The 223,766-nt window shown below is 70.6% G+C and carries 197 protein-coding genes, 1 tRNA gene and 7 pseudogenes; 96 read left to right on the forward strand and 109 right to left on the reverse strand.

The genetic code is table 11. The features are described 5' to 3' along the window. Positions 1 to 260: 260 nt before the first annotated feature. Positions 261 to 926, reverse strand: a pseudogene (locus AB0M82_RS10180) (DUF4389 domain-containing protein); the annotation flags it as partial. A gap of 119 nt (positions 927 to 1,045) precedes the next feature. On the opposite strand from AB0M82_RS10180, the gene AB0M82_RS10185 reads away from it, so the two are divergent. From AB0M82_RS10185 to AB0M82_RS10200, 4 genes are all read left to right on the forward strand, one after another. Then, positions 1,046 to 1,621 (forward strand): TetR/AcrR family transcriptional regulator, encoded by a 576-nt coding sequence (locus tag AB0M82_RS10185; protein WP_364719488.1) that lies wholly within the window; start codon positions 1,046 to 1,048, stop codon positions 1,619 to 1,621. A 327-nt stretch (positions 1,622 to 1,948) separates the two neighbouring features. Further along, on the forward strand, positions 1,949 to 2,695 hold the full coding sequence (locus AB0M82_RS10190) for a GAF domain-containing protein (RefSeq protein ID WP_364719490.1): 747 nt from the start codon (positions 1,949 to 1,951) through the stop codon (positions 2,693 to 2,695). Positions 2,696 to 2,715: 20 nt separating this feature from the next. Further along, the gene (locus AB0M82_RS10195; RefSeq protein WP_364719493.1) at positions 2,716 to 3,459 is read left to right on the forward strand and encodes a GAF and ANTAR domain-containing protein; all 744 of its coding nucleotides are present in this window, start codon (positions 2,716 to 2,718) and stop codon (positions 3,457 to 3,459) included. Between the two features lie 171 nt (positions 3,460 to 3,630). Then, positions 3,631 to 4,332, forward strand: coding sequence for a phosphoribosyltransferase family protein (locus AB0M82_RS10200; protein WP_364719495.1), 702 nt, complete (start codon positions 3,631 to 3,633; stop codon positions 4,330 to 4,332). Positions 4,333 to 4,378: 46 nt separating this feature from the next. On the opposite strand, the gene AB0M82_RS10205 is transcribed toward AB0M82_RS10200, so the two are convergent. Continuing rightward, on the reverse strand, positions 4,379 to 5,014 hold the full coding sequence (locus AB0M82_RS10205; RefSeq protein ID WP_364719497.1) for a hypothetical protein: 636 nt from the start codon (positions 5,012 to 5,014) through the stop codon (positions 4,379 to 4,381). A 17-nt stretch (positions 5,015 to 5,031) separates the two neighbouring features. On the opposite strand from AB0M82_RS10205, the gene AB0M82_RS10210 reads away from it, so the two are divergent. Further along, positions 5,032 to 5,208, forward strand: coding sequence for a hypothetical protein (locus AB0M82_RS10210; RefSeq protein WP_364719500.1), 177 nt, complete (start codon positions 5,032 to 5,034; stop codon positions 5,206 to 5,208). Between the two features lie 5 nt (positions 5,209 to 5,213). Here AB0M82_RS10210 and AB0M82_RS10215 read toward each other — a convergent pair whose 3' ends face one another. The 3 genes from AB0M82_RS10215 to AB0M82_RS10225 form a co-directional block, all read right to left on the reverse strand. Beyond that, positions 5,214 to 5,756, reverse strand: a complete 543-nt coding sequence (locus tag AB0M82_RS10215; protein WP_364719502.1) for a DUF5994 family protein — start codon at positions 5,754 to 5,756, stop codon at positions 5,214 to 5,216. Positions 5,757 to 5,970: 214 nt separating this feature from the next. Next, positions 5,971 to 6,819, reverse strand: coding sequence for a slipin family protein (locus AB0M82_RS10220; protein WP_364719504.1), 849 nt, complete (start codon positions 6,817 to 6,819; stop codon positions 5,971 to 5,973). A gap of 38 nt (positions 6,820 to 6,857) precedes the next feature. Then, complete coding sequence (locus AB0M82_RS10225; RefSeq protein WP_364719506.1) at positions 6,858 to 7,532, reverse strand: BON domain-containing protein; 675 nt, start codon at positions 7,530 to 7,532, stop codon at positions 6,858 to 6,860. A 92-nt stretch (positions 7,533 to 7,624) separates the two neighbouring features. Between AB0M82_RS10225 and AB0M82_RS10230 the strand changes: the two genes are divergently transcribed. Further along, on the forward strand, positions 7,625 to 8,305 hold the full coding sequence (locus tag AB0M82_RS10230) for a response regulator transcription factor (RefSeq protein WP_364719508.1): 681 nt from the start codon (positions 7,625 to 7,627) through the stop codon (positions 8,303 to 8,305). On the opposite strand, the gene AB0M82_RS10235 is transcribed toward AB0M82_RS10230, so the two are convergent. Beyond that, positions 8,265 to 9,167: a hypothetical protein gene (locus AB0M82_RS10235; protein ID WP_364719511.1), complete on the reverse strand. Its 903-nt coding sequence runs from the start codon at positions 9,165 to 9,167 to the stop codon at positions 8,265 to 8,267. The genes AB0M82_RS10230 and AB0M82_RS10235 overlap by 41 nt on opposite strands. Before the next feature lie 171 nt (positions 9,168 to 9,338). Here AB0M82_RS10235 and AB0M82_RS10240 point away from each other — a divergent pair, with 171 nt between their 5' ends. Beyond that, positions 9,339 to 10,928, forward strand: coding sequence for a GAF domain-containing sensor histidine kinase (locus AB0M82_RS10240; protein WP_364719513.1), 1,590 nt, complete (start codon positions 9,339 to 9,341; stop codon positions 10,926 to 10,928). 7 nt (positions 10,929 to 10,935) lie between these two features. On the opposite strand, the gene AB0M82_RS10245 is transcribed toward AB0M82_RS10240, so the two are convergent. From AB0M82_RS10245 to AB0M82_RS10265, 5 genes and pseudogenes are all read right to left on the reverse strand, one after another. Beyond that, positions 10,936 to 11,376, reverse strand: a complete 441-nt coding sequence (locus AB0M82_RS10245; RefSeq protein ID WP_364719515.1) for a DUF6292 family protein — start codon at positions 11,374 to 11,376, stop codon at positions 10,936 to 10,938. A 71-nt stretch (positions 11,377 to 11,447) separates the two neighbouring features. Then, positions 11,448 to 11,651, reverse strand: a complete 204-nt coding sequence (locus AB0M82_RS10250; RefSeq protein ID WP_364719517.1) for a hypothetical protein — start codon at positions 11,649 to 11,651, stop codon at positions 11,448 to 11,450. A 582-nt stretch (positions 11,652 to 12,233) separates the two neighbouring features. Further along, entirely contained in the window at positions 12,234 to 12,500 is a 267-nt protein-coding gene (locus tag AB0M82_RS10255) for a hypothetical protein (protein WP_364719970.1), read from the reverse strand. 164 nt (positions 12,501 to 12,664) lie between these two features. Continuing rightward, positions 12,665 to 12,730: pseudogene (locus AB0M82_RS10260) on the reverse strand (hypothetical protein); the annotation flags it as partial. A gap of 84 nt (positions 12,731 to 12,814) precedes the next feature. After that, entirely contained in the window at positions 12,815 to 13,228 is a 414-nt protein-coding gene (locus AB0M82_RS10265; protein ID WP_364719520.1) for an Lsr2 family protein, read from the reverse strand. A gap of 691 nt (positions 13,229 to 13,919) precedes the next feature. Between AB0M82_RS10265 and AB0M82_RS10270 the strand changes: the two genes are divergently transcribed. Further along, on the forward strand, positions 13,920 to 16,583 hold the full coding sequence (locus tag AB0M82_RS10270; RefSeq protein ID WP_364719523.1) for a glycoside hydrolase family 9 protein: 2,664 nt from the start codon (positions 13,920 to 13,922) through the stop codon (positions 16,581 to 16,583). 95 nt (positions 16,584 to 16,678) lie between these two features. Beyond that, complete coding sequence (locus tag AB0M82_RS10275) at positions 16,679 to 17,842, forward strand: ROK family transcriptional regulator (protein WP_364719525.1); 1,164 nt, start codon at positions 16,679 to 16,681, stop codon at positions 17,840 to 17,842. A 27-nt stretch (positions 17,843 to 17,869) separates the two neighbouring features. Here AB0M82_RS10275 and AB0M82_RS10280 read toward each other — a convergent pair whose 3' ends face one another. Then, complete coding sequence (locus AB0M82_RS10280) at positions 17,870 to 18,523, reverse strand: LysE family translocator (protein WP_364719527.1); 654 nt, start codon at positions 18,521 to 18,523, stop codon at positions 17,870 to 17,872. A gap of 132 nt (positions 18,524 to 18,655) precedes the next feature. Here AB0M82_RS10280 and AB0M82_RS10285 point away from each other — a divergent pair, with 132 nt between their 5' ends. After that, a complete protein-coding gene (locus tag AB0M82_RS10285; protein WP_364719529.1) occupies positions 18,656 to 22,267 on the forward strand; it encodes a hypothetical protein in 3,612 nt (1,203 codons plus the stop codon). A 10-nt stretch (positions 22,268 to 22,277) separates the two neighbouring features. Continuing rightward, positions 22,278 to 22,766, forward strand: coding sequence for a hypothetical protein (locus tag AB0M82_RS10290; protein ID WP_364719531.1), 489 nt, complete (start codon positions 22,278 to 22,280; stop codon positions 22,764 to 22,766). Between the two features lie 6 nt (positions 22,767 to 22,772). On the opposite strand, the gene AB0M82_RS10295 is transcribed toward AB0M82_RS10290, so the two are convergent. Next, a complete protein-coding gene (locus tag AB0M82_RS10295; RefSeq protein ID WP_364719533.1) occupies positions 22,773 to 23,426 on the reverse strand; it encodes a TetR family transcriptional regulator C-terminal domain-containing protein in 654 nt (217 codons plus the stop codon). Positions 23,427 to 23,512: 86 nt separating this feature from the next. Here AB0M82_RS10295 and AB0M82_RS10300 point away from each other — a divergent pair, with 86 nt between their 5' ends. Both AB0M82_RS10300 and AB0M82_RS10305 read left to right on the forward strand, forming a co-directional pair. Next, entirely contained in the window at positions 23,513 to 23,734 is a 222-nt protein-coding gene (locus AB0M82_RS10300; protein WP_364719536.1) for a hypothetical protein, read from the forward strand. A gap of 92 nt (positions 23,735 to 23,826) precedes the next feature. Then, positions 23,827 to 24,834, forward strand: a complete 1,008-nt coding sequence (locus AB0M82_RS10305; protein ID WP_364719538.1) for an RNA polymerase subunit sigma-70 — start codon at positions 23,827 to 23,829, stop codon at positions 24,832 to 24,834. Positions 24,835 to 24,924: 90 nt separating this feature from the next. Here the strand turns inward: AB0M82_RS10305 and AB0M82_RS10310 are convergent, their stop codons facing one another. Continuing rightward, positions 24,925 to 25,491 (reverse strand): dihydrofolate reductase family protein, encoded by a 567-nt coding sequence (locus AB0M82_RS10310; protein ID WP_364719540.1) that lies wholly within the window; start codon positions 25,489 to 25,491, stop codon positions 24,925 to 24,927. Further along, positions 25,491 to 25,664, reverse strand: coding sequence for a LacI family DNA-binding transcriptional regulator (locus tag AB0M82_RS10315; protein ID WP_364719542.1), 174 nt, complete (start codon positions 25,662 to 25,664; stop codon positions 25,491 to 25,493). The genes AB0M82_RS10310 and AB0M82_RS10315 overlap by 1 nt, the downstream gene beginning before the upstream one ends. Positions 25,665 to 26,133: 469 nt before the next feature. On the opposite strand from AB0M82_RS10315, the gene AB0M82_RS10320 reads away from it, so the two are divergent. The 4 genes from AB0M82_RS10320 (at position 26,134) to AB0M82_RS10335 (ending at position 29,206) form a co-directional block, all read left to right on the forward strand. Next, a complete protein-coding gene (locus AB0M82_RS10320; RefSeq protein WP_364719545.1) occupies positions 26,134 to 26,511 on the forward strand; it encodes a hypothetical protein in 378 nt (125 codons plus the stop codon). After that, positions 26,508 to 27,152, forward strand: a complete 645-nt coding sequence (locus AB0M82_RS10325) for a DUF3558 domain-containing protein (RefSeq protein ID WP_364719547.1) — start codon at positions 26,508 to 26,510, stop codon at positions 27,150 to 27,152. Before AB0M82_RS10320 ends, AB0M82_RS10325 begins: the two co-directional genes overlap by 4 nt. Then, complete coding sequence (locus AB0M82_RS10330; protein ID WP_364719549.1) at positions 27,152 to 28,444, forward strand: hypothetical protein; 1,293 nt, start codon at positions 27,152 to 27,154, stop codon at positions 28,442 to 28,444. The genes AB0M82_RS10325 and AB0M82_RS10330 overlap by 1 nt, the downstream gene beginning before the upstream one ends. Positions 28,445 to 28,507: 63 nt before the next feature. Further along, positions 28,508 to 29,206, forward strand: coding sequence for an ESX secretion-associated protein EspG (locus AB0M82_RS10335; RefSeq protein WP_364719551.1), 699 nt, complete (start codon positions 28,508 to 28,510; stop codon positions 29,204 to 29,206). Positions 29,207 to 29,215: 9 nt separating this feature from the next. On the opposite strand, the gene AB0M82_RS10340 is transcribed toward AB0M82_RS10335, so the two are convergent. From AB0M82_RS10340 to AB0M82_RS10355, 4 genes are all read right to left on the reverse strand, one after another. After that, positions 29,216 to 29,788 (reverse strand): DUF3558 family protein, encoded by a 573-nt coding sequence (locus AB0M82_RS10340; RefSeq protein ID WP_364719554.1) that lies wholly within the window; start codon positions 29,786 to 29,788, stop codon positions 29,216 to 29,218. Continuing rightward, positions 29,781 to 30,767: a hypothetical protein gene (locus tag AB0M82_RS10345; protein ID WP_364719556.1), complete on the reverse strand. Its 987-nt coding sequence runs from the start codon at positions 30,765 to 30,767 to the stop codon at positions 29,781 to 29,783. The genes AB0M82_RS10340 and AB0M82_RS10345 overlap by 8 nt, the downstream gene beginning before the upstream one ends. 2 nt (positions 30,768 to 30,769) lie before the next feature. Further along, the gene (locus AB0M82_RS10350; protein ID WP_364719559.1) at positions 30,770 to 31,057 is read right to left on the reverse strand and encodes a hypothetical protein; all 288 of its coding nucleotides are present in this window, start codon (positions 31,055 to 31,057) and stop codon (positions 30,770 to 30,772) included. Positions 31,058 to 31,226: 169 nt separating this feature from the next. Next, positions 31,227 to 31,355 carry a hypothetical protein gene (locus tag AB0M82_RS10355; RefSeq protein WP_364719562.1) on the reverse strand — a complete coding sequence of 43 codons (129 nt, stop codon included), beginning with the start codon at positions 31,353 to 31,355 and terminating at the stop codon, positions 31,227 to 31,229. Positions 31,356 to 31,479: 124 nt separating this feature from the next. On the opposite strand from AB0M82_RS10355, the gene AB0M82_RS10360 reads away from it, so the two are divergent. From AB0M82_RS10360 to AB0M82_RS10375, 4 genes are all read left to right on the forward strand, one after another. Beyond that, on the forward strand, positions 31,480 to 32,016 hold the full coding sequence (locus tag AB0M82_RS10360; protein ID WP_364719564.1) for a choice-of-anchor K domain-containing protein: 537 nt from the start codon (positions 31,480 to 31,482) through the stop codon (positions 32,014 to 32,016). 184 nt (positions 32,017 to 32,200) lie between these two features. After that, positions 32,201 to 34,012, forward strand: a complete 1,812-nt coding sequence (locus AB0M82_RS10365) for a serine/threonine-protein kinase (protein WP_364719567.1) — start codon at positions 32,201 to 32,203, stop codon at positions 34,010 to 34,012. Positions 34,013 to 34,094: 82 nt separating this feature from the next. Further along, on the forward strand, positions 34,095 to 35,288 hold the full coding sequence (locus tag AB0M82_RS10370; protein WP_364719570.1) for a right-handed parallel beta-helix repeat-containing protein: 1,194 nt from the start codon (positions 34,095 to 34,097) through the stop codon (positions 35,286 to 35,288). Next, positions 35,285 to 36,076 (forward strand): FHA domain-containing protein, encoded by a 792-nt coding sequence (locus AB0M82_RS10375; RefSeq protein WP_364719572.1) that lies wholly within the window; start codon positions 35,285 to 35,287, stop codon positions 36,074 to 36,076. The genes AB0M82_RS10370 and AB0M82_RS10375 overlap by 4 nt, the downstream gene beginning before the upstream one ends. 90 nt (positions 36,077 to 36,166) lie before the next feature. On the opposite strand, the gene AB0M82_RS10380 is transcribed toward AB0M82_RS10375, so the two are convergent. Together AB0M82_RS10380 and AB0M82_RS10385 are read right to left on the reverse strand one after the other, a co-directional pair. Then, positions 36,167 to 36,571, reverse strand: coding sequence for a hypothetical protein (locus AB0M82_RS10380; RefSeq protein WP_364719575.1), 405 nt, complete (start codon positions 36,569 to 36,571; stop codon positions 36,167 to 36,169). 251 nt (positions 36,572 to 36,822) lie between these two features. Then, a complete protein-coding gene (locus AB0M82_RS10385) occupies positions 36,823 to 38,346 on the reverse strand; it encodes a non-reducing end alpha-L-arabinofuranosidase family hydrolase (RefSeq protein ID WP_364719577.1) in 1,524 nt (507 codons plus the stop codon). Between the two features lie 655 nt (positions 38,347 to 39,001). On the opposite strand from AB0M82_RS10385, the gene AB0M82_RS10390 reads away from it, so the two are divergent. From AB0M82_RS10390 to AB0M82_RS10400, 3 genes are all read left to right on the forward strand, one after another. Then, on the forward strand, positions 39,002 to 39,325 hold the full coding sequence (locus AB0M82_RS10390; protein WP_364719579.1) for an aldehyde dehydrogenase family protein: 324 nt from the start codon (positions 39,002 to 39,004) through the stop codon (positions 39,323 to 39,325). A 66-nt stretch (positions 39,326 to 39,391) separates the two neighbouring features. Continuing rightward, positions 39,392 to 40,006 (forward strand): TetR family transcriptional regulator, encoded by a 615-nt coding sequence (locus tag AB0M82_RS10395; protein ID WP_364719582.1) that lies wholly within the window; start codon positions 39,392 to 39,394, stop codon positions 40,004 to 40,006. Between the two features lie 184 nt (positions 40,007 to 40,190). Further along, complete coding sequence (locus AB0M82_RS10400; protein WP_364719584.1) at positions 40,191 to 41,777, forward strand: MDR family MFS transporter; 1,587 nt, start codon at positions 40,191 to 40,193, stop codon at positions 41,775 to 41,777. A gap of 145 nt (positions 41,778 to 41,922) precedes the next feature. Here AB0M82_RS10400 and AB0M82_RS10405 read toward each other — a convergent pair whose 3' ends face one another. From AB0M82_RS10405 to AB0M82_RS10430, 6 genes are all read right to left on the reverse strand, one after another. After that, positions 41,923 to 42,732 carry an FAD-dependent monooxygenase gene (locus AB0M82_RS10405; RefSeq protein ID WP_364719586.1) on the reverse strand — a complete coding sequence of 270 codons (810 nt, stop codon included), beginning with the start codon at positions 42,730 to 42,732 and terminating at the stop codon, positions 41,923 to 41,925. Positions 42,733 to 43,273: 541 nt separating this feature from the next. Further along, entirely contained in the window at positions 43,274 to 44,542 is a 1,269-nt protein-coding gene (locus AB0M82_RS10410; protein WP_364719588.1) for a hypothetical protein, read from the reverse strand. 408 nt (positions 44,543 to 44,950) lie between these two features. Continuing rightward, positions 44,951 to 45,196, reverse strand: coding sequence for a hypothetical protein (locus AB0M82_RS10415; protein ID WP_364719591.1), 246 nt, complete (start codon positions 45,194 to 45,196; stop codon positions 44,951 to 44,953). Positions 45,197 to 45,377: 181 nt separating this feature from the next. After that, positions 45,378 to 46,514: a cytochrome P450 gene (locus tag AB0M82_RS10420; protein ID WP_364719942.1), complete on the reverse strand. Its 1,137-nt coding sequence runs from the start codon at positions 46,512 to 46,514 to the stop codon at positions 45,378 to 45,380. After that, complete coding sequence (locus AB0M82_RS10425) at positions 46,496 to 47,503, reverse strand: caspase family protein (protein WP_364719593.1); 1,008 nt, start codon at positions 47,501 to 47,503, stop codon at positions 46,496 to 46,498. Before AB0M82_RS10425 ends, AB0M82_RS10420 begins: the two co-directional genes overlap by 19 nt. Further along, positions 47,500 to 47,880, reverse strand: a complete 381-nt coding sequence (locus tag AB0M82_RS10430; protein WP_364719595.1) for a hypothetical protein — start codon at positions 47,878 to 47,880, stop codon at positions 47,500 to 47,502. The genes AB0M82_RS10425 and AB0M82_RS10430 overlap by 4 nt, the downstream gene beginning before the upstream one ends. A 64-nt stretch (positions 47,881 to 47,944) precedes the next feature. On the opposite strand from AB0M82_RS10430, the gene AB0M82_RS10435 reads away from it, so the two are divergent. Both AB0M82_RS10435 and AB0M82_RS10440 read left to right on the forward strand, forming a co-directional pair. After that, positions 47,945 to 48,379, forward strand: a complete 435-nt coding sequence (locus AB0M82_RS10435) for a hypothetical protein (protein WP_364719597.1) — start codon at positions 47,945 to 47,947, stop codon at positions 48,377 to 48,379. Positions 48,380 to 48,695: 316 nt separating this feature from the next. Next, entirely contained in the window at positions 48,696 to 50,855 is a 2,160-nt protein-coding gene (locus tag AB0M82_RS10440) for a DUF6351 family protein (protein WP_364719599.1), read from the forward strand. Between the two features lie 431 nt (positions 50,856 to 51,286). Here the strand turns inward: AB0M82_RS10440 and AB0M82_RS10445 are convergent, their stop codons facing one another. The 4 genes from AB0M82_RS10445 to AB0M82_RS10460 all read right to left on the reverse strand — a co-directional run bounded on the left by AB0M82_RS10445 (position 51,287) and on the right by AB0M82_RS10460 (position 63,694). Next, on the reverse strand, positions 51,287 to 52,180 hold the full coding sequence (locus AB0M82_RS10445; protein WP_364719601.1) for a hypothetical protein: 894 nt from the start codon (positions 52,178 to 52,180) through the stop codon (positions 51,287 to 51,289). A gap of 230 nt (positions 52,181 to 52,410) precedes the next feature. Continuing rightward, a complete protein-coding gene (locus tag AB0M82_RS10450; RefSeq protein ID WP_364719603.1) occupies positions 52,411 to 58,950 on the reverse strand; it encodes a LamG-like jellyroll fold domain-containing protein in 6,540 nt (2,179 codons plus the stop codon). An 81-nt stretch (positions 58,951 to 59,031) separates the two neighbouring features. Further along, on the reverse strand, positions 59,032 to 61,713 hold the full coding sequence (locus AB0M82_RS10455) for a LuxR C-terminal-related transcriptional regulator (protein WP_364719606.1): 2,682 nt from the start codon (positions 61,711 to 61,713) through the stop codon (positions 59,032 to 59,034). Between the two features lie 937 nt (positions 61,714 to 62,650). After that, positions 62,651 to 63,694: a hypothetical protein gene (locus AB0M82_RS10460; RefSeq protein WP_364719609.1), complete on the reverse strand. Its 1,044-nt coding sequence runs from the start codon at positions 63,692 to 63,694 to the stop codon at positions 62,651 to 62,653. 189 nt (positions 63,695 to 63,883) lie between these two features. Here AB0M82_RS10460 and AB0M82_RS10465 point away from each other — a divergent pair, with 189 nt between their 5' ends. Continuing rightward, positions 63,884 to 64,435: a hypothetical protein gene (locus AB0M82_RS10465; protein WP_364719611.1), complete on the forward strand. Its 552-nt coding sequence runs from the start codon at positions 63,884 to 63,886 to the stop codon at positions 64,433 to 64,435. A 91-nt stretch (positions 64,436 to 64,526) separates the two neighbouring features. Continuing rightward, positions 64,527 to 65,161: pseudogene (locus tag AB0M82_RS10470) on the forward strand (integrase); the annotation flags it as partial. A gap of 201 nt (positions 65,162 to 65,362) precedes the next feature. Here AB0M82_RS10470 and AB0M82_RS10475 read toward each other — a convergent pair. Then, positions 65,363 to 66,490 (reverse strand): hypothetical protein, encoded by a 1,128-nt coding sequence (locus tag AB0M82_RS10475; RefSeq protein ID WP_364719614.1) that lies wholly within the window; start codon positions 66,488 to 66,490, stop codon positions 65,363 to 65,365. A 1-nt stretch (position 66,491) separates the two neighbouring features. Next, entirely contained in the window at positions 66,492 to 66,983 is a 492-nt protein-coding gene (locus AB0M82_RS10480) for a hypothetical protein (RefSeq protein WP_364719616.1), read from the reverse strand. A gap of 398 nt (positions 66,984 to 67,381) precedes the next feature. Between AB0M82_RS10480 and AB0M82_RS10485 the strand changes: the two genes are divergently transcribed. The 5 genes from AB0M82_RS10485 to AB0M82_RS10505 all read left to right on the forward strand — a co-directional run bounded on the left by AB0M82_RS10485 (position 67,382) and on the right by AB0M82_RS10505 (position 74,127). Next, positions 67,382 to 67,765, forward strand: coding sequence for a hypothetical protein (locus AB0M82_RS10485; protein WP_364719618.1), 384 nt, complete (start codon positions 67,382 to 67,384; stop codon positions 67,763 to 67,765). Positions 67,766 to 67,872: 107 nt separating this feature from the next. Next, positions 67,873 to 71,586, forward strand: coding sequence for a caspase family protein (locus AB0M82_RS10490; protein WP_364719620.1), 3,714 nt, complete (start codon positions 67,873 to 67,875; stop codon positions 71,584 to 71,586). Then, the gene (locus tag AB0M82_RS10495) at positions 71,484 to 72,245 is read left to right on the forward strand and encodes a hypothetical protein (protein WP_364719622.1); all 762 of its coding nucleotides are present in this window, start codon (positions 71,484 to 71,486) and stop codon (positions 72,243 to 72,245) included. Before AB0M82_RS10490 ends, AB0M82_RS10495 begins: the two co-directional genes overlap by 103 nt. 209 nt (positions 72,246 to 72,454) lie before the next feature. Beyond that, positions 72,455 to 72,652, forward strand: a complete 198-nt coding sequence (locus AB0M82_RS10500; protein WP_364719624.1) for a hypothetical protein — start codon at positions 72,455 to 72,457, stop codon at positions 72,650 to 72,652. 368 nt (positions 72,653 to 73,020) lie between these two features. Next, complete coding sequence (locus AB0M82_RS10505; RefSeq protein WP_364719626.1) at positions 73,021 to 74,127, forward strand: RICIN domain-containing protein; 1,107 nt, start codon at positions 73,021 to 73,023, stop codon at positions 74,125 to 74,127. A 98-nt stretch (positions 74,128 to 74,225) separates the two neighbouring features. On the opposite strand, the gene AB0M82_RS10510 is transcribed toward AB0M82_RS10505, so the two are convergent. The 4 genes from AB0M82_RS10510 to AB0M82_RS10525 all read right to left on the reverse strand — a co-directional run bounded on the left by AB0M82_RS10510 (position 74,226) and on the right by AB0M82_RS10525 (position 79,779). After that, positions 74,226 to 74,687, reverse strand: a complete 462-nt coding sequence (locus tag AB0M82_RS10510) for an Rrf2 family transcriptional regulator (RefSeq protein ID WP_364719629.1) — start codon at positions 74,685 to 74,687, stop codon at positions 74,226 to 74,228. Positions 74,688 to 75,011: 324 nt separating this feature from the next. Continuing rightward, positions 75,012 to 75,632 (reverse strand): choice-of-anchor P family protein, encoded by a 621-nt coding sequence (locus tag AB0M82_RS10515; RefSeq protein ID WP_364719632.1) that lies wholly within the window; start codon positions 75,630 to 75,632, stop codon positions 75,012 to 75,014. After that, complete coding sequence (locus AB0M82_RS10520; RefSeq protein WP_364719635.1) at positions 75,584 to 79,273, reverse strand: hypothetical protein; 3,690 nt, start codon at positions 79,271 to 79,273, stop codon at positions 75,584 to 75,586. The genes AB0M82_RS10515 and AB0M82_RS10520 overlap by 49 nt, the downstream gene beginning before the upstream one ends. Positions 79,274 to 79,566: 293 nt before the next feature. Beyond that, positions 79,567 to 79,779, reverse strand: coding sequence for a hypothetical protein (locus AB0M82_RS10525; RefSeq protein ID WP_364719638.1), 213 nt, complete (start codon positions 79,777 to 79,779; stop codon positions 79,567 to 79,569). 203 nt (positions 79,780 to 79,982) lie between these two features. On the opposite strand from AB0M82_RS10525, the gene AB0M82_RS10530 reads away from it, so the two are divergent. Further along, entirely contained in the window at positions 79,983 to 82,097 is a 2,115-nt protein-coding gene (locus AB0M82_RS10530; RefSeq protein ID WP_364719641.1) for a sigma factor, read from the forward strand. A gap of 147 nt (positions 82,098 to 82,244) precedes the next feature. Here AB0M82_RS10530 and AB0M82_RS10535 read toward each other — a convergent pair whose 3' ends face one another. Further along, positions 82,245 to 83,192 carry a cold shock domain-containing protein gene (locus AB0M82_RS10535; RefSeq protein WP_364719644.1) on the reverse strand — a complete coding sequence of 316 codons (948 nt, stop codon included), beginning with the start codon at positions 83,190 to 83,192 and terminating at the stop codon, positions 82,245 to 82,247. A gap of 315 nt (positions 83,193 to 83,507) precedes the next feature. Between AB0M82_RS10535 and AB0M82_RS10540 the strand changes: the two genes are divergently transcribed. Continuing rightward, positions 83,508 to 85,220, forward strand: a complete 1,713-nt coding sequence (locus AB0M82_RS10540; protein ID WP_364719646.1) for a GNAT family N-acetyltransferase — start codon at positions 83,508 to 83,510, stop codon at positions 85,218 to 85,220. Here the strand turns inward: AB0M82_RS10540 and AB0M82_RS10545 are convergent. Then, complete coding sequence (locus tag AB0M82_RS10545; RefSeq protein WP_364719648.1) at positions 85,156 to 85,899, reverse strand: hypothetical protein; 744 nt, start codon at positions 85,897 to 85,899, stop codon at positions 85,156 to 85,158. The two genes, AB0M82_RS10540 and AB0M82_RS10545, sit on opposite strands and share 65 nt — an antisense overlap. A 1,249-nt stretch (positions 85,900 to 87,148) precedes the next feature. Then, positions 87,149 to 88,120 carry an NAD(P)-dependent alcohol dehydrogenase gene (locus AB0M82_RS10550; RefSeq protein WP_364719651.1) on the reverse strand — a complete coding sequence of 324 codons (972 nt, stop codon included), beginning with the start codon at positions 88,118 to 88,120 and terminating at the stop codon, positions 87,149 to 87,151. A gap of 90 nt (positions 88,121 to 88,210) precedes the next feature. Here AB0M82_RS10550 and AB0M82_RS10555 point away from each other — a divergent pair, with 90 nt between their 5' ends. From AB0M82_RS10555 to AB0M82_RS10570, 4 genes are all read left to right on the forward strand, one after another. After that, complete coding sequence (locus AB0M82_RS10555) at positions 88,211 to 89,008, forward strand: hypothetical protein (RefSeq protein ID WP_364719653.1); 798 nt, start codon at positions 88,211 to 88,213, stop codon at positions 89,006 to 89,008. A gap of 759 nt (positions 89,009 to 89,767) precedes the next feature. Beyond that, positions 89,768 to 90,337, forward strand: coding sequence for a hypothetical protein (locus AB0M82_RS10560; RefSeq protein WP_364719656.1), 570 nt, complete (start codon positions 89,768 to 89,770; stop codon positions 90,335 to 90,337). Positions 90,338 to 90,343: 6 nt separating this feature from the next. Next, positions 90,344 to 92,353, forward strand: a complete 2,010-nt coding sequence (locus AB0M82_RS10565) for a flotillin family protein (RefSeq protein ID WP_364719658.1) — start codon at positions 90,344 to 90,346, stop codon at positions 92,351 to 92,353. Then, positions 92,350 to 97,221, forward strand: a complete 4,872-nt coding sequence (locus AB0M82_RS10570; protein ID WP_364719661.1) for a DNA repair ATPase — start codon at positions 92,350 to 92,352, stop codon at positions 97,219 to 97,221. Before AB0M82_RS10565 ends, AB0M82_RS10570 begins: the two co-directional genes overlap by 4 nt. Before the next feature lie 91 nt (positions 97,222 to 97,312). On the opposite strand, the gene AB0M82_RS10575 is transcribed toward AB0M82_RS10570, so the two are convergent. From AB0M82_RS10575 to AB0M82_RS10585, 3 genes are all read right to left on the reverse strand, one after another. Beyond that, positions 97,313 to 98,296 carry a GNAT family N-acetyltransferase gene (locus AB0M82_RS10575; RefSeq protein WP_364719663.1) on the reverse strand — a complete coding sequence of 328 codons (984 nt, stop codon included), beginning with the start codon at positions 98,294 to 98,296 and terminating at the stop codon, positions 97,313 to 97,315. A 197-nt stretch (positions 98,297 to 98,493) separates the two neighbouring features. Beyond that, entirely contained in the window at positions 98,494 to 98,721 is a 228-nt protein-coding gene (locus AB0M82_RS10580) for a hypothetical protein (RefSeq protein ID WP_364719665.1), read from the reverse strand. A gap of 466 nt (positions 98,722 to 99,187) precedes the next feature. Then, positions 99,188 to 99,264: transfer RNA gene (locus tag AB0M82_RS10585), tRNA-Leu, on the reverse strand. Positions 99,265 to 99,449: 185 nt separating this feature from the next. Between AB0M82_RS10585 and AB0M82_RS10590 the strand changes: the two genes are divergently transcribed. Together AB0M82_RS10590 and AB0M82_RS10595 are read left to right on the forward strand one after the other, a co-directional pair. Continuing rightward, complete coding sequence (locus AB0M82_RS10590; protein WP_020646628.1) at positions 99,450 to 100,064, forward strand: response regulator; 615 nt, start codon at positions 99,450 to 99,452, stop codon at positions 100,062 to 100,064. Between the two features lie 38 nt (positions 100,065 to 100,102). Continuing rightward, a complete protein-coding gene (locus AB0M82_RS10595; protein WP_364719667.1) occupies positions 100,103 to 100,627 on the forward strand; it encodes a hypothetical protein in 525 nt (174 codons plus the stop codon). A gap of 39 nt (positions 100,628 to 100,666) precedes the next feature. Here AB0M82_RS10595 and AB0M82_RS10600 read toward each other — a convergent pair whose 3' ends face one another. From AB0M82_RS10600 to AB0M82_RS10620, 5 genes are all read right to left on the reverse strand, one after another. Next, complete coding sequence (locus AB0M82_RS10600) at positions 100,667 to 101,380, reverse strand: ABC transporter ATP-binding protein (protein ID WP_364719669.1); 714 nt, start codon at positions 101,378 to 101,380, stop codon at positions 100,667 to 100,669. Continuing rightward, positions 101,370 to 102,143, reverse strand: coding sequence for an ABC transporter ATP-binding protein (locus AB0M82_RS10605; RefSeq protein ID WP_364719672.1), 774 nt, complete (start codon positions 102,141 to 102,143; stop codon positions 101,370 to 101,372). Before AB0M82_RS10605 ends, AB0M82_RS10600 begins: the two co-directional genes overlap by 11 nt. Further along, a complete protein-coding gene (locus tag AB0M82_RS10610; RefSeq protein ID WP_364719673.1) occupies positions 102,140 to 103,297 on the reverse strand; it encodes a branched-chain amino acid ABC transporter permease in 1,158 nt (385 codons plus the stop codon). Before AB0M82_RS10610 ends, AB0M82_RS10605 begins: the two co-directional genes overlap by 4 nt. Then, positions 103,294 to 104,262 carry a branched-chain amino acid ABC transporter permease gene (locus tag AB0M82_RS10615; protein ID WP_364719676.1) on the reverse strand — a complete coding sequence of 323 codons (969 nt, stop codon included), beginning with the start codon at positions 104,260 to 104,262 and terminating at the stop codon, positions 103,294 to 103,296. Before AB0M82_RS10615 ends, AB0M82_RS10610 begins: the two co-directional genes overlap by 4 nt. A gap of 111 nt (positions 104,263 to 104,373) precedes the next feature. Beyond that, positions 104,374 to 105,528, reverse strand: coding sequence for a branched-chain amino acid ABC transporter substrate-binding protein (locus AB0M82_RS10620; RefSeq protein ID WP_364719679.1), 1,155 nt, complete (start codon positions 105,526 to 105,528; stop codon positions 104,374 to 104,376). Between the two features lie 588 nt (positions 105,529 to 106,116). Here AB0M82_RS10620 and AB0M82_RS10625 point away from each other — a divergent pair. Continuing rightward, entirely contained in the window at positions 106,117 to 106,929 is an 813-nt protein-coding gene (locus tag AB0M82_RS10625) for a prolyl oligopeptidase family serine peptidase (protein ID WP_364719682.1), read from the forward strand. Here the strand turns inward: AB0M82_RS10625 and AB0M82_RS10630 are convergent. Further along, positions 106,895 to 107,866 carry a LysR family transcriptional regulator gene (locus AB0M82_RS10630; RefSeq protein ID WP_364719685.1) on the reverse strand — a complete coding sequence of 324 codons (972 nt, stop codon included), beginning with the start codon at positions 107,864 to 107,866 and terminating at the stop codon, positions 106,895 to 106,897. The genes AB0M82_RS10625 and AB0M82_RS10630 overlap by 35 nt on opposite strands. Positions 107,867 to 107,870: 4 nt before the next feature. Then, positions 107,871 to 108,311 carry a hotdog fold thioesterase gene (locus AB0M82_RS10635; protein WP_364719688.1) on the reverse strand — a complete coding sequence of 147 codons (441 nt, stop codon included), beginning with the start codon at positions 108,309 to 108,311 and terminating at the stop codon, positions 107,871 to 107,873. A gap of 62 nt (positions 108,312 to 108,373) precedes the next feature. On the opposite strand from AB0M82_RS10635, the gene polA reads away from it, so the two are divergent. From polA to AB0M82_RS10650, 3 genes are all read left to right on the forward strand, one after another. After that, positions 108,374 to 111,115 carry a DNA polymerase I gene (gene polA, locus AB0M82_RS10640; protein ID WP_364719690.1) on the forward strand — a complete coding sequence of 914 codons (2,742 nt, stop codon included), beginning with the start codon at positions 108,374 to 108,376 and terminating at the stop codon, positions 111,113 to 111,115. 172 nt (positions 111,116 to 111,287) lie between these two features. Further along, positions 111,288 to 111,818 carry an EF-hand domain-containing protein gene (locus AB0M82_RS10645; RefSeq protein WP_364719692.1) on the forward strand — a complete coding sequence of 177 codons (531 nt, stop codon included), beginning with the start codon at positions 111,288 to 111,290 and terminating at the stop codon, positions 111,816 to 111,818. Positions 111,819 to 111,920: 102 nt separating this feature from the next. Continuing rightward, complete coding sequence (locus tag AB0M82_RS10650) at positions 111,921 to 113,531, forward strand: serine protease (protein ID WP_364719694.1); 1,611 nt, start codon at positions 111,921 to 111,923, stop codon at positions 113,529 to 113,531. A gap of 92 nt (positions 113,532 to 113,623) precedes the next feature. Here AB0M82_RS10650 and AB0M82_RS10655 read toward each other — a convergent pair whose 3' ends face one another. From AB0M82_RS10655 to AB0M82_RS10680, 6 genes are all read right to left on the reverse strand, one after another. Then, on the reverse strand, positions 113,624 to 114,196 hold the full coding sequence (locus AB0M82_RS10655) for a TetR/AcrR family transcriptional regulator (RefSeq protein WP_364719697.1): 573 nt from the start codon (positions 114,194 to 114,196) through the stop codon (positions 113,624 to 113,626). Beyond that, positions 114,193 to 116,088 (reverse strand): YhgE/Pip domain-containing protein, encoded by a 1,896-nt coding sequence (locus AB0M82_RS10660; protein WP_364719700.1) that lies wholly within the window; start codon positions 116,086 to 116,088, stop codon positions 114,193 to 114,195. Before AB0M82_RS10660 ends, AB0M82_RS10655 begins: the two co-directional genes overlap by 4 nt. After that, on the reverse strand, positions 116,085 to 116,804 hold the full coding sequence (locus tag AB0M82_RS10665) for an ABC transporter ATP-binding protein (protein ID WP_364719702.1): 720 nt from the start codon (positions 116,802 to 116,804) through the stop codon (positions 116,085 to 116,087). The genes AB0M82_RS10660 and AB0M82_RS10665 overlap by 4 nt, the downstream gene beginning before the upstream one ends. Positions 116,805 to 116,910: 106 nt before the next feature. Next, entirely contained in the window at positions 116,911 to 117,831 is a 921-nt protein-coding gene (locus tag AB0M82_RS10670) for a GNAT family N-acetyltransferase (RefSeq protein ID WP_364719704.1), read from the reverse strand. A 22-nt stretch (positions 117,832 to 117,853) separates the two neighbouring features. Further along, complete coding sequence (locus tag AB0M82_RS10675; RefSeq protein ID WP_364719707.1) at positions 117,854 to 118,768, reverse strand: GNAT family N-acetyltransferase; 915 nt, start codon at positions 118,766 to 118,768, stop codon at positions 117,854 to 117,856. Continuing rightward, positions 118,765 to 119,616, reverse strand: a complete 852-nt coding sequence (locus AB0M82_RS10680) for a class I SAM-dependent methyltransferase (protein ID WP_364719945.1) — start codon at positions 119,614 to 119,616, stop codon at positions 118,765 to 118,767. Before AB0M82_RS10680 ends, AB0M82_RS10675 begins: the two co-directional genes overlap by 4 nt. A gap of 323 nt (positions 119,617 to 119,939) precedes the next feature. Here AB0M82_RS10680 and rpsA point away from each other — a divergent pair, with 323 nt between their 5' ends. After that, the gene (gene rpsA / locus AB0M82_RS10685; RefSeq protein ID WP_364573725.1) at positions 119,940 to 121,439 is read left to right on the forward strand and encodes a 30S ribosomal protein S1; all 1,500 of its coding nucleotides are present in this window, start codon (positions 119,940 to 119,942) and stop codon (positions 121,437 to 121,439) included. Between the two features lie 110 nt (positions 121,440 to 121,549). On the opposite strand, the gene AB0M82_RS10690 is transcribed toward rpsA, so the two are convergent. Then, positions 121,550 to 122,164 carry a TetR/AcrR family transcriptional regulator gene (locus tag AB0M82_RS10690; protein ID WP_364719948.1) on the reverse strand — a complete coding sequence of 205 codons (615 nt, stop codon included), beginning with the start codon at positions 122,162 to 122,164 and terminating at the stop codon, positions 121,550 to 121,552. Between the two features lie 161 nt (positions 122,165 to 122,325). On the opposite strand from AB0M82_RS10690, the gene AB0M82_RS10695 reads away from it, so the two are divergent. Continuing rightward, on the forward strand, positions 122,326 to 122,772 hold the full coding sequence (locus AB0M82_RS10695) for an OsmC family protein (RefSeq protein ID WP_364719709.1): 447 nt from the start codon (positions 122,326 to 122,328) through the stop codon (positions 122,770 to 122,772). A gap of 10 nt (positions 122,773 to 122,782) precedes the next feature. Here the strand turns inward: AB0M82_RS10695 and AB0M82_RS10700 are convergent, their stop codons facing one another. Together AB0M82_RS10700 and AB0M82_RS10705 are read right to left on the reverse strand one after the other, a co-directional pair. Continuing rightward, positions 122,783 to 123,031 (reverse strand): hypothetical protein, encoded by a 249-nt coding sequence (locus AB0M82_RS10700; RefSeq protein WP_364719711.1) that lies wholly within the window; start codon positions 123,029 to 123,031, stop codon positions 122,783 to 122,785. A 150-nt stretch (positions 123,032 to 123,181) separates the two neighbouring features. Then, positions 123,182 to 123,457 (reverse strand): hypothetical protein, encoded by a 276-nt coding sequence (locus tag AB0M82_RS10705; protein WP_364719713.1) that lies wholly within the window; start codon positions 123,455 to 123,457, stop codon positions 123,182 to 123,184. 157 nt (positions 123,458 to 123,614) lie between these two features. Here AB0M82_RS10705 and coaE point away from each other — a divergent pair, with 157 nt between their 5' ends. Next, entirely contained in the window at positions 123,615 to 124,799 is a 1,185-nt protein-coding gene (gene coaE / locus AB0M82_RS10710) for a dephospho-CoA kinase (protein ID WP_364719716.1), read from the forward strand. Here the strand turns inward: coaE and AB0M82_RS10715 are convergent. From AB0M82_RS10715 to AB0M82_RS10740, 6 genes and pseudogenes are all read right to left on the reverse strand, one after another. Next, positions 124,796 to 125,419: a response regulator transcription factor gene (locus AB0M82_RS10715; RefSeq protein WP_364719718.1), complete on the reverse strand. Its 624-nt coding sequence runs from the start codon at positions 125,417 to 125,419 to the stop codon at positions 124,796 to 124,798. The two genes, coaE and AB0M82_RS10715, sit on opposite strands and share 4 nt — an antisense overlap. After that, the gene (locus AB0M82_RS10720) at positions 125,416 to 126,753 is read right to left on the reverse strand and encodes a sensor histidine kinase (RefSeq protein WP_364719721.1); all 1,338 of its coding nucleotides are present in this window, start codon (positions 126,751 to 126,753) and stop codon (positions 125,416 to 125,418) included. The genes AB0M82_RS10715 and AB0M82_RS10720 overlap by 4 nt, the downstream gene beginning before the upstream one ends. Beyond that, the gene (locus AB0M82_RS10725) at positions 126,750 to 128,258 is read right to left on the reverse strand and encodes a glycosyltransferase family 39 protein (RefSeq protein ID WP_364719950.1); all 1,509 of its coding nucleotides are present in this window, start codon (positions 128,256 to 128,258) and stop codon (positions 126,750 to 126,752) included. Before AB0M82_RS10725 ends, AB0M82_RS10720 begins: the two co-directional genes overlap by 4 nt. A 170-nt stretch (positions 128,259 to 128,428) precedes the next feature. Further along, on the reverse strand, positions 128,429 to 129,934 hold the full coding sequence (locus tag AB0M82_RS10730; protein ID WP_364719724.1) for a glycosyltransferase family 39 protein: 1,506 nt from the start codon (positions 129,932 to 129,934) through the stop codon (positions 128,429 to 128,431). Between the two features lie 5 nt (positions 129,935 to 129,939). Further along, positions 129,940 to 130,095: pseudogene (locus AB0M82_RS10735) on the reverse strand (ATP-binding cassette domain-containing protein); the annotation flags it as partial. Positions 130,096 to 130,220: 125 nt separating this feature from the next. Continuing rightward, positions 130,221 to 130,739 carry a DUF402 domain-containing protein gene (locus AB0M82_RS10740; RefSeq protein WP_364719726.1) on the reverse strand — a complete coding sequence of 173 codons (519 nt, stop codon included), beginning with the start codon at positions 130,737 to 130,739 and terminating at the stop codon, positions 130,221 to 130,223. Between the two features lie 120 nt (positions 130,740 to 130,859). Between AB0M82_RS10740 and AB0M82_RS10745 the strand changes: the two genes are divergently transcribed. From AB0M82_RS10745 to AB0M82_RS10760, 4 genes are all read left to right on the forward strand, one after another. Further along, on the forward strand, positions 130,860 to 132,272 hold the full coding sequence (locus AB0M82_RS10745) for a DUF5685 family protein (protein ID WP_364719728.1): 1,413 nt from the start codon (positions 130,860 to 130,862) through the stop codon (positions 132,270 to 132,272). Positions 132,273 to 132,482: 210 nt separating this feature from the next. Continuing rightward, positions 132,483 to 134,639: an excinuclease ABC subunit UvrB gene (gene uvrB, locus AB0M82_RS10750; RefSeq protein WP_364719730.1), complete on the forward strand. Its 2,157-nt coding sequence runs from the start codon at positions 132,483 to 132,485 to the stop codon at positions 134,637 to 134,639. 48 nt (positions 134,640 to 134,687) lie between these two features. Continuing rightward, complete coding sequence (locus AB0M82_RS10755; RefSeq protein WP_364719733.1) at positions 134,688 to 134,960, forward strand: type II toxin-antitoxin system VapB family antitoxin; 273 nt, start codon at positions 134,688 to 134,690, stop codon at positions 134,958 to 134,960. A 20-nt stretch (positions 134,961 to 134,980) separates the two neighbouring features. Then, positions 134,981 to 135,355, forward strand: coding sequence for a type II toxin-antitoxin system VapC family toxin (locus AB0M82_RS10760; RefSeq protein ID WP_364719735.1), 375 nt, complete (start codon positions 134,981 to 134,983; stop codon positions 135,353 to 135,355). Between the two features lie 16 nt (positions 135,356 to 135,371). Here AB0M82_RS10760 and AB0M82_RS10765 read toward each other — a convergent pair whose 3' ends face one another. Next, on the reverse strand, positions 135,372 to 135,761 hold the full coding sequence (locus AB0M82_RS10765) for a VOC family protein (RefSeq protein WP_364719738.1): 390 nt from the start codon (positions 135,759 to 135,761) through the stop codon (positions 135,372 to 135,374). A 66-nt stretch (positions 135,762 to 135,827) separates the two neighbouring features. Continuing rightward, positions 135,828 to 137,216 carry a S28 family serine protease gene (locus AB0M82_RS10770; protein ID WP_364719740.1) on the reverse strand — a complete coding sequence of 463 codons (1,389 nt, stop codon included), beginning with the start codon at positions 137,214 to 137,216 and terminating at the stop codon, positions 135,828 to 135,830. 237 nt (positions 137,217 to 137,453) lie between these two features. Here AB0M82_RS10770 and AB0M82_RS10775 point away from each other — a divergent pair, with 237 nt between their 5' ends. Continuing rightward, positions 137,454 to 137,957: an SRPBCC family protein gene (locus AB0M82_RS10775; protein ID WP_364719742.1), complete on the forward strand. Its 504-nt coding sequence runs from the start codon at positions 137,454 to 137,456 to the stop codon at positions 137,955 to 137,957. Here AB0M82_RS10775 and AB0M82_RS10780 read toward each other — a convergent pair. Genes AB0M82_RS10780 through AB0M82_RS10795 form a run of 4 tightly spaced genes read right to left on the reverse strand, consistent with a single transcriptional unit; the run spans position 137,954 to position 143,042 of the window. Further along, positions 137,954 to 138,709 carry an enoyl-CoA hydratase/isomerase family protein gene (locus AB0M82_RS10780; RefSeq protein WP_364719745.1) on the reverse strand — a complete coding sequence of 252 codons (756 nt, stop codon included), beginning with the start codon at positions 138,707 to 138,709 and terminating at the stop codon, positions 137,954 to 137,956. The genes AB0M82_RS10775 and AB0M82_RS10780 overlap by 4 nt on opposite strands. A gap of 32 nt (positions 138,710 to 138,741) precedes the next feature. After that, a complete protein-coding gene (locus AB0M82_RS10785; RefSeq protein ID WP_364719747.1) occupies positions 138,742 to 139,215 on the reverse strand; it encodes a hypothetical protein in 474 nt (157 codons plus the stop codon). 27 nt (positions 139,216 to 139,242) lie between these two features. After that, positions 139,243 to 140,178: an ABC transporter permease subunit gene (locus AB0M82_RS10790; RefSeq protein ID WP_364719750.1), complete on the reverse strand. Its 936-nt coding sequence runs from the start codon at positions 140,176 to 140,178 to the stop codon at positions 139,243 to 139,245. Further along, complete coding sequence (locus AB0M82_RS10795; RefSeq protein WP_364719752.1) at positions 140,175 to 143,042, reverse strand: alpha/beta fold hydrolase; 2,868 nt, start codon at positions 143,040 to 143,042, stop codon at positions 140,175 to 140,177. The genes AB0M82_RS10790 and AB0M82_RS10795 overlap by 4 nt, the downstream gene beginning before the upstream one ends. Before the next feature lie 306 nt (positions 143,043 to 143,348). On the opposite strand from AB0M82_RS10795, the gene AB0M82_RS10800 reads away from it, so the two are divergent. The 3 genes from AB0M82_RS10800 to AB0M82_RS10810 are packed head-to-tail and all read left to right on the forward strand — an operon-like array spanning position 143,349 to position 146,982. Then, entirely contained in the window at positions 143,349 to 144,311 is a 963-nt protein-coding gene (locus AB0M82_RS10800; protein ID WP_364719754.1) for a TerC family protein, read from the forward strand. A 40-nt stretch (positions 144,312 to 144,351) separates the two neighbouring features. Then, positions 144,352 to 146,310, forward strand: a complete 1,959-nt coding sequence (locus tag AB0M82_RS10805) for a S9 family peptidase (RefSeq protein WP_364719756.1) — start codon at positions 144,352 to 144,354, stop codon at positions 146,308 to 146,310. A gap of 18 nt (positions 146,311 to 146,328) precedes the next feature. After that, a complete protein-coding gene (locus AB0M82_RS10810) occupies positions 146,329 to 146,982 on the forward strand; it encodes an HAD family phosphatase (RefSeq protein WP_364719758.1) in 654 nt (217 codons plus the stop codon). Here AB0M82_RS10810 and AB0M82_RS10815 read toward each other — a convergent pair. The 4 genes from AB0M82_RS10815 to AB0M82_RS10830 all read right to left on the reverse strand — a co-directional run bounded on the left by AB0M82_RS10815 (position 146,964) and on the right by AB0M82_RS10830 (position 150,475). Beyond that, positions 146,964 to 147,620 (reverse strand): RES family NAD+ phosphorylase, encoded by a 657-nt coding sequence (locus AB0M82_RS10815; RefSeq protein WP_364719760.1) that lies wholly within the window; start codon positions 147,618 to 147,620, stop codon positions 146,964 to 146,966. The genes AB0M82_RS10810 and AB0M82_RS10815 overlap by 19 nt on opposite strands. A gap of 51 nt (positions 147,621 to 147,671) precedes the next feature. Beyond that, positions 147,672 to 148,253 carry a DNA-binding protein gene (locus AB0M82_RS10820; protein WP_364719762.1) on the reverse strand — a complete coding sequence of 194 codons (582 nt, stop codon included), beginning with the start codon at positions 148,251 to 148,253 and terminating at the stop codon, positions 147,672 to 147,674. 411 nt (positions 148,254 to 148,664) lie between these two features. After that, entirely contained in the window at positions 148,665 to 149,642 is a 978-nt protein-coding gene (locus AB0M82_RS10825) for a LacI family DNA-binding transcriptional regulator (protein ID WP_364719765.1), read from the reverse strand. A gap of 62 nt (positions 149,643 to 149,704) precedes the next feature. Beyond that, the gene (locus AB0M82_RS10830) at positions 149,705 to 150,475 is read right to left on the reverse strand and encodes a helix-turn-helix domain-containing protein (RefSeq protein WP_364719768.1); all 771 of its coding nucleotides are present in this window, start codon (positions 150,473 to 150,475) and stop codon (positions 149,705 to 149,707) included. A gap of 173 nt (positions 150,476 to 150,648) precedes the next feature. Here AB0M82_RS10830 and AB0M82_RS10835 point away from each other — a divergent pair, with 173 nt between their 5' ends. Continuing rightward, a complete protein-coding gene (locus AB0M82_RS10835; RefSeq protein ID WP_364719770.1) occupies positions 150,649 to 151,134 on the forward strand; it encodes an MmpS family transport accessory protein in 486 nt (161 codons plus the stop codon). A gap of 22 nt (positions 151,135 to 151,156) precedes the next feature. Continuing rightward, on the forward strand, positions 151,157 to 151,903 hold the full coding sequence (locus AB0M82_RS10840) for an ABC transporter permease (protein WP_364719773.1): 747 nt from the start codon (positions 151,157 to 151,159) through the stop codon (positions 151,901 to 151,903). Here the strand turns inward: AB0M82_RS10840 and AB0M82_RS10845 are convergent. The 3 genes from AB0M82_RS10845 to AB0M82_RS10855 are packed head-to-tail and all read right to left on the reverse strand — an operon-like array spanning position 151,887 to position 154,908. After that, the gene (locus tag AB0M82_RS10845) at positions 151,887 to 152,573 is read right to left on the reverse strand and encodes a histidine phosphatase family protein (RefSeq protein WP_364719776.1); all 687 of its coding nucleotides are present in this window, start codon (positions 152,571 to 152,573) and stop codon (positions 151,887 to 151,889) included. The two genes, AB0M82_RS10840 and AB0M82_RS10845, sit on opposite strands and share 17 nt — an antisense overlap. 9 nt (positions 152,574 to 152,582) lie before the next feature. Beyond that, entirely contained in the window at positions 152,583 to 154,478 is a 1,896-nt protein-coding gene (locus AB0M82_RS10850; protein WP_364719953.1) for a Na+/H+ antiporter, read from the reverse strand. A 22-nt stretch (positions 154,479 to 154,500) separates the two neighbouring features. Next, on the reverse strand, positions 154,501 to 154,908 hold the full coding sequence (locus AB0M82_RS10855) for a nuclear transport factor 2 family protein (RefSeq protein ID WP_364719778.1): 408 nt from the start codon (positions 154,906 to 154,908) through the stop codon (positions 154,501 to 154,503). Positions 154,909 to 154,986: 78 nt separating this feature from the next. Here AB0M82_RS10855 and AB0M82_RS10860 point away from each other — a divergent pair, with 78 nt between their 5' ends. Then, the gene (locus tag AB0M82_RS10860) at positions 154,987 to 156,375 is read left to right on the forward strand and encodes a carboxylesterase family protein (RefSeq protein WP_364719781.1); all 1,389 of its coding nucleotides are present in this window, start codon (positions 154,987 to 154,989) and stop codon (positions 156,373 to 156,375) included. Positions 156,376 to 156,576: 201 nt separating this feature from the next. On the opposite strand, the gene AB0M82_RS10865 is transcribed toward AB0M82_RS10860, so the two are convergent. From AB0M82_RS10865 to rnhA, 4 genes are all read right to left on the reverse strand, one after another. Next, complete coding sequence (locus tag AB0M82_RS10865) at positions 156,577 to 159,306, reverse strand: sugar-binding domain-containing protein (protein WP_364719784.1); 2,730 nt, start codon at positions 159,304 to 159,306, stop codon at positions 156,577 to 156,579. Positions 159,307 to 159,536: 230 nt separating this feature from the next. Next, the gene (locus AB0M82_RS10870; RefSeq protein WP_364719787.1) at positions 159,537 to 159,917 is read right to left on the reverse strand and encodes a YchJ family metal-binding protein; all 381 of its coding nucleotides are present in this window, start codon (positions 159,915 to 159,917) and stop codon (positions 159,537 to 159,539) included. Between the two features lie 92 nt (positions 159,918 to 160,009). Continuing rightward, positions 160,010 to 160,441 (reverse strand): hypothetical protein, encoded by a 432-nt coding sequence (locus tag AB0M82_RS10875; protein ID WP_364719790.1) that lies wholly within the window; start codon positions 160,439 to 160,441, stop codon positions 160,010 to 160,012. Positions 160,442 to 160,706: 265 nt separating this feature from the next. Next, the gene (gene rnhA, locus AB0M82_RS10880; RefSeq protein ID WP_364719793.1) at positions 160,707 to 161,168 is read right to left on the reverse strand and encodes a ribonuclease HI; all 462 of its coding nucleotides are present in this window, start codon (positions 161,166 to 161,168) and stop codon (positions 160,707 to 160,709) included. Positions 161,169 to 161,241: 73 nt separating this feature from the next. Between rnhA and AB0M82_RS10885 the strand changes: the two genes are divergently transcribed. Next, positions 161,242 to 161,952: a Crp/Fnr family transcriptional regulator gene (locus AB0M82_RS10885; protein ID WP_364719795.1), complete on the forward strand. Its 711-nt coding sequence runs from the start codon at positions 161,242 to 161,244 to the stop codon at positions 161,950 to 161,952. Between the two features lie 119 nt (positions 161,953 to 162,071). Here AB0M82_RS10885 and AB0M82_RS10890 read toward each other — a convergent pair whose 3' ends face one another. Beyond that, on the reverse strand, positions 162,072 to 163,121 hold the full coding sequence (locus tag AB0M82_RS10890; RefSeq protein WP_364719798.1) for a hypothetical protein: 1,050 nt from the start codon (positions 163,119 to 163,121) through the stop codon (positions 162,072 to 162,074). A gap of 157 nt (positions 163,122 to 163,278) precedes the next feature. Between AB0M82_RS10890 and AB0M82_RS10895 the strand changes: the two genes are divergently transcribed. The 3 genes from AB0M82_RS10895 to AB0M82_RS10905 are packed head-to-tail and all read left to right on the forward strand — an operon-like array spanning position 163,279 to position 164,832. Next, positions 163,279 to 163,413 (forward strand): hypothetical protein, encoded by a 135-nt coding sequence (locus tag AB0M82_RS10895; protein ID WP_364719800.1) that lies wholly within the window; start codon positions 163,279 to 163,281, stop codon positions 163,411 to 163,413. A 7-nt stretch (positions 163,414 to 163,420) separates the two neighbouring features. Beyond that, entirely contained in the window at positions 163,421 to 164,029 is a 609-nt protein-coding gene (locus AB0M82_RS10900) for a hypothetical protein (RefSeq protein WP_364719802.1), read from the forward strand. A 20-nt stretch (positions 164,030 to 164,049) separates the two neighbouring features. Next, positions 164,050 to 164,832, forward strand: coding sequence for a DUF1684 domain-containing protein (locus tag AB0M82_RS10905; RefSeq protein ID WP_364719804.1), 783 nt, complete (start codon positions 164,050 to 164,052; stop codon positions 164,830 to 164,832). Positions 164,833 to 164,865: 33 nt separating this feature from the next. Here the strand turns inward: AB0M82_RS10905 and AB0M82_RS10910 are convergent, their stop codons facing one another. The 5 genes from AB0M82_RS10910 to AB0M82_RS10930 all read right to left on the reverse strand — a co-directional run bounded on the left by AB0M82_RS10910 (position 164,866) and on the right by AB0M82_RS10930 (position 168,057). Further along, complete coding sequence (locus tag AB0M82_RS10910) at positions 164,866 to 165,348, reverse strand: hypothetical protein (RefSeq protein WP_364719806.1); 483 nt, start codon at positions 165,346 to 165,348, stop codon at positions 164,866 to 164,868. Between the two features lie 127 nt (positions 165,349 to 165,475). Continuing rightward, complete coding sequence (locus AB0M82_RS10915; protein ID WP_364719808.1) at positions 165,476 to 165,748, reverse strand: hypothetical protein; 273 nt, start codon at positions 165,746 to 165,748, stop codon at positions 165,476 to 165,478. After that, entirely contained in the window at positions 165,745 to 165,912 is a 168-nt protein-coding gene (locus tag AB0M82_RS10920; protein WP_364719810.1) for a hypothetical protein, read from the reverse strand. The genes AB0M82_RS10915 and AB0M82_RS10920 overlap by 4 nt, the downstream gene beginning before the upstream one ends. Positions 165,913 to 165,968: 56 nt before the next feature. Then, positions 165,969 to 167,222, reverse strand: a complete 1,254-nt coding sequence (locus AB0M82_RS10925) for an ATP-binding protein (protein ID WP_364719813.1) — start codon at positions 167,220 to 167,222, stop codon at positions 165,969 to 165,971. Positions 167,223 to 167,379: 157 nt separating this feature from the next. Continuing rightward, positions 167,380 to 168,057 (reverse strand): MBL fold metallo-hydrolase, encoded by a 678-nt coding sequence (locus AB0M82_RS10930; protein WP_364719815.1) that lies wholly within the window; start codon positions 168,055 to 168,057, stop codon positions 167,380 to 167,382. Positions 168,058 to 168,163: 106 nt separating this feature from the next. Here AB0M82_RS10930 and AB0M82_RS10935 point away from each other — a divergent pair, with 106 nt between their 5' ends. Both AB0M82_RS10935 and uvrA read left to right on the forward strand, forming a co-directional pair. After that, positions 168,164 to 169,396 (forward strand): acyltransferase, encoded by a 1,233-nt coding sequence (locus AB0M82_RS10935; RefSeq protein WP_364719817.1) that lies wholly within the window; start codon positions 168,164 to 168,166, stop codon positions 169,394 to 169,396. An 89-nt stretch (positions 169,397 to 169,485) separates the two neighbouring features. Beyond that, positions 169,486 to 172,347, forward strand: a complete 2,862-nt coding sequence (gene uvrA, locus AB0M82_RS10940) for an excinuclease ABC subunit UvrA (protein ID WP_364719820.1) — start codon at positions 169,486 to 169,488, stop codon at positions 172,345 to 172,347. 3 nt (positions 172,348 to 172,350) lie between these two features. Here uvrA and AB0M82_RS10945 read toward each other — a convergent pair whose 3' ends face one another. Beyond that, positions 172,351 to 172,692 carry a hypothetical protein gene (locus AB0M82_RS10945; RefSeq protein ID WP_364719822.1) on the reverse strand — a complete coding sequence of 114 codons (342 nt, stop codon included), beginning with the start codon at positions 172,690 to 172,692 and terminating at the stop codon, positions 172,351 to 172,353. Between the two features lie 350 nt (positions 172,693 to 173,042). Here AB0M82_RS10945 and AB0M82_RS10950 point away from each other — a divergent pair, with 350 nt between their 5' ends. The 4 genes from AB0M82_RS10950 to AB0M82_RS10965 all read left to right on the forward strand — a co-directional run bounded on the left by AB0M82_RS10950 (position 173,043) and on the right by AB0M82_RS10965 (position 175,405). After that, positions 173,043 to 173,546, forward strand: coding sequence for a hypothetical protein (locus AB0M82_RS10950; protein ID WP_364719825.1), 504 nt, complete (start codon positions 173,043 to 173,045; stop codon positions 173,544 to 173,546). 145 nt (positions 173,547 to 173,691) lie between these two features. Then, a complete protein-coding gene (locus AB0M82_RS10955) occupies positions 173,692 to 174,243 on the forward strand; it encodes a sigma-70 family RNA polymerase sigma factor (protein WP_364719956.1) in 552 nt (183 codons plus the stop codon). Then, positions 174,240 to 174,956, forward strand: coding sequence for a zf-HC2 domain-containing protein (locus AB0M82_RS10960; protein WP_364719827.1), 717 nt, complete (start codon positions 174,240 to 174,242; stop codon positions 174,954 to 174,956). The genes AB0M82_RS10955 and AB0M82_RS10960 overlap by 4 nt, the downstream gene beginning before the upstream one ends. A gap of 5 nt (positions 174,957 to 174,961) precedes the next feature. Then, the gene (locus AB0M82_RS10965) at positions 174,962 to 175,405 is read left to right on the forward strand and encodes an SRPBCC family protein (RefSeq protein WP_364719959.1); all 444 of its coding nucleotides are present in this window, start codon (positions 174,962 to 174,964) and stop codon (positions 175,403 to 175,405) included. A gap of 116 nt (positions 175,406 to 175,521) precedes the next feature. On the opposite strand, the gene AB0M82_RS10970 is transcribed toward AB0M82_RS10965, so the two are convergent. Further along, positions 175,522 to 176,958, reverse strand: coding sequence for an MFS transporter (locus AB0M82_RS10970; RefSeq protein WP_364719829.1), 1,437 nt, complete (start codon positions 176,956 to 176,958; stop codon positions 175,522 to 175,524). A 104-nt stretch (positions 176,959 to 177,062) separates the two neighbouring features. Here AB0M82_RS10970 and AB0M82_RS10975 point away from each other — a divergent pair, with 104 nt between their 5' ends. Next, positions 177,063 to 177,464 (forward strand): helix-turn-helix domain-containing protein, encoded by a 402-nt coding sequence (locus AB0M82_RS10975; RefSeq protein ID WP_364719832.1) that lies wholly within the window; start codon positions 177,063 to 177,065, stop codon positions 177,462 to 177,464. Between the two features lie 136 nt (positions 177,465 to 177,600). On the opposite strand, the gene AB0M82_RS10980 is transcribed toward AB0M82_RS10975, so the two are convergent. After that, entirely contained in the window at positions 177,601 to 178,959 is a 1,359-nt protein-coding gene (locus AB0M82_RS10980) for a cation:dicarboxylase symporter family transporter (protein ID WP_364719835.1), read from the reverse strand. A 159-nt stretch (positions 178,960 to 179,118) separates the two neighbouring features. On the opposite strand from AB0M82_RS10980, the gene AB0M82_RS10985 reads away from it, so the two are divergent. The 4 genes and pseudogenes from AB0M82_RS10985 to erm all read left to right on the forward strand — a co-directional run bounded on the left by AB0M82_RS10985 (position 179,119) and on the right by erm (position 184,290). Further along, positions 179,119 to 180,693 (forward strand): sensor histidine kinase, encoded by a 1,575-nt coding sequence (locus AB0M82_RS10985; protein ID WP_364719838.1) that lies wholly within the window; start codon positions 179,119 to 179,121, stop codon positions 180,691 to 180,693. Further along, positions 180,690 to 181,358 carry a response regulator gene (locus AB0M82_RS10990; RefSeq protein ID WP_364719840.1) on the forward strand — a complete coding sequence of 223 codons (669 nt, stop codon included), beginning with the start codon at positions 180,690 to 180,692 and terminating at the stop codon, positions 181,356 to 181,358. The genes AB0M82_RS10985 and AB0M82_RS10990 overlap by 4 nt, the downstream gene beginning before the upstream one ends. A 93-nt stretch (positions 181,359 to 181,451) precedes the next feature. After that, a complete protein-coding gene (locus tag AB0M82_RS10995) occupies positions 181,452 to 183,200 on the forward strand; it encodes a M64 family metallopeptidase (RefSeq protein WP_364719843.1) in 1,749 nt (582 codons plus the stop codon). 217 nt (positions 183,201 to 183,417) lie between these two features. Further along, positions 183,418 to 184,290: pseudogene (gene erm / locus AB0M82_RS11000) on the forward strand (23S ribosomal RNA methyltransferase Erm). A 23-nt stretch (positions 184,291 to 184,313) separates the two neighbouring features. On the opposite strand, the pseudogene AB0M82_RS11005 reads toward erm, so the two are convergent. The 8 genes and pseudogenes from AB0M82_RS11005 to AB0M82_RS11040 all read right to left on the reverse strand — a co-directional run. After that, positions 184,314 to 185,525 (reverse strand): annotated as a pseudogene (locus tag AB0M82_RS11005) (beta-N-acetylhexosaminidase); the annotation flags it as partial. Between the two features lies 1 nt (position 185,526). Further along, a complete protein-coding gene (locus tag AB0M82_RS11010; RefSeq protein ID WP_364719846.1) occupies positions 185,527 to 186,375 on the reverse strand; it encodes a carbohydrate ABC transporter permease in 849 nt (282 codons plus the stop codon). After that, positions 186,366 to 187,304 carry a sugar ABC transporter permease gene (locus AB0M82_RS11015; protein WP_364719849.1) on the reverse strand — a complete coding sequence of 313 codons (939 nt, stop codon included), beginning with the start codon at positions 187,302 to 187,304 and terminating at the stop codon, positions 186,366 to 186,368. Before AB0M82_RS11015 ends, AB0M82_RS11010 begins: the two co-directional genes overlap by 10 nt. A gap of 2 nt (positions 187,305 to 187,306) precedes the next feature. Beyond that, the gene (locus AB0M82_RS11020; RefSeq protein WP_364719852.1) at positions 187,307 to 188,581 is read right to left on the reverse strand and encodes an extracellular solute-binding protein; all 1,275 of its coding nucleotides are present in this window, start codon (positions 188,579 to 188,581) and stop codon (positions 187,307 to 187,309) included. Positions 188,582 to 188,606: 25 nt separating this feature from the next. Next, entirely contained in the window at positions 188,607 to 189,728 is a 1,122-nt protein-coding gene (locus tag AB0M82_RS11025; protein ID WP_364719856.1) for a lactonase family protein, read from the reverse strand. 48 nt (positions 189,729 to 189,776) lie between these two features. After that, positions 189,777 to 191,165: a gluconate:H+ symporter gene (locus tag AB0M82_RS11030; RefSeq protein WP_364719859.1), complete on the reverse strand. Its 1,389-nt coding sequence runs from the start codon at positions 191,163 to 191,165 to the stop codon at positions 189,777 to 189,779. Next, on the reverse strand, positions 191,162 to 192,757 hold the full coding sequence (locus AB0M82_RS11035; protein WP_364719862.1) for a D-aminoacylase: 1,596 nt from the start codon (positions 192,755 to 192,757) through the stop codon (positions 191,162 to 191,164). The genes AB0M82_RS11030 and AB0M82_RS11035 overlap by 4 nt, the downstream gene beginning before the upstream one ends. After that, positions 192,757 to 194,070, reverse strand: a complete 1,314-nt coding sequence (locus tag AB0M82_RS11040) for an amino acid deaminase (RefSeq protein ID WP_364719865.1) — start codon at positions 194,068 to 194,070, stop codon at positions 192,757 to 192,759. The genes AB0M82_RS11035 and AB0M82_RS11040 overlap by 1 nt, the downstream gene beginning before the upstream one ends. Before the next feature lie 151 nt (positions 194,071 to 194,221). Between AB0M82_RS11040 and AB0M82_RS11045 the strand changes: the two genes are divergently transcribed. Genes AB0M82_RS11045 through AB0M82_RS11055 form a run of 3 tightly spaced genes read left to right on the forward strand, consistent with a single transcriptional unit; the run spans position 194,222 to position 196,295 of the window. Continuing rightward, the gene (locus AB0M82_RS11045; protein ID WP_364719962.1) at positions 194,222 to 195,157 is read left to right on the forward strand and encodes a sugar kinase; all 936 of its coding nucleotides are present in this window, start codon (positions 194,222 to 194,224) and stop codon (positions 195,155 to 195,157) included. Continuing rightward, positions 195,154 to 195,912, forward strand: coding sequence for an IclR family transcriptional regulator (locus AB0M82_RS11050; RefSeq protein WP_364719868.1), 759 nt, complete (start codon positions 195,154 to 195,156; stop codon positions 195,910 to 195,912). Before AB0M82_RS11045 ends, AB0M82_RS11050 begins: the two co-directional genes overlap by 4 nt. Next, on the forward strand, positions 195,912 to 196,295 hold the full coding sequence (locus AB0M82_RS11055) for a RidA family protein (protein ID WP_364719871.1): 384 nt from the start codon (positions 195,912 to 195,914) through the stop codon (positions 196,293 to 196,295). The genes AB0M82_RS11050 and AB0M82_RS11055 overlap by 1 nt, the downstream gene beginning before the upstream one ends. A gap of 36 nt (positions 196,296 to 196,331) precedes the next feature. Here AB0M82_RS11055 and AB0M82_RS11060 read toward each other — a convergent pair whose 3' ends face one another. From AB0M82_RS11060 to AB0M82_RS11070, 3 genes are read right to left on the reverse strand one after another with little or no spacing between them, the layout of a single operon-like run. Beyond that, positions 196,332 to 197,327 (reverse strand): 1-aminocyclopropane-1-carboxylate deaminase, encoded by a 996-nt coding sequence (locus AB0M82_RS11060; RefSeq protein WP_364719874.1) that lies wholly within the window; start codon positions 197,325 to 197,327, stop codon positions 196,332 to 196,334. Further along, positions 197,324 to 197,959 (reverse strand): GntR family transcriptional regulator, encoded by a 636-nt coding sequence (locus AB0M82_RS11065; RefSeq protein ID WP_364719877.1) that lies wholly within the window; start codon positions 197,957 to 197,959, stop codon positions 197,324 to 197,326. Before AB0M82_RS11065 ends, AB0M82_RS11060 begins: the two co-directional genes overlap by 4 nt. Positions 197,960 to 198,018: 59 nt before the next feature. Then, positions 198,019 to 198,378, reverse strand: a complete 360-nt coding sequence (locus AB0M82_RS11070) for a DUF1844 domain-containing protein (RefSeq protein WP_364719880.1) — start codon at positions 198,376 to 198,378, stop codon at positions 198,019 to 198,021. A 261-nt stretch (positions 198,379 to 198,639) separates the two neighbouring features. Here AB0M82_RS11070 and infC point away from each other — a divergent pair, with 261 nt between their 5' ends. The 6 genes from infC to pheT all read left to right on the forward strand — a co-directional run bounded on the left by infC (position 198,640) and on the right by pheT (position 204,649). Continuing rightward, positions 198,640 to 199,203 (forward strand): translation initiation factor IF-3, encoded by a 564-nt coding sequence (gene infC / locus AB0M82_RS11075; RefSeq protein ID WP_364719965.1) that lies wholly within the window; start codon positions 198,640 to 198,642, stop codon positions 199,201 to 199,203. A gap of 68 nt (positions 199,204 to 199,271) precedes the next feature. Then, on the forward strand, positions 199,272 to 199,466 hold the full coding sequence (gene rpmI / locus AB0M82_RS11080) for a 50S ribosomal protein L35 (RefSeq protein WP_364719882.1): 195 nt from the start codon (positions 199,272 to 199,274) through the stop codon (positions 199,464 to 199,466). A 68-nt stretch (positions 199,467 to 199,534) separates the two neighbouring features. Then, positions 199,535 to 199,912 (forward strand): 50S ribosomal protein L20, encoded by a 378-nt coding sequence (rplT, locus tag AB0M82_RS11085; RefSeq protein ID WP_020645456.1) that lies wholly within the window; start codon positions 199,535 to 199,537, stop codon positions 199,910 to 199,912. A gap of 23 nt (positions 199,913 to 199,935) precedes the next feature. Continuing rightward, entirely contained in the window at positions 199,936 to 200,724 is a 789-nt protein-coding gene (locus tag AB0M82_RS11090; RefSeq protein ID WP_364719885.1) for an RNA methyltransferase, read from the forward strand. A 299-nt stretch (positions 200,725 to 201,023) separates the two neighbouring features. After that, entirely contained in the window at positions 201,024 to 202,085 is a 1,062-nt protein-coding gene (gene pheS, locus AB0M82_RS11095) for a phenylalanine--tRNA ligase subunit alpha (protein ID WP_364719888.1), read from the forward strand. Further along, a complete protein-coding gene (gene pheT / locus AB0M82_RS11100) occupies positions 202,085 to 204,649 on the forward strand; it encodes a phenylalanine--tRNA ligase subunit beta (RefSeq protein WP_364719891.1) in 2,565 nt (854 codons plus the stop codon). The genes pheS and pheT overlap by 1 nt, the downstream gene beginning before the upstream one ends. Before the next feature lie 227 nt (positions 204,650 to 204,876). Here the strand turns inward: pheT and AB0M82_RS11105 are convergent, their stop codons facing one another. After that, complete coding sequence (locus tag AB0M82_RS11105) at positions 204,877 to 205,566, reverse strand: DNA alkylation repair protein (RefSeq protein WP_364719893.1); 690 nt, start codon at positions 205,564 to 205,566, stop codon at positions 204,877 to 204,879. Positions 205,567 to 205,729: 163 nt separating this feature from the next. Between AB0M82_RS11105 and AB0M82_RS11110 the strand changes: the two are divergent. After that, a pseudogene (locus AB0M82_RS11110) lies at positions 205,730 to 206,089 on the forward strand (alpha/beta hydrolase); the annotation flags it as partial. Between the two features lie 200 nt (positions 206,090 to 206,289). After that, a complete protein-coding gene (locus AB0M82_RS11115) occupies positions 206,290 to 206,787 on the forward strand; it encodes a helix-turn-helix domain containing protein (protein ID WP_364719896.1) in 498 nt (165 codons plus the stop codon). A 290-nt stretch (positions 206,788 to 207,077) separates the two neighbouring features. Here the strand turns inward: AB0M82_RS11115 and AB0M82_RS11120 are convergent, their stop codons facing one another. Then, positions 207,078 to 208,046 carry a YafY family protein gene (locus AB0M82_RS11120; protein WP_364719899.1) on the reverse strand — a complete coding sequence of 323 codons (969 nt, stop codon included), beginning with the start codon at positions 208,044 to 208,046 and terminating at the stop codon, positions 207,078 to 207,080. Between the two features lie 83 nt (positions 208,047 to 208,129). Here AB0M82_RS11120 and argC point away from each other — a divergent pair, with 83 nt between their 5' ends. From argC to argH, 7 genes are all read left to right on the forward strand, one after another. After that, positions 208,130 to 209,158, forward strand: coding sequence for an N-acetyl-gamma-glutamyl-phosphate reductase (gene argC, locus AB0M82_RS11125; RefSeq protein WP_364719901.1), 1,029 nt, complete (start codon positions 208,130 to 208,132; stop codon positions 209,156 to 209,158). Next, entirely contained in the window at positions 209,155 to 210,315 is a 1,161-nt protein-coding gene (argJ, locus tag AB0M82_RS11130; RefSeq protein ID WP_364719904.1) for a bifunctional glutamate N-acetyltransferase/amino-acid acetyltransferase ArgJ, read from the forward strand. The genes argC and argJ overlap by 4 nt, the downstream gene beginning before the upstream one ends. Further along, positions 210,312 to 211,232, forward strand: coding sequence for an acetylglutamate kinase (gene argB / locus AB0M82_RS11135; RefSeq protein ID WP_364719907.1), 921 nt, complete (start codon positions 210,312 to 210,314; stop codon positions 211,230 to 211,232). Before argJ ends, argB begins: the two co-directional genes overlap by 4 nt. Further along, positions 211,229 to 212,440 (forward strand): acetylornithine transaminase, encoded by a 1,212-nt coding sequence (locus tag AB0M82_RS11140; protein ID WP_364719910.1) that lies wholly within the window; start codon positions 211,229 to 211,231, stop codon positions 212,438 to 212,440. The genes argB and AB0M82_RS11140 overlap by 4 nt, the downstream gene beginning before the upstream one ends. Continuing rightward, positions 212,440 to 213,366, forward strand: coding sequence for an ornithine carbamoyltransferase (gene argF, locus AB0M82_RS11145; protein ID WP_364719912.1), 927 nt, complete (start codon positions 212,440 to 212,442; stop codon positions 213,364 to 213,366). Before AB0M82_RS11140 ends, argF begins: the two co-directional genes overlap by 1 nt. Further along, positions 213,363 to 213,878, forward strand: a complete 516-nt coding sequence (locus AB0M82_RS11150) for an arginine repressor (RefSeq protein WP_364719915.1) — start codon at positions 213,363 to 213,365, stop codon at positions 213,876 to 213,878. The genes argF and AB0M82_RS11150 overlap by 4 nt, the downstream gene beginning before the upstream one ends. An 84-nt stretch (positions 213,879 to 213,962) precedes the next feature. Continuing rightward, a complete protein-coding gene (gene argH / locus AB0M82_RS11155; RefSeq protein WP_364719918.1) occupies positions 213,963 to 215,378 on the forward strand; it encodes an argininosuccinate lyase in 1,416 nt (471 codons plus the stop codon). Positions 215,379 to 215,409: 31 nt separating this feature from the next. Here argH and AB0M82_RS11160 read toward each other — a convergent pair whose 3' ends face one another. Together AB0M82_RS11160 and AB0M82_RS11165 are read right to left on the reverse strand one after the other, a co-directional pair. Beyond that, positions 215,410 to 216,078, reverse strand: coding sequence for a TIGR03943 family protein (locus AB0M82_RS11160; RefSeq protein WP_364719920.1), 669 nt, complete (start codon positions 216,076 to 216,078; stop codon positions 215,410 to 215,412). A gap of 23 nt (positions 216,079 to 216,101) precedes the next feature. Beyond that, positions 216,102 to 217,022 carry a permease gene (locus AB0M82_RS11165; RefSeq protein WP_364719922.1) on the reverse strand — a complete coding sequence of 307 codons (921 nt, stop codon included), beginning with the start codon at positions 217,020 to 217,022 and terminating at the stop codon, positions 216,102 to 216,104. Positions 217,023 to 217,713: 691 nt separating this feature from the next. Between AB0M82_RS11165 and AB0M82_RS11170 the strand changes: the two genes are divergently transcribed. Next, positions 217,714 to 218,397: an RNA polymerase sigma factor gene (locus AB0M82_RS11170; protein ID WP_364719968.1), complete on the forward strand. Its 684-nt coding sequence runs from the start codon at positions 217,714 to 217,716 to the stop codon at positions 218,395 to 218,397. After that, positions 218,394 to 219,146: a hypothetical protein gene (locus AB0M82_RS11175; RefSeq protein ID WP_364719925.1), complete on the forward strand. Its 753-nt coding sequence runs from the start codon at positions 218,394 to 218,396 to the stop codon at positions 219,144 to 219,146. Before AB0M82_RS11170 ends, AB0M82_RS11175 begins: the two co-directional genes overlap by 4 nt. Positions 219,147 to 219,414: 268 nt before the next feature. Here the strand turns inward: AB0M82_RS11175 and AB0M82_RS11180 are convergent, their stop codons facing one another. Genes AB0M82_RS11180 through AB0M82_RS11190 form a run of 3 tightly spaced genes read right to left on the reverse strand, consistent with a single transcriptional unit; the run spans position 219,415 to position 221,305 of the window. Continuing rightward, complete coding sequence (locus AB0M82_RS11180) at positions 219,415 to 220,077, reverse strand: TetR family transcriptional regulator (RefSeq protein WP_364719927.1); 663 nt, start codon at positions 220,075 to 220,077, stop codon at positions 219,415 to 219,417. Continuing rightward, the gene (locus AB0M82_RS11185; RefSeq protein ID WP_364719930.1) at positions 220,077 to 220,745 is read right to left on the reverse strand and encodes a DUF4166 domain-containing protein; all 669 of its coding nucleotides are present in this window, start codon (positions 220,743 to 220,745) and stop codon (positions 220,077 to 220,079) included. The genes AB0M82_RS11180 and AB0M82_RS11185 overlap by 1 nt, the downstream gene beginning before the upstream one ends. Continuing rightward, positions 220,742 to 221,305: a hypothetical protein gene (locus AB0M82_RS11190; RefSeq protein ID WP_364719933.1), complete on the reverse strand. Its 564-nt coding sequence runs from the start codon at positions 221,303 to 221,305 to the stop codon at positions 220,742 to 220,744. The genes AB0M82_RS11185 and AB0M82_RS11190 overlap by 4 nt, the downstream gene beginning before the upstream one ends. A 135-nt stretch (positions 221,306 to 221,440) precedes the next feature. Between AB0M82_RS11190 and AB0M82_RS11195 the strand changes: the two genes are divergently transcribed. Beyond that, entirely contained in the window at positions 221,441 to 222,079 is a 639-nt protein-coding gene (locus tag AB0M82_RS11195; RefSeq protein ID WP_364719936.1) for a DNA-3-methyladenine glycosylase, read from the forward strand. A 32-nt stretch (positions 222,080 to 222,111) separates the two neighbouring features. Next, positions 222,112 to 223,386 carry a tyrosine--tRNA ligase gene (gene tyrS, locus AB0M82_RS11200; protein ID WP_364719939.1) on the forward strand — a complete coding sequence of 425 codons (1,275 nt, stop codon included), beginning with the start codon at positions 222,112 to 222,114 and terminating at the stop codon, positions 223,384 to 223,386. Positions 223,387 to 223,766: the final 380 nt, after the last annotated feature.

Raw genomic sequence — 223,766 nt, forward strand, 5'->3', positions numbered from 1 at the left:
CGCTCGCTTCGGCTACGTCGAGTGTTTTCCCGTCACGCGCCCGGGCGAGCGCGCGGCGCATCGCGGAGGCAGTCGGGGTGGTGGCGTCCCCATTGAGGGACTCTATGTCCCTCAATGGGCCATTCACGGCCGTGGGCGAACACCTGAAACTTGAGCCGGGCCGTGACCGGCTTCGGAAGTCGCCTTCGGCGCACTGGACGCGGTTATGTGCCGACGGGGCTCGCGGGCAGCGGCGTCTCGGTGGGCTCCACGGGCGTGGGGCCGCCCGGCTCGTCGCCGCCCCCGTCGAGGCGGAACGGCGGGTACCGGTCGGTCATCAGCGCGGCGTAGACCGCGACCCGCAGGCCCCAGCGCTGGATGCCGACGATGAAGTCGAACAGCGGACGGGGGTAGCGGCCGGTGAACGTCAGGGCGATCGCCGCAATGAGGACGAGCAGGCCGACGAGGCTGCCGCCCCAGGCCCAGCCGCGGTTGTCGAGTCCCCACGCCGCCGCGCCGGATCCGCCGCCGATCAGGATCGCGAGGACGAGGTAGTGCGGGATGGCCAGCAGCCACCACTTGACCAGCACGAGCCCGCGTGACAGCCGCTCCGGGTATTCGACGCTCAGGGTGGCCGGGTAGTCGGGTTCTTCGCCGAGGCTGAACGGCGGGTAGCGATCGGTGCCGAGGACGCCGTAGCCGTAGTAGGTCACCCGCCAGCTCCACCGCAGGACCCCGACGTTGAAGTCGAAGATCTTCCGCGGGTACCGGGCGGTGATCAGGATCGCGAAGAACGCGACGACGCCGAGCACCCAGAACGCGGCCCACAGCACGATGAGCACCAGCAGGTGCGGGACGAGCAGGAGCCACTTCACCAGCCAAAGCCCGCGTGACAACGGAGTGTCCAGCACCGCCCGGACGCGCACCGGGTAGGGCCGGCCCGGCATGCCGGGATTCCGTGGTTCCGAGCGGGTCGTCTCGGTCATGTCCTCGCCTCAATTCTGTACGGCGTACAATAACTGTACGCTGTACAGGGCGATGCGGATACGCCCCCACCGGAGGAAAAGTGGACAAAAGGGGTCGACGGCGGACTCTGAGCGAGCACGTCATCCTCGACGCGGCACTCGCGCTGCTCGCCGAAGGCGGGGCGGACGCGGTCACAGTCCGGGGGATCGCGGCCCGGGTCGGTGTCGCGCCGAACGCGGTGTACACGTATTTCCCGGACAAGGCCGCGGTGGTGCGAGGTCTGGCGGAGCACCTGCTCGGCCGCGTCAACCACGACCGGTTCACCGATCCGTCGCAGCCGTGGCGGGACCGGGTCCGGGCCCTCGCCCTCGAACTGCGGGCGGAGTTACTGGCCCATCCCGGGTCGGTGCACCTCATGCTCGGCCATCCGCCCGACGGCCCGCACACGCGGGCCGTGCGCGAAACCCTGCTGGCCACCCTGGCCGACGCCGGGCTGGGCCCGGCGGATGCCGCCGACGCTTCCTACCTGGTCAACGTGCACATCCTGGGTTCGGTCGCCTTCGAGGTCGCCGCGCCGCCGGGTGGTCCCGACGTCGGGACCACCCGGTTTCGCTGGGGCCTCGACCGGCTGCTCGACGGACTCGCCGCGCACGTGGCCACCGGGCCCCCGCGGTGACCGACGGTCGCCGCCGCGGACCGGCCCCGCACCGCCCCTGCGGCAGCACCCGCGGATTCGCTCACCACGGCGAGCGCCGATCGGCGCACCAGGTCGTCGTCCGGCGACGGCAGGACTTCCTCGACTCTGACCTCCGGAAACTGACCGAACGGGGAGGCGAGTCATGACGAGTCCCGCCCCGGTGTGGGGGAGTACGCTTGGTGCCCGCAGCCGCGGCAGCGGTGCTGATGCGGGCCTGGTCATGTCCGAGTTGGTGTGGCGATCATGAACGCCAGCTCGGAAGGAACCGGATGATGGAACGGCTGACCCGCGGGTCGTGGGTGCGTGGTGGCTGAGGTCGAGGTCCTGCGCGCGAGCGTGCTGACCGCACTGGTCGAAGGTGGGGCCGGCAGCGGGGTTGATGTCGTCGGCCGGGTGTGCCGGGCGTGTGTGCGTCTGTTGCCGGTGGATGGTGCGGCGGTGTCGATGATGGTCGACGCCGGGCACCGTGAGGTTGTCTACGCGAGTGACGCGGTGAGCTCCGCGTTGGCGGAGTTGCAGGTTTCGCTGGGTGAGGGGCCGTGTTTCGAGGCTTATGTCGCGGGTGGGCCGGTGTTGGTGCCGGATCTGGTGGCTGGGCCGCCGGCGGGGTGGCCGGTGTTCGCGGCTGAGGCTGTGGTGCATCCGGTGGCGGCGTTGTTTACGTTTCCGGTGCAGATCGGGGCGGTGCGGGTGGCGACGTTGGATACCTATCGGGGGACGCCTGGTTCGTTGCGTCCTGGTGAGTTGTCGATGGCGTTGCAGGTGGCCGACGTCGCCGCGCTGGCGTTGTCGGGACTGCGGACCGGCGGTGACCACTGGCTGGATGGGGACGGGCGGTGGATGGAGGGTGCGGGGATGCGGTACCGGGAGGTGCATCAGGCCACCGGGATGTTGATCGCGTACCTGGATTTGCCTGCTTCGGCTGCGTTGGCGCGGTTGCGGGCGTATGCGTTCGGGCAGGGACGTCCGCTGCTCGAGGTCGCGGGCGATGTCGTGGCCGGGCGGCTGCGATTGGACGAGGAGTTCGGTGAGGGTCACGATGCAGGCAGCTGAGGTGCGAGGAGATGGTGGGCATGGCCGACCGTGAGCGACAGGTGACCCGGGCGTTCGTGGCGTTGGCGGACACGTTGGTCGATGACTATGACGTCGCTGATCTGCTGCACACGCTGGTGAAGCAGTGTGTGGAGTTGCTCGACATCGAGGCGGCCGGGTTGACCCTGGTCGATGAGCGGGGCGGGCTGCAGGTGCTGGCGTCTTCCACTGAGCAGGCGCGGCTGATCGAGCTGTTCCAGCTCGACACCGAGGAGGGCCCGTGCGTCGATTGTTTCACCTCCAGCACGCCGGTGCTGGTGGCTGATATCGCGGCGGAGGCGGGGCGGTGGCCGCGGTTCGCGGTGGAGGCGGCCAGTGATGGGTTCGCGTCGGTGCATGCGTTGCCGTTGCGGTTGCGGAGGCAGACGATCGGGGCGTTGAACCTGTTCGGGCATACGGCGGGTGAGTTGTCGGCTGATGATGTGGCGTTGGCGCAGGGGTTGGCGGATACCGCGACCATCGGGATCCTCCACGAGCGAGCCTTCCGCAAGGGGGAGATCCTGTCCGAGCAGTTGCAGACGGCGTTGAACAGCCGGGTGATCATCGAGCAGGCCAAGGGTGTGCTCGCTGTCAGCGGGCAGTTGAGCATGGACGCGGCGTTTACGGCGTTGCGTGGTTATGCCCGGCGGACCAACCGGCGTCTCAGTGACGTGGCTCGTGCTTTGGCTGATCGTGAACTCGTGCCCGCGGTCGTACTGGCCCCGGCGGCGAGCCGCCCGCGCTGAACCGGGACCGGCCGCCGCGGACCGGAACCGCGCCCTGGTCGGCGCACCGGCTGTCCGGCAGCAGAGCAGCGACGCCGGAGCAGACGCGGGGAAGCCGAACCACGCGGAGAGGTGCCGAACGGTCCGCCCCGCGGTGACCAACGGCCCTCGCGCCCCGGACGCGGTGCCGTGATGCTGGAGGCGGCCGACCTCGCCTTCGACTCCCCGGGAGTTCCCATGCGGTTCCGTGATCGCCGGGAAGCCGGCCAACGGCTGGCCCTCCGGTTGCGCGGGCTGCGCGGGGACCGGGCGGTGGTCCTCGGCCTGTCCGAGGGCGGGCTGGTGGTCGCCGGCGAGATCGCCGACGTCCTCGGCGCGCCGCTGGACATCCTGCTCAGCCGGCGGATCGAGGCCCCCGGACCGCCGCCGGCGATGCTCGGCGCCGTCGGCGAGGGCGGCCTGGTCGTCTGGGACCACGGTGCGATCCGCCGGTTCGACATCGAGGCGGAGCAGCTCACCCGGCTCGCCGACGGTGCGCGGGCCGCACTGGCCCGGCAGGTCGCCGTCTACCGGCGCACGGTGGCGCCGGTGCCGATCGCCGGCCGCACGGTCGTCCTCGCCGACGACGGTGCCGCCACCGGCACGACCGCGCACACGGCGATCGGTGTCCTGCGTGCCCGCCAGGTCGGCCGGATCGTGCTCGCGGTCCCGGTCGCCCAGGCCCGCGTCCTCGACCGGCTCGCCCGCGAGGTGGACCAGTTCGTCTGCCTGCGCCCGGTGCCCTTCATGCACGCGGTCCGCAACAGCTACCGGAAGTTCTCCGCGGTCGCCGACACCGAGGCGCTCGAACTGCTGCACCGCGAACCCCGCCTGCCGACCGAGGTGCGCCGCTGACGTGCCCAGCCGGCCTTCACGACCGGCCTTCACGACGGGCAACCGGTCAGCTCGGGAGACGCACGGCGATCTCGTCGCCCAGCGCGGCGCCCGCCGTCAGCTCGAGGTGGTCGCCGCTCCAGAACCGGCCCGCGTCGTACCAGCTCGACCGGCGGCCCGGGGGCAGCAGGCCCATGGCCTCGTAGGTCAGCGCGACGATCTCGGCGCAGTAGCCGGACTCGAGGTCGGCGTCCCGGGCTTCCCGCTTCCGGGACGGCAGCCGCCCGCCGAGCCAGCGGGACGCGAGGCGCGCGGTCGACGGGAACGGCGTGCCGTCGAGCCGGGCGATCGTGCGCAGGACGGCGTCTTCCATCTCCCCGGTGACCGGGTGGTCGAGCTGGCGCAGCCAGACCTGCTGGTGGTACTTCTCGGCCCAGACGAGCACGGCCCGGCGCAGGTCGTGCAGCTGGGCGCCCCGCTGGTGCGTGCCCGACCAGACGTCCGGCAGGGCCCGCCCCAGCTCCGCGTGCCACATCAGCGGTGGGAGGTCCTCGATCACCACCGCCATGCCGACGTGGTTGACCGGGCTGTTCGTGACGACGCGGATCGTGCGGTCGGCCGCGGACCGCCCCCGGAACAACCACAGGTCGCCGGTGCGCGTCACGGCCACCGCTTCGTCGAGATCGAGCTCGGTCCCCGGCACGGCAGTAGCCTAGGCCGATGCGCTGGTGGAAGACAGTAGGACTGGCCGGGCTCGTCGGAGTGGCCGCGACCGGGGTGGTGATCGCGCGCGAGGAACGCCGGCGGCGGGCCTACACCCCGGACGAGGTCCGGGAACGGCTGCACGCCCGCCTCGGCGCCACGCCACCGGCGCCGGGCGGCGAAGCGGACGGCTGAGGCGGCTACGCGTCGACCGGTTCCGCCTGGTCGGGGATCCGGCCGCCGTCGACTTCCCAGCGGAGGACGGCCGTGTCCTCCGCGAGGCCGGAGAGCAGCGCGTCGGCGGTGTCGTCGTTGCCGCGGTGCGCCGCGGTCAGCAACGCGCGCTGCGCGAGGCCGGGATCGGCGTCCGGGGGAATCACGAGCAGCGTCACCCGGCGCCGGGCGCCGCCGCCGATCACGGTCAGGGTGCCGGTGTGCTGCGACCGGAAGCCCTCGAGCCGGACATCGCCGTGCTCGTCCCCGGAGCGCAGACGGCGAGGGGTGGGCGGCCAGGCGTCGAGGTGGTAGGCGACCCGTTCGATCCGGCCCAGCCGGGCGGTCAGCGCCGCGAACAGCGACGGCAGTTCGGCGGTCAGGTCCAGGGAACGGGGCCACCACGCGCCGTCGACCCACCCCGTGGCGGGTGCTTCCGGCTTCAGCCGCAGCCGCGGCCCGTGCTGGAGGAGTTCGTCCGCCGCCTGCGCGAAGCGCGCGGCGTAGGTGGTGTGCGGGACCGACTTCATGCCGGCGCTCCCGTCCCCGGCCGCTGACACCGGCCGGACTGGGGCCCGAGAACGACGCGGGTTTGACCACCTGCGTGCGAAATACTCTCGGACACCCTTGATTCTACTCCGGACAACGCGGTTGTGCGGCCGAATTCCTGGCCCCGGGACGCCAGGTCCACAGTGCTCTGTCCTTTTCGTACAGAGCACTGTGGAGTCCGGGAGCAGGCCGCGGTCAGTGTTCTTCGGCCTTGGCGCCGTTCACGGCCACGGGCAGTGGCGCGATCGGGGCCGTGGCGGCCGGTTTCGGCGTGGTCGCGGCGGCGCTTTCGCGGGCCAGGAAGGCCCCGAGCTCGCCGATGGTGCTCATCAGCGGGGCCGGGAACACGACGGTCGTGTTCTTGTCAACGCCGATCTCCACCAGGCTCTGCAGGTTGCGCAGCTGCAGCGCGAGCGGGTGCGCCATCATCGTGTCCGACGCGTCGCCCAGCGCGGCGGCGGCGAGGGATTCACCTTCGGCGCTGATGATCTTGGCGCGCTTTTCGCGTTCCGCTTCGGCCTGCCGGGCCATCGCCCGCTTCATCGTGTCGGGCAGCTGGATGTCCTTCAGCTCCACCAAGGTCACTTCCACGCCCCAGTCGAGCGTGGTGACGTCCAGGATCCGGCGGATGTCGACGTTGATGCTGTCGGTCTCGGACAGCGTTTCGTCCAGCGTGTGCTGCCCGACGACCTTCCGCAGCGTGGTCTGGGCGATCTGGTCGATCGCGGCGTAGACGTTCTCGATCGCGACGACGGACTTCACCGCGTCCTGCACGCGGAAATAGGCGACCGCGGACACGTCGACGCTCACGTTGTCGCGGGTGATGATGCCCTGGGACTGGATCGGCATCGTGATGATCCGCAACGGCACCCGGCGCAGCACGTCCACGACGGGGATGATCAGCCGCAACCCCGGCTCGCGCACGCCCACCACCCGGCCGAGCCGGAACAGGACACCGCGTTCGTACTGCTTGACGATCTTCACCGCGGAGGCCGCCAGAAGCAGCACCGCGGCGGCGATGACGATGATCACGAGAACGTTCATGGTGCTCCAGAGTTCGCGACCGGACCGGCGGAGGAACCTCAGCCGGAGAGCTTCACCTGGTTGTCGACCGCCGTCACGCCGGGGCCGAACCAGGCGGTCTGCTCGGCGGACTGGCGTTCGGCCGGAGTGAGGACCTGGCCGGTCAGGGTGACCTGGCCGTCGTCGATGCCGACCTCGACGTGCTGCGCGAATCCCGGCGCGTGCCGGGCCAGCGCCGCGGTGATCTGGGCCTTGGTCTCGGCCGCCGTGACTCCCGGCGAAGGCCGCAGCGTGATCAGGTTCCGCACCCCGCTGACCCCGGGGAGCGCGGCCACCGCCCGGCGGGCGGCTTCGCGCTGGTGGTGCCAGTCGACCGAGCCGCGCAGGGTGACCATCTGGTCGCGCACGTCGACCTGCACCGAGTCCTTCGGCACGAGGACCGTGCGCCGGTCGAACACGATCATGGCTTCCCTGGCGAGATCCACGTCCGCCGGAACACCGGGGCCGTGCCGGACGAGGATCTTGTCCGCGGCCGTGGTCACGCCGTGGACCCGGGTCGCCGCGCGCAGGGCCTCTTCCTTCTCGGGGTAGGTGCCGACATGTCCGGACAGCGTCGCGACACCGCCTGAGACGGTCACGCCGATCCCTTCGGCGTTGACGCTGGGGGTCCAGGCGAGCTCATCGGTGACAGCGTTCTTGAGGTGATGATCAGGCCTGTGCTGGATCTGTGTCATCACTCCACAGTGGTCGCCGGGCACCGGAGGGCCTAGGGCCGCCGGACCTCTCTTCCGGGGTCGTTCGGCGCGCACGCGCGTAGCCTGGGGTGGTGGATGACAGTACGCAGCAGGACCTGCCCGTCATCACGGTCTTCCTGGTCGACGACCACGAACTCGTGCGGCGCGGGGTCGCCGAACTGATCGACGACGAAGCCGACCTGGCCGTCGTGGGGCAGGCTTCCTCGGTGGCCGAAGCCACGGCCAGGGTGCCCGCGCTGCGCCCGGACGTGGCGGTGCTGGACGTGCGGCTGCCCGACGGGAACGGGGTGGAGCTGTGCCGCGACCTGCGCTCGGCGCTGCCCGGTCTGCGGTGCCTGATGCTGACGTCCTTCACCGACGAGGATTCGATGGTCGAAGCGGTCCTGGCCGGCGCCGAGGGGTACGTCATCAAGGACGTGAAGGGGCTGCAGCTGGTCGACGCGATCCGCCGGGTGGGGTCGGGCGAGACCCTGCTGGACGCCCGTGCGGTGGCCGCGCTCGTGGCCGAGTTGCGGGCGAAGACCGGGAAACCGGGCCCGCTGGCGGGGCTGAGCGAGCAGGAGCTCGTCCTGCTGGACCTGCTGGGGGAGAGCCTGACGAACCGGCAGATCGCCGAGCGGATGTTCCTGGCGGAGAAGACCGTCAAGAACTACGTGTCCCGCCTGCTGGCGAAGCTCGGGCTGGAGCGGCGGTCCCAGGCGGCGGTGCTGGTCACCGGGATCCACGGCGCGCACCATCGTCCGGACGGCTGACGGCGAACGGGTGCTCGTCGCTGATCACGACGTCCTCGAGCCGCGGCTGCGTCACGGACGGCACCGCGGTGCCGTGGCCGAGGCGGAGCATGATCTGGGGCCATAGCCCGCCGCCGAGCAGCTGACGCAGCTCACGCCGGGTCGCCGGCACCGCCATCGCCTGTGAGGAGAGCGCCGCCGAGATCCCGGCGGCGGTGGCCGTCAGCAGCACCCGCTGCATGGCCTGACCGGCCTGGAGCCGGCCGAGGGGGGTGTCGTGCAGCGAGCCGATGACCACGACCAGCCGGTCGGGCTCGACGTCGAGGTCGTTCCCGCCGCCGGGCCCGGGCGTCGCCGGCGGGGTTTCCGTGTGGCGCATGATTTCCCGCAGCTGCGGCACCTGGTCGGCGGTGATCGTGGCCAGCCACGCGCGTTCCACTTCGGCCGCCCGCCGGAGCTGCCGCTGCACCGCGGAGGGGACGACGGCGGCGGTGAAGGGCCGCCGGTTGCTCTGCCGGCCGGCGATGGCCGCCACGAGTTCCTCGTCGTGCGGTGCGATCGTTTCGTACCCCTGTGGCCGCACGACGGCGAGCAGGTCGGGCCGGCCCGCCGAGGGGAACAGCCGGACGTCGGCGTGGCTGCCCTGCGCCTTGATCGCCAGCCGCAGGTTCAGCAGTGCCGCCCCGCAGTCCAGCAGCCGTTCCCGCTGCTCGCTGTCGGTGCCGGTGGTGAGCGGATCCGCGTACAGCTCGACGGAATCCGGCGTGCACTGGAACCGCCACGGCCGGGTGTTCCGCAGCGGCGGGGGAGCCGTGGCCGCGAGGAGGACGGATCGCACCTGGCTCGCGCTGAGGTGCCCGACGGGCATGACACCGGTCTTCATGGACTGCTCCGAACTGGGGGTTCGTGGATGCGCTTTCACCGTCCGCCCGGGCCGCGGCCTCCGCCAAGTGCCGAACGGCCTCCGGGGCCGGGCGAAGGTCGTCGGTTGCGAACCCGGTTCGGTTCGGCCGGAATCCCGGCGCGGGGCGGCCCGCTGTGCCACTGTGGTGACATGCCCGAGCACAGGATGCCGGGCCGGGACCGGATGGACGCGCTGCCGGCGGCCGTCCTCGCGTTTTCCGCCGGTTTGGGGCTCGAAACCACGCTGCACCGGATCGTGACCGCCGCCGCCGGCCTGGTCGGCGCCCCGTACGGCGCGCTGGCCCTGCTCGACGAGGACGGCGGCACCACCGGGTTCGCCGTCACCGGCGTCGACGACGCCACCCGGGACCGGATCGGCCCGCCACCGGACGGCCACGGGCTGCTCGGCGCGCTCGTGCGGGGCCAGGCGCCGGTGCGGCTGGCCGACCTGGGCACGCCCGCGCTTCCGCCGGGCCATCCGCCGATGCGGAGCTTCCTCGGGGTGCCCCTGCTCGTGCGCGGCGCGGTGCTCGGACGGCTGTACCTCAGCGGCGAGCAGCCGTTCACCGCCGACGACGAACGGGCGATCGTCGCGCTGGCGGCGGCGGCCGGCATCGCCGTCGACAACGCGCGGCTCTACGAGGAAAGCCGGAGCAGGCAGCGGTGGCTGGAGGCCACCGGGGAGATCTCCGCCGAGCTGCTCGGCGGCACCGACGTCCACGAGGTGCTGTGGCTGATCGCGAGCCGGGCCGCCGAGCTCACCGGCGCCGAAGACGCGCTCATCGCGCTGCCCGTGTCGCCTGGTGGGGCACTGGCCGTCACGGTGTGCGCCGGCCCCGATGCCGACGTGCTGACCGGTCGCCGGATCCCGCTCGCGGGGTCGACCTCGGGCGAGGTGCTGCGCGACCACGTGCCGCGCAGCGTGCCGAGCCTGGCGTACGACCTGGCCGACGGCCTCGGCGTGGGCCTCGGGCCGGCGCTGGTGGTGCGGTTGCGGTCCGGCGAGTCCACGGCCGGGGTGCTCCTGGCGATCCGCGTTCCCGGCGCGGCGCGGTTCGACGAGCACGAGCTCCAGCTCGTGTCCGCGTTCGCCGACCAGGCCGCGCTGGCGCTGCGGGACGCCGAAAGCCAGGCGGCCCGCCGGGAGCTGGACGTCGTGGTGGACCGCGACCGGATCGCCCGCGACCTGCACGACCAGGTCATCCAGCGGCTGTTCGCGGTCGGCCTCGGCATCGAGGGCACCCGCCGCCGGAGCGACTCGCCCGCGGTCACCGGCCGCCTCACCCAGCACATCGACCAGCTCCAGGACGTCATCGAGGAGATCCGGGGCGCGATCTTCGACCTGCACGCCCCACCGGGAGCCGGGCGGGGGCTGCGGGCGCGCCTGCAGAACGCGATCATCGACACGACGGCCGACTCCGCGATCCGCACGACGGTGCGGCTGTCGGGATCGTTCGACCGGGTGCCCACGGCCTTGGCCGAGCACGCCGAGGCGGTCGTCCGCGAAGCGGTCAGCAACGTCCTGCGGCACGCGCGAGCCGCCGAACTGGCGGTCACCGTGTCCCTGGACGGCGATCTGGTCGTCGAGGTCTCGGACACGGGGATCGGGATGCCGGAAGCCGTGGCGCGAAGCGGGCTCCGCAATCTCGAGCGGCGAGCCGCGGACGCGGGTGGGTCATTCCGGGTGGAGAGCCCGGCCGCCGGCGGCACTCGTCTGCTGTGGACGGTCCCGGTGCCCTGACGCGGGGTCAGCCCGTCGCGGAATCCGGTTCCGTCGCGGGGCGGAGGTAGGGACTCAGCCGCTCGGCCAGCGACGTGCGGCTGGCGGTCGTGGGGCCGGGCCGGTCCTGGCTCGCGTGGCGGCCGGCGGCGGCGTCGGCGACGAACCGCGCGACCACGCCCGGGGCGGGGACGAGGTCGTCGCCTCCCTGGTGGGCGATGACGACCGGGTCTTCGCCGGGATCGGTTTCCACCGCGAGCGACCACCCGCGCCGTTCGCTCCACACCAGCATGACGTCGTGGTCGGGCCGGTCGAGCCACCGCCGGGGCAGCCCGAGGTAGGCGGTGGCCGTGTCGCTGATCTCCAGCGTGGTGCTTTCGTCCGGGACGCCGACCGCGGCCGCTACCGCCCGCACGTACTCGCCCAGGCCGCGCTCGAGGGTTCGGGTGTCGGATTCGGGGTGCTCCATGCGTGCCACGCTAGAGATCTCGCCCAGGCGCGGGCGTGCGCGGGGCGTGGAGGACGGCTGCGGCACGGGGGTCACCGGCGGGTGCGGCGTCCGGACGGGTCGTGAGCCGCGCGGGACTGGCGTCGCGGGGCGGGTTCGTGCTCGCCGTCGGCCACCGGTGCCGGCGTGTAGAACGGCTGGAGGAACAGGCTTCCGTACCGGTCGTTCTGGGGCGTGGTGAGCGCTCCGGGGTGGGGTTGCTCGGCGATGGGGTGGCTGAAGAGCGAGTTGTCCAAAGTGGAGGTAGTGATCAGGTTTCCTTTCGGTGGATGCCACTGGTGGGCGGCGCCGTCCTGGGCCTGTCTGAGCTCAGTGGCGGCCGCCACACGCTGTCGACGTGTCCGGTGGCGGGCTCGGCCGGCATCAGCCGCAGCCGTGGTTCGATGGGCCCGAGGGCGGCGCAGGTTCGACCACTCGCGCTCGAAATGCTCCCGGACGCCACCCAGCGTACACGACGACTGCGGGCTGTGCCGATGGGTGAGCCGCCAGTGTCGATCGAGCGGCTGATCGCGCGAGGTTGCGCGACGGTTCGCGGCCCGCCACCCGGACGCCGAGGTGGCCCGGCACCGGTCGTGGGACCCGCCCGGTGTCCGAAGTGGACGCCGCACGGCACGTGGCCGGGCTGTCGGCCGGGCAGTGGACTCGGCGCCACAAGGCAGGCCGTGGCGGTCGGGGCGTGCCGCCCGCTTCGGTCGCCACCAGGATCCGGGTGATGGTGTCGGTGTTGTAACGGGTGCCGGTGTTCTTCTCGGCCTGGGCGTGGGCGACGGTGAGGTCGTACTGCCCGGGATCCCGGACCGCGTCGGCGCGCGGACGGGTCAGCGTGCCGCTGTTGCCCAGCCAGCCGACGGAGGAACCGCCGGACGCCCAGGTGCCGGGCGGCCAGACAGGGTGAGCCCCAGCGTGCTGCGGCCGAGGCCGGCCCAGGACGTGGACAGCCGGTAGTAGCCGTCCTCGGCGGCGGACAGGAACGTGGTGACCTTTTGCCCCGGCGCCAGGACGACCGCGCCCGGCGCGAGGACCTGGAGCGCGCCCGCGCCGTGGTCGACCGTGCCGCCGGAGCGGCGTGCGGGTCCTCCGCGCATAGCCGTAGAGCTTGGTATCGGCGATCACCGCGCTCGACCGCCCGACCCCAGTGCCCGGGCCGCCCGGTTGGGGCGGTAGCCCAGCCGTTCCATGACCTCCCGGACCTGGCGCCGGGTGCCGGGGTTGATGTTGGCGAGTCGTTCAGCACCCGTGACACGGTTTGGGAGGAGACGCCCGCGGCGGCCGCGACATCGCGGATGCTGGGCGAGGCGGAGGAACGTCGTGTCACCCTGACATCGTCATCGGCGCGGATCGCGGCGTCGAAGCCCCTCGTCCGGCCGGTGGTGCGGGGCCGCGTGGTTGACCAGCACTGTCACTTCGCGGCGGCGGCGAGCTTCTTGCGCGCCACTCGCTTGCGCGGCGCCTTCTCGGGGGCCGCGGCATGGGCGGCTTGGGCCTCGTCGTAGGCGGAGATCACCTCGGAGGACAGCCGTCCTCGTTCGGACACCACGTAGCCGTTCGAGTTGGCCCACGCCCGGATCTGCTGGTTGCGTTCCCGGTCGGCCGTCGTGACCGTGGTCGACTGGCCGGTCGCGACGCGGAGTTTCCGCCCGCCGACGCGGCGGCCGGCGGCGACGAACCGGGCGAACTCGACGCGCAAGGCGGCGGCATTGTCGTCGGAGAGGTCGATTTCGTAGCTGACGCCGTCCAGGGTGAAGGGGACGGTCTGGGTGGCGGTGCTGCCGTCGAGGTCGTCCAAGATCTCGACGCGAACTTTCTGTGCCACGTGAATACTCCTTGGTCCGAAGAGGTGGTGCGGGCTGAAGTGGTGGTGCACAATGCGCGAGGTCTGGACAGAGTGTATCTGTTCACGGCCAAGTGGGCAATTTCTCCCCGGCACACGATCGTATCAAGCTCGGGGCGGAGAACCGGCCGTGAATCGCGAACCAGGGGTGGCGCGGTCGGTCATCTTCCTTTGCGGACAATGCCGGTTCGGCCTGACGATCCACTTCAGACGATCGCTTACGCACGCCGTGCCGTCCATGACCGGCACACAGGAAATGAAGTAGGACCATTCGGAGCAGTCGCGGACTTCGCGACCGGTCCGGCCCGCGCTGACGGCCGGGGACGCCTCCGATTTCGTCGATGATCGGGGTGAAGAATTGACGGCCGTGGCCGGCATCGCTCGCCCCACCGCTTCGCCATTCGGCGAACCGTTCACCACAGGGATACCTGCCCGCGGTGAAAATGGGAACGCTCCCAGATTCGGCCGCCGAAACGCCGTGCGGACTGCGACCAGCGGGTGTTTCGCGGTCCGCCGCGCCGGGTGCCCGGCGCGCGGACTACGGCGGATGGCCGCGCACGGCGCCGCTGAACCGCCCATCGACGGCGCCGATGCTTTACACGGCGGACCTGGCTACCTACTTTCGATCCGGAAGCGCTCCCAGAATCGAGGAGGCGGAGTGCACGCTTCGACGATGAAGTCCGTGTCCCGAGTGCTCGTGGTGCTGCTCGTGCTCGGCCTGGCGGTGGTGGTCCCGGGGCTGGTCCCGGCCGCCCGCGCCGCCACCGGCAAGTTCGCCTACGGCGAGGCCCTCCAGAAGTCGATCTGGTTCTACGACGCGCAGCGGTCCGGCGTGCTGCCCGCCGGCAACCGGGTCTCCTGGCGCGGCCCGTCCGCCCTCGGCGACGGCAAGGACGCCGGCCTGGATCTCACCGGCGGCTTCTACGACGCCGGCGACCACGTCAAGTTCGGGCTGCCGTTCGAGTTCAGCATGACCATGCTGGCCTGGGGCGCGCTGGAAAACCGCGCCGCCTACCAGAATTCCGGCCAGTGGCAGTACCTGCTCTCGAACCTGCGCTGGGGCGACGACTGGCTGATCAAGGCGCACCCGCAGCCCAACGTGCTCTACGGCCAGGTCGGCAAGGGGGACGACGACCACAAGTGGTGGGGTCCCGCGGAGACCATGACCATGGCCCGGCCCGCCTACCGCGTCGACACCTCCTGCCCCGGTTCCGATCTCGCCGGCGAGGGCGCCGCGCAGATGGCCGCCGGCTCGCTGGTCTTCAAGGCCGACGACCCCGCCTACGCGGCCACCCTGCTCACCCACGCCAAGCAGCTCTACTCGTTCGCCGACAACTACCGAGGCGTCTACTCCGACTGCATCACCGACGCCCAGAGGTTCTACAAGTCCTGGAGTGGCTACCAGGACGAGCTGGTGTGGGGCGCGATCTGGCTCTACAAGGCCACTGGCGACGCCGGCTACCTGACCAAGGCGCGCGCCGAGTACGCGAAGCTGTCCACCGAGCCGCAGACCACCACGCGCTCCTACCGCTGGACGCTGGCCTGGGACGACAAGTCCTACGGCGCGTACGCCATGCTCGCTCAACTCACCGGCGACCCCGGGTACGTCGCCGACGCCAACCGCTGGCTGGACTGGTGGACCACCGGCGTCAACGGCCAGCACGTGCCCTACTCCCCGGGCGGTGAGGCCGTGCTCGACCAGTGGGGCTCGCTGAGGTACGCCGCCAACACCGCGTTCGTCGCCCTCGTCTACTCGGACTGGCTGCGGACCACCGACCCGGCCCGCGCCACCACCTACCACGACTTCGGCGTGCGGCAGATCAACTACGCGCTCGGCGACAACCCTCGCGGCGCGAGCTTCGTGGCCGGGTTCGGCGTCAACCCGCCCCGCAACCCGCATCATCGCACCGCGCACGGCTCCTGGGCCGACAGCATCCTCGAGCCCACGGCGAGCCGGCACATCCTGTACGGCGCGCTCGTCGGCGGCCCCAGTGCGGCCAACGACGCGTACACCGACGACCGCAGCAACTACACCATGAACGAGGTGGCGCTCGACTACAACGCCGGCTTCACCGGCGCGCTGGCCCGGCTGTACGGCGAGTACGGCGGCGCACCGCTGGCCGGCTTCCCGGCGAAGGAAACCCCGGACGGCCCGGAGATCCTGGCGCAGGGTGCGCTCAACCAGCCCGACGGCGCCACGTTCACCGAGGTCAAGGCCTACGTGATCAACAAGTCGGCGTGGCCGGCGCGCACGTTCACCGGCTCGCTGCGCTACTACTTCACGCTCGACGGCGCCACCACGCCCAGCCAGATCTCGGTGACCTCCGCGTACAACCAGTGCGACGCGCCCGCCGTGCGCCAGTTCTCCGGCCCGGTGTACTACGTCGACGTGACGTGCGCCGGCGGCGTCGCCCCCGGCGGCCAGTCCCGCTACCGCAAGGAGGTGCAGTTCCGGATCAGCAGCGCCGGAACCTGGGACCCCGGCAACGACTGGTCGCACACCGGCCTCGCCCCCAGCGGGACCGCGCCCGCGGAGAACCCGCGGCTCGTGCTCGCGCAGGGTTCCGCGGTGGTGTGGGGCAACCAGCCCGGACAGTCCACAGGGGACACGACCCCGCCGACCGCGCCCACCGGGATCACCGCCACCCCCGGCAGCACCAGCGTCGGTCTCGTGTGGACCGCCGCCACCGACGACGTCGGCGTCGCCGGGTACGACGTGCTGAACTCGGCCGGTGCGGTGGTGGGCAGCTCCACGAGCACCAGCTACCAGGTCACCGGCCTCACCCCCGCCACCGCGTACACGTTCTCGGTGCGCGCCCGGGACGCCGCCGGCAACCAGTCCCCGGCCGGCGGCCCGGTGGCGGTCACCACCACGACCGGCGGCGACCCGGGCTCCGGCTCGCTCGCCGTGCAGCAGCGCGGCGGCACCACCGACAACCAGATCCGCACCGGTCTCCAGATCGTCAACCGGGGCAGCACGGCCGTCGCCCTGAACAGCGTCACCGCGCGCTACTGGTTCACCGGCGACGCCACCAACCCCAGCTACCAGATCTGGTGCGACTACGCGGTTCCCGGCTGCGGGAACGTCACCCTGCGCGTCGTGAAGCTCAGTACGCCGCGCCCGGGGGCCGACGCCTACGTCGAGGTCGGCTTCAGCGGCGGCACCCTCGCCGCCGGCGCGAACACCGGCGAAATCCAGGTGCGGGTCGCCAAGGCCGACTGGTCCGCGTTCAACCAGGCCGACGACTACAGCTACCGCACGGCGTCGTCGTTCACCGACCTCGCCACCGCCACCGCCTACCGGTCCGGCGCCCTCGCCCGGGGCACCGAACCCTGATCCGCACTGTTCGTTCCAGTTTCAATCTGGAACTGTTATACGGAGTTTCGGCGTTGCTCCCCCCGCGGGGACGGCCCGGTCGCTATGGTCAAGGCGTGACCAGCAATCCCACGACGCGCGACCACAACAAGGTGGCGGTCCTCGAGGTAATCCTGGCCCGGGCGCCGTTGACGCGGAACGAGCTCATCGAGCTGACGGGCTTGAGCAAGGCCACGGTGTCGAGGGCGGTGGAAGAGCTCCGCGCCGACGGCTTCGTCGTCGACAGCGGGGTCGACGAGGTCACCGGCCGCGGCAGGCGGTCGACCTACCTGGACGTGCCCGTCACGAGCGGGCACGTCGCCGGGATCAGCTTCGGCATGCAGACCACCGGGGTCCTGGTGGCCGACCTCCGTGGACGCGAGGTCCACCACGTGGTCGTGCCGACCGGGAACCACGCGGACGCCGGCGCCGCCGCCGAATGGCTGGTCGGCTTGGTCAAGGAGACCAGCCAGGCCGCGCAGGGACCCCTGCGCCAGATCGTCGTCGCGGTGCCCGGCCGCGTCCGGAACGGCACGGAGATCTTCAGCCCGGCCAAGTCGATGAAGGTCTTCGCGGGCCCGGATCTCCAGCGGGCCGTGGAGGGCCTGGCCGGCGCTCCCGTGCTGTTCGACAGCGACGCCAACGCGTCCCTGCTCGGTATCCTGGCCGAGGACGCCGGCATCAGGAACGCCGCGCTCTTCACCGTGAGCAGCGTGCTGAACTTCGCGAGCTGTACCGAACACGAGATCGCCCGGGGCCGCACGCCCGCGTTCGGCGGCATCGGCGTCCTTTCCGCGGGAGCCGGCGACGAGACCCTCGACGCACTCCTGAGCACCCGCGGCCTGCTCCGGTTCGCCCGGGGGCGGGGACTTCGCCTGAAGCGCGTCGAAGAACTGTGGCAGGGGCGCCACGACGAGGCGCGCGCCGAAGTGCTGGAGGCGTTCACGACGGCGATCGTGACGGCCACCAGCGCCGTCGCGGTCACCTTGGACCCCGAGACGGTGTACTTCGCGGGCCGGTTGGGCCCCCTCGTCGAGGAAGTCCTGCCCGCCGTGCGCCGCCGGCTCGGCAAGCTCCTGCCGGCGGCGCCCGAAGTCAAGACGGTGACGCAGGTGTTCGGTCTGTCGACGGCGCGCGGAGCGGTGTTCGCCGGTCTGGCGGAGGCCCAGCGCAGGCTGCTGGACGCGGTGCTCGAGGCGCGCCGTCAGGGGCAGAATGTAGAGCAGGCGCCGGCCTTCTGAGCCGCCGAGGTCCGTTGCCCAGTGGCTTCAGCGGCTTTCCGCCGCCATTCGCACGCCGAGACCGATCAGGACGGCGCCGCTGATCGCGTCGAGACGGCGCCTCACCGTGGAGCGGCGGAACCACTCGCCGGCGCGGCCGACCAGTGCCGCCAGCGTCAGGTAGAGGCCGATCTCGATGGCCACCTGCAGCAGGGCGAGCAGCGCGGTGGTGGCGAACAGCGGCCGGTCGGCCGGCACGAACTGCGGGTAGAACGCGATCATGAAGGCGGCCGCTTTCGGGTTCGCCAGCATGACCACCATTCCCTCGCCGAACGCCTTCACCCAGCCCCTGGCCGAAGCGTCCGCCGTGGACTCGGCGCCGGGATCCGCCGCGGCCTCACTCCCGCGGCCGCGCCATGCCGAACGCCAGGCCTTGACGCCCAGGTACAAGAGGAATCCGGCGCCGGCGACGCGCAGGACGACCAGCGCGATCTGCGAGGTGGCGACCAGCGCCGCCAAACCGGCGGCGGCGAACAGCGCCCACAGGTACAGCCCCGCCTCGAGCCCGAGCACCGTCGGCACCGCACCGGCGAACCCTCGCAGGGCCGCACGACGCAGGATCAACGCCATCGCCGGCCCGGGAGAGGCCGAGATCAGCAGCACAGCGACGACGAAGGCGGGCAACGACCCCAGAAGATCCATAACGACATCATGGCGGGGGCAAACGCTCCGGATCAACCAAGGCACGTCCGTCGCGCGGAGGCGCCGCACTCTGCCCGTTCGGACTCCCGAATGGTCCTGGCCGAAGGAGGCTCGGCCGGTCAGCCTGAGCGGGTGGGCGGTGAAACGGATCGGACGCCGCCGGCGGGGGACGTTGATCGTGCGGCGTCCGCCCGCCGCGACTGCCTGCCGGAAAACACGACCCGGGACGGGACCGCCGATCCGGCCGTCTCCGGCCTCGTCGAGGGCCGGCACAAGATGAGAATCGCCCCCGACCCGCGCGCCATCCTCGCCCTTCAGCGCGCCGCCGGAACGCGTGCGGTGTCCCGGCTGCTGGCCGATCAGCGCCCCCGTCCGGTTGTGCAACGCCTGGAGTCGCCGCGCTCACCGGCGCCCGCTGCCCCGGCCGGCCCGATCGGCGACCGGAGCCCGGCGGGTCCCGCCCCCGCCGAAAGTGCCGCCGTCACGACCGGTCCGGGACCGGCCGGCGGCCCGGTGACGGCTGGAACCCCACCCGCCGCGCCGCCCTCCACCGGCCCTCCTGCTCCCTCGGTCGCTCCGGCCGAGTCCGTCGAATCCCCGCCCGCCGTCGCCCCGCAGGCTGCTCCTGTCCCGGCGTCGGCTGCGGACGCGCCGACGGGACCCGGCCCAGGAGGCGGTACCGGTCTTGCGGAGCTCGACGATCGGGCCGCCGCCCGCTCACAGGCCATCGTCGCGACCACCGCCGAGCGCAAGGGCCAGGTGCGGACAGCGGCGACCACCGCCGCGGCCGCCGTGGCCGCCGCCGCGACCGTTGAGCAGGACCGGACCACGCAGGCGCTGACCGCGGCGCTGGAACAGGTCCGGATCTCGTTCGGCAGCGCCCGTGACGGGATCCAGGGACAGCGCAGGACCAGCCTGGACAACGTGCGCGACGCCGCGCGGACCCGGCGCGAGGCGGTCGACGCGACCACCCGGGATCAGAAGAAGGCGCTGCTCGACCTGGGCGAGGACAAGGCCAAGGCCGCCTTGGCCGCCGGCGACACCGAAGCCGGCCGGATGACCAGGGAGAGCGCCGGCAAGGCCGCCCGTGCGCTCGCGATCGGCGAGGAGAAGGTCGGCCAGTACCGCGGCTACGACCGGGCGTCCCGGATCGCCGCCGCCGCCCGGGAGATGGCGGGCGCCGCGGCCGACCGGATGACCACGCAGGCCGGCGAGGTGGCCGCGGCCGTGCGCAAGGACGCCGGCGACCTGGCCGCGAAGATCCGCCGGGAGGCACAGGACGGGGCGGCCAAGTTCGACGAGGCCGGTGCCGCCGCCCGGCGCACGATCGACGATGCCGAGCGCAAGAGCGTCCAGGACGTCGACAAGGCCGCCGACGACGCGATCGCGGGACTGCGCGGTCAGGCCGACCAGCTCACCGGTCAACTGCGCCAGGCGCTGGACGCCGCGTCGGGCCAGCTCGCTCTGGCCGGTCCGGCGGCGACGGCGGGGATGAGCGGGCAGGCGGCGCAGGGCGAGGCCGCGCTCGACCGGCAAGCGACGCAGGCCGACGCCGCGATCACGGCGTTCACCGCAGACGTCGCGCAACGGCTGTCCGGAGTGTCGCCGGCCGCGGCGGCTCCCGTCGTCGCCGAGGCCGACGCGCACCTCGCGGCGTCGCTGGCCGAGTTCGACAGCGCGCAGGCCGGCCAGGTCGGCGACACGGTCGGCGCGTTCCAGGCCGGTGGCGCGGACGGGCAGGCCAGGCTGGCGGCCGGGACCGGACAGCTGGTCGGCCCGCTGCTGCAGGCCGCGGCCCGGTTCGAGACCACGGCCGCCGACACGGCGACCAAGACGACCGGCTCGATCAGCCAGGCCGAAACCACCGCGACCGGAGCGATGGAGAAGGCCGCCGGCGACCTGGACAAGAGCCTCAAGCAGCAGGTCACGGACAGCGGCACCCGCTGGGACGGCCAGATCGCCGAGGCCGGCCGGCAGATGCGCGGGAAGGTCGACGACGCGCTCGCCGCCCAGCAGCGGGAACTGGACGGCCTCGGCGGCAAGATCTCGGAGAAGGCCGAGGAGATCGAGCACGAGAGCTGGTGGGAGCGGGCCCTCGGCTTCGTCGGCGGGATCATCGTCGGCCTCTTCGAGGAGCTGTGGGACCTCGTCAAGGGCCTGCTCATCGTCCTGCTGGTGGTGCTGGCGCTCGCGGTGGTCGTGCTGCTGATCGCCGTGGCGATCGCGCTGATCGTCGGCGGCTTCGAAGGCATCCTGCTCGCCATCGCGTTCGTGCTGGCGGTGGTCGAGATCGCCGAAGCGATCCTGGCCGTCCTCGCCGTGGTCGGGCTGATCCTGCTCGTCGTGGTGGTCGCCTGGCGGGTCTACCAGGCCTGGGTGCGCGACGACCTGTCCGACTACGAACGCGGCAAGCTGATCGGCCGTTCGATCACCGACATTCTCTCGGTGTTCCTTCCCGGCCGGGTGCTGGCGCGGCTGCGCGGCTGGCTGCGGTTGCGGCAGCTGGCCCGGCTGGTCGGCGGGGAAGCCCGGCTGGCCGCGCTGATCACCTGGGCGGGCGGGGATCTGGCCGCCGTGGAGCGACTGGCTGCCGAACTGCGCAGTGTCGACGAGTTCGAGGTCCTGCTGACCCGCACGGCGAGCCTGGAGGAGTTCCTCCAGCTGCGCCGGCTCTGCAACAACGATCTCCCGCTGACGATCCGGATGCTGGGCCGGGCCCGGGCGGCCGAGCTGATCCCGGCGATCGCCGACTTCGGCGGCGACGTGGTGTTCCTCGACCGGCTGCTGGGCGAGCTGGGCACGATGGCCGAGGCGCGGCGGATGCTCGGACTGGCCGGCGGGGACGTGGCGCGACTGCGGCGCTGGGTCACTTTCTTCGAGGGTGCCCGCAATGCCGAGGCCGCCCTGGGGCAGGCCGGCCGGGACGCCGCGCTGCTGGACGAACTGGTCGCCCGCACCGCGAACCGGGCCGAGCTGGCCCGGCTGCTGCTGCGGTTGAACGGCAACGCGCCGCTGCTGCGGGACCTGCTGCTGCTCACCGATGACGTCCCGCAGCTGGACCGGATGCTCGGGATGCTGACGAACGACGGGGTGGAGCTGCGCCGGCTCCTGCAGCTGGCCGGCGGTCGTCCGGCGGCCGCCGCCGTCGAGCAGCTGATGCAGCTGGCCCGCGCCGAGGGCCGCGCCGCCTCGAACATCGAGGCCCTGCTGAACGAGGCCGGCGGCAACCCGGCCGAGGTCCTCCGGCTGCTGAACATCGCGCGCCGGTTCGCCGGCCGCCAGGTCGCACCGGCGAACATCGTGCCCGCACCGGGCTACGCCGGCGCCGACCTGCGGCACTTCCTGATCGGACACACGTACTCGTTCTTCGACTTCACCACCGCGGGCGCGCAGGGGAAGACCTTCTGGCCTCCCTCCGGCGCCGGCGGTGACCTGGCCAGGGTGCAGGCCGACCTGCAGGCGACCTGCGCGGCCCTGTCCACCCCGGGCAGCACGGCGCAGCGCATCGCGGGCGGCGTACCGACCGGGCCGGTCTTGCCGACCCCGGTCACGGTCGTGCCGCCCGCGGTCGCGCCCGGCGCCGGCCAGATTCGCGGACCGGTGGAGATCGGCGCGTTCCAGTTCGGTACCCGGGGCGCCGCGCCGCACACGGTCGGACAGTTCTTCCCCCGGCCCGCCCCCGGTTTCGAGCATCACACGCAGCGGTTGCTGCATGCCATCCGCGAGATCATGGCGATTCTGTAGGGTGACTGACGTGGCCATTGCCGTGCTGTTCTCGCTCCGGGTCGCCGTGGACGTCACGGTCGGCGAGGGAGACCTGCCCACCGTCCTGGACGCGGCGGCCGACAAGATCGGCCCGGACCGCCTGCCCGGCCGGCTGATTCTGATGGCGCCGGGCCAGCCCGTGGCCTACATCGAGGACGACGACCTCGAGTTCACCGTCCAGCAGGTGCTGGAGGCGGTGCCCGAACTGTCCGCGGGAAGGCCGTTCGGGATCGGCTTCAGCGAGGCCCCTGGCGGGGTGGAACTCACGCCTGCGGGCGGGGACGTCCGGGTCAGCGCCGAGTACTTCAAGCCGTTCGCGGCCCCGGCCGCCGAGCTGGTCCCCGCCCTGCTCGCCTGTTGCGAGCGGTTTGTGGCGTTCGTGCGCAAGGCCTACCCGGACCGGCCGGACGTCCTGGAGCGGATTGCCCAGCTGGATCCCTGGCTGGCCGGCGCCCGCGACGCAGTCGCCCGCGCATAAATCACCTCACGAGTCCCTCCCGGACGGCGGCGCGGCCTGAGGTGTCCTTTGTGGAGGATCCTCGTCGGTGAAGACGCGGTCGAGCTGGTGGTCGATCAGTGTCACCGCCCGCTCCGGGCTGATCTGGTTCAGCAAGACACCGCCTTGAAGGCCGGATGCGGCGGCTAGCAGGAGTTCGGCCTCGGCGCGGTTGTCGATGGCCGGGTCGACGTCTCCGCGGCGCTTTCCCTCGTCGATGAGCATGGCGGCCAGCTCTTCCAAAGCGGGGGGCGCGGCGGCGGCTACGCCTGTCAGGTCCGGGTCCGTCAGGAAGCGGACGAAATATGCCGCGTACACCACGTGCCGGAGCCGCCGCTGTTCGTCCAGTGGAAGCAGTTCCAGCAGCAGCCCCCGCAGCAGGGCGCGCGGTCCGGGATCGGTGCCGAGGGCGGCGATGCGTTCCTGGCCTGTCCGCTCGGCGTCCGCGTTGAGCAGTTCCAAGGCGGAGAGCAGCAGGCCACTGCGGGTCCCGAAGTAGTACTGCACCAGCCTCATCGAGACGCCGGCCTCGGTGGCGACCTGGCGCAGGGTGACGCTTTCCAAGCCGTGGCGCGCGGCCAGCCGCCACACCGCCTCGGCGATCTGGCGGCGGCGTTGCTCATGGTCTGCGGGACGCGCCATGCGTCATGTCTAGCACGGTGTGGTGCGGTCGCATCAAAACGGGTTATGATGCGATCGCACCAGAACTTGGGGGAAGGGAACCGACGATGAGCAAGTACGTGGCGTTGCAGATCCTGGGCATGGTGGTTCTGGCGCTGGGCGGTCAGGGAGTCGTCCGGCTGCTGATCGACCACGACCGGGCGGGACTGCTGAGCTGGCTGCCGGGTGGCTTCGCGGCCTGGTTGACCGGTCACTGCGTCATCGCGCTGGTCGGCGTCCTGCTGACGGGCTGGGCGGACACCCGACGCAAAAGGCGGGAAACGTCCTGATGGCACGGTGTCAGCGGCTTCACCGATCAGAAATCCTCCGCCACGTCGTCAGTTCTGGTAGCCCTCAAGCACCGGTGGAAGGATTGACGACCATGACCGACGCCAGACCGCTGGGCGCCGACGAGGCCACGTTCATCGCGGCGGCCCGCTCGGGCGATCCGGCGCGGTTCGCGCTCATCACGGAGCGTCACCGGCGTGAGCTGCAGGTGCACTGCTACCGGATGCTCGCGAACTACGAGGACGCCCAGGACATGACGCAGGAGACGTTCCTGCGAGCGTGGAACAAGCGGGAGACGTTCAAGGGCCACGCCGCGCTGCGGACCTGGCTGTACCGGATCGCGACGAACGTCTGCCTCGACTTCCTGGAGAAGCGCGACGACCGCACACCCGTGCCGTCCGGGCTGCCGGACGCCGGCTCCGAGGTGCTGTACCTGCAGCCGTACCCCGACCGGATGCTCCCCGAGGACCCGCAGGAATCGGTGGTGGCGCGGGAGACGATCGAGCTGGCGTTCATCGTCGCCGTCCAGCACCTGCCGCCGCGGCAACGGGCGGTGTTCGTCCTGCGCGACGTCCTCGGCTGGCCGGCGTCGAAGGTCGCCGAGGCCCTCGAGCTGACCGTCGCATCGGTGACCAGCGCACTGCAGCGGGCACGCGTGACGATGCGCGAGCAGCTGCCTGGCCGCCGCCTCGACTGGCGGAGTCCCGCCGCCCACGAGCTGTCGGATGACGAGCGCGGCGTGGTGAAGTCGTACATCGACGCTCATGAGCGCAACGACCTCGACGGGCTGATGTCCCTGCTGCGCGACGACCTGCGCTTCGTGATGCTGCCCGAGCGGGGCACCTTGGTCACGACGGCCAAGGACGCGGTGGACGGCTGGGTGTCCGGTGGGCTCTTCCAGCGCGGCTACGACGACTGGCGCGGTATCGCCACGATGGTCAACCGCACGCCGGCAGCCGTGCTGTACCTCCGCGCCCCCGGCGACCCGGAGTATCGGCTGTTCGCCGTCGCGGTCCTGCACATCGTCGACGGGAAGATCGCCGAGCTCACCGGATTCGACGCCACCGGCAAACCATGGCTGGGCCTGGCTACGACACTGTGATCACGTGTGTCCATCGTCGACGAGTCCAGCGCACGGGCCGCCGTCACCGCGGGCACCACCGCCCCGCCGGCGGGGCGGTAGTGCCCGTGTTCATCGCCTCGTCTCGTATCGGGTCAGTACCACGCCGTCGGGAAACGTCCGCGTCTCCACGAGGTTCAGGTTCACCCAGCTGTCCAGCGCCGTGAAGAACGGCGTGCCGCCGCCCACCAGGACCGGGTAGGTGGCCAGCTGGTACTCGTCGATCAGCCCGGCCCGCATGGCAGTCCCGGCGAGCGTCGCGCCGCCGATGCTCATCGGGCCGCCGTCCTCGGCCTTGAGCCGGGTGATCTCGGCGACCGCGTCGCCGGCGACCAGGCGGGTGTTCCAGTCGACCTTGTCGATCGTCGAGGAGAACACGACCTTCGGCGTGTCCCGCCAGTTCCGCGCGAACTCGATCTCCGCCGGGTTGGCGCCCGGCTGTTGGTCGCCGGTCGGCCAGTAGGAGCTCATCGTCTCCCACAGCTTGCGCCCGTACAGCGTCAGATCGCTCGCCCGCTCGTGGTCGAGCCACCACTGGAACAGCTCGTCGCTCGGCGGCCCGCCCCAGCTGATGTCGTCGCCGGTCGCGGCGACGTAGCCGTCCAGGGTCACGTTCATGCCGAAGATCAGTTTCCGCATCATGCCAGCCTCTCGTGAGTCGATCTCCCATGTACAGACGGGCGCGGCGCGGAAACCTCATCGGTGCGCGATCCGTCGCCGATGTCGGCGACTATCGCGAGCACCCGCTGCCTGGTCGCATCGGACAGCCGTCCGGTGCCGTTGAGCGCGTTCGACACCGTGACCGTGGACACCGATCGAGCGTAGGACGCGATGCCTGTCTCGACTGATAAATTCAAAACGTCGCAACATCCTCACATCCTTTTGTGCGATATGTTTAGCCCGTCTGGCCGACCTGCAAACGGGCCTTCAGTAGCTGTCATATATTTGTCCAGTGACGCTGGAACCTGACCCCGCTGGAGTCGCAAGCCGCATTGACCTGCGGAAATGCGACGCTGCGGTCTATTTCGAGTCCCGGTCGCGCCAATTGCGTCTGTAGAATCTGTCGAATGCCGTACTCGATCCGTAGTGCCTCGGCTACGGTGATTGTGCGGCTGTACGGTCCGGCTGATCGCTCCTTGATCGGTTCGACTGGTCGGCCGGGCCGATCTCCGGGCTTGTCGGGAGCTGGGGGTCGTGGGCACGCAGCGATGAGCGGGAGGGGTTCACGCGGCCGTGGCACAACCACACACTGGCGTCGATCCGTGGCTGGCGAGAGTCGACGTGGAGATCAGGAACAGCAGCAGCACTGAGTCGTCCGGCGCGTCCGGTGCGGGGTTCAGCCTCTCAGTAGCTGAAGCCGGCGCGGTGCTTTCTCAAGCGCAAAGCACGCGAAAAAAGCTCGAGAAACTGCAGCGGCAGACCGAGATCTTGAGGCAGGTGAGCCCCGCGGCGCACGATCCGGCGAGTGTCGAGTACAACGCGCGGTTGGCGAACGGCCGGGGGGTCTTCGATGTGGCCAAAGACCACGTCGACGCGGAAGTCGCATACCTGGACGAACTGATCGCAAAGGTCGAGCAAGCCTTTCGGGTGACGACAGGGTATGAATCCGAGGCAGCGCATGACCTCGCTGCCAGGTCCCATGGGGGTGTCGCGGGATGAACCGCTGGCATGTCCTCGCCGTCGTGCTTTCCGCTGTGGGGCTGGTGGCTGGGTGCTCCCCGCGCGACGGAGATGGTGCGGGCACGTCGGGAAGCGCGCTTCCCGCTTCTCCTGGTGAGAACGCATCTTCTGCCAGCTTGCCTTATGCGGGAGCCCCGAAGGTTGCCAACCCGATGCCGTCAACCGTTCTCTCCGGAGATCCCTGTATCGATGCCCTGACACCCGAGCAAGTTGTGGCTGCAGTGGGCGTTGAGGCGCCCGGCAAGCGTGAAGACTTACCACAGATCGGTCCGGCGTGCGCGTGGTCCAACACTGACACCGGAGGGGCGGTGGGAGTCTCGTACACGATCAACACCCACGTCGGACTGAGTGGCGTTTACGCCAACACACAGCCCAATTCCGCGGTGTGGAGGGAACTTCCACCAGTGCGGGGCTTTCCCGCGGTCGCACACGCCGGAAGCAAAGGTGGTGCGATCCCAGTCGGTTTCTGTCAGGCGAGCATCGGACTCGCGGACAGTTTCTCCATCGATGTCAGCCTCACGTTGGGATCAAGCAAGAAACACACCGAAGACGCGTGCATCCTGATCACTCAGATCGCTGACATGACGGTCGCGACTCTGAAGGCAAAGGTGGGTTCCTGATGTTCCCCTTCGACCAGCTGGGACATGCCGCGAACGCCTTGATCCGCGAAGCCGAGCAGGCGAGAACTGCGCTCGTGCAGTCGGTCGACGATGCGCTGGGATGGGCTGGCGATCTCTTCTCCGGTGATGTCGGTGTCCAGGCCATGCCGGTCGCGGACGTGGTCAACTACGTCATCGACGGTGACAGCACAAGCTGGGCCGACAGTGGCGCCAAGTCCGGCACGATCGGCGCCGATCACCACGAAATCGCCGGCGACTTGACGGCTGTGCTGAACAATCTCGAGCCGACGTGGACGGGCAAGGGGGCGGATCGTGCTCGTGAGCGGATCAAAGCCTTCAGCGACCTGATCAGCGCGGCAGCCACGACCTTGAGCTCCAACGGCGGCAACGTCACGGATGCCGCCTACGGATTCGAACTGGCCAGGCGCTCGATGGAGCCGATGGGTGCTCCGCCCGACAAGACCTTCTTCGACGTCGCGGCTCCCTGGGATACCGACACCGAAGAAGCCGTTGCGACCTACAATGCCAAGGCGGAGAAGAACCTCGCTATCTACAACGCCTACGCGAAGCACCTGAATAGTCAAGGTCAAGGACTCTCCGGTGACTACGGCCGGCTGGCGCCCGATCAGATGGCCGGTTCAGCTGACAGTTTCCGCGTGACAGGCGAACGCGACGTCGTCAAGCCGGACCGTCCGCAGGTGGATACGACTTCACCGGACATTCCGTCTGAGAAACGTATCCACGCGGCACCACAGGCCGACGAGGTGGAGCCAGGTGAGACCGCAAGCCGCGGCACCGCAGGCGACACGAGCGAGACTGACCCGAACAACAGTGTTACGCGACAGCACGATCAGACGACCGCTGCCGGACTCACACCCTCATGGCGTGAGCCGGGTTCTCCGGCCCTGAGTGAATCCAGTTCGACGCAACTCGGGCGCGGCGCTGGGGCGCAGGTTCGTGACCCGGCTGAGCCGCGGCTCCTGGCGATTCCGCCTGGGTCGACTCAGGGCTTGCGGGGCGGCGAGGTGGATGAACGCGGCAACAGGGCGCGTCGCGGAGCCGGAATGCCAGGCGCTGCCATCCGTGGCAGCGCAAGCAAGGAATTCGTCGGCAATCGGGGTGGGGCCGGAGCAACGGGCGCGGCAACCCCGAACGGACGTGTCGCCGCGGAGGACAGGGAGCACAAGCGCAAGTACATTCGCGACGACAGCAGCTTGTTCACCGACGATGTCGACGAACTGGTCGATCCTCGCACCGGCCTTCCCCCGACACCGCCGACCATCGGCACCTGACGCCCTCCGCGCACGCGCCATGGCCTTCCCCGCCCTGTCGTCCCGCATCACGGAGTGTGTTTCGTGGCTGTCATCGACAGACCCCTCATCCTCCCCAAACTCGCCTTCCTGACTGCCTGGAGCATGCTTGACATCGGGGAGATGCCGCCGGCGTTCGGCACCGGCCTGCAGCACTGGACCAGTGCGGACGGCCGTCGCGAGCTCGAGTCCAGGACCATGGTGGCGCTGAACGATCTCGGCTTGGCCCGCAACGACCGGCTGAACGAACTCTGGCGATCGACTGTCGCCGTTCTCGCCGGGGCCGGCCGCGAATACTACGCATTCAGTAACTTCGCGGGTGGACAAGCCTGCTCGGTCCTCATCGCGGCCGGGGATGGTGACGCGATCCGCGCCGTCATCGACGACAAGGTCGTCGCCCAGGAACCGATCGAGGACAGGTGGTTCGCGACTGCGCTTCTCGACACCCTCCCCGACGTTCCAGGCGCCGTCATACGACCGACCCGCGTCGCGCAGGACGATCTCGACTCGATCAACGAGGTGATGCGACGACCGCGCCGCGCCGTTCACCAGATCTACGTCGCGCGTCGCGACTCCGACGGCGAGCGCTGCCGGAGCATGCCGATCAGCGCGATCGATCTTGAAGAGTCCGGGCGCGTGCTCGTGTACACCGACGGTGACGACAACCTCGTCATGATTCCGGGAACCGCGCGGGAGTTCGTCCTGGCTTTGAACAATACGTACGCTGCCCTTGCCGAGCCTTGATGCTGTAACTCAGCGCTTGAGGGCGGCCAGGACTCCCTCGGTCAGCTGTCTTGCTTTGGCACAAGAGGTGGCAATCGGCTCACCTGCGGGACCGTTGAACAGCGTGCCCAGTCCTTGAGCCTGGGCGATGTCGACGATGACCTGGCACGAGGTGAAGCTGCCGTCGGTGCCGGTACTGAGCACCCATTCACCGGCTGGGTAACCGGTCACGACCGTCGACTTGACCTGACTGCCCGGGCCGGTGACGAGCGGAACAGGCCTGGCCTTGGGATAGAACCGAACCTCGGCCGCGGCGGACAGCGGTGGCCCGCTAGACAACCGGCATTGCGCCTGATCGCCGGCGCCGACCAGGACGGTCTCGTGGGCGTCTTCGCGTTCGGGGAGACCGAGCTGAGCTGTGACGTCGGTGGGAACTCCCGAGCAAGGGTTGGCGAGGTAGCTTGAAACGTCGATCGGGGGCGCGGTAATGGGCGCAGGGGTCGCCGAGCTGGGGGGAGGTGCCTTTTCGGGACCGGTGCAGCCGGCCCCGAAAAGGGCGATCGCGAGGCTTCCCAGCGCGGCGCGGCGCATCGTGTCAGCCATCGAGGCGCCTCTGGATCGGGGTGTCAGGGCCGACAACGCCGGTGGGAGCGTGCTGTTCGACCAGCTTCCGCTGTTCCTGCGCGACCTTGGCTTCGAAATCGGCGACCGGGCGGTTGACAGAAGAGAAGTCCTCGTAACGGAACGACGGGGAGTTCACCGTGACGCTCGGCGGCATCGGGGCGATCAGCTCGTTCTTCTCGCCCAGAAGCTCCCGCTCGGCACCCTGGACCCTGCCGAGCGCGTCGCGGATGGTGGCCTGGTAACTGGTCAGGACCTGGCTCTTGCCGGCGTTGTAGCCGGCGGCGGCCTCGGCGAACTTGTCACCATCGACCACGAGCTGCAAGCCGGCGGAGGAGGCACCGATGATGACGCCGGCCGTGGCCGTGAACCAGGCACCGCCGGTGGCGATGCCGAGCACTGCGGAGACGACGCTTGCACTGACCGAAATCACGATCTTCGTGTCGGCTTCGTCGTGCTGCTCGAGAGCTTTGGCAACGGCAGCGCTGGTGGCATCCGCGACCGCGACGTAGTCCCGTCGCGCCTGGACTGCGGCGGCAAGGAGGACCGCCAGCGACTCGACCGTTTTGACCAGGTAATAGGTCTGCTGGCCGAGGAACGCCTGAATCATCGAGATCTGGCGCCGGAACGCGTCGGCCCCGCCGCCTTCCCAGTCCTGCACCGAGTAGTCGATCTTCCGGAACGCGTCGATGATGTCGGACGAGGTCTCCCTGTTCAGGGCGCGGCCGACCTTCTTCATGCGTTCGAACTCGTCGATGATCTTCTGTGGATCGAGGCTGAGCACGTCGTCGGCATCGTCCAGCAGACCTTGCAGCAGCACAGCGCCACCACCGTCGGGGTAAGCCTCCGGAGAGCCGAGCCATTTGCCGTCCGGCTGCTCGTCGTCGAAGAGGTCGATGAGCCTGCGAGCGGCGCGGTCCGCCGCAGAGCGGACCTCGTCGTCGCTTTTCCAGTCACCCATCGCTAGGCCTGCCCGTCGGCGCGACGGTAGAGCGTGACGATCGCTTTGGCCGCCTCGGCAGTCGCATCGACGACTTCGGTTCCGTGCTTCTGGCGGGCTGCGATTTCGTCAGTGAAGCGGGCATAGGCCAACTGGAAATCGTTGACCGCGTCGAGTGTCCCAGAGCCCGCGAGACCCTCATGAGCGTTCAGCACCGAAAGTTGCGCGTTCATGATGTCGCGCAAGGTCGGAAGCGCGCTCTCGCCGACGCGTTGCAGCTCGTCCAGCGCCACCTTGAAGCCATTCCCCACGGGGCCCTCCCACCCTCGTACGGAGCATCTGCTACCAACGATAGTCGGCCAATTGCGGTTGGCAAGGGGCGACGAGCAGTACTCTCGACATCAGGACTGCAGGCCGTTTTCTGCAGTTGAGCATCAAATCTTGTCGTATTTCCCTGTCTCGAGTGCTTGCCCTCCACGGTTATCGCTCGAAAGTCTTGGCCACGACCTGGAGTCGTTCGGTGGCCGGCTTGACGTGGAGCGTGCGGGCGTCGACGACGAGCTGTTCGGCGATCTTGGCCAAGCTGCGCGACAAGTCATTAGGCGCCATCAATGGATCATCGGCCGATCACCCACTATCACCCGTTTGGTTGATGCGAATGCGCTCGTGGACGCACCATTGTTGGTGGCGTGCCTCGTTCGGCGAGAGTGTCAGAGACAAGGAGTGCTTTGCAGTGGGTCAAATTATCACCAAAGGCACGTGGACCAAAGTCACCGCGGGCGGGATCAACCTCAGCGAGCTGAACAAGCCCTTCATTAAATGGGGCGTCCCGGCTGACGACCCCAAGGGCGGGCAAAGCGGGTACGAATTCGTGCCGGTCAGCGCCCATGCGCAACTCGACGGTACCCCGTGCGTGCTGGGCACGTTCATACACCACAACTGGGCGGTGGTGATGGCGCAGACCTCGGAGTTCTCCGCTGTTCTCGACATCGAAGTGCACTTCGCGGACGACAACAAGACTCACCCCTTCAGTGTGACTTTCACCCATTTAGAGACCCCCAACACGCCTGGCTACCAGGACGATATTGTCAAGCTGCCGGTGATCGACCAGCCTGATTTCGTGCACGTCGACGGTGTCGAATACACAGTGGAAATCACCGGTTTCTCGCGGAACGGCATCCCGATCACCGAGTTCCGCAGTCCCGAGGGCGAAAGTAGCAGGGCCGATATCATCGCCACGTTCAAGCCGACGAATTCGCGGGGTAGCTGAACCGACTCTCCGGGACACATCGCCAGGCGACGTAGATCGGCGCGCCGTCCCGCCGGGCCGCACGGATGGACTTCGGGGTCCGTCGGCCGCACGAGCGGGCGGGCAAGCTGGGGGAGATCCGGTTCGGCCCCGCCGTGGTGACGCGGGGTCAGCGGACCGATACGCGATTTCGTAGACTTCTCACGTGGGCAAGGGGCGAGTGGTGGCCAACCGCTACCGGTTGGAGGAGGAGCTCGGCCGGGGTGGCATGGGCGTTGTGTGGCGGGCGGTGGATCTCGAGCTCGGCCGGCAGGTGACGCTCAAGCGAGCGCTCGGCGAGGACGCGGGGCAGATCCGGCGTGAGGCGCGGATCGGGGCCGGGTTGCTGCATTCGAACGTGGTCACCGTGTTCGACACGGTCGTTGACGGGGATGCCCAGTGGCTGGTCACGGAGTATCTGGCCGCCCGGAGCCTCGAAGAGCTCGTTGACGACGGGGGCCCGTTGTCTGAGGTCCGGGTCCGGCGGATCGGCGCGCAGCTCGCCGCGGCGCTTGCGGACATGCACTCGCGTGGCATCGTTCACCGCGACGTCAAGCCGGGCAATGTGCTGGTGACCGCGGATGACGTCGCCAAGCTGACCGACCTGGGTATCGCCCGTTGGACGGAGGTCACCCGCACCGGCGGTGCCCAGCTGACCGGCACGCTCGGGTATGTGGCGCCGGAGGTGGCCGACGGTGCCGAAGCGGGGCCCGCTTCGGACGTTTTCTCTCTGGGGGCGACCCTTTATGCCGCGATCGAGGGCCGGTCGCCGTGGGGGTCGGGTGAGGATGGCCCGTTTGCGCAGATGCGCCGCGCCGCCGCCGGACGGCCGGTGCCTGCTGAGCGCGCCGGGCGGTTCGCGCCGGTGCTTGCCGCGCTGATGGCCCGGCACCCCGCCGACCGGCCCGGCGCCGCCGAGGCGGTCACGCTGCTCACGGCGGACGCGCCCGTGCCGCTACGTCGACCCGGACGCCGTCTGCGCCGCCGGTTGCTCGCTGGGGCTGCGGTGGCGGCGGTGGCCGCGCTGGTGGCCGGGTTCGTCCTCGGCCGGCCGCTGTGGACGACCACCACAGGCGCGCCGGCCGGACCGACCACCCCGAGCACACCGGCCGGGGCGAACACCCTCGGCGCCGACCCGGCTGCGACGGACCCGTGCGCGGCGATCTCGCTCAACTCGCTCACCGCGTTCGGGGAGCCGTTCGTGGACCCCGAGGTGCTGAACTTCGGCGGCTGTGTGGTCACGACCACGCTGACCGGCAAGACCGGGCAGGTGCAGACGCGGCTCGACCTGACCGGCCCGTTGCGGTATCCGCCCCGGCCGCCGGTGCCCGGGAAGATGGGCGAGATCGAGTATCCCGAGGCCCATGACGGCCGCTGTGAGCGTGCCATTTCGCTGGCTGACGCCAACCGGGTCGTCGTCACCTCATATCCGCTGGACGACCGTGCGCGGGACGCGCCGGTGTGTTCCTTCTCGGAGTCGGTGCTGTCCGGTGTGCTGGCCACGCTCGCCAACGGGCCCTTGCCGCGGCGTGCCGGGTTTCCGGCGGGGTCACTGGCGCGCGTCGACGCCTGTGGCCTGCTCGACGAGGCGACGACAGCGGGTGTGCTGGGCCGGGCCAAGCCACCGGATCGCGGGTTCGGTGGCTGGGACTGTACCTGGGAGCACGATCCGCGCACGATCACTGTCGAGTACAGCCGGGAATGGCCGATCGAGAAGGACGCGGACGTGCCGGGCGACCGCATCCGCGTGGGGAACCGCGACGCCGTCGTCGCGCCGGTGCCGGGCGGGCACCCGGAGTGCGCCGTCATGGTCGTGCACCGCCCCTACACCCCGGCGCTGCCGGTGCTGAACGGCACTCCCTCGAAGCGGGAGGAGGTCGCCAAGGTCTCCGTCGAGGACACCGCGGCGGCTGGCGGGGACGGGCTGTGTGCGACCGCGCGGTCGCTGGCGGAGGTCCTGGTCCGGGGGCTGCCGTGAACCGGGGACCGGTCCCCGGCAGCCTCGGCTAGAAACGGAGGGCCGAGGCCGCGTCCGCGGGCCGGACGAGACGGGACGAGAAGTGGCGATACGGGTACTGGCCGGTGTGGCGCTCCTCGTGGTGGCCATGGCCGGTCCGGCAGCCGAGGGGGCTGCCGGACCGGTGCCGCGGACCTGGCACGTCGGGCCGCACGGGAAGTACGCCACGGTGCAGGCCGCGGCCGACCTGGCCCGTCCGGGTGACACGGTCGCGATCGAGGCCGGCACGTACCCGGGCGGGCTGACCGTTCGCCGCGACGGCGCCCCGGGGCGCCCGATCCGGTTCACCGGCGTCGGTGGTGCCGCGGTGCTGACCGGCGCCGGTGGCCTGGCGGTGGGCGGGCACGGCTGGCTCGAGTTCACCGATGTGACCGTTTCCGGCTCGGCCGGCTTCGGCGTGTACGCTGAGGGCGCGCACGACCTCGTGTTCGACCGGTTCGGCGTCGACGGCTCCCGCGACGGCGGGCTCGTCCTGGTCGGCACCCGGCGGGTGCGCGTCGCGCATTGCCACATCCGCGGCACCAACTCCCGCGGCACCTCGGCCGATCACGAAGCGCTGAGCATCGCCTCCGGCTCGTCGGACGTCGAGGTGACCGGCTGCCGCGTGCACGACAACGGCGAGGAAGGCATCGACGTCAAGTACGACGACGAGGCCCGCGTGAAGATCCACCACAACGTCGTCACCGGCAACCGCGGGCCGGACGTCTACGTCGACTCTTCGTCCACTGTGGACGTATACGCCAATGTCGTCGGCGGTACCCGCGAGGCCACCAAGGCCGGGATCGGGCTCGCCGTCGAGGACTACTCGGAAAGCCGGCTGCTGGCGAAGGTCCGGGTCTTCGACAACCTGTCCACCGGTAACGCACAGGCCGGGCTGAGCCTGTGGGTCGAGTCGACCGGGACCATGCGGGACCTGCAGATCGTCAACAACACCTTCGCCGGCAACGCCCGCGGCTCCCTGCTGATCGACGCCGACCGGTTCGCCGGGAAGAATTTCTTGCGCAACAACGTGTTCGGGGACGGGCCGGTCGAGGCCGGGCGGTTCGCCGCCGACCACAACTTCGCCGGAAATCCGGGATTCGCCGACCCGGCTCACGGCGACTACCACCTCGCCGCGCGCTCGGCCGCGGTCGACGCCGGCAGCCCCGAGCGCGCCCCCGGGTTCGATCTCGACGGCGTCGCCCGCCCCGCCGGCGCGGGCTTCGACATCGGCGCCTACGAACGGAGGTGGCCGTGACCACCGGACGTCTTGACCCGCACCGCCGGCGCAGCCTGCGCCACGGCGTCGCCGACACCGTGCCGGGCACGTTGAGCGCGCTCACCGTCACCGGCGGCGTCGCGGTACCGCCCTCGCCCGGGAACCGGGTGACCTTCGGGCGCAACCGGCTGGAGGTCGACGTCTGCGTCGGCGAGGAGGACGTGCGGATCAGCCGGGTCCACGGGCTGCTCGTGCGCGAGCGGGACCGCTGGTGGCTGACCAACACCGGCCGCTCGCCGATCCGGCTGTCCGACAGCGTCCTGCTGCACCGCGACAGCGAACCACTGCCACTGGCCGACGGCTACACCGCGCTGTTCCTGCGCGGCACCCGCGAGCACGTGCTGGAGCTGCTCGTCTCCGACGGCGAGGCCGGCGTCGCCACGCGCCGCCCCACGCACCCCACGGCACCGCCGAAACGCTGGCGGCTGTCCCCGGAAGAGCACCTCGTGCTGGCGGTGCTCGGGCAGCGTTACCTCGGCTACGACCCCCACCCGCTGCCGCTGTCCCGTCAGCAGGCGGCCGCCGAGCTCGCCGAACGACGGCCAGGTGAGAACTGGACGGTCAAGCGCGTCGAGCACCTCGTTTCCCGGGTCCGGCAACGACTGTCCGACGCCGGCGTGCACGGGCTGCGCCGGGAGGAAGTGGGGGAGCCGGTGGGACTGACCCTGACCGTCAACCTGCTCCGCGAACTGGTGCTTTCGACGACCCTGGTGCCGATGGACCTGGAATGGCTCGAACTCCCCGAGCCACCGCTGTTCCCGGAATGACGGCGGCCACGCTTCGCGATCCGCCTGGCGGTGTTGGGGACGGGGCGGCAAGCCCCATCCCCGACACCGAGCCCTCACCAGCGGTCGTTGTCACCACCAGTACGTGCACGCGACCTGGCCGGGGTAGCCGTTGGGGTGGCCGCACGCACGCATCTTCTTGTTGACGTCGTTGTAGGCAGGCGTGAAAACCGTGCTTCCAGCGCTGATCCGGGAGACACCCAGTTGCTCCCAAGGCGGCCCGCCGTTGTCGCTGCGGTCGACCCACACGGTGTCGCCGGGGACTCCGTTGATGATCCTGCCCCAAGCGCAGACGTCATCAGTTGTGGCGCGCAACTGCACTTCACTCGAGCCGCGTCCCAAGGCCACTCTGGTGACCAGCTTCGCGGGTGACTGGCTGCACCCATCGTCGGCATAGGCACTGGGAGCCAGCGCCACCAACGACGCGGCTGCCACAATTGCTGTGCCTGTGGCGCTCAAAGCTCGAAGTATCGACATGCGCAAGACCTTTCGATTCCAGCTGGAACGGGTCTCGAAAAGCTTGACACGGGTATCCGGGGACCGGTCCCCGGTTTCCCAGGCGAGCGAGTCGCAGCCGGGTGCGTGGGGTCAGGGTTGGGGCACGAAGGCCTCCGGAGGCGTGAAGCGGTTACTGGGCAGTTCCACTTCACGTCCGGAGGCCTTCACCTGTCAGAACGACAGGCCGCCACCGATCACCTCGACCGGGACGACGTTCCTGAACATCACAGCTAGCGCTGCAGTGTCAGCACGCCCGGCCGGTACGGCAGGAGGCCGTACTCCGTGCCCTCGGAGCCGGGGTCGCGCCCCTGGTAGAGGAACTGGAGGTTGCACGGGTCGATGGTCTTGGTCTGGTCGGGGTTGGTGCGAACCACATCGCCGTGGCTGATGTCGTTGGTCCAGGTCGCCCCGCTGTTGGCCTTGCCGGCGAAGGGGCTGGTCACGGTGTTGGCCTGCGGCTGCGGTGTCCACGTGCCGTCCAGGCTGGTGGCCGTGAACGAGCGGAAGTAGCGACCATACCCCGTGTAGTTCTGGGCCTCGACGATCATGACGTACTGGTTCTGACCCTGGACCTTGTAGACCTCCGGCGCCTCGAACAGGTTGAGCGCCGTGTCGCTCATGACCGTCGTGTACGACGAGCCGAAGCTGCCTGGGAAGTTCCCGATGGGGATGCTGGCGCGGTAGATGACGCCGTAGTCGTCGGGGAAGAACAGGTACATGTTCGTGTCGTCGCCGATGAGGGTCACGTCGAGGGGGCCCCGGGACTTCCCGTCGGCCGTGGGGGGAAGGGTTCCGGTGAACAGCTCCTGCTGCGCGGACCAGCCGTTGGGGTTGGTGGGGTCGCTCGAGGTGCGGTAGGAGAAGGCGTACGGCCAACCCCCGTTGTAGGCGAGCACCCAGATGTTCTTCGGGGCGAAGTAGAACAGCGTCGGCGCGATGCCATCGAAGGGGATCGTGTTCTGGGTGGCGGTGGCCATGTCGGACCAGTTCGTGAAGGGGCTGAAGCTCATCAATCCCCAGCGCCCGTCCTGTCCGGCGAGGTTGTTGTGCGACGTGGCATAGACGACGTGCTTGCCGTTGTAGACGACGTTGGTGAAGTCCTTGAGCGAGGACCACCCCGACTTCGGTGTTGCCAGCGGGCCGGTCGATGACCAGCGGTACGACGACGGCAGCGCGCATGCGCTGCTGCCCCCGGCGACGCGGACGAGTTGCCACTGCTGGTTGCTGCCGCCCCAGTCGCTGTACTGCACGACGCCGGCGCCGTCGTTGGTCGCCGCGTTCTGGACCTCGACCGCCTTGTTGCTGTTGCGGTTGATCAGCCGCACGTAGCCGCTGTCGGAGTCGGCCAGCCGGAACTGCTGGTTGGCAGCGTTGCCGTCGGTCCACTGATGGATGGCGGCACCGTCGGCGGTCGACCAGCTGGACACGTCGATCACCTTGCCGGAGTGCCGCGCCTTGACCCGGTAGTAGCCGTCGCCGGAGTCCACGAACTGGAACTGCTGGTTGTCGGCGTTGGTGCGGGTCCACTGGACGACGTTGGCGCCGTCGGCGGTGGAGAAGTTGTAGACGTCGAGAGCCTTGCCGCTGTTGCGGTTGACGAGGACGTACCAGGCGGCGGTGTCCACAGTGGCCGCCGACGCCGACGTGGGGACCCCCATGAGCAGCCCACCCGCGGTCACGACAGCTACCGCGGCAGCCAACCCCGACCGCCACCGGCGACGCCACCTCGCGGTCCGCGCTGACCCAACCGACATGAGCATCTGTCCTTTCAGGAGGGGTCCGCATCGGCGCGGAACCCGACGACACCCGGGCACGGAAAGTGCCGTGTTAGCGCTAACATTTTTGTGGGCGATCCGGTGCGGGAAGATGAGGGGGTATAGGTGTCAGGTAGTCAACGGCGGTGTGACCGAACGCACCATTGGACTCTGAACGATGAAATCGGCCGCGTCAAGATGTTACGGGAAGGTTTTCGTAGGAAGTCGCCTAGCTCGCCGAGGCGGCGGCCGTCAAGCCGGCCTCAGCCCTTCGCCGACCGTTGATCAAGGCCGCGACCCGGGTGGGCGAGCTCGGGGAGGTCCGCCGGAGTTCACGAGCCAGCCGGCTACTCGCCGGGACGTGGACCGTGGTCAGGTGATCGGTCGCGGGTAGCGCCGTCAGCCGAGTGAACGCGTCGACCAGGTACAGCCGGCACTGCCGCGGTCGGGCCACAGCCCGTCCTTGGCTCCAGGACTTCGCCTCGGTAAGGCCGATCGAGGTCCGGTACATAACCGGACAACCCGGACAGGATCGCCGCCTGCGCCGGGCCTGCGCAGAGACCTGTTTTCGCAGTTCAGAGGTGGTGCCCCCGGAGTATCGAAGTTGTCTCGAGCTGGGCGAGCTGGTGCTGGTCTTGCTGGGCGTGTGAGATGGGTGAGGTCTCCGGTAGTCGTCAACGAGGAGCAGTTCGGCCCGGTCCTGCCGGTCATCCGGTACAAGTCGCCCGACGAGGCGATTGACCGGGCCAACGACAGCCACTTCGGCTTGGACGGCTCGGTCTGGGGCGCCGACACCCACCGCGCGGCCGCGGTGGCCGCCGCGCTCGAGTGCGGCACGACCTGGGTCAACACGCACTTCTCGGTGCATCCGGGCCAGCCGTTCGGCGGGCACAAATCCAGTGGTGTGGGGGTCGAGAACGGGCGGTTGGGGCTCGAGGCTTTCACCGAGGTGCAGGTGCGCAGCCGTGCCAAGCGGTAGCCCCACGCGGACACTGCCCAGTGGGCAAATTTGCCCACTGGGCACGTTCGGGGTACGCTGGGGGCCATGCCCGATGAAGCAGCGCTCGGCTTGCGTCAACGGAAGAAGCTCGACACCCGCAAGGCGTTGAGCGACGCGGCTGTGGAGTTGATGTACGAGCGCGGGTTGGAGAACGTGGTGCGCGAGGACATCGCGGCCCGCGCCGGAGTGTCGGTGCGGACGTTCAGCAACTACTTCGCCACCAAATACGACGCCGTGGCCTATCGCAATGGCGACCGGATCCGCCGCAGTGCGGCGCTGCTGCGAACCCGTCCCGTCCAGGAGCCGCTCTGGACCGCGATCGCCGAGGCCCTGATCGAGCCGCTGCGGGCCGATGCCGCCCCGTTCGGCCCTCCGACGCGGGAGCAGCTCATCGCCTTGCGCAAGTCGAGCGCGACACCGGAAATGCAAGCCGCCGTCGCGCGAGCAACCAGTGACGACCTGGTCGACGCGATCGCCGAGCGCACCGGAACCGATCCGGACGACCTGTATCCGCGGCTCGTCGCCGGTGTCACCCTCAGTGCGGTGAACGCCGTCCTGACCCGTTATGTGCATTCCGACTCGCCGGTGATGGTGATCACCCAGCTCCGGGAGGCATTCGCCGGTATTTCCGAGGGTCTGCCACTGCCCAGCCCCGAGTGACCTCGACAACCGAAATACCGCAAGGTCGATAAGCCACATCTTCGATTTCTCGTGCCCCGGCTGGGCCGTATTCGGTCGCAGTCGTCACCTGCTGGTGCCCGCCGCCCACCGCGGTGAGCCAAATCGCGCAGCCATCAGGTTTTGCCGTTGAAAGCTCGACGGCAAAGGAAGGAACAAGGCAGCTATGTCAGAAACGACGACGGCGGTCGCGCCGCAGGACGCGGCGGGCGGCCATTCTCGCTATTTGAAGCTCGGGATCGCCGGCGCGTTGCTGGGCATGTTCCTCGGGATGATGGACAGCTACATCGTCGCCACCGCGTTGCCCAGCATAGTCGGCGACCTGGGTGGGTTCAAGTCGTTGACCTGGGTCATCACCGCCTACGCGCTGGCGATCGCGGCATCCACGCAGGTCTGGGGAAAGCTCAGCGACCTGTACAACCGGAAGTTCATGTTCCTGCTTTCCGTCGTGGTCTTCCTGGCCGGCTCGATGCTCTGCGGCCTCTCGCAGAACATGGGACAGCTGATCGGATTCCGTGTGCTGCAGGGCATCGGCGCCGGCGGGCTGCTCGTCGGCGCCCTGGCGATGGTCAATGTGCTGCTGCCGCCGAAGGAAGCCACCAAGGTGTCGAGCTGGAGCGGGGTGCTCATGGGCATCGCGCTCATCGGGGGCCCGTTGATCGGTGGTGTCATCACCGATTCGCTCAGCTGGCGCTGGATCTTCTACGTCAACGTGCCGTTCGGCGCGCTCTGCCTCGTCGGGACCGTCATCGGGGTCAATGTTCCCATGCCGCGCAGGCAAAAGGTGCGGATCGACTACCTCGGCACGCTGCTGCTGATCGCGGGAGTCGTCGGCGTCACCCTGGTGACGAGCTGGGCGGGCACCAAGTACTCGTGGGGCTCCGCGCAGATCATCGGGCTGTGCGTGGCGTCGGTCGTCGCGCTGACCGCGTTCGTGTTCGTCGAACGCCGGACGGCCGAACCGATCGTCCCGTTCCGGATGTTCACCACCAAGAACTTCAGCCTGGCCCAAGTTCTCGGTTTCGTGTTCAACATGACCATGGTCGCCACGGTCAACTTCCTGCCGCTGTACTACCAGAACGCCCGTGGTGTCCGCCCGGTCGTCAGTGGTCTGCTGCTGATCCCGTTGATGGTCGGGATGGTGCTGATGATGACCCATGGCGGGAAGTACATCCGCCGGACCGGCCACTACCGGATCCTCACGATCATCGGCGGCGCCTCCATCACGGTGGGCATGCTCCTGGTTCTCCTGCTCGGGCAGAACACGAACCCGCTGGTCGCTTCGCTGACCGCGATCCCGCTGGGCGTCGGCCTCGGCTGCCTCATCCAGAACACGATGTTGATCATCCGGACGAGCGTGGAGCCGCGCGACATCGGCGCCGCCATGGGAATGGGCTCGTTGACCCGGACGCTGGGCAGTGGCATCGGCGCGGCGCTCTACGGTGTGTTGTACGCCAGTGTGTTGAGCAGCACCTTGACCGACCGCCTCGGTCAGGGCGCGACCGCGTTGCTGTCGTCCGGCAGCAAGCTGAGCCAGGAGGAGCTCGGCACGATGGCGGGGCCGGTGCGCGACGCCTGGTCGGCCGCGGTGACTGATGGCCTGCACGTCGTGGCGATCACCGCGGCGATCGCCGGCGCGATCGCCCTGGTCGCCGCGTTGTTCGTCAAGGAGGTCCCGCTGACCGACCCGCGCAAGGCAGCACCGGCAGCACCGGCAGCACCGGCGGCACCGGCGGCACCCAAGAATTCCTGATGAATCGGCGTGCGCTTCTTCTGCGCGCGGAAGAAGGCCGCGTCGCGGGGACCGGGTGCCGATCCACTGAGGACGATGGGATCACCTGAGTGATATCGGCACCAACCGGGGGCGGGCCTGGTCACCCCCACCAGGCCCGCCCGCCTCATTTTTCGCCGCCGAGCCAGGTGCGGAGCGCGTTTTCCAGGCCGTCCGTTCCGTCGTCCTCGCGGGCCCAGGCGATGATGCCGTCGGGCCGGACGAGCACGCCGGTGACCGCGGAATGGCTGACGCATTTGACGGTCAGCGTCCGGACGCGGTCGGCGGCAAGGTCTCGTAACGCACCGGAGGCGGTGAAGTCGAGCAACAGTGCCTTGCCGTCTCGGAGGTGCTCGCCGAGGCGCGAACCGTCGGCGAATTCGAAGTCCGGTGAAGACGTGCCGATGAGTTCGTGGTCGCCGTCGAGCGGATAGCGGTGCAGCAGCCCGGAAAGCTTCTTCGCCAGGTACGTGGAGCCGTCCCGGGTGGACAGCAGATCGGTGACGACATCGCGCAACGCGTTCGTGCGAACGTCCGGGCGCATCAGCGCGACCTGCGCGCGAGACCAATCCAGCACCCAGGCGCCGATCGGGTGGCGCTCGGCGGTGTAGCTGTCGAGCAGGCCCTCGGGTGCACCGCCGCGGATCGTCGCGGCGAGCTTCCAGCCGAGGTTGACCGCGTCGCCGATGCCGAGGTTGAGGCCCTGGTCGCCGAACGGCGAATGCACGTGCGCGGCGTGCTGTTCGGCAAGGGCGGGCAACAGCCCCCGCCGGTACATCGACTCCGCGGTGGGCACGTTGATCCCCGCGGCTTTGATCGTCGCGTCGATCTCGGTGAGCCGTTCCACGACCAGCACATCCACCCCGGCGAGCCGGAGTTCGCAAGCCAGCATCAGGCCGACCGGTCCGCCCCCGGAGATCACCACATCCGTTTCCATGATCTCAATCGTGGCGCAAATCTTGTGCCGGTTCAATGGTTCGCACCGGTTCGAGTTTCTCGATGTGTCGCGGTCCCGGTCTCGACCTTCGCGGTTTCGCCGCCGACCCGCCGGCGCCGGAACTGAACATCGGCAATCCCGGTGAGCGGTTTCACCGCTACGCACACCGGATTTCCGAGAGTCCACGGCGTGTTTGTTTTCCCGCGAATCCGATGGAAACGGCTGACGCCGCCGATGTTTCGACTGAGCCGCAAGACTCTGATCATCGTCGCCGGATCTGCGGTTGCCGTTGGAGAAACCGCAGCCGGCCGGTGTGATCTCACCGCGGCGGGTCCGGCGTGATTTTTGGCGGGTTCGCGGGATGACCGGCACCCCGACCGGCCACCCCGCACCCGCTATCCGACCTATCGCAAGAACAGCCGGCGAGGCCAGAAACCCACCACACGTCAAAACCCAAGGGTCCTTTCCTTGCGAAATTTGCAAGGAAAGGACCCTGCCTTACACGTGACACCCGGCTACCGGAGTGCGGAGTGCGAGGCGGTCACTTGCCCGGCATCGCCGAGGCCGCGTCCCGTGCCGCGACGTCGTGGGCCCGGCGGTCCGTGCCTGCCGCCCACGCGGCCCGCACATCGTTGACACAGCCGGGAACGTCGGCGACGGAGTAGCAGTTGTTGGGCCGGTTGCCACTCACCACAGCCCCGTTGGCCAGCGTGACGTGCGCGCTCAGGGTGTCGATGCCACCGCCGGAGGCGGGGAGGGGAGAGTAACCCGCTCCCGGCTCTCCCGCGGCATTGTCGGTGACCGTTCCGCCGTCGAGGGTGAGGGTGTCGTAGAACACGGCGAGGCCGCCACCGCTGCCACCGAAGCCGGCCCAGCCGAGGTATCCGCCGGGCCCGGGGACGCCGGCGTCGCCCCCGCGACCCGCCTGGTTGCCGGCGATCTTGGTTGCGGTGACGCTCGGATTCAGCCGCTCGCTGGACACGAACAACCCGGCGCCGGTGCCGCCGCTACCGCCGGCTCCCGATCCGCCGCCGTCCACGCCACCGGAACCGCCCTGAGCGCCTTCCCCTGTGGTGTTACCGGTGAAACTGCTACCGGTGACCCGCAGGACGGTGCCGCTGGTGAGGTCGATGCCGCCACCGAAACCACCCGAGCCACCCTCGCCACCCGGCTTCGCACCCGTGCCGTTGCCGCCCCGGCCACCGCCGCCGGTGGCGTTCCCGGTGATCCAGCTGTTGGTGATCGTCAGCGTCACCGGGGTGAACCAGTACGAGGAGATACCCCCGCCGAAACCACCGGCCCCGCCGCGGCCGGCGCTGGTGGTGGCGGTGGCGTCGGCACCGGGAGCACCCGCCCCGGACGTGTTGCCTGTGATGATGCTGTCGGTGATGGTCAACGGGCCCCAGTTCCGGATACCACCACCAGTACCGCCCCCGGTCCCGTCGCCGTAGGAGTCGGTACCAGCGCCGTCGGGGGCGTGGCCGCCGGTGATCGTGACCTTGTCGAGGGTCAGCTCGCCCCAGTTGTCGATGATCCGGAACCGGGGTGCGTCCTGGGCCCGGCCGATGGTGGCGTGGTTGCCGTTGATGGTGAGCTTCCCTTTGATGGCAGGCAGCCCGGTGCTCGAAGGGACATCAGCCGGCGAGGTGAGCGTGTAAACGCAGTTCGGCGCCAGGGACAGGGTGTCCGCGGCGGTTGAGGCGCTGGCCGCGGCGACCGCCTGGACCAGTGCGGCCGGATCACAGGGCACGTCGATGTCGGCGGCTTGGGCCTGGGGCGCGGCCAAGGTGAGTGCCCCCAGTGCGATCACCGTCGCGGCGGTGGGGACAACGGATCTTCTTCGGGATCTTGCGCGCAGCGGCATCAAGAGACCTTCCAGGTCAGCGGAGCGGCATGGGTACTGATCCCAATAAGTATGATCCACATCGCAAGTCAATTCTTGTCAATCGGCCATTTATCGCAATCCGCTGCCACAATTTGCGAGATTCCCCGGTCGTGATATCCTGTTGCGCGGCAAATATGTTTCACGGCGTCGTGAAGCCGGACGGTCGACACGCCGACGGCGAACCACAATGGGCTCACACCAATCCGCGGTCGAGATCTCGCTCGGCGTGATCCACGCATCGCCGCACCGGAGCGATGCGACTCACTCTCGCCGCATACAGGAAACTCAAGGAGTCGGCTAACCAAGGAAATCAAGACCAGACCAGTCATCGATTCAGCTTCGATAAGCGAGACGTTGACGCGCTCCGGAGAGCGAGAAAGATTCGGGATGGCGTTGCAGTCGGTTCAGCCGCCGCGCGGCGCCGATCGCGCCGTCCCGCTTGGGCTGCGGCCGGGCGTCATCGGTGGCCAAGTAGTCGGAGTAGTTCGTGAAGGAGTCGCGGTCGCGGTCGAACCGCGTGGCGACTCGCGGTTCCTCGGGGACGGCGCGCATCGTCGATGTCCGGGCGGCATGGTCCACGACGATTCCTCAATGTGCGACGGGTTCTGTTGTGGACGTCGTCCGGCCGGAGCCGGGCGTGGATACCGGTGCGGCAGGCCCGGCGCGGGCAAGGCCGGCGACCAGCGCGAGCGCGACGAGGAACAGAGCCATGCGGACGAGGGCGGAAACAGAACAGACGACCATCGACGTACCCGCGCACTCACTCACGCTTCATTCGATTGGCCGGCTGCCGGCCGGAGAGGACGACCGGGAGCGTGCGGTGGCCGTTGGAGATGAACGACGCCACCGGCTGCAGGTCCTCGGGTTCGACCGCGAGCGCCAGCCCGGGGAACCGGGCGAACAGAGCGGGCAGGGCGACTTCGGCTTCCAGCCGCGCCAAGGGAGCGCCCAGGCAGTAGTGCACGCCGTGCCCGAAGGCCAGGTGGGTCTTGTCGGGCCGGGCGATGTCGAAGCGGTCAGCATCGTCGCCGTGGTAGCTGCGGTCGCGGCCGGCTGCTGCGTAGGAGGCCAGGATCGCCTCTCCCGCTCGGAAGGTGATGCCGTCGGTCTCGATGTCCTCGACTGCGTAGCGCAGCGGCAGGTGCGCGACGGGGGCTTGCCAGCGCAGGGTCTCGTCGATGACGTCGGTCCACGTGCGCCGGCCGTCGAGGACGTGCTGAAGCTGCTCGGGGTGGCTCAGCAGGGCCGTGATGGCGTGATCGAGCAGGTTCACGGTGGTCTCATGACCGGCGGAGATCACCAGGATCAAGGTGTCGACCAGTTCCGTCTCGTCCAGGCGGGTGCCGTCCTCGTCGCGGGCCGCGATCAGCCCGCTGGCCAGGTCGGCGGCCGGGGTTTCCCGCTTGGCGGCGACGAGGTCGCCGAGGATGCCGTAGAGCAGCTGGACGTTGGCCGCGGACTGCTCGGGTGTTGCGGTGGTGTTGAACACGCCGTCGACGGCGTGCCGCAGCCCCGGCCGGGCGGCGTCGGGCACGCCGAAGAGCTGGCAGATCACCTCGATCGGCAGTGGATAGGCCAGGCCTTCCCGCAGATCGGCCGTATCCGGTCCAGCGGCGAGCAGATCGAGCAGATCCGTGGTGATGTGCTCGATCTGGGGGCGCAGGTCGTGCACACGGCGCGGGGTGAAGGCTTTCGACACGAGGGAGCGCAGCCGCCGGTGGTCGGCGCCGTAGGCGGTGAACATGTTCTGCACCGACACCCAGATGTGCAGCGGCCAGTCGGCGGGGATCTGACCGCTCTGGTAGGCGGGCCAGTGCCGACGGGGATCCTTGGACACCCGGGGGTCGCCCAGCAGCTGTTTGAGCAGGGTGGGGCTGGTTACTGACCACGCCACCACGCCACCAGGGAGTTCCACCAGTGTCGCGGGCCCGCGGTCGCGGAGCCGGGCGTTTTCGCTGTGGATGTCGCGCCCGGTCGGGTCGAGGACGATCGGGTGGGTGTGGGCGTCCATGCGTGTTCTCCTGCCTGCTCAGCAACGGAAACAGGGCGGTCCGTGGTGAAGGTGGCGGGGATGAAGGTCACCGGGAGCGCGGCCAGGGCGCGGTGGAACGGGCCGGGCCGGCGCAGCAGGCGACGCACTATCTCGGCTGCCCGTTCCGGCGCAATATCAGCCAACGGTCTCAGCCCAGCCGCCGCACCAGGGCTCAGCTGCATGGCCGGTCTTCCGGCCAGCTTCCGGAAGACGGCGTCGTAGACGGCGTCCAGTGTCAGCGAGCCGGGACCGCGCCGGTCACCGTGCTCCAGCACGTCCAGGAAGGCTCCGGTGAACGCGGTGTGGGCGGCGTCCTGCGGCGCGAGCGCGAGCTGTTCCGCCGAGCCGATGAGATAGCGGCCGTGTGCCGCTTCGACGCCGGTGAAGGCGGGCACGGAGAGGCCGTCGCGCAGCCGGGGCTTGCCGGAGAAGCAGCAGTCGAGCACGACCATGACCGACGACGCGCGGCTGGCCACCAGTGCCTGCTGCAGCGCGGAGAACGACAGCGCCTGGTGCTCGGCCAAGCCGGGCACGAGCTCGTCCGTGCTCCGGGCGGCGAGGTAGAGCTCGTCGCCCGTGGGCAGCATCAGGCCGTGTCCGATGAAGTACACCAGGAGCACGGTTTCCGCTTGCCGGGCCGCTTCGGCGACGGCCTCCGCCATGGTCCTTGCGTCGGGCGGGTCGAGCACCACCCGGAGCCGGTCCGGGCGCACCCCGCACCGTTCGGCGAACGCCCGTCCGAGGTCCTCGAAGCTCCGCGTGACGGCGGGCACGGAGGGGAGCAGGTTAGGGCCCTCGTGAGTCGCGGTGGCGAGCAGCAGGACGCGGACCCCGTCGCCGGACAGGTCCGTCACGAGTGGCTTTCGCGGTCGGCTTCCAGCAGTGCGGTCACCTGCTCCACATGGCGTGCCAGCGCCTCGGCATCCAGGCCGGCGACGTGCTTGGCGGTCAGCTCCACCACGCGGCCGCCGTCGAGGGTTACCTTGATTCGCACGTCGCCCCGGCGGGTGCGCAGCCAGGCGATCAACGTGGTGGCGAAGGCGGTGACCGCTCCCGCGGGCCCGAGCGCCACGGCGAGCGCGTCCAGCACCGGCCCCAGTGTGTCCGGCCGAGGCTGCTGTTCACGGGGGCCGACGGCGCCCCGCAGTTCGTCGACGTCGGCGAGCCAGGAATTCAAGGAATGAAGCTCATCGGCGGATTCGGGCCCTTCGGCGCGCACGGCAGCGTCCACGAATTGACCCCTCCCCAAGTGAGTGCCCTGAGCACTCCTCGTGCCGCAGAATACCGCGAGACCTGTGACCTGGGGTACACCCGGCCATGGCGGGTCGCACGGCGATCTGCGCGAGCCGCGCGTATTGCGGATCGCTTCGGCGGCGGTCCCATTCGTGCAGGCCGATCGGCCCTTCGCGATCGAGCTACGAGGCGGCCTCGGTCCGGGCTGGCTTCATCGCTGCGGCTCCAAATTGGCCGGCTGCATCGGCCCGCGGCACCTCCGCGTCGTCGGGAAAGAACACCTTGGCGGTGCCGACTTTGGTAGCGCCCCTCTTCGTCGTCGGGCAGCGAGTTTGGATTCCTCTCGGGCGAACGGTGTCGCCGAGAAGTTTGTCCGCACCGTCAGGAGTGAAGTCACCGACCAGCTGCTGATCACAGGCGAGTGGCATCTGCGGATCGTGCTGGATCGGCATACCTCTGACTACAACGGCGATGTCCGCACCGAGGCCGTGATCTAACCAGCATCGGCACAGAAGGCCTGGTCAACGCCTGCGGCCGAGATTGGGAACCTCGCAGGCTGGATTCGCCTGAGAATACGACGTAGTACACGAAGGAACTGGTGGCGAGATTCGCGGAGATCTCCGTGGACTGGTCGTCGTTGGAGCCTCACCTCGGTTCGGAACCTTCCGCGAACAGCCCGTAGAAGCTCCAAGGCCTGTTTTCGGATAGTCGGGTGAGTGCATCCAAGACTGGTTGAAAGGCTGCGGTGGGGCTGCTATACCGGCAACTGCCCGGTGTCGCGAAGACGCGATGCACAAGCGAGCGGAGTGTCTGGTGGTCAACCGTGCCTTGCGCTCATCCGCCGTGGTGGCAGCGCTCACCGCGCCCGTCCTCCTGCTGGGGACCGCGACCGCGGTGGCCGCTCCCGGCACAACGCCCGGGCGGCAGCTGACGATCGAGACGGTGTCGAACCCGCGGCCCGCGCTCGTCAGCGGGGGCCAGGTCCTGGTCAAGGTGGTCCCGCCGCAGAGAGCTGGGCGGGTCGACGTCAGCGCCAACGGCCACGACATCACCTCAAGTTTCCGCGCCCAGCCGGACGGCAGCCTGCTCGGCCTGGTGACCGCTCTGCGCGAGGGTGCCAATGGCCTGAGCGCCCGGACGAACGGACCCGGCCCGGACCAGCGGGTGAACCTGCGCGTCACCAACCACCCGATCACCGGGCCTGTCTTCTCCGGCGCACAGCAGCTCCCGTTCTACTGCGAGACCCAGGCGTTCGGCCTGCCCACCGCGTCGCAGCCGTTCTGCAGCACTCCGACCCAGGTGAGCTACCAGTACAAGACCGCCGCCGGGACGTTCGCGCCGCTGGCTGACCCGGCGAGCCGGCCGGCGGACCTCGCGACGGCCACGGTCGACGGGCACGCGGTGCCGTACGTGGTCCGTGTCGAACGCGGCACGATCGATCGCGCCGTCTACGAGATGGCGGCCCTGTATGACGGCACGCCGTCGCCCGTCGCGCCGGACCGCGGCTGGAACGGCAAGCTGGTCTACACCTTCGGCGGCGGCTGCAACGCGGGCTACCACCAGGGCAGCTCGACCGGCGGGGTCGTCAACGACCTGTTCCTGGCCCGGGGCTACGCGGTCGCGTCGTCGACCCTGAACGTGCTTGACAACAACTGCAGCCCGATCATCTCGGCCGAAGCGGCGATGATGGTCAAAGAGCACTTCATCGAGACTTACGGCCCGGTCGCGCACACAATCGGCTGGGGTGGCTCGGGCGGGGCGATCCAGCAGTACGACATCGCGGAGAACTACCCCGGCATCGTCGATGGCATCATCCCCGGCGTCTCGTTCCCCGACCCGCTGAGCACGGGCGGCCCGGTGTCGGACTGCCGCTTGCTGGAGCGGTACTTCGCCGGGCCGGGCGCGTCGTTCACGGCGGCGCAGAAGCAGGCCGTTGCGGGCTTCGCCAGCTACGACACCTGCGTCTCCTGGGACAAGATCTTCGCCAACCGCGCAACCGCCACCGACAGCTGCGACGTGGCCATCCCGGTGCCGGCGCGGTGGGATCCGGTGACGAACCCGCGCGGGGTGAAGTGCAACCTGAACGAGCAGCTGGCCAACCAGCTCGGGCGGGATCCGAAGACCGGGTTCGTGCGCGGCCCCCTGGACACCACCGGCGTGCAGTACGGCCTGACCGCGCTGAAGGCCAGGACAATCACCGCGGCGCAGTTCGCCGACCTCAACGCCGGCATCGGCGGCCTCGATTACACCGGAACGCCCGTGCCGCAGCGGATCGCGGCCGACCCGAAGGCGCTCGACGCGGTGTATGCCGACGACATCCTCAACTCCGCGTCGCAGGCTTTGCGGGAAACGCCGATCATCGACCAGCGGACCGATCTCGACCTCGCCGGGTTCGGCAACGACGTCCACACCACCGAGTGGTCTTATGTGATGCGGCAACGGCTTCTGCGGGCCAACGGCACCGCGGGCAACCAGGTCATCATCGAAAACCACGCCACCGCCGCCGAAGCGGCGGCCGCCAGTGTCTACGAGCTCGACGCGATGGACCGCTGGCTGACCGCGATCGACGCGGACCGTTCGCACCGGAGTCACCGGCAGAAGGTGCTGGCGAACCGGCCGGCCGACCTCGGCGACGGGTGTTACCTCTCCGCCGCGTCGCGTGTCACCGAGAAGCTGACGTACCCGGCGAGCGGCCAGTGCGGCGCGCAGTACCCGGTGGCGGCCAACACCCGGATGATCGCGGGGGAGGGCCTGGCCCTCGACGTGCTGAAGTGCCGGCTGAAGCCGCTGGACTTCCGCGACTACCCGGTCACCTTCACCGCGGCGGACCGGAAGCGGCTGCGGGCGGCGTTCCCCGACGGGGTGTGCGACTACAGCCGTCCGGGTGTCGGGCAGCGGGCCCCGATCGGGACTTGGCTCAGTTACGGAGACGAACGGACCGGCACCACCCCGGCGACGAAGCCCCGCTGCTGACGGCGTTGTCCGCGCACCCTGCCGAGGCGGATGTTCGGCTACGGATGCAGGTAGCGCATCGTCAGCCGGTCGCCGGCAGGTCTCCGCGCCGGCACCTGGGAGACCGCGCGGGCCAGCCCTTTGAGCGTCGCACGGAACTAGCCGACCAACGTCGCGCTTATGTCGCACGGCGACGCCGCCGGGCTGGGTCAGCTGGCCAGACGTACACGAGTTGCGCTGCGAGCGACCCACATGTGGCCTTGCTGTTGCTGGGTCAGCTGGCGCGGGAGTCGGTCCGTGCTCAACAAGGCCTTGTCGAACTCATCCATCAGGGGACGGAAGAGTGACGAAGGCCGGCGGCGGATCCAGGGCCGGCCGGCTGATCTGGCTCGGGAACGTGGTGCAGGAGCCCCGGCGCCTCCCGGCCGAGCCCAGGGCAGCCCTCACCGCGGTCAGGTGTCGGCGCTCGGGTCCGGCCTCTCGGTGAGCTCCCACCGGTTGCCGTGACCCGTGGCGATCGCGACCGCCTCGATCACCCGCCGGGCCGCCGCCGGATCATCGACGAAGCTGACGGCGGCTTCGAGGTCGACCGGCGGCCCACCGGCGAGGCTCGCGGCCACGGCGATCAGCTGCCGGTCACGGTCCGGCACGTCGGCGGCCGCCGCGAAGCCGACCACGGCCGCCCAATCGGTGACCTGCCCCATCCGCACGGTGTCACCCATGTCCCACACCAGATCCAGGATCCTCACGAGGTCACCGAAGCCCGGCTGGTCCGGAACCGCGGTGAAGGTCAGCAGATGCACGGCGGCACGCAAGCCGAGCGAGGCGCCGGTGGCGATGTCGACGCGCAGGACGCCCCGAATGTGATCACCGGTGAACCCGGAGGCGAAGTCCGGCCGGGGAGTCCTCCGATGCAGCGGCGGCGCCGTATCGGGGTTGGCCAGCAACTCCGCCACCCGCAGGCACTCCACACACGGCGGCAACGCGGCGATGTCGACGCACGTGTCTTCGAGATACATTTCGTACGCAGCGTAGATCGCCCACTGATCCCTGCCCCAGACCGGACGCTCCGGAGCCGAACACAGCGTGAGGCCTGTCATCCCTCCGTCCCCGCCGGGCGCGTCGTCGAGATCCACGGACAGATGCCGCAACGTGCCGTCCGTACACGGTTGAGGTGTCATCGGGTCCTCCTCACCACCGGATGCTTCGCCGGTCGCCCGCGACAACGAGCCTATCCATGCCCGCAACGGGCCCCACGGCGTGGAGGAATGCGTCGGCTCCAGACAACGCAGGCTGGAACGCCTCCGCGTCATCGGCTCCCTCCTGCCGGTCGACGACAGCGCCACGATCCCCCGGACCGACGGCAGTCCGAAGCCTTGATCCGCCGAGGAACAGCGATCCGACCTGATTCACGCTCTGGCCACCTACGGTGGCAAGAGATGGCAGCCTGGGCTTCATCGCCTGTAACGAACGTGCCAACGCCCAACTCGAATACTGACGGATCCTGCACAATGTCAAGCCCCGGGTTTGGTGGCGACTGGATTAGCTGGTTTCCAGGGTCGCGTGACGGGGTGGGTCATCGTGTGTAGTGCTGAGTGGGCAGGGGAAGCACGCCGGTGGCGTAACCCGCCTGGAAGTACGTCATGGCGTCGTCGATGATGCGGGCCAGCAACTGCGCCTCCGGGGTGCCCGGCTGGGCTCGGCGGGCCTTCTCCACGAAGTCCTGCCACCACGGCACCCGCTTGCCCAGCGCGAACGGGTTCGTTGCCGTGGGTGGGGTCAGGACCGCCACGACCGCGTCGCCGATGGCGGCCGCGTCGTGCCTTCCCGGGGACATGGCCCGCTCGACCAGGTCGATCAGCAGGGGGTTGTCCGCCAGCATGATCGACTGCTGGGGCGCCGGGGCCGTGGTCTGGTTCGGGTTGGTGTCGAACCTCGGCGGGACCCGGCTGACGTAGGTGACCCGGTAGAGCACCCGCCAGGCGCCGGCCTCGGTGAACTTGAGGTTGCGCAACGCCACCGCGTCCGGATCGCTGCTCGCCCGCAGCCAGTCGCGGTCCACGACATCGCCGAACGCCGCGCCGTTCTCGGCCGAAGGCGGCAGGTAGAAAGCCATGAACCGGTACGCCTCGACTTTGCCCGGGCACGGGTCGGTCGTGTACGTCGCCGTGCGGTCGTCGTAGGCCTGCAGCATCGGGTCGCCCGGGCAGGTGATGTCCAGCGACATCCCGCGGGTCTCGGTGTCGTCCTTGCCGACCTGGATCTTCACGTGGCCGCCGAACAGCGCGTCGAGTGAGGCGAACACGCCCGCCCGCCAGCTGGGCCCGAACTGACCCTCGAAACTCGCCTCGAGCCCGGTGCCGTGGGTGTAGTCGTAGAAACCCGAGTAGGTCCGCTCGTGCCCGGCGGAGAACTGCTCGATCTCGGCGTGCAGGCCGCCGTTGGCCGTCCACACGTACCGGTTCACGATCCCCCTGGCCGGCAGGCCGGCCTCGAAGTCGTAGAACTGTCCGGTCGTAACGTCGCCGGTGTCCGGCCCGACCGGTCCGCGCATCCCCCGCGCTTCGGCGTCGTAGTGGAGGTACTTGGCGCGCAGCAGCTGCTCGGACCGTTTCACGCGGTCCGCGAGCCGGTAGGCCTCCGCCGGGCGGAAGTAGCTGCCGTGCGTCAGGTCCGCCGCCGGGAAGTCGGGGTCGTCGACCAGCCCGACCCGCCCGTCGAGCGTGCCGTTCTTGACGTAGTTCGAGCGCATCCGGAAGGTGATGACGGCGCGGTCCGGCGGGACGTCCAGGTCGGGTAGCACCACCTTGCCGACCATCGCGCCGGTGCTGTCCAGCCGCAGCGCGAACAGGTCCGCGGTCAGCGACTCGACCAGCGCGTAACCGACGTTGAGCGGCTGGTAGCGCCGGCCGACATCGGGGTTCAGGTACGGCGTGTCCGGAGTGGACGGTGGTTCCCACTTCCCACGCAGGCCCATCACGTCGGTGAGCGTCCTGGTCCACGCCGACGTGTCCACCCGGGCGGTCTGCTGCGCCAGTTCGAGGTCTGACTTGTGGTGCACCCCCAGTTTCGCCTTGACGAGCGCGTTCTTGAGCTTGACGTCGATGATCGGGATTTTGAACCCCGTCGCCATGTCCAGCCCGCCGCTCCCGCCCGCCTTGGCGTCCACGCTCAGCCGGAGCTTCGTGCGGTAGTCGGTGCTGCTGAAGGTGAACGAGCTGGTCGCGGTCGAGCGCACCGTCACGGTCGAGGCGTCCTGGTAGGAGTTGTAGCCCAGCGGGCTGTTGTAGAGGGGGCGGGAGAGGTTCTCGCTGGGCACGGGCGGCGCGCCCTCGACGAAGCCGATCAACGTCGGGTGCGTCCGCACCTGACCCAGGTACACCAGCTCCAGTTCGCCGACCCCGAACCCGGTCGCGAGCACCAGGTCCGGCGCGGTGAAGAAGGCACCGCGGCGCATGACACCGATCGCTTCGCCATCCCACCGCCGCGCCGTTTCGGGGTACTCCAGGACCGACGGCCGGCCGTGCAGGGACCGCTGGAACGCGGTCACCGGGCCGTCGTAGACGTTGCGCACCTGCGGGCCTTCGTCGGCGACCGGGGCGGTGGACGGCGAATACGCCGCCGACGCGATGAGCCTGCCGTCCGACCCGCGCCCGGTGCGGTCCTCGGCCGTGCCGTCGAAAGACCAGTAGGCGACCATGTCCGGGTTGTTCGCGGCGACCGTGCGGTAGAGGCCGTCACCGATCTGCGCCCGGCTGCGGGCCGAACGCCACAGCCGCAGTTCCGCGATCGCCCCGGCGAACCCGCTGACGCAGCGGTCGCCCGGCCGGTCCTGGACGGCACCGACGGTGAGCTGCCTGCCGTAGGAGGGCACCGCATCCGAAGCCGGGGCGGGGAAGACCGCGGCGATCGGCCTTCCGTTGTGGTAACAGCGGTAGCGGCCGAGCTTCGCGAACACCCCCCACACGTCGGTGCTGGTGAGGTTCAGGTCGTTGGTCTCGCTGGAGTCCGTCGCGACCGTGCCTTCGCCTTCGCCGAACCACCACGCCGAGACCACGCCCTTCGCGTCGTCGGCGGAGCCGAGCCGGGACATCGCCGCGACGACGTCGTCCTTCGCGAGGCCGACCGACCAGAACCGGACACCGGTCAGGCCGCCGCGGAACGGCTCCTGCGCTTCGAGAGCCGTGCCGGGCGACGGCGGTGTCGTCACGCCGAGGGTGAGCGGGCTGCGCGAGCTCACGGAGGTCAGCCGCGTCCTGGCGGGGAAGGACTCGGTCGTCGACTCGACCGGAACCCCGTCCACGTACATCGTGAGCGTGGCGCGCAGGCATTCGTCCTTCTTGTCCTGGACGAGCGCGGACTTCAGGACGGCGGTGAGGTGGCACGGGGCCGACGGCGCCGAGTGCCGCGCGTCGAGAGTGACGCGGCGGTTCGTGACGCTGTCGACGAGGTTGACCGTGCAGAAGGCGTTTTCGGCTCCGTCGATGCCGAACCGGAACGACTGGTCCGCCGGTTCCGGACCCCAGCGCGCCAGGATGGTCTGGTCCTGACCCGAGCGGAAGTCCGGGAACACCCACGCTTCGACGGTGAACTCGCCCTCGAAGTCGAAGCCTGCCGGGCTCTCGCACCAGCCGTAGTCGGGGGCGGCGACCTCGCCGACGCCTGGGTTGAGGTCGAGCGCGCCGGTGCCCTCGTACACCACGGCCACGTGGTTCCACGCGTCCATCTCGAGGTAGGCCCGGGCGTGCACGGCCGGCGAGCCACCGACCTCGGTGACGATGCCGATGAACGGGTCCTGGTCGGAGAACACCACCTCCTGCGCCGGGTTCGCGGTGAGCCGGGCGTTCAGGGCGACCCCCGTCGCCGTCGCGTGGTTGGCCAGCACGGCGCCGTTGACCGCGCTCCCGTCGCCGAGCGGCCAGTACCCGGTCAAGCCCGGTTCCGTGCCGGTCAGCGCGGTTCCCATGCTCTGGCGGAGCTCCTGGGGCGAGCGGGCGGTGGACCAGGTCCGCAGTTCGGTGATCGACCCGAACATGCTCACGTCCGGCCTGGTCCGGGCGCCGATCAGCCCGCCGGGCGGGATGTTCTCCGAAGCCTTCCGCAGCACGACCGGCGCCCCCACCACGACGTTCGCGTCGACGAACAGCTGGAGGGTCCACGAGGTGCCGGTGTCCCGCTGCGCGGTCACGGCGACGTGCGTCCAGGTGTCCTCGGGCAGCGCCTCGCCGCCGACGACGTATTTTTCGGTGTTGCCGTGGTTCTTCTCGTCGGTCCGGTAGCCGAAGCACAGGTGCCGGTCGTGGTCGAGGGCGAGCTGGGCGAGCGGGACGGACCGGCCGTCCTTGGTGTCGTAGACCTGGAAGAGGCTGCCGTGCTCCGCCGGCGACCCGCAGGGCTGCTTGCCGGGGCGGATCCACGCCTCCCAGGTGAAGGCGGCACGGGTGAGGTCGAAGACCGCGTTCGCCGGCACACTGGCGTACGAGCCTGCCGTGCTGCCGTGCGACTTGCGGACGGGCCGGAACCCCAGGGTCGGCAGCCCCGCCGTGCCCAGGTAGTAGCTGGGGGTGGCGGAAGCGAAGTCGGGGGCCGGGCCACCGTCGTAGGCGAGGACCGTGCCCGGGGTCGCGGTGGCGGGCCGCAACCAGGACTCGATCGTCCAGTTCCGCCTCGGGACGACCGCCGGTGCCGGATCGGGCACGTCCACCGCGGACGACCCGTCGAGGGTCAGCGCCTCCGGCCGGTGCGCACAGCGCCAGGTTCCGTTGGTACCGGTGACGACCACGGCGCTCTCGCCGTTCTCCGCCCGGGCTTCCCGGCCGGCCGGCACCGCCGCGGGGACGACGGCGGTGAGCGCGAGCATCCCGCGGCCGAGGGTCGTTTTCGGCGGTAGCGGGCCGACTGTCCGGCGTTGCCACGTCGCCGCGGTGACGGTGCCCGGCACGAGCCGGCCGTCCGCCGGCGGGCGCAGGACGTCGAAGAGCAGGGAACCCGCCCGCAGGTCCAGCGGGGAACTGACGGCCTGGTCCGGCACCTCGGTCGCGAGCGGATCGACCGAAACCCCGAGGAACCACGGCTCGAGCGCCGCGGCGACGGTGGCGGGGGACCGGGAGACGTTCCGGCTCGCCTGCACCACCACGTCCGCGACGGTCAGGCTGAGGTCGCAGCGCCGCGGGTCCTGGTCGGACGCGGCGGTCACCTTCAGCTCCAGGCCGCGCGGGCCGCGGTCGAACACCAGGATTCCGCCGTCGAGGGCGTAGATCGGTGTGTCGTCGGCGGCGGTGGGCTGGTAGGAGTAGCGCGTCGCCGCGGCGTCACCGCCGAGCACCGCGACGAGGTGCCAGGTGTCGGGCGGGAGGCCCGCCCACGTCTGCTGGGCGGTGGCGCCGCCGGGGAGTGTGTACCGGATGGTCAACGTCGTGGGCTCGCCGGGTGCCGCGGCGACGTCGACCGAGGCGAGCGGCGTGTTCGCGCGGTGGGTCACCAGTTCGAGGTGAGCCGGTCCGGCCGGCTCCGGTCCGCCGTCGAGTGCCAGGGTCATCGGCAGCCGGACCGCCGGGAACCGGCCGTCGGCGTCGTAGAACGCCCGCTGCCCGGACCGGACTTCGGCGTCCGAAGGGGTTTCGGAGTACCCGCCGCCGAGGATCCGCACCAGGTCCGGCAACGCGCGGGGCACGCCTTCCCAGCGCTCGCGGGGCAGGCCGGAACCCGGCCCGTAGTCGATCGAGACCGCGCACAGGTCCGGTGCCGCCCCCGCGGCGCAGTCGGCGACGGTGACCGTGGCCGCGTTGAAACTGCTCCCGCTGCGCTGGGCGAGGAAGGGGAACCGGCCGGTCACATCGTCGGCCGACCACGGCAGCGCGAACTGCGCGCGGACTGTCGTCGGATCGAACTGGGCGACCGCGAAGCCGGCCGAGCCGGTGCCCGCGAAGGGCTGCGCGAAGTAGCAGTGCAGCAAGCCGTCGGCGCTGTCCAGCAGCGCCGGGGCCGTCTGCGGCCGGGGCTTGCCGAGCAGCACCGCGGTCACCGTGCCCGCCGCGGAGGCGTGCACGGCCGCATCGGGCACCGGGTAGCCGGTGCCGTCGTCGTCGTCGATGACCGTGCATTCCAAGGACTCGAAAGGCGGGGCGACACTGCCGTCGGCGAACATCGTGAAGTCCAGCACGGCGAGCCCGGCGGGGGCCGCCGAACCGGACCGGACGACGGGAACGGCCACCGCCAGGCGCAGGCCGCGGCGCACGGTCGTGGCGCTTTCGCCGGCCTCCGCGCGTTCCTGTTCCGCGTAGACGGCCACGGCCGGGCCGTGGACCGGCGCCAACGGCACCCGCGTGCCCGCGATCGACGCGGCCAGCGGGAGGGTGAACCGGTGCAGCGAAGACGCCCGGACGTCCAGCGGGTCGAACTCGCCCTGCCGGCAGGACAGGTAGTGCACTGCGCCGCCGGAAGTCGCGGCCACGAAGTGCCAGCGCTGCAGGTCGATGTCCGAGGTCGGTCCGAGCGCGACGTCGAAGTGCTCGATGTCCCCGCCCAGCAGGAGCGACAGCTCGATGGTCGGTTCGAGGAACGGTTCGCCCGCGATGGACGTGACGCCGAGGCTGTCTTCGCTGCCCGCCGGGATGTCCCGCCGCCCGCTGCGCCGGTAGCGGACCTCACCGACCCGCTGCAGCGTCCACCGCGCCGGGTTCTCCTCCTCCTTCGGGTCGCTGGGGCGTCGCTGCGGGTTCTGCACGAGGACGAACCGGTCGAGGTAGAGCGTGCCGCCGGTGGAGAGGCGGAAGCAGCAGATGTTCCGGCCGTCGGCGACCACGCGGAACGCGGCGTCGGCCGGCTGCGGTGTCGTCGCGACCGAGTCGACGGTGACCAGGTCCATCCCGGCGAGCCGCAGGTGCGGTCCGCGCCGCGTCTGCGCGTCCAGTGCCAGCGGGTACCAGCCGGTCCATTCCCGCGGGGCCGCCGACTCGGTCCCTGCCTCGCGGACGTTGTAGTACAGGGTCGACACGGAAGCTCCGGCCTCACGGGCGAACACCACCGTGGTGCCTTCGACGGTCACGCCGATCGGGTCGGCGAGGGTGATCCCGTGACAGTCGGTGGACGGCCAGACCGGTTCGGACGAGGGCACGGCGGTTCCTCCAGGGTGACGGTGGGTGCTCGGAGGATCAGTGTGTTCGCCCGGGCGGCGGTGCGGCCCTAGGGAAACCGCCTAGTCGGCGTCGGCAAGCGGGTGAAACCGGCCTCGCAGCTGCCGTCGCCCGGTGATGCCGAGCTTCCGGAACACGTTGGCGAGGTGGTACTCGACCGTCTTGCCGCTGACGAACAGCTCGGCCGCGATCTCCCGGTTGGTCAGCCCGCAGCCCGCCAGCCGGGCGACCTCGTGCTCGCGCGCGGAGAGGGCGGGGGCGTCACCGGCGGGGTCGCGGCCGTCGGCGCGGCGGAGCTCGGCCGCGCACCGGCCGGCGAAGGGCGCTGCGCGCAGCCGCTGGTAACGGCGGTGGGCCGAGCGCAGCCAGCCGGCTCCCGTCGCGGTGGAGCCGTCCTCGACGAGCAGCCGGCCCAGCGCCTCCTCCAGCATGCCGCGGTGGAGCGGGGACTCATCGTGCTCTTCCCGGGTGCGCGCGGCGAGCTCGAGCCGGGCCCGCGCGCCCGCCCGGTCGCCGGTGCGCTGCCGCAGCAGCCCGTCCAGCCGGGCCGCCACGACCCGCAGGTATGGCACCGTTTCGGAGATTTCGGTGAGCGGGCGCAGCTCCCGGGCGGCTTCGGCCGTCCGGTCGTCGCCGATGAGCGCCTCCGCCAGCAGCGGACGCCACCAGACCTGCCACCACACGTGCGTGCCGGTGACCGTGTCGCCGGGCAGGCCGCGCACCGAGCGGAGCGCGCGCAGCATCCGCGGCCAGTCCGCCACGGCCTGCGCCCGCACGGCACCCGCGATCGCGGCGTAGCGGGCGTCCTGCGGGGTCCCCAGCATCGTGGCCTCCACGGCGGCGGCCCGAGCGTGCTTCTCGGCCGCGTCCTTCTCACCCCGGCTCGCGGGCACCAACACCGCGGCCAGCCGGGCCAGGCAGCGGTGGAACGCCTGCTCGCTGCCCTCGACGAGCGCGAGGCCCTGGTGGGCGGTCAGCTCCGCGTCGTCCCAGGCACCCAGCAGGTACTGCACGGTGGCGAGGTAGGAGAACGACGCGTGGCCCATCGTGCAGCGGGCCCCGGCCCGCTGCAGGCGCACCACGGTGGTCAGGTCCGCCAGCGCGCCGGTGAGGTCGCCGCGCATGGTCCGGATGGCGCCGCGCCCGGCCAAGCTCTCGATGTCGGAGCGGTTCACGTCGACGGCCGCCTCCGGCAGGTGGCCGAGGTCCCGCTCGGCCGCCGCCAGGCCGTGCACCCTGCTCCGGCCGATCGCCCGCACCATGCGGGTGGCGTCCCTCGTCCGCGCGTCCAGTGCGGCCACCGACAACGCCAGCTCGGCCGCGTCGACGGTCTCGCGGCCGTGGCCCCGCCACAGGTGCAGCGCGGCGAGGAAGGCCGCCGCGGTGCCCAGGACCCACTCCAGCTCCGGAGTCCCGGTCAGTCCGGCGATCGCCTGCCGCAGCAGGGTGTCCGCCCGGGCGAACTCCTTGTCGCGGAGCAGGGCGAGCACGCCCTTCGTGCACGCGCGCAGCGGGGTAGGCGCGCAGCCTTCGACCTCTTCGGCCACGCGGGCGGTCCAGCCGGTGCGGTAGTCGCGCAGGGACTGCAGGCACCCGGTGAGCAACCGGCGCTCGTATTCGGCGCGTTCCGCGGAAAGCCGGGCCGACCACAGGAGGTAGTCGGCCGCCGTTTCGTAGTCGCCCCGCCGGGCCTCCCGTTCGGCTTCGGCTTCCAGCTCGGCCGCCAGGCCGGGATCGGTGTTCGTCGCCGCGGCGACCCGGTGCGCCCAGCCGCTGCGGTGGTCCACGAACCGCACGGCCGCGGCGTGCAGCCGGGCCCGGCGGGTCGGCGGGAGCGCCGAGTACAACGCCTGGCGGTGCAGTGGGTGGCGCAGGGCGACCGGGCTGGACGGGTCGTCCGGCCACCAGTCCACCAGCTCGGCGGCGAGCGCGGGCTCGACGGCCGTCGCCGGGTCGGCCACGCCGGCCAGCTGGGCCAGGCGCGCCAGCGGGAGCCGGGTGTCGAGCACGGCGAGCGACTCGAGCAACGCCCGCGTGGCGGCGGACTGCCGGGCCAGCCAGGCCTCGATGGTGGAGCCCAGCGACGGCGGTTCCGGCCCGTCGGCGGCGGCCTTGACCCGACCGTCGCCGCCGGCGAGCAGCGCACGCAGGTGCAGGGGGTGGCCGGCGGTGCATCGGCTCAGCCACCGCGCGGCGTCGCCGGACGGCTGCCGCCCGACATACCCGGCGGCGAGCTCCGCCACCTCGGCCTCCCGGAGGCCGGAAAGCCCGATTCGGGTCACCCGGCCGGACCGCTCGTCGAGGCCGAGCAGGCGCAGGGCCAGGTCGCCGTCGCGGCAGGCCACGATGACGAGCGCGACATCGCCGCCGAGGCGGCCCAGCCCGAACGCGACGGCTTCGGCCGAAAGCCGGTCGGCCCACGGCAAGTCGTCGACGACGACGGCCACCGGGCCACGAGCCCGCACGGCTCCGAGCCTGCCGAGCAGGTCGCCGGCATTCCCGACCGGAGTGCGCAGGTGGACGAGCGAGACGCCGGGCAGCAGCCGCCCGAGCTCGCCACCGGCGGTGGTGTCTTCGACGAAGTGGTCGACGAGTGAGGTCTTTCCGATCCCGGCGGGCCCTTCGACCACGGCGACCGAGGGGGCGCCGGGACCGGCCCGTCGCGCACACTCGGCGAGCAGCGCCAGCTCCGCCCGTCTGCCGACGAAGCGGTGCACGTCCCGTCGCCGGGTGCCGAGGGACATCTCGGTTCCCCCTCCGGATCACGAACCCGGGTCACCGGGTGTGGCTGTTGAAAAAGGTAGGTCCTCGGCTGGACGGGAGAAGGAAGAATCACACGAACGAGTCGCTGTACCGCGGGTGCGGGGCCGGCCCGTGGCGCGGACACCATCGAGCACCCGCCACCGCGTTCGACGCCCTCTGGCTCGACGACCGCCACGGCGGCCAAAGCTGGCCGCTGACGAGCGGCTCGTGAGCAAGTTCCTGCTGTCCCAACCACCTCTGTATAACGACCTATTCACAGCGGGAATCTCGCGCGGTTCTCGCCGAGCGGGCCTTCACCTTGCGCAACTTGTGCACCCGCTCAACCGCAGCGCCGGAAACCACGGCTGGGAGAAATTGTCAATACCTGTGGGTCTGGCTTACCCGGACGTAAGTTTCGCGCAGTAGAGCAGGGCGTACGGGCCTCTTGGCCAGGTCGGGCCGGCCGAGGTGGATCTGGGTGGTGATCCCGGAGCTTTGTTCGGGCCCACCGCCCAGTAGTGCATCGAGTTCGAAGGCGAGCGCTCACCCGGTACTGGCGCGACCCCAGCGTTCAGCACGCAACTCCTGAACTCTCAAGGATTTGACACTGGACAACTGCTTCACCAGACTTACCACCCAAGGCTTTCTGTGAACCGAAGACAGAGGGGGCTTTCCGTGAAGCGCCTTGGCTACTACCCGTCTTCGCCCGGTGCCTTTATGGCCATCTTCCCGAACAGAGATGTCCCGACCACAGGCTCCCGTACCGGCCCCGGCTGGTCGTGGATGGCCGTGTACCACCCGTTCACCGGATCGTCGTCGGGACCTTCCGCTAAGTACCGGTTCGGGGTGTTCGAACGAGAAAGCCAGGCTCGCGCGGATCTCCAGCAACTCCTCGACGAGGGCAACCATGTCGCGGACGGGGGTAAGGCCGCGTCGGTCCTACGCGGTGCCGGGCACGGTGAGTTGATTCTGGTCGCCAACACGACTTGGGCGTTCGGGTTGTACCGCGTCCAGGACGGCGAACACTGCGCCGAGGCTGGCTGCTCCTTTTACGACGGTTGGATCGTCAACCTGGAGAATGATCCGGGTCGTGCCAGGCGTGTCAACGGTGACGCCCTGGACGGTCGGCCAATGGTTTTCACTGAGAACGGTTAAGGGTTGGCTCTGGCGAGGGGCAGGGTGTGTGAACCGGCGGAAACGGTCGTTGATGGCCTCGTCGATCTCGGTGGTGTGCAGAGACGCGAAGTGCAGCACGATAGCGTCCGGCTGTGCCTCAACGGCGATGGCGAGCATGTCGGCCCGATGAGACCGGGCCGCCAAGGGCCTCAACGTGACGCGGGACGTCTCGTTCTGCGCGGGATTCACCGCGGACGGCGAGATCGATCTCAGCGCCGTGATGATCGGCGGCAATCTCGACTGGGCAAAGTGTCGCTGGCCGGCGCGCAGATCACTGCGGACCTCACCTTCATCGGGATGACGCTGGCCGCCTGCGGTTCGGCCACCGCGCTCACGCTCCGCAACGTGAGCGTGACCGGAGCACTCAAAATCCGCTTCGCGGCGCAGCCCGCACGACCGCGTCGGTGGCAGGGTCCGACCCGACGTCGTACGCGCTCCGCATACGACGATCTTCCGGCGCGAGAACGGCGAGTGGAAGATCGTGCATCGCCATGCCGATCCCATCGACGACTCGGCACAATCTCTCGCGCGTTTGCATCGCGCCCAATAGAGCCGCAGGCCGGATTCGTGCCGCTCAAGAACAGCACGGTAGCGCCTATGATGTCCAGGAGCGGACGATTCGCGCACTCGTGATGGCTGTCCGCCGCACGCTGTTTCGCCGAGCACCATGAGGACGACCGCCGCGTCGGCATCGGTCCCGGACTTTTGGAAAGTGCGATCACGGCAATTGTCCGCCTCTGGGCCGATGGTGATCATCTTGTTGCCGCTGAGCACAGCGTCGCGCCCGGAGTGGATGGCCTCGTTCACCGGGCTGGAGCTGGGCCGGTGCCGCAAGCTGGTGCGGCTGGTCGCGGCGTACTGGCGCGCCGCGGGATCCACCGCCGCCGGTCACCTGGTCGCGTCGGCGTAATTGCCTGGTTGCCGGATAGCGGTTCCACCGTCCCGATGGTTGTCTGTAGTCGGCCGGAGACGCCGTGACCATGGGAAGGCAATAAAGTGATCGGAAAACGACAGCTTGCTGCGCTCCTCGCCGTGGCGGGACTGGCGCTGGGTTGCGCGGTAGCAACGCCGACCGCATACGCTTCGACCGCCAGTATCAATTGCACTGGCTGGACTTACGTCACCTACACGCCCGGACTGACGAATGCCACGAGATCGACCACCGTCGTCGACGACGGTGATCTGAACATCATCGACGCGCACAGCCCGACCGGAAGCTGCGTGGCGATCGGCTCCAGTGCTTCGGCCGGGGAGCGGAACGTCACTGCCCAGCTCGACCTGAGCTGCACGCAGCTCATTGTCGAGTCCGGGGTGGAAACGATCAACTGGAACGACGGGCAGTCGACGTCGTTCGAGTTTTCCGCGACCGTGACACGCGGCCTTTCCAACACTGTCATTCTGGAAACCGGCACGGTCACATCCGGGGAATTCAGCGGCGCGAGTGTGGTCGAGACATTCACCGCGCCCAACATCGCCTTTGCCGGCTGTGGAACGCCCGGCGGGGTCACCGCGCTCAACTTCGCCACCGTGATCACCATCGCCCGGTGAGGGATGGCACTTGTTCGTCGGAAGACCCGTTCGCCCGCACCAGAAGGTCATGCGGCTACCGCCGGGGGCGTCCGAGCCGGTGATCGTGGAGCGGCGTTCGTCCGGGCCGCGGCTGGTCGCCTGCTTCGCCACGATGTACTACTCGGCGCTGCGGCCGGAGGAAGCAGTGATGCTGCGCGACATCGACCTGAAGCTGCCGCGGAAGGGCTGGGGCGAGTTGCTGGTGTCGGAGACGGCCCGATCGCCGGTGCGGCGTGGACCGACAGCGGGCAGCGGCGTGACCGTCGCCAGCTCAAGCAGCGCGCGAAGGGGGAGGTGCGGCCGGTGCCGTGCCCGCCGCCGCTGACCGCCCTGCTGCATCACCATATTGAGCAGTACGGCGTCGCCGACGATGGCCGGCTGTTCCGCAGCATGGATGGTGGCGACGTCGCCGAGTCGACCCTGGCGCGAGTGTGGGACAAGGCCCGCAAGGCCGCGCTGACGCCGGAGGAATACCGGTCGCCGCTCGCTCGCCGGCCGTATGACCTGCGGCACGCCTGCGTGTCGACGTGGCTGGCGGGCGGCGTGATTTCAGCTCAGGTGGCGCTGTGGGCGGGGCACTCGGTCGCCGTCCTGCACGAGGTGTACGCCAAGGTACTGGCCGGGCTCGAAGAAGAATCGCTGGGCAAGATCGCTCGGATCCTGGGCCTGCCCGAGGACGACGAGGACGACCTGAATCGCGAGTAGCTCGAGCCGATCGGGACCATCGATCGCAGCCAAGAACCATCGAACGGTCCCTGACCACGCGGCACTCGGTCAGGGGCTGAATAACGCTGGTCACAGCCATGCGCGGCGCCGCTCGGGTCTTCACGGCAGCGTCGGAGGGCTGATCCTTCGAGGGTCGCTCGTCCTCAGCACGTCGAGAGCATCTCGTCGACACAGCGGCGTTCACCCACGCCACTCGAGGGCCTCGGCATCCTCGAACTCGTCCTCGCTATCGGTGAAGGCTTCCTGGTCCATGACGTCGTTGTCGGACAGGACGTCACTGTCGGACAGACTGGACGCGCGCGCCGATGGCCCGTCGTCGTGGGACCGGGCGCCGGCCAGCGCTTCAGCCTTCGCGAGCTCTCTGGCTTTCGCGGCGCGGCGCTTCATCATCGCCTTCGTCTCCAGCGAGGGCTTCCTCTTGCCCTTCACTTTGGGCACGCCCTTGACCTGGCCGAGCCCGTTGGCGCGCACCCAGGCCAGTGCTGCCTTCCGGTCGCCCTTGAACTTTCCCTTGATCAGCCTGGCAAAGGTGACGTACCCGTTGTATTCATCGCGGGCGGCCCTGAGTTCGGCGGTTCGTGCCTCGATGGCGCGTGCACGGTCCGCGTCGGCTTCCTTGATCCTCTTTTCGACCTCCGCGGCGTCCAAGCCGCCGGCTTCCAGGCCGGCCAGAATGGTCGGCACGTGCTGGGCTTGAACCGATGGGAACCAGGCCTCGGCGACATAGACGTACCGTTGCGATGTCGTCCATCCACCTGCCTTTCCCAGGATGTGATACCGCTCCGAGGTAACGTCGATGAGGGCCTGCTTCAATGGGCTTTCGCTCAGAGTGATGACGATGTCGGGAAGCGATGCCCCGCCCATTCCCTCGGCGAACTGGGGAACCCAGGTCAGGATCATGTCCGTGCCGCGCATCAGCGCGTAAACGCGTTCCTCGATCGCATTGCCCGCCCAGGCCAGAGCGACCGATTTGCCCTGTTGCAGCAGATTCACGAAGGTGTTGATCTTTTCGCCCTGCCATCCCGCGACATCGCCGGCCAGCAGCTGCCGGTGGGCTTCGTCGACGAAACCGCTGACTTTCCGGGCGAATGCCTGGCACGCCGCAAGCTCGTCCGGAGTCGGTGTGCCCCCGTGCTTGAATCCTTCATCCAGAACGCGCTGTGCGGGTCTCTTGCCGAGCAGACTGGACACGGCTGTGTTGCCTGCCAGCCGTTGGAGCCGCAGGACCTCGCCGTCAAGGGCCGCCACTCCCGCAGGTGCCCGGTGCTGCTTCGGTGACCCGGCCTCGCGATCCCGGTGCGCGCGCATGTCAACCAGTATTCCGGCGGCGCACCACCCGGTCATCCGCCACGCGGGCTGTCCTTTCGGGCGGGTACCGGCGCCGCCGCCCCGCCGTGGTCCCCTGCTCCAGCCTCCGGCCACAGCACCCGCAGTGTCTTGCCACCGCGTCCGGGATACCGGGGTCAGCGACGATGGCCAGGATCGCGTCCAACAGGGCCTGCCGGTCCTCGCCGGCCTTCCCGCGCTCGGCCAGCGCGTCGCGCATCTTGTGCGCGGCCTTGCTCTCCCGCGCCGAGACGGCCTGGTCGAACAACTGCACGACCTCGTCCAGCACGTCGGTCGCCGACTGCGCCAGCAACGTGAGCAGGATCGGGTGCCGGCGTTGCGGTTCGCGGCGTTGCAGCGCCTGCGACGTCAGGCGCCGGCCGACCGCGGCCAGGAACCGGCGCCGTTTCGCCGGCAGCACCGACAGATCCAGCGTGTGCGCGTCCACCCCGCGCAGGAACGTCAGCTTCGCCACCTCGGCCTTCACCGCCGCCGGCGACGCCTCGACCGGCCCGGGCGAGGTCGCTGGCGTGGCGCCAGGTGAAGTCGGCGAACGGCGCGGTGACCATCGCCCGATGCGTCCGGGCGACTCCCGCCGGGTCGAATTGGACAGCGCCTGGGGGCGAGGCCTCCGAGCGTACTGGCCTTCAGCTCATCGGGCGTACTCGATTCGAAAGAGCTGCTTCGCCGTGGCCAAGCGGCGCGCGGCGACATACAGTGTCGCCGGACCAACAGTACGAGTGCCTCGAACGCGGCGTGCTGCCCCGCACGGGTTGTTTCTTGCGATGTGACGTTACGCCACTGCGAAGGGTTGCGACTATCAGTCACGCGCTTCGTGCGGTTGGGATGGATGTCGGCGCCCGGGGGGACTTTGTGTACCTGACGATCACAGTGCAGGGGGAGCATGCGTCCGACCAGCTCCAGTCGCTGGATCAGGAACTCGCCGAGTCCGATGAGCTGCGCGGTCGGGTGCGACCAGTCCCCGGGCAGGCGAGGAGTTCGGAGCTGGGCGTCGTCGATTCGGCGTTGATGGTCGCGCTGGGGCAGGGTGGTGCCGTCACCGTGCTGGCGACAGCGGTGATCACGTGGCTGCGCCGCCGGGTCGGCAAGGTCTCGGTCAAGGTCGCCGGGCCGAACAAGACGATCGAGCTCACCGCCGACAACGTGCGCGGGCTGACGGCCGAGCAGATCCGTGGCCTCGTCACTGATCTCAACGAAGCGCTGTCCGTCGACTCCGACGCCGGTACGGCAACGTGACGCCTTCGCCGGCGTTGAGTACGCCGGGTGCACGGATCCTGCTGATCGGTACCAGCACGCACGCCGAGGCGTCCGCTCTCTCGTCGGTTCCCGCGGTGCGGCGGTCCGTGGACGCGCTCGCGGAGGTGCTGCTGGATCGATGCGGGGTGGACCCGGGGGCCCTGCGCGTGGTGCAGGATCCGGCGCACCCGCAGGAGCTGGGCAGCGCGATCACGGCGGCCGCGAACGCGGCGGAGAGCGTGCTGTTCGTCTACTACGCCGGGCACGGGCTGGTGGGTGCGGGCAACGGCGAGCTGTACCTGGCCACCCAAGCGACCGACGACCTCGTCGAAGGTCTGGCGTACACGGCGCTGCCGTATTCGGCCGTGCGCGAGGCACTGACCCGGTGCCGCGCCAGGTCGATCGTCGTCGTGCTCGACTGTTGCTTCTCGGGCCGCGCCGAAGGCGCATACGGCACCGCCGCGTCGGACGCGTTCGCCGCGACCGCGGTCCGCGGGACCCACGTCCTGACATCCGCCGCGCGCGACGAGGCCGCACTCGCGCTGCCCGAGGAGACCTACACCGCATTCACCGGGCGTCTGCTGACGCTGCTCACCACCGGCGACCCGACGCGCGGCGAATGGTTGAGCCTCCTCGACGCCTACGACTGGCTTGACCGGACGTTGTCGAAAGACGGGCTGCCCCGCCCTCGCCAGCACGTCAGCGACACCTCCGGGCGGCTACTGCTGGCACCCAACGCTGCCGCCGACGCACGGCGCCCCACCGAGTCGCCGACCGAGCCGCCCGCTGCCGTGGACTGCCCGTATCGCGGCATGGACCGCTACGGGCCACAGGATTCGCGCTACTTCTTCGGCCGTGACCAGGCAGTCACCGAACTGGTCCAGCGGCTCGGCGACGGGGCCCCAAGAGGCCCAGCCGTGGTGATCGGACCGTCCGGGTCGGGGAAGTCGTCACTCCTGCACGCCGGGCTGCTTCCCGCTCTCGAGTCCGGTGCCCTCCCCGGGTCGTCGCGATGGACTTCCCGGGTGTTCACCCCGGGAGAACATCCGCTCACCACGCTCGCAGAACAACGGCCACCCGTCGACGGGGGCCAAGTAGTGCTCGTGGTCGATCAGTTCGAAGAGGTGTTCACCGCTTGCCGCGACGAAGATGAGCAGGCCGAGTTCATCAAGGCCCTCCATTCCGAGGCTGAGGAGGGCACGCACATCCTTCTCGCGGTACGTGCGGATTTCTACGCCCAATGCATGGCGCATCCGCACCTCGTATCTGCCTTACGCGACAATGCTTTCCTGGTTTCGCCCATGACTGATGCCGAACTCCGGACAGTCATCGAGAAGCCCGCACGTGCGGCCGGACTCCAACTCGAAGCCGGGCTTACCGATCTGCTGCTTCGTGACCTGCGCGCGGGCCACGCGGAGTTCGACGCAGCGGGGGTGCTTCCCCTTCTGTCCTACGCGCTGCTGGCCACGTGGCAGCGACGAGCAGGCGTCACACTGACGCTCGCCGGCTACGAGGCCAGCGGCGGCATCTGGGAGTCGGTCAGCCAGCGGGCCGAAGCGACCTACGGCGCGCTCGATCCCGAAGCGCAGAAGGTCGCCCGGCGGGCACTGCTGCGGATGGTCCGGGTGAGCACCGGTGCCGAACCCACCCGTCGCGCCGTGCCACGCGCGGAGCTGCTTACCGCCGATTCCGCGCCCGGAGTGGACGCGGTGCGGCAGGTCCTCGACGTGTTCGCGCAGGACCGATTGATCACCGTGGACATGGAGACCGCCACCCTCACCCACGAGTCCCTGTTGCGGGCCTGGCCCCGCTTCCGGCAATGGATCGAGCGCGACAGCTCCGACCTCGTCATCCACCAGCAGATCAGCGACGCGGCCGAGCAGTGGGACCGGCTCGATCGGGATGCCGGCGGGCTGTACCGCGGGCGTGCCCTGACCGAAGCGGACCTGTGGCGGGAATCCCGGGGCAACGAACACGAGCTGACCCCGCTCGAACGCGCGTTCCTCGACGCCAGCTCGGCCGACCACCGGGCACAGGAAGCGGAAGCCGAACTACAGCGGCTCCGGGAGCGTCGGCAGAACCGCCGGCTGCGGCTGCTCACGACCGGCTTGGCGGTACTGGCCTCGGTCGCCGTGGTGGCGTCGATCTTCGCAGGGCTGCAGACCCGGACCGCATTCCAACAGCGCTCCACCGCGGAGGAACAGCAACACCTCGCCACCGCCCGGCTGCTCCTCTCACAGGCCGAGGCCGCCCGTGCCGGCGACCCGCGGCTCGCGCTGCAGCTCGGCATCGCCGCCGAGAAGATCCATCCCGACTCCCAGACCCGCGCGAGCCTGGTCGGCACCCTCGCTGGAACCTCCTACGCGGGCACGCTGACCGGCTTCAGTGACGGCGTCAAACTGGTCGCCGTCTCCCAGGCCGGGCTGATCGCAACCGCCAGCACCACTCGCGTGCCGGACGAACCCACCGCGTCCAACTCCGGCGGCGCCGCGCAAGCATCGGCCGGGAGCGGACCGACGACCTCCGCGGCGCCCAAGACCAAACTTCAAGGGGCGGTCACGCTGTGGGCGCTGCCGACGACCGGCCTGCCGACCCGGGCCGGCTCCGGCATCCTCATCGACTCAAGTAGGGTCGCGTTCCTGACCTTCTCACCCGACGGCCGGTTCCTCGTCACTCCCGGCGACGACGACCAGCTCCTGACCGTGTGGGACGTGTCGGACCCCGCGAAGCCCGCACGGCACGGATCGCTGGACACGGGCGAACACATGGACGTCTACACCGCGGCGTACTCGCCCGATGGTCGAACGCTGGTCGCCGCGGGAGGGCAGACGATCACTGTGTGGGACATGTCCGATCCCGCACACCCCAGGCAAGTGAGCAAAACCGACGCCACCCCCGGTGACAACATCGACTCGACGGCCATTTCGCCCGATAGCAGGACACTCGCCGTCGGCAGCGACCACGCGGTGGTGCTGTGGGACATCAGGGACCCGGGCCATCCGCGGCAAGTGGGCGCGCCACTGGCGGCTCGTTCGCCCGTCGCGTTCTCGCCGAAGCGATCGCTGCTCGCGACCCACGACAAGGACCCGAAGTCGAAGAACCAGAACGCATTCGTGCTCTGGGACCTGAGCTCGACCGCCGCGCCTGCGCGGGTCGGCACACCCATGAGTGGCAACAATGGCGCGGTTGCCTTCTCTCCGGCTGGAGACCTGGTCGCGACGGGAGCCTTCGACGGCACCACGACATTGTGGGGCATCGCTAATCCGGCCGTGCCGACTCGGACTGGAAACTCTTTGGTCGGCCACAGCAACTACGTCCTTTCAGTGGCCTTCGCACCGGGCGGCCAGGCCCTGGTCACCGGCAGCGAGGACAAGACCGCCATCCTGTGGAGGCTCACAGCGGCGGGGCGGATCCGTCAGGTCGGCGCCACGGCCGGAAACGCCGACTCGATCGCGTTCCGGCCAGCCGGGGAAACACTCGTCAGCGGCGGCACCGACGGCAAGGTCACCGTCGTTGACCTCACCGACCCGGCCCGAGCCGTCGCGCGGACTCACGCGATCTCCGGGGACTTCGCCCAGCTCTCACCCGACGGCCGCATGCTCGCCTCAGGGGCTGGCGGCAAAACCACGTTGTGGGACGTCACGGACGCCGCACGGCCCATCCGCGGCACAACACTGCCGGACAGTGGCAACCCAGCATTTTTTCCCCGAACAACGCGATGCTCATCACCGGCGACAAGGACAAGTCGATCCTCTGGGACGTATCCGACCCGCGCAACCCGGTCAAGCGCGCCGAGGACTTGCCCGCAATCATCGTGCTAGTCGCCGAGTTCAGCAAGGACAGCAAGACACTGGCCGTCAGTAACATCTACGACTTCGACGGCGCAGTCACGCTGTGGAACGTCGCAGACCCCACACGGCCGGCCAAGAAACCCAGCTCCGTCGTCGCCGGCGATGGCACCAACGTCACAGCCGCGGCCTTCAGCCCGGACGGCCAGACCCTCGCGACCGGCCGCGCAGACGGCCGGATCATCCTCTGGGACCTCTCACACGGCGAGCCCGTCCGGGTCGGACAGCCGCTGACCGGACCCGGTGAGCCCAACGGCAACTCCAGCTCGCTCAGCAGCACCGTCAGTGTGCTCGGCATGGCCTTCTCGCCGAACGGCAGGCTCCTCGCGACGACAAACCTGACGAAGACGGTGATCCTCTGGGACGTGACCGATCGCGCGGCCGCGCACGACCTCGGAGCCCCGGTGCCGGTACCCACCCAGTCGCCGCGCGAGGTCGCGTTCTCCCCCGACAACACCAGGCTCGCAACCGTCAGTTTCGACAGCAAGGCGATCCTGTGGGACATTAGCGAGGTCGTTCTGCTCCAGGACCGCGCGGCCGAAAGGGCCTGTGACATCACGGGAACCGGCCTCGACGAGGCGGCATGGGCCCGGTACGTGCCCGGAATGCCCTACATGCCGACGTGTCCATAAAAGATTAGGGCGGGGTGAGCGGCCCTGAGTATGAGGAAGCCCAGTCCAGATTGCCGATGACTGATGTTTTAGTGGTGCTGAATCGGACCTTATCGCGACGGAATCTTGGGCCAGCCGCGGATGGGCTGGCACAGTGGCGAGGTGGCGGTGGCTCGATTACGTGTCAGCGGGCGAGTAGGACGTTGCGATGGGTCCAGGACAGCGAAGAGATGGTCGCAGAGGTCAGGGTCGATGACGGCGGCGGTGAGGATGTCTCCACAGAGGGTCAGGGCGTCGAGAGTGACTCCGAGGCACCAGATCTGGATGTCACCGGCCGCGAGCGCGCGGTCGAGGGTGGCGAAGGGTTCGAGGTCGTTGTAGGCGATGGGGAGGCCACTACCGTCGTATTCGTCGTGGCCGAGGAGTGATTGAGGGTCCGGGGCATTACTGCACTGGTTCCGGCAACTGCGCATCCGGCGGGAGATCCGTGACGACATCTACGAAGCCTTCCTGCGCTTGGCGTGCAGCATCATCTGCTTCCGTCGCCTGGTCAACCACGGACTTTGTTCGTGCCCGTTTCCGAGCTACGTCCGTGAGTGAGTCTGCGGACGGTGATGCGGATCATGGACCAGCGGACTTCACCGACACCAAAGACCAGATATCAGAAGACGACCCCGGGTCACAACTTGTCGTTCACTGCTCGATTGAGTGAATCTTATCGCCCTGATCGGGGATTGCTCATCAGTCAGGCGAACGGCCACGATCGAAAGGTTCGCGCATCCGACCGGATGCACTGATGGGAAGGCTCGTGATGTCGAGCACAAAACGCACGTCGAGAAAAATCATTTTCGGCGCGGTAGTGGCCCTGATGGCGGCCATGTTAACGGTCGAACAGGCGCAAGCGGATGAACGGGCGCAAGCGGTAGTGGCGGGCTGCGTCTCGCCAGGATCGCTCGCTTGCCTGCAGATAACCAGTGCCGTGTCCCCAGGCAAGAAACTGGACATCGAGAATCCGGGTGATCCGCACTCGTATCTCCAGCTCAAAGCCGACGGCGGCGACCGCTCGTTCTGGAAAATTTTACAGAACCCCGACTTCTCCTTCCAGATGTACAATCTCGCCAGCCATAATTGTGTGGATGTCTGGCGTACCAACAGCTATCTCGACCAGTGGGAATGCGTGGGCCAGACCAGCCAGCGCTGGCACCTGGTGCCCTACAGCTCCGAACTCACCAGCTTCATGATCAAACAGGAAGACACCGGAAAGTGCTTCACCCTCGACAGTGCGGACTACATCTACGTCGGCGACTGCGAGGTGGCCAACCCCCGACAGTCCTTCCAGCTCGGCGTTTCCGCCGCGATTCCCGGTTCCAAGAACCTGGCCACCAGGTACGCCATGGCACAGTGCGATAAGAACCCTCGAACGTGTAACTGGAAGGAAGGCACGACCAAATACCCTGCCTATCTCGGCGCGTCGAAATGCGTCAGCCAGCTCGTTAAGAACGACAGCCCCAACTACAACGCGTATGCACGCACCTGGACCCAGACGGTGGGATGGGAGAACACCGTCGGCGGCAGCGTGACGGTCGGTGTGGAAGTCGGTATCGACCTGGGCATCAAGGCGCTGGTCAAAACCGAGATCCAAGCGAACTACGCGCACACCTGGATCGGCGCGGAGGAGACTTCGGATACGGTCACCGTCAACCTGAAGCCGCAGGAATACGGCTGGGTGACCAGGGCGGCGCTGCTCAAGAAGGTCGTCGGCACTTGGACTTTGGACATCGGCGGCCATGTCTGGACCCAGAAGGCGACCATCGTCATCCCCGCCGCCGACGGCACGGACACGAAGCTCAGTACCATCGTCCTCAAGACGGGCTTCACCCCGCCGACCGACTGCGCGGGCTGACTCACCGAGTCAGTTCGACTTCCGTGTTGACTCGTCGATCTTCGCGCCGCGGATGTGCCGCAGCGGCTGGTGCCAAAGGTCGCTCACGAAAGGTCCCTTCAGGCGGCGACGCGGGCCGGGGCCGCGCCGGTGAGGAGGTCGGCGGTCGCGCGGAGGAGTGCGTCGAGGCCGGACCGGAACGGGGCCATCCCGGCGGCCGTGCCGTGGCAGGACGGCGCGGGCCGAGGTGCGCCGCGGACGGAGAGGAACTCGCCGTCGACCGTGTTCCGCCCAGTCGTGTCCCGCCCAGTCGTGTCCCGCCCAGTCGTGTCCCGCCCAGTCGTGTCCCGCCCAGTCGTGTCCCGCCCAGTCGTGTCCCGCCCAGTGATCTCCGCGGCGGCCCGGCCCAGCCGGTAGCCGCCCTGGCCGCGGACCAGCCCCGCCTGGCGCAGGTCCCGCATGAACCGGGCCGGGATGTCCTGGGTGGACGCGACGGCTTCGCAGGTGATCGGCCGCGTGGGGTCCGCGGCGAGCTTCAGCAGGACCTGGATCGCGTAGTCTGCCCTGGCCGAGGTGCGCATACCCGCCATCATCCCCGGACCAGGACCGGTTCGCGCCGGGAATCAGCTTGTCTAGTTCGGATGCCGGCAGGTCGGCCAACTGCTCGACCGGCCGGCTCGCGATGACCCCTCGGATCAGAATGCCCGCGTCCGCCAATTCCGCAGCCGCTGGTCCAGCAGCCGTTCGGCGATGCCGGGGATCGCGGCCAGGAAGTCGCTGTACCGCCCGGCCCCGCATCAGCGGCGAGGATGATCGCGCCGTTCCACCGGTCGCCTCACCCGCAAGTCGCCCGCAGATGGGGTAAGAGAGGTCGGGGGGCAGGCCCCCGACCTCGGGTACTGGCGCTAGCCGAGCCGACAGCTGGCGAGGATGATCTCTTGGCCGAGTAGGGTGCTGATCCGGATGGCGTTCTGCGCCGGCTTTCCGTCGGACGTGGTGGTCTCGTTGTAGAAGACCGTTGCCACGCCGGGGATGCCGAGCGAGCCGGAACTGAGCCCGATCGGGATTCCGTTGATCGTGCCGACGCTGGACGAGCGGGTGATGCCCGCCGCGCTCACGACGCAGGTGCTGTTGATGTCGGTGAGCCTGATCGCCCCGCCGAGCAGGCTGCCGCCCGCGGCCGACGCATGAACGGTCGTCGTGCCGTCGTCGGTGTTCAAGGTGCAGTCGGCGTGCAGCGCGTTGACCGTGCCGATACCCGCGGACAACGAGGCGGTCGTCTTCGACTCGTCGGGTGGGCAGGTGACCAGCGGGGTCTTGGGAATGCTGACCAACCCGTTGGCCTGCACGGCGAACGCCTCACCGGGCAGGTAGATCACCACCTTGACCACGGCCGTGGCTGCGCCGCCGTCGTCGCTGGCATGCTGCGGGGTAGTGGATTGTCCGCCGCTGAGCGTGCGCTCTTCGCCGCGGAGGATTAGGAACAGGGTGGGGTGTACGGGATGCTGGGCAGGTAGTTCGCCCACTGTGCCTCCGTGATCCGCGGATGGGTGACGGCGCAGATCCGGGCGGCGACCGCCTCTTCGTCGGTGTCCCAGAGCCGGACGGTCTTGTCGGTGCCCGCGGTGACGACCGTGCGCCCGTCGGGACTGAAACCGATCGAGTTGACGCGGTCGGTGTGGCCGGTGAGCGTCGCTTGGAGACCCGGTGCGCGGGGGTCGGCGATCGTCCAGAGGGTGGCTGTCGTGTCGTAGCTGGCCACCGCCATGCGGTGGCTGTCGGGGCTGAAGGCGACGGAACTGACGGTGTTGCTGTGGCTCTCCGCCGATGACAGCAGCTCGGCGTGCCGCGGATCGGCGAGCGACCACAGCCGGACGGCGTGCCCCGCTCCCGTCGCGAGGAGGCGGCCGTCCGGGCTGAACTCGGCGTCGTGCACCGTGTCGGGCTGATCGCGCAGGACGGCCAGAGCCGCCGGGGCTCGTGCGTCGGTGACGTCCCACAAGCGTGCGGCGCGATCGGCGCCTCCGGCGGCCAGCGCGTGCCCGTCCGGGCTGAAGGCGAGCGAGAAAACCCGGTCACCGTAAGGAATGACGACGAGCGGAGGCTGATCGGTCGTCAAATCCCACAGGCTGACCGAATCGGTGTCTCCCGCCGCAACTACGTGACCGTCCGGGCTGATCGCGACGGCGAAGGCGTTCTCGCCGGGAACGGTCAGCACGCGCAGCAGCGCGGGGTGGGCCGGGTCGTCCAGCCGCCAGAGGCGCACGGTCCGGTCCAGGCTCGCGGTGGCCAGGACCCGACTGTCAGGGGTGAACGCGGCGTCGACCACGCCGTCGGTGGGCCCATGCAGCGTCGCCGCCGCTGCCGGGTGCTGCCGGTCCGTGACGTTCCACAGGCGGGCGCTCTGATAGCTGGCGGCCGCCACCAGCCGGCCGTCCGGGCTGGGCACGGCCCCGATCACCGGGCCGTAGTGGCCGCCCAGGACGGGGCCGCCGATGTCCCAGAGTCGGGCAGTGGTGTCCCTTCCCGCGCTGGCAAGGGTGCGCCCGTCGGGGCCAAACGCCACCGAGTACACGGTCTCGGTGTGGCCGACGAGCGTGACCGGCTCGCCCGGGAACGCGGAATCTTCGACGTCCCAGAGCCGGACGGTGAAGTCGTAGCTCCCGGTGGCGACGGTTCGCCCGTCCGGGGAGAACGCCACGGACGCGATGCCGCTCGTGTGGCCGGTCAGCGCGGCGAGCGGGCGGGGCTGCGGCTTCGTCAAGTCCCACAGCCGCAGGGTGTTGTCGAACCCGCCGGTCGCCAGTTCCCGGCCGTCCGGGCTCACCGCGGCGGCCAGCACGCGGTCGGTATGCCCGGTGAGCACAGCCGACGGGCGCGGCGCGGAGGGGGTGGTGACGTCCCAGAGCCGGACGGTGGTGTCGGCGCTGGCGCTGACCAGGGTGCGGCCGTCCGGGGTGAACACCACGGCGCTGACGTCGCCGGTATGGCCGGTGAGCGAGGCCACCGCGGCGCCGGATCCCGGGTCCCACAGGCGCACGGTGTCATCGGTGCCCGCCGAGGCGATGAGCCGGCCGTCGGCGCGGAACGCGATCCGGCGTACCCCTCCCGGATGACTGCCGAGCACTGTCGTCAGGTGGGGACGTGCGGGATCGGCGACGTCCCAGAGCCGGATCGCGCCGTCGGCCCCGGCGGTGGCCAGCAGCGTGCCGTCCGGGGAGAACCCGGCATCGAGGACGCCGCCGCGCGCCGGGTCGCCGACGGTGCCGGCCACGTGCGGGTGGTGCGGGTCCGAGGTGTCCCACAGCCTCGTCGTGGCGTCGGTGCCGGTGGTGGCCAGCAGCCGGCCGCCAGGGTGGAAGGCGGCGGCGTACACGGCACCGGTGTGGCCGGGCAGGAGGGTCGAATACGGCGTGGCGAAGGTGCTCAGCAGGGCTCCGCGGGCCTGGGTGGTCGGCGTGAGCCGGTAGGCGGCCAGTCCGAGCTGCGCGGCCAGCGCGGGGTCGCTCGACCGCAGGGCGGTGCTGTCGCCGGCCACCTTGGCCGACAGCGCGGCGTCCCGCTGTTCGCGGGTGGTGCCCAGGCTCCGGACGGCGGCAGCGGTCGCGCCGACGGCGACGACCAGCAGCACGAGCAGCGCAGCGACGAGCCGCCGCAGCCGGCCGGCCCGGCGCCGTCGCGCCGACTCTTCTTGCTGTTCGCGGGCGGTGGAAGCGGCCAGGAATTCCCGGGCCTGCTCGCCGGGTGCGGTGGACTCACCCGTGGTGCGCGCCCACTCCGTGGCGATGGCCAGCCGCGTGCCCCGGTAGAGCGCCGCCGGGTCCCGGTCTTCGCGCTGCCAGGTCGCGGCGGCTTCTTCGAGCGGGCGACCGACTGCCAGGCCCGCGCGATCGGTGTCCAGCCAGCCGCGCAGCAGCGGCCACGCCGACAGCAGTGCCTCGTGACTGAGCTGGACCGTGTCCTGGTCCGCGGTGACCAGCCGGGCGTCGATGAACAGGTCGAGCACCTCGCGGACGCCGGCGGGCAAGGAGGCGGCGGGCACCCGGCGCCGGGTGTCGGCGGTATCGGGGGCGACGTGCACCAGGCTGAGAAACAACCGGCGTGCCAGTATCCGCTGCGGCTCGGTGAGCGACTCGTACACCGTGGTGGCGGTGGTGGCCACCGCGCCGTCGATCCCGCCGACCGCGCGGTAGCCGGCGATCGTGAGGCGCCGTCCGTCGCTGTGGCGCCAGGTGGCGTACAAGGCGTGGGACAGCAGGGGCAGCCCGCCGGCCTCGCGGTGACCTCCGGGCGGGGTCAGCTCGCTCAGCAGCAGGTCGACCAGCCCGTCTTCGACGGCCACCCGCGCCCGGCGGGCGGGTTCGAGGACGGCCCGGCGCAGTTCGTCGTCGATCATCGGGCCCAGAGCCAGCTGGCCGTCCCGCACCGCGGCGACCAGTTCCGGGTACCGCAGTACGTGACCGTAGAAGTCCGCGCGCAAGCCCAGCACGATCGTCCGCCCGGCCTCGGCCGCGGCGGCGAGCGCGGCCACGAACCGGTTCCGCTCGCCGTCGTCGCGGCAGGCGGTGAACATCTCCTCGAGCTGGTCGACGATCAGCACGTCACTCGAGCCGGAGAGCACTTCCCCCGGATGCGCGCCCGGTGTCCGCAGCTCGACCACCGCGCCGGCGGACCGGAGAGCCGGAACGAGCCCCGCGCCGAGCAACGAGGACTTGCCCGCGCCGGACGGCCCCACCACGATGTGCGGCCCGCGGCTCGCCCGGACGCGCTCCACGAGAAGCTCCACGACATCCTCGCGGCCGAAGAACCAGCCGGCGTCCTCGGGCCGGAAGCCGGCGAGCCCCCGGTAGGGCTGCGGGCCGGCGGGCCGGGGCCCGGGCGTCCGGCGCACCCGGCGCCAGGCCGCGAGCCAGGCCTCCACTTCGTCGTCCGCGCTCACCCCACATGCGGCCAGCACCCCCACGAGCAGGTCCCGCGAGGCAGGCGAGGGCAGGCCGCGCCCGGAGAACCAATCGCCGATGGTGGTGTGCGCGCCCCGCACCCCGGTCTCGGCGGCGACCTGGCGGATGGACAGGGAGCGGCTCTCGCGGAGGAGGGTCAGTGCCCGGGAGAAGTCCTGCCGGGTGTGGATCGCGCCGGGCGCGGCGGCACTCGTGGGTTCGGACACCGGACTCCCGGAATGCTCGCGTTGGCACCGACCGACCGATGCTAGGAGGGCCGTTCGGACCAGCCGTACCGCTGGACGGGTTCGTCGGCCACCCGTCCGGGTTCTGTCCGGACTACTCCGTTCGCCTTCCGCGCGGGCCGGACGGCCCCCGACCATCGGTGGTGCCTCCTCGACCTGACAACGGAAGGACAGCGACGTGCCGAGTCCCGCCGCACCCGGTCCCCGCGCCGCCAGTGACCCCATCGCGTGCCCTTCGGCACCCCGGCCCGACACCGGACCGCACCGACGAGGGCTCACCGTCGGCGCCTGCCCGGGCCGAAGCGGCGGCCGGAGCCGGTGGCCGGCCGGTTCTTCGCGCTCCGGCGGGCAGCCGCGGCCGTCAGCGCGAGTGCGCTCAACTCGGTGGCGGGTACGACGAGGAGCAGCAGTGCGTTCAGGGCCGGCCCCGGCGGAACGAGCAGGGTGAACACGAGAACGCCGATGATCCGCGCCACCGAAACGGCCACAGCATGCTGTCGATCCTGATTCATGACAATACGTGCGATCCGCGGTCGCCTATCTTCCACTGCTCACGGTTCGAATCGAAGGATCACCTGATTGGGCGAGTTTGCAGCCGAATGAGTTAACTTGCGGGGTGCGGAGGAAGAAACGGCCGCCCCGGCGCACTTACCCGGCAAGACCGGGCAACAGCTATCTGGAGGGAATTCCTGTGACGCTTGCCGACCGTCACCCCGCAGTGCCGATACCGCGAGATCAGGACGACCACGAAACATATGGACAGGAGGTCGTCGCGTTCACCTCCGCGCAGACGCGGGAGGAACGAAGCCGAGCGTTTGCGGCCATCGTGGAATCCCATTGGAATGCCGTGACCAGGTATTGCTCGGCCGAACTGAACAATGATCACCACGCCGCCGAAGACGCCGCCGCGGAAACCTTCGCGCTGGCCTGGGACAAGTTGCAAGGTATCGAGACACCGCGGGCCGTGCGGAGTTGGTTGTTCACGGTCGCCAAACGGCAGTGCCTGCGGATCCAGCGGCTCAAGTCCCGCGAAATCGGCAACCTGCCGGCAGCCGTGCCGGAGAAATCGGCTCCGCGTACGCACGACGGCGAATCGGGCCGAGAATGGCTGAACCTGCTCGTGGCCATGCTCCCGCCCGAGGAACAGCGGTTCCACGATCTGTGCTACCAGCTGGAACTCCGGGGCAGGGAACTCGCCGTCGCCCTCGGCGAGGACCCCGAGAAGCGGGCCAAAGTGGATAAAATGGTCCATCGGCACAACACCTGGATCCGCGGGGCCATCGAGGCCGAGATCGTCGTTCGTGAGGGGCAGTACCAGTCGCAGTGCCCCGAGCTCGCGCGCATCCTCGAGGAGGCCGGCCACGTGGTCCCCCCATCGGGGGTCATGCCGCTGGAGCTGGGCAAGAAAGTGGCCAACCACATCGGCCGCTGTCACAAGTGCGGCGACGACGTCGAACGTGGCAAACGGCGGTACAGCGCGCTCGTGCTGCTGCCCGCCCTGGGGCTGTGGGGTTTGCTCGGCAGGCGCGGCAACGACAACGCCGTCGAGCCGGCGTCGTTCTCGACCGCGGACCCCGGAGAGGCGCGGTTCGAGGACGACGTCCCACGCCCGGACGGCGCCAAGCGCGGAGTGCGGGGGCGAGCGCTCGGTTGGTCGGTGGCGGTCGGCGTGGTCATCATCCTCATCGTCGCCTTGACCATGCGCTCGGGCGACGGCGCGGATCTTTCCCTTTCTCCGCATCCGGATCCGGCGTCCCCGACCGAACCGGCCGCCGTCCCGGACGGCAGCGGCGGACTTGATCCATCCGGCCGCAACCGGCGCGAGGGCCAGGGCAACGGTGATCACGGGGGCGCGCCGGGCCCGTCCGCTCCCGGCGCTAATCCGGACCGGCTCCCGTCCGATCCCTCGGTGGCCCCGCCCCCACCCCCACCCGGAGTGCTGGCGGTGGCCCCCACGTCGCTCACCTTGCCGCTCTACGCGACCACGGCAACCGTCACGATCTCCGGCGGCAGCGCCCTCTCGTGGACGGCGGCATCCACGGACCCGGCCGTCTCGACGACACCCGCGAGCGGAGCCGTCGCGCCCGGCAAGCCCGCGCAGCTCAAGATCACCGTGAACCGCGGCGCCACGGCGAAACCGGGCGCCGGGTTCGTCGTCACCTCCGGCACCGGCCAGCGAATGCCGGTAGCCGTGCACTGGCCGACGCCGGGCAAGGTGGGCGTGACGGCCCCGCGGATCGATCTCGGCTACCAGGCCGCCACCGCGACCTTCAGCGTGACGGCGACCAACGGAAACCTGAATTGGTCGGCAAGTTCTCCCCACCCCGCAGTGGCCGTCAGCCCGGCCGGCGGCTCGCTCACCGCCGGAAAGGGCGCACTCGTGACCGTGCGGCTGGCCCGGCCGATCAGCACCGGCGGCGACGTCCCCCTCCGCGTGACAACGCCCGACGCCCAACAGGTCACCGTGATGGTGCACTGGCTGGCAACCCCGGGAACGTTGCGCACCAGCACCAACGCCGTGCACATCGGCGCATCCGACAGCACCGCGCGGTTCACGGTCGGAGTCTCCAGCGGCACGAACACCTGGACAGCCACGCTGTCGGCACCAAGCTGTACTGCACCCACCTGCCGCCTGACCATCTCGCGGACTTCGGGCTCGGGCACCGCGGAAATCACCGTGACATTGTGGCCGCACCCGTCCTCGGTCGACCCGGCAGCGCACGCCCACGGGCAGATCACCCTGACCACCCCGGACGGCCAGCGCCTCACCATCGACGTCACGTGGGATCCCTACGAGCCGGGATAGGCCACGTGTTCGGACAACGTCGCAGAGATGGCGTGGGCCGGCGGCGTCACCGGCTCACGCCGATGCGCCCGTTGCTGACGGCACCATCGACGGGGATGAACGAGCACTCTCGTCGGGAAGTGATCAGCCATCGGTGGGGCCGCCTCTTCAGAGGCGTTCGATGCGGTCGGCCTGCGGGCCCCGGTCGCTCTGACGCACCGTGTACCGGACCCGGTCACCCTTCTGCAGCGGCTCCGACCCGATGATCACGGACGCGTGGGCGAAGAGATCGTCGCCGCCTGCGTCCGGGGTGATGAAGCCGAAGCCGCGGTCGCCGTCGTAGCGCGCGACGACGCCCTCGCCGCCTCGTACGGGCACGTCCCGCGCCGCCGGCCCTGCGGCCGCGGCAGGTGCCGACCGCTGCGGCGCCGTCTGGGGCTCGGCGCCCCGGACCAGGTGCACGTCGCGGGCCTGCGGGCCCTTGTCTCCACTAGCCACCTCGTAGGCGACGCGGTCGCCCTCCGTGAGCCACGTCAGCCCCTCGGCCAGGGCCCGGGCGTGAACGAAGACGTCCCCGGCGCCGGAGTCGGGGTTGATGAAGCCGAAGCCCTTGTCCTCGTCGTACCAGGCCACCGTGCCGTCGGCACCGTCCGCGATACCAGCCGCAGCGGGTGAGCCGGCCCCTGCTCCCAGCGGGATCACGTGCCCGGCCTGCGGGCCGCGCTCGCCTTCGACGATCAGGAAGGCCACCCGCTGCCCCTCGGTGACCACGCCGCCGGTCACGATGGCGGAGCTGTGCACGAAGACGTCGGCGCCGCCGCCGTCCGGCGACGCGAAGCCGTACCCCTTGCCCGGCTCGTACCAGTTGATGGTGCCGAGCAGGCCCACGGCGCTGCCGGTGGCCGCATCGGCGGTGACGCGAACGCGCAGCGCCTGGGGCCCGCGGTCGTTCTCGCCGACCTCGAACACGACGGCCTCACCCTCGCGGAGCACTCTCGCGCCGCCGTCCCCGACGATCTCGGAGGCGTGCACGAACACGTCCGGCGAGCCGTCCTCGGGCGCGAGGAAGCCGAAACCCCGTTCGGCGTCGAACCAACGGACGGTCCCTTGCGGCATCAGCGGCTCCAGGTCGAGAGGGCGGGCAATGGCCCCCATTCTCTCTGACAGACCTCCGGTCCGTCGTGCCGGGCCCCACAGGCGGGCGGTGCGGAGCCACGGGCGGGCCGTTGGTTCACCTAGCGACACGCCGAGTTTTGAGACCAGGTCCAAATCGACAAGTCCCAGGAACTCACCGTCGCCTCGGTGTTCCAGGAACCAAGGCGATCATCGTGTCTGCCTACTTCGGCGGCATGACCTTCAGCCAGACCGTGACCGGGTCGAGGATCTACCGCGCCGAAATCTCGGCCATCCCCAAGGCCGTAGTATCCCGCTGTGCACGACACGACGCTCAGAGTGGCGCGGCCCGATGAGGCCGGGGCGCTGACCGAGCTGATCCGGCGTTCGAAAGCGCATTGGGGCTACCACCCGATCCAGCTCGACGCCTGGCGGGACGAACTTTGCATCCGACCCGGCGAGGTCACCGCGCGGCGCACGGTGGTCGCCGAACGCGACGGCCGGGCCGTCGGGGTGTCCACTGTGGAGGGTGAGCCGCCGGACGGCGTCCTCGGTCTGCTCTTCGTCGAGCCGTCCGCGATCGGCGGCGGTGTCGGGCGCGCACTGTTCCGGCACGTGCTGCGGGAGGCCGGGCGGCTGGGGTTCACGCGGCTGACGCTCGAAGCCGACCCGCACGCCGTGGGGTTCTACCGGGCCGTGGGGGCCCGACAGATCGGTACCGAACGCTCGGCGGGTGGCCGTGACCTGCCGGTCTTCGCCGCGTGGCCGATCGGGCCCGAACCAGCGTGGCGCAGCCGGGACCCGGCGGTCCCGGTCGGCAACGTCGCCGAGTTCAACGGCCAGTTCACCGGCGGCACCCGCGGCCCCGACCACTACTCGTGCCTGGTCGCGTTCTGCGTCCCGCGCCCCATGGCGCTCGTGCTGCCCGAGCCCGTCGGGGACTGGTGGGTCCGGGACACCGGCGCAGTGCTCGGCTGGGACGAAGTCGAGGTGCACAGCGGGATCGCGCGCGACGGCCGCGTGTCCCGGGCCCTGCCGGACCACCTCCGGGACGCACCTCTGCTGCCGTGGGGCCGCACGGCGGAGGTCGACCGAGGCTCCGCCGCGGCGCTCGCGGCGGTCCGCCGCTACGAGTCCAAGCGGCACGCGAACGCGCTGTTCCACACCCTGGCTCCCGATCACCCGGGCGTCACCGTTCCGCGGCAGCGGCCCGTTCGCTCGCGACGCGCCCTTGCCTTGGAACCGCTCGCCGTGCTGAAGACCGAGTACGGCGTCGGCGGGTCCGGCACCATGGTTGTGGGGCCCGGCAAGGACCTGCCCTGGCGCCTGCCGCGGAACGCGCTCGTGGAGGAGTATGTCCCGGGCGAGGGACCGCACCGGAACCCGACGTTCGACGCCGTCGTGGACGCCCGCGGCGAGGTGCAGCCGGTAGGGGTCGGGCTGATGAACGTCGAGGGCACCGGCTACCTCGGCGTCACCGTCGGGGACGGCGTCGTGCCCGATCGGCTCGCGGCCACCGCCACGGCGTTCGGGACCGCCGTCGGGCGGGAACTGGCCGCGGCCGGCTACCGGGGCTGGTATGACGTCGACTTCGTCACCGCCGGGTCCAGCCTGCTCGCGCCCGTCGAGATCAACCTGCGATTCACCGGTCCGGCGGCCGCGTTCCACCTTCGGGCCGCGCTCGATGCCTCACGGGGCGGGCGGCACCTCGTCCGCACGATCGACCGGTTGCCGCTCGGCGCGCGGCTGCCGGACCCCGCGCTGCACGAGCATGTTGCCCGTGTCCGACAGCGGTGTGCGGACCTCGGTGCGCTCCTGGTGATCACCATCCCCACGGCCGGGTTCGACCCCGTCCCCTGGCTGGGTGTGGCTCTCGCCGCTCGCACCCGGGCGGAGCTCGACGCGGCCGAAACCGCCGTCCGGGAAGCGAACGCGGACCTGGCCCTGATGTTCCACGACCTGGACGTCAGTCGGCGGGACGCGCCACGAAGAGGACGAGCACGGCCGCGGCGATCATCAAGGGGATGTTGAAGACGTAGACGAGGAGCTGTTGCCGGGCCCAGTCCGTCTTGGCGGCGAGCCGGTAGAGGTTGTCCTGCGGCCACCACGCGGCCAGCAGCCAGGCCAGCGCCACCTGGGCGAGCACGGTGAGCCACCGGGGACGGCCCAGTTCGGCCAGCCACCCGTGGCCGAAGAGCAGCACCGAAACCCCGGCCCCGAACGCCAGGCATTCGGCCACGTAGAGCGCGGTGAACCAGCCGGTGAACCGGTCCGGAACGTCCGAGAGGTCGGTGGAGCCCGGCCAGAATGAATTCGTGAGCGCGAAGGCTATGCCTCCCAGCACCGCCGTCACGACCAGGAAGAACACCATTTGCGCCACGCTGTCGAGCTCGGCCGGCGATCCCTTGCCTCCAGAGGGCGGCCGTACCGTGTCCGTCACCCGCAGCGGCAGTCCGTCGCGGTCGATCTCGCCGGTTGCCGTGCGGGGCAGGGACGGCACGAACACCACCGTCCGGGGAAGCCGGCCGGCGGGCAACGGGCTGGAGGCCAGGAACGCCCGGATCTCCGCCGGCCGGAGCTGTTCTCCCGTCACGACGTATGCGGTGAGCGCGGTTTTCCGCGGCGCGGCGGGAACCCTGATGACCGCGCACTCCCGCACCTCGGGATGTTCACGGATTTGGTCCTCGACATCGGCGTACCGGTGGGCCACGTCAAATCCTCTGCACGAAGGGAAAGCGAAACCCCGTGATCCTAGTGGGCTCCGCACCGCCGGACACAGGGCTAATCGGGCGCTTGTAACAGGGACCCGGATCTGGGGTAGGTCCCGTCGTGCCGGACACCAGTTTCGCATCTGCGGCGATCGTTTGAGATGGTCACAGGCGCCGCGGGCGGTGATCCAATCGTCGAGGGCGGTACGCAGCTGCAGGCGCAGCGCACCTCCTGGTACCTCCTCGTCCTTGCCGTACCGGACGATCGGCCCCCCTGCGCGCGGAGATCCGCACCTCCCCGACATTGAGCGCGACGACCTCACCGCCCCCGCAGGTCCCGTAGTACGGGGATACGACCACTCCGCAACCTGGACCATCCGCCCGAAACCTCGACGAGCGCGAATGACCTGAAGCCGCCACCGTGCGGTCGTTACGGATCCGGCCTGTGGTGGCGCCGAGGTCGTCGGCGACGGTGTCGAATGCCCTGAGCACGGTTCTGGCGAGCGCGGTCGTCGGCTGCTCGCAATACCAGAGCAGGCTTCCCTGGTGGAGCAGCGTGGCAGCTGGTCGTGGCACGTGAGGTATCGGCGCGGTGTTCGTTCGGTGTCCGGATTTGGCTCGCGCCGTGATGCTGCGGCGTATGCCGCGGGACTGGAGGTGGACCGGCGTCGGCGGGTGTGGATCGATCCGGCGAGGCGCTCGTTCTCAAGGAGCGCTCAGCTACTCGGTACAGCGTGCAGGTCCGTTGACGCACTAAGGGGGATGCTCGGCACGGCCGCGCGGACCATCCCCTGGCGCGAGCGGTATGGCGCCACTGCCGTCAGTGGCGCGAATCTCGCAGGTACATCTCCCGCGGGCGAGCCCGTGCTCGGCGTGGTACCAACCTGGAGTCACGGATCCGACGCCCGCAGGGCGCTTCGTGGTTGCTCGGCGCCTTCGGGCCGTCAGCACGATCCGTCGGACTACGCCACCGCGCTCCTGGCCGGCGAGCGGTTGGCGACGAAGAGGATCAACGGTTGAGCACCAAGGCTCGCGGAGTCGGGCGCGACCTTCCTTCGTAAACTGTCCACCCCTGCCGTACATTCCGTCAGCCCAGCCGCCTCCCCGGCAATGACGCTGTCAAAATCGCGACCGTCACTCGTGCGTCCCGTCTACCTGTGAGGTGCCACCGTCTGGGCGATCATCGGCACCCGTGGCTGCCTGACACGCCGACATAGCCGACGACGTGTTCACTGTCCGCGACGCCGCCAGTCAGTCCACTTGCGCGACGGTGATCACGACATTGCCGATTTTCTGTCCGGTCTCCACATATCGGTAGGCATCGACGATCTGGTCGAGTGCGTACCGCCGGTCGATGACCGGCGTGAAGTCCCCAGACTCGATCAACTCTTGCAGGTGGCGAACGATGGCCTGGTTGTCCCGCGGGAACGCGAACTTCACCTTCCTACCGCGCAGCAGCGGGGTGACCAATGCCAGCATGAGGTTCTGAGCCCAGGGCCCCAGCTCCGAGGACAGGTATACGCCACCGGGTTTGAGCAGTCGCCTGCAGCGGCCGAACGTGCTCTTGCCCACCGCGTCGAATACCGCGTCGTAGGTCTGCTCGTCCTCGGTGAAGTCCCCTGCCGTGTAGTCGACGACCCGGTCCGCGCCCAGGGATTTCACCAGCGCCAGGCTCTCCGTGGCGCACACCGCGGTCACGGTGACGTCGAGACTCTTCAGCAACTGGACGGCCGCCGAGCCGATCCCGCCGGTTGCGCCGTAGACAAGGACGTCCTGTCCGGCCCGGGTCCCCGCGTGCCTGATGCACGCGAGCGCGTAGTGCGCCCCCTCGGTACCGGGAGCGGCCTGCTCGAAGGTCACGCCCGCCGGGACGGTCGCGATCGACCCGTCCTGCGGCACCGACAGGTACTCGGCATGCGCGCCGAACGCGCCCTCGTTGTACCCGAACACCCGATCGCCGACCGAGAAGGACGTGACATCACGTCCGACCGCCTCGACCTCGCCAGCGAACTCGGTGCCCATGATCGTGCGCCGGGGCCGGGCAATGCCGGTGAGCAGTCGCATGAAGAAGGGCTTGGCCGCCCGGTAGGCACAGTCCGTCCGGTTCACCGTCGTCGCGCGCACCCGGACGAGCACATCCTGTTCCCCGACCGCCGGCATGTCCACCTCGCGGATCCGAACGACCTCCGGCGGCCCGTACCTGGTGTGCACCGCAGCCTTCATGTGAGACCCCTTCACGGCCTATACCTTACCGTGTAAGGCGGCCATGTCGACGGCCTCGAGCTCCCGGCGGACGGGTCGCTACTGTTCTTCTTGGCCGCCCCGGTGGCCGCCGCGGCCGTCGTCGCAGTGGTCGTCTCGACCCAGGCCACCCCCTACCCATCCACCACCGCGGCGCCCACCAGCGCTCAGCCCCGGATCGTCACCGTGGCGTACATCCAGGCGGAGACGGTGAAGGCACTCGGCCAGGGCACCCAGTACGTCATCTACTCGAAGGACACCTACGAGAGCGGTTACTACGAGACCTGGACCGACAAGGCGACCCAGCGGTACCGCAACGACGTCTACACCAGCCTTCCGGCCGCCACCCAGGCGGCTCGCGCCGGGGACAGGAAGATGACCCTCCCGTCCGGCCCATCCACGCCCCCGTCCGGGCCGCCCCACCGCCAACAGTCGCACGCCGTCAAAGGCCCGGGGGAGAGCCAGGAGATCACCACGGTCGACTGGGAGAGCAAATGGTGGTCCGTCGGCCACCTGAGGAACCACGAATCGCAAACCCCGATCCCGGACCCCACCGACCCCGACGGCATGAGGAAGGCGGTGGCCGAGGGCAAGGTCGAACTGGTGGGCCAGGAGAAGATCGGCACCGTCGACACCCACCACCTCCGGGTGATCGGCCCCCGGCGCGAGTACAAGATCGACCTGTGGGTCGACAGCACGACGTACCTGCCGGTCAAGGAAACCGCGGTCAAGGCCGGCAACAAGCAGGGCGGCGAGGAATTCCCGGAGTCCAAGGGCGAAGTGATCACCTACACCTGGCTGCCCCGGACAGAAGAGAATCTGGCCAACTTGACTCTGACCCCACCCGCCGACTTCAAACAGGTCAAGTAGACCCCAAGCATCCAACATAGACCTGGGCTCAGCCTCCCGGGCAGCTGGCTACTTCGCCCCGGAAGCCGTTGCCGCGTAAGGGGAACTCGTGTCAGTGGCCGGTTACTTGGCGTCGAGGTCGGCGGGGCTTGGTGCGTACCGGCGGCGGGTGATCGCCGCCGATACGCCGCGGCCGATCAGGCGCTGCATGGCATCCTGGGACCCTGCTTACCTCCCGGGCGCGGTCCGCGGCGGACTGGAGCGAAGCCGTCACCGGTCTCCGTGAGCGGGACTGGCTCACCGGCGACGCCGACCTGATGTACCCGACGGGGCCAGAGCGACAGATTCGGGACTGGACTGGCCACGACCTGACCGCACAGATGGCGGATTTCGCACGGACAATGTCCATGATCCCGACAGGTCGAAAAGATCAAGTTGCGCGTCCATTGCCCGGCGACCACGACACGCTGACGAGGCTCACCGCCAACGCCGCGCCGGCGGTGAAGCCGAATCGCTGGCGGTCTACAGGCTGGGGCGGACAGCAGCGGAAGAGGACGTTCGAGCGGTGGTGTGAGTGCGGCGGGTGCGGGGGCACAAGGCCGGCTGCGCGCATCGACGAGACGTGACCGCCCGGAAGCGAAGTGTCACCTCGGGTCTCGTACGAGCGGGCTCGCGCGTGACCGCTTCGTGTCCGAAATGTTCGCTCGCCCTCTTGCGCGCCGGATATAGTCGCTGGCCAGGGCCTTGCGCTGCCGGTCCGTCCTTGGGGGGAAGGAAACGATGAGCGGGTTCGTCTCCGCGGCTTTGGCTTTTCCTGCCGTGCTCTTCAGCTTCCTGCTGGTCGTCGTGATTGGCTACTGGGGGCTGGCCTTGCTCGGCGTCCTCGACGTCGAAGACGGTGACATCGGGTTCTTCGGCGGTGTCCCGCTGTCCATCTCGCTGTCGCTGCTCGTCGCGTTCAGCTGGTTCCTCAGCCTCGTCGGCACGGTTCTCATCGAAGGCGCGCCCCTGCGAGTTTTGCTCGGCTTCGGCGTCCTGGCTGGAGCGCTCGTGGGTGGGGCGCTCGGTACCCGGCTGGCCGTCGTGCCCCTCCGCCGGGTCTTCGCCGGGACCGAACCGACGCGGCAGGACTTCGTCGGCCGGGTTGCCGTCGTGCGGACGTCGAGTGTCACCGAGGACTTCGGGCAGGCCGAAGCCGCTGCTGGCGACGGCTCGTCGGCGATCATCCAAATTCGACTGGCGGGCGAAGGCAACCTCGGCGTGGGCAGCCGCGTTGTCATCTACGACTACGACTCCGCGGGTGAGTTCTTCTGGGTCAGCCCCATGGAACTCGAAGCAGAAAAGGACTGAACTGGAATGGATGCCATCGGCCTGGGGGCCGGCGTGTTGATCGCCGTCGTGGTCCTGATCGTCCTGGTGCTGCTGTTCGTCGTGAGCCGGCTGTTCCGCAAGGTGCCGCAGGGCAAGGCGCTGATCATCTCCAAGGTGCGCAAGGTCGATGTCACCTTCACCGGTGCCGTGGTGCTGCCCGTGCTGCACAAGTCCGAGGTCATGGACATCTCGGTGAAGACGATCGACATCGAACGCACCGGCCGGGAAGGCCTGATCTGCCGCGACAACATCCGCGCCGACATCCGGATCTCGTTCTTCGTGCGCGTCAACAAGACGGTCGAGGACGTCGTGAAGGTCGCGCAGGCCATCGGCACCGAACGCGCGAGCGACCAGGGAACCCTGCAGGAACTGTTCAACGCCAAATTCTCCGAGGCGCTGAAAACCGTCGGCAAGCAACTGGACTTCGTCGACCTCTACACCAAACGCAACGAGTTCCGCGACCAGATCATCCGCGTCATCGGCACCGACCTCAACGGCTACAGCCTGGAAGACGCGGCGATCGACTACCTCGAGCAGACCCCGATGGCGTCCCTCGATTCGGCGAACATCCTCGACGCGCAGGGCATCCGCAAGATCACCGAGCTGACGGCGATCGAGCACGTGCGCACCAACGAGTTCCGCCGCCACGAAGAAAAGGAAATCACCCGCCAGAACGTCGACGCACGCGAGGCGATCCTCGAACTGGAGCGGCGCCAGGCCGACGCGGAAATCAAGCAGCGCCGTGAAATCGAGACCATGCGGGCGCGCGAAGAAGCGGAAACCCTCAAGGTGCAGGCCGAGGAGCGGCTCAAGTCGCAGGCCGCGCAGCTGCGCACCGACGAGCAGCTCGGTATCCAGCAGCAGAACCAGCAGCGCGAAATCGAGGTCGCCGGCAAGAACCGCGAACGCGTCATCGCCATCGAGTCCGAGCGGATCGAAAAGGACCGCCTGCTCGAGGTGATCGGCCGCGAGCGGGAGACCGAGCTGTCCCGGATCGCCAAGGACAAGGAACTCGAAACCGAGAAGCGGTCGATCGCCGAGGTGATCCGGGAGCGGATCGCCGTCGAAAAGACCGTTGCCGAGCAGGAAGAGAACATCAAGAAACTGCGGGTGGTCGAGGAGGCGCAGCGCACCCGCGAGGCGGTCGTCATCCGTGCCGAGGGCGAAGCCCAGGAGAACCTGGTCAAGGGCATCAAGGCCGCCGAGGCCGCGGAGCAGGCCGCCAAGTTCAAGGCCCGCGAGGAGCTGACCCTCGCCGAGGCGCGCCAGCAGGCCGCCGAGCTGGAGACGCGGGCCAAGATCAGGCTCGCCGAAGGCATCCAGGCCGAGGAGGCCGCCGCGGGGCTCGCCGCCGCGCAGGTCCGGGAGCGCGACGCCGTCGCGCTGGAGAAGGTCGGCCGCGCCGAGGCGATCGTCGAACGCGAGAAGGCGACCGTGCTCGCCGATGCCCTGCGCGACAAGCTGAAGGGCGAGGCGGAGGGCCTCACCGAGAAGGCCGCGGCGATGGCCGCGCTCGACAGCGCGAGCCGGGAGCACGAGGAGTACCGGCTGCGGCTGGACGCCGAGAAGGAGATCCGGCTGGCCGCGCTGGACGTGCAGCGGGACGTCGCCGAAGCGCAGGCGGTCGTGCTCAGCGCCGGCCTGGAGAAGGCGGACATCGACATCGTCGGCGGGGAAACCACGTTCTTCGACCGGATCGTCGGTTCGATCGGCCTCGGCAAGAGCGTGGACGGTTTCGTGCAGCACTCCGACGTCGTCGGCTCGCTCGCGCGGCCTTACGTCGACGGGTCGGCCAGCTTCACCGACGACCTCGCGAAGCTGATCGGCGCGGTGAGCACCGAAGACGTGAAGAACCTGACGCTGTCGGCCTTCCTGGCGAAGCAGCTGCAGGCCGGCGGGCCGGACAACGACAAGCTCCGTGAGCTGATGACCACGGCCCAGCGGCTCGGCCTCGCCGAGACGTCGGTCGCCACCGTCGTCGCCGCGAAGCAGTGACGGCGGCCGAAACGAAGCTGGACGCGGGCACCTATGACGTGCTCCGCGTCCGGCTGGCCGCCCAGGCGGCAGAGCTGGCGAAGCGCGCGGACGAGCTCAACGCGCGGCGGCTGGAGGTGTTCGGCAGCGCGCAGCTCACGCTGGTCGGCACCGAACGCATCCGCACCGCCAACAACTGCGTGCCCCGGGACATCGTCGCCGTCGACGGCCGGATGTTGTTCGGGTACAACGTCTTCATCGGGCTCAAGCCCGAGACGGCGATCGACGACGTCTTCTCGCTGCAGCGGTTCAGCCGCGACGGGGACGCGTTCCGCTTCGACGACGTCAGCACCGACGAACTGCCCGAACTGCTGCGTGACGAGCAGTTCGGGCGGGACTTCGGCGAGCTGTACCGGTACTACCGGCAGGCGAAGCTGCTGCAGCTGCGCCGGCTGGACGGGAAGCTGCTCGCGGTGTTCCAGATCGGCCCGCGCACCGAGGACATCCGGGTGCTGCGGTGGGGGATCGCGGCCGACGGCGCGGTGTCCTATCTGGACAGCCGCGGCGAACGCGATCACGTCTTCCCGCCGTCGCACGACTTCGAGTGGGTCGAGACCACGCGCGAGGACCACGTCCTCGGCCGGCACCCGCACATCTCGATCGAGGACGAGGTGTTCGTCGAGACCGTCGGCGGCAACCTGACGGTGAAGGTCGAGAACAACACCGAGACCGGCGCCGGGGTGTACGCCGAGCCGGTGGACGAGCCGTTGCAGAGCCTCGCCGACGCCGAGGTTTCCTACGCCCGGATCGGCCCGTTGATCCTGCTGCGCATGCTGCCGTACAAGGAAACCACGTACCGCTACCTGGTGTTCAACACCCGCACGCAGCACGTCGTGCGGCTCGACGGCATCGGGCAGGCGTGTCAGCGGCTCCCGGAGGACCACGGCATCATCTTCCCCGGCGGCTACTACCTCGACACCGGCGTCAGCAAGACGTTCGACACCACTGTGGACGGTCTCGAGTTCGAGCGCGTGATCCGCTCGCCCAACGGCGAGGACGTGCTGTATGTCTTCCACGCGCGGGCCGAGGGACGCACGCTCCTGCTGCCGTACAACGTGATCCGCAAGGAGGTGGCCAACCCGATCCCGTGCCACGGGTACTCGCTGTTCGACGACGGCACGATGATCCTCTTCCGCGCGCTGTCCGACGAACCGAGCCGGGTCCACCCGATGCAGGTGTGGCGGACGCCGTTCCAGTCCGACACCTACGCCGCGTCGCAGCCGACCGGCACCGGGCCGCTGGAGCGGGTCGGGAACGCGGACCTCGTCCGCGGGATCTCGGACTGCCTGTCGATCACCAGGATGATCGGGGACATGGCCCCGTCGGCGGCGGTGTTCGAGGCGCTGATCGCCGCGTGCGCGCGGGTCTTCGACCACTACCACTGGCTCGGCGAGACCGAGCTGGGTGACCTGCGCTCGCCGCTGTCCGACGTCCGCGTCACCGCCGAACAGGTGCTGGACGAATTCGAGACGGTCACCACGCTCACCGCGCAGGCGGCCGAAGCCGTCGACACCGCGGCAGCCGACACGGCGTCGCTCGTGCGGCGGGTGCGGGGCGAGGCGCTGAACGCGGCGGACGCGTGGGTGCGCCGGCTCGCCGAAATGCACCGGGCGCGCGGGCGGCTCGTCACCGTGCGCGAGCTGCGTTACGCCGACACCGCGCGGGTGGACGAGCTGATCACCGGGCTGGATCGCGAGTTCTCCGAGGCCGCGCAGCGGGCCGTGCGGTTCCTGCAGGGCGAGGAGGCGTTCACCGGCTACCACGCCGAGGTGGACGGGCTCATCGCCGCCGCGGGCGCGATCAAGACGGTCGCCGAGGCCGGCCCGGTCGCCGAACGGCTCGACGAGCAGTCCGCCGGCCTGGAGGTCCTCACCGACGTCGTGGGCGGGCTGGACATCGCCGACGCCGTGGTCCGGACGAAGATCCTGGAGCGCGTCGGCGAGGTGATCGGCGCCGTCAACCGGGCCAGGGCCACGCTCGACGCGCGGCGCAAGGAGCTCCTGGAGACCGAGGGCCGGGCGGAGTTCGCGGCCGAGTTCGCGCTGCTCGCGCAGGCCATCACGGGTGGGCTCGCGGTCGCGGACACCCCGGAACGCTGCGACGAGCAGCTGGGCCGGCTGCTGCTGCAGCTGGAGAACCTCGAATCGCGGTTCGGGGAGTTCGACGACTTCCTGACCGCGCTCGGGGAGAAGCGCACCGACGTCTACGAGGCGTTCTCCTCGCGCAAGCAGGCGCTGCTCGACGAGCGGGCGCGGCGGGCGGACCGGCTGGTCTCCTCGGCCGGGCGCATCCTCGGCAGCGTGACGCGGCGGGTCGGTTCGCTCGGCTCGGTCGAGGAGATCAACACCTACTTCGCGGCCGACCCGATGGTGTCGAAGCTGCGCAGCGTCGTCGAGGACCTGCGGGCGCTCGGCGACCAGGTGCGGGCCGAGGAGCTCGACGGCCGCGTGAAGGCCGCTCGCCAGGAGGCCGGCCGGGCCCTGCGCGACCGCCTCGACCTCTACGGCGAAGGCGGCGCGACGATCCGCCTCGGCCGCCACACCTTCGCGGTCAACACCCAGGACATCGACCTGACGCTGGTGCCGCACGACGGCTCGATGAAGTTCGCGATCACCGGCACCGACTACCGGGCGCCGGTGCGGGACGCGACTTTCGAGGCGACGCGGCCGTACTGGGACCAGTTGCTGGTCTCGGAGTCGCCGGAGGTCTACCGGGCCGAGTACCTCGCGACGTCGATCCTCGCCGAACGGCCGGTGGCCGAGCTGGTCGAAGCCGACCTGCTCGACGTGGTGCGGAGCGTGGCCGGCGAGCGGTACGACGAGGGCTACGCGCGTGGGGTGCACGACCACGACGCCGCCGCGATCCTGGCGGCCCTGCTGCGGCTGCGGTCCGCCGCCGGGTTGCTGCGCTTCCCACCCGCCGCCCGGGCAGCGGCCCAGCTGTTCTGGGCGTTCGGCGCCGACGAGCAGGCCAAGTCCGCGTGGACGACTCGAGCCGCGTCGCTCGCGCGGGTGCGGGAGGCGTTCGGCCCCACCCGGGCGATCGACGAGCTGGCGCGGGAGCTCACGGCCGCGGTGACGGCGTTCGCCGTCGGCGCCGGGCTCGCGCTCGAGACCGAGTTCGCCGGGGAGTACCTGGTCGAGGAGCTCGCCGTCGCGCCGGCCGGGTTCGTCACCGGCGGCGGTGCGCGGGCGGTGCTGGACAAGTTCCGGCTCGACCGGCGGAGCTTCGCCGAAGACCTGCGCTCCCTCGACGCACTGGCGGACCGGTACCAGCTCGCCGACGCCTGGCTGCGGTCCTTCGTGGACACGGTCGGGCTGCCGGCTGACGAGCTGCCCGAAGCCGTTGCGATCGAGCTGTGTGACCTGCCGCGCTACGACTCGTCGGCGACGCTCACGGCCACTGTGGACGGTCTGCTCGGCGCACACCCGCGGATCGCCGGGCGGTCGGTGACAGTGCGGCTCGACGAGACGCTGGCCAGGACGCACCGATTCCGGCGTGACCGCGTGCCGGGTTTCCGCGCGTACCAGCGGCAGCGCAACGACCTGGTGGCGGCCGAACGCGACCGGCTCCGGCTCGGCGAGTACCAGCCGAAGGTGATGAGCGCCTTCGTGCGGAACCGGCTGCTCGACGAGGTCTACCTGCCGCTGATCGGCGACAACCTGGCCAAGCAGCTGGGTGCGGCCGGGGACGCCAAGCGCACCGACCAGTCCGGTCTGCTGCTGCTCATCTCACCGCCGGGGTACGGCAAGACGACGCTCATGGAGTACGTCGCCAGCCGCCTCGGGCTGGTCTTCGTGAAGGTCAACGGGCCGGCGCTGGGCCACGACGTCACCTCGGTCGACCCGGCCGACGCGCCCAACGCGACCGCGCGGCAGGAAGTCGAAAAGATCTCCTTCGCGCTGGAGCAGGGCAACAACGTGCTGCTGTACCTCGACGACATCCAGCACACGTCGCCGGAACTGCTGCAGAAGTTCATCTCGCTGTGCGACGCGCAGCGGCGGATGGAAGGCGTGTGGGAGGGGCGTACCCGGACCTACGACCTGCGCGGCAAGCGGTTCGCGGTGTGCATGGCCGGCAATCCGTACACCGAGCAGGGAAAGCGGTTCCGCATCCCCGACATGCTCGCCAACCGCGCGGACGTGTGGAACCTCGGTGATGTGCTGTCCGGCAAGGAAGAGCTCTTCGCACTGAGCTACATCGAGAACGCGTTGACGTCGAACGCCGTGCTGGTGCCGCTCGTGTCACGGGAGCGATCCGATGTGGACGTTCTGGTCCGGATGGCCCGCGGCGACAGTTCCGTGCGTGCCGACCGGCTTTCGCATGCCTATTCGGCCACGGAGCTGGAGCAGATCCTCGCCGTGCTCCGGAAGCTGTTGCGGGTGCAGCGGACCGTGCTGGCGAACAACCAGGCCTACATCGCCTCGGCGGCGCAGGCGGATGCCTCGCGCACCGAACCGCCGTTCCAGCTGCAGGGTTCGTACCGGAACATGAACAAGCTGGCCGAGCGGATCGTGCCGGCGATGAACGACGCCGAGCTCGAGGCCCTGATCGACGACCACTACGCCGGCGAAGCGCAGACGCTGACCTCGGGCGCCGAGGCCAACCTGCTCAAGCTGGCCGAACTGCGGGGACGGCTGTCCGCTTCGCAGGCTCAGCGGTGGGCCGTCGTCAAGGCCGCGTACCTGCGCGAGCAGGCGCTGGGCGGGGACGGCGAGGACCCGCTGAGTCGCGCGGTCGGCGCGGTGGGCCTGCTGGCCGACCGGGTGGGCGCGGTCGAGACGGCCATCGGGCGCGCGGCACAGCGGCTGGCGCGGGAAGAGGCTTGATTGCTTTGACGCCTGCTGCGCCCGGCCGCCGGAAACCGAGCCGGGCGGCTTTCGTTCGGGTCGCGGAACGACCGGCCAAATGACCGGTTGATCAAGCAAGCGGCTTGCGGTAACGGACGTACTCGTTCTGGCGCCGGAAGCCCACACTCTCGTAGAGATCGTAGGACCGGTGCGGATTTGCCGTGCCCGTGAACAGCCGCGCAGTCGTCGCACCCTGCTCGCGGAGACTTCGCAGCCCATCCAGCAGCAGGACCCGGCCGATTCCCAGGCGTCGTTGATCCGTCCGGACGCTCAACTCTTCGACCTCGCCCACGGTGCGGTGGTGCCGGCGGATGAAACAGAGGGCGACGCCGACCATGTCCTGCTCGTTCCATGCCGCTCTCCAGCATGCCGGGTCAGCGGTGTCGACGAAGTCCTGGAAAGCCCATTTTCGAGTGGAACTGGTATCCGCATACGAGTCGACGACCGTCCTCCAGGCGGCCCGGTAGTGGCTTGTCCCGATCGGTCCCGTCCGTATCCCGGCCGGCAGTTCGCCGCCTGGCTCGGGCAGCCGCTGGAGATCGCCCAGCTTCAGCTCGACCAGGCTGAAGGCGCGTCGGTAGCCGGCTGCGAGCAACAGTGCCGTGGCGTCCTGTTCGGAGGCCATGGCGTTCGCGCCGATCACTGCCGTGCGGGCCGTTCCATGCTGTTCGACGAGCTGGCGGATCCGCTCTTCGGTCCAGCTCAGCATGGCTGAGCCGATGCCCTGACGGCGATGTTCGGGCAGGAGGTAGCCGCGGTGCAGGTACAGCCACGTGCCGTCCCGCTCCTGCCACCATCGGATCGCCGAGTAGCCGACCACGCTCCCGTCGTGCACCACCAGGATCTGGTTCTTGGACGGCTCCTCCAGCTTGGCAGAGGCTTCGGCGATCTCGGCCGCCGTCGGGAGCCCTTCCACAACCGATTGGGCGTCGATCCGGTCCCGTTCGGCACACCCCAGCCGCACCGCGGCCATGGGGCCGTGGTCTTCGTCGCCGCGATACGGCCGGAACCCGAAGCCCGCCGGAAGGGATTGTCCTGGCGCGTCATCCGACATGGTCGGATGGTCTCGGACTTCGAGGAATGTCCGCCACCCTATTTCATGCCGCAGTCATCCGTGGCCATTCAACGAGGTCGCCCGGCCACGAGCCGGGCCTGGGTTTGCAGCAGCGCATCGCAGCGCCGAATCGCCCGCCGCCACCCCGCATGAGCTCGTGCCTCCGGCTCGGGAACTTCGGCGCGCTTGCCGGAGGTTCAGTCTTCCGCGGCCCAGCGGCGGACAGCGAACCGGCTGCCGTTCCGGCGGACTTCGGCCGCGCCCGGTCCGGCGAAGTGGGCGGGGACGACGAGCTCGCCGGTGTCCACGGCGCGTTCGAGGATCGCGCGCCGGGTGGCGGCCTGCCGCGGGTCCTCGCAGAAGCAGCTGCTGTGATCCGGGGCCACGATCTGGGCCGGGCTGTGCAGCAGGTCCCCGACGAACACCGCTCGGTCCGCGCCGGAGGACACCCGCAGGACCGACGAGCCGGGGGTACGCTTCTACGCTGCCGGCGGTGGTCCCGTGACCAGCAACGCGCTGGTCACGACGAGAGCAGACGACATCTCACCCGCCGCGCAGTGGGTTCCGGGATGCCAATCGCGATGATAGTAGCGGGAACCGGCCGTGACGTTGCAGGCCTGTGCGCCGCGGAGTTGGCCGTCGACGCCGAGCGTGCCAGGCTGCCACGCCGGCGAGCCGGAGCCACCTCTCCGGCCAGGACACTGCGCCCGCTACCGTCTCCGGGACGCCCGCGCGGCAGGCCGCCAGCCCCGTCCAGAGCCTCGGATCCGCCAAAAAGTAGACCGCGACTGGCCGCCAGCCACCGGTTTCAGCCGTACACAACCGGACATCTCGGACTGGATCGCCGCTCTAGAAACGCCTGTTGAAAGACCTGTTTTCGCAGGTCAGAGGTGGTGCCCCCGGTGAGATTCGAACTCACACTGGACGGGTTTTGAATCCGTTGCCTCTGCCAGTTGGGCTACGGGGGCGCGACGTGGTGACTCTACGGGATCACCGGGTCCGGGCGGCGACCGGGGCGGGGTGTCGGAGGCCTGTGTCGCGCCCGCCACTACGTGGTGAACGCCATCTCGGCAACTGGATCGTTCCCGGTAGGCTTCAGGTTCGCGGGAAGCCGCGAAACCGAACGTCCCGCCGAGTCTTCAGGAGGACCCCGGTGACCGATCAGGCTACCGAGGCCAACGGTGCCGCCACCGTGCCGCAGCGTCGAGTTCTCGTCGCTGAGGATGAGGCGCTCATCCGGCTGGACCTTGTCGAAATGCTGCGTGAAGAGGGCTACGAAGTCGTCGGTGAAGCCGGCGATGGGGAGCAGGCCATCGCGCTGGCCACCGATCTCAAGCCTGACCTCGTGATCCTCGACGTCAAGATGCCGAAGCTGGACGGCATCGAGGCCGCGTCGAAGATCACCGGGGACCGGATCGCGCCCGTCGTGATCTTGACCGCCTTCAGCCAGCGTGACCTCGTCGAACGCGCCCGGGACGCCGGCACCATGGCGTACCTGGTCAAGCCCTTCGCCAAGCGGGACCTCGTGCCGGCGATCGAGCTGGCCGTCAGCCGGTTTTCCGAGCTGCAGGCGCTCGAGGCCGAGGTCGCCGGGCTCACCGACCGGCTCGAGACGCGGAAGGTCATCGACCGCGCCAAGGGCCTGCTCATGAGCCGCCAGGGGCTCACCGAGCCCGATGCCTTCCGCTGGATCCAGCGCACCGCGATGGACCGCCGGACCACGATGAAGGCCGTTGCCGAGGCCGTCGTGGAGAGCATCGGGAGCTAGCTAGCCGGAACCGGCGGTCGGCAGGCAGAATCACGAGCGTGAGACTCCTGCCGGCCGTTGCCGTCTTGACGCTGCTGGCGGGCTGTCACGCCGCCACGCCGAGCGTCCCCTCGTCGACCACCTACGAGCTGCCGCCGCGGCAGGTCCGGCCCGACGAGACCGCGCTGAAGCTGCCGCCCGCGAAGAACGGCGACACCGAGTTCACCCTGCTCGGGCTCGCCGCAGGGCTGTCCAGCATCACCGGGAGTCACACCGAGTTCCCCGCCAAGGGACAGTTCGTGCGGCTGCGGCTGGTCGTCACCAACACCGGCACCTCGAGCGTCCTGTTCGACACGAAGAAACAGCTGCTGGTCGATGACAAGGGCACCGCGCACCGGCCGGAAGAGCAGGCGATGCTGATCAAACGCCAGCCCGGCCAGTTCGACCTCGGGCACAGCGTGCGCGTCGAGTTCGACCTCTACTGGGACATCCCCAAGGACGTGAAGCCGGTGGCGCTGCGGGCCTTCGGCGGGCCCACCATCACCGACATGAAGAACCTGACCGGCACCGACATCAAGCTGTGAAAAGGGGGCCCGGCGACAACGCCGGGCCCCCCGAAACGATCAGGCCCCGAGGTCGCCGCCGAGGTAGGCGGCCCGCACCTTCGGGTCGTTGAGCAGGTCGGCTCCGCGGGCGCTCTGGACGACGCGGCCGGTTTCGAGCACGTAGGCCCGGTCCGACAGCTTCAGCGCCTGCTGGGCGTTCTGCTCCACCAGCAGCACCGTGGTGCCGCGCTTGTTGATCTCGCGGATGATGTCGAAGATCTGCGCGATCAGCATCGGCGCCAGGCCCATCGACGGCTCATCGAGCAGCAGCACCTTCGGCTTCGTCATCAGCGCGCGGCCGATGGCGATCATCTGCTGCTCACCACCGGACATGGTGCCGCCGAACTGCGTCTTCCGCTCCGCGAGCCGGGGGAACAGCTCGTAGACCTCGTCGAGGTCGGCCTGGAGGTCGTCCTTGCGGGTGTAGGCACCCATCAGGAGGTTCTCCTGCACCGTCATGCCGGGGAACACGCCCCGGCCCTCCGGCGACTGGCCGATCCCGAGCAGCACACGCTTGTGCCCGGGGGTCTTCGAGATGTCCTGGCCGTTGAAGAGGATCCGGCCGCTGGTGAGCGGACGCAGCCCCGAGATCGTCTTGAGCGTCGTCGTCTTCCCGGCGCCGTTGGCCCCGATCAGCGACACGATCTCGCCCTCGTCGACGGCGATGCTCATGCCCTTGAGCGCCGCGATCTTGCCGTAGTGGACGTTGATGTCCTGGATCTCAAGAAGCATCTTCGGACACCCCCAGGTACGCCTCGATCACCTTTTGGTTGTTCTGCACCTCGTGCGGCAGCCCTTCTGCGATCTTCTGGCCGAAGTCGAGCACCGCCAGCCGGTCGCTGATGTGCATGACCAGGCCCATGTCGTGCTCGATCAGCAGCACCGTGCGGCCGTCGTCCCGGATCTTGCGGATCAGCGCCTGCAGGGCGTTCTTCTCCGCCGGGTTCATGCCCGCGGCCGGCTCGTCGAGCAGGAGCAGCTTCGGGTCGGTGGCCAGGGCCCGCGCGATCTCCAGCCGGCGCTGGTCGCCGTAGGAGAGGTTCTTCGCGGTCTCGTGCTCCACCTTGCCGATGCCGACGAAGTCGAGCAGCTCACGCGCCCGCTCGCGGCCGCGCTTCTCCTCCTTGCGGTGCCACGGCAGGCCGAGCACCGCGCCGATCGCGCCGGTCTTGTGGTGCGCGTCCGCGCCCACCATGACGTTCTCCAGCGCCGACATGTTATGGAACAGCCGGATGTTCTGGAACGTCCGGGCGACGCCGCGCTTGGTGACCTGGAAGCGCTTCATCCCGTCGATGCGGTCGCCGTCGAAGCGCACCTGGCCTTCGGTCGGCTGGTAGACGCCGGTGACCACGTTGAACACCGTGGTCTTGCCCGCGCCGTTCGGGCCGATCAGCGCGAAGATCTCGCCTTCGTTGATGGAGATGTTCACTTCGCGCAGGGCGGTGACACCGCCGAAACGCATCGTGATGTTGTCGAACTCGAGCAAGGGAGTCACTTGGCCACCTCCGCCGGGGCATCAGTGCCCGGTCCGGCCACTTCGGCACCGAGCGAGCCCATGCCGCCGGAGCCTTCCCGCAGCTCGGCTTTTCGTTGTCGTGAGGGCAGGATGCCTTCGGGTCGCAGTGCCATCATCAGCACCAGGACCGCGCCGAACAGCAGGATGCGGTACTCCGCGGGGTCCTTGTCGCCGAGCAGGTGCCTCAGCCACTCGACGGACCGGAGGCGCTCGGGGATCCAGGCCACCAGGAAGGCGCCGAGGATGACGCCCGGCAGGTTGCCCGCCCCGCCCAGCACGACCGCGGCGAGGATCGTCGCGGACAGGATGAACGGGAAGTTGTCCGGAGCGATGAACACGGCCTTGCTGGCGTAGATGCCGCCGGCGAAGCCACCGATCATCGCGCCGATCGCGAAGGCGAGCAGCTTGAACTTGAACGTCGGCACGCCCATCAGCTCGGCGGCGTCCTCGTCCTCGCGGATCGCGGCCCACGCGCGCCCGACGCGGCTCTTCTGCAGCCGCACCGAGAACACGATCACCAGCACGATCGCGACCAGGATCAGGTAGTAGTACGGCGCCGGGTCGAGCAGGAACTCCATGCCGAAGATCGGCGACGGGTGCGGGATGTTGGTGATACCGCGGGCGCCGCCGATGGCGTTGGTGTTGTTCGCGGTGATCCGGACGATCTCGCCGAAGCCGAGGGTGACGATCGCCAGGTAGTCACCGCGCAGCCGCAGGGTCGGGGCGCCGAGGATGACGCCCGACACCGCGGCGAGCACGATCCCGACCAGGATCGTGGGCCAGACGTTCCAGCCGAACTGCGTGCCGAAGATGGCCACGGTGTAGGCGCCGATGGCGAAGAACGCCACGAACCCGAGGTCGAGCATGCCGGCCAGGCCGACCACGATGTTCAGGCCGACCGCCAGCAGGATGTAGACCCCGATCGGGAAGATCAGGACGCTCGTCCAGTCCGAGGCGGGCGACATGAACGAGCCGATCCAGGGTGCCGGGAGGATCAGCGCGAACACGATCAGCGCGATGTAGACGAGGTAGCGCTGCCACATCGGCGCGTGCTGCCACCAGTCCCGCGCGCCGTTGACCGGCTGGAACGAGCGGCGAGTGGTTTCCTGGGTAGTCACACCGTCGCCTTTCATGCGCGAGCTCGCTGGAGGGATTCACCGAGAATGCCGGTGGGGCGGAACATGAGCACGAGCACGAGGACCACGAACGCCGTGACGTCCTTCCACTCGGAACCGAGGAAGATCGCGCTCCAGTTCTCGACCAGGCCGAGCACGATGCCGCCGAGGAGCGCGCCGCGCAGGTTGCCGATACCGCCGAGCACGGCCGCGGTGAACGCCTTGATCCCGAGCACGAACCCGACGCGGTAGCCGGTGTTCTCGAGTTCCATCAGGTAGAGCGCGGAAGCCACGCCGGCCATCGCGCCGCCCAGCAGGAAGGTGATCCGCACGATGCGGTCGATCGAGACGCCCATCAGCACGGCGGCCTCGGGGTCCTGGGCGGTCGCCCGGATGCCGCGGCCGATGCGGGTGCGCCGCACCAGCTGGTCCAGCACCACCATGACGATCACCGCGCCGATGATGACCAGGACCTGGTCGGTGCGGACGACGGCGTTGCCGATCGGGAACAGCGTGTCGCGGTCGACGAACCGCGGCGCGTTCTGCGGGACACGGCCCGACTTTTCGAAGACGTTGGGGATGATCACCAGCGCGAAGAGCTCCTGCAGGAAGATCGACGCGCCGATCGCGGAGATCAGGGCCGCGAGCTTCGACGAGCCGCGCTTGCGCAGCGGCCGGTAGGCGACCTGCTCCAGCACCACCGCGGAACCGCCGGACACGACCGCGGAGACGAGCATCAGTGCGAGCAGGAGCAGGATCATCGCGCCCAGGCCCACCACGATGTTGCCGGAGGTGGCGATGCTGGCCAGGATGAACAGGGACGTCATCGTCCCGATCATGAAGATTTCGGAGTGGGCGAAGTTGATCAGCCGCAGGACGCCGTAGACCATTGTGTAGCCGAGGGCGACGAGGGCGTAGATGGAGCCGAGAACCAGTCCGCCGATGGTGCTGCCGAGGAACTGGTCTTGCAGGGTCTGCAACATGACGTGAGCGCCTTACGAGACAAGGGCTAGGACAGGGATACCGACTGGAAGCGGGGGTGCTGTGGTCACCACAGCGCCCCCGCTCCCGTCACAAGTGCTATTCCTGTTTCGTCAGCCGGTGATCTTGGCTTCGGTCGACGCGCCGAGGTTCTTGATCGCGCCGCTGACCACCTGGTAGACGTAGATCGCGTTCGTCTCCGGCTCACCGTTGGCCTTGAACTTGATCTGCTTCGAGACGCCCTTGAAGTCCGCGGTCTTCAGGAAGGTGTTGATCGTCTCGCCGGTGGTGTTGCCCGCCTTGACCGCGTTGATGATGGCGGTCGCGGCGTCGTAGCCCTCGGTCGCGTAGATCGCCGGGTCGACGTTGAACTTCTGCTTGTACTTGGTGGCGAAGTCGCTCGGGGTGCTCGCGTCCGGGATGTTGCACGGGCAGCCGATGACCGCGCCTTCGGCGGCCGCGGCGCCGGCACCGGAGACCAGCTGCGGGTCGAGCGAACCGTCACCGGTGGCGAAGATGGCCTTCACGCCGCCGTCACGCAGCTGCTTGAGCAGCGGGCCGCCCTGCGCGTAGTAACCACCGAAGGTGATGATGTCCGGGTTGGCCGCCTTGACCTTCTGCACGGTCGAGGAGTAGTCCGGCGCGTCCTTCGGGAACTTGTCGCGCTGGGTCGTGACGCCCTTCTCCTTGAAGGTCTTCTCGAACGCGTCCGCGAGGCCGACGCTGTACTCCTGGTCGTCCGAGAGGACGAACGCCGTCTTCGGCGACTTCGCGGTGATCAGGAAGTTCGCGATGGCGGGGCCCTGGTCGTCGTCGTTGGCCACGACGCGGTGCCAGTAGGACCAGTTGTTCTTCGCGAGGCCCGGGTTGGTCGCCGAGGGCGAGACACTCGGGATCTTGTTCTGCTCGAGCTGACCGCCGATGGCCTTCGACTCGCCGGAGAAGGCCGGGCCGATCAGCGCGGTGATCTTGTCCGAACCGATCGCCGTGGTGATCAGCGAGGTCGCCTGGTCGGGCTTGCCCTGGCTGTCGTAGGGCTTCAGCTCGAGCTTGGTCTTCGGGTTGGTGGCGTTGTACTCCTCGATCGCGAGCTGCGCGCCGTTGCGGGGCGGGATCACGATCCCGGAGTTCTCCCCGGTCAGGTCGCCCATGAATCCGATCTTCAGCGTGCCGCCGTCACCGCTGTTGCTCGACGAGCCGCCACCGGCGCAGCCCGCCAGCGCCAGCGACGTCGCCGCTGCGAGGGCGAGAACCCGTCCAAAACGCACTCCTGACACCGACTACCTCCCATGACCAACCACCGCCGGTAGGCGTTGCCCCCGACACAGGGGCTTGGTTAGGGCAGGAAGATATCCCTCTCGCCCGTCTTGTGCACAGGCGGCCTCACTACTCTGTGTCCACATCGTGACGATCGCAACCGATACGAATTGCACGAAAAGGCGAACGGTGTTTCATCCGTCACGCGCACTGGTCACGCAGCGATGCTATGTATCGACGCTCATCATGCGAATGGGTGACAGCTGTGTTTCCCCCGTATGTCCATCACCCATTTTCCGGCTGGTGGGTGACAGGTTTCCCCGGTGACCCACTGTTCACCCTGACGGGCTCCCGGTGGACGAGGCACCGCCGTAGGGATGCACCTTACGTCCGGTTCGGCGGCCCGGGCGGCCCACCCCCTCTGCCGGGGGACCGCCCGCGCCCGACCGGCGGTGCCGCAGGTCTGCCCGAAAGGCCATCCGTCCGGGGGACGGTGTCACAACCATCGGTTGTCGTCGACGCCGGAACGGCTGTTGGACCCGCTCGGCCGCCCGCGGTTCGCTGAGGAGGTACCGGAACCCGAGGACAGGGAGAGCAGGATGCGGATCGCGGAGCGCGAAGTGGTCGAGGGCGTCGCCGCGGGCGTGCCGTTCGTGGCGATGCCGCCGTCGGACCCGGACGCGCCGGCGGCGCTGGTGGCCGGATGGCACCTGATGGAACCGCCGCGCAGCGAGCGCGCGATGGCGGCCGCCGTGCCGATGACCGGGCTCCGGGCCTGGCGGGTGTACTTCGGGTTGCCGATGACCGGGACGCGGGTCCCGGCGGGGGGCTACGACGAGTTCTTCCGCCTGGCGAGCGAGGACGCGATCCTCAACGTCAATGAGCCGGTCACCGAGCAGGCGGCGGCCGAGTTCCCGGCGGCGCTGACCGAACTGCGGGACCGGCTGGCGATCCCGGAGGGCCCGGTCGGGGTGTTCGGCGGCTCGGCGGGCTCGGCGGTGGCACTGGAGGTACTGGCCCGCGGCGACGTCCGGATCGCGGCGGGTGCGGTGGTCAGCCCGGTCGCCCAGCTCGCGCCGGTGATCGGCCGCAACGAGCGGGTCTACGGCGTCACCTACCCGTGGAGCGCGCGGTCGCGCGGTGTCGCGGCCCGCTACGACTACGTCCGCCGGGCAGCCGAGCTCACCGCGCCGCTGCTGCTGGTGGTCGGCAGCGAGGACGACGTAGCCGTACGCGAGCCGGCTGCGGCATTGCGGACGGCGCTGGGGGAGAACGCGGAGCTGGTGACCGTCGAGGGGATGGAGCACGCGCTGGCGGACGAGCCGGGGATCGACCCGGCGCCGCAGAACGCGCACGCGGCCCGCGTCGACGCGGCGTTCACCGAGTGGTTCGCGCGGCGGCTGCGAGGCTGAGGTCGGCGTCCGGCAGCCAGTCGTGGTCCGGGTCGTAGGCGCACCAGTCCTCTTCACGGCTGGTGCGCCCGGCGAGGACCAGCAGCCGCCGCAGCGCCGGATGCGCCTTCCCGCGCCGCCAGACCAGCGACCAGGGGAACAGCGGGGACGGCTCGAACGGCACCACTTTCAGGTTCAGGTCGGGCGCGAGCTCCATGTCCGCCCCGGCGAGGGTGACGCGCCGCTTGCCGTACCGCGTCTGTTCGAGGGTGTGCCGCAGGTCGTAGCTGACGCCGGAGTCGTCGATCGGCACGCCGAACTCCTCGCACAGCTCGTGCAGGTAGGACAGCCACTCGGCCGGCCCGCTCAGCCCGGGCAGCCAGATCCCGTCGGCGCGCAGCTCCTCGAGCCGCAGCACGTTCTGCACGGCCAGGGGGTGCTCCGGCGCGAGCAGGGCGACCAGTGGCTCGAGCCGGACCAGCCGGTGCTCCAGCTCGTCGGGCAGCGGCCTCCCGCAGCCGGTCACCCGGCCGAAGGCGGCGTCGAGTTCCCCGGACAGCAGGGGGTCGATCGCGTTCGCGAAACCGCGGCCGGTGACCCGGTCGATGCGCAGCCCCGGCTCGTGCGCGGCGAGCCGGCGGAGCAGGAACATGGGGGAGAGCCGGTAATCCACGACGTCGAGGCGCAGCGGCCGGTCGTCGGCGCCCATGGCGGCCACCGCGGCGTCGGCCACCCGCAGCAGCTCCCGCGCGTGCGGGAGGAACCGCTCGCCGTCGGCGGTGAGCTCGACCGAACGGTTGGTGCGCAGGAACAACGGCGTCGAAAGGGTGTCCTCGAGCTTCCGGATCCGCTTCGACAGCGCCTGCTGGGTGAGGAACAGCGACTGGGCGGCCCGCCCGAAGTGCCGCTCCTGGGCGGTCGCCACGAACGCCCGCACCTGGGCGACGTCGAGGTCCACCGGCTCAGCTGCCCGGCGGGCGGTCCCGGACGACGCAGGTGAGCCGGGCGGTGCAAGTGCGGCGGCCCTCGTCGTCGGTCAGCACGATCTCCGCGGTGATCGTGCCGCGGCCGACGTGCAGCGGTGTCGCCACCCCGGTGACCGTGCCCGAGCGGACGGCCCGGTGGTGGGTGCAGGACAGCTCCAGGCCCATCGCCGCCCGGCCGGGACCGGCGTTCAGCGCGGCGACCGTGGATCCGAGCGCTTCGGCGAGCACGGCGTTCGCGCCGCCGTGCAGCAGCCCGTACGGCTGGAGGTTGCCCTCGACCGGGATCGTGCCGACCACGCGTTCGGCCGTCGCCTCGATCAGCCGCATCCCGACCTTGTCGTTCAGCTGCTGGTCCGCCGCCGCCGGGTCGATGCCCGACAACCGGTCCACGTCGATGGGGGCGGCACTTTCGGTCACGCAACGCTCCTCTTCCTATGCGACACGTGAGAGTGTCGGACCCTCAGCCTAGACTCGGCGACGTGAGCCCGAGTGAGAAGACGACCGTTGCCAACGCCACAGGAACCACCGCCACGGCGGAGCGTCCGAAGCTGCTGCTGATCGACGGCCATTCGATGGCCTACCGCGCTTTCTTCGCCTTGCCGGCGGAGAACTTCAGGACCAAGACCGGGCAGGTCACGAACGCGGTGTTCGGGTTCACCTCGATGCTCATCAACCTGTTGCGCGACGAGGCGCCGACCCACCTGGCGGTGGCGTTCGACCTCTCGCGCAAGACGTTCCGGTCGGAGACGTACGCCGAGTACAAGGCGAACCGCAGCACGACACCGGACGAGTTCCGCGGCCAGGTGGACCTGGTCCGGGAAGTGCTCGACGTGCTCGGCATCCCGTCGCTGGTCAAGGAGAACTACGAGGCCGACGACATCATCGCCACGCTCACGACGCAGGCGACGGCCGACGGCTTCGACGTCCTCATCTGTACCGGCGACCGCGACGCGCTGCAGCTGGTCACCGAGCAGGTCACCGTGCTGTACCCCAAACGAGGCGTCTCGGAGATGACCCGGTTCACCCCGGACGCCGTCGAGGAGAAGTACGGGCTCAGCCCTCGGCAGTACCCGGACTTCGCGGCGCTGCGCGGCGACCCGTCGGACAACCTGCCGAGCATCCCCGGCGTCGGCGAGAAGACCGCGGCCAAGTGGATCCGCCAGTTCGGCTCGCTCGACGACCTGATCGACCGGGTGGACGAGGTCAAGGGCAAGGTGGGCGACGCGCTGCGGGCGCACCTCAGCGCCGTCACGCTGAACCGGCAGCTCACCGAGCTGATCCGGGACGTCGAGCTGGACATCGCCCCGGCCGGGCTGGAGCTGCGCCCGTGGGACCGCGAGGCGGTGCACGCGCTGTTCGACGAGCTGGAGTTCCGCGTGTTGCGGGACAGGCTGTTCGCGACGCTGCAGAGCGCCGAGCCGGAGGCCGACGAGGGCTTCGAGGTCTCGGGTTCCGCGCTCGCGCCCGGTGCGCTGGGCGCCTGGCTCGCCGCGCACGCGGGCGAGGGCGAGCCGGTGGCGCTGGCGTTCCGCACGACGGGCGCGTCGGTCCGGTCCGACCTGCGCGCGGTCGCCTTCGCGGCGGCCGACGGCGAAGGCGCGTACGTCGATGTGACGGCGATGGATCAGGCCGACGACGCGGCGCTCGCCGCCTGGTTCGCCGACCCGATGATCCGCAAGACCGGCCACGACCTCAAGGTCCCGCTGCACGCGATCCGCTCGCGCGGCTGGATGCTGAGCGGGCTCGCTATGGACACCGCGCTGGCCGCCTACCTGGTGCGGCCCGGGCAGCGCACCTTCGAACTGGACGACCTCGCGCTGCGCTACCTGCACCGCGAGCTGCGCTCGGAGACCGACGGCGGCGACGGGCAGCTGTCGCTGCTCGACGGCGGCGCCGAAGGCCTGGAGCAGAAGGAGATCCAGGAAGAACTGGTCAAGGCCCGCGCCATCTTCGAGCTGGCCGGCGCGCTCGACAAGGAGCTCGAGCAGATCGGCGGCGCGAGGCTGCTCGCCGAGCTGGAGCAGCCGCTGCTGGAGGTCATCACCGAGCTGGAGATCGCCGGCGTCGCCGTCGACCTCGAGCAGCTGACTTCGCTCGAAGCGCACTACCTCTCGCGCGTCACGCAGGCGGCGGACGAGGCGTACGCGGTGATCGGCAAGCAGATCAACCTCGGCTCGCCGAAGCAGCTGCAGGTCGTGCTGTTCGACGAGCTCGGCATGCCGAAGACCAAGCGCACGAAGACCGGTTACACCACCGACGCCGAGGCGCTGCAGGGCCTGTTCGAGAAGACCGAGCACCCGTTCCTGCAGCACATGCTTGAGCACCGCGACGCGACCAAGCTGCGCACCACGGTCGAGGGGCTGATCAAGTCCGTCGCCGACGACGGGCGCATCCACACGACGCTGCTGCAGACCATCGCGGCCACCGGCCGGCTGTCCTCGACCGAGCCGAACCTGCAGAACATCCCGGTCCGCACCGAGGAAGGCCGCCGCATCCGCGACGCGTTCGTGGTCGGCGACGGCTACACCGAGCTGATGACCGCGGACTACAGCCAGATCGAAATGCGGATCATGGCGCACCTCTCGAAGGACGAGGGGCTCATCGAGGCGTTCAACAGCGGCGAGGACCTGCACACGTTCGTGGCGTCCCGCGCGTTTTCGCTGCCGCCGGAGGAGATCACGCCGGAGCTGCGCTACCGCGTCAAGGCGATGTCGTACGGCCTCGCGTACGGGCTGTCGGCGTACGGGCTTTCGCAGCAGCTGCGGATTTCCACGGAGGAAGCCAAGTCCCAGATGGAGGCGTACTTCGCCCGTTTCGGCGGCGTCCGCGACTACCTCCACTCGGTGGTGGGCGAAGCGGCCAAGTGCGGCTACACGGAGACGATCTTCGGCCGCCGCCGCTACCTCCCGGACCTCAACAGCGACAACCGCCAGCGCCGCGAGATGGCCGAGCGGATGGCGTTGAACGCCCCCATCCAGGGCAGCGCGGCCGACATCATCAAGGTCGCGATGCTCAATGTCCACCGCGCACTGGTGGAGGCGAAGCTGCGGAGCCGGGTCCTGCTCCAGGTCCACGACGAGCTGGTGCTCGAGGTCGCGGACGGCGAGCGCGACGAGCTGGAGACGCTGGTGCGCCAGGGCATGGGCTCGGCCTACGAGCTGGCGGTACCGCTGGAGGTTTCGGTCGGCTACGGCCGCTCGTGGAACGAAGCCGCTCACTGAGTTTTTGGCGCGCGCTCACGAAGCTGCGCCGCCGGGCGCGGCTTCGTCAGCGCGGGTCACGGAGCGTCGCCGCGCGAATCACCGGGTCGTGAACCGGGTGTACTCGGGCGGACGGCGCCGCCTGCACGTCGGCGGGACCAAGCTGGGTGACCCGAGCCGAAAGGATCACCCCATGGCCAGCGAGTTCCAGCGGCGCAAGATCTCCGGCGTCTTCGGCGCCATGGACGCTGACCGTGACGGCTTCCTGACCGAGTCCGATTTCCGGGCTCTCACGACGAGATGGCTCGACCTCCGCGGCACGGACGGCGGGACGCCCGAAGGGCAGCGGCTCGCCGCGATCATGATGGGCTGGTGGGGCACCCTCCTCGACGTCGACCGCGACGGCGACGGCAAGGTCACCTTGGACGAGGTGCTCCAGGTCGTCGACGAACTCCCGAAGATGCCGGGCGCGGTCACCGGCACCGCCGCCGCCATGTTCGAAGCCGTCGACGAGAACGGTGACGGCGCCATCTCCGCCGCCGAGTACCACCGGATGATCGCCGCCTGGAGCGGGACCGACACCCCCACCGACGAAGTCTTCGCCCACCTCGACCTCGACGGCGACGGCCGTCTTTCCCGTGCCGAGTTCACCGGGCACTGGTTCGAGTTCTGGGTCGGTGACGACCCGGCCGCTCCCGGAAGCTGGGTATTCGGCCGCGTATGAACACCCGTTGCGACGAACGAAGGAGTCCGTTCGGGTGAGGGATTACCGCTGGGTAGGGAGGTCGGCGCCAACGCGTGGCGATCACGGCGTAGGGTCCGCCGAATGGGGTTCGAGCGTGAGCGACGACGCTGGCGAGTCCGGCTGCACGACGAACTCGGCCGGGTGTGCGGGGCGGGGACGGTACTCGACGAGTACCACGTGCTCACGAGCGCGCACGTCGTCGAGACCGCCGGGGGGCCACGGTCCGCGTTGAGCGTCGACTTCGTCGGGCTGGCCGAGGCGCTGCCCGGCGCCGCGACCGTCGTCGAAGGCTGCTGGGTGCCCTCCGACGGCGGTGGCCGCGGCGATCTCGCCCTGCTGCGCCTGGAACGCCCCGAATCTCGCGTTTTCCGCGCCCCGCTGCACCGCATGCCCCTCGGTGAACACCAGCTCGTCCGCGCCTTCGGTTTCCCGCCCGGCTCGGTCGGCCGCTGGACCCACGCCCGGCTCGGCGGCCCCGAACACCCCGGTGGCCCCGGCGGCGAGTGGGTCCGCCTCTTCCGCACCGCCGAAGCCGAATCGATCGGCCCCGGCTTCGGCGGGACGGCCGTGCTCGACGAGGCGACCGGCCACGTCGTCGGCATGGTCGTCGGCAAGGACACCGGCACCTGGATGGTTCCCGTCGAGACCATGCTCGGCCACCTGCCCCAGCTCAGCATCTGGGCTTCGGGCAGCCCGGCGGTCGACGCCAGTTTCTCCCGTCCCGTCGGCGAAGCCGTCGACGTCGCCTTCGTGCAGCGCGTCGTCGACTGGTTCGCCAAGGCCGAGCCCGGCACCGTCTGGGTCGTCGACACCGGCCAGGCCGGCTCGCCCGTCGCCGCGGCGCTGCGGTTCGGGATCGTCCTCGCCGACCGCGAACGCTCCCTCGGCGTGGCCGGCCTGCCGCCCGCGCTCGGCCCGATGCCGCCGACGGGCAGCGTCGACCTCGCCGTCGACGCCACCGGCCGCACGGCCGACGCCGTCCGGCACCGGATCGCCGACCGGCTCACCACCGGCGTCGCCGGCCGCACCCTCGTCGTGGACGCGATCGACGACTCCGCCGAACCCGACCGGCTCGTCGGCGAGGTGCTGGCCCCGCTCGCCGGCCGCGCGGCCGAGCTCGGCATCCGCCTGCTGCTGGGTTTCCGGGAGAAGTCCTCACCCGGAGTCGCGGCCGTGCGCGCCAGCACCGTCGGGGCCCGCCCGGCCCCGGAGGACCTGGCCGGCCGCCTCGACGTGCTCACCCAGTCCGTGGAGGAGCTCGCCGAGATCGAGGCCTACCAGCTGCGTGTGGCGACGCGGTTCACCGGCGTCGCGATGCTGCCGGCGCGGGCCCACCGCCTGCGCGGCGCGCTCAAGCAGCTCCGCTCGGCCGAGGTCGACGGCGACGCGGAGTGGGTCGAGCGGCACATCGACAGCCACGAGCACGCGGTCGCCCCGGCGGTCGAGGACGGCCGCCGCCAGCGGGCGGTGCTCGACGGCCTGGTCGCCCGCCGCGAGGAACTGCGCGCCCGCCTGGCCGGCGACCACGAACTGGCCCGCGAACACGGCCTGGCCGGCGACCCCGAGCTGGAACAGGCCTACGCCCCGGCGAAGCGGCTCCTCATCGACGGCCCCTGCGAGCTGACGGCGGCGGCCACGGCGGTCGACACCTACGCGGCCGCGGTCCGGGCCCGCATCGAGGACCGCGCCTGACCCGCGCGGTCTCCCGTTCGTAAATCCGTGAATGTCGCATTGAGGGACTCAGAGTCCCTCAATGCGACATTCACGGCGTTACGGCGCGGAAACTAGCGGCTGCCGAGGCCGCGGATCAGGACCATCACCGCGTCCCGGACTTCGGCCCGGGAGCGCTGCGGGCCGAACACCTGCCAGTCCAGCGCCACGACGAGCATCGTGCCGAACAGCCCGGCGGCCGCGGTCGGGATCTCCACCCCGGCCGGCAGCCGTCCCGCGTCGTCCAGGCGCGAAAGCTGGTGCTTCACGATCGAGATGATCTCCTCGCGCAGCAGGGAAAGCGTGCCGTGCCACTGGCCCGGCGTCCGCCACAGCTCGCTCACCAGGATCTGCGAGAACCCCGGGTAGCGGGCGATGAACTCGAGCGTCGTGTCGACCTGGGCCTCGATCACGTCCAGCGGGTCCGCGTCGGACACCGCCGAGCGCAGCCGCTCCGCGAGCATGTCGACGCCGTACCGCAGCAGCGCGTCGACCAGCCCGTCCTTGGAGCCGAAGTTGTAGTAGACGGTGCCCTTGGCGACGCCGGCCGCGGCCGCGATGTCGTCGACCGTCAGCCCCACGAGGCCCCGGCTCTTCGAGAGCTCCAGGGTGGCCTCGAAGAGCTTCTGCTTGGTCGCGCCGCTCACAGGCTCAGCTCCGGCTTGAGCGCGGAAACCGTCCAGACGCGACGTTTCCGCGCGGCCAGGGTGGACACCAGGATCCCGCCGGCGAGGTAGGCCAGCAGCACCCCGATGTCGCCGAGGATCTGCACGGTCGCCCCGCTGTAGAACAGGTGGCGGAAGCCGTCGATCGCGTAGCCCATCGGCAGCACCACGTGCAGCGGGTACAGCGCGTCCGGGATGGTCTGCCACGGGAACGTGCCGCCCGCGCTGACCAGCTGCAGCACCAGCAGCACCAGGCCGAGGAACTTGCCGACCGCGCCGAAGAACGCGTTGAGCGCGTGCACCACCGCGGTGAACGTCAGCGACACCAGCACGGCGAACCCGATCGCGCCGAGCGGGTGCGCGATGTGGATGCCGACCAGCCAGGTCACCGCGCCGAACAGGACGATCACCTGCGCCGCGCCGAGCAGGGCCGACGACAGCCAGCCGCCGACCGCGACCCGGAACGGCGACGCGCCCGCGGTCAGCGCGCGCGTCGAGAGCGGGCGCAGCAGCAGGAACAGGACGAACGCGCCGATCCAGGTGGCCAGCGAGATGAAGAACGGCGCGAGGCCGGCGCCGTACGTCCCCGCCGACGCCTCGCCGTTGGCGGTCACCGCCACCGGGTCCGCGATCGTGTTCGCCGTCGCCGAGCGGGTCGGGTCGTCCGGGTTCGGGATCTGCTTGAGCCCCGCGGAGAGCCCGTCACGCAGCTTCGCCGCGCCGTCCGCGAGCTGGTTCGTACCGGTGACGGCGGTCTTCTCGCCGTCGTTGAGCTGGGCAGCGCCGTCCCGGAGCTGGTTCGCGCCGTCGGACGCCTGCGCGATGCCGTTCGCCAGCCGCGGGGACGCGGCGGCGAGCTTGGCCGCGCCGTCGGACACCTGGCGGGCGCCGTCCGCGAGCTTCGCGAGGTCGCCGTTGGCCTGCTGGATCTTGCCGTTCGCCTGGTCGACGGGGGAGCGCAGCTCGTCGGCCTTGGCGAGGATCGCCTGGACCTGGGCCTCCGGCACGCCGGCGGCGCGCAGGTCGGTCTGGAGCTGGCCGCGGTAGCCGTCGAGCTTGCCCTGGATGTCGGACGACGCCGTGGCGGCCACCGACGCCGCGCCGGCGACCTTCTCGTCCCCGGCGGCCACCTGCGAAGCGCCGTCGGCCAGCTTCTGCGTCTGCGAAGGCAGGTCCGCGGTGCTGCTCTTCAGGGTGCCCAGGCCGGTCGCCAGCGTCGACGAGCCGTCGGCGAGCTTGGCGGCGCCGTCGGCCAGCTGCTGCTGACCCGACTTGAGCCGTGAAGCGCCGTCGGCGAGCTGCTGGGCGCCGGTCGAGGCCTCCTGGATCTTGCCGTAGATCGTGGAGAAGCCGACCAGGAACCGGTCCGCGGCCTCGCTGCCGACCTTCTCCGCGATGGTCTTGCGCACCTGCTCGGCGACCTGCTTCGCGATGGTGCCGGACAGGTAGTTGTTGGCGTCGTTGGTGGTCAGCGTGATCGTCGCCTGCTGCGGCTGGAAGTTGCCCACCGACAGCAGCGAGGCGGAGAAGCCGCTGGGGATGCCGATCGCGAAGGAGTACTTGGCGTCGCGGACGCCGTCGCGTGCCTCCTGCTCGGACACCTCGTGCCACTGGAAGGTGCCGGACTTGACCAGCTCGTCGGTCACCTCGCGGCCGACGTTGCGTTGCTGGCCACTGGCGTCCTTCGCGCCGGTGTCACTGGTGACGACCGCGGCGGGCAGCTTGTTGAGCCGGCCGTACGGGTCGTAGTTCGCGTAGAGGTAGAAGGACGCGTAGAGCAGCGGCACCAGCACGAGCGCGACCAGCGCGAGCTTCGGCATCGTGCCGGTGGACAGGCGGCGCAGCTCGTTGCGCGCGATCCGGAAGGCGTTCATTCGGGGACTCCGTCAGTGCTCTCGAGGAGCTCTTCGGTGGGTTCGGGGACTGCTGGGGGAGCTTCGGAGGGAGCTTTGGGGGGAGCACAGTGCAGCGGCTCCGGCTGCTCCGCCGAGCCGAGGAGCGCGGGCGGGAAGGGGAGCGCGGACAGCGGCGTCGTCGCGGTCAGGACGACGACGGCGAGGCCGCGCCCGGCCAGTTCGCGGGCGAGGCCCGCCCAGCTGTCGACGTGGCTGGTGTGCCGGTCGGGGGTGTCGAGCACCAGCACGCGCACGCCTTTGCGCTCGGCGGCCAGCTCGGCGAGCAGCCGCGTGCGCAGGGCGGGGGCGAGGTTCTCGAACCGCGAGCCCGCGAAGGGCGCGGCGTCGTGCGCGGCGAGCCAGCGGGCGACGTCTTCCTTGCCCGCCGGGCGGTGGGCCAGCGCCAGTTCTTCGCCGACGACCACGCGCAGCGAGAGGGCCTCGTCGGGGTCGCTGACGCCGGGGGCGTCGACGACGGCGACGAGGGCGGGGAGCGCGGTGTCCACCCCTTCGGCGGTGACCGTGCCGGTGGTCGGTTTGAGCCGCCCGGCCAGCGCCAGGCCGAACGCGGTGACGCCGACGCCGGGTTCGCCGTGCACGATCGCCAGGTCGCCCTCGCCGACAGTCAGCGAGGTGGGCGGTAACAAGGTGCCGTGGTGCCCTTCGAGGGACACCCGATCGGCTCGGACCTGCACGGTTTCTCCCGCTTCGCGAACTTTGAACTGACCGGTCAGTTCAAAAGCTAGTCTTCGCGCGGGAGCCCGGCAAGATCACCGGACGCACGTCACACCTGTGGATGGCTCACCGGAGGGCCGACGCCGGGCGGACTTCCCAGCTCGTCCACAGTGGACGGTAACCCTGGCGGTGCCAGAACACCGAGGACAGCGGGTTGGTCGGGTTGTAGTAGAGGTACGTGCGGGTGGCGCCGCCCCGGTGGAGTTCCCGGTGCACGTGGGCCATCAGCGCCCGGCCGAAGCCGCCGCCGCGCTCACCCGGCGTGGTCACGACGTTGTTCACGTAACCCCAGCGTCCCGGCGGGAGCAGTTCGGCCGCCTCACTCCCCGGCGCCACGTCCACCCACGCGCAGTGCGCGAGCGCCCGGGCTTCGCCGTCCTCTTCGGCCAGCCAGACGGCCGGCTCGTCCTCGGCGAGGGCGGTCCCCAGGCCGGGACCTAGCAGCTCGGCCGTGTTGTCCCGGCGGGGCGAGGCGACGAGCCCGGTGTAGTCGAATGTCGCCTCGGCCAGTTCCAGCGCGGCGGCGTAGTCGCCCGGCCCGGCACGGCGGACGGTGACCCCCGGATCCGCCTCGGGCGGAGGAGCGGTCCGCACGCCGACCGCGGAGAGCGGGACCAGGCCGTGGTCGAGGAAGGCGCGGATCGCCTCGGCGTCCCGGCTGGGCCAGAGCACGACGCACGCCGAGTCGTCGCCGGTCTCCTCGGTCTCCAGCCTGCCCTTCAGCGCGCGCAGCAAGAGGTCCGCGCCTTCGGTGCCGGTGGCGCCGAAGTACGGGAAGAGCTGCCAGGTGTCGGCGGCCGACCACAGCATCGGGACGTCGCCGGGCGCGAACCGCTGCCGCTGCAGGACACCGGTGACCTGGGTGCCGTCCGCGGTCGCCGCGTCCAGCCGCTCGCCGTCGGCCGGCGGCGCGGCGGGCGGCAGCAGCGCGTCGACCGCGGCGAAGCGTGCCCGGTGCGCCGCGAGCAACGGCTCGGCGATGTCCATGGTGCCCCCTGGGGTGAAACGGTCAGGACCAGGCGGGACGCCGGATCCACATGGTCCACAGTGGACGATAGCCCTGCCGGTGCCAGAACACCGGTGAAAGCGGGTTCGCCGGATGGTAGAAGAGGAACGTGCCGTGGCCCGCGTGCCGGAGCAGTTCGCGATGGGCGACCGCCATCAGTGCCCGGCCCACGCCGCCGCCGCGCGCCGCCGCCGCGACCGAGAGCGTGTCGACGTACCCCCAGCGCCCGGGGTGCAGCCGGCCGTGGAGGCTGTCGCCCGGCGCCGGCGAAGCCACTGCGCAGGCGGCCATGCCGGCCGGCACGCCGTCGTCTTCCGCGAGCCAGACCAGGCCGCTGAACCGCAGCGAGCGGACGACCTCGGCGCGCAGCAGCGCCCGGGCCCCCGGCCGCGGCACCGCGGTGCCGACCAGCGACGTGTAGCGCCATTCCGCCAGCCGTAGCTCGGTGAGCGCCTCGACGTCGCCTTCCCCCGCGCGGCGGACGGCCACCGGCGCCGTCCCGGCGTCCGCGGGCGGGCCAGGGGCGCGCACCGCCAGGCAGGTCATCGGCGCGAACCCGTGCGCAAGCAGGACCGCCGACGCCTCGGCGTCACGGCTCGGCCAGGTCAGCGTGCAGCCCGAATCGTGGCCGGGACGCTGCCCGCGCATCCGGTCGCGCCACGCGCCCAGCAGCGCCGCGAGACCCGCCGCGCCGCTGTCGCCCGGCACCGCGGTCAGGTCCCAGAGCTCCGTCGGCCCCCACAGCGCGGGCCACGACCCCGGCGCGTGCGCGACGTGCGTCAGCAGGCCGCCCGCCTTCCGGCCGCCGGTGGTCACCACCAGCGGCTCGTTCGTCGGCGACGGTGGCGCCGCGATCGGCGGGAGCAGCGGGTCGAGCGCGGCGAAGCGCGCGTTCTGCTGCGCTTCCAGCGGGTTCACGACCGGCGCGTGCGGAAGATCGCGGTGCCCGGGAAGAGCCGGCCGCGCAGCGGGCTCCACTGGCCCCAGACCCGGGTGTGCCCCGCCGGCCACTCCGGCTCGACCAGGTCGGTGAGGGTGAACCCGGCCGCGGCCAGCGCGCGCACGTAGTCGCCGAGGGTGTGGTGGTACTCGACGTAGGTCGCGGTGCCCTCGTCGTCGACCTCGACGTACGGCGTGCGGTCGAAGTACGGCTGGGTGGCGGTCAGCCCCAGCGGGCCCGGGTCGTCCGGGAAGATCCACCGCATCGGGTGGGTCACCGAGAACACCCACGGCGCCCCCGGCCGCAGCACCCGGCGCACCTCGGCGAAGACGGCGTCCACCGAGGCCACGAACGGGATCGCGCCGAAGGCCGAGCAGGCGGCGTCGAAGCTGCCGGACGCCAGGGGCAGCTGCTCGGCGTTGGCCTGCACCAGTGGCACGGCGAGGCCGGTCCGCTCGTTGCCGTCCCGCGCGTGGCGCAGCATGCCGGCGGACAGGTCGGTGGCGACGGCGTCGGCGCCCTCCGCCGCCAGCCAGCGCGAGCACGCGGCCTGCCCGCAGCCGATCTCCAGGACGCGCTTGCCGCGGACGTCGCCGAGCAGCCGCGCGTCGGCTTCCCGGACCCCTTCCGGGCACCAGACGAAGTCGGCGTCGCCCAGGAAGCCGCCGTGTTCGGCCTGGTAGTCGTCGGCGTCGGCGTCCCACCAGGCGAGGTTCGCCGCCGCGGCCTCCGCCCCGCCGACCGCGCGGTAGGCGACCGCCGTGGTGCCCAGCCGGTGCTCGGCGGCGTCGTGGCGGCCCGGCGCGGCAGGCTCGTTCGGTGGCATGATGGTGTCTCCGGTCCCGGCCGCCGGTGCCTGCTCCACCCGCGTCCTCCAGCGTGCGATTTGCCTTCGCGAGGACCTTAGCGATCGCCGGGGGACCCTGATTGTGCCGCCTAGCGACTGCCGCGTAGGATAAGTGTTAGCGCAGTGGGTTCGCGCTGCCTTCCGCTCAGCTTCTGGTCGGGCTCGGGTCGCGCACCGTTTGCGGGTCATGCCGCGGTCGTTCACTGGTGGACGTTTGCTCGCAGGGTCGTCGCATGCCGTAACACCCCATTGCGCCGACACCTGCCAACCCTCGATTCCCATCCACCGGAGCAACCCGCCTAATGACCATCGACACCGCCACCGCCCCGACCGCCCCGAACGCGGCCCCGCAGGTCGCCATCAACGACATCGGGTCGGAGGAAGACTTCCTCGCGGCTATCGACAAGACGATCAAGTACTTCAACGATGGCGACATCGTCGAAGGCACCATCGTCAAGGTCGACCGCGACGAGGTCCTGCTCGACATCGGCTACAAGACCGAGGGTGTCATCCCCTCGCGCGAGCTCTCCATCAAGCACGATGTCGACCCGGCTGAGGTTGTCACCGTCGGCGATGAGGTCGAAGCCCTCGTTCTCCAGAAGGAGGACAAGGAAGGCCGTCTGATCCTGTCCAAGAAGCGCGCGCAGTACGAGCGCGCTTGGGGCACGATCGAGGAGCTCAAGGAGAAGGACGAGCCCGTCAAGGGCACCGTCATCGAGGTCGTCAAGGGCGGCCTCATCCTGGACATCGGCCTCCGCGGCTTCCTCCCCGCCTCCCTGGTCGAGATGCGCCGCGTGCGCGACCTGCAGCCGTACGTCGGCCGCGAGCTCGAGGCGAAGATCATCGAGCTGGACAAGAACCGCAACAACGTGGTCCTGTCCCGCCGCGCCTACCTCGAGCAGACCCAGTCCGAGGTGCGCAGCGAGTTCCTCAACGCGCTCGCCAAGGGCCAGGTCCGCAAGGGCGTCGTGTCGTCCATCGTCAACTTCGGTGCCTTCGTGGACCTGGGTGGCGTCGACGGCCTGGTGCACGTCTCGGAGCTGTCCTGGAAGCACATCGACCACCCGTCCGAGGTCGTCGAGGTCGGCCAGGAGGTCACGGTCGAGGTCCTGGACGTCGACATGGACCGCGAGCGCGTCTCGCTGTCGCTGAAGGCGACCCAGGAAGACCCGTGGCGCCAGTTCGCCCGCACCCACGCGATCGGTCAGATCGTGCCGGGCAAGGTCACCAAGCTGGTTCCGTTCGGTGCGTTCGTGCGCGTCGAAGAGGGCATCGAGGGCCTGGTCCACATCTCCGAGCTGGCCGAGCGCCACGTGGAGATCCCGGAGCAGGTCGTCCAGGTCAACGGCGACGTCATGGTCAAGGTCATCGACATCGACCTCGAGCGCCGTCGCATCTCGCTGTCGCTGAAGCAGGCGAACGAGGGTGTCACCCCGGACACCGAGTTCGACCCGACCCAGTACGGCATGGCCGCCGAGTACGACGCCGAGGGCAACTACATCTACCCCGAAGGCTTCGACCCGGACACCCAGGAGTGGCAGGAAGGCTTCGACAAGCAGCGTGAGGAGTGGGAGCGCCAGTACGCCGAGGCGCACACTCGTTACGAGGCCCACATGAAGCAGGTCCAGAAGGCCGTCGAGGCCGACGCGGAGGCCGCGGCCGACGCGGCGACCGGCATCGAAGGTGGCGCGGAAAGCTACACCTCGGGTTCGGCCCCGGCCGACACGAAGAGCAGCGGTGGCACCCTCGCCTCCGACGAGCAGCTCGCGGCTCTCCGCGAGAAGCTCTCCGGCGGTGCGTGAGCACTAGCGCTCTGAGCTGAACCACAGCCCCCGGTCCGCATCGGACCGGGGGCTGTGGTTATTTGCGTGCAAGGGTTCCTTCAGGGCATCCCGTGAACTGAGCGGCCGGGTCAGCGGTTCCGCAGGCCCAGGCCGGTCATCATGGCCGTCACCCCTTGGCGGTACATCTGCTCGTTCGCCTCTTCGGTCGGCGGGATGAACCAGTCCGGCAACCGGGTCCGGGACGCCAGCACCAGTTCCGACCCCACCAGGCCGTGCATGGCCGTCCACAGCTGGTACGCCGCCGTGCGCGCGTCTACGCCCGGCGGGCACACCCGCTGGACCCGGGCGATGAACAGGGTGAACGTCGTCCGCAGCACCGCCGACCGCAGCGCCGGGTCGGGATCGAACCCCGGCACCGGGCGCTCGAACATCAGCGCGTAGCGGGTCGGGCTCTCCCGGGCGAAGCGCCGGTACTCCAGCGCCACGTCCAGCAGGTCCGCGAGCGCGTCCGGGCTCTCCGGCGGCAGCCCCTCCAGCATCTCCCGCAGCGAGTCGAAAGTGCGCTCGTACAGCGCGTCGAACAGGCCCGCGCGGCCGCCGAAGCGGGCGTACACCGAGATCGTCGACACGCCGGCCGCCTCGGCCACGCCGCGCACCGTCAGCCCCGGGACGCCGCGATCGAACAGCACCGACAACGCCGCGTCGAGGTAGCGCTCGCGGCTGCCCTGTTCGGCGGGGCGCATCGACAAGTGCCTGGTGGCCACGGTGCACCCCCTTCGCAACGGCCGTGCACTACGGCGTCCGGGTGACCCATCCGCAGCAGAAGATACGATATCCGCCGCGTCTTGGGAATGCGCCGGATGTCCGGATCCCGACGTCACCGACACCTGGAGGGCTGGCGCGGATGGAACACCCCGAGGCCGGCACGGTCGTCGTCACCGCGAGCGGCGATGGCACGTACACCCAGCAGGTCACCACGTCGGCCCACACGCTGCTCGTCGACGAACCGGTCGCGGCCGGGGGCGCCGACGACGGCCCGAACCCGTACGAGCTGCTGCTCGCGTCGCTGGGTTCCTGCACCGCGATCACGCTGCGGATGTACGCCGACCGCAAGGGCATCCCGCTGACCGGCGCGACGATCCGGCTGCGGCACGACCGCATCCACGCGGCGGACTGCGCCGACTGCGAGACCGGGCGCGGCATGCTCAGCCGGATCACCCGCGAGATCGAGCTCGCAGGCGAACTCGACGAGGATCAGCGCGCCAAGCTCATGCTGATCGCCGACAAGTGCCCGGTGCACCGCACGCTGTCGTCGGAGATCGTGATCGAGACGCGCGAAACCGGCCGCTGAGCGGTGCCCGTCAGGCGGCCCGCGCGACCGCCGTGGCCGGGCCGGTCCTGCTGACGGCCGGAACCCAGATGCGCTCGAGCGCGGCGGCGCGGGCCTTGCGGCGAAGGCCGGCGAAGCTGTGCTTGGCCGGTACCAGCAGCGCACTCAGCCAGGTCCGCCGGTAGTCCGCCAGTGCGTCGGCGACCGGGCGATGAAGAACGCAGTGCACCAGCCCCGGCGTGCCGAACCGGTGCCTCCCGACGTGCTTGCTGTCCGCCATCGTTCCTCCGTGTGGGCGACGCTGTCGCGCGCACCGTACGCAGCCGGCCCGGTGAAGGTGGGTAAGCAACGCGGCGTGTCCGCATATCGGTTGAGTCACGCGTCACGATCGCCTTGCGCATCACCCGTTCGTATGCCTCCGCTGCGCCGATCAGGCGGGGGTCGCGAGAAAGCTGCTCTTCGTGCACGGTGCGCTGCCCGCGGTGATGAAGGTGATCCAGGTGTGCCGCACGATGTACAGCGTGCGGCCGGACGTGGGCCGGCACTCGACCCGCACCTGGCGGACGCCGGAGAGGCAGTGTGTCGACGGCTCGGCGGCGCCGCTCGCTGTGGGGACCACCGGGCTCGCCGTCGCGACCTCGGGTACCGCCACGGCGAGCCCGCCCGCCCACAGCACGGTGGCCGCCGCGCGCCTGAACCTCGTCATCCTCATAGAGCCCCTCCCTCGATGACGCGAGCCGTTGGCTCGCTGATCGTGGCGTCGGGAAAACGATTACTTACGTTACGGGGCGAGCGAAGATGTCACGCGAATGGCGCACTGTGCCCGCGAAGTGGCTCCCCGTGTCCTGACTAGGGTGATCGGCATGTTGCGTGTGGGGTTGACGGGTGGGATCGGTGCCGGGAAGTCGACCGTGGCGAACCGGCTCGCCGAGCACGGCGCCGTGCTGGTGGACTCCGACCGGATCGCCCGCGAGGTCGTCGAGCCCGGCACCGAGGGACTCATCCGGCTGGTGGAGGAGTTCGGCAGGGAGATCCTGGCCGCGGACGGCTCGCTCGACCGGCCGGTGCTCGCCGCGAAGGCGTTCGCCGACGACGAATCGCGGCGCCGGCTGAACGCGATCGTGCACCCGCTGGTCGGCGCCCGCACCGGGGAGCTGATGGCCGCCGCGAAGCCGGACGCGGTGATCGTCCACGACATCCCGCTGCTGGTCGAGAACGGCCTCGCGACGGCCTACCACCTGGTCGTGGTGGTCGACGCGCCGGTCGAGGTGCGGGTCCGGCGGCTGGTGTCGGCGCGCGGAATGGCCGAAGAGGACGCGCGGGCGCGGATCCGGGCGCAGGCCAGTGCGGAGCAGCGCCGCGCCGTCGCGGACGTCTGGCTGGACAACGGTGGTGCCGAGGACGCCGTGCTGGCCGAGGTCGACGCGCTGTGGGCGGACCGGCTGGTGCCGTTCGAGGCGAGCATCCGGCTGCGCCGGCCGCGGCCGCCGATGTCGCCGGTGATCGCCGGGTACGACCTCACCTGGCCGGCGCAGGCCGAGCGGGTGCTCGCCCGGGTCCGGGCCGTGGCGGGGGAGCTGGCCCGCCGGGCCGACCACATCGGGTCGACCGCCGTCCCCGGCCTGCCCGCCAAGGACGTCCTCGACCTGCAGCTCACGGTGCCCACCCTGGACGACGCGGACACCCTGAAGGAGCTGCTCTCCGACGCCGGGTTCCCGCGGCTGGAGGGCGACTGGTGCGACGACGCCCAGGACGGCGGCGAGCCGTGGCCCAAGCGCCTGCACGTCGGCGCCGACCCGAAGCGCCCGGTGAACCTGCACGTCCGGTCGGTCGAGACGCCCGCGTGGCGGCTCGCGCTCCTGTTCCGCGACTTCCTGCGCGCGAACCCGGACGAGCGCGACGACTACCGCGACGTGAAGCTGCGGCTGGCCGCGGCGCACGCCGACGACGGCACGGTCGAGGCCTACGCGGACGAGAAGCAGCACTGGGTCAATGGCGTGTTCGGCCGCGCGGAGAAGTGGGCGACGGCCACCGGCTGGACGCCTTAGGAGCCCAGCAGCCCGCGTTCGAACGCGACCGCGACGGCCGCCGCGCGGTCCTTCACGCCGAGCTTCGCGTAGACGTGGATCAGGTGCGTCTTGACCGTCGCTTCGCTGATGAAGAGCTTCTTCGCCGCTTCTTTGTTCGTCGAGCCGCGGGCGACCAGGGTGAGCACCTCGAGCTCCCGCTGGGACAACGGTTCCGGCGCCGGCCCGCGCATCCGGCCCAGCAGCCGGCTGGCGACCGCGGGGGAGAGGACCGTTTCGCCGCGGGCGGCGGCCTCCACGGCGCGGTAGAGGTCCTCGCGCGGGGCGTCCTTGAGCAGGTAGCCGGTCGCGCCGGCCTCGATGGCCGGCAGGACGTCCGAGTCCGTGTCGTACGTCGTCAGCACCAGGACCCGCGCCGGGTTGCCCAGCCTGGCCAGCTCGGTGATCGCCGCCACGCCGCCGGTGCCCGGCATCCGCAGGTCCATCAGCACGACGTCGGGGCGCAGCCGCTCGGCCAGCGCCACGGCTTCGGCGCCGTGCGCCGCCTCGCCGACGACCTCGAAGCCGCGGCCGGTGAAGATGCCGCGCAGCCCGTCGCGGACGATCGGGTGGTCGTCGGCGATGAGCACGGTGATCGTCACGCGGCGTCCTCCGGTGGAGGTGGGATGGCGGGTGGGACGGCCGAGTTCGTGGTGCCGCTTGTGGGGTCCTCCGGCGGAGGCGGGACGGCGGGCAGGACGGCCGAGATCGCGGTGCCGCCGCCGGGTTCGGACTCGACGTGCAGCGTACCGGCGAGCCGTTCGACGCGGCGCCGCATTCCGGGCAGCCCGAAGCCGGGGCCGGGCCCGGGGCCGGGGGTGAATCCGGCACCGTCGTCACGGACGTCGAGCGTGACCTCGCCGTCCATGTACGACAGCGTCAGGGCGACGCGGTGCGCGGCAGCGTGCCGGTCCACATTGGACAGCGCTTCCTGGGTGACCCGCAGCAGCGTCGCCTCGATCTCCTGGTGCAGCCGCCGGTGCTCGCCGGTGGTGGTGACCGCGGTGGGTACCCTCGTCCGTTCGCTCCACCGCGCCGCGACGCCGGCGAGCGCGTCGGGCAGCGTCGCGACGTCCAGGGGCTCGGGGTGCAGGGCACGCACCGAACGCCGGGCCGCGGTGAGGTTCTCCCGCGCGAGCGCGGTCGCGGAAGCCAGGTGCCGCTGCCACTCCGCCGGCTCGTCCTTGGCCAGCTCGGCCGCCTCGAGCTGCGTGATGATGCCGGTGAAGCCCTGCGCCAGGGTGTCGTGGATCTCCTGGGCGAGCCGCTGTCGTTCGTCGAGCACGCCGGCTTCGCGGGCTTGGCTGAGCAGCTGCCGTTGCAGGCCTTCGTTCTCCGCCTGGGCCGCGGCCAGCTCGTCGAGCATGCGGCGGCGTTCTTCGCTCTGCCGGGCGACGGCCGCCGACAGCAGCCCGCCGCCCCCGATGGCCGCGGTCTGGACGATGATGATCGTGATCCAGACGCCCGGGTTCTCCCGCAGGGCGTGGACGGGCCCGCCGTTGCCCAGGGTGTTGATCAGCAGCGAAGTCACCGCCAGCCCGGCGAACGCGAGCCAGGTGGGCCGCAGCCGCATGGCGGCCAGGAACGCGAAGATCATGAAGACCACGAACGTGACGTCCCGGACTTCGAGCACGCTGCCCAGCCCGAGGACGCCGAGGAACGTGAGCAGGGCGAAGGCCGGTTGCTCGCGCAGCCGCGGCGGTGCGAGGACCACCGTGCCGAGCAGCCAGAGCGCGGTCGCGGCGACCAGGGCGCCGGTGGCCGCCCACCAGCGGCCGTCGTGGCCGCCGAAGCCGAGGCTGACCGCGGTCGCGACGGCGAGCAGCACCCCGGGGAGGAACCGCTCGACCCGGTTCAGCCACGGCTGCCAGCCGCCCGGCGCCTTCGTCGTGAGCGGCGGCCACAGCGACCGGCTCCAGTCGATGTCGAGGTTCACGCCTTCATATCCTTGAGCTTCGGCCAGATCTCGGCCCAGCTCGCGGTCCGGCCGGTGAGCTGCCAGACCGGCATGTGCTCGCTCGCGTTGCGGACGCCGAGCCGGTTGCCGACCTGCCCGACGATCCTCACGTCGCGGAAGTCCTTCGCGAGTTTCGACGGGTCGTAGCCGACGAAGAGCACGTTGCCGGTGTTGTCGGGTGGTCGCCCGAAGTACCAGAAACCCCGGCTGGGGCTGTGCGCCTCGGGCAGGCCGCGCTCGGGCCCGTACCGGTCGAGCGCGCCCGCCTGCCAGTAGCCGCCGGTCACGACGGCCGTTCCCGGCGGCGCCGTCCGGTAAAGCGTGGCGACGTCGTCGGCGAGGTCCGGCCAGCCGATCTCCTCGGCCGCGTAGGCGGGCCGCGGCGCGTCCGGGTGGTCGACGAGCCAGTGCGCCGGCCAGACCGGCAGCGTGAACGGCAGGCTGAACAGTGCGGACAGCGCGAATACCGGCCAGGTCGGCACCCATCGCCACCACTGCGCGGGAGCACGGGCCTCCAAGTGCACGGCCGCCGCCGCCCACAGCACGCCGAACATCCCGGCCGCGTAGTAGTAGCGGCCGTTGGCCACGAGGAACACCGCGACGACACCCAGCGCCGTCCACCCCAGGAACCGGTACGGCCGCAGCTGCCTGCTCCCGAGCAGCACGGCGACGCCGTAGAGCACGCCGAGCGCGCCGATCATCCAGCCGGCGCCGGCGAGCAGGTTCGGGACGAAGCTCTCGCGGCCGCCCGCCGCGTCGACCTCGGCGCCGACCGCGTCACCCATACCGAGCTGCGGCCAGCCGTTCGCGCGCTGCCAGAGGAGCGTGGGCACCAGCGACCCGGCGGCGATCAGCGCTCCCAGCCAGAGCTTGGGGCGCCGCACCAGCTCCCGTGGGCCGAACACGAGCACCGCGAGCCCGGCCACCACCCAGAACGCGGCGATGAGCAGCTTGCCGTTGAGCGCCACCGCCGTCACGACGCCGAGCCAGACCAGCAGCGAGTCGTTCCGGGTGCGGACCCAGCGGACCAGCAGCCACAGCACGAGCGTCCACAGCAGCGGGTCGATCGTCGACGTCGCCAGGTAGTGGCCGCTGCCGACGAACTGCCCGCAGATCGCGTACGCCGCCGCGGCGCGGGCCTGGGCCTTCCGCCGCCCGCCGAGCTCCCGTGCGATCAAGGCGGTGACGAAGACCCCGGCTGCGGTCGCGGCGATCGCCGGCAGCCGGAACACCACCAGCGAGCCAGGGGCGAGGGTGTCCATCGCCCACGCGAGGGCGGGCACGAGCGGCGGCTGGTCGGCGTAGCCCCAGGCCAGGTGCTTGCCGGCGGCGAGGAAGTACAGTTCGTCGCCGAAGTAGCCGTAGCGGCCGGCGGTGAGCAGCAGGGCCGCGGCCGTCCCCACCGCGAGCAGGGCGACCGGCAGCCGGGCGAACGGCGCGAGCTCGGCCTTCGCCTCGTCGGGTGCCGTGACTACGGCGTCCATCATGCTCCTGTCCTCGTCGGCGCCCGGTTCTTTCGCACCCTACGTCGCCCGTTCCGGCGTCACCGCGCGGATGGTGCTGTGCCGTTTGTTACCAATCCGACCGCAGTCACGGCCGAATGGCTTCGTGGCAACGGTTGCGTGCCGCGCGGGGGTAACGCCGGAGACGCGGCTCACGTGTGGGTGTTCACCAGCCTCGGCCACAGCGCGGACCACGGCTCGGCCCGGCCCGTCGCCAGCCACAGCGGCACGCCGTCGAAGTAGCTCGGCTTCGCGCTTCCGGTGTCCACCCTCCCGATCGGCCGCAGGTCGGCGAAGTGCCCCAGCAGGGGCCGCGGGTCGGCGCCGACGAACAGCACGTCGGTCGCCTCTTCCGGGGGCACGACCAGCGTCGCGTAGCCGCGGTTTCCGCTGGCCGGCTCCGGTAGGCCGAGGTCGCGGCCGTAGCGGTCGAGGGCACTGGCCTCCCAGTACGTCTCGGTCACCACCGCGGTGTGCTCCCGCCCGGGCAGCCGGGCGAAGGCTCCGGCCACCGAGCGGGCGGCCTCCGGCCAGCCGATCTCGGCGAAGGCGAACACCGGCGCCGGCAGGGACGGGTGCTCGGTCAGCCACGCCCGCGGCCAGACGGGCAGCGCGACCGGCAGCACGAGCAGCGCGGCCAGCACGTAGCACGGCCAGGTCGCCAGCCACCGCCACCAGCGGGACGGCTCCCGGCGTTCGAGTGCCACCGCGGCCACCGCCCAGCACAGCGGGTACATCCCGGCGAGGTAGTAGAACCGGCCGTTCACCGCCACGAACACGACGGTCAGCAGCAGCGTCGTCCAACCGAGGAAGCGCAGCTCCCGGTCGCGCAGCAACCGCCACAGGCCGTACCCCAGCAGCACGGCACCGACCGGGAGCCCGGCGGTGAGCAGCGCCGTCGGCAGGAACACCAGCCGCCCGCCCCAGGTGTCGCCGACCTCCCGCGAAATCGCCGCCCCCATGCCCAGCTGCGGCCAGCCGTGCGTGGCCTGCCAGACGAGCGTCGGCACCAGCGCGACCACCGCGATCGCGGCGCCGGCCCAGAGCGCGGGCCGCCGCAGCAGTTCGCGCGGGCCGCAGACGAGGAGCGCGATCCCGGCGGCGAGCCAGAACCCGCCGATGAGGAACTTCGTGTACAGCGCGACCGCCGTCGCCACGCCGGCCCACACGAGCAGTCCGTCGGCACGGGTGCGCAGCCACCGGACCAGCAGCCACAGCACCAGGGTCCACAGGACCGGGTCCACTGTGGACGTCGCCAGGTAGTGCCCGCCCGCCAGGAACTGGGTCGACACGGCGAAGGTCGCCGCGGCCAGCGTCTGCGCCTTCGCGCCGCCACCGAGTTCGCGGGCGATCAACGCGGTCAGGCCCACGGCGGCGACCATCGCGAGCATCGCCGGGATCCGCAGCACGAACGGCGAGTGCCCGAGCGCGTCCATCGTCCTGGCCAGCAACGGAAGCAGCGGCGGCTGGTCGACGTACCCCCAGGCCAGGTGCCGTCCGGCGGCCAGGAAGTAGAGCTCGTCGCCGAAGTAGCCGTACCGGTTCGCGGTCAGCAGCAGCGGGATAGCCGCCAGCGCGGCCACGACGGCCACCGCGCGCGTGGCGACGGGCGCGACCGGCCGGACCCGGGCCGGTGCGGGCGCGGTCGTCACTCCCATCGGAACAGCCCCTCCAGGCACTCGACGGTCGTGGTCTTGCCCGCGTCGTTCGGGCCCAGGATGCCGAAGATCTCCCCTCGCTCGACGTCGAACGACACGTCTTCGACCGCGACCTTCTCCCCGTACCGCTTGTGGAGGTGCTCGACCTCGATGACCGGCATGCCGCCGTCCCCCTCTCGATCCGTTTCCGACGGATCGAGAATCGCGCGCCGGACCGGTCCGGCGCGTCATCAGATCGGTCCGGATCCGGTCCACCGTTCGGAGGATGCGCCGGCCGCGCGCGAGGCTAGGGGTGCCGGCGCCAGGTCAGCGAGATGTCCCTCGTGGACAGCCAGGCGGCGAGGTCGTAGCCGTGCGCCGCCAGTCCTTCCACCGCTGCGTAGGTGGTCGTCAGCGCGTACTCGGCGTCCTCGGCGGAGAGCAGGCCCGCGGTGACGGCTGCCAGCAACTCGTCGGTGTCGATCACCCGCAGCGACAGCTTGTCCTTGAGCACCAGGTCGACGTACAGGTCGGTGGCGATCCAGCGCGGGCCGTCGCGGCGGACCCGGACGACGTCGAGGTAGAAGTCCTGGTCGCGTTCGTGGCCGGGGCTGAACCAGAAGTCGGTGACCCGCAGGCCGAGCCCGGGCAGCAGCCACGACTCGAGGTAGTGGAACTGGGCGCGGCCCGGGGTGGGGCGGGCGAGGTACAGGCCGAACGGTTCCTCGCGGAACTCTTCGACCGCGCGGACGATGCCCTTCGGGTCGATGTTCGCGCGCTCGGCGGTGTCGAAGATCTCGACCTTCGGCGGGTGCAGTGCGGCCATGCCGCCCATCCTGCCGGGCCCGCCGCGGAACCCTGTCACGAATCGCACACACCTGCCGTGCCTGCCACACGTTCGGGCTAAGGTGCGCCGACCTTTTACGGAAGCCGAGGGGAACTGGGGATGTTCGGGATCATCAGGCCGTGCCGGCACCGGCTGTCCGGCCGCCTGCACGCGGACTGGCTCGCCCACCTGTGCGGGCTCTGCCTCACGCTGCGCGACGAGCACGGCCAGCTGGCGCGCGTCGTCACCAACTACGACGGGCTGATCATCTCCGCGCTGGTCGAAGCGCAGACGCCGCGCGCGGACCGGCGGCGGGAGGCCGGCCCGTGCCCGCTGCGGGGCATGCGGGCGGCGTCGGTGGCGCGGGGCGAAGGCGCCCAGCTCGCCGCCGCGGTGTCGCTGGTGCTGGCCGCGGCGAAGGTCGGTGACCACGTCGAGGACCGCGACGGCGCCTTCGGCAGGCGCCCGGTGGCGGCGGCCGCGCGCCGGGTCGCGGCCCGGTGGGCCGAGCAGGGCAGCCGCACCGGCGGCCGGGTCGGGTTCGACACCGCGGTGCTCACCGAGGCCGTCGACCGGCAGGGCGAGCTGGAGCGGGCCGTCCGGCTCGGCGACTCCGCGCTGCTCGCGACCGAGCCCGCCGAGCTGGCCACGGCGGCGGCGTTCGCGAGGACGGCGGAGCTGGCCGGCCGGCCGGGGAACGCGGCTCCGCTGGCCGAGGCCGGCCGCCTGTTCGGGCGGGTGGCGCACCTGCTGGACGCGGTCGAGGACCACGCGGCGGACGCGGCCGCCGGAGCCTGGAACCCCTTGCTGGCGACCGGAACGGGGCCGGCGGAGGCAAGGCGGTTGTGCGACGACGCCGTGCTGGGTGTCGAGCTCGCCCTGCGGGAAGCCGAGTTCGCCGAGCCGGCGCTGGTGCACGCGTTGCTGGTGCACGAGCTGCGGCAGGCGGTGCGACGCGCGTTCGGGCACGGGCAGCAGCCGCCGCCGGGCTGGATCGGGCCGGGGCCGACCCCGCAGCAGCATCCGCACCAGGTGCCGCCGGGCTGGATCGGCCCGGGACCGGCCCCGCGGCAGCACCCGCACCAGCAGCCGGGCCGGCCCGGCGTGGGGCCGGGCTTCCCGCCGCCGGGGCCGGTTCCGCCGCGGGGTGCTCCCGGCCCGGGCGGGCCCGGCGGACCGAGTGGGCCTGGTGGACCGGGCGGGCCCAATGGCCCCAATGGCCCGGGTGGCCCGGGTGGCCCGGGTGGACCTGGTGGGCCCGGTGGCCCGGGTGATTCCGGCGGGCCGGAGCCGCTCGACGGCAAGGGCGGTGGCCTCTGGTACCCGAAGTTCGCCGTCCCGCCGAAGAAGCGCAACTTCTTCGTCGGCTGCGCCGTCGCGACCTACATGTGCTGCACGTGCCAGTTCTGCTGCCGCGATCCCTTTCCGGGGCCGTGGAGCGGGAAACCGGTGGGCACCTGCGGCTGGGACTGCGGCTGTGCCGGGTGTGAAGGGTGTTGCGAAATTTGCTCCTGTTGCGACTGCGGCTGTTGAGAGATGACCGCGAGGACCGAGCCGATGGCGCAACCGGCCCCGAGTGACCTCAATTACCCATGTCGCCCCGCTGAGCAGCCCGGCAGCGGAGCGACCACCTCCCGAACGCGACCACCGAGGCGGGTCGCTGACGAAGCCGGCGCCTGGCGGCGCGGCTTCGTCGGCGAGCGCCGATGAAAACTGTCGGTGGGTCGGCTTACTCTGGTCGACGTGGCTTTCGCAACCGAACACCCCGTGCTCGCCCAGTCCGACTTTCGGCCCGTCTCGGAGATTCCGCGGACCGGCGGCCGGTTCGAGGTGGTCAGTGACTACCAGCCCGCCGGTGACCAGCCGGCGGCGATCGACGAGCTCGAACGCCGGGTCCGGGCGGGCGAGAAGGACATCGTGCTCCTGGGCGCGACCGGGACCGGCAAGTCGGCGACGACGGCGTGGCTGATCGAGCGCGTCCAGCGGCCGACGTTGGTGATGGCGCCGAACAAGACCCTCGCCGCGCAGCTGGCGAACGAGCTGCGTGAGCTGTTCCCGAACAACGCCGTCGAGTACTTCGTCAGTTACTACGACTACTACCAGCCCGAGGCGTACATCGCGCAGACGGACACGTACATCGAGAAGGACTCGTCGATCAACGACGACGTGGAGCGGCTGCGGCACTCGGCGACGATGAACCTGCTGTCGCGGCGGGATGTCATCGTGGTCGCGAGTGTGTCGTGCATCTACGGCCTCGGCACGCCGCAGTCGTACCTGGACCGGTCGTCGAGCCTGAAGATCGGCATGCAGCTCGACCGAGACGTGTTCCTGCGGGCGCTGGTGGACGTGCAGTACACGCGGAACGACATCGCGTTCGCGCGCGGCACGTTCCGGGCGCGCGGCGACACGGTGGAGATCATCCCGGCGTACGAGGAGCTGGCGATCCGCGTCGAGTTCTTCGGCGACGAGGTCGAGAAGCTGTACTACCTGCATCCGCTGACCGGGGACATCGTCAAGGAGGTCGACGAGGTCCGGATCTTCCCGGCGACGCACTACGTCGCGGGTCCGGAGCGGATGGAAAAGGCGATCCAGGGCATCGAGAAGGAGCTGGAAGAGCGGCTCGCGGAGCTGGAGAAGCAGGGCAAGCTGCTGGAGGCGCAGCGGCTGCGGATGCGCACGGCCTACGACATCGAGATGATGCGGCAGGTCGGGTTCTGCTCGGGTATCGAGAACTACTCGCGGCACATCGACGGCCGTGGCGCGGGGACGGCGCCGGCGACGTTGATCGACTACTTCCCGGACGACTTCCTGCTGGTGATCGACGAGTCGCACCAGACGGTGCCGCAGATCGGCGGCATGTACGAGGGCGACATGTCGCGGAAGCGGAACCTGGTGGAGTACGGCTTCCGGCTGCCGAGCGCGGTCGACAACCGGCCGCTGACCTGGGAGGAGTTCACCGACCGGATCGGGCAGACGGTGTACCTGTCGGCGACGCCGGGGCCGTACGAGATGGGGCAGGCGGGCGGTGAGTTCGTCGAGCAGGTCATCCGGCCGACGGGCCTGGTCGATCCGAAAGTGGTCGTCAAGCCGACCGAGGGCCAGATCGACGATCTGGTGCACGAGATCCGGGAGCGGGCGGACAAGGACGAGCGGGTCCTGGTCACGACGCTGACGAAGAAGATGTCCGAGGACCTCACGGACTACCTGCTGGAGCTGGGGATCCGGGTGCGGTACCTGCACTCGGAGGTCGACACGCTGCGCCGGGTGGAGCTGCTGCGGCAGCTGCGGGCGGGTGACTTCGATGTGCTGGTCGGCATCAACCTGCTGCGGGAGGGCCTCGACCTGCCGGAGGTGTCGCTGGTGGCGATCCTCGACGCGGACAAGGAAGGCTTCCTCCGGAGCGGGACGTCGCTGATCCAGACGATCGGCCGCGCGGCGCGGAACGTGTCGGGCGAGGTCCACATGTACGCCGACAAGATCACCGATTCGATGCAGCACGCGATCGACGAGACGGACCGCCGCCGGGCGAAGCAGGTCGCCTACAACGAGGAGCGGGGAGTCGATCCGCAGCCGCTGCGGAAGAAGATCGCCGACATCCTCGACCGGGTGTACAGCGAAGCCGAAGACACCGAGCAGGTCTCGGTGGGCGGCTCGGGCCGGAACTCGTCGCGGGGCAAGAAGCCGGAGCAGGGCGACCGGGTGCGCAGCTCGGGGATGCTGGTCGACAAGAACGTCTCGGCGATGCCGCGGGCCCAGCTCGCGGACCTGATCCAGCAGATGACCGACCAGATGATGCAGGCGGCGCGCGACCTGCAGTTCGAGCTGGCGGCGCGGCTGCGCGACGAGATCTCGGACCTCAAGAAGGAGCTGAGGGGGATGGACGCCGCCGGCATCAAGTGACACCGATCACCCGATCGAGTATTACACCGTGCACGGTATGGTTACACCATGGCGATGAACATCAAGGACCCGGAGGCCGAGCGACTGGCCGCCGAGGTCGCCGAGTTGACGGGCGACACCAAGACCGGTGCCGTGCGCGAGGCGCTCCGGCTGCGCCGGAATCAGCTCATGAAACAGGAGAACGCCGAGCAGCGGTTGAAGCGGATGCGGCGAGTGCTGGAAGAGGAGATCTGGCCGTTGATCCCGCCGGATGAGCTCGGGAAACCGATCTCCAAGGAAGAGTGGGAAGACATTCTCGGATTCGGGCCGGGTGGCGTGTGATCATCGACAGCTCGGCCATAGTGGCAATCCTCCGACGGGAGCCGGATCACGAACTCCTCGAGGAACGTCTCGCGGAGGCGGACGAGACCAGGATCGGGGCACCGACCCTGGTCGAGGTCGGCGTCGTTCTCACGGCGAAGCTCGGCGGACGTGGCCGGTTGGTGCTCGCCAGGTTCCTGCAGGACAACGACATCACCACCGTCCCGTTCACCGAGGAGCACGCGAAGGTGGCGATTGACGCGTTCAGCCAGTACGGGAAAGGGCATCACCCGGCCAAGCTCAACATGGGTGACTGCTACAGCTACGCCACGGCCAAGGTCGCCCGGGAACCGTTGCTGTGCATCGGGAACGACTTCCCGCAGACCGACCTCGAACTGGTGAAGCTCGAGTCGTGACCGTCGACGCCCCGGCTCACCCCGGTGCGGGCGCGTTCTCGTCCGGTTGCAGCATGCCGAAGATGTTGCTTTCGGTGTCCTTGCAGTAGGCCAGCCACCCGACACCCGGCACCGGGCTCTTGGGGAACGCCAGCGTTCCGCCCGCCCGCGCGACTTCGTCGAGCGCCTGGTCGAGGTCGGCGACGTCGATCGTGTTGACGAAGCCGTGGACCGGCGCCGAATCCTCGGGTGGCGGGCCTTGCCGCGGGACGAGCCCGCCGTCGATCCCGTCGCCTTCGCCGGTCGTGATCACCCAGTAGGGGACCTCGCCCCAGCGTTCGAACTTCCAGCCGAACACCGTCGTGTAGAACGCCACCGCGCGCTCGGGGTCGCCCGCGTGGATCTCGAAGTGGACGGGACGAGGCATGCTCGCCTCCTCAGGCAGGGCCGTCTGGTGAGGCGAGACTACGCCTGCGGCCCCGGCAAGAGGAGGTCACAGCGGGGGACGCACCGAAAGCGTGAGGTCGGCGTCGAAGTCGGGGAACCCGGCGGGCGCGCTTCGTGCCGTCGACGCCGCGCCCGGCAGCCCGGCCCAGCGCCGGACCGTCGCGGTGGCCGCGGCGGCTTCGGCCGGGGACAGCTGCGCGATCTTCGACCCGTGGTTGCCGCCCTGGACGTAGTACCGGTAGGAGTCCCTGGTGCCGAAGCCGAGCTCGAACGGCTCGGCGCCCCACGGGTCGTTCGAGCCGTACACGAACAGCAGCCGGCTGCCGCGGGACTTCACCCAGAAGTCGATGTCCGGCATGGCCGGGTAGTCGAAGCGGGGCAGCCGGATCGAGTCCGGGACGAACGTCTTCGGCTGGTCGGCGCCGGGGTAGCGGAGCAGGTCGCGCAGGTAGCCGTCGTACGCCTCGGGCGAGCCCAGCTGGACGGCGGCCTGGTAGTAGTACGGAATGTAGGGTGCCAGGTCCTGGTCGGAGTACGTGTTGAGGCTCTCCACCTTCTCGTACCAGGCGTAGACGTCGGCCGCGGGCGCTCCCGGCGCGGGCACTGTCGCGCAGTCCGCCTGCTTCTGGTACTGCCAGAACGCGAAGTACGAGTCGATCACCGAGATTTCGAGGGACTTGTCGGCCGAGCCGACGATCGAGAACGTCAACCCGCGGTTCGCCGCGTCCACGGCGGCGATCGCGCCCAGCTCGTCCCGTCGCTTCAGCGCGTCACGCTGGATCGCCTTCAAGGCGGCGCGGCACGCCGGATCGTCGCCGACCCGGGACAGGAACCGGTTGTAGACGTCGACCGGGTCGATGACGTCGTTGGGCGCGACGTACGGGATCGTCGCGTCGACGTCTTCGGGGAAGAAGCGCCGGAAGTACGTCGCGGTCATGCCGCCCTTGCTGCCGCCCGTGGCCAGCCACTTGCCCGGGTAGATCGCCTTGAACGCCCGCACCGCGCGATGCTCGTCCGCGGCGGCCTGCCAGATCGTCAGCTGCTGCGCCCAGTTCTCCGGCTCCGGCCGCGAAGGCGTGAAGTAGCGGTACTCCATCGACAGCTGGTTGCCGTCGACGATTTGCGTCGGCTCCGACCGGTTCGGCGCGCCGCTGACGTTGTAACCGCTGGTGTAGGCCACCGTCGGAGCGGCGAAGTCGCGGTGCAGCAGGGTGAACCGCTGCTGGAACGTGCCCGCGCCGGGGTGCCGGTGGTCGGCGGGCTGCGTCAAGGTCAGTTTGAAGAACCGGAACCCGGCCGGCGCCGGGTCCTCCGACACGATCGTCAGCCCGGGGATCCGCTGCAGGGCGGCCTTGATGTCCGGCGCCGCCGTGGCCGCCGGGGCGAGGCCCGCCATCGCGAGCAGGACCGCGCCGGCGGTGAACAGTCTGCGCATCGAGCACCCTCCCCGCTCCGGAAACCCTCCGTGGGACCCTCACAGAACCGGCCGTTGGCGGCAATCGGCTGTCCGGGCGCAGAATCGGTCAGGATCCGACTTTCGGTGGGTGGCGCGGCGCCCGGGCCCGCGTCCTGAGGGGTGCGCAACCGCGGGCATTGTGCGAGTTGTCCGCGTGATCAGCCCCACGTTACGGTCCGGATCCGTAAGGCACCGGTATCGAGCGAGGGGTCCGCCATGAAGGTTTCCGATTGCCCGACGACCCAGGTCGAGGTCCACATCGCCGCCCGGCCGGCCGAGGTCTGGTCCTGGCTGCTGGACGTCGACCTGCCGGCCCGGTTCTCCACCGAGTTCCAGGGCGGCGGCTGGGTCGACGGCACCGAGCCCGGGCTCGGCGCGCAGTTCCGCGGCCGCAACTCCCACCCCATCGCCGGGGAGTGGGAGACGGTCTCGACCGTGACCGGCTACGAGCCCGAGCGGCTGTTCGCGTGGGCCGTGATGGACGTGACGAACCCGGCCGCGTCGTGGCGCTTCGAGCTCGTCCCGGACGGCGACGGCACGCTCCTGCGCCAGTGGGCCCAGATCGGCCCCGGCCCGTCCAACCTCACCACGATCATCGGTTCGATGCCCGAGCACGAAGCAGAAATCGTCGCGATGCGGCTCGGGGAGCTGCAGGCCAACATGCAGAAGACCGTCGAGGGCATCAAGGCACTGGCCGAGAGCGGCGTGCACGCCGCCTAGCCGCGGCCGCCGATCTTGCTGTCCACATAGGACTTGACGGCGGCGAGCGCCTCGGCGGACCGCCACATCCGCTCCACCCCCGGGTCGTCGGAGTGGCGGTACTCGGCGACGCGTTCGTGGAAGGGCTGCCGGATCTGGGCCTTCGTGTGGGCGAACGGCTCGGCGGGCAGCCCGCCGAGCCGGGTGGCGACGGCCAGCGCCCGTTTGAGCACGTCCTCCGGCGGGGCCAGCTCGTCGACCAGCCCGGCGGCCCGCGCTTCGTCGCCGCCGAGGGTCTCGCCGGTGTAGGTGAGCCGCGGCAACGGCGCGGTGCCGTACGCGCAGCGGAGGATCTCCAGCGCGGCCAGCGGGAACGGCAGCCCGACCAGCAGCTCGGTCACCCCGATCCGGCCGGGCCCGGTGGTGAGCACGCGGTGGTCGCACGCCGCGGCGAGCACCGCGCCCCCGGCGATGGCGTGCCCGTTCAGCGCCGCGACCACCGGCCGCGGGCAGCCGAACACCGCGAGCAGCGCGTCGGACAGCAGCGGCAGGAACTCGGACACGTACGACGCGCCGCCCTCGTGGATCCGCTTGAGGTCGACGCCCGCGGAAAAGATGCCGCCGGTGCCGGTGAGCACCACGGCGCGGGCCTCGCCGGTCTCCTCCAGCCGGAAGGCCAGTTCGCGGCACGAGTCCGTGTCGAGCGTGTTGCCCTTGCCGTGGTCGATCCGGAGCACGGCGACGTCGTGGTGGCTCTCGAGGATGATCGGCACGGCCCGACCGTACCGCGGCGCGGCGGGCCCGGTCAGGTCCTGACGCTCAACCGGACGACGCCGAAGTGCTCCCGCCGCGCCAGCGCGACGATCTCCTCCAGCGTCGGCAGCCGGCCGAGGGGGAACTTCAGGCCGATCATGCGGGCGGCGCGGCGCATGCCGAGCTCGGTCATGCGGTCCAGATAGGTCCGCGCGACCGCGGTCTCGTCCTCGACGAGCACCCCACGCATCGGCGTCGTCCGGCCGGCGAACGTCACGTCGACGTCCGCGCCGCCGCGGAAGTTGAGCCGCCAGCCCGCGGGTGTCAGCGCAAACAGGCCTTCGGCATCGCGGTGCGCGGTGACCGGCACGCGGTAGCGCAGTCCGGTCCGGCGGCCGGCGAAGGCGAGCAGCATGAACTCGCCGACGCCGCGGCCGAGCGGGCTGGGCAGCACCGCGCGCAGTACAACGTTGAGCGTCTTCACCAGCGGCGCGGGCGGCTGGTGCCATTCCACCACGGTGGTCATTTCCGCAGCGTACGCCGCCCGCGGGCGTCAGCTGGTGATGTCTTTTTGAGCGAACCGACGCCCGGCGTAGAGGAAGAACACCGTCCCGTAGATCACCGCCGAGAGCATGCCACTGGCCAGGTTCGTCCAGTCGACGTCGGTGGAGATCAGGTCCATCCAGGCGAACGCGTAGTGCGTGGGCAGGTAGTTGCGCAGGCCCTCCAGCGCCGTGATCTGGTCGAGGATCTGGGACAGGATGGCCACCAGCACCGCGCCGCCGACCGCGCCGAGCGGGGCGTCGGTCGACACGCTCAGCGCCATCGCCAGCCCGGCCACCCAGGCCAGCTGCAGGATGATGTACACAGTGGACAGTGCGATCGCGAGCAGGCTGTCGCCGAAGGCCACCGCGTCGCCGGTCGGGCTGATCGCGTCGCCCGCGCCGTACCAGAGCACCCCGACCCCGAGCGAGACCAGCGGCAGCAGCACCAGCGCCGCCGCCGACAGCAGCCCGGACACGATCGCCTTCTGCCGCAGTACCCGCTGCCGCGGCACCGGGACGGCCAGCAGGTACTTCAGGCTCGACCAGGACGCCTCGCTCGCGATCGTGTCGCCGAAGAACAGCGCGACGATCATCGGCAGCAGGAACGTCCCGGACACGAACAGCGCCAGCACCACGAAGTTCGGCGCCGAAGCGGTGGCCAGGTCGACGAACCCGCCGCTGCGCCGGTTCGGGTTCGACTGCCCCGCCTCGAACGCGATCACCAGGATGAACGGCAGCAGCGCGACCAACCCGAGCAGGAACTGCGTGCGCCGCCGTTTGAGCTGGCGCCGCAGCTCGACGCCGAGCCGGAGCGTGCGCCGCGCGGAGTAACCCGCGACGGCGCCGTCCGGCCCGACCCCGGCGTGCTCGTGCGACGCGACGTCGCTCAGTTCGTCGAGCGCGTGCGGGTCGGTGTGCACGCCCGAGTCAGGAGAGGGGCTCACGACTGATCTCCCACCAGTTGCAGGAACGCGTCTTCCAGCCGGCGCCGGGGGCCGGCCTGCTCCACCGCGACGCCGGCGCGGACCAGCGCCGCGACCGCCTCGGCGCGCGGCAGCCCGTCGAGGTTCGCGTGCACGAGGTCGCCGTCGACGTCGACCGAGGTGACCCCGACGACCGCCTTCAGCGCCGCGGCGGCCGCGGCCGGGTCGCCGACCCGGAACGTCGCCTCGCCGCCGGCCGCGGCCAGCTCGCCGACCTCGCCCGAGGCGACCAGGGAACCGCGGTGCATGACCACGACGTGCGTGCAGGTCTGCTCGACCTCCGCCAGCAGGTGGCTGGACACCACCACGGTGCGGCCGGTCGCGGCGTACCGCTTCAGCACCTCGCGCATCTGGTGGATCTGGGGCGGGTCGAGCCCGTTGGTCGGTTCGTCGAGCACCATGAGCTCCGGCAGCCCGAGCATCGCCTGCGCGATCGCCAGCCGCTGCCGCATGCCCTGGCTGTAGGTCCGCACGCGGCGGTCGACCGCCGTGCCGAGCCCGGCGATCTCCAGCGCCTCCGCGAAGTGCGCCTTGTCCGCCGGCCGTCCGGTGGCCGCCCAGTACAGCTCGAGGTTCGCCCGCCCGGACAGGTGCGGCAGGAAGCCGGAACCCTCCACGAACGAGCCGATCCGTGAGAGCACCGGAGCACCCGCGGTGATCTTGTGCCCGAAGACCCGGATGTGGCCCTTCGTCGGCGTGATCAGGCCCATCAGCATCCGCAGCGTCGTCGTCTTGCCCGCGCCGTTCGGTCCGAGCAGGCCGAGCACCTGACCCGGCTCGACGCGGAAGGACAGGTCCTTCACCGCGACGAACCCGCCCGGGTACTCCTTGCGCAGCCCTTCGATGACCAGCGGGGTGGTGGCGAGGTCCGGATCGGCGTCGGTGGCCCGGCGGCGGCGCAGCGCCGCGAAGAGCACCGCGGCGACGCCGATCAGCAGGGTCACGCCGATGCCTGCCAGTTGCCCGGCCGGGACCGGGGAGCCGACGGAGGCGCCGGGCACGACCGGCACCGACAGCGCGGTGCCGCCGGCGAGCGCGATCCGGAACACCGCGGGCGCGGCCGGCGCGGCGAACGCCTGGTCGGTGGTGCCGACGACCAGCCGCAGCGAGTGCCCGCCCTCGATCGGCCGGACGATGCCGGGCAGTGTCACGGTGACCTCGACCGGGGTGCCGTCGGCGGGCAGCCCGCTCACCCGGAACGGCGCGATCGCGTTGGCCGGCAGCACCCGGGAGCCGTCCTGCCCGACGTCGTAGAGCTTCGCGAACAGCACCGCGTCCGGTTGCGGGTGCGCCGGGTCCGCGGCGACCTGCAGCCGCACGGTGGACGAGCCGCTGACGATGATCTGCGCGTCGACCGGGGCCGTGGTGAACTGCGCGGCCTGGCCGGGCGGGTCGCTGCTGAACAGCGCGCCCAGCCGCGTGGTGCTGCTCGCGACGCCGTTGAGCCCGGGGATCCCGCTCACCGCCGCCGGGTTCGCCCCGGCCGGCCGCACCACCGGCTGCGCGGGACCGGTCAGCGGCAGCGGCCGCCGTTCGGTGGCGGGGCCGGCCAGCCCGGGGTAGGCCGCGGCGGTGACCGTGCGGACCGACGGGGTTCCGTTGGCCCGCAACGTGCCCTGGACGTCGTAGCTGAAGCCGGTGCCCGGGTCGCCGCCGGTCACGGCGGTCAGGAGGAAGTCCGCGATCTTGGCGCGCAGCTGCGGTCCCGGCTTCCCGCCGTCGTGGCCGCCCGTGTACCAGATCGTCCGGACCTTGCCGCCCGCCGCGGTGATCTGCCGGGCGGTCGCGTCGGACTGGTCGAGGCCGAAGAGGGTGTCGCTCTCGCCCTGCACCAGCAGCGTGGGCACGGTGATCTTGCCCGTCACCGAAGCGGGGGACACCCGCCGCAGCAGGTCCACGCTCGCCTGGCTCGCCTGTCCGCTGGTGCCGAGTTCGGTGTAGGCCCGGCAGACCGCGGCGGTGAACCGGCCGCACGGGTCGGCGGACCCGCTCCGCGGCCCACCCCCGCCCGGCGGCACGGCGGGGACGGCGGCCGCCGCGGCCGCGGTCCCGGCGGCGCCGGTCGATCCCGTGTCGGTCTCCTGGCCGGCTTCCGGCGCTTCGGCCGACGGCGAGCCGCTCGCCGCGGCGCCGGAACCGGCCGAAAAGAAGATGCCGGCCCAGCTCTTCTTGAACACGCCGTCGGTCGCGAACGCGCCGGCGGCCGGGGTGCCCGAAGCCGCGAGCGCGGGGCCGGCCGCGTTCGGCACCAGGCCCTGCGCGAGGTCGTTGTAGGTGATCACCGGGGCGATCGCGTCGACGCGCTTGTCCGTACCGGCCAGCAGCAACGAGAGGGCGCCGCCGTAGGAGGCGCCCGTGACCGCGACCTTCGGGTCGCCGGTGGCGTCGGTGGTCACCTGGCGCCGCGCGACGAGCCGGTCGATCAGACGGCTCGCGTCGGCGACCTCGCCGTCCGGGTCGTTCAGCCCGATCTTGCCGGTGCTCTTGCCGAACCCGCGCGCGGACCACGTCATCACGACGAAGCCCTTCCTGGCGAGTTCGCGCGCGTCGTCGGCGACGCTGTTCTTGTCCCCGCCGAAGCCGTGCGCCAGCAGCACCGCGGGCGCGGGCACGGTCGCGGGGAGGTAGGTCGTCGTGTCGATCTTGACCTGCTCGGCCGAGCCGGGAGCGGCGGGCATGTCGAGCAACGCGTCTTGCGTGGGCACCGCGGGCGGGGCCGTGTCGCGCGTCGCCCAGAGGACGGTCGCGGCGGCGAGCACCACCACGACGGCGCCGAGCGCCGTGAAGCGGGCGCGGCGGGTGCGCGGAAGCGGGAGTCGGGGCACGAGGTGACCGTAGGTGAAGTTTCCTGAGAGTGGCCTTCCCGGCTCACATCGATCACACGCGCGAGGACCGCCTGGTGGACCGAAGTGACCGAAATTACAGGACCAACCCGGTGACGTGCGCAATCCCGGCTGGCGTTCCGGCGGGGGTAACCGGCAGACTGGAACCGCTGTGAGGGGAGTATTCCTTCGCGGCGGTGTCGTCAGCACGGTGGCCCTGCGCCCCCGGCACCGTCGGCCGGTGTTCTTCATCGGCGGAAGAGACCTCCGGTTAGTTGCTGCTGCGCACTATCCGGAGGTTCTGGTTTCATGACTGTCCCCCTGTGGCTGTGGATCGCCACGATCGGTGGCCTGCTCGCGCTCATCGCGCTTGACCTGGTCATCGTCGATCGCAAGCCGCACGAAGTGACCACGGGGGAAGCCGCTCGCTGGGTGATCTTCTACGTCTCGTGCGCGGTGCTGTTCGGCATCGGCGTGTGGATCTTCGCCGGGCACGACCCAGGTGTCGAGTTCTTCACCGGCTACATCACCGAGTACTCACTGAGCGTCGACAACCTGTTCATCTTCATGATCATCATGGGGTCGTTCAAGGTGCCCGCGATCCACCAGCACCGCGTGCTGCTGGTCGGCATCCTGCTCGCGCTCGCCATGCGGAGCGTCTTCATCGCCATCGGCGCCGCGCTGATCGCGCAGTTCGTCTGGGTGTTCTTCCTCTTCGGCGCGATCCTCGTCTGGACCGCGATCAGCATGCTGCGCAGCAAGGGCGACGACGAGGAGTACCACGAGAACGCCGTCACCCGGCAGGTCCGCAAGTTCGCTCCGGTGACCGACGACTACCACGGCCACAAGTACACGGTGAAGATCGACGGCAAGCGGATGGTCACCCCGATGCTGCTGGTGATCGTGGCCATCGGCTCGGCGGACCTGCTGTTCGCGGTCGACTCGATCCCGGCGATCTTCGGCATCACGCAGGAGGCGTTCCTCGTCTTCACCGCCAACGCGTTCGCGCTGATGGGGCTGCGGCAGCTGTACTTCCTGCTCGGCGGGCTGGTGACGAAGCTGGTCTACCTGACCTACGGCCTCGCCGTGATCCTCGCCTTCATCGGCGCGAAGCTGTTCCTGCACGCGCTGCACGAATACCACGTCGTGCCCGACTGGCTGGACATCAACAACTGGATCTCCCTTGGGGTGATCATCGTCGTGCTGTCCGCGACCACGGTGGCCAGCCTGGCCAAGGTCCGGCGGGACGAGCGGAAGCGGGTCGCCGCGTAACTCGTTCGCATCGCTAAGGAATTCGGGTACGGTCGGGATCGTGCGTCCTGCCGACATCGAAGACCTCGTCGTCCCCGGCCGGCCCGCCCTGCGCGGGAACCTGCTGCTGACCGCGCTGAACAAGCCCGACCTGAAGACGAACGCCGCGCACAGCGCGCTCCGGCGCGTGTCGCTCGACGGTGGCGAGGCCGCGTGGACGCACGGTCCCCGCGACTCGGCGCCGTCGATCTCGCCGGACGGGCGGTGGGTGGCGTTCCTCCGCGCGGGGGAGGGCAAGGGCGCGGACGGCAGCCCGCAGCTGCACGTGATGCCCTCAGGTGGCGGTGACGCGTCGAAGGCGCTGACGTCGCTGCACCTCGGAGCCGGGGAACCGGTGTGGGCGCCGGATTCGCGGCGGATCGCCTTCACCGCCCGCGTGCCGGAAGCCGGCCGCTACGGGACTCCGGACGCCGACGGCGAGACCCCGGAGCCGGCCGCCGAGGCCCCGCGCCGGATCACGCGCATGGACTACCGGATGGACGACGTCGGGTTCGTGCGTGACCGGGCGCAGCGGCTGTTCGTCGTCGACGCCGTGGCGGCGCTCGAGCGCGACGAGCCCCTGGAACCCGAGCCGCTGACCGGCGACGGGTTCGACGCGGCCCACCCGGCGTGGACGCCGGACGGCGCCCGCGTGGTCTTCACCGCGCCGCCGGACTGGGGCGCTGCCGAGAGCGAGTCGCGGGACATCTGCGCGATCTCCGCCGACGGCGGCGAACCCGAGGTCGTCGTGCGCTGTCCCGGCTACTCGGAGCGGCCCGCGTTCGGCGCCGACGGCACGTTGTTCTACTTCGGGCAGGACTTCGGGGAGCACCGCGAAGCCGCGTCGACCGGCCTTTACCGGGCGACGCCCGAGTTCGGCGCCGATCCGGTGAAGGCCCACCGGCTCACCGACATCGAGACGGTGGACTGCGAGGCCGCGGCGGGCCCGCCGGCGCCGCGCGATCGCGACGTGCTCGTGGCCGTCCGCAACCGCGGCGCGGTCGAGCTGCGCGCGGTCGCCGTCGACGCCACGGACGCGCCGCTGACCGACCTGCCGGTGGTCTACGCGGACCGCGCGGTGGTCCGGTCGTTCACGCTCGACGGCTCGGTGCTGGCGGCGGTGATCGCTTCGCCCGAGTCCGCCGGCGACGTCGTGCTGCTCGGCGACGGCGCCCCCCGTGCGCTGACGGATTACTCGAAGCCGTTGCGGGACAAGGGCCTCCGGCCGGTGATCGAGCTGGAGACCACGACGCCGGACGGCTACCCGGTGCACGGCTGGCTGGTGATCCCGGCGGGTGAAGGCCCGCACCCGGTGCTGCGCGTGGTGCACGGCGGGCCGTTCGCCCAGCAGGACTGGGCGGTGTTCGACGAGGCGCAGGTGTACGCGTCCGCGGGCTACGCGGTGGTGATCGGCAACCCGCGCGGTTCGGCGGGCTACGGCCAGCGGCACGGCCACGCGATCACGTACGGCTACGGCACGGTCGACGTCGACGACGTCCTCGCCCTGCTGGACGCGGCGCTGGAACGCCCGGACCTGGACGCCTCGCGCGTCGGCGTCATGGGCGGTTCCTACGGCGGGTTCATGACGAGCTGGCTGGCGGCCCACCACGGCGAGCGGTTCCGCGCGGCGTGGAGCGAGCGCGCGGTCAACGCGTGGGACTCGATGGTCGGCAGCTCCGACATCGGCTACTCGTTCGTCGACGCGTACATCGGCTCCGATCCCGAGGTGCAGCGCGATCGGAGCCCGCTTTCGTACGCTTCGCAGATCCGGATCCCGTTCGCCGTGGTGCATTCGGAGCAGGACTGGCGCTGCCCGCTGGAGCAGGCGCAGCGGATGTTCGTGGCCCTGCGCCGCGCGGGTGCGGACGCGGAGTTCCTGCTGTTCCCCGGCGAAGGCCACGAGCTGACCCGCTCCGGCCGTCCGCGCCACCGCGTCCAGCGTTTCGAAGCGGTCCTCGACTGGTGGGCGCGGCACCTGTGACGGCGCCGCGGGGTACGCGTGGCTGAGCCTCGCGGCCTGGTCTGCGTCGACGTCGATGGCACGCTCGTGCCCGGGACGAGCTCGTGCGCCTGGGTGGCCGCGGCGTTGGGGCACGAGGCCGAACTCGTCGCGGCCGAGGCGGCCTACGTGGCGGGCCGGATGACCAACCAGGAGGCGTCGGTGATCGACGCCCGCGGCTGGGCCGGGCACACCGAAGCGGAGATCCGGGCCCGGCTGGAGACACTGCCGCTGGTCGACGGGATCGCCGAGACGGTGGCGTGGTGCCACGGGCACGGCCTCCGCCCGATCCTCACCACGCTCGCGTGGACACCGGTCGGCCGGATGCTCGCCGGGCGGTTCGGGTTCGCCGCGTTCTGCGGACCGGTGCCGGAGGCCGACGACGGGCGCTACACCGGCCGGGTCGCCGAGCACCTGGACGAGTACGGCAAGCGCGACTTCGCCCTCGCCCAGGCGCGCCGGCACGGGATCGCCCCGGCGCGCTGTGTCGCCGTCGGGGACAGCCGGTCGGACCTGCCGCTCTTCGCCGCCGTCGGGACGAGCATCGGCTTCAACGCGACCCCGGCGGCCCGCGCCGTCGCGACCCACCGCGTCGACGGCGGTGATCTGCGGGCGGTCATCCCGGTGCTGGAAGCTCAGTTCAGCAGCGTGTAGTTCAGCTCTTCGCAGACCCGGCCCAGCGGGACGTCCAGACCCGGGTGGTCCAGCGGCAGCAGGACGTCCGGCGCGATCGGCAGCGCCGCGCCCGCCGGGGGATCCCACAGGCACATCGCCGGGTCGCCGGAGTCCATCGACGAGCGGTACCAGAGACCGTCGAGGTCGCTGAACGCGCCACGGATCGCGCGGGCCCACGCCTGCGTGAGCTTCTTCGGCCCGCTCGAGATCTCCTGTGAGGCGCCGACCCGGGTCGGCCACAGGCCGGTCAGGTCGAGCAGGCGCAGCGCGCGCGTCGGGCGGACGACGACCAGCCGGGGGCCGCGCGTGCGGCGGTCGACCGTCGAGCTCGTCTGGAACACCTCGGCGACCGAGGTGCGCACCGTGAGGCCGAAGTAGAGCACCCCGTTCGCGGGGTCGGTGACCGGTGCGCCGCCGCGGGCGGGCGGCTGCTGGTCGAACCGGCCGTGCGGGAGGGGACCGGTGTAGCGGAACGAGTTCCACTGCTGGGGGTGGTTGCCGTGCGCGGTGAAGATCCGCACCAGCCTGGTCGCGGGCTGGACCGTCACCACGTCGTGCGCGCGGTTCAGCTGCCGGACCAGGACGGATCGGGCGGGCGGCAGCGGGAGCCGGGCCATGCGTCGGGGGTCGTCCGTCCTTGTCGGTGATCTTGCTCGGGGAGGTCCAGCCTAGAACGGCGAGCCGAGCGTGGCGATGAGGCGGGCGACGTGGTCCGGGTCACCACCGGAGAGGAGCCACTGGCGAGGCGTCGCCGGGTGCTCGTTGATCACCAGGTCCGGCTGCGGGGTGCTCATGAACGCGGCGACGACGAGCGCGGGCTGGTCCGCGGGCAGCGCCTTGAGCACGGCTTCCAGTCCGGGCAGCACGCCCGAGCCGGCGAACTGCCACGCCGGGAGCCGCCAGCCGCCGTCCTTCCAGCCGGTCAGCCTGCCCTCCTTGAGGCGGTGCCGGATCCGGCTGTCGTCGACGCCGAGGGTTTTCGCCGCCTCGTTGACGCTGAGCGCGCCTTCGGCGAGCACCGCGTGGGCGGCCACGGTGCGGGCCCGGAAATCGGGTTCGTCCTCGCGGCGCGGTGACAGGTCCAGGCCTACGTCGGCGAGCGCGGCGCGCTGGTCGGCGGAGAAGTAGTGCGAGGGATCCGGATTCGGCGGGGACAGCCTGCGCGCCGCGTCTTCCACGAGCGTGAGGAACTCGTTCGCGTCGACTTTCAGGCCCGCCTTGGCGAGGATGTTCTCCAGCGCTACAGACATGTGGCTCAGGTTAACCCGAAACAGCGCGCATGTGCGGGTTCGTGCGGTTTCTTGCCCTGTCTGAGGGTGAAATCACCAGAGGCCGACACTTAGCGCACATAAGTCAACACATTGAGTAGTCAACTTCCGATCAGTGTGCCCGCATGGGGCGAAGTTGTCCATACCCGTGACGGGCTTGACACTCCCGGCGGGCGGCCTTACGTTCCGGGGTGAGTAAACGATTTCCGCTCCGTGCTCACAGGATCCGGCGTGTCGGCGCCGGCCATGGGGGACACAGGGGGTGGGGCGTGCCTGGGGGGCCTGGCACGAGCCGGCCCCCCAGGCACGTCGTTCCGGGCGGACGTCCATGGTGAAACTTTCACGTGCTGCCGGCAGGCGGCGCAGTGCTCTGAAGGTCACTTTCCGAGCCGGTCAGCGGCGCGAGCTCTTCCGCTCGATCAGCCGGGCTTCGAGCGTCGTGGTGGTCGCGTCGCGGGTGCTGTCGGTGATGCGGGCCAGCAGGAGCTGCGCCGCCACCCGCCCGACTTCGTACGCCGGCTGCGCGACCACCGTGAGCGGCGGGTCGATCAACGTCGTCCACGGCGCGTCGTCGAACGAGACGATGCCGACGTCGCGTCCGGAGCGCAGGCCGCGCGCCGCCAGTGCCTCCAGCACCCCGATCGCCATCGTGCTGTTCGCGACCAGCAGCGCGTCCGGCGGCGACGGCTCGTCGAGCAGTTCCAGCGCGGCCAGCCGGGCACCTTCGGCGCGGTACTCCGCCCGCCGGAAGACGGCGTCCGCTTCGCCGACGACGTCGGTGTACCCGGCCAGGCGGTCGTCGGCGGTGCGGACCCCGGCGGGCCCGGTCAGGCAGCCGACGCGCCGGTAGCCGCCCGCCAGCAGGTGCCGCGTGGCCTCGGCGGCCGCGTGCCGCGTGTCGACCAGCACCTGGTCGCCTGCCTCGGCCGGCAGTGGCCGGTCGACCGCCACCAGCGGCGTGCCCTGGCGGCGCAGGCCCTCGACGTTCGTCGACCGGCCGGTGGGGGACAGCACCACCCCCGCGACCCGTTCCTGCAGCGCGACCTCGATGTAGCGCCGCTCCTTCTCCTCGTTTTCGTCGGAGTTGCAGAGCACCACCGAGTACCCGGACCGCTGCGCGAGGTCCTCGACGCCGCGCGCGATGGCGGTGAAGAACGGGTTCTCGACGTCGGAGATGATCAGCGCGAGCACGGCCGTCTCCTGCCGGCGCAGGTTCCGGGCCAATCCGTTCGGGTGATAGCCGAGCTCGGCGGCGGCCGCCTGGACCCGCGCGGCGAGCGTCGGGTCCACTGTGGACTTACCGTTGAGCGCGCGCGACACGGTCGCCGTGGAGACGCCGGCCCTCGCCGCGACGTCGCTGATGGTGGCCACACGCCCTCCCTGATCACTCGTCGAGGGGAGAATAGCGCTCTTGGTAGTCGTTTACCGTCCGCTTACCTTTTCGGCGGAGGGGCCACTTCCGGTTGTCCGCGCGGGTTACGCCGAACGGAGCCGGTCACGGTCCTTGTGTCCACAGTGGAGGGTTGGGTGAAGTAGGTGCGGGGGGTGAGGCCGGTCAGGGCCCGGCACTCCCGGCTCAGGTGGGCCTGGTCGGCATACCCCGCGGCGGCGGCCAGCGCGGCCAGCCCGGGCGCGCGTGGGGCGAGGGCGACGGCGCGCTGGAAGCGGGCTACGCGCAGGTAGGTGGCCGGCCCGTAGCCGACGGCCTGGACGAACCGCCGCCGCAGCCGCCGCTCGCTGGTCTCCATCGGTGGTGCCGCTTCCGCGACCCGCGCCGCCCCCGCGTCCAGGCGCGCGATCAACGCCGTCACCGCCGGATCCGGTGGCGGCACCTCCGCCAGCCGGGACGCGACCGCCCGCGCCAGGGAAATCTCCCCCGCCAGCAGCCGCTCCGCCAAGAGCTCCCCGGCACGGCCCCACAGCTCACCCAGCGGGACCCGGCGATCGCGCAGTTCGTCGGCCGGCACGCCGAGCACCGCCGGCGCCCGGCCGGGCGCGAACCGCACGCCGCGCAGGACCGCGCCCGGGTGGGTCACCGATGACCACGGCGCGGTGTCCGGCCCCGCGACGAACACCGCGCCGTCCCCGGCGACCAGGTCCAGGCAGCCGTCGGGCACGATCCGCCTCGGCCCCGCCGAAGCCGACCGCCACACGCAGCGGGCCACGCCCCGCAGCGGCCCGGGGGCCACCGCCTCTTCGTACACACCCGGATCATGCACCCGAGGTCCGACAAAACCGGCGGATGCCCGACCGGCCAGGGCACCCGTCCGGGTGAAAGTCGGGCTTCTCGCGACGAGCGGCTAACGCGCAGTGAGGTCACGGCGAGATGTAGACGACGCACTCGACCGGAGTGCGCGCGACGAGAGAAGACCTCTCCATGGGTGTTCCCACCGCGACCCGGCCCGCCCCGAAGGACCAGCGCGACGGCGCCGTCCGGACCCGGCCGGCCGGCAGCGCCGTCGTCGTCCTGGGTTTGCTCGCCGCGGCTTTCGCGGTGACGTCGTTCGTGGTGCCCAAGTCCGCGCGCGGCCCGGCCAAGGAGGAGCCGGTGGCCGCGCCGGTCGCCCCGGCCGCGGTCCGCACGGTGCGCCACACCGTCGTCTACGAGCTGCTCGGCGCGCACGGTGCCGGCAACGTCACCTACGCCGGCGCGGGCTCGGCACTGACCCAGCGCGCCGAGGTGACGACGCCGTGGTCGACCACGTTCACCCAGGCCGGCCCGGCCGGCCGCTCCGCGTTCGCCAGCATCGCCGCCCGGAACCCCGGCCCCGGCGAGCTGCGCTGCCGGATCATCGTCGACGGGGTGGTCGTCGCCGAGAAGACCGCCAAAGAGCCCGGCCGCCTCTTCAGCTGCGCCGTCTGAGCCCTCGGGCAAGATCGGCGGTGTGAACGACGCCGCGATCACCTTCGGGCCCGCCTTGGTGGCGGTGCTGGTCCTGCTCACCGTCGCCGGCGCCGCCGTCGTCCAGGCCGGCGGGCTCGGTCACGGGCGGGCGGTGCTGATCGCCGCCGTCCGGGCGGTCGCGCAGCTGGCCGTCGTGTCGCTCGTGATCACCGCCGTCCTGCGCTCGAACCCGCTCACCGGCCTGTTCGTGCTGCTGATGTTCGGCATCGCCGCGGTGACGTCGGCGCGCCGCGCCGGCAGCTGGGCGAACCTGCCGTGGACCGCGCTGGCGATCGCGGCCGGGGTGGTGCCGGTGCTGGCGCTGGTTCTCGGCGCCCGGGTGGTCCCGGCGCGGCCCATCGCGGTCGTGCCGATCGCGGGCATCGTGATCGGCGGCGCGATGACCGCGACTTCCCAAGCCGCGCGACGCGCGCTCGACGAGCTGAAATCCCGGCACGGCGAGTACGAAGCCGCGCTGGCGCTGGGGTTCCTGCCGCGTCCGGCCGCGCTGGAGATCTGCCGCCCGTCGGCCGGGCACGCGCTGATCCCAGCGCTCGACCAGACTCGCACGGTCGGCCTGGTGACGCTCCCGGGCGCCTACGTCGGCGTGCTGCTGGGCGGTGCGGGCCCGGTCCAGGCGGGCGTGACGCAGGTACTGGTGCTGATCGGGCTGCTCGCCGCGGAAGCCGTGTCGATCGTGGTGACCGTGCAGTTCGTCGCGGCGGGGAAGCTCAGCCGAGCGGAGTAGCCAGGTGCGCGGTGTCGTTGAAGCGCCGCACGATCCAGGTGTCGCCGTGCAGCACCAGGTGCGAGATGGAGCCGTTGTCGGCACCGAGGAACGCGAACCGCTCGACCGCGCGGGAGGCCTGCGCGAACACCTCCCCGATCACGCCGCCGTGGGTGAACACCGCGACGCGCTGGTCGGGGTGCGCGGCGGCGATCCGCGTCAGCGCGCCGCGCAGCCGGGCCCCGAACCGCTCGTCGGACTCCGCGCCCGGGATGACGTCCCAGCGCTGCTCGGCCCACAGCCGGTCGACGATGGGGTGCCCGTCGGTGGTGTGCTTCCGGAACAGCCCGTTCTCCCACTCGCCGAGGTGGATCTCGCGCAGGTCCGGCTCGACGACCGGGGTCAGCCCCAGCTTCTCCGCCAGCGGCGCGGCGGTCTGGACCGTGCGGCGCAGGGTCGTCACGTAGATCGCGTCGATCCGCTCGCCGGCGAGCCGGACGCCGACGCGCTGGGCGTGGTCGCGGCCCTCCGGCGCGAGGTCCGGGTCGGCCTGGCCGTCGACCAGGTCGAACGGCTGGCTGGCCCGAGCGGGCGCGGATTCGCCGTGCCGGACCAGGAAGATCTCGGTCGCGCCGGGTGGCGGTGAGAACCGGTGCTGGCGGTATTCGATCTCCTGCTCGGGCGTGCTCATGCTGGGACCCTAACCGAGCTGCTTGTCCACGAAACACCATCGCCACGTCTCGCCCGGCTCGAAGCTCCGCATCACCGGGTGCCTGCTCTCGTGGAAGTGCTGGGTGGCGTGGCGGCGCGGCGACGAGTCGCAGCACGCGACGTTGCCGCACTTGAGGCACATCCGCAGGTGGACCCAGGTCGTTCCGTCGGCGACGCAGGCGGCGCAGCTGTCGGTCGCGCTCGGCTCCTTGTCCCCCCACTCGTGGGCCAGGTGCTTGCACGAACCGGCCGTCGCGGCCGGGGTGCGCAGTTCGCGGCCTTCCACTTCGGGTTCCTCTTCGTCGCGGTCGAGCATGGACTCCTCGATGTCGAGCCGTTCCAGGACCCGCCGCAGGACGTCGTCGTCGGCGGTGCCGCCGGCACGGGCCTTCAGGAACTGTTCGCGCTCCACGTCGAGGAGCTGGAGCCGCAGGCGGCGGTAGGCGTCGCTCGGCGTCTCGGCCAGCGCGCTCTGCCGGCCGAGCTGCTCCCACGCCGAGTCGGCGCGGTGCTGCAGCCGGTCGCGGAGGCGCTGGATGATCTCCGGCGGGTCGTCGGGTCCGCGGAGCTCTTCGAGCTTGGCCAGCGCCGCGTGGGTCATGTCGTGCAGCACGGCCGCCTCCTGCAGCGCGTCCTCCGCCGGGTCCGGCCGCGGCAGGCGCAGCCGCCGGATCAGCGGTGGCAGCGTCATGCCCTGCAGGGCCAGCGTGCCCGCCACGACGACGAACGCCGCGAGCACCAGCACCGCCCGCTGCGGGGTGTCCGTGGGCAGCACGAACGCGGCCGCGAGCGTGACCACGCCGCGCATGCCCGCCCAGGAGATCACCGCCGAGTAGCGCCACGGCCAGATCTTCCTTTTGGCCTTCCGCGGCAGCAGCCGCCGTTCGAGGCGCTTCACCGTGCCGATGCCGATCAGCCACAGCATCCGCGTGAGGATCGTCGCGGCGAGCACGGCCACGCAGATCCAGGTCAGCAGCGCCAGCGACAGCCCGCTGTCGCCGACCTCGGCGAGGATCCGCCGCAGCTGCAGGCCGATCAGCAGGAAGACCATGTTCTCCAGCAGGAACGCGATGGTCTGCCAGTTCAGCCTGCTGGCCAGCCGCGTCGAGCCGGACAGGATCTGCGGCGCCTTGTGCCCCAGGATGAGGCCGGCGACCACCACCGCGAGCACGCCGGACCCGTGGATCGCCTCGGCCGGGATGTAGGCGATGAACGGCACCGCGAACGACAGCGCGGTGTCCAGCACCGGCTCGTTCAGCCGGGCGCGGATGAAGGCGGCCACGAACCCGACGACCAGCCCGACCACGATCCCGCCGATGGCCGCGCGCAGGAAGTCGGCCCCCACCTGCCAGAGGCTGACCGAGCCCGCCAGCGCGGCGATGGCCGTGCGGAGGGCGACCAGCGCGGCCGCGTCGTTGAACAGGCTCTCGCCCTCCAGCAGCCGGATCAGCTTGCGGGGCATGCCGACCCGACGTGCGACGACGCTGGCCGCGACCGCGTCCGGCGGCGCCACGATCGCGCCGAGCGCGATGCCGCCGGCCAGCGGCAGATCGGGGATCACCGCCCAGGCGACCAGCCCGACGCCGAGCGCGGTGAACACGACGAGCCCGACCGACATCAGCCCGATCGCCCCGCGGTTCTTCCGGAAGTCGACCAGCGACGTCTGGATGGCCGCCGAGTACAGCAGCGGGGGCAGCAGGCCCAGCAGCACGACCTCGGGGTCGAGGTGGTACTCGGGCACCCCGGGGACGTACGACGCGCCGACGCCGACGACGATCAGGCACAGCGGGGCAGGCCAGTCCAGCCGCCGCGCCACCGCGCTGACGACCAGGACGGTCACGACCAGCGCCACTATCTCCGCCGCGATGTGCACGGGGGTAATCATCACCCCGGCTCCGCGACGGGCGTCACCGGGCCAGGTCGGTGAGCACCTCGGCGACCAGCTGGGTGTCCATGTACTCGGTGATCTCGCGGATCCGGCCGTCCTGGAGCCGGAAGACGAAGCAGTACTCGTTGTCGTAGCGCGCGCCGGACTTCGTGGCGACGCTGCCCCGCGTCTCGACCACGACGACGTCGTCCTCGGCGACGAACCGGCTCGCGGTGCTGGTGTAGATGCCGTCGAACTGCTCGCCGAGCGGCCCGAGCAGGTCACGGCGGACCGAGTCCTTGCCGCGGAAGCTGCCGGACCAGCTGTTGTGCCCGCTGACGGTCCAGACGACGTCGTCGGCCATGGCCGCGACCAGCGGCCGGATGTCGCCGGTCGCCCAGGCGTCGAACGCCGTCTTCAGGAGCTGCTTGTTTTCGGCTGTGGTCAAGTCTTCCTCCCGGTGTGTGTGCCCCAGTCAACACGCTGGAGCGCGCTCCAGGGCAAGCCCGGCGCCTAGGCTGACGGCGTGACGACGGTGGAGATCACGGCCGGCGCCCTGCGTGGTTCCGGGCGGGACGGGGTCAGGACGTTCCTCGGCGTGCCGTACGCCGAACCGCCGGTGGGGGAGCTGCGGTTCCGCGCGCCCCGGCCGGCGGTGCCGTGGTCCGGTGAACGCGATGCCACCCGCTGGGCGCCGCGGGCGCCGCAGCCCGAGCTGACCGGCCGCGGCTTCACCGGCGACGAGGACTGCCTCCACCTCAACGTCTACGCCCCGGCCGAGCCCGGCTCGTACCCCGTCCTCGTGTGGATCCACGGCGGAGGCGGCGTGATGGGCGCGCCGCACCAGTTCGACGCGTCGGCGTACGCGCGGCGCGGCGTCGTCGTCGTGACGGTCGCCTACCGGCTCGGGGTGCTCGGCATGCTGCACCTGCCCGGCGTCGCCGACTCCAACCTGTCCCTGCGCGACCAGGTCGCCGCGCTGGAGTGGGTGCGGGACAACGTCGCCGCGTTCGGGGGCGACCCGGACCGCGTGACGCTCGCCGGGCAGTCCAACGGCGGGCGCACCGTCGGGACGCTGCTCGCGGTGCCCGCCACGCGCGGGCTCGTGCGGCAGGCGATCGTGCAGAGCGGCACCGGCGTCGGCTCGGTCGTGCACACTCCGGCCGAAGGCGCGGCGGTCGCTTCGGCGGTCCTGACGGAGTTGGACGCCTCGCCGGATGATCTGGCGACGTTGTCGGTGAAGCGGATTCTCGAAGCGCAGCAACGGGTTTCGGCGGCGTCGGGGACCAAGGTGACCTACCGCGTGGTCGTCGGCGACGAACTGCTTCCCCGACGGCCGCTGGACGGCGTCCGCGACGTCCGGCTGCTCATCGGGACGACGGCCGACGAGGAGGACCTGTTCAGCTGGCTGCAGTCGGGCGGCGCGAAGCTGCTCGGCGTCGGCTCGACGATGCTGGACGCTTCCGCGGTGGACAAGGCCGTCGCGGCCTACCGTGAGCTGCTGCCGGACTGGCCCGAGGACCAGGTCCGCAACCGCGCGCTGACCGCGGGCGACTGGTGGATCCCGGCGATCCGCTTCGCCGAGGCACAGCCGGACGCCTGGATGTACCGGCTCGACTGGCGGATCGCCCCGCGCGGGAAGGGACTCGGCGCGGCGCACGGCCTCGACCTGCCGTTGATGTTCGACGACATCCGCAACCGGAACTGGCGGTTCCTCTTCGCCGGGCGGACCTTCCCGGCCGAGCGGATGCAGGCGATGGCGACGGCGATGTTCGACGTCTGGGTCCGGTTCATCACCACCGGCGACCCGGGCTGGCCGCGCTACACGACGGCGGACCGCGTCACGCACCTGTTCGACGACGTCTCGACGACCGTCTCCGACCCGGACCGCGAGCAGCGCCTCCTCTGGACGTGATCCGGGGGCGGCACTTTCCCGTGAAAGTGCCGCCCCCGGACCGGTCCTGGTGTCGGGCGTCGCGAGTTGTTCGACGTTCGGGCCGAGCGCCCCAAAGTGGCGTTCGGTGCGTCCAACGCACCCAATGTGGCGTTCGGTGCGTTGGACGCACCCAATGTGGCGTTCGGTGCGTCAGACGCAACCAACGTGGCGTTCGGTGCGTCAGACGCAACCAACGCCACATTGGGGCGGAACCCCGGGCCCCCTGGGACCGGCCGTGCCGTCCGCGGGCACCGTCTTCGTGCCCGAGTTCCAGCCCGAAACCCGCACGGACGGCTTGGCGCCCTTGAGGTCCGCGGTCCGGTAGGTCGCCGTCAGCGTGGTGGACTCGCCCGGCCAGAGGCTGACCTGGTTGTCGGTCCACCGCACCGGCAGCACCGGCGCGCCCGCCCCGCCGACCACGTGCGCGTCGAGGAAGAACGCCGGGATCTTTCCGGTCGAGGTGTTCGTCAGCGTCACCTTGGTGGTCGTCGTGTCGCCGTTCACCGAGGACGTCGCGTTTGCGCCGACGGTGACCGAACCCAGCGAGTTCAGCCCGGTCAGGTCGGCGTACGACTTCGTCGGCGTGTAGTACCAGTCGCTGTTGTTCCAGTCGAGCGTGTCGGCCTTGGTGGACAGCCAGTAGACGTTCCGGCTGACCTCCTTGCCCGACGCGTCGCTGAGCACCAGCTTCGCCAGGTACGCCTTCGACAGCCCGCTCACCGTGCCGATGGTCAGCGCGGTGGTCTTCGCACCGTCACCGCCCACCGAAACGACCTTGGACTGGTCGAACTTCGCCGTGCCGTCCAGGTTGAACAGCTGCACACGCGCGGTGAGGTTCGACGCCGCGTCGTGGTTGTGGTTGACCACCACGACGGACTTGGTGTCGTACGAATACTGGATGTGCAGCGGCTCGTTGGCCTTCTTGGCCCCGAAGTACGAGCCGTTCTGGTCGAGGTAGGCGTCGAACAGCTGCCAGTGCAGCGACGTCCAGCCGCTGTTGAGCATCCAGTAGATGATCCCGGTGGCCGGGTTCGAGCTGTCGCTGAAGTTCCGCGAGTGCGACTCGAACTCGGCGCGGACGTTCTCGTACTGCGCCAGCTGTGCCTTCCGGACGTAGTCGGCGAGGCTCGACGGCGCGCCGTAGCGGCCGGAAAGCGCGGCACCGAACAGTTTCAGGTTGGCGAACGTCGAGGACGAGGACCGGTGGTACTGCGCGGCCGACGGGTTCTTCCACAGCGTGTCCAGCTCGCTCGCGGACATCATCCGCTTGAGCGTGTCCATGGTCGGGATGTCCGGCCCGGCGCTGGTCTCGGAGTTGAAGCTCCAGGCGCCACCGCTGTCGGAGTGCGCCTTGTCGTACCAGTAGTTCGGCGGGACGTAGTCGTACGGCCCGTTCATCTTCATCCCGGCCGACCCGAGCTGCGGCGACGACTTCGCCGACGCGGCCGGGACCACCGGCGTGGCCCAGTCCGCGGCGCTCAGCGCGTCGAGGTAGTTCTTCTCGATGGTCGCGTCGGGCGCGAAGTCGCTGCCGATGAGGAACGAGATGACGCTCGGGTGGTCGCGCAGCCGTTCGGCCTCCGCGGTCATCGACGCCTTCGCGACCGGGTAGTCGGCGGCGGTCCAGGGGTCACCCTTCTCGTCGCCGTTGACCTGGCCTTCCCACTTGTCGCAGCACTCCCAGCCGGGCAGCGTGAGCACGCCCATCCGGTCGGCGAGGTCGAAGAACTCGTCGGGCTCGATGTGTCCCTCCAGGCGCACGGTGTTGAGCCCGAGGTCCTTGACGTAGGCGAGCTTGTCCGCCGCGTACTGCTCGTTCCAGCGCAGGAACAGGTCCGGCGAGTAGCCGCCGCCCTTGATCAGCAGCGGGCGTCCGTTGATCGTGTACGACCGGCCGCCGCTGGCGTTCTTCGGCGCTTTGACCTCGCGCACGCCGAAGCGGGAGTGTGCGGTGTCCGACGCGGTGCCGCCGACGCTCGCGGTCAGGTCGAGGTCGTAGAGCGGCTGCCCGCCCATCCCGGCCGGCCACCAGATCCGCGGATTGTCGATCCCGGTCACCGGAAAGGTGACGGTCTTCTTCTCATTGGCCGCCAGGCTCACCGTCTGGCTGATCGCCCGCCCGGCGACCGTGCCCGACACCGTCGCCGAGACCGCGGTCGCCGAGTCGTTGCGGACGTCGGCCTTCACCGTCAGGTCGGCGTGGGACAGCCCGGTCAGCTTCGTGACGACGTGGCCGCCGCGCAGCGCCACCGGGCCGCTGCGCCGGACCAGGACGTCCCGCACGATGCCCATGTTCTGGTCCGGCGGGGTCTGCGCCCAGTCGATCCAGCCCATCGACAGGTCCTTGTCCGGGTCGTTCGGGTAGACCTTGAACGCGACGCTGTTCGTGCCGGCCTTCACCAGCGCGGTGATGTCCAGGTCGTGGTGCGTGTAGGCGCCGTTGACCTGCGTCTTGTCGGCGATCCGCCTGCCGTTGACCCAGACGTCGGCCTTGGACAGGACGCCGCTGAAGTCGAGATAGGTGCGCTGGGTGGTGTCGGCGACCGTGAGGTCGGCGCGGTACCACCAGGGGACCTTGAAGTCCGCGGCCGGCACGTTCTTCATGTTCGTCGAGTAGAACGGGTCGGCGTACTTGCCGTTGGCCAGCAGCCCCGCGTAGACGGTCGAGCGCGGGCCGACCGGGTACCAGCCGGAGGTGTCGTAACCGGGCTTGGAGACCGCGGAGTCGTCGCTGACCCGCGCCGACGTCTGGATCAGGAAGCCGGGGACCGCGGTCGCCGGGGCCGCGGCCGCGACGACCGCCCTGGCCGGCTCCTGCCCGGTGGCGGCCGGGACGGTCGCCCCGGTCACCGCGACGGCCAAGGTGGCCGCCACCAGTAGGGTCCGTGTTCTTCTCTGCCGATAGCTCACTTGCGCGCCTCCTAGGCACCGCGGCGGCGAGGGAAAGGTGGCCATTGTTAGTAAAGTTCCCTAACAATTGCGGATGATGGTAGCGGTCCGGTCACCCCGGGAACAGGGGTGCTTTCGCCCGGTTCGTCAGACGCGGGCGGCGTGCCTCGCCGGGGCGGCGCGCAGGGCGCCGTCTTCCCAGAGTCGCGGGCAGCGTCTCGCTGAGCGGGACACTGTCGGCTCGCGCGGGGTTACGCCTCCGCGTCGAGGTACACCCAGTGGCCGTCCTCACGGCGGAACCGGCTGTTCTCCTCGAGGAAGCCGTCCCGGCCGTGGTGGCGGTAGTGCGCCCGGAACTCGACGGTGCCCTCGGCGTGCAGCAGCCCGCCACCGGTGCGGCCGAGGATCTCCAGCCGCGTCCACTCCTGCCCGGCGTCGAGCGCCAGCCGCCGCGGCCGGGTGTCCGGGTGCCAGGTGCGCAGCAGGTACGCGGTGTCGCGCACGGCGAAGGCGCTGAAGCGCGAGCGCATCAGCAGCTCGGCCGTCGGCGCGGCGAGCCCGCCGTCGTGGAACCGGCCGCAGCAGCCGGCGTAGGACTCGGCCAAGCCGCACGGGCACGGAGCGGGACGCATCGGGAAATTGTGCCGCCCGGCCGTCCACGACGGTGCAGCGGGTTCCGCGCGGGTCTCTCCGCGGGAAATCGGCGTTCGCCACGGTCGCGGTTTCAGGGCATCGGGAAGTCGGCGGCGACGTCCGCCGCGTCTTCGAGCACGGCCGGCTCCGGATGCCCGCCGCCGCTCGTCGCCTCGGCGATCACCAGGAGGGAGCCGTCGAGGCGGGAGGCGTAGTGGTCGCCGGTGAACCGCACGCCGGCCCGCTTCAGCAGCGCGTCGGGCAGGGCGTAGATGTTGCCGCTGCCGTCGCGATCGGCCAGTTCCCGCAGGTCACGCGCTTCTGTGGCCTTCGGCATCCGGACCCAGGCGATCGTGACGACGACGGTGTTCCCGCCACCGTCGCCGACGGCGAGCAACATCCGCGAGAGCGCTTTGCACGGGTGGCGCACGAAGAACTGCTGCACCTGCCCGAACGCGTACGGCGCGCACTTCAGCTCGCGCTTGGCGAGCTTCTTGATCGTCTTGAGGCCGAGGCGTTTCATCGCGTCCTCGTGCTTGCCCTTGCGGGCGGACTCCTTGCCGGAGCTACGAGCCTGCAGGCTCGACCCGCCGCCGGACTCGACCGCCGCCGAGCCTTCACCCGCGCTCAGCGCCGTTCTCGTCGGTGTAGAAACCCTCGACGTCGGACATCTCCCGTTCCCTCCCCGGTCCGGAAGGGTCCGATCTTCCCTCGGAGCGCCGGGAGAAAGAACGCCGATCGCCCGAACGGCGCAACGTCCGTCCTTTTCGGAGTACTGTGCCGGATCGCTAACCCGCGTTGACCGGCTTCCCGGTCTCCCGGGCCTCCTGCGCGCCCCGCACCGCGAGCCGGTCCGCTCGCTCGTTCTCCGGGTGCCCCGCGTGACCCTTGACCCACAGCCACTCGACTTCGTGCCCGCCGATCGCCGCGTCGAGGCGCTGCCACAGGTCCGCGTTCTTAACCGGCGCGCGCGCCGTCGTCTGCCAGCCGTTGTTCTTCCAGCGGGGCAGCCACTGCGTGATTCCGTTGCGCACGTACGTGCTGTCGGTGTACACGCGCACCCGCGACGGCCGGGTCAGGCTCTCCAGGGCCCGGATCGGCGCGGTCAGCTCCATCCGGTTGTTCGTCGTGGGAGTGGCTTCGCCGCCGTAGAGCTCGCGCTCGTGCCGGCCGTAGCGCAGCACCGCGCCCCAGCCGCCCGGTCCGGGGTTCCCGCTGCACGCGCCGTCGGTGTAGATCTCCACGTCCACGCGGCGACCTTACCGGGGTGATCCTCGCTCCCGGCCGCGACGCCGGGTTACGGTGGTGATCCGGAGGGGAGCCATGAGCGGGCACGACGACACGGCGGCGGAGGGGGCGTTCCTGGCCTACCTCGCCGACGCCGATCGCGACTACCTGCTCGCCAGGGGCACCCGCCGCCGGTTCCGCGCGAACGACGTCGTGCTCATGGAGGGCGACCCGTCCGACCACGTCCACGTGCTGGTTTCCGGCTGGGTGCGCGTCTCCACGATCGTCGAGGACGGTCGCGAGGTGCTCTTCGGCCTGCGCGGCCCCGGCGAGGTGCTGGGCGATCTAGCGGCGGTCACCGGACGGCCGCGGTCGGCGTCGGTGCGCGCGATCGAACCCTGCACCGTCTTCCAGCTGACCGGCGCGGAGTTCGTCGACGTCCTGCACGCCCGGCCCGCGATCGCCATCGCGACGATCAAGACGGTCGCGGCCCGGCTCCGCAACGCCGAGTCCGCCCGGGTCGACTCGGCCGCGTTCGACGTCAGCCGCCGTGTCGCGGTGGTCCTGGTCCGGCTGGCCGAGGAGCACGGCCGGACCGTGCCGGAGGGCGTGGTCATCGAGGCCGCGTTGTCGCAGGAGGACATCGCCGCTCAGATCGGCGCGGCTCGGCGTACCGTCGCACGGGCGCTGCGCGTGCTGCGGGAGCGCGGGATCGTCGAGACCGGCCGTCGCCGGATCCTCATCCGCCGGCCGCGCGTCCTGCGCGCCTTCGCCCGTTCTGAGCCAAACGGCACACAACGCCCGTGACAGCGGGCATCTGACGCACGCCGCCGCCCGGCGATCCTGGAGTCCGGCCGGAAAAGAAAGAGATGCCGACCGGCTGGATTTCATTTTCGTGCGAGGTCGGGGAGTCCTGTCGTGAACGTCTACTGCAAGATTTTGACCCTGGTGAAATCGGTCTTCGTCGCGTTCGTTGTCGGTGGCGTCGTGGGATTCCTGGCGGCCACCGGAAACGTGGCGGAGCCGGCCGCGCCGACGTTGCACGGCTCCGCACCCTTCTCCGCCTCGGCCTGGGTACAGCGATGAGGAGGTGTGTGATGGAGAGCCACTTGGTCTGGGCACTGGTCTTCGGGGCGAGCTGACCCGCGGTGGGGCCCCGGCCGGCCGGCTCGTGGGGGGTCGGCCGGCCGGGCATTCCGCGAATTCCGGTGTCCTGAATCTGTCATGTCCGCCGCGGAACTGCCGCTGGTAACGTGAACAGCTCTTTCCACAGAGGCATCGCGGCGCCGGGAGGGGGTGGGATGACGCCGGAGAACTCCTTCCCGTTCGTGCGCGAACTGAACGAACTGCGCCGCGGCCGTGGGCTCGACGCGGCCGACCTCCACCAGCGGATCGGCCCCTGCCTGCGTGCGGCGTGCGAAATCACCGACACCGACCAGCCCGCCGCGGCCCGGCACAAGCTGGTGCTGCGGCTCACCGAGCTGTGCGGGCGGCTGCCGGCGGACCTGAGGCTGGCCGCGCTGGCGGCGCTGGGCCTGCACGAGGAGGCCGCGGGGGAGTTCCTCGACCGGCGGATCTCGTGGCTGGCCAGCGTCCTGGACCGCGACCCGCGCACCGCGCGCCGCCGGATCGATCTCGCGTTCCGACGGCTCGACGAGCTGCTCGGCGCACCCTCGCGCGGCCGCGACCCGCATCCGCTCGCCGGCTGGTACGTCGAGTCGATGAAGGCGATGCTGAGGTTTGACCGCGACCCGCCCGACCTGCAGGAGGAGCGCCGGATCGTCGCGGAGGTCGACGAGCTCGACGAGCTGGTCCTGTCGTTCAGCGTGCCGGCCGAGCCAGGCAGCGACCCGGTGCCGGACATCACCGCGGACATGTTGTACGGCGGCGAAATCGTCGAAGCCCGCCAGGTTTCGGCGAGCCACGCCCAGTTCGTCATGCGGCTGCCGAACCCGTTGCGGCTCGGCCAGCGGCACGAGTACGGCATTCGCTTCGCCCCGCGGCGCACGACGTTGCGGCCGTACTACGCGATGACGCCGCTGCGCCGCTGCGAGGAGTTCTCGGTGCGGGTCCGGTTCGACCGCACCGACCCGCCGTCCCGGGTGTGGCGCCTCAACGGCGTGCCGGGGCCGGGTGATCGACGACGGCGTCGACTCCGGCGACCCGCTGGCGGTCAACCGGGTCGGCGAGGTGGGGCTCGAGTTCCACGGGCTGCACCAGGGCCTGAGCTATGGCCTGCAGTGGTCGTTCGATTCCCGGGAGGACTGAGGACGCCATGCACACCGTCCCGGTGGCCGCGACCGTCGTCCGGATCGGGATCGTCGCCCCGAGCCGCGGCCGCACCGCCCGCGCGGTGCACCTCGGCGTCACCCTCGACGCGGTGCTGGACGAGGTGGTGGAACGCGTCCCGGTGCCGTACCGGACGCCGACGTGGTTCCGCCGGCCGGAAGGGGACCACACGACGCTGGTCATCCCGCCGGCGGTGCCGCGGCCGTGGGTCGCGACCGGGCTCGTGGGTCTGGTGGACGACGCGCTGCGGCGCCGCAACCGCCACCTCAACGAGTTCGGCAGGCTGCGGCTGCGGCTGGCGGCCGACCACGGCGACGTCGTGCTGCGCCCGCCGCACTTCGGTGGGGCCGCGGTCGCGCTGGCGGCGTGGCTGTGCGACGCCGATGCGCTGAAAGCGGCGCTGTCGGCGACGCCGGAAGCGGACCAGCTGCTGATCGTCTCCGACCGGTTCCACGCCGCGGCCGCGGCGGACCCGGCGGAGTTCCGGCGGGTCGTCGTCCCGGCCGGCGGGGAGCGAGAAGTCGCCTGGCTGCGGACGGGTCCGGATGGTGGGACGCGGAATACCGGCGCGGGCGGCGGGTTGGCACCGTCGTAGCCGAGGAGAAGAGGTCTGCGATGAGCACGTTCACGACCGAGTGGCAGGACTGGAAGACCCGGCGCGAGGCGGACCTCGCGGAGCCGCACGGCTGGCTGGCGCTGGTGTCGCTGGACTGGCTGACCGACGCGCCGCGGGAGTACCCCGGCATCCCCGGCCGCTGGTGGCAGGACGAGGACGCCGCCTACGTCGACCCGGCGGGCGCTTCGCTTTCGCACGACGGCGAGCCGATCGCCGACGTCCGCCGGTTCGAGCTGGTCAACAGCGGCGCGGGCACGCGGGTGCTGGCCGGCGACGTCGAGATCGAAGTGGCCCGCCGCTCGGGGTACCTGATCCGCGTGCACGACCCGAAGGCCGAGGTGCTGCGGGAATTCCGCGGGGTCCCGGCGTACGACCCGTCGCCGTCCTGGGTGCTTTCCGGCCGCTTCGAGCCGTTCGCCACGCCGCGGCCGACCACGGTGGGCGCGGTCGTGGAAGGCCTGAGCCACGTCTACACAGCACCGGGCGTGGTCCACTTCTCACATGAAGGCGCGTCGTACACGCTGACGGCGTTCAACGGCAAGGAGGGCGGGCTCAGCATCCTGTTCACGGACGCGACGAGCGGTGTCACGACGTACGCGGCCAACCGGTCGCTGCCGGTCGGCGCGCCTTCGCCGGACGGGTCGGTGACCTTGGACTTCAACCGGGCGGTGAATCTGCCGTGCGCGTTCACGGACTTCGCGACGTGCCCGCTCCCGCCGGCGGGCAACCACCTGCCGTTCGCGGTCGAAGCCGGGGAGAAGACGCCGTACGAGCGCGGCTGAGGGTGGGGCCACCTTTTCGGGTGGCCCCGGCCTTCAGTGGGCGACGTCGATGACGACGCGGTTGGGCGCGGTGAGGGTGAAGACGTTCACCGTGGTCCGCGACCGGACACCGAGCCCGATGGTCAGCTGGGCTTCCCAGTCCCCGGTGACGGCGACGGCCATGACGTTGTGCAGGTTCCGCGTCCGGAACTTCTGCGGCCCGGTATAGGTCAGGTTGCCGTTGTCATCGTGCGCGGCGGCGTGCCCCACGGTGACGTTGATGAAATACTCGCCGGTGAGCCACACGATTTCCCCGCTGGGGTCGGCGATGAGCTCGTCGAAGAGCTGGTGGCTGACGACGGGCGTGCCCCCAGGGCCGAGGTCGAGCACGATCCGGTCGAACCCGGGATTGAGCCCGGTCCGGATGCCGGTCAGGGTCGGCACCGAGTTCACGGCGCCCGCGGGCGTCGCGGCGGCGAGCGTCCCGGCGATCAGCAGGGTGACGGCGACGAGCGCGCGTCTGAAGGGTCTGGACATGGTGGGCCTCCTGGCGAACTGATGGAAGTCCCAGCGCTGGGTCTACGGGGGACGTCCGGTTCGTCCGGTGGGTTGCCTGGTGGGAGAGTTTCGACAGCTCAAGCGTTACCCGGCTGCTCCGAACGTGTCAGCCGCCGTTGCCCCGGACCAGGGAGAAGATCGTCCCGTCCGCGGTCGCGGAATACACCTCGTGCGATCCGGATGCCCGGTCCGGGGCCTGCAACGCCTGAAGCCGGTCGGCGAACGCTTGTTGCGCCTCCATCACCGCCCCGGCGGACCCTTCGGTGAGCTGTTCGCCGACCGACTCGGAGACGCCGTACCTGACGGTGAGCCGCTCTCGTCCGAAGCCGGAGTCGAAGCTTGTGCCGCGTGCGGTTCCCGCCGGGGTTTCGAACGTCACCCGCTCTCGCGGCCGTCGTTCTCCAGACCGGCTGCAGGAGACAGCGCCTTGCGCGGTGCGCTGAACTCCTTGCGCTGCTGTATCTGCCGCACCAAGGCTTCGTCACTTTGTCCCGACAGGCGCACCGGCGTATCGACCACGTTGAACGCGTCTTCGAGATCCATTGCCGTTCCCCTTCGCCATCATCCAGAAGCAACGAAAGTGCGTCGTGTCGGCCGGCCTACGGAGTGAGTCTCCAGAGCGCATCCAAGGGGAGGGCTTTGATCTTCTCTCCGAACGGCAAAGTTTGCTGGCCGGTGTAGAACACGTACCCGGCGACGAACCGATCTTTCAGATGGTTGGCCAGATTACGCAGGCCGGTGAGATCTTCGGTGCGCACCGTGGCACCCGCCTTTACCGCCACCCCGATCACCCTGCCGTCGGGCGTCTCGATGACCGCGTCGACTTCCTGTTTGTCCTTGGTGCGGTAGTGATACAACCGTCCGCGTTCCTCGGACCAGGTGAGCTGGCGGGCCAGTTCCATGACCACGAAGTTCTCCATCATCGAACCTGCGGCTCCGCTCGGCTCGCCCAGCCGCACCGGGTCCTGCCCGATGAGGTGACAAGCGATACCGGTGTCCACGAACGCCAGTTTCGGTGTGCCCACAGCGCGTCGTGTTTGCCCGGTCGACCAGGCGGGGATGCTCTTGATCAGAAAGACCGACGCCAGCAGTTCGAGATAGCGAATCAAGGTGGTTCTCGGGATGCCGGAATGTGCGGCGAGCGAAGACGGCTCCAGCAGGCCGCCGGCGCGCCCGGCAAGGAGTGCGATCAGTTTGAGCAGGTCGCCTCGACGCTCGATGCTCGCCAGTTCCAGGACGTCGCGTTCGATCAAGGTTGACAGGTATGAGTCGAAAAAGGCAGTACGGCGTCGCGGGGTACGCCGCACGGCTTCCGGGAAGCCACCCACGACGAGCCGCTCCAGGTAGTCGCGGCGGCGCAGTTCTGACGAGTGGTCGATCCGCGGGCCGTGCCGGAACGCGGTGTCCACGAACCGGTCAGGCGTCCCGTGCATCTCGCCCTGGGAGAACGGCCAGAGTTCTATCACCTCCATGCGGCCGGGCAGCGCGTCCGGGAGGGTCCGCATGGCCAGGATTCGTGACGAGCCTGTCAGGAGGTAGCGCCCAGGTGTCGGGTCCAGGTCCACCGACACCTTGATCGGCTGAAGAAGTTCTGGGACCAGCTGGATCTCATCGATGACCATGAGGCTGTCGTGCTCTACGAACCCCGTGGGGTCGTCTTTGGCGGCACGCAGCGTTGTCGGATCGTCGAGCAGCCGAAGAACTGTCGGCTGACGGCCGGTGGCAAGCCTGGTCAACGTGCTCTTGCCGGCCTGGCGAGCTCCGTTCACCAAGACGACACGTGTGTCGTCGAGCGCCTCGCGAACGAGGGCCTCGGCGCGGCGAGGAATCAACTCGTGAGGCTGGTGAGGCATGGTGCGAGTATGCCCCACCAGCAAGATCAACGGTCATCTGGTCGGGTACGTGGTGGTCATCTCGACGGTCAACCCGTGGTCTGATGGTCGCGCACCCCACGGTCATCTGGCCGGGAGCCGGATGGCATGCCTGAAGGCTGCCGCTCGGACGTGCCGGTCACCAGCCGCGCTCGCGCCACTCCTTCAGCTTCGGCCGTTCCGCTCCCAGCGTCGAGTCGTCGCCGTGGCCCGGGTAGAACCACGTCTCGTCCGGCAGTTCCCCGAAGATCCGCGACTCGACGTCGTCCAGCAGTGACGTGAAGTCCTCCGGCGAACCCGTCTTGCCCACCCCACCCGGGAACAGCGAGTCCCCCGTGAAGAGGTGCGGGTGGCCGGACGGGTCCCGGTAAAGCAGCGCGATCGACCCCGGCGTGTGCCCCCGCAGGTGGATCACCGAGAGGGTGACCTGGCCCACCGACAGCGTGTCGCCGTGCTCCACCAGGAAGTCCGGCGGCACCGGCAGCGGCGGAGCGTCCAAGGGATGAGCCGCCGTGTTGGAGCCGTTCGCGCCCGCCACCGCGCCCAGCGCCTGCCAGTGGTCCTGGTGCTGGTGGGTGGTGACGATCGTGCGCAGCGCCGGGCGGTCCGGGCCGTGGCCGATCAGGTCGGAGATGCGCTCCGGGTCGTTCGCCGCGTCGATCAGCAGCGCCTCTTGCGACTCCCGGCACACCAGCAGGTACGTGTTGTTGTCCATCGGGCCGACGGACAGCTTGGTGATGGTCAGCGCGTCCAGGGTCCGCCGGGCGGCGTCGCCACCCGGGTCGACGTGCCCGGTGTAGGTCTCCACGATGTTCACCGTGCACACGGTAGTCGTTTCGCTCCAAGCGGTTCCACCCGCACAAGCGCCCGCTCACCCCGCCACGTAGGCTCACGGCGACCCGCCAGCCGACCCCAGGAAGATCGTGCCCACCACCCCGACAGCGCCGCGCCGGATCAGCTGGGACATCCTCCGCGTCGTCGCCGTCTTCGCGGTGATCCTCGGGCACGTCACCCACCAGGGCGCGCTGCTGCACCCCGAGCTGACGGGTTACCCCTTCCGGGTGACCGCGCAGTTCGGCGCGGCGATCCTGCTGGTGATCTCCGCGTTCTTCGTCTGCGCGAGCCTCCGCAAGGGCAATCCGCGCCGATGGCTGTGGAACCGGGTCGCGCGGCTCGTGCCCGCCTACTTCGCCGCGGTGCTCGCCACCTACCTCGTGACCCGGTACGCCGCCGTCCGCTTCAGCGGGCTGCCGTTCCCGCCGGGCCTGGAGGGCTTCCTGTTCGGCGTGCCGCAGGGGCTGCCGGGGGACCCGTCGCCCTGGTACATCCCCACCCGGCTCGACCTGCTCGCCAACCTGGGCATGGTCCAGGAGTGGGGCTGGCGCTTCGAGACGTTCTACTACCTCGACGGCTCCTACTGGACGCTCCCGGTGCAGCTGATGGCCTTCGCCGCCGCCGCGCTGCTGTGGCCGCGCGCCTGGCGCACGCACCGGGTGACCGTCGGCCTCCTGTGGGCGCTGGTCCTGGGTCCGCTGGTCCTGCGGTTCGCGCTCTTCCCGCCGTCACTGGAGCCCAGCACGCACCAGAAGGTCGTCGACTCGGTCTTCTACGGCCTCGGCCTGCAGCGCACCCATGTCTTCGCCATCGGCGTCGCGATCTGGCTGTGGGCGCGGCACCGCCTCGAGACGTGGCACGCCGCGCTGTTCGTGCTCGCCGCCGTCGCCGCGCAGGACCTGCAGGTCTTCCCGTTCCACCGGGCGCTGCCGCAGGACGCCGAGCGCTGGCCGTCCACGATCGGGTTCGCCGTGCTGCTCCTGCTGGTCTGCCTGGCCGCCCGCGGCCCCGACTGGCGGTTCCCCGGGCTGCCGCGGATCGCCCCGGCCGTCACCTGGCTCGCGGGCATCTCGTATGGTCTCTATCTGGTGCACCAGGAACTGGGCTACATCCTGGCCCGCGCGCTCCTGAACATCGGTGTCCCCGGCTGGCTGCGGCTCCCCGCGGTCGCCGCCGCCGCCGTGCTCGGAGGCTGGGCGATCACCGCGGGAGTGGAACGGCCGGTCCACCGGTGGCTCACCGCCCGCCGGGACCGGCGCCGAAAGCCGGAAGAACCGCAGGTCACGGACGCGGAACCCGTTTCTGTCGGTGGTGGCTCGTAGCATGAACGCGGCCACCCGTGCAGCCAGTTTGAGGTAGCACTGATCGGGTCGGCGACCGCAGCTGAGAATGACATTGAAGGGACCCTGGCGTGGCTGATCGCCTCGTTGTTCGCGGCGCCCGCGAGCACAACCTCCGCGGCGTGGATCTCGACCTGCCCCGCGACAGCCTGATCGTGTTCACCGGCCTGTCCGGGTCTGGCAAGTCGAGCCTCGCCTTCGACACCATCTTCGCCGAGGGGCAGCGCCGCTACGTAGAGTCGCTGTCGGCGTACGCCCGCCAGTTCCTCGGGCAGATGGACAAGCCGGACGTCGACTTCATCGAAGGCCTCTCGCCCGCGGTGTCGATCGACCAGAAGTCCACCTCGCGCAACCCGCGGTCGACCGTGGGCACGATCACCGAGGTCTACGACTACCTGCGCCTGCTCTACGCCCGCGCCGGCAAGGCGCACTGCCCGAAGTGCGGCGAGGCGATCAGCAAGCAGACCCCGCAGCAGATCGTCGACCAGGTGCTGGAGATGGACGAAGGCATCCGGTTCCAGGTGCTCGCGCCGGTGGTGCGCGGGCGCAAGGGCGAGTACGTCGACCTGTTCGAGAACCTGCAGCAGCAGGGGTACGCGCGCGTGGTCGTCGACGGCACGGTGCACGCGCTCACCGACCCGCCGAAGCTGAAGAAGCAGGAGAAGCACCAGATCAGCGTGGTCATCGACCGCCTGAGCGTGAAGTCGAGCTCGCGCCAGCGGCTGACCGACTCGGTCGAGACGGCGCTGCGGCTGGCCGACGGCCTGATCGAGCTCGATTTCGTCGACCTGCCGGACAACGATCCGCACCGGATCCGCGGCTTCTCCGAGAACCTCGCCTGCCCCAACGGCCACCCCCTCGCGATCGAGGACCTCGAGCCCCGCTCGTTCTCCTTCAACTCGCCCTACGGCGCCTGCCCCGAGTGCACCGGCATCGGCATCCGCAAGGAGGTCGACCCGGAGCTGGTGGTGCCGGACGACGAGCTGTCGCTGGCCGAAGGCGCGATCGCGCCGTGGTCGGGTGGGCAGAGCGCCGACTACTTCGTCCGGCTGCTGGAGTCGCTGTCGGAGACCATCGGCTTCCGGATGGACACGCCGTGGCGCAAGCTGCCCGCGCGCGCCCAGAAGGCGGTCCTGCACGGCGTCGACGAGCAGGTGCACGTCCGCTACAAGAACCGCTACGGCCGCCAGCGGTCGTACTACGCGAACTTCGAGGGCGTCATCCCGTTCCTCGAGCGGCGCCAGGAGCAGACCGAGTCCGAGTACATGCGCGAGCGGTACGAGGGCTACATGCGCGAGGTGCCGTGCCCGGCCTGCCAGGGCACCCGGCTCAAGCCGGAGATCCTCGCCGTCACGCTGCAGCACCGGACCCGCGGCGACATGTCGATCGCCGAGGTCTGCGCGCTGTCCATCGCGGAGGCGTCGCAGTTCCTCGACGAGCTGGAGCTGGGGCAGCGCGAGGCGATGATCGCCGGCGCGGTGCTCAAGGAGATCCAGGCCCGCCTGCGCTTCCTGCTCGACGTCGGCCTCACGTACCTCTCGCTCGACCGGGCGTCGGCGACGCTGTCGGGCGGCGAGGCGCAGCGGATCCGGCTCGCCACCCAGATCGGCTCGGGTCTCGTGGGCGTGCTGTACGTGCTCGACGAGCCGTCGATCGGGCTGCACCAGCGCGACAACCACCGGCTGATCGAGACGCTGACCCGGCTGCGGAACCTGGGCAACACGCTGATCGTCGTCGAGCACGACGAGGACACCATCCGCTCCAGCGACTGGGTGGTCGACATCGGCCCCGGCGCGGGCGAGCACGGTGGCCACATCGTCCACAGTGGACCGTACAAGAAGCTGCTGAAGAGCAAGGAATCGCTCACCGGCGCCTACCTGTCGGGCCGCCGGAAGATCGAGATCCCGGCGATCCGGCGGCCGATCGACAAGAAGCGGCAGCTGACCGTGGTCGGCGCGCGCGAGCACAACCTGCGTGGGCTGGACGTCTCGTTCCCGCTCGGCTGCCTGGTCTCGGTCACCGGCGTCTCCGGCTCGGGCAAGTCGACGCTGGTGAACGACATCCTCGCGATGGTGCTGGCGAACAAGCTCAACGGCGCCCGTCAGGTGCCGGGCCGGCACACCCGGGTCAACGGGCTGGGCCACGTCGACAAGCTGGTGCGCGTCGACCAGTCGCCGATCGGGCGGACCCCGCGGTCCAACGCGGCCACCTACACCGGTGTCTGGGATCACGTGCGCAAGCTGTTCGCCGCGACCACCGAGGCGAAGGTGCGCGGCTACCAGCAGGGCCGGTTCTCGTTCAACGTCAAGGGCGGCCGCTGCGAGGCGTGCGCCGGCGACGGCACGATCAAGATCGAGATGAACTTCCTGCCGGACGTCTACGTCCCGTGCGAGGTCTGCAAGGGCGCGCGGTACAACCGGGAAACCCTCGAAGTGCACTACAAGGGCAAGACTGTCGCGGACGTGCTCGACATGCCCATCGAGGAGGCGGCGGAGTTCTTCGAGCCGATCAAGGCGATCCACCGGCACCTGCAGACGCTGGTGGACGTCGGCCTCGGCTACGTCCGGCTCGGCCAGCCCGCGCCCACGCTGTCCGGCGGCGAGGCGCAGCGCGTCAAGCTGGCGAGCGAGCTGCAGAAGCGCTCGACCGGCAAGACGGTGTACATCCTGGACGAGCCCACGACCGGCCTGCACTTCGAGGACATCAGCAAGCTGATCGGCGTGATCAACGGCCTGGTCGACAAGGGCAACACGGTGATCGTGATCGAGCACAACCTCGACGTGATCAAGACGTCCGACTGGATCATCGACATGGGCCCCGAGGGCGGTTCGGGCGGCGGCACGATCGTGGCCGAGGGCTCGCCCGAGCACGTCGCCGGGGTCGAGGGCAGCTACACCGGTGAGTTCCTGAAGACGGTCCTCCAGGCCGAGTAGCGGCTACCGCTCCTTCCCGGTGGTCTGGTGGGCCACCGGGGAGAGCGGGCCGTAGTACAGCGTCCGGAGCCGGTAGGCCGAGCCCTCTTCGCCGGGCAGCAGCGAAAGCGAGCACTCCCCGATGTCCGGCCCGGTCACCAGGACCGGGTCGAACTCCGCCGCGCCCGGATGCCGGATCTCCAGCAGGAAGCCGGCCTCGTCCGGCGTGCGGTCGGTCCACGTGAACGACACCGTGCCGCCCGTCACCTGCTTTTTCAGGTCCGTCGAGAGCGGACCGGTGAACGGCTGTTCCCGGTAGTAGAACGGCGTCTCCGGGATCAGGCCCGGGTGGTGGTAGCTCGTCACGTGCGGCGGCAGGAACCGCAGCGTCGTCCACGGGCCGGCCGGGTCGTTGGCGTAGTCGACGCGGTGGCCCGCGCCGTCGAACAGCCCGCGGCCAGCAGCGCGACCAGGACGAGGGTCTGCCGGGCACGGCGGCCTCCCGGAACGGACGGGGCGGAGGTGCGGACGTGAGCAGCTTAGGAAGCCGCCCGCACGGCGACAAGATCGTGCCGATCACCGGGGCACACCAATCCGGCGGCGAACCGGCACCGAATGGCGCGAAAACCGGGCTGAACCGTTTCGCGCCTGCCGTCGTGTTCTGGATGTCGAGGTCCGCCGGATGGCGGAGCCGCCCTCACCGAGGAGAGAACGTCATGAACCGTATCCGGCCGGTGGTCGTCAGCGCGTTGGCGCTTGTCGCCGTCGCCTCGTTGTCCGCCTGCGGTGGGATGGCCGACGGCGCCCAAGGACCGCAACACGGGGAACCGGGGCACAAGATGCTCCAGGTCGGCACGGTCAACGGCGTCGGCTCGGTGGTCACCGACGCCGACGGGAAGACGCTCTACCGGTTCGACAAGGACATCTCCCAGCCGCCGACGTCGAACTGCGACGGCGACTGCACGAAGTCCTGGCAGCCGATGCTGGCCGGGGTGGCCACGCCGATGCTCAAGGGCATCCAGGACACCCAGGTCGGCACGGCGACCCGCAAGGACGGCAGCAAGCAGATCACGCTCAACGGCTGGCCACTGTACGAGTTCGCGGGCGACAAGGTCGCGGGTGACATGAACGGCCAGGGCGCCAACGGCGCGTGGTTCGCCGTGGCGCCCGACGGCAGCAAGATCACCGCGGGCGGCAAGGCCGGCGGCGCAGGGTCCTGACAGACGACGGTTTCCGGGCAGAACGAGGAAGGACGGGCAGCCGATGAACACCATGGTCGCGCTGCGCTCGGCGCACGCACCGCCGGTGGAGCTGAGGGTTGCACTACTGTCCTCGACGACTCAGAACACCGTCGGGAGGACGAGGGTGGCCATAGGAGGCAGGCGGCCTAAGAAGGCCAAAGGCGAAGACCTGATTCGGCAGCTGTACGCCGAACACGGGCGAAGCCTGCTGGCCTACGCGACGAGGCTGACCGGGGATCGGGCGGCAGCCGAGGACGTGGTCCAGGAGACGCTCGTCCGTGCTTGGAAACACGCGGACGATCTGCAGAACGACGGGAAAGGCTCGGTGCGCGGCTGGTTGCTGACCGTCGCGCGCAACCTGGTCACCGACCGGGCACGTGCCCGGGCGGCCCGGCCACAGGAGGTGGCCGAACCGGCCGACGGCGCGCCGACCCCGGCCGTCGAGCGCGACCACGCCCAGGGCGTGGTCGACTCGATGACCGTGCTCGGCGCGATGGACGGCCTTTCGAACGAACATCGAGAGGTCCTGGTGGAGATCTACTACCGGGGACGGACGGTGGCCGAAGCGGCGAGAACACTGGGCGTCGCACCGGGTACCGTGAAATCAAGGTCGTACTACGCACTCAGGGCTCTCAGAGCCCAGATGATCTCGAGCGGAACGGAGGTGGCGCGATGAACTCGGTCGACGAAAGTCACACGCAGCTCGGCGCGTACGCCCTCGGGGCGCTCGACCCGGGCGAGGCGGCCGACTTCGAACGACGGCACCTGCAGACCTGCGCTCAGTGCCGGTTCGACCTGAACGAACTCGTGGCGTTGCGCGAGTCGCTCGACGAGGTGCCGCCCGAGGCGTTCCTCGACGGGCCGCCCGAGGGCGGGGATCTGCTGCTGCAGAAGACCCTGCGCCGGGTGCGCGACGAAGAGGAGACGCTGGCGCCGGCCCGCTCGACGTCACGCCGGGGCCTGGCCCTGGTCGCGGCGGCGGTGCTGGTGGTGGCCGCGCTCGGTGGCGGGATCCTGGTGGGACGGCAGACGAGTTCCACGGACACCGCGCTCCCCATCCCCGCGCCGCCGTCGAACGTGCCCGGCACGAAGACGGTCGAAGGCCGGGATCCGACGACCGGTGTGCAACTGGCCGCGTCGATCACCCCGTTCCAGGGCTGGGTCAAGACGGACGTCAGCGTGAAGGGCGTCAAAGCCGGGGAGAAGTGCCTGCTCCAGGTGGTGACCAAGGACGGCAAAGCGGTGACCGCCGGCAGCTGGCAGGTGTCCGAGAAGTGGGAGAGCCAGGGTTTCAACCTCGACGGGTCGGCACTGGTCGCCCCCGACGATGTGAAGTCGATCGACATCGTCACGGTCGACGGCCGGAAGCTGGTCTCGGCCCAGGTTTGATGAGCATGACGGGTGCGCGCTACCGGTTCCGCAGCACGTGGCTGCTGCCGGGAACCGCGCCCCGGCGGGTGTTCGACGTGGTCACCGACCTCGCCGGCTACCCGCGGTGGTGGTCGGACGTCCGCGCGGTGCGCCGCGTGGACGACGACACCGCCGAGCTGGTTTGCCGGTCCCGGCTGCCGTTCCGGCTCGTCGTCCGGATGCACCGGGACCACCAGGACGAGCGCACGGGCCTGATGCGGGTCAGGCTCAGCGGCGATCTCGACGGGACACTGGCCGGAGCGGTCCGCGCGGCGGGCGCGGGCACGCTGCTGGAAATCACCCAGGACGTCCAGGCCCGGAAAGAGCTGCTGCGGCGCTTCGACGCGGTGGCCCGGCCGCTCTTCCGCGTGAACCACGCGCTGATGATGCGGCGGGGCCACCGTGGCCTCTCGGCCTACCTCACGTGATCAAGGCCGTAACTTGCGTGATTGAGGCCGGAACCCGCGTGATTGAGGCCGGAACTCGCGAGTTACGGCTCCAATCACGCGAGTTACGGCTCTGATCACGCGAGTTACGGGCCGGGTCACGCGTGATCGGCGATGCACAGCTCCGGCTCAGAGGCGGGAGCCGCGGGCACCGTGACCGGGCGGGGGCGGCGGGCCAGCACCAGGGCACCGAGTGTGACCGCCGCGATCAGGAAGCCCGCGCTGATCCCGTACGCCAGCCGGAACCCGGCCGCCAGTGCCTCGCGGTGGTCCACCGGCCCGAGGCTCGCCGTGCGGGCGGCGGCGGCCGCGGCCAGCACCGCCGTGCCGACCGCCGCGCCGACCTGCTGGGTCGTGTTGATCAGGCCCGACGCGACGCCGGCGTCCTCCGCGGCGACGTCCGACATCGCCAGCCCCATCAGCGCCGGGATGGCCACGCCGGCGCCGAGCCCCATCACCAGCAGCGGCGGCAGGACGTCGGTGAAGTAGCCACCGTCCACCGCGACGCGGGTGAGCAGCAGCAGGCCCACGATCACCAGGCCGAGCCCGGACAGCAGCATCGCCCGCGGCCCGAACCGCGAGGCGAGCTTGTCCGCGAAACCCAGCGACGCCACCGCGATCACCGCCGGCACCGGCAGGAACGCGACGCCGGTGCCCAGCGCGTCGAGGCCCAAGACCTGCTGCAGGTACAACGCGGTGACGAACTGGAAGCCGAGCATCCCGGCGACCATCAGCACCATCACCAGGTTGGCGCCGGTGACCGCGCGGATCCGGAACAGCCGCAGCGGCAGCAGCGGCGTGCGGGCCTTCGCCTGCCGCACCACGAACGCGGCCAGCAGGACGGCGGCCGCGGCCAGCGCGCCCCAGCGCGCGTCCGAGATCGCGTACACGCCGAGCATCACGGCGGCGGTGACGAGAACCGCCCCGAGCACGTCCAGGCCCGCCCGCAGCCCGGTGCCGCGGTCCGCTTCGATCACCCGGACGGCCAGCAGCAGCGCGGCCACGCCGATCGGCAGGTTGACGTAGAACGTCCAGTGCCAGTTCAGCGCCTGGGTGAGCGCGCCGCCCGCGATGAGCCCGATGGACGCGCCCGCGGCCTGCGTGAAGCTGTACACACCGATCGCCTTCGCCCGGGCCCGCGGCTCGGGGTACATCGTGACGATCATGCCGAGCACCACGGCCGACGCGAGCGCGCCGCCGACGCCCTGGGCGAACCGTGACACGACCAGGACGCCCGCGTCCGTGGCCAGGCCCGCGACCAGGGAGGCGAAGGTGAACAGGCCGAGCCCGCCGAGGAAGACGCGGCGGCGGCCGAGCAGGTCGCCGAGCCGGCCGGAGATCAGGAGCAGGCCGCCGAACGCGACCAGGTAGGCGGTCACGACCCAGGCGAGCCCGGCGGGCGTGAAGCCGAGGTCGGCCTGGATGGCGGGCAGTGCCACCGCGACGATGCTGCTGTCGAGCACGACCATCAGCGAGGCGGCGCACAGCACCGCCAACGCGAGGCCGCGGGAGCGGGTGGGGTGGTTCTCGGCCATGTCAGGCCCCTCCAGTCGAGAGTTCCCCTGGTCGTCGCCAGGGCACTTCTTGTAACAGTGCCCATCATGTGTGACCATGAGTGCGCCGTGAAGGAGGCACTTTCATGTCCCAGGGGAACATCGATGTACCTGTCCAGGTCACCGAGATCGATCCGGAAAAACTCGACGTCTGCACAGTGCTCGAGGTCATCAACCGGATCAGCGGCAAATGGGCGATCGGCATCCTCCTGGAGGCCACGCGGGGCCCGGTGCGGTTCACCGAGCTGGAGCGCGCGGTCGAGGGGATCAGCCGCCGGATGCTGACGCTGACCCTGCGCAACCTCGAGCGCGACGGCCTGCTGGCCCGCACGATCTACCCGACCGTCCCGCCGCGCGTGGAGTACGAGGCCACCGCGATGGCGAAGGAGCTGTACCAGTCGCTGAACGGCCTGCTCGGCTGGGCGGAGCGGCACCGCGAGGACATCACGGCCGCGCGCGTCGTCTACGACGGCCACGCCGCCTGCTGAAACGCGAAAAGCGGCACTTTCACGTGAAAGTGCCGCTTCGGCGTGGAACGGGCCGCGGCGCGAGGTCGGGGAACACTCGCACCGCGGCCCGTGATGGTTCGTGCTCAGCGGGGGCAGTGAGCACGAACGTCAGGGATCAAACCGGGACCTTTTCGCCCTCCGGCTCGGGTTTCGCCGTTTCGTGTTCGTCGAGCATCGTGGCTTCGTCGAACGGCTCGTCGCCGGCGAAGACCCGTTGCGCCTGCTCGCGGTCGAACTCCTTCGTCCAGTTTCCGATGAGGACGGTCGCGACGGCGTTGCCGGCGAAGTTGGTCAGCGCCCGGGCTTCCGACATGAACCGGTCGATGCCGAGGATGAAGCCGACGCCGTTGACCAGGTCGGGCCGGTGCGACTGCAGGCCGCTGGCGAGCACCGCGATGCCCGAGCCGCTGACGCCGGCCGCGCCCTTCGAAGCGATGATCATGAACAGCAGCAGGACGATCTGCGAACCGATCGACAGCGGCGCGTCCTGGGCGGAGGCGATGAACAGCGTCGCCATGGTCAGGTAGATCGCGGTGCCGTCCAGGTTGAACGAGTACCCGGTCGGCACGGTGATGCCGACGACCGACTTGCCGACCCCGAGGTGCTCCATCTTCGCGATCAGCCGCGGCAGCGCCGACTCCGACGACGACGTCGACAGGATCAGCAGGAACTCGCGGCGCAGGTAGTTGAGCAGCTTCAGGATGTTCACCCGCGCGCCGGCCCACAGCACCAGGCCGAGGATGCCGAAGACGAACACCAGGCAGGTCAGGTAGAAACCGATCATGATCACCGCGAGGCTCTTCAACGCGTTGAGCCCGGTCGCGCCGACCACCGCGGCGATGGCGCCGAACGCGCCGACCGGGGCGGCCCACATGATCATCGCCAGGATCCGGAACACCAGCCGCTGGATGCTCTCGATGCCGCGTAGGATCGGCGCGCCCTTCGGGCCGAGCTTCTGCAGCGCGAAGCCGACGAGCAGCGCGACCAGCAGCGTCTGCAGCACCTGGCCTTCGGTGAACGCCGAGACGAGCGTCTTCGGGATGATGCTCAACGCGAATTCGACCGGACCGGCGGCGGCGGTGGCCGACTTCTGGGCGCTCTTCACGTCGGCGGGGTTCAGGTGCAGCCCGCTGCCGGGGTGCAGCAGGTTGCCCACGATCAGGCCGATCGCCAGCGCGAAGGTCGACATCGCGATGAAGTAGACCAGCGCCATCAGGCCGATCTTGCCGACCTTCGCCGCCTTGGCGACGGAGCCGACGCCGATCACGATGGTGCAGAAGATGATCGGCGAGATCATCATCTTGATGAGGTTGACGAAACCGTCGCCCAGCGGCTTCAGGCCCTTGGCGAAGCCGGGGAAGAGAAAGCCGACCGCGATACCCAGGGCGACCGCGACGATCACGGCCAGGTAGAGGTAGCGGGTCTTGTCGCGGCGCGGTGTGGCAGTGGCCACGTCGGGGGTCGGTGTAGGCACCGTTGCCTCCAGCTCGGGGGTGTTCCAGGTTGCGGCACACTGTAGGCGCAGTTCGGTGACCCGGCTCACTTGTGTTCATTGAGTTCGTGTGACGATCGCACCGTCCCCTTCGGACACCCCGGGAAACGCGTGTGCTGATATGAGGAGGTGCCCCCGACGGTGCGGTCCCACTGGAGCCTCGCCCGCCAGCTGCTCGTCCTGCAGCTGGTGGTGCTCTGCGTGCTGGCCGGCGCCGGGATCACTTTCGCCTACCTCGACGCTCAGCGGGCGGTCGACGAGAACGCCGTCGACCAGGTCCACGCGGTCGCCGCGACGGTGGCCGATGCGCCGAGCGTCATCGCCGCGGTGACCACGCCGAACCCGAGCGTGACGCTGCAGCCGTTCGCGGAGCGGGTGAAGATCGACACCGGCGTCGACTTCATCACGATCATGAGCCCGGCCGGGATCCGGTACACCCACCCGACCCCGGCGCTGATCGGCCGGCCCTACATCGGGAACATCGCCAAGGCGCAGCGCGGCGAACGGGTCACCGAGACCTACACCGGCTCGCTCGGCCCGTCGAAGCGCACGGTCGTGCCGGTGTTCGGCGCCGGCCACCGGGTGGTCGCGCTGGTCGCGGTCGGGATCACCGTCGCGGCGATCTCCGCCGAGCTGCGCGAACGGCTGCGGCCGCTGTTCGGCGTCGCCGGCGCGGTGCTGCTGGTCGGCGCACTGGGCGGCTGGCTGATCAGCGCCCGGCTGCGGCGCCAGACCCGCGGGTTCGCGCCGGACGAGCTGAGCAACCTCTTCGAGTACCACGAGGCCGTGCTGCATTCGGTCCGCGAAGGCGTGCTGCTCGTCGGCCGGGACGGGCGGATCGGGCTCTGCAACGACGGCGCCCGGACCCTCCTCGGCCTCGACGCCGACCCCGTCGGGCGCGAGCTGGCCTCCCTGGGGCTGCCGGAGGGCCTGGCCCAGGCGTTCACCTCGGCCGAGAACCGTGCGGAAGAGCTGCACCTGACGGACTCCCGCGTCCTGCTGGTCAGCACGACCGCCGTCCGCTCGGGCGGCCGCGCGCAGGGCACCGTCGTCGTCCTGCGCGACCACACGGAACTGCAGACGCTGACCGGCGAGCTCACCACCGCCCGCGGTCTCGCGGAGGCGCTGCGGTCCCAGGCGCACGAGGCGGCGAACCGGCTGCACACCATCGTCTCCCTCGTCGAGATCGGCAAACCCGAGCAGGCCGTCGAGTTCGCGACCGCCGAGCTCGCGCTCGCCCAGCAGCTGACCGACCGCGTCGTCGCCGCCGTCGCCGAGCCGGTGCTCGCCGCGCTGCTGCTCGGCAAGGCCGCCGAGGCGAGCGAGCGCGGTGTCGAGCTGACGGTCACGCCGGACACCGTGATCGACGACGCGAGCCTCGGGATCGCGGCCCGCGACCTGGTGACCATCCTCGGCAACCTGATCGACAACGGCCTCGACGCCGCCGTGCGCGGCCGCGGCAAGCCGGCGGTCGTCGTCACCGCCCGCTCCGAGGACGGCGGGCTGCTCCTGCGCGTCGCCGACAACGGGCCCGGCATCCCGGAGGACGCCGACGTGTTCCGCCGCGGCTGGTCGACCAAGGCGGAGGACGGCCACGGCCTCGGGCTGGCGCTCGTCGGGCAGGCCGTGCGCCGCTACGGCGGTACGGTCGACGTCGGACGGGACGGCGGCGCGGTGTTCACCGTGCGCCTGCCGCGGCAGGAGGCGGACCGGTGATCCGGGTGCTGGTGGTGGAGGACGAGCCGGTGGCCGCCGAGGCGCACCGCGTCTACGTCGAACGGCTCCCGGGGTTCTCGGTGGCCGGGGTGGTCCACTCCGGCGGCGACGCCCTGCGCTTCTGCGAACGCGAGCCGGTCGACCTGGTGCTGCTGGACTTCTACCTGCCCGACACGCACGGCCTGGCGGTCTGCCGCTCGCTGCGCGCGGCCGGGCTGCCGATCGACGTCATCGCCGTGACGTCGGCCCGCGACCTCGGCCTGGTGAAGGCCGCGGTGTCGGTCGGCGTGGTGCAGTACCTGCTCAAGCCGTTCACCTTCGCGACCCTGCGCGAAAAGCTCGAGCGCTACGCCGAGTTCCGCGACGCCTCCGGCGAGGTCACCGGCCAGGCCGAGATCGACCGGGCCCTCGGCGCGCTGCGCACCACCGACCAGCCGCCGCTGCCGAAGGGCATGAGCGGCGAGACGCTCGAAGCGATCACCGACGCGCTCTCCGGCGCCGCGGAAGGCCTGTCGGCGGGCGCGGCGGCGAGCGCGATCGGCGCGTCCCGCGTCACGGCCCGCCGGTACCTGGAGTACCTGGCGGACAGCGGGATGGCCCACCGCGAGCCGCACTACGGCCAGGTGGGGCGGCCGGAGGTCTGGTACCGGCTCACGCGCGTATAACGACCTATACCCGGCAGCCGGCGACTTCCGGCGGTTCCGGCGACGCTCCCCGTGCGGTACACCGGGAAGATCACCGACCAGGGGAGTGCCGCCATGCGGAAGTGGGCCGGGTTCGTCGCAGCGCTCGTGGTTTCACTCGGGATCGCCACACCCGCGTCCGCCGCCGAGCCGGCGGCCACCGTCACCGAAGTGCAGGTCACCGGGCCGGTGGCGCAGCGGTTCAACCTCGTCGTCCTCGGGGACGGCTACACCGCCGCCGAGCAGCCGAAGTTCTTCGCCGACGTCCAGCGGCACGTCAGCACGCTCTGGTCGCTGGAGCCGTTCAAGTCCTACCGCGGCTACTTCAACGTCTACGCCGTTTCTCTCGCGTCGCCTGAGTCCGGTGTGGACTGTGACCCCTCGCTCGACGCGCCACGCCGGGACACCCCGCTCAACATGGGCTTCTGGGGCGGCTGCAACGCTTCGAGCGTCCAGCGGCTGCTGACCGTCGACGACGCGGCCGCCCAGCGGTACGCCGACCTGGTGCCCGGCACGACCCGCGCGAACCGCCAGATCCTGGCACTGGGCAACAGCACCACCTACGGCGGCGCGGGTGGCACCTACGCGACGGCGTCCGGCGGCAACGCGCTGTCCGCGCTGATCTCGCCGCACGAGCTCGGCCACTCGCTCGGCGGCCTCGACGACGAGTACGACTACTACGCCCGCAACGTCCCGGGTGGCGCGTACGAGGGCGGCGAGCCGGACTCGATCCACCACACACTGCTGACCGAACAGCAGCTGCGCGCCCAGCACGCGAAGTGGTGGCGCTGGCTCGGCGAACCCAGCGAGTCCGGCGGCACGGTCGGCCGCTTCGAAGGCGGGCTGTACACCCAGACCGGCGTCTGGCGGCCGAGCAGGCACTCGATGATGAAGACGCTCGGCTACGCGTTCGACCAGGTCGGCCGCGAACGGATGACGCAGCGGATCGCGGCGAAGGTCCCGCTCGTCGCCGGCGGTACCCCGGCCGGGACGATCGGCGCCGACCGCGTCGTGTGGGTGCGGACGATGCACCCGGTGAGCCACCGCCTGGACGTCACGTGGACGCTCGACGGCACTCGGCTGCCCGGCCAGGAAGCGGTCGACCTGCGCCGCGCGCACGTGCGACCCGGTCGCCACACCTTGACGGCGACGGTGACCGACCCGACGCCGTTCGTCCGCGACCCGGCGGTCCGTCCGACGGCGACCCGCACCTGGACGGTCGACACGGCCGTGGTCACACCGCCCGCGGGTGGACCGGCGGTGGTGGCATCGACGCCGACTTCGCGCCCGGTCGGCGGCCACGACGTGGTCTACGTCGAAACCGGCGAGCCGACCGGCTCGATCCCCGCGGTCGTGTGGTCGCTCGACGGCCGTGTGGCCGGCACCGGATCCGACTACGCCCTCGACGTGTCCCGCGGAACGCACACGCTCACCGCGACGACCGGCGGCACGACGTTGAGCTGGACGGTGGACGCGACCGGCCCGGAAACCACGGCGGAGCTGCCGGCGGGCTCCGTGTACCACGGCTCGTTCACGATGCGCTTGAAGTCCCCGGACGGAATGCCGGAGTTCCGCGTGGACGGCGACGGCTGGCACAAGTTCTACGGCTGGCCGACGAACCCGGACGCGCCCTATCTGTTCACCCCGCGCGGCACGGAGATCGACGGCCTGGCGTACGGCAACCTGGGCGAGGGCGGGCTGACGGTGTCGCCGTTCTCGGAGCGGAAGCCGGGGTACGGCCGGCATCGGATCGAGTACCGGTCCATCGACGCGGCGGGCAACGTGGGTCCGACGAAGTCGGTCACGGTGACGCTGCTGCCGTAAAGCAGTGGCAGGGCTCGTCGCGGGCTTGTAGGTTCCGGGGTCATGGGAACTTTGTGGATGCCCGCATACGGGCGTCAGTCTCTGCAGCGTGACCGCCGCGCCTGACGGCGCGTACCGCTGAAGATCCGATCGCGCCGTACTTCCGGATGCCCTGGCACCCGGAGGCGGTCGAGCGACCCCCCGGGTGCTCCATTCCGCAAGTCTGGAGTGCCTCCCCTTGTCCCGCTCCGTCCATGGTGGCCGCCACGAACTCGGCCAGAACTTCCTGCACCATTCCCCGACGATCGACCGGATCGTCCGGCTCGTGCGCGAGACGGACGGCCCGATCCTGGAGATCGGCGCCGGCGCCGGCGCGCTCACCGAGCATCTCGCGACGCTCGGGCGTGACGTCCTGGCCGTCGACATCGACGAGCACCGCGTGCGCCGGCTCCGGCGCCGCCTTCCGTCGGTGACCGTGGTTCACGACGACGCCCTCCGGATCCCGCTGGACCGGCCGGTCGTCGTCGGCAACCTGCCGTTCCACCTCACCACGCCGATCCTGCGGCGGCTGCTCGCCGATGGCGGCTGGGCCGAGGCGATCCTCCTGACGCAGTGGGAGGTGGCCCGCAAACGCGCCGGCGTCGGCGGCCGCACCATGCTGACCGCGCAGACCGCTCCCTGGTTCGACTTCACGCTGCACGGGCGCGTCCCGGCCGACGGGTTCCGGCCGAAACCGAGTGTCGACGGCGGGCTCCTCACGGTCTCCCGGAGGCGGTCGCCGCTCGTCGGCCCGGCCGAACGCGCCGGTTACGAACAGTTCGTGCGCAAGGTCTTCACCGGCCGCGGCCGCGGGATCGAGCAGATCCTCACCTCGGTGGTCCCGCAACCCTGGCACGCGACCTTGAAGGCCGCCGGGATCCCGCCGTCGGCCCTGCCGCGCGACCTCACCCCGCGGCAGTGGACGGCGCTGTGGAACGGCTAGCGCGGCCGGCCCGGCACCCCCGGCCGCAGCTGCCACGGGTGCGGCCCGGCCAACGGCCGGTACTCGACCCCGAGCGCATCCAGCCGCGGCAGATGGTGGTCGCGCAGCCGTGGCAGGAACTCGCCGTAGTCTCGCGGTCCGCTGCTCCAAGCGACCTCGGCGAACGCCGACAGCCGCGGGAAAGCCATGTAGTCCACCCGCCGGACGCTGTCCAGGTGCTCGCTCCACACCTGCGCCTGCACGCCACGCAGCCGAGGGCCGGTCAACGCCGGTTCGTACGAGTAGACGTCCTCCAAGGTGTGAACCCAGCCGACCGGAATCGGCTCGTCGGGGTGCGCGGACTGCCGGTGGTCCAGGTACACGTGCTGCTCCGGGCACATCACCACGTCGTGCCCCGCCGAAGCCGCCCGGAGGCCCGCGTCCTCGTCGCGCCAGGCGCCGATGACCATCGGGGGCAGACCGCCGATGTCGAGGACCTCGTCCCAGCCCATCGGGGTGCGGCCGCGGGCCACCAGGTGCTGGGCCAGCTGCCGGACGAACTCGCGGTGCGCGTCGGTCGCGCCGGGTGTTTCGTCGCCGCCCAGGGCGATCACCGGAGACGGGAAGATCTCCAGCAGGTGGTCGAACACGGTCCGGAAGAAGTCCAAAGTGGACGAAGTTGGCGAAAGCAGTGAAGTGCTGATGCCCCAGTCGGTCCACACGTCGTAGGACGGCGAAGTCCCTAGCGAGGGGTACGCGGCCAACGCCGCCCGCGCGTGGCCGGGGACGTCGATTTCCGGCACCACGGTGATCGCGCGGGCGGCGGCGTAGGCCACGATCTCCCGCAGGTCGTCGCCGGTGTAGAAGCCGCCGTGCGGGCGTCCGTCCTGCGTGCCCCCGCTGCCGGTCATCGACGACGGCCGCCAAGCGCCCACCGACGTCAACCGGGGAAACGCCGGGACCTCGAAGCGCCAGCCCTGGTCGTCGGTCAGGTGCAGGTTCAGCACGTTCAGCTTGTGCGCGGCCAGCAGGTCGACGAACCGGAGCACCTCGGCCTTGGTCCGGAAGTGCCGGGCGACGTCGAGCAGGCAACCGCGCCAGCCGAACCGCGGGTGGTCCTCGACGACGCCACAGGGCACTGCGTGTCCACTGTGGATCGACGCGGCGCGGAACGCGTCCGGTCCCACGAGCTGTCGCAGCGTTTGCCGCCCGTAGAACTCCCCGGCGGCGTCACCACAGAACAGCACGATGCCGGCGGGTGAGATCTCCAGGCGGTAGCCCTCGGCGGGCAGGTCCGCGGACCGGACGTCCACCGGGGACGGCCACGCGAGGGTGCCGGGCGCGGGTGTCACGGAAACCGGCCGCGGGAGGAGCGTGTCGAACATGTCAGCCCTTCACGGCGCCGGCCATCCCGGACACCAGCCGTCGTTGCACGAGGACGAAGAACACGAGCACGGGGATCGTCATGAGCGTCGAGGAGGCCATCACCGCGCCCCAGTCGGTGTCCTCCGGCTTGAAGAACACCAGGATCGCCTGCGGCAGCGTCTGGTTCTCGGTCTTGGAGATGATGAACGTCTTGGCGAACAGGAAGTCGTTCCACGCGTGGATGAACGCCAGCACGCTGACCGCGACCAACCCGGGCGCCACCAGCGGGAACAGGATCTGCCAGGTGAACCGCATCCGCGAAGCGCCGTCCAGCTTCGCTGCCTCTTCGAGTTCGACCGGCACCGCGGCGACGAACCCGCGCAGCATCCAGATCGCGAACGGCAGGCTGAACGCCAGGTGCACCAGCACCAGCGAACCCAGTTCGTTCAGCCCGAACGCCGGCGCCACGCCGCCGATCTGGCGCATCAGGAAGAACAGCGGGATGGTCAGCGCCTCCACCGGCACCATCTGGGCGACCAGGGTCATCACCAGCAGCACGGTCCGGCCCTTGAACGAGAACCGCGTCAGCGCGACCGCCGACAGGAACGACAGCAGCAGCGACAGCACCACGACGACCAGGGCGACCAGCAGGCTGTTGAGGAAGAACCGCCCGAAGCCGGACACCGTGAGCACGCGCTCGAAGCTGTCGAACGACGGCCTGAACGTCCACGGCTTCGGGTTCGCCGACTGGATTTCGCCCGGTGGCTTCACCGCCGACAACAGCATCCAGTACAGCGGAAAGGCGACGATCCCGGCGATCACGACGGTGACGATCTCGGCGACCAGCCGCCCAGGACGCTTCACAGCCATGCCGCGCTCCGGCGCTGCGACCGGACGTACAGCCCGGTGAAGGACAGCAGCAACAGCGTCATCACGACTCCGATCGCCGAGCCGAGGCCGTACTCCTGCCCGGCGAAGGCCTGCTGGTAGGCGTAGACGTTGAGCACGAGATTGCGCCCGGCCACGCCGCCACCATTGGTCATCACGTAGATCTGGGTGAACACCTTGAAGTCCCAGATGATCGACTGGACGGTGGCGATCATCAGCAGCGGCCGCACCATCGGCAGCACGATCGTCCACGTCGTGCGCCACGTCGACGCGCCGTCGAGCGACGCGGCTTCGAGCACCTCGTCCGGGACGCCCTTGATCCCGGCGTACATCGTGACCAGCACGAACGGGAACGAGCACCAGATCACCTCGGCGGCGACCAGCCCGAACGCGCCGAGCGTGCCGAAGGTCCACGAGTGGTGCTCGAACGGCAGCCCGAGCCCGGACAGCACCTCGTTGACCAGGCCGAAGTCGGTGTCGAACAGGAACAGCCAGACGTAGGAGCCGGCGATCGCCGGCGTCGACCACGCGCCCAGCGCGGCCAGGAACAGCAGCATCCGGGGGAGTGACCGCACCCGGCTCGCCAGTACCGCGAGGCCGGTGCCGACGATCAGGCTGCCGGCGACGCAGGCCGCGGCGAACCCGATCGTCTTGCCGAGCACGGTCCAGAACTGCGCCTGGGACAGCAGGTCCGTGTAGTTCGCGAAGCCGAGGAACACCAGCGGCGCGTTGCCCGCGGCCTGGGGCTGGCCGTAGTCGTAGAAGGAGATCAGGAGCAGCTGGTAGATCGGATAGGCCAGCAGCGCGGCGAGCAGGACGCCCGCCGGGGCGAGGTAGAGCGCGGCGGCCCGGCCGTCCCGTCGCCGCGCCTTCGGGGGCACCGCGACGGGACGGGTTTCCTGTGTGAGCACCACTAGCCGAAGGCCTTGTTCATCGCCGCGGCCGCGTCGGTCAGTGCCGCCGACGGATCCTTCCCGCCGGTCGCGATCTGCTGGACGGCGGTCGGCAGGACGTTCTGGCTGTCGATCTTCGACCACGCCGGCGTCGCCGGGACGAACTTCGTGCCCGCCTTCAAGGTGTCGACGAACGGCTTGAGGGACGGGTCGCTCGCCGCGAGCTTCTGCTGCACGCTGCTCAGCGTGGGCAGGTTCCCCATCGCGGCGTACATCTTTTCCTGGTACTTCGCCCCGCCGAGCAGTTCGACGAACTCCAGCGCCAGGCCGCGGTGTTTGCTCGCGTTGAACACGCCCAGCAGGTTGCCGCCGGCGAACGCCGGGGCGACGCTGCCCGCCGTCGTGCCCGGGAGCGGCACGACGGCGTACTTGCCCTTCACCGCACCCTGTTCGACGGCTTTGCGGTTGAAGTCGCCGCCGATCGTCATCCCGGCCTTGCCGCCGGCGAACGCCGTGACGCTCTGCGTGCCGGTCAGGTTCGCGCACTGCGCGGGAGGGCAGATGTCGTCCTTGAGCAGGTTCGCGTATTGGGTCACGCCGGCCTTGGCCTGCTCGCCGGTCACCGCGGCCTGCCACTTGCCGTCGCTTTGCCGCGCCAGCTCGCCACCGTTGGCCCAGAGGAACGGCAGCATCGCGTAGGTGTACTTGCCGCCGACGGAGATGCCGTAGAGGCCGGGCTTGGCGGCGCGGATCTTCCGGGCGTCTTCGGTGAGTTCGGAGAGCGTCGACGGCGGCTTGAGGCCGAGCTCGGTGAAGACGTCGGTGCGGTAGTACAGCGCGCGGACGCCGGTGTACCAGGGCAGGCCGTAGGTCTTGCCGCCGGACTTCGCGGTGTCCAGCACGGTCGGGATGAGGTCCTTGCCCTCGCTCCACGACGCGAGGTCGCCGGTCAGGTCGGCGAGCGCGCCGGTGGCGGCGTAGCCGGAGACGTCGGTGTTGCCGAACTCGGCGACGTCCGGGGCGTTGGCCGGGTCGTTGAAGGCCCCGGAGAACTTGTCGGCGCGGCCTTCGACCGGCACCCACTGGACGTCGACTTCGACGCCTTGGTGCGCCGCCTTGAACTCGGCGATCGCCTCCTTGACCACGGCCTCCTTCGGCGCGCGGTTGGCCTCGTCGAACAGCCAGACGCGGACGGTGCCGGTCTTGTCGTCCGAGCCGGCGCCCGCGGGCGCGGACTGGGTGGGCGCACAGCCGGCCAGCACGGCCAGCGCAGCGACGAACGGCAGCAGTCTCATGGGTGCCTCCAGTGGGGACCTGAGGTCAGGCGAAATAGACGGAGTTGACGCTGCCGACGGCCAGTTGGCCGGCGGGCGCGCCGGGCAGGCCGGTGGCGGGGTCACGCGGCAGCCACGTGACGGTGCCTGAGCGCTGGTTCGAGACGTAGAACCAGCTTTCGGAAGGGTCGAGGGCCACGTGCCGCGGCCAGTTGCCGCCGGTGGGCACGTTCGACACCAGCTTCAGCATGGCGCCGGAGGCCGTGAACGTGGCCAGGGTGTTCGGACCGCGGACGGTCGCGTAGACGAACTTCCCGTCGCGCGACACGAGGATCTCGCCCGGGAACTGGTCGCCGGTGCTCCCGGCGGGCACGGCCGGGACGACCGAGAGCGCTTTCAGCTTCCCGGCGGCCGCGTCCCAGCTCGCGACCGCCACCTCCGCCCGCAGTTCGCCGAGGATGTAGGCGAACTTTCCGGTGCGGTCGAACGCGAGGTGCCGCGGCCCGGCGCCCGACGGCAGCTTCAGCTGCTGGTGCAGTGAAAGCTTCCCGGCGGCGAAGCCGTAGACGTACACCGAGTCGGCGCCCAGGTCGACCGCCACCACCCAGCGGCCGCTCGGGTCGTTGACGACCTGATGCGCGTGCGCGTCCCGCTCGGCACCGTGGTGGGTGACGAGGTCCGTGGCCGGCCCGAGCTTGCCGCCGGCCAGGATCGGCAGCACGACGACGCTGCCCGAGCTGTAGTTCGCGGCCAGCACGTACTTCCCGCTCGAATGCACCGAAAGGTGCGTCGGCGCGCCACCCTTCGAGGAGACCTTGTTGAGCAGCTTCGGTTTCGTGGCGTCGGCGACGTTCAATGCCGAGACGTAGCCCGCCGGGTCGCCCTCGTTGGTGACGTACAGCGTCTTGCCGTCGGCGCCGCTGTCGAACCACGACGTGTCGGTGATCCCCGGGATCGTCCGGAGCAGGGACAGCGCCGCGCCCGAACGCGTGGCGACGTCGAGACCGTGCCCGGTCGCCCCGGTGGTGTAGCTGCCGATGTACAGCGTGGTGCCGGTGAAGCAGCCCTTCTCCGTGGTGGTCGCGCCGGCCGCCTGCGTGCCGAGGATCGTGGCGGCCCCCGCACCCGCGGCTGCACCGAGGAACGTGCGACGGGAAAGTCCGGTCATCGTCTTTGTCTCCCAACGGGTTTCGGCGGTGACAGGCTTCAGTATGGTCTAGACCAGCGCCATCAGCAATGCCGCGACGCCGAATCCCGAAAGGGACAGCACGGTTTCCAGCGCGGTCCAGGACTTGATCGTCTGCGGCACCGTGAGGTTGAAGTACCGCGAAACGATCCAGAACCCGCCGTCGTTGACGTGCGAGGCGATGATCGACCCGGCCGAGATGGCCATCACCAGCAGGGCCAGCTGGATCTGCGAATAGCCGAGCTGGGCCACGGCCGGGCCGAGGATGGTGCTCGTCGTCACGATCGCCACCGTCGCCGAGCCCTGGGCGATCCGCATGCCGCAGCTGATCACGTACGCCGCGAGGATCACTGGCAACCCGGCGTCGTGCAGCGAGTCGGCCACGGCCTTGCCGATCCCGGTGGCCGCGAGCACCGCGCCGAAGAACGCGCCCGCGCCGACCACCAGCAGGATCATCGCGACCGGCCGCAGCGACTTCGCGGCCAGCTCGTTGAGGTCCTTGCCGGTGAACCCGCGCCGCAGGCCGAGCAGCCACGAAGCCAGCAGGACGGCGACGGTCAGCGCGACCGCGGGGGTGCCGATGAACGCGGCGACCCCGGCGAGGGCGGAGCCCTTCGGCAGCCAGATGCTGCCGAACGTGCCGGCCAGGATCAGCACCAGCGGCACCGCGATGATCGCGGCGACCAGCCCCAGCGACGGCGGGTTCTCTTCGCGCTCGCCCTCTTCTTCGGCGAAGACCATGTCCTCGGGCACGCCGACGTCGATGCGCTTGCCGATCCAGGTCGCGTAGAGCACGCCGCCGACGAGGAACGCGGGGATGCCGCAGGCCAGGCCCATCAGGATGATCCAGCCGAGTTCGACGTGCAGGAGCCCGGCCGCGGCCACCGGACCCGGGTGCGGCGGCAGGAAGGCATGCGTGATGGACAGGCCGGCCAGCAGCGGCATCGCGTACAGCACGAGCGAGCGGCCGCCCTGCCGCGCGGCGACGTAGACGAGCGGGGCCAGCACGAAGATGCCGATGTCGAAGAACACCGGGATGCCGAAGACGAACCCGGCGACCCCCATCGCCAGCGGTGCCCGCTTCTCGCCGAACGACCGCAGCAGCGCCCCGGTGAGCACCTTCGCGCCACCCGAGCGTTCCAGGATCGAGCCGAGGATCGTGCCCAGCCCGATGATCGCCGTGATGTGCCCGAGGATGCCGCCGAACCCCTTCTCCAGCAGCGAGTCCGACGCCTTCTGCGCCGAGCCGACGATGGTGCCGACGGGCAGGCCCGCGGCCAGCGCGGTGAGCAGGCCGACGACGATGAGGGCGATGAAGGGTTCGAGCCGCAGCTTGATGATCAGCACCAGCAGGACGGCGATCGAGACGGCGGCGAGCGTGAGCAGGCCGCCCGTGGTGTGTTGCAGCCAGTGGATCATCGGGCTCTCCCGGGGTTGCGCAGGGACCGGCCGGCGAGGGCGCCGGTGGGACGGCCGTCGTCGAGGGCGGCGACGCCGTTGACGAAGACGTGGGTGATCCCCGCGGCGGGCTGCCGCGGGTCGTCGAAGGTGGCGGTGTCGGCGACCGCGTCCGGGTCGAACAGCACCAGGTCGGCGGCGTGTCCGGCGCGGACCAGCCCGCGGTCGGTCAGCCGCAGCCGCCGTGCGGCCCGACCGGTCAGGTGGGCGACGCACTCGGCGAGGTCCAGGACGCCCAGTTCGCGGACGTACCGGGCGAGGTATCGCGGGAACGTGCCCCAGGCGCGCGGGTGCGGCCGCGCGCCGACGAGGAGCCCGTCGCTGCCGCCGGTGTGCGTGGAGTGCCGCATGATCGCCTGGACGTTCTCCTCGTGCCCGACGTGCATCAGGCACGACGTGCCGAGCCGTTCGTCGAGCAGCGTGTCGAAGTACAGTTTCGCGGGTTCGGTGCCTTCCCCGCGCGCCGACGCGGCGACGCTGTGCCCGACGAGGTGGGCGTTGCGGTCGTTGCGGACGCCGTTGATCTCGATGGCGTCCCAGTCGATCGGGACGCCGTGCGCACCGTCCGAACCGGACTCCTCGATCTCGGCGCGGATCCGCTCGCGTTCGTCCACATCGGACAAGCGGGCCAGCGTCGCGTCGAGGCCGCCTTCGGTCGCCCAGCTCGGCAGCAGCGCCGAGAGGTAGGTCGCGCCCGGCAGGTACGGGTAGGTGTCGAGGGTGACGTCACAGCCGTCGGCCAGGGCCTCGTCGAGGAGCTTCAGCAGGTCGGGCGCCTTGCCCTTGTTCACCGAGAAGTTCATCGTCGCGTGCGCCAGGTGGAGCGGGCAGCCGGAGCGCCGCGAGACGTCGATCATCTCGGCGAACGCCGCCAGCGCGCCCTTGCCGTAGCTGCGGTGGTGCGGGCTGTAGAAGCCGCCCAGCTCGCCGACCACCCGGCACAGCTCGACCAGCTCACCGGTGTCCGCGTACATCCCGGGTGTGTAGGTGAGGCCCGAGGACATTCCCATCGCGCCTTCGCGCAGGCCGGTGGACACGAGTTCCTTCATCCGGTTCAGCTCGGCGTCCGTCGCCCGCCGGTCGTCCCAGCCGACGGCGAGCATCCGGACCGTGCCCTGCGGGACCAGGTAGGCCGCGTTCACGGCGATGCCCTGGTCGAGGCGATCGAGGTACTCGCCGACCGAGCGCCAGTTCCAGTCGAACCCCGGTGGATCGTCGTTCCAGCCCGCGAGCTGCTGCCGCAGGGCTTCGAGGACGACGTCGTCCACGGGCGCGTACGAAAGCCCGTCCTGGCCGAGCACCTCGGTGGTGACGCCCTGGGTGATCTTGGCCGGGTGCTCGGGGTTCGCCAGCAGCTGCAGGTCGGAGTGCGAGTGCATGTCGATGAACCCGGGTGCGAGCACCAGGCCGTCCGCGTCGATGTTCCGCCGCCCGGCCAGCGAGCCCGCATCGGCGACGCTCGCGATCCGGCCGCCGGTGATGCCGACGTCGTGCCGGGTGATCGCGTCGCCGGTGCCGTCGGCGACCAGCGCGCCCTTGACGACGACGTCCATCAGAACCACGTCCGGACGAGGTCGACGACGGTCTCGCCGTCGGCCGCGGTCACCGGGATCAGCGGCCACTTGTCGAACACCGTGCACGGGTGGGAGAGGCCGAGCCCGATCCAGTCGCCCACGTCGACGGGCGACCCGGCGGGCAGCGTGAGGAACGCGTGCTGGTCGTTCATCTTCGCGACGACGTGACCTTCGAGGGGCTCCGCACCGCCGCCCGGGGTGCGCCGCAGCTGCGGCTCGGGCATGCCCTCGTCGAACGACGCGTCGCGCTTGCCGATGGTCAGCAGCGCCAGCTCGTCCGACGGCTTCGACGTCACCTGCGCCCAGGCCCGGAGCGCGGGCCGGAACGACGCGACACCGTCGATGCGCGGGTGGTCGCCGAGCGGGGAGATCTGGCGGTAGAAGCCGTCGTCGTGGGTGACGTACGCGCCGCTGCGCAGCACCGGCAGCACGTCGAGACCGTCCGGCCACGGCTTCGTGAGCTCGTTGGCGACCTGGTCGAAGTACGCGCTGCCGCCGGCGCTGACGATGATCTGCCCGTCGAGGAGCCCCTTGTCCGCGAACGAGATCGCGAGCTCACGCAGACCGTCCACATAGGAGCTGATCTTGGCGAGCGCGGCATCGTCGGTGTCGTGCGAGAGGGCGCCCTCGTAGCCGCCGGTGCCGCGCAGCCGCAGCACCGGGCTGGCGTGGACCGCTTCGGCGATCGCCAGCGCGGTCGCGGTGTCGCGGACGCCGGTGCGGCCGCCGTCGGCCCCCAGCTCGAGGAGGACGTCGACCGGGCGCTCCGTCCCTTCGAGGGCTTCGGTCATCAGCTCGACGCCGCGCACCGAGTCGACCCAGCAGACGAACTCGAAGTCCGGGTCCGCCGCCAGCTCGGCGGCCAGCCAGCGCAGGCCCGCCGGGTCGAGGAACTGGTTGGCCAGCAGGATCCGGGACACCCCGAAGGCGCGGTATATCCGGAGGTGGCCGGCGTTCGCGCAGGTCAGGCCCCACGCGCCGTGCTCGATCTGGCGCGCGAACAGCTGCGGTGCCATGGTCGTCTTGCCGTGCGGGGCCAGCACCACGCCGCGGGCGGCGCACCACGCGGCCATCGTCCGCAGGTTGTGTTCGAGGGCTTCGTCGTCGAGCACGACGAACGGCGCGAAGAACCCGTCGGCGAACAGGTTGAGCCGCCGGTCCGCGGCTTCGGCGAGGGTGAGCCCGGCCAGGGCGGGAGCGGCCGAGCGGAAGCGCCAGTCGATCCGCTCCTGCCGGAGGGCGTCGAGCGCGGCGGTGTCCATCGTGCAGACGGTGGTTTCGGGGGATGTCATCGGCGGCGACCTCGGTTGCGTATGTTGCAACGGCTGTTGCGTATGTTGCGCGCCATAGGTGTAGCATCCGGGTCGGCACAGGTCAACGGGGTGAAAGGCAGGGAGACGGAAAGTGACGAGCGGGCCCGAGGTGCTGTGTATCGGCGAGTCGATGGCGCTGTTCGTGCCCGCCGAACCAGGTCCGCCGGACGAGGTGAAGCGGTGGGTGCGCACCATCGGCGGCGCCGAATCGAACGTGGCCTGCAACCTCCCGGCGCTGGGCGTGTCGAGCGGCTGGGTGAGCGCGGTCGGTGACGACCCGTTCGGCCGCGCGATGCTCCGGGAAATCGCTGCCACCGGCGTCGACGTCAGCTCGTGCTACGTCGACCCGGCGCGCCCGACTGGGCTCTACATCAAGGAAAGCGGCGCCGGCGGCAGTCCCGTGCGCTACTACCGGACCGGCTCGGCGGCGTCCGCGATGGACCCGTCGTTGCTGGGCCGGCTGGACCTCGACGGCGTCCGCGTGCTGCACCTGTCGGGGATCACGCCCGCGCTGTCCGACAGCTGCCTCGCGCTGGTGTGCGCCCTTCTGGAGATGCCCCGCGGCGACCGGCTGATCTCGTTCGACGTCAACCTGCGGCCCGCGCTCTGGGCCGGCCGCGAACCCGGCCTGCTCGCGGAACTGGCCGGGCGGGCCGACATCGTGCTGACCGGCGACGACGAGGCCCGGCAGGTGTGGGGGACCGGCGACCCGGCGGAACTGCGGGCCCTGCTGCCGGGGCCGCGCACGCTCGTCGTCAAGCACGGCGAACGCGGGGCGACGCTGGTCGAGGGCGAGCCGTTGTTCGCGCCCGCGCTGCGGGTCGACGTCGTCGAGCCGGTCGGCGCCGGCGACGCGTTCGCCGCCGGGTTCCTCGCCGCGACGCTGCGCGGCGCCGGACCGTTGGAACGGCTGCGGCAGGGGCACCTGCAGGCCGCCGTCACCCTGCTCACCCACGACGACGTCGGGGTGCCGCTGCCTCGCCCGGTCGTGGCTACCCTGCTGCACGCGGACCCGGACGAGTGGCGTTCGGTGCGGCTGACCGGAGAAGGCGTGGTGCGCACGTGAGTCAGAGTCTGGATCGAGCGCTGACGCTGTTGAACTCGATCGCGAAGGATGCTCGCACCCTCGACGACCTCGCCGACGAGATCGGCGTGCACAAGTCGACCGTGCTGCGGCTGTTGCGCACCCTCGAACAGCACCACTTCGTGCGGCGCGAGGGCACCCGGTACTACCGGCTCGGCAGCGCCATGTTCGACCTCGCCAACCAGGCCCTGGATTCCTTCGACGTCCGGCGCAGCGCCCACGCCGCGCTGGCCGCGCTCAACGCGCGCACCGGGCACACCGTGCACCTGGCCAGCTACGAAGACGGCGAAGTCGTCTACATCGACAAGTTCGAGGGACGGCACTCGGTGCGGATGTACTCGCGCATCGGCAAGCGCGCGCCGCTGCACTGCACGGCCGTGGGGAAGGTCCTGGTCGCGGCGATGCCGCCGGCGCGGCGGGAGGAGATCGCGCGGTCGATCGACTACCCGGTGCGGACGCCGAACACGATCACGACGCCCGAGGCCTACCTCGCCGAGCTGGAACGCGTGGACCGGCTCGGGTACGCCGTGGACAACGCCGAGCACGAGGACTTCATCCACTGCGTCGCGGCGCCGGTGCGCGGGGCGGACGGCGAGGTGCTGGCCGCCGCGTCGATGTCGGTGCCGAAGGTGCTGCTCGACTACGAAGGCCTGCTGGGGCTGGTGCCCGAGCTGCGGGCCGCCACGAAGGAAGCTTCCGTCCACAGTGGATGGACGGAGAACGGAAAGGGGCACTGATGAGCAAGACGGCAGTTTCCACCGAGAACGCGCCGAAGCCGCCGGCGAAGTTCTCACAGGCCGTCCGCAAGGGGAACCTGCTGCAGGTCGCCGGCCAGGTCGCGTTCGACCCGGCCACGAACGAGATCGTCGGCGACGACGTCGCGGGCCAGACCCGGCAGACGTTCAAGAACATCGAGGCCGTGCTGTCGGCGGCGGGCTCGAGCCTCGCCGACGCGATCATGGTCCGGGTGTACCTGACCGACACGGCGCACTTCGCGCCGTTCAACGAGGTGTACGACGAGCTGATCGGCGACGCGCCGCAGCCGGCGCGCACGACGGTGTACGTCGGCCTCCCGGGTGAGCTGCTCGTCGAGATCGACGTGCTCTGCGTGCTGGACTGAGCCTTCGGTGGGCCGGGTCGTGCCCGGCCCACCGGTTCAGCCGAGGACGCTCGTGTAGCCGTTCAGGGCGGGCTGCCCGCCGAGGTGCGCGTACAGCACGTTCGAGCCGCGCTCGATCTCGCCGCGGCCGACGAGGTCGATGAGCCCGGCCATGGACTTGCCCTCGTACACGGGGTCGGTGATCATCCCCTCCAGCCGGGCGCACGTCTCGATGGCGTCCACAGTGGACTTGTCGGGGATGCCGTAGATCCCGGCGTGGTAGCGGTCGTCCAGTTCGACCTCGGGGATCTCGCCGGCGCCGATCAGCTCGGCGGTGTTCCGCGCGATCCGCGTGACCTGCTCGCGGGTTTCGCCGGGCTTGGCCGAGGCGTCGATGCCGAGGATCCTGCGCTTCTTGCCGAGCGCGGTCCCGGCGACCATCCCGGCCTGGGTGCTGCCGGTGACCGAGCAGACGACGACGGTGTCGAAGAAGACGCCGAGGTCTTTCTCCTGCTGTTCCAGCTCGACGATCCAGTTCGCGAAACCGAGCCCGCCGAGCCGGTGGTCGGACGCGCCGGCGGGGATGGCGTACGGCTTCCCGCCGCGGGCCTCGGTCTCCGCGATCGCGTCCTCCCACGTCTGCTTGAAGCCGATGCCGAAGCCGGCTTCGACGAGCCGGACGTCGGCGCCGAGGATCCGCGAGAGCTGGATGTTGCCGACCTTGTCGTAGAGCGGGTCGTGCCAGTCGACCCAGCTCTCCTGGACGAGCACGGCCTTCAGCCCGGCGCGCGCCGCGGCGGCCGCGACCTGCCGGGTGTGGTTGGACTGGACCCCGCCGATGGAGACGAGGGTGTCGGCACCCTGGGCGAGCGCGTCGGCGACCAGGTACTCCAGCTTGCGGGTCTTGTTCCCGCCGAACGCGAGACCCGAGTTCACGTCCTCGCGCTTGGCCCAGATCCGCGCGCCACCCAGGTGGTCGCTCAGCCGGTCCAGGGGGTGCACCGGCGACGGGCCGAAGAGCAGGGGGTAGCGCGGGAAGTCGGCCAGGGTCATCGGTCCTCCAGCAGGTCGGTCCAGATGGTCGAGATCACGGAGACCGCCGTGCCGGTGTCGCGCTTCTCCAGGGCGTCGATGAGCCTCGTGTGGCGCTCGACGGAGTTCCAGGCCAGCGCCGAGCTGAACCGGGCATGCTCGAGACGGCGCAGCAGCGGTGTGTAGCGGTCGAGGGTCGCGGCGACCGCGGCGTTGCCGGCCAGTCGGACCGGGACGTCGTGCAGCTCGTCGTCCGCTTCGACGGCGGCCGCGATGTCGCCGGCCTCGATCGCCGCCGCGAAGCGGTCGTTGGCCGCGCGCATCGCGGCGACGTCGTCCGCGCGGCACTTCGGCGCGGCCTGCCGGACGGCGAACTCGTGCAGCAGCCGGACGATCTCGCGCGCGTCGGCGACGTCGGCGGTCAGCACCTCTGAGACCCGGGTGTAGCTCTGCGGCTTGGACTCGACGAGGCCGTCTTCGGCCAGTCGGCGCAGCGCCTCGCGCACGGGGGCTTTCGAGAGCCCGAGCTGCTCGGCGAGGTCGCCGTCCCGGAGTGGAGCACCGGGCGGCAGGGTGCCGTCGACGATGGCGTGGCGGATGCGGTCGTACGCCTCGTCACGGAGCAACGGGCGGGTGACCTTGGGAAGACTCACATGTAACATGTTAGATGTCGGAGGACTCGTCCGGCAAGGAGCCGGACGAGCGGGACGAGTCAGTAAACGGGGCCGGTGTACTTTTCCCCGGGGCCCTGACCAGGCGGATCGGGCACGACCGATGCCTCGCGGAAGGCCTTCTGGAGCGACTGCAGGCCATCGCGCAGCGGGCCGGCGTGCAGTCCGAGGTACTCCGCGGAGGCGGTGACGAGCCCGGCCAGCGCGGTGATCAGGCGGCGCGCTTCGTCGAGGTCGCGATGCGGGGAGGCCGCCGGGTCGGGGTCGGCGAGGCCGAGCCGTTCGGCGCCGGCCGACAGCAGCATCACCGCCGCCCGGCTGATCACCTCCACGCTGGGGATGTCCTCCAGGTGGCGCGCTTCCGGGGAATACGGGGGCTGTTGGGAAGGTTGTTCCGACACGTCTGGTACCCTTCCACGTGCGACCAGCTCCCGAGCGATCGGGGGCGGCAAGTGGAGCCCCGCTCCCACCCGCGTCACCGTACAGGTGTCCGGGTCCGGTCTCGCCCGGACGCAAGTGCCGGGTGAAGTGCCCGGCTTCGCGGCCGGGTGCGATCGGAAACAGAGTGGGCCCCGCGCACCGACACACGGTGACCGGGGCCTTCGCTATGTGGGCACCAGGTCGACGAGAACAGGAAACATTCCTCGGACCAAGGAGGCCCCATCAGCTCCGAGACACGCATCAACGACCGAATCCGGGTGCCGGAGGTCCGACTCGTCGGACCGGCCGGTGAACAGGTTGGCATCGTCCGGATCGAGGATGCGCTGCGCCTGGCGCAGGAGAACGACCTCGACCTCGTCGAGGTCGCGCCGCAGGCCCGCCCGCCGGTGTGCAAGCTCATGGACTTCGGCAAGTTCAAGTACGAGAGCGCGCAGAAGGCCCGCGAGTCCCGCCGCAACCAGCAGCTGACCGTCATCAAGGAACAGAAGCTGCGCCCCAAGATCGACCAGCACGACTACGAGACCAAGAAGGGTCACGTGTCGCGCTTCCTGGCGGCGGGCAACAAGGTCAAGGTCACGATCATGTTCCGCGGTCGCGAGCAGTCCCGGCCGGAGCTCGGCTACCGGCTGCTGCAGAAGCTCGCCGAAGACGTTACGGAGCTGGGCTTCGTCGAGTCGTCGGCCAAGCAGGACGGCCGCAACATGATCATGGTGCTGGCCCCGCACAAGAACGTGAAGCCGAAGGCCAAGGCAGAGACGGCCCCCGAGCCGGTCCCCGAGGCGTAGGCGCCGACCAGCACATGTCAGCGGCTCACCGGATTCTCCGGTGAGCCGCCGCACGAAAGAGGATTGAAATGCCGAAGATGAAGACCCACAAGGGGACGTCCAAGCGGATCCGCGTCACGGGCTCGGGCAAGCTGCGCCGCCAGATGACCGGCCGCCGGCACCGCATGGAGAAGAAGTCCAGCCGCGTGACCCGCCGTCTCGAGGGCACCACCGAGGTGTCGCAGACCGAGGTCAGCCGCGTCAAGCGCCTGCTCGGCATCTGATCCTTCCCCAACTTGCTGTAACCACCCGGGGCGTCCCCCTCGCCCCCTGAGATCGACAGGATGGACCCGTGGCACGCGTCAAGCGGGCGGTAAACGCCCAGAAGAAGCGTCGCGCAACTCTGGAACTGGCCAGCGGCTACCGCGGCCAGCGTTCGCGGCTGTACCGCAAGGCCAAGGAGCAGACGCTTCACTCGCTCAACTACGCCTACCGGGACCGTCGTGCCCGCAAGGGTGACTTCCGCCGCCTGTGGGTCACCCGCATCAACGCGGCCGCCCGGGCGAACGGCGTGACCTACAACCGGTTCATCCAGGGCATCAAGGCCGCGGGTGTCGAGGTCGACCGCAAGATCCTCGCGGATCTGGCCGTCAACGACGCCGCCGCCTTCACCGCGCTGGCCGAGCTCGCCAAGGCCAACGTGAACACCGGCGAAGCGAAGTCGGCCTGACCGGCAGTTCTCCCCGACCCGGGGTGGATCCGTTCACCGAACGGACCCCCCGGGTCGTTGCTGCGCGCAAGCTGACGCGCCGCGGGGAACGCGACAAGGCCGGCCGGTTCCTGGCCGAAGGCGCCAACGCCGTCGAGGCCGCGCTGGCGGGCGGCAAGGTGGCCGAGCTGTTCGTCACCGAGCGCGCGGCGGCGCAGCACGCGGAACTGGTGGACGCGGCCCGCGCGGCCGGCGTCCCGGTTTCGCCGATCACCGACCGCGCTGCCGACGGGTTGTCCGAAACCGTGACGCCCCAGGGCATCGTGGCCGTCTGCGCACTGCTGGACCGTCCGCTCGACGAGGCCGTGGCCCCGGGCGCCCGGCTCGTGGTGGTGCTGGTGGACGTCGCCGACCCCGGCAACGCGGGCACGGTGATCCGCGTCGCCGACGCGGCGGGCGCCGACGCGGTCGTCCTGGCGGGCGACACGGTCGACCCCCACAACGGCAAGTGCGTCCGCGCGGCCGCCGGCAGCCTGTTCCACCTGCCGATCGCGCGGGTGCGCGACGTTCCCACCGCGCTGGCGGCCTGCTCGGCCGCGGGCCTGCGCACGTTCGCCGCGCACGGCTACGCGGACGCCGAACTCGATCGGGTGGATCTCACCGCGCCGACGGCGTGGGTGTTCGGCAACGAAGCCCACGGCCTGCCGTCCGACGTGCTCGACCGCACCGACCTCGCGGTCCGGATCCCCCTGTACGGCAAGGCGGAAAGCCTCAACCTCGCGACCGCGGCGGCCGTCTGCGTGTACACGAGCGCGATGGCGGCGCGGCGCTGACCGGCTGCCGGTCTTGGACGCCGCGCTGACCTGCGGGGTACCTCGCGCCCGTTGATCGGCTTCGGTTCTTCAGACGCCGCGCTGACCTGCGGCGACACTGCGCGCGCCGCGTTTTCCCGAGGCTCGGTGCCGGCCTGCCCGGCCCTCGCCGTGGCCCGCGCCGACCGTGCATCCGCACCCGCCGAGGGCGACCGGGGGCGCGCGGACCCGATCCCATAGACTTTTCCCGCCTTTGACCTCTCGTGCGCCGCGTGTCCAGCGGAGCACGAACGACCAGTCCCAGCGGACGCCGAGGAGTTATGTCCGGAGCCAAGGAGAAGCAAGCCCAGGGTGCGGTGCTGGCCCCCGAGACGCTGCAGGAGGCGGTCAAAGCCGCCGAAGCCGCGTTCGCCGCCGCGACCGGGCTCGAGGCGCTGGCCGAGGTCAAGCCGGCGCACCTCGGCGACCACTCGCCGCTGCTGCTGGCCCGCCGCGAGATCGGCGCCCTGCCCAAGCAGGAGAAGGCCGAGGCCGGCAAGCGCGTCAACGAGGCCCGCCAGGCCGTCCAGTCGGCCTTCGACACCCGCCGCGCCGAGCTCCAGGTGGAGCGCGACGAGCGCGTGCTGCGCGAAGAGACCGTCGACGTCACGCTCCCGTGGGATCGCGTCCCGCGCGGCGCGCGGCACCCGATCAGCACCGTCTCCGAGCGCGTCGCGGACGCGTTCGTCGCGATGGGCTACGAGGTGGCCGAGGGGCCGGAGCTCGAAGCCGAGTGGTTCAACTTCGACGCGCTGAACTTCGGCAAGGACCACCCCGCGCGTCAGCTGCAGGACACGTTCTACGTCGGCGAGGAGGACTCCGGCCTGGTGCTGCGCACGCACACCTCGCCGGTGCAGGCACGCACGCTGCTGCACCGTGACCTACCGGTGTACGTCGTCTGCCCCGGCCGGACGTACCGGACCGACGAGCTTGACTCGACGCACACGCCGGTGTTCACCCAGGTCGAGGGCCTCGCGGTGGACAAGGGCATCACCATGGCGCACCTCAAGGGCACGCTGGACGCCTTCGCCCGCGCCATGTTCGGCGAGAATTCGAAGACGCGGTTGCGCCCGCACTTCTTCCCCTTCACCGAGCCGTCCGCGGAAGTGGATGTCTGGTTCGAGGAGAAGAAGGGTGGCCCCGGCTGGGTCGAGTGGGGCGGCTGCGGCATGGTCAACCCGAACGTGCTGCGTGCCTGCGGCGTCGATCCCGAGGTGTACTCGGGCTTCGCCTTCGGCATGGGCATCGAGCGCACCCTGCAGTTCCGCAACGGGATCCCGGACATGCGCGACATGGTGGAAGGCGACGTCCGCTTCACCCTTCCCTTCGGAACGGAGGCGTAGTGCGAGTCCCAGTCAGCTGGCTGACCGAACACCTCGACATCGCTGAGGAGGTCACGCCGCAGGACCTGGCCGACGCGTTCGTGCGGATCGGGATCGAGGTCGACGACCTGAGCGAGCTCGGTCCCGTGACCGGACCGCTGGTCGTCGGGCGCGTCGCCGAGGTCGAGGAGCTCACCGAGTTCAAGAAGCCGGTCCGGTTCTGCCGCGTCGACGTCGGCGAGCCGGCCGATGACACCGACGAGGCCGAAGACGAAGACGAAGACAGCGAGTTCGATGAGGACGCCGAGTTCGACGAGGGTCCGCACGGCATCAAGACCCGCGGGATCATCTGCGGTGCGCGCAACTTCGCCGAGGGCGACCTGGTCGTCGTCGCGCTGCCCGGCGCGGTCCTGCCCGGCGGCTTCGCCATCGCTTCCCGCAAGACCTACGGCCGGATCAGCGACGGCATGATCTGCTCGGCGCGCGAGCTCGGCCTCGGCGACGACCACACGGGCATCCTCGTGCTGCCGCCGGGCACCGCCAGCCCGGGTGACGACGCCCAGGAGCTGCTCGGCCTCGGCGACTCGGTGATCGAGCTCGTTCCGACCCCGGACCGCGGTTACGCGCTCTCGGTCCGCGGCCTCGCGCGCGAGCTGTCGAACGCGCTGGACGTGCCCTTCGGCGACCCGGCGCTGCTGGAGGTCCCGGCGGCCGAGGGCGACGCCTGGCCGGTTCGCGTCGAGGACCCGGAGGGCTGCCCGCGGTTCGTGCTGCGCCGGGTCACCGGCGTGGACGCGACCGCGCCGACCCCGTGGTGGATGCGGCGGCGGCTGATGCTGGCCGGCATCCGTTCCATCTCCCTGGCCGTCGACGTCACGAACTACGTGATGCTCGAGCTCGGGCACCCGCTGCACGCGTTCGCCACCAAGGCCATCCAGGGCGATCTGGTGGTGCGCCGGGCGAAGCCGGGCGAGAAGCTGACCACTTTGGACGATGTCGAGCGCACGCTCGACCCGGACGACATCGTCATCGCCGACGACAGCGGCGTCATCTCCCTCGCCGGCACGATGGGTGGCGCGAGCACCGAGATCACCGCGGAGAGCACCGACGTGCTGCTCGAGGCGGCGCACTGGAACCCGGCCGCGATCAGCCGCACCGCGCGGCGCCACAAGCTGTTCTCCGAGGCGGCCAAGCGGTTCGAGCGGTTCACCGACCCGCAGCTGTGCGCGGCCGCCGTCGAGCTGGCCGCCCGGCTGCTGCGCCAGTACGGCGACGCCGCCATCCAGCCCGGCCGCACCGACGAGGGCGGGGTCGAGCCGAACCCGGCGGTGATGATGCCGATCAACCTGCCCGACAAGGTCGCGGGCGTGAACTACAAGCGCGGCGTGACCGTCCGCAGGCTCACCCAGATCGGCTGCAAGGTCTCGGTCGGCACCGGCGACGACGGCACCGGCCTGGTCACCGCCATCCCGCCGAGCTGGCGCGGCGACCTGCGCCAGCCCGCCGACCTCGTCGAGGAGGTGCTGCGGCTGGAGGGCTACGACAGCATCCCGTCGACGCTGCCCGCCGCCCCGGCCGGCCGCGGACTGACCGACGCCCAGCGGCGCAGCCGCAACGTGGCACGCGCGCTCGCCGAGGCCGGGTACGTCGAGGTGCGGCCGTTCCCGTTCGTCGGCGACGCGGTGTGGGACGCGTTCGGCCTTCCGGCCGACGACGTCCGCCGCAACACCGTCGTGGTGCGCAACCCGCTGGAGGCCGACCGCAACCGGCTGGCCACCACGCTGCTGCCCGGTCTGCTGGACACGATGCAGCGCAACGTGTCGCGGGGGATGAAGGACGTCTCGCTGTTCCACATCGGCCAGGTGGTGCTGCCCGCGCCGAACCCGCTGAAGGTGCCGGACCTCGGCGTCGACCGGCGGCCGAGCGACGAGGAGCTCGCGCTGCTCGAAGCGGCCGTGCCGCAGCAGCCGCTGCACGTCGCCGTGGTGCTCGCCGGTCAGCGCCACCGCGCCGGCTGGTGGGGCCAGGGTGAGCAGGCGAACTGGGCCGACGCGGTGCAGGCGGCCCGGACGGTCGCCGAGGCCGCGGGGATCGAGCTGACGGTGCAGGCCGCCGACCTGCCGCCGTGGCACCCGGGCCGCTGTGCCCAGCTGCGCGTCGGCGACTGGCCGGTCGGCCACGCCGGCGAGCTGCACCCCAAGGTGGTCGAGGCACTCGGCCTGCCGCCGCGGACGGTGGCGATGGAGCTGGACCTGGACGCGATCCCGCTGCCGGACTCCCGCCCGGCGCCGAGCGTGTCCGGCTACCCGCCGGTGCTGCTCGACGTCGCCCTCGTGGCGGCGGCGGACGTGCCGTCGGCGGATCTCGCCGCGGTCCTGCGCGAGGGGGCCGGCGAGCTGCTCGAGGACATCACGCTGTTCGACGTCTACACCGGCGAGCAGGTCGGCGAGGGCAAGCGGTCGCTGGCGTACAAGCTCCGGTTCCGCGCCGCGGACCGGACCCTGACGGTCGACGAGGCCACCAAGGCCCGCGACGCGGCGGTCGCGGCGGCGGGCGAGCGGTTCGACGCGACCCTGCGCGCGTAGCCGCGGGCGAAGCAAGGGGAGAGGGGCCGGGCCACCGGCCCCTCTCCCGTTTCGGCTCCAAAGCCGGCCGCACGCCTCGACTTCGACGCACCCGGCCGACCCGACCGTCCCGGCACGCAAGTCGACTGTCCCGGCACGTGAGCCGACCCTCCGGGTACGCGCGCCGACCGTCCAGGTGCGCGCGCCGACCGTCCGGGCATGCCGGTCGGTTCGTCGAGGGCTGAACGTCACCCGATGTGCTTGAGTGCCTCCCTTCGCGACAGTCCCGAAAGGTCCGGGTGATCGTCCACGAAGGACCGGACCCAGTCCGGTGCCGTCTTCGCGTAGTCCCGCAGTGCCCAGCCGATTCCTTTGCGTAGGAAGAACTCCGGCTCGGCGATCGCCGGTTCGATGGCGCGGGTGAGCAGGTCGGTGTCGGTTTCCTCCTTCGCGCCGACCTGGCAGATGATCGCCGTGCGCCGGCGCCAGAGGTCGCGATCCGCCACCCAGCTCTGCACGATCGGCGTGACGAGCGTGCGGTCCGCTCGGAGGATCGGCCCGATCCGGCGGATGGCGAGCTCGTCGACATGGTCCCACCACGCCCCGCTGACGATCATTTCCTCGTACATCGGAATCAGGCCCGGGTCTTGCCACCGCCGGTACGCGCGATGCCCGGAAAGGTCGATCGCCGCGTAGCGCTCCTCGCGGAATTCGGCGGTCCGCCACAACTCCAGGACGGTCGCTGAATATGTCACCCGATCGGGCAATATGTGCTCGGCCAGCACCCGCTTGAGCAGCGCGCTCCGCTCGGGTTTGGCCACCCCGCGGAAGGGCATGGCCGACTTCATATAGGCCTGCATCGCGGGCGCCTTCGCCGGGTCGGCCAGCTCGGCCAGCCCGCTGCGGATCGCCTTGACCAGCTGTTCGTCCGCGCTCATCCGTCCTCCCTCCGCGCTCATGCGCCCCGCAGCGTACTGCCGGCCACCGACAGTTCCGGCGCGCCGCGGGCGGCGCAGGTCCCGGCGAAGGCGGATGGCGGAACTCGCGTCGGTCAGCGAGATTGTCCGGAATTGCCGGTGGTTTCACCGAAATCCGGCCCACTCCGTCGAATGTGGCAAGGTGGCCGGTGCGCTCCTGATCGGCGAGGAACTCGACGCCGCCACGCCGTGCGCCGGCAGCCTCGAGGTCCGGAGGCGGTTCCCGAACTCGAACCTGATCAGCGCGCCGGGTGGCACGACGCACGCCGGCTCGCTGTCCGGGGTGTCCTGTGTGGACGACCGGATCGCCGGCTACCTGGCCACCGGCGAGCTGCCGCGGCGCCGGCCCGGCGACCACTCCGATGTCCGGTGTGGCCCGGTGCCGCCGCCGGTCCCCGAGGGGGTCACGGCACAGAAGCCGGACAGCTCCGCCAAGGTCGCGCAGGAGAAGCAGAGCACGCTGGCTCAGCTGCCGCACTTCTGAGCGCAGGTTCCGCTCGCTGCCCCGGCCCGGCTCGCCTGGACCGGGGCAGTGTCCTGTCCGCCGGTGTCTCATCGTCGCCTCCCGATGACGGGGTGTGGTCGCCGCAGACGGTAGGGCAGGGGTCCGACAATTCCGGAGCGAAACCGGCCGTGAGCAGTGCGTGTCCGAAAACTGTCGGGGGTGCGCGCTAGCTTCGTGGCATGTCGATCATCGAAGAGCGCCGGACCGAGATCCGGGCACAGGAAATCACCTACCAGATCGCCGTCGCCACCAGGACGGACGCCGATCGCGCCGAACCGACTCCCCGAGTGATGATCACCCTGGAAGCCGGCGGCCCTGGCGGCGAACCGGTCGCCGAGGGCAGCCTCGACCTGGACGTCGCGGTGGCGGCCACGGTGGCCGACCTCGTCGCGGACGGGTTGCTGTCCGCGGCCGGCGCGGGCCGGGCGCCGCGGCGAAGATCCGCGGGCCGTCCCTCTCAACAGGGCCGCCCGTGGAACGGGGAGATGGACGCCGAGCTGGAACGCCGGTGGATCGCGGGCGAGAGCGTCGCGGAGATCGCGGCGTACTTCGAGCGCACTCCGGGCGGCATCCGCGCCCGGCTGCCCCGCGTGGGCTGCGACCCGGAGCACCCGGCCTGCTACCTCCCCGTGCCGCCGAGCAGGCGCACGGACCAGGACGGAGGTGAGCCGGACTGAGCGGTGCGAGTGGGCCGGTCCACAGCGGACCGGCCCACCCCCGGTCGTGTCCTTTTCGCACTGAACGGAGCCGGGCGACCGGCCCCTGGTTCGCGCTGGAACACCGCGGAAGGACGGCTCGACCGGCATTTCCGTGTCCAGGTCGCGGATCGGGCCCGGATCGTCCGGGCGTTCACCGGTTTCGTCGCGGGCGACGACAGCCGGCTGCCGGGGTTCGGCTGGCAGCGGGTGGAGCTGTCTTGCCTGCCCCGGAACGCATTCAGGGAGGGGGAGCAGTGTCGCACCATCGGTCAGCTCGGCGCGCCGGAACCGGCCGCCGCGCTCGCGCGGTCCGCGAGCACCTTCAGGTGGGCCACCAGTTCCGGTGGCTCCTCGACGGTGAACGCGCACCCCAGCCCGAGCAGCCGGAACGCGAGCCAGTCCAAGGTGTCCGGTTGGCTTCGCCACCGGCACCGGCCGTCGTCGAGGTCCGTCAGCTCGCCCACGGCCGCGCCGAGACGCGGTGCGATCTCCTGCGAAGGGGCCGCCACGTCGGCCACCGCCCGGTACGTCGGGGCGAGGTCGTAGAGCCGTTCGACGACGTAGGCCGCCAGGTCCGTCGCGGGTGGCTTCCGCGGGGTGACGCGGCCGCCGGTCGCCTGGGCGTCGCGGACGCGGTCGGTGCGGAAGGTCCGCCAGTCCGCCCGGTCGAGGTCGTAGGCGACCAGGTACCAGCGGCGGCCGGCGGCGACCAGCCGGAGCGGCTCGGCCCGGCGCCGGGTCTCCGTCCCGTCGTTCGCGCGATAGCGGAACCGGACCGTCTCGTGGTTGGTGATCGCGCCCGCGAACACCGTCAGCTGGGCCGGGTCGACGACCGGCCCGGTGGCCGGCACGGCGAGCGTCGCGGTACCGATCGTGCCGACCCGGCGGCGCAGCCGCGCCGGCAGCACCTGCTCCAGCTTGGCCAGCGCCCGGACGGACGCCTCTTCGATCCCGGAAACCGGCTGCCCCGCGGCGGTTCGCAGCCCGACCGCGATCGCGACGGCTTCGTCGTCGTCGAGCACCAGGGGCGGCATGGCGGTGCCGGCGACCAGCCGGTAGCCGCCCGCGACACCGCGGCTGGCCTCGACCGGGTAGCCGAGCTCGCGCAGCCGATCGATGTCGCGGCGGATCGTGCGCGGGCTGACATCGAGCCGCTCGGCCAGCTCGCTGCCCGGCCACTCGCGGGGCGTCTGGAGCAGCGAGAGCAGGCCGAGCAGCCGCGCCGGGGTGTCCGTCATCCGCCCAGCATCCCAAGGTGGCGGGGACCACTTCCCAGTAATCCTATTTGTTTAGCCTTGCAAGGGCGTGCATAATCATGCGTATGACGGTGAACATCGCGGTGGCCGGAGCCAGCGGGTACGCGGGCGGTGAGCTGCTTCGCCTGCTCCTGACCCATCCCGAGGTCGAGATCGGCGCGCTCACGGCCGCCAGCAGTGCGGGCACGAAACTCGGCGTCCACCAGCCCCACCTCGTCCCCCTCGCCGACCGCGTCCTGGCCGAGACGACGCCGGAGACCCTCGCCGGCCACGACGTCGTCTTCCTCGCGTTGCCCCACGGGCATTCCGCGGAGATCGCGGCGCAGCTCGGCCCGGACGTCCTGGTCGTCGACCTCGGCGCCGACCACCGGCTGGCCGACCCCGCCGACTGGGAGCGCTGGTACGGCGGCGACCACGCCGGCCAGTGGCCCTACGGCCTGCCCGAACTGCCCGGCGCGCGCGAAAAGCTCGTCGGCACCAAGCGCGTCGCCGTGCCCGGCTGCTTCCCGACCGGCGGGTCGCTGTCGCTGGCGCCCGCGTTCGCCGCCGGGCTGATCGAGCCGGACGTCACGGTCGTCGCCGTCACCGGCACCTCCGGCGCCGGCAAGAGCCTCAAGCCGAACCTCCTCGGCTCGGAGGTGATGGGCTCGGCCAGCGCGTACGGCGTCGGCGGGGCCCACCGCCACACCCCGGAGTTCGCGCAGAACCTTTCGGCCGTCGCGGGGGAGCGGGTCACCGTGTCCTTCACCCCGGTCCTCGCGCCGATGCCCCGCGGCATCCTCACCACGGCGAGCGCCCCGCTGAAGGGCGACGTCGACGGGGCCGCCGCCCGCGAGGCCTACGAAAAGGCCTACGACGCGGAGCCGTTCGTCCAGCTGCTGCCCGCGGGCGCCTGGCCGACCACCTCGGCGACGCTCGGCTCGAACAACGTCCAGTTGCAGGTCACGGTCGACGCCGACGCGAAGCGCCTGGTCGTCGTCGCCGCGATCGACAACCTGACCAAGGGCACCGCCGGCGGTGCCGTCCAGTCGATGAACCTGGCCCTCGGCCTCCCCGAGACCACCGGCCTTTCCACCGTAGGAGTGGCACCGTGACCGTCACCGGCCCCCAGGGCTTCCGCGCCGCCGGCGTCGCCGCCGGGATCAAGGCGTCCGGCGCGCTCGACCTCACACTGGTCGTCAACGACGGCCCGCTCGACGTCGCCGCGGGTGTCTTCACCCGCAACGTGATCAAAGCGGCGCCGGTGCTGTGGTCGCAGGAGGTGCTCAAGCAGCAGCGGCTGAAGGCGGTCGTCCTCAACTCCGGCGGGGCCAACGCGGCCACCGGGCCCGGCGGGTTCCAGGACACCCACGCCACGGCCGAGAAGGTCGCCGAAGTCCTGCAGGCGGGGGCGATCGAGGTCGCCGTCTGCTCCACCGGCCTGATCGGTGAGCGGCTGCCGATGGACGCCGTGCTGTCGGGAGTGGACACCGCTTTCAAGGCACTGGACGCGAGTGCCGAGGCGAGCCTGAACGCCGCCACCGGCGTGATGACGACCGACAGCAAACCGAAGCAGGCCTTCGCGAAGCACGACAGCGGCTGGAGCGTCGGCGGGTTCGCCAAGGGCGCGGGCATGCTCGCGCCGAACCTCGCCACCATGCTGTCGGTCCTGACCACCGACGCGGTGGTGGGCAAGGAAACCCTCGACCGCGCGCTGCGCGCGGCGACCCACGTCACCTTCGACCGGCTGGACGTCGACGGCGGCACGTCCACCAACGACACCGTCCTGGTCCTGGCCTCCGGCGCGAGCGGGGTGGAACCCACCGAGGCGGAGCTCACCGAGCTGCTCACCGCGGTGAGCCACGACCTGGTGCTCCAGCTGCGCGCGGACTCCGAGGGCGCCACGAAGGACGTCGACGTCACGGTGCGGGGCGCGGCGTCCGAAATCGACGCCATCGCGGTCGCCCGCACGATCGCCGAGGACAACCTGGTCAAGACGGCGCTGTTCGGCTCCGATCCCAACTGGGGCCGGATCGCCATGGCGCTCGGCCGGGTCCCCGCCCGCATCGACCCGGAGACCGTGTCGATCGCGATCAACGGCGTCACGCTGTTCGCGCGGGGAGTGCCCGCCGCCGACCGGTCCGAAGCGGACCTCACCGGGCGGGCCATCGAGATCGTCGTCGACCTCGGCGTCGGCGCGAGCGCGGCGACCATCTACACCACGGACCTTTCGCACGGTTACGTCGAAGAGAACAGCGCGTACTCGTCATGACCGGCTCGGAGGCTCTGATTTCCGCGGACGAGAGACTCGCGACGGCGGCCGAAAAGGCCGGGGTGCTCATCGAGGCGCTGCCGTGGCTGCAGCGGTTCCACGGCGCCACGCTGGTGGTGAAGTACGGCGGCAACGCCATGATCGACGACGAGCTGAAGGCGGCCTTCGCCGAGGACATGGTGTTCCTCCGGCTGGCCGGCCTGCGCCCGGTGGTCGTGCACGGCGGCGGCCCGCAGATCACCGCGATGCTCACCCGGCTCGGCGTCGAGGGCGAGTTCAAGGGCGGCCTGCGCGTCACCACCCCGGAGACGATGGACATCGTCCGGATGGTGCTCACCGGGCAGGTCAGCCGGGAGCTGGTCGGGTTGATCAACGCACACGGGCCGTACGCGGTCGGCATCTCCGGCGAGGACGCCCGGCTGTTCACCGCCGAGCGCAAACAGGCCACTGTGGACGGTGAGCAGGTCGACATCGGGCTCGTCGGCGAGGTGGCCGAGGTCAACCCGGACGCGGTGCTCGACATCGTCAACGCCGGGCGCATCCCGGTGGTGTCCACGGTCGCCCCGGACGTCGACGGCGTCGTGCACAACGTCAACGCCGACACCGCCGCCGGCGCGCTGGCGGCCGCGCTCGGCGCCGAAAAGCTCGTCGTGCTCACCGATGTCGAAGGCCTGTACGCGAACTGGCCCGACCGGTCGTCGCTGATCGACCGCATCCGTGTCGACCGCCTCGAGACCATGCTGCCGGACCTGGCCAGCGGCATGATCCCGAAGATGGAGGCGTGCGTGCGCGCCATCCGCGGCGGCGTGCGCCGGGCGCACGTGATCGACGGCCGCCTCGCCCACTCGGTGCTGCTGGAGGTCTTCACCTCCCGCGGCGTCGGCACCATGGTCTTCCCCGAAACGGAGCTCCCGTGACCGACCTCAAGTCCAATATGGACGGCCAGCGGCACTGGCAGTCCGCCCTGATGGACAACTACGGCACGCCCAAGCTGACGCTCGTCCGCGGCGAAGGCGCGAAGGTGTGGGACGCCGACGGCAAGGAGTACGTCGACCTGGTCGGCGGCATCGCCGTAAACGCGCTCGGCCACGCTCACCCCGCGATCGTCGAAGCCGTCACCGAGCAGATCACCCGGCTGGGTCACACCTCGAACCTGTACGTCAACCCGGTCGCCGTCGAGCTGGCCGAGGTGCTGCTCGACGTCGCCGGCCTCACCGGCAACGGCAAGGTGCTGTTCGTCAACTCCGGCGCCGAAGCCAACGAAGCCGCGCTGAAGATCAGCCGGCTGACCGGGCGCACCAAGGTGGTCGCCGCCGAAGGCGCTTTCCACGGCCGGACCATGGGCGCGCTGACGCTGACCGGCCAGCCCGGCAAGCGCGACCCGTTCAAGCCGCTGGTGCCCGGGGTGGAGCACGTGCCGTTCGGGGACGTCGAGGCGCTCAAGGCCGCCGTCGACACCGAAACCGCGGCCGTCTTCCTGGAGCCGGTGCTCGGGGAGGCCGGCGTGATCCCGGCGCCGGACGGCTACCTGCAGGCCGCCCGCGAGATCACCAAGGCCACCGGGACGCTGCTGGTGCTCGACGAGGTGCAGACCGGCCTCGGCCGGCTCGGCACCTGGTTCGGTTACCAGCAGGCCGGCATCGTGCCGGACGTGATCACCCTGGCCAAGGGCCTCGGCGGCGGGCTGCCGCTGGGTGCGGTGATCGGCGTCGGCGCGGCGGGGGACCTGCTCAAGCCCGGTCAGCACGGGACCACCTTCGGCGGCAACCCGGTGTGCTGCGCGGCCGGCCTGGCCGTGCTGAAGACCATCGCCTCGGGCAACCTGCTCGACCACGTTTCGGCGCTGGGCAAGGACATCGCGGCGGGCGTCGAGGTGCTGGGCCACCCGCTCGTCGCCGGGGTGCGCGGTGCCGGCCTGCTGCTCGGCATCGCGTTGCGTGAGCCCGTCTCGGCGGCGGTGGCGAAGGCCGTCCAGGACGCCGGCTACCTCGTCAACCCGGTCGCGCCGGACACCGTCCGGCTCGCGCCGCCGCTCGTGCTCGACCGCGACCAGGCCGAAGGCTTCCTCTCCGCGCTCCCGGCCGCGCTCGACGCCGCCATCCCCGAATCGAAGGACTCCGACTGATGCTCCGCCACTTCCTCCGCGACGACGACGTCAGCCCCGCCGAGCAGAAGGCCATCCTCGACCTCGCCGACACGCTGAAGGCCGACCCGCTCGGCACGAAGACCCTCGCCGGCAAGTCCATCACGGCGATCTTCGAGAAGAACTCGACCCGCACCCGGTTCTCGTTCGAGGTCGGCATCAGCCAGCTCGGCGGGCACCCGGTGATCGTCGACGGCCGGTCGATGCAGCTGGGCCGCGAAGAGACCATCGAGGACACTTCGCGGGTGCTGTCGCGGTACGTCGACGGGATCGTGTGGCGGACTTTCGCGCAGAAGCGCCTCGAAGCGATGGCGTCGGCCGCGTCGATCCCGGTGGTAAACGCGCTCACCGACGAGTTCCACCCGTGCCAGGTGCTCACCGACCTGATGACGATCCGGGAGCGCAAGGGGAAGCTCGAGGGGCTCACCCTCGTCTACCTCGGCGACGGGGCCAACAACATGGCGCACTCGCTGCTGCTCGGGGGCACCACGGCCGGGATGCACGTCCGCGTCGTCTCGCCGGTCGGCTTCCAGCCCGACCAGGGCGTGATGGTGGACGCGAAGAAGCGGGCGAGCGAAACCGGGGGCAGCACCACCGTGTACACCGACCCGTACGAGGCGGTCGCCGGCGCGGACGTGCTCGTCACCGACACGTGGACGTCGATGGGGCAGGAGAACGACGGGCTCGACCGGGTCGGCCCGTTCCGCGCCCTGCAGGTCAACGCGGAGCTGCTGAAGAAGGCCGCCGACGACGCGATCGTGCTGCACTGCCTGCCGGCGCACCGCGGCTGGGAGATCACCGACGAGGTGCTCGACGGCCCGGCCAGCGCGGTGTGGGACGAGGCGGAGAACCGCCTGCACGCTCAGAAGGCGCTGCTGGTCTGGCTGTTCGAGGAGAGCCGGCGATGACCAGCAGCCGGGTGGGGCGGCAGGCGAGGATCACCGAGCTGGTGTCCACCACGACCATCCGGAGCCAGACCGAGCTCGCCAAGCTGCTGGCCGCCGAAGGCATCGACGTCACCCAGGCGACGCTGTCGCGCGACCTCGACGAGCTGGGCGCGGTGAAGCTGCGTGGGCCGGATTCCGGCGCGCCGGTCTACGTCATCCCGGAGGACGGCAGCCCGGTCCGCGGGGTGCAGGGCGGCACGTCACGGCTTTCCCGGCTGCTGGCGGAGCTGATGGTCTCGGCGGACTCGTCGGGCAACCTCACCGTGCTGCGGACGCCGCCGGGTGCGGCGCAGTTCCTGGCCAGTGCCATCGACCGGGCGGCGCTGGAGGAGGTCGTCGGCTCGATCGCGGGCGACGACACGGTCGCCGTGATCGCGCGGGAACCCCTCTCGGGCAAGGACCTGGCCGAACGCTTCGCCGCCCTCGCGCAGCGTTCGGCCGTGGCGGAACCCGGAGACGAAGGAACGGCCTGACCGGGCGGATCCTGCCCGGCAGGATCGTGGCTTGACGGGTACCTTCGCCCGAATCCAACGAACAAACCGAGGAGAAGCGAGACAGTGAGCGGGAACGAGCAGCCGGTGCAGCTGTGGGGCGGCCGGTTCGCCAGCGGTCCGGCGGAGGCCATGGCCGCGCTGAGCGCGTCGACGCACTTCGACTGGCGCCTGGCGCCCTACGACATCGCCGGGTCGCGCGCGCACGCTCGCGTGCTGCGCAAGGCGGGCCTGCTCACCGACGACGAGCTGACCGGCATGCTGGCCGCGCTGGACACGCTCGCCCAGGACGTCGCCTCGGGGCAGTTCACCCCGACGATCGCCGACGAGGACGTGCACACGGCCCTCGAACGCGGCCTGCTCGAGCGGGCGGGCACCGAGCTCGGCGGCAAGCTGCGGGCCGGCCGGTCGCGCAACGACCAGGTGGCCACGCTGTTCCGGATGTGGCTGCGGGACGCCGCCCGCCGCGTCGTCGCCGGCACCCTGGAAGTCGTCGACGCGCTGGTGTCGCAGGCGAAGCGGCACCCGGACGCCATCCTGCCCGGCCGCACGCACCTGCAGCACGCCCAGCCGGTGCTGCTCGCGCACCACCTCATGGCCCACGGCCAGGCGCTGCTGCGCGACGTCTCGCGGCTGCAGGATTGGGACGCTCGCACGGCTGAGTCGCCGTACGGCTCGGGCGCGCTCGCCGGTTCGTCGCTGGGACTCGACCCCGAGGCCGTCGCCGAGGAGCTGGGCTTCGCGACGAGCGTCGAGAACTCCATCGACGGCACCGCTTCGCGCGATTTCGTCGCCGAATTCGCCTTCGCCGTCGCGATGCTGGCGGTGAACCTGTCCCGGATCGCCGAAGAGGTGATCATCTGGAACACCGCCGAGTTCGGCTACGTGACGCTCGACGACGCGTGGGCCACCGGCAGTTCGATCATGCCGCAGAAGAAGAACCCGGACGTCGCGGAGCTGACCCGCGGCAAGGCGGGCCGGCTGATCGGCAACCTCACCGGCCTGCTGGCCACCCTGAAGGCGCAGCCGCTGGCCTACAACCGCGACCTCCAGGAGGACAAGGAGCCGGTGTTCGACTCGGTCGAGCAGCTCGAGCTCCTGTTCCCGGCGATCGCCGGCATGCTCGCGACGCTGACCTTCCACACCGACCGGCTCGCCGAGCTGGCCCCGGCCGGGTTCACCCTGGCCACCGACATCGCGGAATGGCTGGTGCGCCAGGGCGTCCCCTTCCGCGTCGCGCACGAAGCGGCGGGGGAAAGCGTCCGCGTCGCCGAGTCACGCGGCGTCGGCCTGGACGAGCTGACCGACGAGGAGTTCGAAAAGATCAACCCGGCGCTCACCCCCGCCGTGCGGGCCGTCCTCACCGTCGAGGGCTCGGTGAAGTCGCGCGACGCGCGGGGCGGCACGGCGCCGGTCCGCGTCGCCGAGCAGCGCGCACGGCTCGAGGAGCGGGTCACCGCGGCCCGCCAGTGGCTGAACTGACGTCGGGAGACGGCTCTTTCGGGTCCCGCGGCTATCCCAGGCTTTCGTAGGGGTCGGCCGGGGCCGGGACGGGCTTGGCCTGGATGACGTCGAAGAACGGGATGACGCCGTTGTTGACCGGGTCTTTGGTCTGCCGGGCGGTGTAGGTGCCGGTGACTTCGAGCCAGGTGTCGGGTTGCAGCACGGGAGGAATCTGCCCGCTCAGGCCGATCTTGACGGGCTGGGCGTCGGCGGCGCAGCAGTTGAGGAGCATGCGGATGAGGTAGACCGAGCCGTTCCGGTCGAAGGCGACGAAGCCGGTCAGGGCGATGGTCCGGTGGCCGAGGGTGTGTCCGTGGTCGGTGACGGCGCGATCGGCGTAGCCGGACACCGTGAGCCGGAGCGGGTCGCCCGCGGGGAGAGCGGTGAGCCCGAAGTGCGGGGGCAGGGTCGTGCCGGCGCGCATGCCGCTGTAGGAGTCCAGGGCTGGTGGGCTGACGAGGACGAGCGCGAGCAGGGGCAGGACGAGGAGCCAGGAGATGCGCGGTTCGTGGTGCTCGCGTCCGGGCTGGGCTCGTCGTTCGTACCAGACGGTGGCGATGGCGGCGATGATCAGGACGACGCCGGCGACGAGCAGCAGGGGACGCAACCCGGCTTTGACGTAGCGCAAGTAGAGATCGGTCGTTCCGGCGTGCAGGACCGCGCCGCCCACCAGGAACATCAGGGCTGCTTGGGCGTGGCGGTTCACAGCAGGACCGTCCCGGTCAGTACCGCGGCGAGGATGGCCAGGACGAAGGTGACGGGGGCGAACCGCAGTGCGAACCCGCGGCCGAAGGTGGCCGCCTGCATGCCGAACAGTTTCAGGTCGATCATCGGTCCGACGACGAGGAACGCGAGCCGGGCGGTCAGCGAGAACTGGGACAGCGACGCGGCCACGAACGCGTCGGCCTCGGAACAGATCGACAGCAGCACCGCGAGAACGGCCAGGGTCAGGACCGACACCACGGGGTTGTCGGCCGCCGTGTACAGCCAGGCCGGGGGGACCACGGCTTTGAGGGTGGCGGCGGCCATCGCGCCGACGACGAGGAAGCCGCCGGCGTGCATGACGTCGTGCCGGACCGCTCCCCAGAACGCCGCGCCTTTGCCGTGGCCGTCGGTCGATCGGTGCGCGGGCGGTCGCAGCCATTCGGGACGGCCCAGCCGCTGCCAGAGCCAGCCCATCGCGCAGGCCACGAGCAGGCTGGCCGCGAACCGGGCGAGGACCATCCGGGGGTTGTGGGGGAACGCGACCGCGGTCGCGGTCAGCACGAGGGGGTTGATGGCCGGGGCGGACAGCAGGAACGCCAGCGCCGCGGCCGGGGTGACGCCGCGTCGTACCAGCGCCCCGGCGACCGGCACGGACGCGCATTCGCAGCCGGGGAGGACGACACCGGCCAGCCCGGCGGCCGGCACCGCGAGGGCGGGGCTGCGGGGGAGGGCGCGGGCGAAGAACGACGGCGGAACGAACACCGCGAGCAGCGCCGACAGCAGGACGCCCAGGACCAGGAAGGGCAGAGCCTGCACGACGACCGCGACGAACACGGTCATCCAGTTCTGCGTCGCCGGTGCGGCCAGCGTTCGGCGGATCGGTCCCTGGAGCGCGAACACCGGGAGCAGGACCAGCATCAGGATGACGAGCGGGTCCGGGCGCCCACTCCGCGGGCGGTCCGTTTTGTCAGGTTGTGTCGAACCTGGGGCTGTGCGGCTGGCGGTCACGGCATCTCCAAGGGCAGAGGCTGCGCGGATCGGCTCTTCCACCCCTCGCACAGGTTCAGGAAAAGCTCTCACAGCCGCACCGGTAACCACGTACCGCACTGCCGCCCGGTTCATCGGTGGCTACGGCAGCACGCACACCGACACCCTGTCGCAGCCGGTCACCATCCCCGCCGGCTGCCACGCGACGCTGTCCTACTACCTGCCCATCGACTCCGCCGAGACGACGACGTCCACCCAGTACGACAAGCCGGCCGTCAAGGCAGGTTCGACTAGGCGGCGAGATCGGCTTCGGCGTTGGGGTCGGCGTAAGCGTCCACAATGGCCACTGTCGCGGACGCGCTCGAGCGCCGCGAGACCGGCGAGGATTCTTCGGTGCCACACAACCGGCCATTTCATGATGGTCGCCCGTAAACCGGATGAATCCGAATTCCGTGCGGACATCCTTTTCGTCGGGACCGGCGCAGACGGCCGACCGGGAGTCTGTGGGGGATTCACCGTCACGAGCCGGCTGTGGCGAGGATCGCCACAGCCGGTGCGGGGTTCCGCAACGGCGTCACTTGGACCATGATGTCGCGGGTCTGTGGTGGGGGCCTTGGCGAAGGTGGTGAATACGCTGGTGTCGATCCGCCACGGCGGCGACGGGCGGGCTGTCCCGGGGAATCCCGCGGAGCCGATGGCGATGAGCCCGTCGGTCGCGCTGGAAGCCGCGCGGGATGGTGACGACGACGCGTTTCGCGTGCTCTACCGGGCTGTCCAACCGGGACTGCTGCGGTACCTGTGCGTCCTGGTCCGTGACGACGCCGAGGACGTCGCGTCGGAGGCCTGGTTGCAGGTGGCGCGCGACCTGGGAAAGTTCCGCGGCGACCTGGACGGTTTTCGCGGCTGGGTGGCGACCATCGCCCGGCACCGGGCCATCGACCACCTGCGGAGCCGGCGCAGACGCCCGGTTGCCGTGGAAGGCGTCGAGGAGCTCGCCGACGTGCCCGGACGCGAGGACACCGCCGGGTCGGCGGTCGACGCGATCGGGACCGACGCGGCGCTCGCCCTGATCGCGAAACTCCCTCGTGATCAGGCCGAAGCGGTTCTGCTACGGGCCGTCATGGGCCTCGACGCACCCGCCGCGGCCAAGGTGCTGGGCAAGCGCCCCGGTGCCGTGCGCACCGCGGCCTACCGGGGCCTGCGCACCCTGGCCGAGCACCTGCCACCTCCTGAAGCGCGGCAAAGCCGCAGGTCAGAAGCTGGTGTGACAGAAACGAAGGCGTCGACGCTGAAGGAGGTGAGATGAGCACACACCGTTCTCGACGACTCGACCGGCAGACCGCCGAGGAACTCCTCGACGGCGCACCGGGCGGGCGCGACCACGCGCTGAACGCTTTGCTCGCCGCCGCGGCCGGGGCAGCGAGTGAAGCGGAACTGCGTGGGGAACACGCCGCGGTCGCGGCGTTCCGGGCCGCTCGTCTCGAGCCTGCTCCTCGACCCCGGAGACGTTTGATGATCAAGACGATGCTGGCGAAACTGCTCACGGCCAAGCTCGCGGTGGCGGCCGCCGCGGCCGCTGCCGTGGCCGCCGGGGGTGTCGCCACGGTCGCGGCGACCGGCAACCTGCCCGGCTCGCCGGACGAGCACGCCACGAGCACGCCGGCGACGACCGCTTCGGCCAAGTCGGGCGATCCGGCCACGGCGGCGACCGGCACGTCACACGGCAAAGCGAAGGACTCCGGCGCGGCGCCCAGCGGGTCTCCGTCCCCCTCGCTGGTCGGCCTGTGCCACGCGTACACCGCCGGTGCCGGATCGGACCACGGAAAAGCCTTGGAGAGCCCGGCGTTCACCGTGCTGATCACCACCGCGGGCGGCAAGGACAAGGTCGACGCCTACTGCGTGAAGGTCCTCGCCGACGCCGACCACGCGACGAAGACCGCCGTGCCCGGTCCGCCGCCGGCCGCGAACGACCACGCCACGCAGCCCCGTCCGACCGCGGGCCAGGGCGACACCCACCGGACCGAGCCCACCGTCACCAAACCCAGCCACCCCTAGCGTGCCGGTTCCTGACCCGGGTTCGCGGGCAGGAATCCGGCGGGTGCGGTCGCCTGTCGGGGCACGCCGCACCGTCGTGAGCCGAGAGTGCCGCGGAGACCCGCGTCTGCGGGAGCCGCACTCTCGGGTCACGACCTCGGCGGTGACTTTCCCTTCCTCCCCCCAGAGGGAAGTCACCGTCCGGGCAGCGGATGGCGGTCACCCGCCCTCCCCCCAACGGGGGACCGCCATCCGCGTCCCGGCCGCTTCCCCGGCTTTCGGCGGCTGGTCAGGCGTTCCGCGCCCGGCCGGTCTTGCGCAGCTTCGCCCGGACAGCGCGGGTGGCCACCGGGCCGAGGCCGTCCAGGACGTCGACCAGCACGGCCAGCCGCTCGAGCGCGATGACCGCCTGCTCGGCGCCGTCGGGGTCGACGGTCTCGAACAGCGACAGCCCGAGGAACCCCGACGACACGGCGTGGGCCAGCCCGGCGGGGTCCGCCAGCTCGGCCAGCGGTGACCCGTCGAGCACGCGCTCGAGGGCCGCCCGGACCTCGGTGATCCACTTGTCCAGGCCCTCGCGGGTCGCCTCGGCGAGCCGTTCGCTGCCGTGTGCCGCGGCCAGCGTCTGGGCCAGCACGGCGAGGTTGCCCTCCGCGCGTTCCGCGACCCGGATTTCGCGGCCGAGCTCCAGGAGCTCGGCGACCGTGGCCACCGCGGCGAAGCGCTCGCGGTAGAGCGAGACGCGGGCCTCCGTCGCGAGGACGCACGCTTGCGCGACCAGCTCCTCGACGCTGCCGAAGTGGTAGAAGATCAGCGCCTGGTTCGCGCCGGCCGCGGTGGCGACCGACCGGGCCGAGACCGCCGTGATGCCCTGCTGCCGGACGATCTCCAGCACGCCGTCCACGAGCCGCTGCTTCGTGTCCTGCGAACTGGAGTTCCGGCTGGTGCCCATCAGTCCATGACCTTCTCACGGAACGGCTTGACCGCACCGCTCACCCCGTCGCCGACGTCGACGAACCGCGCGCTGAAGCTGCCTTCGTAGCCGAAGACCGGCCCGAAGCGCGGGTTGACCACCACGACCTCGATCCGGAACTGCTCGCCGTCCTCATCGAACCACTCGTCGACCTGGGCGGTCCCGGTGAGTACCCTCGGCAGCCCCGCCCGTACCGGGCCTTCCTGGAGCCGGAACTCCCCGGAGCGGATCCGGAACCCGCCGTCCGGCCGGACCGAGACGGCGAGGTCCACCGCCAGGTGCTGGTGCGTCCCCAGGTAGTCGACGAGCCCGCGTCCGGCGCTGTGCACCATCTGCGCGTCGAAGCGCCTTCGCCGTCTCGGGAACTCGAAGGTCCGCACGAAGGAGACGGTCTCGCGGCCGTGCCGGTCGACGTACGGGTAGTTCTCGATGGTGAACGGCACGTTCCGGCCGCAGTCGGGGAACAGGATGTGCCGCGTCGACCCGAGCCACAGGAAGGGCAGGGTGAACGCCGGGCCACGCCAGATGCGGTCCATCACGCCGTGGCCGATCATGCCGCGCCCGCCGGACAGGGCGAGCCGTTCCCGCACCCGCGGGTGCAGGGTGGCGAAGTCCGCGCCGAGCGCGCGTTCGAAGACGCCGGTCACGCCGGAACTCCGGCCGCGCGGGCCGGGACCCGGTCGCGCGGGCGCGTCCGGACGCACCGGGCGGCCGACGGCGCGGTCAGCGGCTGGTCCTCCGGCGGGGTGCCGGTTTCCAGCCAGAGCCGGAGGCGGTCGAACGACCAGGCCGTCATCCACCCGAACGCCGGCCGGAACGCCCGGTCCGCCACCTGGCCGAAGCGCCCCCAGCGCGTGCCGTAGTCGAACCCGGTGACGAAGCGGACGCCGTCGCCGACCGGCGTGTAGCGCCAGAACCCGGCGCCCGCGCTGATCAGCGAAAGCGGGTCGGCGGAGGCGAACCGCAGCACCGAGGTGCGCGAGCCGTCCGGCCAGGTGCGCGAAGCCGCGCTGAACCCGACACCGGCCACCGTGACACCGAGGAACCGGGAGGCGTAGCGGAAGTGGCCGTCCCGCCCGCCGATCGGGCTGATCTCGGTGAAGCGGAGGTCCCAGCGCCGGTGCAGGGCCGGGTCCTGCGTGTGCTGCCACAGCGTGTCCAGATCCGTGCGGATCACGGTCTCGACGTAGACGGGCTTCGGCCGCATCTCGGCTCCCCTCAGAGTTTGAGCGACTGCTCAAACGACTGTAGAGAAGTTTGAGCGATCGCTCAAGGGGTGGTGACGGATCCGTGCGCCACCGGTCGTTAGGCTGCTCGTCGCAGGAAAGAGGGAGGAGTCCGCTTGAGCGGCGACGCAGGCCGGTTGTTCACCCGCGCCGAACTGGCGCTGGACCCGGTCGACCTGGCCCGGCTGCTGCTCGGCTCGGTCCTGGAGGCCACCGGCCCCGACGGCACCGTCGGCGTCCGGCTGACCGAGGTGGAGGCCTACCGCGGCGAGGACGATCCCGCGTCGCACTGCTACCGCGGCCGGACTCCGCGCAACGCGGTCATGTGGGGCCCCGCGGGTCACCTCTACGTGTACTTCGTCTACGGGATGCACTTCTGCGCGAACATCGTCGGCTCCCACGACGGCGTGGCCGGCGCGGTCCTGCTGCGGGCGGGCGAGGTCGTCACGGGCCTCGACGTCGTCCGCGGGCGGCGCCCGGCCGCGCGGGGGACCGGCGAGCTGGCGAAGGGCCCGGCCATCCTCACCTCGGTGCTCCGCATCGACCGTGAGCAGAACGGCGTCGACCTGACCGACCCAGCGTCGCCGGTCCGGCTGCACGTGGGCGAGCGCGTGCCGCCCGAGCGGATCCGCACCGGTCCCCGCGTCGGCGTCGCACTCGCGATGGAAACGCCGTGGCGGTTCTGGGTCGACGGCTCACCGGCGGTGTCCACCTACCGCCGCGGCGGGAAGCGGCGGGTCCGACCCGCCAGTTAGTCGGTTGACCAGGTGCGGGAGGATCTACAGGCGTGAGCGAACACATCCTCGACGAGCTGTCCTGGCGCGGCCTGATCGCGCAGTCCACCGACATCGACGCCCTCCGGCGCGAGCTCGACCAGGGTCCCGTGACGCTCTATTGCGGCTTCGACCCGACCGCGCCGAGCCTGCACGCCGGCAACCTCGTCCCGCTGCTCATGCTCAAGCGCTTCCAGCGGGCCGGGCACCGGCCGATCGTGCTGGCCGGCGGCGCGACCGGGATGATCGGCGACCCGCGTGACACCGGCGAGCGGACGCTGAACACCCTCGACGTCGTCGCCGAGTGGGCGGGGCGCATCCGCGGCCAGCTCGAACGGTTCGTGGACTTCGACGACTCGCCGACCGGGGCGATCGTCGAGAACAACCTCAACTGGACCGGGCAGCAGAGCGCTCTCGAGTTCCTCCGCGACGTGGGCAAGTACTTCTCGATCAACGTCATGCTCAACCGGGAGACGGTGAAGCGCCGGCTCGAGGGCGACGGCATGTCCTACACCGAGTTCAGCTACCTGCTGCTGCAGTCGCAGGACTACCAGCAGCTCCACCGCCAGTACGGCTGCAAACTGCAGGTCGGCGGGTCCGACCAGTGGGGCAACCTCCTCGGCGGCGTCGACCTGATCCGCCGGACCGAGGGCGCGGGCGTGCACGCGCTGACCGCGCCGCTGGTCACCGACGCCGAGGGGCGCAAGTTCGGCAAGTCCACCGGCGGCGGGAACCTCTGGCTCGACCCGGAGATGACCTCGCCGTACGCCTGGTACCAGTACTTCGTCAACGTGGGTGACGCTGACGTCATCCGCTACCTGCGGATGTTCACCTTCCTCGGCCAGGAGGAGATCGCGGCGCTGGCGGAGGACACCGAGCAGCGTCCCCACCTGCGTGCGGCGCAGAAGCGGCTGGCCGAGGAGTTCACCACGCTCGTGCACGGGGAGGAGCAGACCCGGCAGGTGATCAACGCCAGCCAGGCCCTGTTCGGCCGGGGCGAGCTGACCGATCTCGACGAGCGCACGCTCGACGCGGCCATGGCCGAGGTTCCGAGCGGCAAGGTCGACCCGTCCGCCGAGCCGACCATCGTCGACCTGCTGCTGGCCGGGGGACTGGTGGACAGCAAGGGCGCCGCGCGCCGCACGGTGAAGGAGGGCGGGGCCTACGTGAACAACGTGAAGATCGCCGACGAGGAGTGGAAGCCGGTTCCGGGCGACGCGCTGCACGGCAAGTGGCTGGTGGTCCGCAGGGGCCGCCGGAACGTCGCCGGCGTCGCGCTCGGCAGCTGACCGGCGCCGAGGCCCGAAACAGGGCCTTGACCTGCGGGAACGCGGTTAAGGGACCCCCCTGTTTCGGGCCCTCTCCAGGGGTGTAAAGTTCTCCAAGTCGCCAGGGAAACCGGGTGGCCGCAGGGACACGAACCAAGCTCTCGCAGAAGCGATTGAGTGGGTGTCCCACCAAAAACTGCTAGGAACGATTCGCTTGAGTCGGGCTGCTTGACGGTGGCGTGACTTGGGTGTGTTGCTTGAGAACTCAACAGTGTGCTAGTGAACTAAGCCAGTAGAGCTTATGTATTTGAACCTCGTTTGAGGTTCCTTTGAGAGCATTAATTTGCCTCGATTAAACTGTTCATTGATGGAGAGTTTGATCCTGGCTCAGGACGAACGCT

This window comes from Amycolatopsis sp. NPDC051128, from assembly GCF_040682715.1.
Lineage (GTDB): Bacteria > Actinomycetota > Actinomycetes > Mycobacteriales > Pseudonocardiaceae > Amycolatopsis.

Coding starts and splice junctions, on each gene's coding strand:
- AB0M82_RS10770 (WP_364719740.1), bottom strand. CDS start 137,216: ATGCGCAGACTGTTCACCGCCGGCGCGGTCCTGCTCGCGATGGCGGGC.
- AB0M82_RS11030 (WP_364719859.1), bottom strand. CDS start 191,165: ATGATCCACTGGCTGCAACACACCACGGGCGGCCTGCTCACGCTCGCC.
- AB0M82_RS10975 (WP_364719832.1), top strand. CDS start 177,063: ATGTCCCAGGGGAACATCGATGTACCTGTCCAGGTCACCGAGATCGAT.
- AB0M82_RS10960 (WP_364719827.1), top strand. CDS start 174,240: ATGAACTCGGTCGACGAAAGTCACACGCAGCTCGGCGCGTACGCCCTC.
- AB0M82_RS10625 (WP_364719682.1), top strand. CDS start 106,117: ATGCGGATCGCGGAGCGCGAAGTGGTCGAGGGCGTCGCCGCGGGCGTG.
- AB0M82_RS10495 (WP_364719622.1), top strand. CDS start 71,484: ATGCTCATCACCGGCGACAAGGACAAGTCGATCCTCTGGGACGTATCC.
- AB0M82_RS10210 (WP_364719500.1), top strand. CDS start 5,032: ATGCGCTGGTGGAAGACAGTAGGACTGGCCGGGCTCGTCGGAGTGGCC.
- coaE (WP_364719716.1), top strand. CDS start 123,615: ATGTTGCGTGTGGGGTTGACGGGTGGGATCGGTGCCGGGAAGTCGACC.
- AB0M82_RS10295 (WP_364719533.1), bottom strand. CDS start 23,426: ATGGCGCGTCCCGCAGACCATGAGCAACGCCGCCGCCAGATCGCCGAG.
- AB0M82_RS10800 (WP_364719754.1), top strand. CDS start 143,349: ATGACTGTCCCCCTGTGGCTGTGGATCGCCACGATCGGTGGCCTGCTC.
- AB0M82_RS10885 (WP_364719795.1), top strand. CDS start 161,242: ATGAGCGGGCACGACGACACGGCGGCGGAGGGGGCGTTCCTGGCCTAC.
- AB0M82_RS10400 (WP_364719584.1), top strand. CDS start 40,191: ATGTCAGAAACGACGACGGCGGTCGCGCCGCAGGACGCGGCGGGCGGC.
- AB0M82_RS10670 (WP_364719704.1), bottom strand. CDS start 117,831: ATGGACATCGCCGAGCCGTTGCTCGCGGCGCACCGGGCACGCTTCGCC.
- rpsA (WP_364573725.1), top strand. CDS start 119,940: ATGACCATCGACACCGCCACCGCCCCGACCGCCCCGAACGCGGCCCCG.
- AB0M82_RS10600 (WP_364719669.1), bottom strand. CDS start 101,380: ATGCTTCTTGAGATCCAGGACATCAACGTCCACTACGGCAAGATCGCG.
- AB0M82_RS10815 (WP_364719760.1), bottom strand. CDS start 147,620: ATGGCCCGGCTCCCGCTGCCGCCCGCCCGATCCGTCCTGGTCCGGCAG.
- AB0M82_RS10645 (WP_364719692.1), top strand. CDS start 111,288: ATGGCCAGCGAGTTCCAGCGGCGCAAGATCTCCGGCGTCTTCGGCGCC.
- AB0M82_RS10550 (WP_364719651.1), bottom strand. CDS start 88,120: ATGAAGGCTGCGGTGCACACCAGGTACGGGCCGCCGGAGGTCGTTCGG.
- AB0M82_RS10240 (WP_364719513.1), top strand. CDS start 9,339: ATGCCCGAGCACAGGATGCCGGGCCGGGACCGGATGGACGCGCTGCCG.
- AB0M82_RS10695 (WP_364719709.1), top strand. CDS start 122,326: ATGGAACACCCCGAGGCCGGCACGGTCGTCGTCACCGCGAGCGGCGAT.
- AB0M82_RS11120 (WP_364719899.1), bottom strand. CDS start 208,046: ATGACGGACACCCCGGCGCGGCTGCTCGGCCTGCTCTCGCTGCTCCAG.
- AB0M82_RS10325 (WP_364719547.1), top strand. CDS start 26,508: ATGAACCGCTGGCATGTCCTCGCCGTCGTGCTTTCCGCTGTGGGGCTG.
- argB (WP_364719907.1), top strand. CDS start 210,312: ATGACCGGCTCGGAGGCTCTGATTTCCGCGGACGAGAGACTCGCGACG.
- AB0M82_RS10845 (WP_364719776.1), bottom strand. CDS start 152,573: ATGAGCACGCCCGAGCAGGAGATCGAATACCGCCAGCACCGGTTCTCA.
- AB0M82_RS10920 (WP_364719810.1), bottom strand. CDS start 165,912: ATGGATCTCGAAGACGCGTTCAACGTGGTCGATACGCCGGTGCGCCTG.
- AB0M82_RS10310 (WP_364719540.1), bottom strand. CDS start 25,491: ATGCGGAAACTGATCTTCGGCATGAACGTGACCCTGGACGGCTACGTC.
- AB0M82_RS10500 (WP_364719624.1), top strand. CDS start 72,455: ATGGTCGCAGAGGTCAGGGTCGATGACGGCGGCGGTGAGGATGTCTCC.
- rpmI (WP_364719882.1), top strand. CDS start 199,272: ATGCCGAAGATGAAGACCCACAAGGGGACGTCCAAGCGGATCCGCGTC.
- AB0M82_RS10220 (WP_364719504.1), bottom strand. CDS start 6,819: ATGAACGTTCTCGTGATCATCGTCATCGCCGCCGCGGTGCTGCTTCTG.
- AB0M82_RS11150 (WP_364719915.1), top strand. CDS start 213,363: ATGACCAGCAGCCGGGTGGGGCGGCAGGCGAGGATCACCGAGCTGGTG.
- AB0M82_RS10610 (WP_364719673.1), bottom strand. CDS start 103,297: ATGAAAGGCGACGGTGTGACTACCCAGGAAACCACTCGCCGCTCGTTC.
- AB0M82_RS11160 (WP_364719920.1), bottom strand. CDS start 216,078: ATGTTCCTGGTGGGCGGCGCGGTCCTGCACGCCGGAACGACCGATCTC.
- AB0M82_RS10905 (WP_364719804.1), top strand. CDS start 164,050: ATGAGCACGTTCACGACCGAGTGGCAGGACTGGAAGACCCGGCGCGAG.
- AB0M82_RS10560 (WP_364719656.1), top strand. CDS start 89,768: ATGAGCGGGTTCGTCTCCGCGGCTTTGGCTTTTCCTGCCGTGCTCTTC.
- argC (WP_364719901.1), top strand. CDS start 208,130: ATGACGGTGAACATCGCGGTGGCCGGAGCCAGCGGGTACGCGGGCGGT.
- AB0M82_RS10970 (WP_364719829.1), bottom strand. CDS start 176,958: ATGGCCGAGAACCACCCCACCCGCTCCCGCGGCCTCGCGTTGGCGGTG.
- AB0M82_RS10615 (WP_364719676.1), bottom strand. CDS start 104,262: ATGTTGCAGACCCTGCAAGACCAGTTCCTCGGCAGCACCATCGGCGGA.
- AB0M82_RS10455 (WP_364719606.1), bottom strand. CDS start 61,713: ATGTCCCTCGGCACCCGGCGACGGGACGTGCACCGCTTCGTCGGCAGA.
- AB0M82_RS11025 (WP_364719856.1), bottom strand. CDS start 189,728: ATGACCGGACTTTCCCGTCGCACGTTCCTCGGTGCAGCCGCGGGTGCG.
- AB0M82_RS10330 (WP_364719549.1), top strand. CDS start 27,152: ATGTTCCCCTTCGACCAGCTGGGACATGCCGCGAACGCCTTGATCCGC.
- AB0M82_RS10725 (WP_364719950.1), bottom strand. CDS start 128,258: ATGGACGCCGTAGTCACGGCACCCGACGAGGCGAAGGCCGAGCTCGCG.
- AB0M82_RS10950 (WP_364719825.1), top strand. CDS start 173,043: ATGAACCGTATCCGGCCGGTGGTCGTCAGCGCGTTGGCGCTTGTCGCC.
- AB0M82_RS10900 (WP_364719802.1), top strand. CDS start 163,421: ATGCACACCGTCCCGGTGGCCGCGACCGTCGTCCGGATCGGGATCGTC.
- AB0M82_RS10680 (WP_364719945.1), bottom strand. CDS start 119,616: ATGCCACCGAACGAGCCTGCCGCGCCGGGCCGCCACGACGCCGCCGAG.
- AB0M82_RS11190 (WP_364719933.1), bottom strand. CDS start 221,305: ATGCGGCCGAAGCCCGTCTACGTCGAGACCGTGATCCGCACGGATCTG.
- AB0M82_RS10225 (WP_364719506.1), bottom strand. CDS start 7,532: ATGACACAGATCCAGCACAGGCCTGATCATCACCTCAAGAACGCTGTC.
- AB0M82_RS11115 (WP_364719896.1), top strand. CDS start 206,290: ATGTCGATCATCGAAGAGCGCCGGACCGAGATCCGGGCACAGGAAATC.
- pheS (WP_364719888.1), top strand. CDS start 201,024: ATGTCCGGAGCCAAGGAGAAGCAAGCCCAGGGTGCGGTGCTGGCCCCC.
- AB0M82_RS10255 (WP_364719970.1), bottom strand. CDS start 12,500: ATGCGCGGAGGACCCGCACGCCGCTCCGGCGGCACGGTCGACCACGGC.
- AB0M82_RS10195 (WP_364719493.1), top strand. CDS start 2,716: ATGGCCGACCGTGAGCGACAGGTGACCCGGGCGTTCGTGGCGTTGGCG.
- AB0M82_RS10995 (WP_364719843.1), top strand. CDS start 181,452: ATGCGGAAGTGGGCCGGGTTCGTCGCAGCGCTCGTGGTTTCACTCGGG.
- AB0M82_RS10510 (WP_364719629.1), bottom strand. CDS start 74,687: ATGCGCACCTCGGCCAGGGCAGACTACGCGATCCAGGTCCTGCTGAAG.
- AB0M82_RS11035 (WP_364719862.1), bottom strand. CDS start 192,757: ATGGACGTCGTCGTCAAGGGCGCGCTGGTCGCCGACGGCACCGGCGAC.
- AB0M82_RS10270 (WP_364719523.1), top strand. CDS start 13,920: ATGAAGTCCGTGTCCCGAGTGCTCGTGGTGCTGCTCGTGCTCGGCCTG.
- AB0M82_RS10235 (WP_364719511.1), bottom strand. CDS start 9,167: ATGAAGACCGGTGTCATGCCCGTCGGGCACCTCAGCGCGAGCCAGGTG.
- AB0M82_RS11045 (WP_364719962.1), top strand. CDS start 194,222: ATGGCGCTGTTCGTGCCCGCCGAACCAGGTCCGCCGGACGAGGTGAAG.
- AB0M82_RS10705 (WP_364719713.1), bottom strand. CDS start 123,457: ATGACGAGGTTCAGGCGCGCGGCGGCCACCGTGCTGTGGGCGGGCGGG.
- argF (WP_364719912.1), top strand. CDS start 212,440: ATGCTCCGCCACTTCCTCCGCGACGACGACGTCAGCCCCGCCGAGCAG.
- AB0M82_RS11175 (WP_364719925.1), top strand. CDS start 218,394: ATGAGCACACACCGTTCTCGACGACTCGACCGGCAGACCGCCGAGGAA.
- AB0M82_RS10740 (WP_364719726.1), bottom strand. CDS start 130,739: ATGGCCGCACTGCACCCGCCGAAGGTCGAGATCTTCGACACCGCCGAG.
- AB0M82_RS10340 (WP_364719554.1), bottom strand. CDS start 29,788: ATGGCTGACACGATGCGCCGCGCCGCGCTGGGAAGCCTCGCGATCGCC.
- AB0M82_RS10875 (WP_364719790.1), bottom strand. CDS start 160,441: ATGAAACGCCTCGGCCTCAAGACGATCAAGAAGCTCGCCAAGCGCGAG.
- AB0M82_RS10305 (WP_364719538.1), top strand. CDS start 23,827: ATGACCGACGCCAGACCGCTGGGCGCCGACGAGGCCACGTTCATCGCG.
- AB0M82_RS10345 (WP_364719556.1), bottom strand. CDS start 30,767: ATGGGTGACTGGAAAAGCGACGACGAGGTCCGCTCTGCGGCGGACCGC.
- AB0M82_RS10785 (WP_364719747.1), bottom strand. CDS start 139,215: ATGACCACCGTGGTGGAATGGCACCAGCCGCCCGCGCCGCTGGTGAAG.
- AB0M82_RS10690 (WP_364719948.1), bottom strand. CDS start 122,164: ATGCGCCCCGCCGAACAGGGCAGCCGCGAGCGCTACCTCGACGCGGCG.
- AB0M82_RS10850 (WP_364719953.1), bottom strand. CDS start 154,478: ATGATTACCCCCGTGCACATCGCGGCGGAGATAGTGGCGCTGGTCGTG.
- AB0M82_RS10355 (WP_364719562.1), bottom strand. CDS start 31,355: ATGGCGCCTAATGACTTGTCGCGCAGCTTGGCCAAGATCGCCGAACAG.
- AB0M82_RS10820 (WP_364719762.1), bottom strand. CDS start 148,253: ATGTCTGTAGCGCTGGAGAACATCCTCGCCAAGGCGGGCCTGAAAGTC.
- AB0M82_RS10505 (WP_364719626.1), top strand. CDS start 73,021: ATGGGAAGGCTCGTGATGTCGAGCACAAAACGCACGTCGAGAAAAATC.
- AB0M82_RS11180 (WP_364719927.1), bottom strand. CDS start 220,077: ATGGGCACCAGCCGGAACTCCAGTTCGCAGGACACGAAGCAGCGGCTC.
- AB0M82_RS10910 (WP_364719806.1), bottom strand. CDS start 165,348: ATGTCCAGACCCTTCAGACGCGCGCTCGTCGCCGTCACCCTGCTGATC.
- AB0M82_RS10200 (WP_364719495.1), top strand. CDS start 3,631: ATGCTGGAGGCGGCCGACCTCGCCTTCGACTCCCCGGGAGTTCCCATG.
- AB0M82_RS10380 (WP_364719575.1), bottom strand. CDS start 36,571: ATGTCGATACTTCGAGCTTTGAGCGCCACAGGCACAGCAATTGTGGCA.
- AB0M82_RS10965 (WP_364719959.1), top strand. CDS start 174,962: ATGACGGGTGCGCGCTACCGGTTCCGCAGCACGTGGCTGCTGCCGGGA.
- AB0M82_RS10300 (WP_364719536.1), top strand. CDS start 23,513: ATGAGCAAGTACGTGGCGTTGCAGATCCTGGGCATGGTGGTTCTGGCG.
- AB0M82_RS11020 (WP_364719852.1), bottom strand. CDS start 188,581: ATGAGACTGCTGCCGTTCGTCGCTGCGCTGGCCGTGCTGGCCGGCTGT.
- AB0M82_RS10280 (WP_364719527.1), bottom strand. CDS start 18,523: ATGGATCTTCTGGGGTCGTTGCCCGCCTTCGTCGTCGCTGTGCTGCTG.
- AB0M82_RS10385 (WP_364719577.1), bottom strand. CDS start 38,346: ATGTCGGTTGGGTCAGCGCGGACCGCGAGGTGGCGTCGCCGGTGGCGG.
- AB0M82_RS11105 (WP_364719893.1), bottom strand. CDS start 205,566: ATGAGCGCGGACGAACAGCTGGTCAAGGCGATCCGCAGCGGGCTGGCC.
- AB0M82_RS10565 (WP_364719658.1), top strand. CDS start 90,344: ATGGATGCCATCGGCCTGGGGGCCGGCGTGTTGATCGCCGTCGTGGTC.
- AB0M82_RS11165 (WP_364719922.1), bottom strand. CDS start 217,022: ATGCTGGTCCTGCTCCCGGTGTTCGCGCTCCAGGGACCGATCCGCCGA.
- AB0M82_RS10650 (WP_364719694.1), top strand. CDS start 111,921: ATGGGGTTCGAGCGTGAGCGACGACGCTGGCGAGTCCGGCTGCACGAC.
- AB0M82_RS10660 (WP_364719700.1), bottom strand. CDS start 116,088: ATGAACGCCTTCCGGATCGCGCGCAACGAGCTGCGCCGCCTGTCCACC.
- AB0M82_RS10775 (WP_364719742.1), top strand. CDS start 137,454: ATGAAGGTTTCCGATTGCCCGACGACCCAGGTCGAGGTCCACATCGCC.
- AB0M82_RS10395 (WP_364719582.1), top strand. CDS start 39,392: ATGCCCGATGAAGCAGCGCTCGGCTTGCGTCAACGGAAGAAGCTCGAC.
- AB0M82_RS10575 (WP_364719663.1), bottom strand. CDS start 98,296: ATGTCGGATGACGCGCCAGGACAATCCCTTCCGGCGGGCTTCGGGTTC.
- AB0M82_RS10870 (WP_364719787.1), bottom strand. CDS start 159,917: ATGCGTCCCGCTCCGTGCCCGTGCGGCTTGGCCGAGTCCTACGCCGGC.
- AB0M82_RS10730 (WP_364719724.1), bottom strand. CDS start 129,934: ATGGGAGTGACGACCGCGCCCGCACCGGCCCGGGTCCGGCCGGTCGCG.
- AB0M82_RS10745 (WP_364719728.1), top strand. CDS start 130,860: ATGTTCGGGATCATCAGGCCGTGCCGGCACCGGCTGTCCGGCCGCCTG.
- AB0M82_RS11040 (WP_364719865.1), bottom strand. CDS start 194,070: ATGACATCCCCCGAAACCACCGTCTGCACGATGGACACCGCCGCGCTC.
- AB0M82_RS10925 (WP_364719813.1), bottom strand. CDS start 167,222: ATGCCTCACCAGCCTCACGAGTTGATTCCTCGCCGCGCCGAGGCCCTC.
- AB0M82_RS10700 (WP_364719711.1), bottom strand. CDS start 123,031: ATGGCGGACAGCAAGCACGTCGGGAGGCACCGGTTCGGCACGCCGGGG.
- AB0M82_RS10835 (WP_364719770.1), top strand. CDS start 150,649: ATGGGTGTTCCCACCGCGACCCGGCCCGCCCCGAAGGACCAGCGCGAC.
- AB0M82_RS10245 (WP_364719515.1), bottom strand. CDS start 11,376: ATGGAGCACCCCGAATCCGACACCCGAACCCTCGAGCGCGGCCTGGGC.
- AB0M82_RS10475 (WP_364719614.1), bottom strand. CDS start 66,490: ATGCGCGCGCACCGGGATCGCGAGGCCGGGTCACCGAAGCAGCACCGG.
- AB0M82_RS10535 (WP_364719644.1), bottom strand. CDS start 83,192: ATGCCGCAAGGGACCGTCCGTTGGTTCGACGCCGAACGGGGTTTCGGC.
- AB0M82_RS10215 (WP_364719502.1), bottom strand. CDS start 5,756: ATGAAGTCGGTCCCGCACACCACCTACGCCGCGCGCTTCGCGCAGGCG.
- AB0M82_RS10405 (WP_364719586.1), bottom strand. CDS start 42,732: ATGGAAACGGATGTGGTGATCTCCGGGGGCGGACCGGTCGGCCTGATG.
- AB0M82_RS11060 (WP_364719874.1), bottom strand. CDS start 197,327: ATGACCCTGGCCGACTTCCCGCGCTACCCCCTGCTCTTCGGCCCGTCG.
- AB0M82_RS11055 (WP_364719871.1), top strand. CDS start 195,912: ATGAGCAAGACGGCAGTTTCCACCGAGAACGCGCCGAAGCCGCCGGCG.
- AB0M82_RS10765 (WP_364719738.1), bottom strand. CDS start 135,761: ATGCCTCGTCCCGTCCACTTCGAGATCCACGCGGGCGACCCCGAGCGC.
- AB0M82_RS11010 (WP_364719846.1), bottom strand. CDS start 186,375: ATGGCTGTGAAGCGTCCTGGGCGGCTGGTCGCCGAGATCGTCACCGTC.
- AB0M82_RS10755 (WP_364719733.1), top strand. CDS start 134,688: ATGGCGATGAACATCAAGGACCCGGAGGCCGAGCGACTGGCCGCCGAG.